Origin of the sequence: Agrobacterium sp. SORGH_AS_0440 (assembly GCF_031453135.1) — a bacterium.
Taxonomy (GTDB): domain Bacteria; phylum Pseudomonadota; class Alphaproteobacteria; order Rhizobiales; family Rhizobiaceae; genus Agrobacterium; species Agrobacterium pusense.
This window is the reverse complement of the sequence record NZ_JAVIYR010000001.1, coordinates 1,758,701-1,988,034: the sequence shown is the minus strand read 5'-3', so window position 1 is coordinate 1,988,034 and position 229,334 is coordinate 1,758,701. Positions and strand designations below refer to the sequence as shown.

At 59.1% G+C, this 229,334-nt stretch carries 210 protein-coding genes and 8 pseudogenes (2 of these 218 running past the window's edge); 74 read left to right on the top strand and 144 right to left on the bottom strand.

Translation table 11 applies throughout. The features are described from left to right. The 5 genes from QE453_RS09070 to QE453_RS09050 all read left to right on the top strand — a co-directional run. Positions 1–1,099 carry the 3' portion of a HAMP domain-containing sensor histidine kinase gene (locus QE453_RS09070; protein WP_309776862.1) on the top strand. The gene continues 245 nt to the left of window position 1, outside the view, so the window shows 1,099 of its 1,344 coding nt (coding positions 246–1,344); its start codon lies beyond the left edge, outside the window; the stop codon is at positions 1,097–1,099. 116 nt (positions 1,100–1,215) lie between these two features. After that, on the top strand, positions 1,216–1,632 hold the full coding sequence (locus QE453_RS09065) for an organic hydroperoxide resistance protein (RefSeq protein ID WP_035210526.1): 417 nt from the start codon (positions 1,216–1,218) through the stop codon (positions 1,630–1,632). Further along, entirely contained in the window at positions 1,610–1,768 is a 159-nt protein-coding gene (locus QE453_RS09060; RefSeq protein WP_309776861.1) for a hypothetical protein, read from the top strand. Before QE453_RS09065 ends, QE453_RS09060 begins: the two co-directional genes overlap by 23 nt. Before the next feature lie 153 nt (positions 1,769–1,921). Beyond that, positions 1,922–3,340, top strand: a complete 1,419-nt coding sequence (locus QE453_RS09055; protein WP_309776860.1) for an aldehyde dehydrogenase family protein — start codon at positions 1,922–1,924, stop codon at positions 3,338–3,340. A gap of 180 nt (positions 3,341–3,520) precedes the next feature. Then, positions 3,521–4,843, top strand: a complete 1,323-nt coding sequence (locus QE453_RS09050) for an epoxide hydrolase (protein WP_309776859.1) — start codon at positions 3,521–3,523, stop codon at positions 4,841–4,843. A gap of 117 nt (positions 4,844–4,960) precedes the next feature. Here the strand turns inward: QE453_RS09050 and QE453_RS09045 are convergent, their stop codons facing one another. The 3 genes from QE453_RS09045 to QE453_RS09035 form a co-directional block, all read right to left on the bottom strand. Next, the gene (locus QE453_RS09045) at positions 4,961–5,167 is read right to left on the bottom strand and encodes a hypothetical protein (RefSeq protein ID WP_022563949.1); all 207 of its coding nucleotides are present in this window, start codon (positions 5,165–5,167) and stop codon (positions 4,961–4,963) included. A 393-nt stretch (positions 5,168–5,560) separates the two neighbouring features. After that, positions 5,561–6,541, bottom strand: coding sequence for an alpha/beta hydrolase (locus QE453_RS09040; protein ID WP_309776856.1), 981 nt, complete (start codon positions 6,539–6,541; stop codon positions 5,561–5,563). A gap of 15 nt (positions 6,542–6,556) precedes the next feature. Then, the gene (locus tag QE453_RS09035) at positions 6,557–7,075 is read right to left on the bottom strand and encodes a Dps family protein (protein ID WP_309776855.1); all 519 of its coding nucleotides are present in this window, start codon (positions 7,073–7,075) and stop codon (positions 6,557–6,559) included. 412 nt (positions 7,076–7,487) lie between these two features. Between QE453_RS09035 and QE453_RS09030 the strand changes: the two genes are divergently transcribed. From QE453_RS09030 to QE453_RS08990, 9 genes are all read left to right on the top strand, one after another. Further along, complete coding sequence (locus tag QE453_RS09030) at positions 7,488–9,779, top strand: FdhF/YdeP family oxidoreductase (RefSeq protein WP_309776853.1); 2,292 nt, start codon at positions 7,488–7,490, stop codon at positions 9,777–9,779. 195 nt (positions 9,780–9,974) lie between these two features. Further along, positions 9,975–11,555, top strand: a complete 1,581-nt coding sequence (locus QE453_RS09025) for an ATP-binding protein (RefSeq protein ID WP_172873902.1) — start codon at positions 9,975–9,977, stop codon at positions 11,553–11,555. Further along, the gene (locus QE453_RS09020) at positions 11,548–12,204 is read left to right on the top strand and encodes a response regulator transcription factor (RefSeq protein WP_006700524.1); all 657 of its coding nucleotides are present in this window, start codon (positions 11,548–11,550) and stop codon (positions 12,202–12,204) included. The genes QE453_RS09025 and QE453_RS09020 overlap by 8 nt, the downstream gene beginning before the upstream one ends. A 66-nt stretch (positions 12,205–12,270) precedes the next feature. Next, positions 12,271–12,645, top strand: a complete 375-nt coding sequence (locus QE453_RS09015; RefSeq protein WP_004444449.1) for a response regulator transcription factor — start codon at positions 12,271–12,273, stop codon at positions 12,643–12,645. 273 nt (positions 12,646–12,918) lie between these two features. After that, positions 12,919–13,383 (top strand): hypothetical protein, encoded by a 465-nt coding sequence (locus tag QE453_RS09010; RefSeq protein WP_309776850.1) that lies wholly within the window; start codon positions 12,919–12,921, stop codon positions 13,381–13,383. Between the two features lies 1 nt (position 13,384). Then, entirely contained in the window at positions 13,385–14,632 is a 1,248-nt protein-coding gene (locus QE453_RS09005; RefSeq protein ID WP_309776848.1) for an oxalate decarboxylase family bicupin, read from the top strand. 101 nt (positions 14,633–14,733) lie between these two features. Further along, positions 14,734–15,846, top strand: a complete 1,113-nt coding sequence (locus tag QE453_RS09000) for an FAD binding domain-containing protein (RefSeq protein WP_309776847.1) — start codon at positions 14,734–14,736, stop codon at positions 15,844–15,846. A gap of 95 nt (positions 15,847–15,941) precedes the next feature. Beyond that, positions 15,942–16,751: a cyclase family protein gene (locus tag QE453_RS08995; protein ID WP_142187684.1), complete on the top strand. Its 810-nt coding sequence runs from the start codon at positions 15,942–15,944 to the stop codon at positions 16,749–16,751. A gap of 81 nt (positions 16,752–16,832) precedes the next feature. Beyond that, a complete protein-coding gene (locus QE453_RS08990; protein ID WP_309776844.1) occupies positions 16,833–17,942 on the top strand; it encodes a hypothetical protein in 1,110 nt (369 codons plus the stop codon). Here the strand turns inward: QE453_RS08990 and QE453_RS08985 are convergent. The 9 genes and pseudogenes from QE453_RS08985 to QE453_RS08945 form a co-directional block, all read right to left on the bottom strand. After that, positions 17,894–18,592: a glutathione S-transferase gene (locus QE453_RS08985; RefSeq protein ID WP_309776843.1), complete on the bottom strand. Its 699-nt coding sequence runs from the start codon at positions 18,590–18,592 to the stop codon at positions 17,894–17,896. The two genes, QE453_RS08990 and QE453_RS08985, sit on opposite strands and share 49 nt — an antisense overlap. A gap of 66 nt (positions 18,593–18,658) precedes the next feature. Further along, entirely contained in the window at positions 18,659–18,952 is a 294-nt protein-coding gene (locus tag QE453_RS08980) for a hypothetical protein (RefSeq protein WP_045533988.1), read from the bottom strand. Between the two features lie 173 nt (positions 18,953–19,125). Next, entirely contained in the window at positions 19,126–20,916 is a 1,791-nt protein-coding gene (locus QE453_RS08975) for an ABC transporter ATP-binding protein (RefSeq protein WP_309776946.1), read from the bottom strand. 451 nt (positions 20,917–21,367) lie between these two features. Continuing rightward, positions 21,368–22,358 (bottom strand): annotated as a pseudogene (locus tag QE453_RS08970) (Bug family tripartite tricarboxylate transporter substrate binding protein). 100 nt (positions 22,359–22,458) lie between these two features. Continuing rightward, complete coding sequence (locus QE453_RS08965; protein WP_309776841.1) at positions 22,459–23,151, bottom strand: superoxide dismutase; 693 nt, start codon at positions 23,149–23,151, stop codon at positions 22,459–22,461. A 165-nt stretch (positions 23,152–23,316) separates the two neighbouring features. Beyond that, complete coding sequence (locus QE453_RS08960; protein WP_022563936.1) at positions 23,317–23,643, bottom strand: GCG_CRPN prefix-to-repeats domain-containing protein; 327 nt, start codon at positions 23,641–23,643, stop codon at positions 23,317–23,319. Positions 23,644–23,770: 127 nt separating this feature from the next. After that, a pseudogene (locus QE453_RS08955) lies at positions 23,771–24,046 on the bottom strand (DUF3175 domain-containing protein); the annotation flags it as partial. Positions 24,047–24,058: 12 nt separating this feature from the next. After that, entirely contained in the window at positions 24,059–24,247 is a 189-nt protein-coding gene (locus QE453_RS08950; protein ID WP_034497806.1) for a hypothetical protein, read from the bottom strand. Positions 24,248–24,261: 14 nt separating this feature from the next. After that, positions 24,262–24,465 (bottom strand): hypothetical protein, encoded by a 204-nt coding sequence (locus QE453_RS08945; RefSeq protein WP_064264260.1) that lies wholly within the window; start codon positions 24,463–24,465, stop codon positions 24,262–24,264. A gap of 142 nt (positions 24,466–24,607) precedes the next feature. On the opposite strand from QE453_RS08945, the gene QE453_RS08940 reads away from it, so the two are divergent. Next, positions 24,608–24,796 (top strand): hypothetical protein, encoded by a 189-nt coding sequence (locus tag QE453_RS08940; protein WP_004444474.1) that lies wholly within the window; start codon positions 24,608–24,610, stop codon positions 24,794–24,796. 48 nt (positions 24,797–24,844) lie between these two features. Continuing rightward, positions 24,845–25,084, top strand: coding sequence for a DUF6894 family protein (locus tag QE453_RS08935; protein ID WP_184287159.1), 240 nt, complete (start codon positions 24,845–24,847; stop codon positions 25,082–25,084). Here the strand turns inward: QE453_RS08935 and QE453_RS08930 are convergent. Beyond that, positions 25,040–25,813: a Crp/Fnr family transcriptional regulator gene (locus QE453_RS08930; protein ID WP_162702241.1), complete on the bottom strand. Its 774-nt coding sequence runs from the start codon at positions 25,811–25,813 to the stop codon at positions 25,040–25,042. The genes QE453_RS08935 and QE453_RS08930 overlap by 45 nt on opposite strands. 172 nt (positions 25,814–25,985) lie before the next feature. Further along, positions 25,986–26,498, bottom strand: a complete 513-nt coding sequence (locus tag QE453_RS08925) for a zinc-binding dehydrogenase (RefSeq protein ID WP_309776838.1) — start codon at positions 26,496–26,498, stop codon at positions 25,986–25,988. Here QE453_RS08925 and QE453_RS08920 point away from each other — a divergent pair. From QE453_RS08920 to QE453_RS08910, 3 genes and pseudogenes are all read left to right on the top strand, one after another. Next, positions 26,382–27,107 (top strand): hypothetical protein, encoded by a 726-nt coding sequence (locus tag QE453_RS08920; RefSeq protein ID WP_309776836.1) that lies wholly within the window; start codon positions 26,382–26,384, stop codon positions 27,105–27,107. The two genes, QE453_RS08925 and QE453_RS08920, sit on opposite strands and share 117 nt — an antisense overlap. A 174-nt stretch (positions 27,108–27,281) precedes the next feature. Next, positions 27,282–27,766: pseudogene (locus tag QE453_RS08915) on the top strand (UdgX family uracil-DNA binding protein). An 83-nt stretch (positions 27,767–27,849) separates the two neighbouring features. Next, positions 27,850–28,197, top strand: coding sequence for a hypothetical protein (locus QE453_RS08910; protein ID WP_309776835.1), 348 nt, complete (start codon positions 27,850–27,852; stop codon positions 28,195–28,197). Positions 28,198–28,268: 71 nt separating this feature from the next. Here the strand turns inward: QE453_RS08910 and QE453_RS08905 are convergent, their stop codons facing one another. The 4 genes from QE453_RS08905 to QE453_RS08890 form a co-directional block, all read right to left on the bottom strand. Beyond that, a complete protein-coding gene (locus tag QE453_RS08905) occupies positions 28,269–28,415 on the bottom strand; it encodes a hypothetical protein (RefSeq protein ID WP_309776833.1) in 147 nt (48 codons plus the stop codon). A gap of 24 nt (positions 28,416–28,439) precedes the next feature. After that, entirely contained in the window at positions 28,440–28,664 is a 225-nt protein-coding gene (locus QE453_RS08900) for a hypothetical protein (protein ID WP_004444479.1), read from the bottom strand. 28 nt (positions 28,665–28,692) lie between these two features. Further along, entirely contained in the window at positions 28,693–29,073 is a 381-nt protein-coding gene (locus tag QE453_RS08895) for a DUF982 domain-containing protein (protein ID WP_112552870.1), read from the bottom strand. A gap of 67 nt (positions 29,074–29,140) precedes the next feature. Beyond that, on the bottom strand, positions 29,141–29,641 hold the full coding sequence (locus tag QE453_RS08890; RefSeq protein WP_004444481.1) for a ferritin-like domain-containing protein: 501 nt from the start codon (positions 29,639–29,641) through the stop codon (positions 29,141–29,143). A gap of 273 nt (positions 29,642–29,914) precedes the next feature. On the opposite strand from QE453_RS08890, the gene QE453_RS08885 reads away from it, so the two are divergent. The 6 genes from QE453_RS08885 to glgA all read left to right on the top strand — a co-directional run bounded on the left by QE453_RS08885 (position 29,915) and on the right by glgA (position 34,105). Beyond that, positions 29,915–30,274 carry a hypothetical protein gene (locus QE453_RS08885; protein ID WP_022563920.1) on the top strand — a complete coding sequence of 120 codons (360 nt, stop codon included), beginning with the start codon at positions 29,915–29,917 and terminating at the stop codon, positions 30,272–30,274. A 14-nt stretch (positions 30,275–30,288) separates the two neighbouring features. Beyond that, positions 30,289–31,050 (top strand): Crp/Fnr family transcriptional regulator, encoded by a 762-nt coding sequence (locus QE453_RS08880; protein WP_309776830.1) that lies wholly within the window; start codon positions 30,289–30,291, stop codon positions 31,048–31,050. A 113-nt stretch (positions 31,051–31,163) separates the two neighbouring features. Continuing rightward, positions 31,164–31,400 carry a hypothetical protein gene (locus QE453_RS08875; protein ID WP_280170865.1) on the top strand — a complete coding sequence of 79 codons (237 nt, stop codon included), beginning with the start codon at positions 31,164–31,166 and terminating at the stop codon, positions 31,398–31,400. Positions 31,401–31,510: 110 nt separating this feature from the next. Then, positions 31,511–32,125: an isochorismatase family cysteine hydrolase gene (locus QE453_RS08870; RefSeq protein WP_309776827.1), complete on the top strand. Its 615-nt coding sequence runs from the start codon at positions 31,511–31,513 to the stop codon at positions 32,123–32,125. Positions 32,126–32,245: 120 nt separating this feature from the next. After that, entirely contained in the window at positions 32,246–32,425 is a 180-nt protein-coding gene (locus tag QE453_RS08865; protein ID WP_309776825.1) for a hypothetical protein, read from the top strand. 165 nt (positions 32,426–32,590) lie between these two features. Next, a complete protein-coding gene (gene glgA / locus QE453_RS08860) occupies positions 32,591–34,105 on the top strand; it encodes a glycogen synthase GlgA (RefSeq protein WP_309776823.1) in 1,515 nt (504 codons plus the stop codon). Positions 34,106–34,129: 24 nt separating this feature from the next. Here the strand turns inward: glgA and QE453_RS08855 are convergent, their stop codons facing one another. Continuing rightward, complete coding sequence (locus QE453_RS08855; RefSeq protein WP_112637276.1) at positions 34,130–34,342, bottom strand: hypothetical protein; 213 nt, start codon at positions 34,340–34,342, stop codon at positions 34,130–34,132. Positions 34,343–34,539: 197 nt separating this feature from the next. Here QE453_RS08855 and treZ point away from each other — a divergent pair, with 197 nt between their 5' ends. Then, the gene (treZ, locus tag QE453_RS08850; RefSeq protein ID WP_309776819.1) at positions 34,540–36,330 is read left to right on the top strand and encodes a malto-oligosyltrehalose trehalohydrolase; all 1,791 of its coding nucleotides are present in this window, start codon (positions 34,540–34,542) and stop codon (positions 36,328–36,330) included. Between the two features lie 2 nt (positions 36,331–36,332). On the opposite strand, the gene QE453_RS08845 is transcribed toward treZ, so the two are convergent. The 4 genes from QE453_RS08845 to QE453_RS08830 form a co-directional block, all read right to left on the bottom strand. Then, positions 36,333–36,857: a sigma-70 family RNA polymerase sigma factor gene (locus QE453_RS08845; RefSeq protein WP_004444493.1), complete on the bottom strand. Its 525-nt coding sequence runs from the start codon at positions 36,855–36,857 to the stop codon at positions 36,333–36,335. 96 nt (positions 36,858–36,953) lie between these two features. After that, a complete protein-coding gene (locus tag QE453_RS08840; protein ID WP_309776817.1) occupies positions 36,954–37,649 on the bottom strand; it encodes a class I SAM-dependent methyltransferase in 696 nt (231 codons plus the stop codon). Between the two features lie 11 nt (positions 37,650–37,660). Beyond that, a complete protein-coding gene (locus QE453_RS08835) occupies positions 37,661–37,918 on the bottom strand; it encodes a hypothetical protein (RefSeq protein ID WP_309776815.1) in 258 nt (85 codons plus the stop codon). Next, the gene (locus QE453_RS08830; RefSeq protein WP_022563909.1) at positions 37,887–38,078 is read right to left on the bottom strand and encodes a hypothetical protein; all 192 of its coding nucleotides are present in this window, start codon (positions 38,076–38,078) and stop codon (positions 37,887–37,889) included. Before QE453_RS08830 ends, QE453_RS08835 begins: the two co-directional genes overlap by 32 nt. A gap of 150 nt (positions 38,079–38,228) precedes the next feature. On the opposite strand from QE453_RS08830, the gene QE453_RS08825 reads away from it, so the two are divergent. Continuing rightward, a complete protein-coding gene (locus tag QE453_RS08825; protein ID WP_004444504.1) occupies positions 38,229–38,459 on the top strand; it encodes a hypothetical protein in 231 nt (76 codons plus the stop codon). Positions 38,460–38,499: 40 nt separating this feature from the next. Here QE453_RS08825 and QE453_RS08820 read toward each other — a convergent pair whose 3' ends face one another. After that, a complete protein-coding gene (locus QE453_RS08820; RefSeq protein ID WP_022563908.1) occupies positions 38,500–38,697 on the bottom strand; it encodes a hypothetical protein in 198 nt (65 codons plus the stop codon). 270 nt (positions 38,698–38,967) lie between these two features. On the opposite strand from QE453_RS08820, the gene QE453_RS08815 reads away from it, so the two are divergent. Further along, positions 38,968–39,834, top strand: coding sequence for a c-type cytochrome (locus tag QE453_RS08815; protein WP_404977888.1), 867 nt, complete (start codon positions 38,968–38,970; stop codon positions 39,832–39,834). A 4-nt stretch (positions 39,835–39,838) separates the two neighbouring features. Here QE453_RS08815 and QE453_RS08810 read toward each other — a convergent pair whose 3' ends face one another. Genes QE453_RS08810 through QE453_RS08775 form a run of 8 tightly spaced genes read right to left on the bottom strand, consistent with a single transcriptional unit; the run spans position 39,839 to position 47,928 of the window. Further along, positions 39,839–40,246, bottom strand: a complete 408-nt coding sequence (locus QE453_RS08810; protein ID WP_309776811.1) for a cytochrome C — start codon at positions 40,244–40,246, stop codon at positions 39,839–39,841. Further along, the gene (locus QE453_RS08805) at positions 40,227–41,114 is read right to left on the bottom strand and encodes a cytochrome c oxidase assembly protein (protein WP_309776809.1); all 888 of its coding nucleotides are present in this window, start codon (positions 41,112–41,114) and stop codon (positions 40,227–40,229) included. The genes QE453_RS08810 and QE453_RS08805 overlap by 20 nt, the downstream gene beginning before the upstream one ends. Continuing rightward, on the bottom strand, positions 41,102–41,413 hold the full coding sequence (locus tag QE453_RS08800; protein ID WP_309776807.1) for a hypothetical protein: 312 nt from the start codon (positions 41,411–41,413) through the stop codon (positions 41,102–41,104). The genes QE453_RS08805 and QE453_RS08800 overlap by 13 nt, the downstream gene beginning before the upstream one ends. Further along, a complete protein-coding gene (locus tag QE453_RS08795) occupies positions 41,410–42,012 on the bottom strand; it encodes a cytochrome c oxidase subunit 3 (RefSeq protein WP_309776805.1) in 603 nt (200 codons plus the stop codon). The genes QE453_RS08800 and QE453_RS08795 overlap by 4 nt, the downstream gene beginning before the upstream one ends. Continuing rightward, complete coding sequence (gene ctaD / locus QE453_RS08790; protein ID WP_404977884.1) at positions 42,009–43,919, bottom strand: cytochrome c oxidase subunit I; 1,911 nt, start codon at positions 43,917–43,919, stop codon at positions 42,009–42,011. The genes QE453_RS08795 and ctaD overlap by 4 nt, the downstream gene beginning before the upstream one ends. Continuing rightward, complete coding sequence (coxB, locus tag QE453_RS08785; RefSeq protein WP_309776804.1) at positions 43,919–44,908, bottom strand: cytochrome c oxidase subunit II; 990 nt, start codon at positions 44,906–44,908, stop codon at positions 43,919–43,921. The genes ctaD and coxB overlap by 1 nt, the downstream gene beginning before the upstream one ends. Then, the gene (locus QE453_RS08780; protein WP_309776803.1) at positions 44,905–45,507 is read right to left on the bottom strand and encodes a cytochrome c; all 603 of its coding nucleotides are present in this window, start codon (positions 45,505–45,507) and stop codon (positions 44,905–44,907) included. The genes coxB and QE453_RS08780 overlap by 4 nt, the downstream gene beginning before the upstream one ends. 18 nt (positions 45,508–45,525) lie before the next feature. Next, positions 45,526–47,928, bottom strand: coding sequence for an FdhF/YdeP family oxidoreductase (locus QE453_RS08775; RefSeq protein WP_309776800.1), 2,403 nt, complete (start codon positions 47,926–47,928; stop codon positions 45,526–45,528). A gap of 204 nt (positions 47,929–48,132) precedes the next feature. On the opposite strand from QE453_RS08775, the gene QE453_RS08770 reads away from it, so the two are divergent. Both QE453_RS08770 and QE453_RS08765 read left to right on the top strand, forming a co-directional pair. After that, on the top strand, positions 48,133–49,302 hold the full coding sequence (locus QE453_RS08770; RefSeq protein WP_112552937.1) for a zinc-dependent alcohol dehydrogenase: 1,170 nt from the start codon (positions 48,133–48,135) through the stop codon (positions 49,300–49,302). Between the two features lie 9 nt (positions 49,303–49,311). Further along, positions 49,312–50,106, top strand: a complete 795-nt coding sequence (locus QE453_RS08765) for an SDR family NAD(P)-dependent oxidoreductase (RefSeq protein WP_309776798.1) — start codon at positions 49,312–49,314, stop codon at positions 50,104–50,106. A 54-nt stretch (positions 50,107–50,160) separates the two neighbouring features. Here the strand turns inward: QE453_RS08765 and QE453_RS08760 are convergent, their stop codons facing one another. Continuing rightward, positions 50,161–50,406 carry a hypothetical protein gene (locus QE453_RS08760; RefSeq protein WP_037092885.1) on the bottom strand — a complete coding sequence of 82 codons (246 nt, stop codon included), beginning with the start codon at positions 50,404–50,406 and terminating at the stop codon, positions 50,161–50,163. A 188-nt stretch (positions 50,407–50,594) separates the two neighbouring features. Here QE453_RS08760 and QE453_RS08755 point away from each other — a divergent pair, with 188 nt between their 5' ends. Then, positions 50,595–50,807: a hypothetical protein gene (locus QE453_RS08755; protein ID WP_035209601.1), complete on the top strand. Its 213-nt coding sequence runs from the start codon at positions 50,595–50,597 to the stop codon at positions 50,805–50,807. Positions 50,808–50,858: 51 nt separating this feature from the next. Here the strand turns inward: QE453_RS08755 and QE453_RS08750 are convergent, their stop codons facing one another. The 6 genes and pseudogenes from QE453_RS08750 to QE453_RS08725 form a co-directional block, all read right to left on the bottom strand. Next, positions 50,859–51,518 carry a DUF6766 family protein gene (locus QE453_RS08750; protein ID WP_309776796.1) on the bottom strand — a complete coding sequence of 220 codons (660 nt, stop codon included), beginning with the start codon at positions 51,516–51,518 and terminating at the stop codon, positions 50,859–50,861. 136 nt (positions 51,519–51,654) lie between these two features. Next, positions 51,655–53,808 carry a catalase C gene (gene catE / locus QE453_RS08745; protein WP_113382336.1) on the bottom strand — a complete coding sequence of 718 codons (2,154 nt, stop codon included), beginning with the start codon at positions 53,806–53,808 and terminating at the stop codon, positions 51,655–51,657. 72 nt (positions 53,809–53,880) lie between these two features. Then, positions 53,881–54,483 carry a general stress protein gene (locus tag QE453_RS08740; RefSeq protein WP_309776793.1) on the bottom strand — a complete coding sequence of 201 codons (603 nt, stop codon included), beginning with the start codon at positions 54,481–54,483 and terminating at the stop codon, positions 53,881–53,883. 39 nt (positions 54,484–54,522) lie between these two features. Further along, entirely contained in the window at positions 54,523–54,840 is a 318-nt protein-coding gene (locus tag QE453_RS08735; protein WP_309776792.1) for a PepSY domain-containing protein, read from the bottom strand. 195 nt (positions 54,841–55,035) lie between these two features. Further along, positions 55,036–55,653 carry an NAD(P)H-dependent oxidoreductase gene (locus QE453_RS08730; RefSeq protein WP_309776940.1) on the bottom strand — a complete coding sequence of 206 codons (618 nt, stop codon included), beginning with the start codon at positions 55,651–55,653 and terminating at the stop codon, positions 55,036–55,038. An 82-nt stretch (positions 55,654–55,735) separates the two neighbouring features. Continuing rightward, positions 55,736–56,144, bottom strand: a pseudogene (locus QE453_RS08725) (low affinity iron permease family protein). Between the two features lie 244 nt (positions 56,145–56,388). On the opposite strand from QE453_RS08725, the gene QE453_RS08720 reads away from it, so the two are divergent. The 7 genes from QE453_RS08720 (at position 56,389) to QE453_RS08690 (ending at position 62,374) form a co-directional block, all read left to right on the top strand. Next, on the top strand, positions 56,389–56,592 hold the full coding sequence (locus QE453_RS08720) for a CsbD family protein (RefSeq protein ID WP_004444538.1): 204 nt from the start codon (positions 56,389–56,391) through the stop codon (positions 56,590–56,592). 235 nt (positions 56,593–56,827) lie between these two features. Continuing rightward, positions 56,828–57,979: an extracellular solute-binding protein gene (locus tag QE453_RS08715; RefSeq protein ID WP_034497849.1), complete on the top strand. Its 1,152-nt coding sequence runs from the start codon at positions 56,828–56,830 to the stop codon at positions 57,977–57,979. 32 nt (positions 57,980–58,011) lie between these two features. After that, the gene (locus QE453_RS08710) at positions 58,012–58,860 is read left to right on the top strand and encodes an ABC transporter permease subunit (protein ID WP_309776789.1); all 849 of its coding nucleotides are present in this window, start codon (positions 58,012–58,014) and stop codon (positions 58,858–58,860) included. A gap of 1 nt (position 58,861) precedes the next feature. Then, the gene (locus QE453_RS08705; RefSeq protein ID WP_004444541.1) at positions 58,862–59,686 is read left to right on the top strand and encodes an ABC transporter permease; all 825 of its coding nucleotides are present in this window, start codon (positions 58,862–58,864) and stop codon (positions 59,684–59,686) included. Positions 59,687–59,695: 9 nt separating this feature from the next. Next, positions 59,696–60,730: an ABC transporter ATP-binding protein gene (locus tag QE453_RS08700; RefSeq protein ID WP_034497853.1), complete on the top strand. Its 1,035-nt coding sequence runs from the start codon at positions 59,696–59,698 to the stop codon at positions 60,728–60,730. A gap of 1 nt (position 60,731) precedes the next feature. Continuing rightward, complete coding sequence (locus QE453_RS08695; protein ID WP_309776787.1) at positions 60,732–61,568, top strand: glycerophosphodiester phosphodiesterase family protein; 837 nt, start codon at positions 60,732–60,734, stop codon at positions 61,566–61,568. Further along, the gene (locus tag QE453_RS08690) at positions 61,565–62,374 is read left to right on the top strand and encodes an inositol monophosphatase (protein ID WP_309776785.1); all 810 of its coding nucleotides are present in this window, start codon (positions 61,565–61,567) and stop codon (positions 62,372–62,374) included. The genes QE453_RS08695 and QE453_RS08690 overlap by 4 nt, the downstream gene beginning before the upstream one ends. Positions 62,375–62,413: 39 nt before the next feature. Here the strand turns inward: QE453_RS08690 and QE453_RS08685 are convergent, their stop codons facing one another. The 12 genes from QE453_RS08685 to QE453_RS08630 all read right to left on the bottom strand — a co-directional run bounded on the left by QE453_RS08685 (position 62,414) and on the right by QE453_RS08630 (position 78,467). Beyond that, complete coding sequence (locus QE453_RS08685; RefSeq protein WP_309776783.1) at positions 62,414–64,225, bottom strand: ABC transporter ATP-binding protein; 1,812 nt, start codon at positions 64,223–64,225, stop codon at positions 62,414–62,416. A gap of 4 nt (positions 64,226–64,229) precedes the next feature. Further along, positions 64,230–66,014 (bottom strand): gamma-glutamyltransferase family protein, encoded by a 1,785-nt coding sequence (locus QE453_RS08680; protein WP_309776782.1) that lies wholly within the window; start codon positions 66,012–66,014, stop codon positions 64,230–64,232. A 21-nt stretch (positions 66,015–66,035) separates the two neighbouring features. Beyond that, positions 66,036–66,908 (bottom strand): ABC transporter permease, encoded by an 873-nt coding sequence (locus tag QE453_RS08675; RefSeq protein WP_309776781.1) that lies wholly within the window; start codon positions 66,906–66,908, stop codon positions 66,036–66,038. A gap of 12 nt (positions 66,909–66,920) precedes the next feature. Further along, on the bottom strand, positions 66,921–67,868 hold the full coding sequence (locus QE453_RS08670; RefSeq protein WP_034497866.1) for an ABC transporter permease: 948 nt from the start codon (positions 67,866–67,868) through the stop codon (positions 66,921–66,923). Between the two features lie 67 nt (positions 67,869–67,935). Then, positions 67,936–69,444, bottom strand: a complete 1,509-nt coding sequence (locus tag QE453_RS08665; RefSeq protein ID WP_309776779.1) for an ABC transporter substrate-binding protein — start codon at positions 69,442–69,444, stop codon at positions 67,936–67,938. 78 nt (positions 69,445–69,522) lie between these two features. Then, positions 69,523–70,284 (bottom strand): FadR/GntR family transcriptional regulator, encoded by a 762-nt coding sequence (locus QE453_RS08660; protein ID WP_309776778.1) that lies wholly within the window; start codon positions 70,282–70,284, stop codon positions 69,523–69,525. Between the two features lie 153 nt (positions 70,285–70,437). Further along, on the bottom strand, positions 70,438–71,325 hold the full coding sequence (locus QE453_RS08655; protein ID WP_309776776.1) for an aldose 1-epimerase: 888 nt from the start codon (positions 71,323–71,325) through the stop codon (positions 70,438–70,440). Next, positions 71,312–72,499, bottom strand: a complete 1,188-nt coding sequence (locus tag QE453_RS08650) for a galactarate dehydratase (protein WP_309776774.1) — start codon at positions 72,497–72,499, stop codon at positions 71,312–71,314. Before QE453_RS08650 ends, QE453_RS08655 begins: the two co-directional genes overlap by 14 nt. Before the next feature lie 42 nt (positions 72,500–72,541). Continuing rightward, positions 72,542–74,266, bottom strand: coding sequence for an ABC transporter ATP-binding protein (locus QE453_RS08645; protein ID WP_309776772.1), 1,725 nt, complete (start codon positions 74,264–74,266; stop codon positions 72,542–72,544). Positions 74,267–74,274: 8 nt separating this feature from the next. Continuing rightward, the gene (locus QE453_RS08640; protein ID WP_004444561.1) at positions 74,275–75,399 is read right to left on the bottom strand and encodes an ABC transporter permease; all 1,125 of its coding nucleotides are present in this window, start codon (positions 75,397–75,399) and stop codon (positions 74,275–74,277) included. Between the two features lie 9 nt (positions 75,400–75,408). Beyond that, on the bottom strand, positions 75,409–76,395 hold the full coding sequence (locus QE453_RS08635) for an ABC transporter permease (RefSeq protein WP_003521681.1): 987 nt from the start codon (positions 76,393–76,395) through the stop codon (positions 75,409–75,411). A 122-nt stretch (positions 76,396–76,517) separates the two neighbouring features. Further along, positions 76,518–78,467: an ABC transporter substrate-binding protein gene (locus tag QE453_RS08630; RefSeq protein ID WP_309776771.1), complete on the bottom strand. Its 1,950-nt coding sequence runs from the start codon at positions 78,465–78,467 to the stop codon at positions 76,518–76,520. A gap of 300 nt (positions 78,468–78,767) precedes the next feature. On the opposite strand from QE453_RS08630, the gene QE453_RS08625 reads away from it, so the two are divergent. From QE453_RS08625 to QE453_RS08615, 3 genes are read left to right on the top strand one after another with little or no spacing between them, the layout of a single operon-like run. Further along, entirely contained in the window at positions 78,768–79,487 is a 720-nt protein-coding gene (locus tag QE453_RS08625; RefSeq protein WP_003521683.1) for a FadR/GntR family transcriptional regulator, read from the top strand. A 58-nt stretch (positions 79,488–79,545) separates the two neighbouring features. Beyond that, a complete protein-coding gene (locus QE453_RS08620) occupies positions 79,546–80,427 on the top strand; it encodes an SMP-30/gluconolactonase/LRE family protein (RefSeq protein WP_309776768.1) in 882 nt (293 codons plus the stop codon). A gap of 31 nt (positions 80,428–80,458) precedes the next feature. Next, on the top strand, positions 80,459–81,355 hold the full coding sequence (locus QE453_RS08615) for a dihydrodipicolinate synthase family protein (protein WP_309776766.1): 897 nt from the start codon (positions 80,459–80,461) through the stop codon (positions 81,353–81,355). Positions 81,356–81,490: 135 nt separating this feature from the next. Here QE453_RS08615 and QE453_RS08610 read toward each other — a convergent pair whose 3' ends face one another. The 8 genes from QE453_RS08610 to QE453_RS08575 all read right to left on the bottom strand — a co-directional run bounded on the left by QE453_RS08610 (position 81,491) and on the right by QE453_RS08575 (position 91,105). Continuing rightward, complete coding sequence (locus QE453_RS08610; protein ID WP_309776764.1) at positions 81,491–83,143, bottom strand: OFA family MFS transporter; 1,653 nt, start codon at positions 83,141–83,143, stop codon at positions 81,491–81,493. A gap of 115 nt (positions 83,144–83,258) precedes the next feature. After that, positions 83,259–83,603 (bottom strand): formate dehydrogenase subunit delta, encoded by a 345-nt coding sequence (locus QE453_RS08605; RefSeq protein WP_309776762.1) that lies wholly within the window; start codon positions 83,601–83,603, stop codon positions 83,259–83,261. A gap of 70 nt (positions 83,604–83,673) precedes the next feature. Then, positions 83,674–86,556 carry a formate dehydrogenase subunit alpha gene (fdhF, locus tag QE453_RS08600; RefSeq protein ID WP_309776760.1) on the bottom strand — a complete coding sequence of 961 codons (2,883 nt, stop codon included), beginning with the start codon at positions 86,554–86,556 and terminating at the stop codon, positions 83,674–83,676. Positions 86,557–86,560: 4 nt separating this feature from the next. Further along, entirely contained in the window at positions 86,561–88,117 is a 1,557-nt protein-coding gene (locus tag QE453_RS08595) for an NADH-quinone oxidoreductase subunit NuoF (RefSeq protein WP_309776758.1), read from the bottom strand. Further along, positions 88,114–88,593 carry a formate dehydrogenase subunit gamma gene (locus tag QE453_RS08590; RefSeq protein ID WP_309776757.1) on the bottom strand — a complete coding sequence of 160 codons (480 nt, stop codon included), beginning with the start codon at positions 88,591–88,593 and terminating at the stop codon, positions 88,114–88,116. Before QE453_RS08590 ends, QE453_RS08595 begins: the two co-directional genes overlap by 4 nt. A 114-nt stretch (positions 88,594–88,707) precedes the next feature. Continuing rightward, positions 88,708–89,631: a LysR family transcriptional regulator gene (locus tag QE453_RS08585; RefSeq protein WP_006700319.1), complete on the bottom strand. Its 924-nt coding sequence runs from the start codon at positions 89,629–89,631 to the stop codon at positions 88,708–88,710. Between the two features lie 100 nt (positions 89,632–89,731). Beyond that, the gene (locus QE453_RS08580) at positions 89,732–90,454 is read right to left on the bottom strand and encodes an aspartate/glutamate racemase family protein (protein ID WP_034498489.1); all 723 of its coding nucleotides are present in this window, start codon (positions 90,452–90,454) and stop codon (positions 89,732–89,734) included. Between the two features lie 21 nt (positions 90,455–90,475). Further along, entirely contained in the window at positions 90,476–91,105 is a 630-nt protein-coding gene (locus tag QE453_RS08575; protein ID WP_022563864.1) for a flavin reductase family protein, read from the bottom strand. A gap of 129 nt (positions 91,106–91,234) precedes the next feature. On the opposite strand from QE453_RS08575, the gene QE453_RS08570 reads away from it, so the two are divergent. Next, entirely contained in the window at positions 91,235–91,912 is a 678-nt protein-coding gene (locus QE453_RS08570) for a GntR family transcriptional regulator (protein WP_006700316.1), read from the top strand. Positions 91,913–91,920: 8 nt separating this feature from the next. On the opposite strand, the gene QE453_RS08565 is transcribed toward QE453_RS08570, so the two are convergent. From QE453_RS08565 to QE453_RS08535, 7 genes and pseudogenes are all read right to left on the bottom strand, one after another. Next, on the bottom strand, positions 91,921–92,943 hold the full coding sequence (locus QE453_RS08565) for an oligopeptide/dipeptide ABC transporter ATP-binding protein (RefSeq protein ID WP_309776755.1): 1,023 nt from the start codon (positions 92,941–92,943) through the stop codon (positions 91,921–91,923). Beyond that, positions 92,940–93,923, bottom strand: a complete 984-nt coding sequence (locus tag QE453_RS08560) for an ABC transporter ATP-binding protein (protein WP_309776754.1) — start codon at positions 93,921–93,923, stop codon at positions 92,940–92,942. Before QE453_RS08560 ends, QE453_RS08565 begins: the two co-directional genes overlap by 4 nt. After that, positions 93,916–95,410 (bottom strand): annotated as a pseudogene (locus tag QE453_RS08555) (amidohydrolase family protein). The gene QE453_RS08560 and the pseudogene QE453_RS08555 overlap by 8 nt, the downstream one beginning before the upstream one ends. Further along, on the bottom strand, positions 95,410–96,603 hold the full coding sequence (locus tag QE453_RS08550) for an amidohydrolase family protein (RefSeq protein ID WP_309776753.1): 1,194 nt from the start codon (positions 96,601–96,603) through the stop codon (positions 95,410–95,412). The pseudogene QE453_RS08555 and the gene QE453_RS08550 overlap by 1 nt, the downstream one beginning before the upstream one ends. A gap of 5 nt (positions 96,604–96,608) precedes the next feature. Beyond that, positions 96,609–97,556, bottom strand: coding sequence for an ABC transporter permease (locus QE453_RS08545; protein WP_111813774.1), 948 nt, complete (start codon positions 97,554–97,556; stop codon positions 96,609–96,611). An 18-nt stretch (positions 97,557–97,574) separates the two neighbouring features. Next, positions 97,575–98,543 carry an ABC transporter permease gene (locus QE453_RS08540; RefSeq protein WP_004444583.1) on the bottom strand — a complete coding sequence of 323 codons (969 nt, stop codon included), beginning with the start codon at positions 98,541–98,543 and terminating at the stop codon, positions 97,575–97,577. 241 nt (positions 98,544–98,784) lie between these two features. Next, entirely contained in the window at positions 98,785–100,350 is a 1,566-nt protein-coding gene (locus QE453_RS08535) for an ABC transporter substrate-binding protein (RefSeq protein ID WP_309776752.1), read from the bottom strand. Positions 100,351–100,510: 160 nt separating this feature from the next. Here QE453_RS08535 and QE453_RS08530 point away from each other — a divergent pair, with 160 nt between their 5' ends. After that, positions 100,511–102,046: an amidohydrolase family protein gene (locus QE453_RS08530; protein ID WP_309776751.1), complete on the top strand. Its 1,536-nt coding sequence runs from the start codon at positions 100,511–100,513 to the stop codon at positions 102,044–102,046. A gap of 189 nt (positions 102,047–102,235) precedes the next feature. Here QE453_RS08530 and QE453_RS08525 read toward each other — a convergent pair whose 3' ends face one another. From QE453_RS08525 to QE453_RS08495, 7 genes are all read right to left on the bottom strand, one after another. After that, positions 102,236–103,300 carry a porin gene (locus QE453_RS08525; RefSeq protein WP_309776750.1) on the bottom strand — a complete coding sequence of 355 codons (1,065 nt, stop codon included), beginning with the start codon at positions 103,298–103,300 and terminating at the stop codon, positions 102,236–102,238. 451 nt (positions 103,301–103,751) lie between these two features. Next, entirely contained in the window at positions 103,752–105,926 is a 2,175-nt protein-coding gene (locus QE453_RS08520; protein WP_309776938.1) for an EAL domain-containing protein, read from the bottom strand. Positions 105,927–106,158: 232 nt separating this feature from the next. After that, positions 106,159–107,094, bottom strand: coding sequence for a 2-hydroxyacid dehydrogenase (locus QE453_RS08515; RefSeq protein ID WP_309776749.1), 936 nt, complete (start codon positions 107,092–107,094; stop codon positions 106,159–106,161). A 23-nt stretch (positions 107,095–107,117) separates the two neighbouring features. Beyond that, entirely contained in the window at positions 107,118–107,849 is a 732-nt protein-coding gene (locus QE453_RS08510) for an amino acid ABC transporter ATP-binding protein (RefSeq protein WP_004444596.1), read from the bottom strand. Then, a complete protein-coding gene (locus QE453_RS08505) occupies positions 107,830–108,489 on the bottom strand; it encodes an amino acid ABC transporter permease (protein ID WP_003521700.1) in 660 nt (219 codons plus the stop codon). The genes QE453_RS08510 and QE453_RS08505 overlap by 20 nt, the downstream gene beginning before the upstream one ends. Next, the gene (locus tag QE453_RS08500) at positions 108,486–109,190 is read right to left on the bottom strand and encodes an amino acid ABC transporter permease (RefSeq protein ID WP_309776748.1); all 705 of its coding nucleotides are present in this window, start codon (positions 109,188–109,190) and stop codon (positions 108,486–108,488) included. The genes QE453_RS08505 and QE453_RS08500 overlap by 4 nt, the downstream gene beginning before the upstream one ends. A 66-nt stretch (positions 109,191–109,256) precedes the next feature. Continuing rightward, on the bottom strand, positions 109,257–110,060 hold the full coding sequence (locus QE453_RS08495) for a transporter substrate-binding domain-containing protein (RefSeq protein ID WP_004444612.1): 804 nt from the start codon (positions 110,058–110,060) through the stop codon (positions 109,257–109,259). Positions 110,061–110,355: 295 nt separating this feature from the next. On the opposite strand from QE453_RS08495, the gene QE453_RS08490 reads away from it, so the two are divergent. After that, positions 110,356–110,676, top strand: a complete 321-nt coding sequence (locus QE453_RS08490; protein ID WP_006700306.1) for a hypothetical protein — start codon at positions 110,356–110,358, stop codon at positions 110,674–110,676. Between the two features lie 172 nt (positions 110,677–110,848). Further along, positions 110,849–111,871 (top strand): LacI family DNA-binding transcriptional regulator, encoded by a 1,023-nt coding sequence (locus QE453_RS08485; protein ID WP_309776747.1) that lies wholly within the window; start codon positions 110,849–110,851, stop codon positions 111,869–111,871. 215 nt (positions 111,872–112,086) lie between these two features. On the opposite strand, the gene QE453_RS08480 is transcribed toward QE453_RS08485, so the two are convergent. The 7 genes from QE453_RS08480 to QE453_RS08450 form a co-directional block, all read right to left on the bottom strand. After that, positions 112,087–113,115: a trans-3-hydroxy-L-proline dehydratase gene (locus tag QE453_RS08480; RefSeq protein WP_309776746.1), complete on the bottom strand. Its 1,029-nt coding sequence runs from the start codon at positions 113,113–113,115 to the stop codon at positions 112,087–112,089. A gap of 10 nt (positions 113,116–113,125) precedes the next feature. Then, positions 113,126–114,820 (bottom strand): aconitase X, encoded by a 1,695-nt coding sequence (locus QE453_RS08475; protein ID WP_309776745.1) that lies wholly within the window; start codon positions 114,818–114,820, stop codon positions 113,126–113,128. A 111-nt stretch (positions 114,821–114,931) separates the two neighbouring features. Next, complete coding sequence (locus QE453_RS08470; RefSeq protein ID WP_004444622.1) at positions 114,932–116,173, bottom strand: FAD-binding oxidoreductase; 1,242 nt, start codon at positions 116,171–116,173, stop codon at positions 114,932–114,934. Further along, the gene (locus tag QE453_RS08465; RefSeq protein WP_004444624.1) at positions 116,173–116,895 is read right to left on the bottom strand and encodes an amino acid ABC transporter ATP-binding protein; all 723 of its coding nucleotides are present in this window, start codon (positions 116,893–116,895) and stop codon (positions 116,173–116,175) included. The genes QE453_RS08470 and QE453_RS08465 overlap by 1 nt, the downstream gene beginning before the upstream one ends. Continuing rightward, positions 116,888–117,541: an amino acid ABC transporter permease gene (locus QE453_RS08460; RefSeq protein WP_006700301.1), complete on the bottom strand. Its 654-nt coding sequence runs from the start codon at positions 117,539–117,541 to the stop codon at positions 116,888–116,890. Before QE453_RS08460 ends, QE453_RS08465 begins: the two co-directional genes overlap by 8 nt. 12 nt (positions 117,542–117,553) lie before the next feature. Beyond that, positions 117,554–118,219: an amino acid ABC transporter permease gene (locus QE453_RS08455; RefSeq protein WP_309776742.1), complete on the bottom strand. Its 666-nt coding sequence runs from the start codon at positions 118,217–118,219 to the stop codon at positions 117,554–117,556. A 69-nt stretch (positions 118,220–118,288) separates the two neighbouring features. Then, on the bottom strand, positions 118,289–119,095 hold the full coding sequence (locus QE453_RS08450) for a transporter substrate-binding domain-containing protein (protein WP_004444630.1): 807 nt from the start codon (positions 119,093–119,095) through the stop codon (positions 118,289–118,291). A 444-nt stretch (positions 119,096–119,539) separates the two neighbouring features. Here QE453_RS08450 and QE453_RS08445 point away from each other — a divergent pair, with 444 nt between their 5' ends. Next, positions 119,540–120,577 (top strand): Ldh family oxidoreductase, encoded by a 1,038-nt coding sequence (locus QE453_RS08445; protein ID WP_309776740.1) that lies wholly within the window; start codon positions 119,540–119,542, stop codon positions 120,575–120,577. A 286-nt stretch (positions 120,578–120,863) separates the two neighbouring features. On the opposite strand, the gene QE453_RS08440 is transcribed toward QE453_RS08445, so the two are convergent. From QE453_RS08440 to ftsZ, 3 genes are all read right to left on the bottom strand, one after another. Beyond that, positions 120,864–121,829, bottom strand: a complete 966-nt coding sequence (locus tag QE453_RS08440; protein WP_006700297.1) for a dihydrodipicolinate synthase family protein — start codon at positions 121,827–121,829, stop codon at positions 120,864–120,866. Positions 121,830–121,938: 109 nt separating this feature from the next. After that, on the bottom strand, positions 121,939–122,637 hold the full coding sequence (locus QE453_RS08435) for a GntR family transcriptional regulator (protein ID WP_004444640.1): 699 nt from the start codon (positions 122,635–122,637) through the stop codon (positions 121,939–121,941). A 241-nt stretch (positions 122,638–122,878) separates the two neighbouring features. Then, on the bottom strand, positions 122,879–123,841 hold the full coding sequence (gene ftsZ, locus QE453_RS08430; protein WP_004444641.1) for a cell division protein FtsZ: 963 nt from the start codon (positions 123,839–123,841) through the stop codon (positions 122,879–122,881). Positions 123,842–124,320: 479 nt separating this feature from the next. On the opposite strand from ftsZ, the gene QE453_RS08425 reads away from it, so the two are divergent. After that, the gene (locus QE453_RS08425) at positions 124,321–124,764 is read left to right on the top strand and encodes a response regulator (protein ID WP_006700295.1); all 444 of its coding nucleotides are present in this window, start codon (positions 124,321–124,323) and stop codon (positions 124,762–124,764) included. A 496-nt stretch (positions 124,765–125,260) separates the two neighbouring features. Here QE453_RS08425 and QE453_RS08420 read toward each other — a convergent pair whose 3' ends face one another. The 11 genes from QE453_RS08420 to QE453_RS08370 all read right to left on the bottom strand — a co-directional run bounded on the left by QE453_RS08420 (position 125,261) and on the right by QE453_RS08370 (position 140,765). Beyond that, on the bottom strand, positions 125,261–125,407 hold the full coding sequence (locus tag QE453_RS08420; RefSeq protein WP_004444643.1) for a DUF1127 domain-containing protein: 147 nt from the start codon (positions 125,405–125,407) through the stop codon (positions 125,261–125,263). A gap of 217 nt (positions 125,408–125,624) precedes the next feature. After that, complete coding sequence (locus QE453_RS08415) at positions 125,625–126,227, bottom strand: acyloxyacyl hydrolase (protein WP_168247116.1); 603 nt, start codon at positions 126,225–126,227, stop codon at positions 125,625–125,627. Between the two features lie 138 nt (positions 126,228–126,365). Beyond that, positions 126,366–127,484, bottom strand: a complete 1,119-nt coding sequence (locus QE453_RS08410) for an ABC transporter permease (RefSeq protein ID WP_035209548.1) — start codon at positions 127,482–127,484, stop codon at positions 126,366–126,368. Beyond that, positions 127,481–130,249 (bottom strand): ribosome-associated ATPase/putative transporter RbbA, encoded by a 2,769-nt coding sequence (gene rbbA, locus QE453_RS08405; protein ID WP_135856216.1) that lies wholly within the window; start codon positions 130,247–130,249, stop codon positions 127,481–127,483. Before rbbA ends, QE453_RS08410 begins: the two co-directional genes overlap by 4 nt. Positions 130,250–130,260: 11 nt before the next feature. Next, positions 130,261–131,325 (bottom strand): HlyD family secretion protein, encoded by a 1,065-nt coding sequence (locus QE453_RS08400; RefSeq protein ID WP_037092548.1) that lies wholly within the window; start codon positions 131,323–131,325, stop codon positions 130,261–130,263. A gap of 416 nt (positions 131,326–131,741) precedes the next feature. Next, positions 131,742–133,115, bottom strand: a complete 1,374-nt coding sequence (locus QE453_RS08395; protein ID WP_035209541.1) for an alpha-glucosidase/alpha-galactosidase — start codon at positions 133,113–133,115, stop codon at positions 131,742–131,744. Positions 133,116–133,138: 23 nt separating this feature from the next. Next, positions 133,139–134,803 carry an ABC transporter ATP-binding protein gene (locus tag QE453_RS08390; protein WP_135856218.1) on the bottom strand — a complete coding sequence of 555 codons (1,665 nt, stop codon included), beginning with the start codon at positions 134,801–134,803 and terminating at the stop codon, positions 133,139–133,141. Between the two features lie 13 nt (positions 134,804–134,816). Next, on the bottom strand, positions 134,817–135,953 hold the full coding sequence (locus QE453_RS08385; RefSeq protein ID WP_022563840.1) for an ABC transporter permease: 1,137 nt from the start codon (positions 135,951–135,953) through the stop codon (positions 134,817–134,819). A gap of 1 nt (position 135,954) precedes the next feature. After that, entirely contained in the window at positions 135,955–136,962 is a 1,008-nt protein-coding gene (locus QE453_RS08380) for an ABC transporter permease (RefSeq protein ID WP_045533939.1), read from the bottom strand. Positions 136,963–137,104: 142 nt separating this feature from the next. Further along, positions 137,105–139,192: an ABC transporter substrate-binding protein gene (locus QE453_RS08375; RefSeq protein ID WP_135856221.1), complete on the bottom strand. Its 2,088-nt coding sequence runs from the start codon at positions 139,190–139,192 to the stop codon at positions 137,105–137,107. Positions 139,193–139,298: 106 nt separating this feature from the next. Then, positions 139,299–140,765, bottom strand: coding sequence for an alpha-glucosidase/alpha-galactosidase (locus QE453_RS08370; protein WP_135856223.1), 1,467 nt, complete (start codon positions 140,763–140,765; stop codon positions 139,299–139,301). A 198-nt stretch (positions 140,766–140,963) separates the two neighbouring features. On the opposite strand from QE453_RS08370, the gene QE453_RS08365 reads away from it, so the two are divergent. Together QE453_RS08365 and QE453_RS08360 are read left to right on the top strand one after the other, a co-directional pair. Then, positions 140,964–141,851: an AraC family transcriptional regulator gene (locus QE453_RS08365; RefSeq protein WP_004444665.1), complete on the top strand. Its 888-nt coding sequence runs from the start codon at positions 140,964–140,966 to the stop codon at positions 141,849–141,851. Positions 141,852–141,928: 77 nt separating this feature from the next. Beyond that, complete coding sequence (locus QE453_RS08360; RefSeq protein ID WP_100911502.1) at positions 141,929–142,396, top strand: hypothetical protein; 468 nt, start codon at positions 141,929–141,931, stop codon at positions 142,394–142,396. Positions 142,397–142,406: 10 nt separating this feature from the next. Here the strand turns inward: QE453_RS08360 and QE453_RS08355 are convergent, their stop codons facing one another. The 3 genes and pseudogenes from QE453_RS08355 to QE453_RS08345 all read right to left on the bottom strand — a co-directional run bounded on the left by QE453_RS08355 (position 142,407) and on the right by QE453_RS08345 (position 146,964). Next, on the bottom strand, positions 142,407–143,318 hold the full coding sequence (locus QE453_RS08355) for a DMT family transporter (RefSeq protein WP_135856225.1): 912 nt from the start codon (positions 143,316–143,318) through the stop codon (positions 142,407–142,409). Then, positions 143,315–145,718, bottom strand: a pseudogene (locus tag QE453_RS08350) (PIG-L family deacetylase). Before QE453_RS08350 ends, QE453_RS08355 begins: the two are co-directional and overlap by 4 nt. Positions 145,719–145,737: 19 nt before the next feature. Further along, positions 145,738–146,964 (bottom strand): ROK family transcriptional regulator, encoded by a 1,227-nt coding sequence (locus tag QE453_RS08345; protein WP_111813808.1) that lies wholly within the window; start codon positions 146,962–146,964, stop codon positions 145,738–145,740. Between the two features lie 251 nt (positions 146,965–147,215). Here QE453_RS08345 and QE453_RS08340 point away from each other — a divergent pair, with 251 nt between their 5' ends. The 6 genes from QE453_RS08340 to QE453_RS08315 are packed head-to-tail and all read left to right on the top strand — an operon-like array spanning position 147,216 to position 153,716. Beyond that, positions 147,216–148,469: an extracellular solute-binding protein gene (locus tag QE453_RS08340; protein WP_037092597.1), complete on the top strand. Its 1,254-nt coding sequence runs from the start codon at positions 147,216–147,218 to the stop codon at positions 148,467–148,469. A 17-nt stretch (positions 148,470–148,486) separates the two neighbouring features. After that, positions 148,487–149,428, top strand: a complete 942-nt coding sequence (locus QE453_RS08335) for a sugar ABC transporter permease (protein ID WP_309776729.1) — start codon at positions 148,487–148,489, stop codon at positions 149,426–149,428. Then, positions 149,425–150,267: a carbohydrate ABC transporter permease gene (locus QE453_RS08330; RefSeq protein ID WP_044458934.1), complete on the top strand. Its 843-nt coding sequence runs from the start codon at positions 149,425–149,427 to the stop codon at positions 150,265–150,267. The genes QE453_RS08335 and QE453_RS08330 overlap by 4 nt, the downstream gene beginning before the upstream one ends. 4 nt (positions 150,268–150,271) lie before the next feature. Then, positions 150,272–151,786 (top strand): argininosuccinate lyase, encoded by a 1,515-nt coding sequence (gene argH / locus QE453_RS08325; protein WP_135856229.1) that lies wholly within the window; start codon positions 150,272–150,274, stop codon positions 151,784–151,786. After that, positions 151,786–152,826 carry an ABC transporter ATP-binding protein gene (locus QE453_RS08320; RefSeq protein ID WP_112766401.1) on the top strand — a complete coding sequence of 347 codons (1,041 nt, stop codon included), beginning with the start codon at positions 151,786–151,788 and terminating at the stop codon, positions 152,824–152,826. Before argH ends, QE453_RS08320 begins: the two co-directional genes overlap by 1 nt. After that, the gene (locus QE453_RS08315) at positions 152,823–153,716 is read left to right on the top strand and encodes a carbohydrate kinase family protein (protein WP_135856231.1); all 894 of its coding nucleotides are present in this window, start codon (positions 152,823–152,825) and stop codon (positions 153,714–153,716) included. The genes QE453_RS08320 and QE453_RS08315 overlap by 4 nt, the downstream gene beginning before the upstream one ends. A 15-nt stretch (positions 153,717–153,731) precedes the next feature. Here the strand turns inward: QE453_RS08315 and betC are convergent, their stop codons facing one another. Together betC and choX are read right to left on the bottom strand one after the other, a co-directional pair. Further along, positions 153,732–155,246 carry a choline-sulfatase gene (betC, locus tag QE453_RS08310; RefSeq protein WP_135856233.1) on the bottom strand — a complete coding sequence of 505 codons (1,515 nt, stop codon included), beginning with the start codon at positions 155,244–155,246 and terminating at the stop codon, positions 153,732–153,734. A 14-nt stretch (positions 155,247–155,260) separates the two neighbouring features. After that, entirely contained in the window at positions 155,261–156,214 is a 954-nt protein-coding gene (gene choX, locus QE453_RS08305; RefSeq protein ID WP_080823145.1) for a choline ABC transporter substrate-binding protein, read from the bottom strand. Positions 156,215–156,308: 94 nt separating this feature from the next. On the opposite strand from choX, the gene QE453_RS08300 reads away from it, so the two are divergent. Next, positions 156,309–157,205, top strand: coding sequence for a choline sulfate utilization transcriptional regulator (locus tag QE453_RS08300; RefSeq protein WP_004444701.1), 897 nt, complete (start codon positions 156,309–156,311; stop codon positions 157,203–157,205). A gap of 29 nt (positions 157,206–157,234) precedes the next feature. Here the strand turns inward: QE453_RS08300 and QE453_RS08295 are convergent, their stop codons facing one another. The 6 genes from QE453_RS08295 to QE453_RS08270 all read right to left on the bottom strand — a co-directional run bounded on the left by QE453_RS08295 (position 157,235) and on the right by QE453_RS08270 (position 163,205). Next, positions 157,235–158,686, bottom strand: coding sequence for an aldehyde dehydrogenase (locus QE453_RS08295; RefSeq protein ID WP_135856235.1), 1,452 nt, complete (start codon positions 158,684–158,686; stop codon positions 157,235–157,237). Positions 158,687–158,702: 16 nt separating this feature from the next. Then, complete coding sequence (locus QE453_RS08290) at positions 158,703–159,425, bottom strand: ABC transporter ATP-binding protein (RefSeq protein ID WP_135856237.1); 723 nt, start codon at positions 159,423–159,425, stop codon at positions 158,703–158,705. Further along, on the bottom strand, positions 159,418–160,146 hold the full coding sequence (locus QE453_RS08285; protein ID WP_035208324.1) for an ABC transporter ATP-binding protein: 729 nt from the start codon (positions 160,144–160,146) through the stop codon (positions 159,418–159,420). The genes QE453_RS08290 and QE453_RS08285 overlap by 8 nt, the downstream gene beginning before the upstream one ends. Further along, positions 160,143–161,051, bottom strand: a complete 909-nt coding sequence (locus tag QE453_RS08280; protein ID WP_135856239.1) for a branched-chain amino acid ABC transporter permease — start codon at positions 161,049–161,051, stop codon at positions 160,143–160,145. Before QE453_RS08280 ends, QE453_RS08285 begins: the two co-directional genes overlap by 4 nt. Beyond that, positions 161,048–161,920 (bottom strand): branched-chain amino acid ABC transporter permease, encoded by an 873-nt coding sequence (locus tag QE453_RS08275; protein ID WP_135856241.1) that lies wholly within the window; start codon positions 161,918–161,920, stop codon positions 161,048–161,050. The genes QE453_RS08280 and QE453_RS08275 overlap by 4 nt, the downstream gene beginning before the upstream one ends. 70 nt (positions 161,921–161,990) lie before the next feature. After that, a complete protein-coding gene (locus QE453_RS08270) occupies positions 161,991–163,205 on the bottom strand; it encodes an amino acid ABC transporter substrate-binding protein (RefSeq protein WP_135856244.1) in 1,215 nt (404 codons plus the stop codon). Positions 163,206–163,337: 132 nt separating this feature from the next. Between QE453_RS08270 and QE453_RS08265 the strand changes: the two genes are divergently transcribed. Next, entirely contained in the window at positions 163,338–164,210 is an 873-nt protein-coding gene (locus QE453_RS08265) for a helix-turn-helix transcriptional regulator (RefSeq protein ID WP_004444713.1), read from the top strand. 19 nt (positions 164,211–164,229) lie between these two features. Here the strand turns inward: QE453_RS08265 and QE453_RS08260 are convergent, their stop codons facing one another. The 6 genes from QE453_RS08260 to QE453_RS08235 form a co-directional block, all read right to left on the bottom strand. Further along, complete coding sequence (locus QE453_RS08260) at positions 164,230–164,529, bottom strand: HigA family addiction module antitoxin (RefSeq protein WP_112766393.1); 300 nt, start codon at positions 164,527–164,529, stop codon at positions 164,230–164,232. Positions 164,530–164,584: 55 nt separating this feature from the next. Beyond that, positions 164,585–164,866 carry a type II toxin-antitoxin system RelE/ParE family toxin gene (locus QE453_RS08255; protein ID WP_045533913.1) on the bottom strand — a complete coding sequence of 94 codons (282 nt, stop codon included), beginning with the start codon at positions 164,864–164,866 and terminating at the stop codon, positions 164,585–164,587. A 77-nt stretch (positions 164,867–164,943) separates the two neighbouring features. Next, a complete protein-coding gene (locus QE453_RS08250; protein ID WP_135856246.1) occupies positions 164,944–165,750 on the bottom strand; it encodes an ABC transporter ATP-binding protein in 807 nt (268 codons plus the stop codon). After that, positions 165,747–166,781: an iron chelate uptake ABC transporter family permease subunit gene (locus tag QE453_RS08245; RefSeq protein ID WP_135856248.1), complete on the bottom strand. Its 1,035-nt coding sequence runs from the start codon at positions 166,779–166,781 to the stop codon at positions 165,747–165,749. Before QE453_RS08245 ends, QE453_RS08250 begins: the two co-directional genes overlap by 4 nt. Before the next feature lie 2 nt (positions 166,782–166,783). After that, entirely contained in the window at positions 166,784–167,821 is a 1,038-nt protein-coding gene (locus QE453_RS08240) for a FecCD family ABC transporter permease (protein WP_404977887.1), read from the bottom strand. Between the two features lie 2 nt (positions 167,822–167,823). Then, positions 167,824–168,834 carry an iron-siderophore ABC transporter substrate-binding protein gene (locus QE453_RS08235; RefSeq protein WP_135856252.1) on the bottom strand — a complete coding sequence of 337 codons (1,011 nt, stop codon included), beginning with the start codon at positions 168,832–168,834 and terminating at the stop codon, positions 167,824–167,826. A gap of 221 nt (positions 168,835–169,055) precedes the next feature. Here QE453_RS08235 and QE453_RS08230 point away from each other — a divergent pair, with 221 nt between their 5' ends. Further along, complete coding sequence (locus tag QE453_RS08230) at positions 169,056–171,176, top strand: TonB-dependent siderophore receptor (RefSeq protein ID WP_135856253.1); 2,121 nt, start codon at positions 169,056–169,058, stop codon at positions 171,174–171,176. 125 nt (positions 171,177–171,301) lie between these two features. Here the strand turns inward: QE453_RS08230 and QE453_RS08225 are convergent, their stop codons facing one another. Next, positions 171,302–172,195: an AraC family transcriptional regulator gene (locus tag QE453_RS08225; protein WP_309776718.1), complete on the bottom strand. Its 894-nt coding sequence runs from the start codon at positions 172,193–172,195 to the stop codon at positions 171,302–171,304. Between the two features lie 225 nt (positions 172,196–172,420). Here QE453_RS08225 and QE453_RS08220 point away from each other — a divergent pair, with 225 nt between their 5' ends. Continuing rightward, on the top strand, positions 172,421–172,597 hold the full coding sequence (locus QE453_RS08220) for a hypothetical protein (RefSeq protein ID WP_004444725.1): 177 nt from the start codon (positions 172,421–172,423) through the stop codon (positions 172,595–172,597). Between the two features lie 126 nt (positions 172,598–172,723). Here QE453_RS08220 and katG read toward each other — a convergent pair whose 3' ends face one another. Continuing rightward, a complete protein-coding gene (gene katG / locus QE453_RS08215) occupies positions 172,724–174,895 on the bottom strand; it encodes a catalase/peroxidase HPI (protein ID WP_135856257.1) in 2,172 nt (723 codons plus the stop codon). Positions 174,896–175,100: 205 nt separating this feature from the next. Between katG and QE453_RS08210 the strand changes: the two genes are divergently transcribed. Continuing rightward, positions 175,101–176,009 carry a hydrogen peroxide-inducible genes activator gene (locus QE453_RS08210; protein ID WP_135856259.1) on the top strand — a complete coding sequence of 303 codons (909 nt, stop codon included), beginning with the start codon at positions 175,101–175,103 and terminating at the stop codon, positions 176,007–176,009. 19 nt (positions 176,010–176,028) lie between these two features. Here QE453_RS08210 and QE453_RS08205 read toward each other — a convergent pair whose 3' ends face one another. Continuing rightward, entirely contained in the window at positions 176,029–176,571 is a 543-nt protein-coding gene (locus QE453_RS08205) for an NUDIX hydrolase (protein ID WP_034497986.1), read from the bottom strand. A gap of 113 nt (positions 176,572–176,684) precedes the next feature. On the opposite strand from QE453_RS08205, the gene QE453_RS08200 reads away from it, so the two are divergent. The 3 genes from QE453_RS08200 (at position 176,685) to QE453_RS08190 (ending at position 179,212) form a co-directional block, all read left to right on the top strand. Next, positions 176,685–177,329, top strand: a complete 645-nt coding sequence (locus QE453_RS08200) for a DUF47 domain-containing protein (RefSeq protein ID WP_135856262.1) — start codon at positions 176,685–176,687, stop codon at positions 177,327–177,329. Then, positions 177,329–178,333, top strand: coding sequence for an inorganic phosphate transporter (locus tag QE453_RS08195; protein ID WP_004444749.1), 1,005 nt, complete (start codon positions 177,329–177,331; stop codon positions 178,331–178,333). Before QE453_RS08200 ends, QE453_RS08195 begins: the two co-directional genes overlap by 1 nt. An 87-nt stretch (positions 178,334–178,420) precedes the next feature. Further along, entirely contained in the window at positions 178,421–179,212 is a 792-nt protein-coding gene (locus QE453_RS08190) for a Ku protein (RefSeq protein WP_004444750.1), read from the top strand. 9 nt (positions 179,213–179,221) lie between these two features. Here QE453_RS08190 and ligD read toward each other — a convergent pair. From ligD to QE453_RS08145, 9 genes and pseudogenes are all read right to left on the bottom strand, one after another. Then, a pseudogene (gene ligD, locus QE453_RS08185) lies at positions 179,222–180,151 on the bottom strand (non-homologous end-joining DNA ligase); the annotation flags it as partial. 64 nt (positions 180,152–180,215) lie between these two features. Then, positions 180,216–181,043 carry a Ku protein gene (locus tag QE453_RS08180; RefSeq protein WP_135856263.1) on the bottom strand — a complete coding sequence of 276 codons (828 nt, stop codon included), beginning with the start codon at positions 181,041–181,043 and terminating at the stop codon, positions 180,216–180,218. Then, on the bottom strand, positions 181,040–181,327 hold the full coding sequence (locus tag QE453_RS08175) for a hypothetical protein (protein ID WP_135856265.1): 288 nt from the start codon (positions 181,325–181,327) through the stop codon (positions 181,040–181,042). Before QE453_RS08175 ends, QE453_RS08180 begins: the two co-directional genes overlap by 4 nt. A 41-nt stretch (positions 181,328–181,368) precedes the next feature. Continuing rightward, entirely contained in the window at positions 181,369–182,262 is an 894-nt protein-coding gene (locus tag QE453_RS08170) for an SDR family oxidoreductase (protein WP_108081287.1), read from the bottom strand. Positions 182,263–182,496: 234 nt separating this feature from the next. Beyond that, a complete protein-coding gene (locus QE453_RS08165) occupies positions 182,497–184,836 on the bottom strand; it encodes an EAL domain-containing protein (protein WP_309776710.1) in 2,340 nt (779 codons plus the stop codon). Positions 184,837–185,022: 186 nt separating this feature from the next. Further along, positions 185,023–186,126, bottom strand: a complete 1,104-nt coding sequence (locus tag QE453_RS08160) for a hypothetical protein (RefSeq protein ID WP_135856467.1) — start codon at positions 186,124–186,126, stop codon at positions 185,023–185,025. 262 nt (positions 186,127–186,388) lie between these two features. Next, the gene (locus tag QE453_RS08155) at positions 186,389–187,927 is read right to left on the bottom strand and encodes an ABC transporter substrate-binding protein (protein WP_223216048.1); all 1,539 of its coding nucleotides are present in this window, start codon (positions 187,925–187,927) and stop codon (positions 186,389–186,391) included. A 124-nt stretch (positions 187,928–188,051) separates the two neighbouring features. After that, complete coding sequence (locus QE453_RS08150; protein WP_135856269.1) at positions 188,052–189,032, bottom strand: mannonate dehydratase; 981 nt, start codon at positions 189,030–189,032, stop codon at positions 188,052–188,054. A 67-nt stretch (positions 189,033–189,099) separates the two neighbouring features. Then, positions 189,100–189,813: a FadR/GntR family transcriptional regulator gene (locus QE453_RS08145; RefSeq protein ID WP_004444769.1), complete on the bottom strand. Its 714-nt coding sequence runs from the start codon at positions 189,811–189,813 to the stop codon at positions 189,100–189,102. A gap of 206 nt (positions 189,814–190,019) precedes the next feature. On the opposite strand from QE453_RS08145, the gene QE453_RS08140 reads away from it, so the two are divergent. From QE453_RS08140 to QE453_RS08125, 4 genes are read left to right on the top strand one after another with little or no spacing between them, the layout of a single operon-like run. Then, positions 190,020–191,048, top strand: a complete 1,029-nt coding sequence (locus tag QE453_RS08140; protein WP_034497997.1) for an ABC transporter permease — start codon at positions 190,020–190,022, stop codon at positions 191,046–191,048. Next, complete coding sequence (locus QE453_RS08135) at positions 191,045–191,944, top strand: ABC transporter permease (RefSeq protein WP_034497999.1); 900 nt, start codon at positions 191,045–191,047, stop codon at positions 191,942–191,944. Before QE453_RS08140 ends, QE453_RS08135 begins: the two co-directional genes overlap by 4 nt. Next, complete coding sequence (locus QE453_RS08130; RefSeq protein ID WP_004444772.1) at positions 191,931–192,776, top strand: ABC transporter ATP-binding protein; 846 nt, start codon at positions 191,931–191,933, stop codon at positions 192,774–192,776. Before QE453_RS08135 ends, QE453_RS08130 begins: the two co-directional genes overlap by 14 nt. After that, entirely contained in the window at positions 192,773–193,510 is a 738-nt protein-coding gene (locus tag QE453_RS08125; protein ID WP_135856271.1) for an ABC transporter ATP-binding protein, read from the top strand. The genes QE453_RS08130 and QE453_RS08125 overlap by 4 nt, the downstream gene beginning before the upstream one ends. A 60-nt stretch (positions 193,511–193,570) precedes the next feature. Here the strand turns inward: QE453_RS08125 and QE453_RS08120 are convergent, their stop codons facing one another. The 7 genes from QE453_RS08120 to QE453_RS08090 all read right to left on the bottom strand — a co-directional run bounded on the left by QE453_RS08120 (position 193,571) and on the right by QE453_RS08090 (position 201,350). Beyond that, the gene (locus QE453_RS08120) at positions 193,571–194,623 is read right to left on the bottom strand and encodes an ABC transporter ATP-binding protein (RefSeq protein ID WP_060942134.1); all 1,053 of its coding nucleotides are present in this window, start codon (positions 194,621–194,623) and stop codon (positions 193,571–193,573) included. A 17-nt stretch (positions 194,624–194,640) separates the two neighbouring features. Further along, positions 194,641–195,483, bottom strand: coding sequence for a carbohydrate ABC transporter permease (locus tag QE453_RS08115; RefSeq protein WP_006697331.1), 843 nt, complete (start codon positions 195,481–195,483; stop codon positions 194,641–194,643). After that, positions 195,473–196,405: a carbohydrate ABC transporter permease gene (locus tag QE453_RS08110; protein ID WP_135856273.1), complete on the bottom strand. Its 933-nt coding sequence runs from the start codon at positions 196,403–196,405 to the stop codon at positions 195,473–195,475. Before QE453_RS08110 ends, QE453_RS08115 begins: the two co-directional genes overlap by 11 nt. A gap of 10 nt (positions 196,406–196,415) precedes the next feature. Next, entirely contained in the window at positions 196,416–197,687 is a 1,272-nt protein-coding gene (locus QE453_RS08105; protein ID WP_135856275.1) for a sugar ABC transporter substrate-binding protein, read from the bottom strand. A gap of 49 nt (positions 197,688–197,736) precedes the next feature. Then, entirely contained in the window at positions 197,737–199,338 is a 1,602-nt protein-coding gene (locus tag QE453_RS08100; RefSeq protein ID WP_309776936.1) for an FAD-dependent oxidoreductase, read from the bottom strand. A gap of 5 nt (positions 199,339–199,343) precedes the next feature. Continuing rightward, positions 199,344–200,414 (bottom strand): LacI family DNA-binding transcriptional regulator, encoded by a 1,071-nt coding sequence (locus QE453_RS08095; RefSeq protein ID WP_135856277.1) that lies wholly within the window; start codon positions 200,412–200,414, stop codon positions 199,344–199,346. 198 nt (positions 200,415–200,612) lie between these two features. Further along, the gene (locus QE453_RS08090; RefSeq protein WP_135856279.1) at positions 200,613–201,350 is read right to left on the bottom strand and encodes a prolyl oligopeptidase family serine peptidase; all 738 of its coding nucleotides are present in this window, start codon (positions 201,348–201,350) and stop codon (positions 200,613–200,615) included. Positions 201,351–201,761: 411 nt separating this feature from the next. Here QE453_RS08090 and QE453_RS08085 point away from each other — a divergent pair, with 411 nt between their 5' ends. After that, entirely contained in the window at positions 201,762–203,828 is a 2,067-nt protein-coding gene (locus QE453_RS08085) for an ATP-dependent helicase (protein ID WP_135856281.1), read from the top strand. A gap of 303 nt (positions 203,829–204,131) precedes the next feature. After that, the gene (locus QE453_RS08080; protein WP_135856283.1) at positions 204,132–204,971 is read left to right on the top strand and encodes an FkbM family methyltransferase; all 840 of its coding nucleotides are present in this window, start codon (positions 204,132–204,134) and stop codon (positions 204,969–204,971) included. Between the two features lie 60 nt (positions 204,972–205,031). On the opposite strand, the gene QE453_RS08075 is transcribed toward QE453_RS08080, so the two are convergent. From QE453_RS08075 to QE453_RS08050, 6 genes are all read right to left on the bottom strand, one after another. After that, positions 205,032–206,144, bottom strand: a complete 1,113-nt coding sequence (locus QE453_RS08075; protein ID WP_135856285.1) for a glycosyltransferase family 9 protein — start codon at positions 206,142–206,144, stop codon at positions 205,032–205,034. A 56-nt stretch (positions 206,145–206,200) separates the two neighbouring features. Next, positions 206,201–208,282: a glycosyltransferase family 9 protein gene (locus tag QE453_RS08070; protein ID WP_135856287.1), complete on the bottom strand. Its 2,082-nt coding sequence runs from the start codon at positions 208,280–208,282 to the stop codon at positions 206,201–206,203. A 40-nt stretch (positions 208,283–208,322) separates the two neighbouring features. Further along, on the bottom strand, positions 208,323–210,002 hold the full coding sequence (locus QE453_RS08065; protein ID WP_135897194.1) for an HAD-IIIA family hydrolase: 1,680 nt from the start codon (positions 210,000–210,002) through the stop codon (positions 208,323–208,325). A gap of 144 nt (positions 210,003–210,146) precedes the next feature. Next, positions 210,147–211,133, bottom strand: coding sequence for an ADP-glyceromanno-heptose 6-epimerase (gene rfaD / locus QE453_RS08060; RefSeq protein WP_135856289.1), 987 nt, complete (start codon positions 211,131–211,133; stop codon positions 210,147–210,149). After that, positions 211,133–212,593, bottom strand: a complete 1,461-nt coding sequence (gene rfaE1 / locus QE453_RS08055) for a D-glycero-beta-D-manno-heptose-7-phosphate kinase (RefSeq protein WP_135856291.1) — start codon at positions 212,591–212,593, stop codon at positions 211,133–211,135. The genes rfaD and rfaE1 overlap by 1 nt, the downstream gene beginning before the upstream one ends. Positions 212,594–212,950: 357 nt before the next feature. Beyond that, entirely contained in the window at positions 212,951–214,228 is a 1,278-nt protein-coding gene (locus tag QE453_RS08050; RefSeq protein WP_135856293.1) for a glycosyltransferase family 1 protein, read from the bottom strand. 509 nt (positions 214,229–214,737) lie between these two features. Between QE453_RS08050 and QE453_RS08045 the strand changes: the two genes are divergently transcribed. Together QE453_RS08045 and QE453_RS08040 are read left to right on the top strand one after the other, a co-directional pair. Beyond that, on the top strand, positions 214,738–216,048 hold the full coding sequence (locus QE453_RS08045) for a polysaccharide pyruvyl transferase family protein (protein WP_168247104.1): 1,311 nt from the start codon (positions 214,738–214,740) through the stop codon (positions 216,046–216,048). Positions 216,049–216,420: 372 nt separating this feature from the next. Further along, positions 216,421–218,184 (top strand): ABC transporter ATP-binding protein, encoded by a 1,764-nt coding sequence (locus QE453_RS08040; RefSeq protein ID WP_135856298.1) that lies wholly within the window; start codon positions 216,421–216,423, stop codon positions 218,182–218,184. 230 nt (positions 218,185–218,414) lie between these two features. Here QE453_RS08040 and tnpC read toward each other — a convergent pair whose 3' ends face one another. The 3 genes from tnpC to QE453_RS08025 form a co-directional block, all read right to left on the bottom strand. Beyond that, the gene (tnpC, locus tag QE453_RS08035) at positions 218,415–220,004 is read right to left on the bottom strand and encodes an IS66 family transposase (protein ID WP_309776119.1); all 1,590 of its coding nucleotides are present in this window, start codon (positions 220,002–220,004) and stop codon (positions 218,415–218,417) included. A 73-nt stretch (positions 220,005–220,077) separates the two neighbouring features. Next, on the bottom strand, positions 220,078–220,422 hold the full coding sequence (tnpB, locus tag QE453_RS08030) for an IS66 family insertion sequence element accessory protein TnpB (protein WP_309776121.1): 345 nt from the start codon (positions 220,420–220,422) through the stop codon (positions 220,078–220,080). After that, positions 220,419–220,805 carry a transposase gene (locus QE453_RS08025; RefSeq protein WP_309776123.1) on the bottom strand — a complete coding sequence of 129 codons (387 nt, stop codon included), beginning with the start codon at positions 220,803–220,805 and terminating at the stop codon, positions 220,419–220,421. The genes tnpB and QE453_RS08025 overlap by 4 nt, the downstream gene beginning before the upstream one ends. 217 nt (positions 220,806–221,022) lie before the next feature. On the opposite strand from QE453_RS08025, the gene QE453_RS08020 reads away from it, so the two are divergent. Further along, positions 221,023–221,808, top strand: coding sequence for a 2-keto-4-pentenoate hydratase (locus QE453_RS08020; RefSeq protein WP_309776696.1), 786 nt, complete (start codon positions 221,023–221,025; stop codon positions 221,806–221,808). Between the two features lie 80 nt (positions 221,809–221,888). Here QE453_RS08020 and QE453_RS08015 read toward each other — a convergent pair whose 3' ends face one another. Then, positions 221,889–222,794, bottom strand: coding sequence for a LysR family transcriptional regulator (locus QE453_RS08015; protein ID WP_135856302.1), 906 nt, complete (start codon positions 222,792–222,794; stop codon positions 221,889–221,891). Positions 222,795–222,979: 185 nt separating this feature from the next. On the opposite strand from QE453_RS08015, the gene QE453_RS08010 reads away from it, so the two are divergent. Then, positions 222,980–224,035 (top strand): aldo/keto reductase, encoded by a 1,056-nt coding sequence (locus tag QE453_RS08010; RefSeq protein ID WP_135856305.1) that lies wholly within the window; start codon positions 222,980–222,982, stop codon positions 224,033–224,035. A 49-nt stretch (positions 224,036–224,084) separates the two neighbouring features. On the opposite strand, the gene QE453_RS08005 is transcribed toward QE453_RS08010, so the two are convergent. From QE453_RS08005 to QE453_RS07990, 4 genes and pseudogenes are all read right to left on the bottom strand, one after another. Then, positions 224,085–225,035, bottom strand: a complete 951-nt coding sequence (locus QE453_RS08005; RefSeq protein ID WP_135856307.1) for a bile acid:sodium symporter family protein — start codon at positions 225,033–225,035, stop codon at positions 224,085–224,087. Between the two features lie 243 nt (positions 225,036–225,278). Beyond that, positions 225,279–226,945, bottom strand: a pseudogene (locus QE453_RS08000) (type IV secretory system conjugative DNA transfer family protein). After that, positions 226,942–227,250 carry a mobilization protein gene (locus QE453_RS07995; RefSeq protein WP_135856309.1) on the bottom strand — a complete coding sequence of 103 codons (309 nt, stop codon included), beginning with the start codon at positions 227,248–227,250 and terminating at the stop codon, positions 226,942–226,944. Before QE453_RS07995 ends, QE453_RS08000 begins: the two are co-directional and overlap by 4 nt. A gap of 183 nt (positions 227,251–227,433) precedes the next feature. Further along, the gene (locus QE453_RS07990) at positions 227,434–228,360 is read right to left on the bottom strand and encodes a nucleotidyltransferase and HEPN domain-containing protein (protein WP_135856311.1); all 927 of its coding nucleotides are present in this window, start codon (positions 228,358–228,360) and stop codon (positions 227,434–227,436) included. Positions 228,361–228,702: 342 nt separating this feature from the next. Here QE453_RS07990 and mobQ point away from each other — a divergent pair, with 342 nt between their 5' ends. Further along, positions 228,703–229,334, top strand: partial view of a MobQ family relaxase gene (gene mobQ / locus QE453_RS07985; protein ID WP_309776693.1) — the 5' portion only. 1,789 nt of this gene lie beyond the right edge of the window; only the first 632 of its 2,421 coding nucleotides appear in the window; the start codon lies at positions 228,703–228,705; the stop codon falls past the right edge of the window.

Genomic DNA, 229,334 nt, shown 5'->3' with positions numbered 1-229,334 from the left:
CAGCAACTACCAGCTCATCCTCGGTCCGGGCCTTCCCGGCGTCGTCGACATGTCCGGGCGCGGGGCAGAAATCGCGCAGAGGATCGAAGAGGCCGCCGGGCACCGGTTTCCGGTCAGGGTGGAATCCATTCCCGGCGACGGCAAAAGGCTTCAGGCTCATCTGACGCTGTCGGACGGCTCGCCCCTGACAATCGACGTAACACCACGGGGTGTCATGCCCATCGCCGAATGGCTGCCCTACGTCTTCGCCGCACAAATGGCGCTTCTCCTCCTCTGCACTTGGTTTGCCGTGCGGCAGACGACCAGACCCCTCAGCGCGCTGGCAGCCGCGGCGGAAGCGCTCGATCCGGGGGAAAAGGGGTTGCCGATGAGTGAGAGCGGCCCGAGCGAAGTTGCCCACGCGGCTCGTGCATTCAACGCCATGCGCGATCGCGTCGCACAATATCTTGAGGAACGCGTGCAAATCCTCGCGGCGATTTCACACGACCTGCAGACGCCCATCACTCGGATGCGGCTGCGGGCCGATATGGCTGATGATACGCCGGAAAAGGAAAAGCTGGTCAGTGACCTGCGTGAAATCGAACGTCTGGTGCAGGACGGGATCGCTTATGCGCGCAGCGCCCACGGCAACGGCGAGAAGTCCTCTCGCATCGATCTGGCATCCTTCATCGACAGCATCGCCTACGACTATCAGGATACCGGAAAGGCCGTCACGGTTTCAGGCATTGTGCGCGGCACGGCGTCGACAAAACCGCACGCATTGCGACGGATACTCACGAATTTCATAGATAACGCCCTCAAATTTGCTGGCAGCGCCGAAATAAAAGTCGATCGGCGTGCTGCAGGGGCCGTTGTCATCACGGTGCTCGACAAAGGACCGGGCATTCCCGACGAGATGCTGCACAACGCCATGCAGCCATTCTTCCGGATCGAGACATCGAGAAATCGCGACACGGGCGGAACGGGCCTCGGGCTTGCGATTGCGCAGCAGCTTGCCGGAACGATCGGCGGCGCGGTACGCCTCTATAACAGGCAGGGTGGCGGGCTGGCGGCCGAGGTTTCTTTTCCCTCACACGAAGGCAGGCCGAGCACCTCGTAACGCGCCGATACGTTTCGATACAGTTTCGCGTTTTCCGGAAACATGGCCGATACGCTGATCCCTCACAAAGCTCCTATCGCAAAACGCCGCGGCAGCGGCAATCAAAGGAGCCTCCCATGACCAGAATCGAGACTGTTCTTTATACGGGCAAGACCCGCACGACCGGCGGCCGTGACGGATCGGCGCAAAGCGACGACGGCGCGCTTTCCCTCAAACTCTCGCCTCCGGGCAGCGGCAAGCCGGGAACCAATCCCGAACAGCTTTTTGCGGCAGGCTGGTCGGCATGCTTCATCGGCGCGATGACAAAGGCAGCGGGCAGGCGCCAGCTTCGCCTTCCGGCTGACACCGCCGTCGATGCTGAGGTCGACCTCGGCACGACGGGTGGCGAGTTCTTCCTGCAGGCCCGCCTGTCTGTCAGCCTGCCGGGCATCGATCGTGCCGCCGCGCAGGCGATCGTCGAGGATGCGCACCAGATCTGCCCGTACTCCAAGGCAACGAGGGGAAACATCGATGTCACACTCAAGCTCGCATAAACCGCTTTTCCGCCCGCGTTGGCTCGTCATCGCCCTCGTGCTCTCGGCAATATTCGCGGTGCCCTGTGTCTATGACGCAAGTTCAGACGAGCCTTCGCCGCTTGCGGGACTTCTGGGCGCGCTTTCAGCGATGTGACCCTGGGAGCGGCTCGGCGCATGTCGCAGCCGCTTCACGCTTTCACCTCCGCGCGCCCCTCCAATCCACTCACGGAAGTTCCTTTGGGGGCAGTTCGCCGCGTTACGCTGCGACCATCGAACCGAACTTCCGACCTTCAATGAGGCCAGATCAATGCGAACAATAGAACAGATCTACGTCGACGGTGAATTTGTCATCCCGGTCGGCGATGAGCGGCTGGACCTTTTCAATCCGGCAACCGAAGAAAAAATCGGCGAGGTCCGTCTCGGCAACACCCATGATGCAAGGGCGGCGGTGGCAGCTGCAAAACGCGCTTTTCCGGCCATGGCGGCCTCAACCAAGATGCAGCGTATCGATATACTGCGCAGCTTGCGCGATGTGGTCGCCGAGAGGCCGGATGAGCTTGCGCAAGCCATGACCGAAGAATACGGCGCACCCGCTTATTTTACGGCGTTCTCTGTTCAGAACGCCGCTTCAGTTTTTGATGTGATGGCCGAGACCGTCAGGAACTACGACTTTGACCGTGTTGTGGGCAAAAGCACGGTCAGGATGCTGCCCCGCGGCGTTCTTGCCGCCATCACACCCTGGAATAGCAATTTCGGATTTATCGCCACCAAGCTTGCCCACGCGATCGGCTCCGGTTCGTCCCTCGTCATCAAACCGGCAGAACAGAGCGCATTTCAGACGGATTTATTCCTGAGGAGGCTGCACCGGGCCGGCCTTCCGGCGGGGGTCTTCAATGTCATTAACGGCACGGGGCCCGTGGTCGGTGCGGCGCTGACGCAGGATCCCGACGTTGCGACCATCAGTTTCACCGGCTCCACTCAGGCCGCAAAAATAATTCAGCGCTCCGCGATCGACGGCATGAAAAGGTTGGTTCTTGAGCTCGGAGGAAAGGCGCCCACAATCATCCTTCCGGACGCCAACCTCGAAACGGCGATCCCTGTTGCCCTGATGTCAGGTTTTGCAAACAGCGGTCAGGCCTGCGTCGCGGGCACCCGCATCATCGCCCCTCGGTCCCGCCTTACAGAGATTTCGGAGAAGCTCCGGATGGAGACTGGGAAATTCAAGGTCGGCAACCCCCGCGATCCGGAGGTTCGGATAGGACCTCTCGCGAGCGCTGCGCAGTGGGAGAGGATTCAGGCCTATATCCGACTCGGCATCGACGAAGGGGCGACCCTGCTGACGGGCGGCACCGGGCGGCCGGCTGGAATGGAAAAGGGCTGGTTCGCCCGTCCGACAATCTTTGCCGGGGTCAGGAACGACATGCGTATCGCCCGCGAAGAGATCTTCGGCCCGGTCCTCTGCCTTATTGCCTATGACAACGAAGACGAGGCCATCGAGATCGCTAATGACAGCGATTATGGACTTCAGGCATATGTGCTCGGATCCGACCTCAGGCGTGCCGAAAAAATTGCCGAAAGGTTGGTGGCAGGCCGCATCGTCATCAACGGCGCTCCTCATGATCCCCGCGCGCCCTTTGGCGGTTTCAAACAGTCTGGCATTGGCAGGGAAATCGGTGCCTTCGGCCTCGATGGCATGCTCGAACCGCGCGCCATTCTCACTCCGTGACACCAATTTTTGCCAAGCCGATACCGGCGCGCTCCGGTCTGCTGCACGCCGCAGCGTCAGCCGTCTGAAAGCCGACGTTCGGTGACGCAACACCAGGTCGAACCTAGCAGCCGGGACACGAGCAACATCTACCAGTCTCGGGTGCGAATAATTGCAAAAACTTATCATATGGAGAGAAATATGACCTACATACTTCATCCGGCGGAAACCGCGCGCGGCACAGCGATGGTGCTTGGGTCTGCCATAGCCGTACTGATGGCCTTTTTCCCCGCCCTGGCAGCGGAAACTGCCAAACCATCCCAATCACAGACAGCCCGGGAAGACGATAGCATTCACCCGTTCCAAGTGCATATCGACCAATCACAGATTGACGACCTCAAGGCGAGAATCAAAAATGCACGCTGGCCGGACAGGGAGACCGTGGGGGATATCTCCCAGGGCATCCAGCTCTCGCGGGTTCAGGACCTCGTTCGATACTGGGGCAGCGCCTATGACTGGCGAAACGCCGAGAACGAGCTCAACGCATTGCCTCAGTTTATCACCAGTATCGACGGTGTAGACATCCACTTTATTCATGTGCGCTCACGCCACCCCAATGCCCTGCCTGTCATCCTTACCCATGGCTGGCCGGGTTCAATCTTCGAGTTCACGAAGGTTATCGGCCCGCTGACGGATCCGACCGCTTATGGGGGCAAAGCCGAAGACGCATTCGATGTGATCATTCCCTCGATACCCGGTTATGGTTTTTCAGGTCATCCAACAGATCTCGGCTGGGGACCGGATCGTGTTGCACGCGCTTGGGACGTTCTTGTGAAGCGTTTGGGCTACACACGTTATGTCTCCCAAGGTGGCGACCATGGCTCGGTCATTTCCGATGCTCTCGCACGCCAAGCTCCGAAGGGTCTGCTTGGCATCCACCTCAATATGCCGGCCACAGTTCCCGGAACGCTGATGAGGGGTATCAGCAGCGGTGACGCTGCGCCGGCAGATCTCTCGCCTCCCGAACGAGATGCCTACAACGCTCTGCAGACGTTTTTCGGCAGAAACGCTGCTTACGGCGCGATGATGGTCACGCGACCGCAGACGATCGGATATTCTCTCTCGGACTCTCCCATTGGTCTCGCATCGTTCATCTATGAGAAGTTCGCGCAGTGGAGCGACAGCAATGGTGAACCCGAAAGTGTTCTTTCAAGGGACGAGATGCTCAACGATATCACCTTATACTGGTTGACCAACAGCGGCGCCTCTGGCGCACGCTTCTATTGGGAAAACAACAACAACAACTTCAGCGCGGACGCCCAGAAGACCCGCGACATTAAGATCCCCGTCGGTATCACGGTGTTTCCCAAGGAGATCTACCAGGCGCCCGAGAGCTGGAGCAGGCAGGCCTATCCGTCACTCGCCTATTATCATCAGGTGGATCACGGCGGGCATTTTGCAGCCTGGGAGCAGCCCGATATTTTCTCCCGTGAGCTGCGGGAAGCTTTCCGAAAACTGCGCTGAATCCCGTCAGACAAGCGCGGGATCAGCCCGCGCTTCACTACGTATTGCGTCTGGTCTTTCTATAACGCAAAGAAGCCGCCCCCGATTTGGGGCGGCTTTATACCAAGCCGAGCCATTTCAGGCGGCAGCAGCAATCCGTTCCTTCATCCACTGATCCAGCGACAGTCGCAGGGTTAAACGTTCGACCTCATCGGTTGAGGCAATTCCAATCAGGTATCTTGCGGCATCGACGGCCATGGCGCAGCCGATCGGAAGACGATTATCTTCGCAAAACTCATTTAAAACCTTGCGGATCGCCAGGAGCGATACGACTTCATTGGACATCACGGTTCTCCATACTTGATAGCGACGTTGTGCCAATCGATGGGCAAGTCTTGTGTCTGGAGTTTTTCGTCAAAAGCCGGGAATGGTACCCGGATGTAGTTTCACCGGTTTGCGATACAATAAGCGACTGTCAACGGTGGCGATCGAAGCACGCGGCTGGCACTTTGGTGCTGTGACTTGACCTCGACTGCTTCAGCCCGGCGTCGCCCTCAATATCCCGCCCTGTTCTGCACGAGAGCGGAAGCTCAAGCTGGATATCCTCCATCTCCGGCAGGCTCGCGATCCCGTCACGAAGGACAGGAGTTTCATCAGCTGGTCTGAACGGCATCGAAATCTCCTTCTCCGTGGAAACCGGCCGCCGCCCGCTTTCGCTGGCAGCGGCGCCTTACGCGATCAGCCTTTCACAAAAGCCAGCAGATCGGGATTGATAACGTCTGCATGGGTGGTGAGCATACCATGCGGGTAACCTTTATACACCTTCAGCGTCCCGTTCTTCAGAAGCCTGACCGACAATTCGGCGGAGGCCGCAATCGGCACGACCTGATCGTCATCGCCGTGAAGGACGAGCGTGGGCACCGAGATTGCCTTCAGGTCTTCCGTCTGATCGGTTTCCGAGAAAGCCTTCACGCCATCGTAATGGGCCTTGGCGCTACCCATCATGCCCTGACGCCACCAGTTCTGGATAACACCGGGATAGACCTTCGCGTCCGGACGATTGAAACCGTAGAAGGGGCCGGTCGGGACATCTAGGAAGAATTGGGCGCGATTATCGGCGACGCCCTTGCGGAAACTGTCGAAGACTTCGATCGGCAGGCCGCCGGGATTAGACGGCGTCTTCAGCATCAGCGGCGGAACAGCGGAGACGAGCACGGCCTTGGCGACACGGCCGTGCGGCTCGCCGAATTTTGCGACATAACGGGCGACTTCGCCACCGCCTGTTGAGTGCCCGATATGAACCGCATTTCTGAGATCGAGATGTTCTACGACGGCAAAGGCATCGGCGGCGTAATGATCCATGTCGTGCCCATCGCTCACCTGCTCCGACCGGCCGTGGCCGCGGCGGTCATGCGCCACGACGCGATAACCGTTCTCTACGAAGAACAGCATCTGCGCGTCCCAGTCGTCGGATGACAATGGCCAGCCATGATGGAAGACGATCGGTTGGGCATCCTTCGGGCCCCAGTCCTTGAAATAGATATTGACGCCGTCCTTGGTCTTTACGAATGATTCCGTCATTGGAAATGCTCCTTCGGTGGGAGATGGGGTGGAGTTTGAAAAAGCTGTCGATGGCATGGCCATCGCCGTGGAAAGTGCCGCGCCCGCCAGCAGCAGGTGCCGTCTGGAAAGCGCGAGCTCGATGAGATTGCCGGCCATTTCCTTGTCCTGCGTTCAGCGCGCACGGCGCGTGGTTTCAAACAGAAACCATGTGCGCCGCTCGGTCTCGTCGATCCAGTTCTCGATCAGACTGGTGGTCGCGTGGTCGTTGAGGTCGGAGGTAAGGCTGTGCGTTTGCCGAAGGATGGCGGCCAGCTGTTTGTTATCCTCGCGCAGTTCGGCAAGCATATCCTCAGGCGTGACGAAGTCGGCGTCATTATCGAGGAGGCGCTGGAGGCGAGCGATATGTCCGATCGAGCGGATGGTGGTACCGCCGATCTTGCGCGCCCTTTCGGCGATGTCGTCGGTCATGGCAAAGATCTGGGCGCCCTGTTCGTCCAGCAGCGTGTGATAGTCGCGGAAATGCGGACCGGAAACATGCCAGTGGAAGTTCTTGGTCTTGACGTAGAGCGTAAAGACATCCGCCAGCAGGGCGGTCAACGCCGCGGCAATGTCGCGGCTTGCCTCCGCTCCGAGATCGGTCGGGGTTGCAAGTGGAAGCTTGCGGTTTCTGGAAGCTGTTATCGTGTCCATGATCGTTCTCCTTTGGCAATTGACCGCCCGTTGTTGAGCGTCCCTGTTGCGGCTGTCTGATCGGCCTCGAGAATAGGGAGAAGAACGGGTGAGGAGAAATCGGCTGCTGGTACAGTCTACCCGATACCTAAGTGTAGTTTCGGCTAGCGCCGGCCCGGGATAACGTTTGCCCGTCGCCCCGCCCCTCGGCGATTGGCTCACAGAAGCCAGAAGCTCCGGCGTCCCCTCCCCGGAGCCGCGGATCTCCCTCCCGATCCGCAAAAGGCCGCCCCCGCCGCAGGAGGCGGCCTTTTCGTTTCGCCCTCTGGTGAGCAGGCAACCTATGCATGAGTATGATGTTTAAGCTTGCGTACGTGGGCTACCGTCGTTGCCCACGACAATCGCCAGGCTGCAAAATCGAAGGACTTCCTACATGACAGAACAACGCCCGGAAGGTATCGAAAAATATGATCATCCCGCCGGCGGCTGGGATGCGTTGAAAGCCGTCGCGAAAACCCTCGCCCACCAGCAGATCGTCGCCCAGGGCACCATGACGCTGCTCAAGGCAAATCAACCCGAAGGCTTCGACTGTCCCGGCTGCGCCTGGCCTGATCCCAAACACACCTCATCGTTCGAATTTTGCGAAAACGGCGCCAAGGCGATCACATGGGAATCGACCGCCAAACGATCCGGACCTGAATTTTTCGCACAGCACACGGTCTCCGAATTGTGGCAGTGGACCGACCACAAGCTCGAGGATGCCGGAAGGCTGACGCTTCCCCTGCATTACAATGCCGAGAGTGATCGCTATGAGCCGATCGCCTGGGACGATGCGTTCCGCCTGATCGCGCAGGAGCTCAACAAGCTTGGTGACCCAGACATGGCGGAGTTTTACACGTCAGGCCGGGCGTCCAACGAGGCTGCTTTTCTCTATCAGCTTTTCGTGCGCGCCTTCGGGACGAATAATTTTCCCGATTGTTCCAACATGTGCCATGAGGCAACCAGCGTCGGCCTTCCGAAATCCATCGGCGTCGGCAAAGGCACAGTGACGCTGGAGGACTTCGATCATGCGGATGCGATCTTCAGCTTCGGCCATAATCCGGGCACCAATCATCCCCGCATGATGACGACGCTGCACAATGCCGCAAAACGCGGTGTGCCGATCGTCGTTTTTAATCCGTTGAAGGAACGGGCTCTGGAGCGTTTCGCCGCGCCGCAGGACCCGATCGAAATGGCGACGCTCTCTTCCACTCCGATCGCCTCCGCCTATCATCAGTTGCGCACCGGCGGCGATCTCGCCGCCCTGAAGGGCATCATGAAGGCGGTGTTTCAAATGGATGCGGAAAGCCTCGATGCGGGCGGAGCCGGCGCACTGGACCGGGCCTTCATCGAGCAACATACCTCAGGCCTCGACGTGCTGCGCAGCGATATCGACGCCACCTCATGGGATACGATCTGCTCGGTCAGCGGGCTGACGAGGGAGGCGCTAGAGAGCGCTGCCCGGGTTTACGTCAACGCCTCCAATGTCATTATCTGTTACGGCATGGGTATAACGCAGCACGCCAAGGGTACGAGCAATGTCCAGCAGATTGCCAATCTACTGCTGCTGCGTGGCAATTTGGGCCGCCAGGGTGCGGGGATAGCGCCCATTCGCGGCCATTCGAATGTTCAGGGTGATCGCACTGTCGGCATCACCGAAATCCCGAACAAGGCGCTGCTGGATGGCATGGAACGCGCCTTCGGTTTTCGCCCCTCCGCCGAAAAAGGCCACAATGCCATAGAAGCCGTCGAGGCAATCATCGCCGGAAAATCCCGGGCGCTCATCTGCCTTGGCGGAAACCTCGCCGTCGCTATGTCGGATACCGCCGCGACCTTCGAAGGTATGCGCAAACTCGATCTCGCTGTCCACATTGCAACGAAGCTCAATCGCTCGCATCTTCTGACGGCACGGACATCGCTGATTTTGCCCTGTTTCGGGCGAACCGATCTGGATACACAGGCCTCCGGCCCGCAGGCGGTGACCGTCGAGGATTCCATGTCGATGGTGCATGCCTCACGCGGTTTCCTCAAACCGCCAGGCGAACTTGTGCGGTCGGAGCCCGCCATCATCGCCGGCATCGCCAAGGCAACCATCGGAAACCGTCACGGCATTGACTGGGACTGGCTGATTGCCGATTACGATCGCATCCGCGACAAGATCGAAGAGGTCTTCCCTGACTTCAGGGATTTCAATAGCCGGGTCCGCGTGAAGGGCGGCTTCCGCCTTGATGTCGCAGCCTCCTTCCGCCGCTGGAACACGGAGAGCGGCAAGGCCAATTTCCTTGTCGCCACCGGGATCGAGGAAGATCCGCTGATCTCCAATCCGGACGCCCTCGTACTGACGACCATCCGCAGCCACGACCAGTACAACACAACGATCTACGGCATGGATGACCGTTATCGCGGCGTCTTCGGCCGCAGGGACGTCATCTTCATGAATCGGCAGGACCTCGCCGAACGGGGCCTGAAGGATGGCGACCGCATCGATATTCACGGTATCGCCAAAGACAGTGAGGGGCGCCACCTCGTTCAGGGTTTCACGGCTGTTGAGTACGATATCCCGAAGGGCTCGGCAGCGGGTTATTATCCCGAGATGAATGCGGTGGTCGCGCTAGGCCGCTATGATCGCCTTTCGGGAACGCCTTCCTATAAAGGCGTACCGATTACGGTGAGTGCAGCTGTCTGACGAGCGAAGGGCCGGTGCGCATTGCAAAGGCCATGGGCCCCTGTGGACGAGGTCTTGGGTAAAAATTTTGCATATGGCGCTACACCCATTTGCCGCTATCGTGATGGTAAGACGGCGGTGGCACCCAAGACCTATGTATAGGTCAGGTTGTGCTGAAAAAACCGTATTGTCGGCAAAAATCGCATCGGGGGAACAATGTCGATTGCGTCAATGATGTTTCGCGCGCGAGAGCCGGAGGATGGAGCCCACCATCTGGTTTTTGGAATTGGCGCGCTGGTGCTGGCGGCCGGAGTATTTTACGTTGACACCTATACCGACATAGAAGGCGCGATCGCCGTTCTTTATGTCATCACGGTTCTTCTGGCCGCGCAGGCCGTGAGCTGGTCAGGTCTCATCGCCACCTCCTGCACCTGCGCCATTCTATCGCTGCTGTCCTATGCGGCGACCCATGCGCAGGACGCCGACTTTCAGTCTGCCCTTAGGTTGGTGGTCGCCCTTGCGGCACTCGCCGTTACCACCATGCTGCTGCTGAAAACCGAAACCGCGCGGCTGGCGATGCTGTCCGTCAACGCGGCGCTCAAAGAAAGCGAGGAGCGCTATCGCTCCATTTTCGACCGCACGCGCGTCGCGCTCTGGGAGCGGGACTATTCGAAGCTTCACGCCCTGTTGATGGCCCTCAAGCAACAGGGCGTCACCGATATGCACGCCCACGCGCGCGCCAATCCGGGCTTTACGCAGCAATGTATCGACCTCATCACGGTCGTTGCATCGAATGAGGCAGGAAAGGAAATGCTCGGTTACGACTCCTCTCTGAGCGGAACCCTCCAGCAGTCGATCGTTTCGTCTTCAGGAAAATTCGTCGATGTCCTGCAGGCGATCATCGATAACCGGCGTGTTTTCGAAGACAAGGTGGTGGTGCGCACGGAAAGCGGTGAAGACAAGCTGGTGCTTCTTTCCATCAGCTTTCCGGCCGAGGCGGCCGCCTTCAATCGCGTGGTGGTAAGCATGGTGGATATTACCCAGCGCGAAATGGCGCTGAAGGCGCTGGCCGAAGCACAGGCGGAGCTGACGAAGGCTTCAAAGGCCGCGGCGGTGGGCGCCATGTCAGCATCGCTCTCCCACGAATTGAACCAGCCGCTTGGGGCCATCATCGTCAATGCACAGACATTGCTGCGGTGGCTCGATCGCGATCCGCCGGATCTCGCCGCGGCCCGCCGTTCGGCCGAACGCATGATCCGTGACGGCCAGCGCGCCAGCGACATCATCCAGAACACACGCAGTCAGCTCGCCCATACCAGCGGCAAGACGGAAACCTTCGATCTCGATGAGTTCATTGACGAAACGCTCAGCCTTCTCGAACACGAGCTCGAGCGCAGCGGCACCGCCGTCCACGTGGATAAACAGGCCACTCCGCCAATAACGGCCGTCAGGATTGAATTGCAGCAGGTCCTCATCAACCTTCTCACAAATGCCATTCAGGCGATGGAAGAGGCCGGTAGCACCAATCGCACCATCACGGTGCGGAAAAAACGTGAAGACGGCCACAATATCCATATTGCCGTTCACGACAACGGACCGGGATTCCCCGCGCAGATGAAGGAAAAGCTGTTTTCACCATTCTACACGACGAAGGAGACGGGGATGGGCATGGGGCTATCGATCTGCCGCACCACTCTGGAAGCGCGCGGCGGCAGGCTGACCGGTGACAATCACCCCCTCGGCGGGGCGGTCTTTACCATTTCCATGCCGATCAGCCAGGAGATGGAACATGCCTGACCCACGCAAGCAGGCGAAGGAGCCACCCCAACCCGTCGTTTTCATCGTCGACGACGACGTGTCGATGCGTGAGGCGCTGACCGATCTGTTTCGCTCCATGAAGTTTGACGCCGAAGCTTTCGACAGTGCCACTGCCTTCCTCGAAAAAGCCAATCTGAACCGGCCGGGTTGCCTGCTGCTCGATGTGCGGCTTCCGGGCATCAGCGGCCTCGACTTCCAGATGCAGCTGGAACGCGTCGGCAACAGAATGCCGATCATTTTCATGACCGGCTTCGGCGATATCCCGATGAGCGTGCGGGCGATGAAAGCAGGCGCCGTGGATTTCCTGACAAAGCCTTTCAAGGAACAGGACATCCTGGACGCCGTCGCGGCAGCGATGGAACGGGATGCATCACGACGCCGCGAAAGCGCCCAGAACGAGGCCGTCACCTCTCTTGCTGAACAACTGACGCCGAGGGAACGCGAGGTCATGAGCGCCGTCGTCCGCGGTCTGATGAACAAGCAGATCGCCTATGAGCTAGGTATCAGCGAGGTCACGGTAAAACTGCACCGCGGCAATGTGATGCGCAAGATGGAAGCCAGATCGGTCGCCGATCTCGTTCGCAAGGCGGAGCTGATCGGCGAGAAGATGCGGCCACCTGTATCTTAGTATGGTATCTTTGGGGGCGGCATGGGCGCATAGAGGAAGAAAGAAAAACAGAAAAGGTCGCTTTCATTGCCCCCCGTTCCCGTCATTGCCGTCGTTGACGACGACCCTGCCATCCGTGAAGCCATGGACGATCTCATCATGTCCTTCGGTTACCAATGCCGCCTGTTTGCTTCTGCCGAACAGTTTCTGGACGCGCAGCAGCAGGCGGACATCGATTGCATCGTTGTGGATGTGAAGATGCCCGGCCTCTCCGGCATCGAATTGCAGAGTGAGTTGAACCGGCGCGGCGAGCATGCGCCGATGATTTTCGTGACCTCCTATGAGGATGACCGCACCCGCAACGCCGCCCTGAGCGGCGGCGCCCTCGCCTTTCTGCGCAAGCCGGTCAATATCGGCAAACTGATGGGATGCCTGGAATCGGTTCTCGGACCGCAGCCCTGAGCTTCGGTTGACGCCTGGCGAAGACAGACTTTCATCACGCTAAGCCTCTTCCTTCGAGCCCTGTTTTTCATGCCCGGCCCCGTGCCGCCAGGACACGCATTGCCGTTGACGGAATTCCTCCCGGCGTTTGCCATTCCGCCACGACCTTCCGCCATACCAACTAGACCTCTGTATAGGTGCCCGCAGCGCTGACCCGCCGTAGCCTTGTCCCAGTCAAACGCCTCCCTCCCGGACGGTCCTGACAACACGATCATCCATTTTGAGGAGCAGGGCATGACCTCCATCAGTCAGAAGACAGACGAGCGTAAACCTCGACATCTCAAGGTCGCAACGGTGCTGGTATTGGGCGCGACCGCAGTGCTCGCCGGCAACGCTCTCCTGATCAGGAATACCGAGCCGGCGCTTGCCACGTCTGAAAACGTTGCATCGGCCAGCGCCTTCCGCATCCTCACACCGCAGGCTATCGACAGGCTGGCCGGACTTTCGGGTCCTGTTGCTGCAGGGGAGGATGCGGCAACAGGCGTGTCAGCTCCGGCAAGTGTCGAAACGTCCTGCATCGCCATCCGCGCTGCCCGAAAAACGGACCGGTACGAGGCGCTCGAACCGAAAGCCTTCTGTCAACTGCAGCACCGTCTCTTCAATGCCGAGCTGATTGATCGAATTGCCGCGCTCCAGCTCGCATCACAACCCGACGATACCGATACCTCGTCGCAACTCGCCATGAACAAGGAGTTCTGAAATGGAAGCTTTGACCAGACGCGCAGTCCTCGCAATCGGCGCCGTCGGCGGCACCGCGCTTGCCACCAGCACCGCCGGGGCAGCATCTTTCGGCAATCCCGATCAGCCTGCGGAGGGAGCAATCAACGCCAATGCCGCGGCGCTCAGCGATCCCGGCCCGAAGAACCCTCTTATCAACGACCAGTTCCCCTCCTTCCAGAGCCCGCCCGCGACGGATGTCGGCGACATGCAGCTCTTCTGGGGCTCGTTCAACAATGCCGCCAAGCGTATCCAAAACGGAGGCTGGGCACGTCAGGTGACCAAATCCGATTTCGCGATTTCGGATGCCGTGTCCGGGGTCAACATGCGACTGGCACCGGGCGGCATTCGCGAGATGCACTGGCACCGCGCCGCAGAATGGGCGATCATGACCAATGGACGCTGCCGTGTCACCGTGCTCGATACCGAAGGCCGTGCTTATGTCCAGGACGTCGAGGCCGGCGATCTTTGGTATTTTCCCGCCGGTTATCCCCATTCGCTGCAGGGACTTGGTCCCGACGGGTGCGAATTCGTCATTGTGTTCGACGAAGGCGACCAGTCCGAATATGGCACCCTGCTACTGACGGACTGGCTGGCGCATACCTCACCTGAACTGCTGGCGAAGAATTTCGGCGTCGAGCAGGATGTGTTCCGCAATATTCCACTGCAGAACCTGTGGATTTTTCAGGGCAAGGAGCCAGGACCTCTCTCCAGGGATCAGGAAGCCGTTGCCGGTGCAGGACTTCCCCCTTACCCCTTCACTTACAAGCTCGCGGCCTCCAAACCGCTGAAGGAAAACGCTGCTGGCGTCATTCGCCTTGCCGACAGCAGCGCCTTTACCGTGTCCAAAACCATCGCCGCCGCCATCGAAACGATCAGGCCCGGCGGGGTGCGCGAAATGCATTGGCACCCCAACGCGGACGAATGGCAATACTGGATCAAGGGTGAAGGCCGGATGACCGTGTTCGACGCCGGTCCGCGCAGCCAGACCGCCGATTTCCGCGCCGGCGACATTGGCTACGTGAAACGGAGCCAGGGCCACATCATCGAGAATACCGGCAAGACCGACCTGCAGTTCGTCGCGGTCTTCAAGACGGCAGAGTATCGGGAAGTCAGCCTCTCTTCCTGGCTCACGCATACCCCGCCGGCGCTCGTTGCCCAGCACCTGAATGTCAGCATCGAGGATGTCGCCAGGTTTCCCGCAAACCAGCCGGCAATCATGCCAGGCTGAACATCCTCTCCTTCCGTAGGGCCGGCATATCCGATCCGCCGGCCTTCTCCCGTAAACAGAACGAACAATTGCCAGATCGATATCGAAAGGCAGGTACGGCCATGAAACCACTGAAAATCCGCATCGCTGGCGGCTCACTTGCCGGGCTTTTCACCGCGATACTGCTTCAGCAGGACGGACACGATGTAAAGGTCTACGAACGCTCGTCATCCGGGCTTGCCGGGCGCGGCGCGGGACTGGTACCTCAACAGGACCTGTTCGACGTTCTGAGGGAAATCGGCTGCGAAGACGTTGCCCAGATCGGTGTGGTTGCGAAGGAGCGCATCTACCTCGATGCCGGCGGGCGCATTGCCCAGCGCCAGCCAACACCGCAGACGCAGGTCTCATGGGACTACCTCTTTGAGAGCGTATCCTCACGCCTCCTCTCCGATACCTATCGTCTCGGCCATCACGTCAACGCTGTTCGCGAAGACCCGCAGGGAGTGACGCTCTCCTTTGCCGATGGCATGGAGGAACGTGCTGACCTCGTTATCGGCGCGGATGGTTTGGGTTCGGCCATCCGCAGCGCCGTCAACCGCCATTCGGAAAACACCTATGCGGGCTACGTCGCCTGGCGCGGGCTGATCCCCGAAACAAGACTGCCGGCCGACGCCGCCCTGCTGCTGGACCGTTTCGCCTTCTACATCACGTCCGGAATTCATGTTCTGGGCTATCTCGTGCCGGGATCGCGCGGCGAGACCCGGCAGGGACAGCGTCGCTATAACTGGGTCTGGTATCGTCCAACGCCTGCAGAAGATCTTGCCCGAACCTTCACGGGCCGGGACGGCAGGCATTTTGAGCATTCCCTCCCCCGCGGCGAGCTCTCCGGCAGCCGGAGGGCGCAACTGAGCGAAGAGGCCTTTTCCCTTCTGCCGCCGCAAATGGCGCTTGCCGTGGACGTAGAAGAGACGCCATCCATCCAGGGGATTTTTGATTACGAGGCGGAACACATGGTCTCCCAGCGTATCGCCCTGGTCGGAGATGCCGCCTTTGTCGTTCGTCCTCACACGGCAATGGGTGTTTCAAAGGCGGCTGGCGATGCAATGGCGCTGCGTGACGCCCTGCGGCAAACGGACGACCTTCCTGCCGCCCTTGCGCGGTATCAGAACACCCGCCTGCCAGTGGGCAAGGCAATCGCCGCCTATGGACGCCGACTTGGCGAAACCGCGATGTGAATACGGGTGAAAAATCGGCCACGCTCCCGCCTTGCGCCCCTGCGTGTTTGCGTTACGCTTGCAACCGGGGAATTTCTCATTGGAGGGAATAATGCATGTGCAATAGCTGCGTGATTGAGAACGTCAAACAGAACATGCTGTCACGGCGTCTGCTGTTCAAGGGTGCCGTGGCGGGTGTAACGGCGATGGCGGCGGGAAGCCTCGCGGCCCCGGTTCTGGCGCAATCGCCCAGACAGGTCGTCGATCTCACCCATACCTACGATTCCACGTTTCCGACGTTCGACGGAAAACCCGGCATTGAGATGGAGTGGGCAGCAGATATCGCCAAAAGTGGCTATCAACTCCATAAGCTGACCATCTTCGAACACACCGGAACGCATATCGATGCGCCTTTCCACTTTAGCGCAGACGGCGCCAGCGTCGATCAACTCGAGCCGCAAAAGCTCGTCGCCCCTCTGGTCATCATCGACATTACGGACCGCGCCAGGGAGGACGCAAATTCCACGGTCGAGGCAGGCGACATCGAACGCTGGATATTGGAAAATGGCGACATTCCGGCAGGCGCAATCGTGGCTTTGCGCTCCGGCTGGGCAACGAAGGTGAAAAGCCCGGCCTTCCGTAATGACGATGCCGGAAAATTTGCCTTCCCCGGCTTCGGCAAATCGGCCACCGACCTCCTGCTCAAGCTGGATACAGTCGCCATCGGCGTCGACACACTCTCGCTGGATCCGGGCAATTCTGCAGACTTCGCTGTCCATAATTCCTGGCTACCCGCTGGGCGCTACGGGATCGAGGGACTGAACAATCTGGAAGCACTGCCGGCCAAGGGGGCGACCATCGTCGTCGGCGCGCCTGCCCACCGAGGCGGAACAGGCGGACCAGCCCGTATTTTGGCTCTGGTCTGACGCCGGTAGAGTTTGCCGCAAACCCGAAATCCGAGACGGATACCATCCGCTTGCCATCGCAGGTACAAAAGGGATTCTAAAATGAAAGGCCTTCGGAAGGCCCTCGTTTTGCTCCTTTCGCCATGCCTGTTGAGCGAGGTTCAAGCTCTTGCCGCCGACAGCGTGGTCGTTCCCGGCTACGCCCCGGAAACGGGGGCGGAATATCTCTACCGTTCCCATAAAACCACCTCCACCGACATGTCGTTGTGGTTCGACAGGCCGGCGGCGATCATGCGCGGAGATTTTCGGCAGCGCATGACGGTCCTGTCGCGGGATGCGGAGGGTATGCGCGTGAGCTGGTCCCTCAGCGCAGATTTGCCACAGGACGCCGAGGGCGCTGCAGACACTTACGCAATGAACGCTCTCTATCGGAACACTCTGTCGGCCTATGGCGTCCGGCAGGTGGAATATGAAGCGGGACTTAACGGCTTTCCTGGCAAACTCGTCGGATTGGATGTGATCCTCGACACCCTGCGCAACACCTCGGTTGTCGGACCGGATGGCAGCGTTGCGAACCAGCCAGCGGGTTTGCGCGATATTGTCGAGGGCATCAAAAGCAATCCAATCCTGGTTATTCATAATCTCGCACCGGAGGCAGAGCTTCTTTCCACAGTACAGGAGCAGGAAAGTTCCACATACGAGATCGGCCAGTCAGGTACGGCGTCGGTGGTGGAATATGCACGGGGAACGCCCATTCCCGTCGCCATCGAATGGACGCTCGAGACCGCAGATATCTCCGGACAAACCGCCACCTTCAGCCTCCAAAAAACCTACGACCGCGTTGCGCTCCAGCAATCACAGGCTTCTGCGGTTGAAGGAGTGATCTCAAGCTTCGGTGATAAGGCCAAACAGCTTGGCGACGAGCAACTGGCGGCCGCCAGAAACGCAAGCAAAAATGTGCAGATGACTGTCGTCATGTCACTGCGCGATGGATCGACGCTCGAAGCGACGGAAACAGTTTTGGCGGAAAGCGGCGGCATTAAAATCAGGACCCAAACCCACGTGTGGCGTGAGGACCTGCCACGAAATCTGCCAGACCTGCCGGACTGGAACAGTCACACCGTATCTGCAGCCTCCATTGATCCGTTGCCGGAACGTGGCGCCTATGCTGCGGCCCTCCGCAGCGATTTTTCAATCTGCCCTCCGCAATAAGCGTCGCCATAGTCGTCAAAGGCGCGGCGGCTCAGGGCGGCCAGCGGGGCCGTCTTTTTCATTCGGCTGGAATAGGCCCAGATGACGGGCGACGCGTCCTCAATTATGCGCCTGATGACTGGAAAGCGGTCTGCAACTGTCGTCCAGAGAATTGCCGTGACGACATCTGCAACGCCGGGTGTCTCCGTTCCCAGCATGAACCCCGAATCGCCGGTCAGACCGTGTCTCGCCCCCGTGTCCTCGAAAATGCGGATCCACTCCTGCAACCGGGGAACGAACGCCTCCCATTTTTCAGGGGTCCACATCTCGCGCCCACCGTCGAGCGTCAGTTCATCGATCACATCGTTGGCATCGTTTACGATCTTGGCAGTAAGCGCGCGGCCCTCGGCGCCCGGCGGCAGAAGCTGCAACCGCTCGCCGAGATAGAGGGCGATTGCGGGCATCTGCGAGAGTGCGAAATTGCGCTCTCGATCGATCAGCACCGGCGGTCCCATGAACGCTATAGGCTGCTTGCCGGCATCACGGCCCATGATCTCCTCGATTGCACCGGCATCGTGTTCGTCCCAGGTACACCCGCCATGCGCTAAAAGTCCGCGAATGAACTGGCCTCGGAACGGGACCGGCCAATAATAGAGTTCGAAGTTGCTCATTGCGGGCTCCTCGTTGCGGTGAGCGGCGCGGGCGGCAGGTACGGAATTGGCCTCCCGGTTTTGACATCACCGGTGTGAAACGCGGATCGCACCGGCGTCACCGAAGCTGCGCTGGACAGCTGCAATCCGGCTGGATGCAATATCGGCGGACACCTCGATCTCGCCCTCATGCGGCGCATCGCTGCGAGGCAGGTCACCACGTGAAGATTGGGTGCCGGTCGTATTCTGCTCTGATGTGGACTGGATGAAGATATCCGGACGGGAGATCCCGTGCTGCTGGACCAGATGCTCGACGGCGATATCGGCTGCCTCGCGTGTTTCGAAAATGGCGCGAATGGTGACGGTGGCATCGTCGGCCATGGCTGTTCTCCCTTCAGGCTTAACTCAAACACCCAAACGCCGGGAGAGGCTGGTGGTTTCCAGGCTCTGTCAGTTTTTGCTCGGAGATACGCGTCCGTAGCGGAAAAGTCGTGCGCGGATCGACGATGCGGCACGGCAACGCCGAAGCATCACTTGCTCCGGCGTTGCTTTTGTCATGCGACCAAGCCCTTGGTAAGTTCCAGAGCCTGCCGCTCGAACAACCGGCGATAAATGCCGTCATTGAGCCGGATCAGCGCCTGATGGTCGCCCTCTTCAACGATCTTGCCCTTGTCGAATACGAGCAGACGGTCCAGAGCCCTGACGGTCGAAAGCCGGTGGGCGATGACCAGCGTGGTGCGCCCTTCCATCAGGCGTTCCATAGCCCGCTGGATCTGCACCTCGCTTTCGCTGTCGAGGCTTGAGGTTGCCTCATCAAGGATCAGCACCGGGGCATCCGCCAGGAAGGCGCGGGCGATCGCGACCCGCTGGCGCTCCCCGCCCGACAGCTTGACGCCACGTTCGCCCACCATGGTCTCATAGCCCTTGGGCAGGGACATGATGAAGTCATGGGCGCTGGCCTGTTTCGCCGCCTGCTCGATTTCGCGCCGCGACGCGACCGGCCGACCATAGGCGATGTTTTCCGCCAGTGTGCGGTGAAACAGGATCGGCTCCTGCTGCACGATGGCAATCTGCCCTCGCAGGCTCGCCTGGGTGACATCGGCAATGTTCTGCCCATCGATGCGGATTGCACCGGACCTGATATCGTAGAGGCGCTGGATGAGCTTGACGAAAGTCGTCTTGCCAGAGCCGGAGTGGCCCACCAGTCCCACACGCTCACCGGGTTTTATGGTGACTGAGAAGTCATCATAAAGCGGCGTGGCGTGCGCGCCATATTGGAAGGTGACGTGATCGAAATCGATCTCGCCTTTTCCAATATGAATCGGTTTCGCATCCGGCCGGTCCTCGACGCCAAGCGGCATCTTGGAAAGCAGCACCAGCTCTTCCATATCGTTGACGGCGCGCTGCAGGTTGCGGATATCCTGCCCCACGTCCCGCAGATATCCCTGCAGCACGAAGAACATGGCCAGCACGAAGGTTATGTCGCCCGGCGTCGCCAGCCCCTGTCGCCACATGATGAGGCCAGTGCCGAGAATGCCTGCCTGCATGGAAACCATCATGAAGCTCTGGATCGTGCCATTTATCGTGCCGCGTTTCCATGTCCTGCGCGTGCGGTTATCCCACTTCACCAGCACCTGGCCGAGCCGCGTTTCTTCACGCGTTTCCGCGCCAAAGGCCTTCACGACCGAATTGCAGCTGATGGCATCCGCCAGCGCGCCGCCAAGCCTCGTATCCCAGGCATTGGCAAGCCGTGCGGCCGGAGAAACATATCCCATGGAAAGCCCCACCGTCACACCGACATAGATCAGCGAGCCGAGACCGACGATGAGGCCCATGACGGGCCAGTAACTGCCGAGAACGATGGTGGCGCCCACCAGCATGACGAGCGATGGGAGAAGCGCGATGAGCAGGAGGTCATTGAGCGAATCGAGCGCCCACATGCCACGCGTGATCTTGCGCACCGTGGAGCCGGCAAAGCTGTTCGCGTGCCAGTCCGTGGAGAAACGCTGCACCTTGTGGAAACCGTTATTGGTAACATCCGCCATGGTTTTCAACGTCAGCCGGATGATGCCGTTGAAGATGAACCAGCGCAGCGCGACGCTGGTCAGCCCCAGCGCCACCACGACGACGAAGGCGCGCAGCGCCTGATCTGCCGCATCGCCGCCGGCGATGGCATCGACGATCCGCCCGGAGAAGACCGGCACCATGACTTCGGCCAATGTGCTGGCGATGACCAGAACGATGATGAAACCCACCAGCGCCGGCCGGTGGCTCCAGTGGTGAAAGACAAAGCCGAGCACATGGCGATAGGCATCGGCGCGGAAATCGAGCTTCTTGCGAGACATTTTTACCAGCACGGCGCCATTCTGCTCGGCGACCGGTCCTTGAAATGGAAGTTGGAAGGCACAGCCCGGGCGGGAGACAAAATGATCCCGTCAGATCAATCGGACTGTGAAGGAAAACAAAACCGCATGTCGGGCTCGCAAAAGGCGGGCCGCGAATGGATATGACCTAGTGTCTGGTCATTCCCTGCGGGAGGGTTTCGATGAATGCTGGTGTCATGCAACGCCTCCCTTGGTTCGATCTGACGCGGTAAAGAAATTTCTAGCTGAACCTGGCAGACTTGCCAAGCCGGTTTTTGCAACCTTGTGGCAAGTGATGCGAAAACCCCACATTGGCGCTTGGCGACTATATCCGTGGCCGATGCGGCCCGGCCATGGCCTTATGATGCCACAAGCCCCGCCGCGCCCCTCTGGGGACGCAGCGGAAATCGGAAGATCGGTCTATCGAGCCCGATCAATCCATCTGGACATTTGCCGCCTTGACGACGGGTTCCCACTTGGCGATTTCAGCCGAGACATGGGTTTTCAGCTCCTCTGGCGTGGAGGCGACGATTTTGGCGCTGAAATCCGCCATGCGGGCGGCGACGGCCGGATCGGCAAGCGCTTTCTTGGCGGCGGCATTCAGCTTGTCGACCACCTCGGCCGGCGTTCCGGCCGGTGCAAAGAGCGCGTTCCAGGTATAGGTCTCATAACCCGGTACGGTTTCGGCGATCGTCGGCAAATCCGGGAAGGATGAAGCGCGCTCGCTGGTGGTGACGCCAAGTGCCCGCAAGGTGCCGGATTTCATGTGGCCCGACGAAGACGGCAGATTATCGAACATGATGGAAATCTGGTTGCCGAGAAGATCGTTGAGCGCCGGGCCGGAACCCTTGTAGGGCACGTGCTGCATGCTGACGCCAGCCATGCTCTTGAACAGCTCGCCGGAAAGATGAAGCGGTGTTCCGTTACCGGATGACGCATAGGCGTGTTTGTCCGGCTCTGCTTTCAGCAGAGCGATCAGTTCCTCGACGCTGTTAACGTTGAGCTTCGGGTTAACGACCAGCACGTTCGGCACCACCACCAGCAATGAAACCGGAGCAAAGTCCTTTTCGGGATCATAGGGCTTTGGTCTTGAGGATGAGCGGGTTAAGAGCGTGGGTCGCCACCGTGCCCATCAGGATCGTATAGCCGTCCGGTTCCGCGCGGGCAACGCGGTCGGCGCCGAGATTGCCGCCTGCGCCGGCGACATTTTCAACAACGATCTGCTGGCCGAGTTCGTCGCCCATCTTCTGAGCGATGACGCGGGCGACCACATCGGTGGAGCCGCCGGCCGCAAAGGGAACCACCAGCGTTATCGTCCGATCCGGAAAGCCCTGCGCGCTCGCCGTCATTCCCAACATGCCGAAAGAAACTGCCGCCGCGGCAAGTTTCAACACCATGCGCCGTTTCGAAAACCGGTAATTCATGAACCCTCCTGTAACATGGCCTCCCCGCCATGGCGGCATAGTAGCTCAAATGCACCTGAGGGCAAGCCGCCGGGAAACATGGCCCGGCGGCGAAACGCGGCTAGGCTTTCATGCGCTCCTCCACGACCCGCCAGTTGACCAGCTTGTCGAGCACGGCGCGGATGTGTTCGGCCTTGCGGTTTTCATAATCGACGTAATAGGCATGTTCCCAGATATCGATGCCGAGATAAGCCGGCCGTCCGACGGCGACAGGGTTGTTGCCATCCTCATAGCCGATCAGCGCAAGCCCGCTGTCGTCACGCGTCAGCCACACCCAGCCGGTGCCGAACACGGTGTCCGAGACATCGACGGCGCGTTTGACGAAGCCGTCGTAACCACCAAAGGCCTTGTCGATTGAGGCGGCGAGATCGCCCTGCGGCCGGTTGGGGCCGCCCGGAACGAACTGATCCCAATAGGCAACGTGGTTCCAGGCCTGGGCCGCATTGTTGAAGATCTTGACGTCCGCAGCCTCCTTCGACCGGGCGGATTCGACGACGATGCGATCGAGCTCCATATCGGCATAACGGGTGCCGGCGGCCAGCGTATTGAGCTTGTCGTAATAGGCCTTGTGATGCTTGCCATAATGCAGCCCCACCGTCTTTGCCGAAATCACCGGCGCCAGATCCGCCTCGGCGAACGGAAGTGCCGGCCGGCTGAGGGGAAGCGCCGCCCGCGCCACGTGCGGACGGGGAAAGATGGCTGCGGCAGCGGTTGCCGCGCCGGCGGCGAGAATCGTGCGTCTGGTAATCTCCATGATGGTCCTCCTTGTCAGTGACGATTAAGGCAAACCCTGAAGGACGCCGGAGGTTGCCTGGATTTCCCCGAATTGTCCGGGCGGATATCCCCGGTCAGAAACCCCGGGGCCATTTCGCAAAGAAGGAAAAGCAAAAAGGCCCTCCGGATGGAGGGCCTCGTCTGCTCAGTAGCGGTAATAATCGCGACGGTCTCGCCAGTCACGATACTCCCGCCGGTCACGCCACTCGCGCCATTCGCGCCGTGCCTGACGTTCGCGCCATTCGCGGCGACCCTCCCAGCGATCGCGCCGGTCCCAGCCACGCTCGTAGCGCGGTCCGTTCGGGCGGCAATAGCCGCGGGGTGTCAGATGAAAGCCGCGGCCGCAGGCATAGTCCACATTCTGAATGTGGGATGCCGAAGGTGCGGATGGTTGACCGACGGGCATGGCGTTCGCGCCAGTGCCCAACAGGGCGCCGAGAATTACTCCAGCGGTTAAAATCATCTTACGCATCGCATCTCCCTCCTTATGGGATAGAGCGATTTAGCGCCTCGCCGGGTGAACTGTGGCTGAATGAATCTGGGTGTTTTCGTGGCAATTCGGCGGCAGCACCGACTGATGAATTCCCGGAAAAACCGCCCTATCCCGACTTGCCGAATTCCTTCCTCAGCTTGTCCTTTGCCTCCTCCAGAACCTCCTTACGCTCCTTCGGAAGTTTGCCACCTGCCCGATTGATATAGAAAACCAGCATCGACATTGCAGAGCGGAACGGGTTGGCCTTGCGCCGTGTCGAGTGTTCCGCCGAGGCTTTCAGCGACCGGGCAATGCCGGTGGGATCCTTTTTCGTGAAAACATCCTTCTCGAGATCAACCGCATCGCTTTCGCTGGTTACCTTCTGCGACCACTTCTTTTTCTTTCCGACCCGGCGTCATTTTCGCTTCGGATCATGCGTGTGATGGCTGTCGCGCTCGCCGCCACCGCCGGAGACCTTGCTTTGGGAGCGCCTGTCGCTGTCTGCCGGCGGCTTCTTGATGTCCAGCGGTGCTTTGGCGTTTTCATGGGACGCGCCGGGGCCGCCCTGGCGGATGCTTGCCGGTGTCTTTGTCGAGGTCGACATCGTTTCCTCCTGTCCTATTGGTCGTCCTTGGTTTTCATCGCGTCGGAGACGCTTTTTTTCCTTGGATCGCGCAGATTTTCGCCCACGGCGTCCCTGTCACGTTCTGGATCGTCCTTGGGCTTCAGGTAGCCGCGCGGCCTGTTTTCTTCCGGCCCCTCCCAGCGCGGCGATTGGTCGGTGGTGCCAGGCGCACCGTCGCTTGGCGAATTATTACCCATTTTTGCCTCCTCAGTCGTTTCGCTGATCCCGAACCACTAAGCCCGGGCAATGTTCCCGGCCCGGCGACCGGGGCGAATTTTTCGAAACCATTCCGCCGGGTCGAAGTTAGGCGGTTTTGACACAAACTGGTGGAGCACGATGATGACGGACAAACCCCATGAGCCCGATCGCATCTCCCGGATCGTGTATGAGCAGCAGCAGGACTTCCTGAGGCGGTCGTCGCTGCAGTTCCTTGAATGCGCAATCCATCTCTGTGCGACGAACATGAGCATTTCCGAGCTTGCCGGGCGGCTGGAAAAGCAGGCGCAGATTTTGCGGGAATTCGGTTAGCGGCGGGCGGAAACCCGCCGGAAGCCGTCAGGTTCTGGGGACACTTCAATGCCAAGGTTTTTCTTCAGCATCGTCAGTGGCCAGCATATTCTCGATGATGACGAGGGAAGTGATTTCGCCTCGCTCGATCAGGCCATAGAGGAAGCCCACAAGGACGCCCGCGAACTGATGAGCGAGGCGATCCTTCAGGGACGCGACATCTCGGAAGGATGCGTCGTGATCCGCAATTCGGCCCGCGAGCTCTTAAAAGTGGTTCCCTTCGCCGATGCCCTCGACAGGAAGCCCTGAGGGGATGGGAATCTCTGCGCGCCATTGCGCCATTAGGCTTTCATATTCCTTTTCGGGGACACCATAGGTCACCCCCGCTGTCTCCTCGAGCACCTTGCGATCAATGATTCGCACATTGCCGCGTGTTGCCCGAATGGCCCGCATGCCCTCTAGGATATGCAGCTCATTGGTGATTCCCGGCCGTCGCACCCCCAATACACTCGACATGAACTCATGCGTAATGGGCAGGTCATCGGTGTCGAGCCGGTCGTGGCACATCAGCAGCCAGCGGGACAGCCTTTCACGCAGGGCATATTGTCCGTTTGCGAGGACAAGCTGACCCACCTGAAGCAGACAGATATTGATATATCCCAGCAACAGATCGCGAAGGCGTGCGTCCCGTTCCATCTCGCGCCTGAGATCGGCTGCAGCGATGACGAATCCCTCGCCCGCGACGCCCATCGTCGTCTCGTCGGGCGTTGTCCGCGCGCCCAGCAGAACAGGCCATCCGGTCATGCCCTCACGGCCGACAAGCATGTTCTCCATGCTTTTGCCGCCTTCCGTCCGGGCCACGGACGAAGCAATACCGCTCTCAATGAAACACACTCGCGAGATGGGCGTGTTGGCGCCGACCAGTTGATAGCCCACGGGCAGATTGATCATCTCCATCCGGGCAACCAGCCGCAAAAACCCCTCTTCACCCAACGCTCTCAGCAATCGGTTGCGCGCAAAAATACTCGATCCAGGCATAACCGTTACCCGCTTCCCCCTCGCTCGACGACACCAAACGCGCGGCAACTTAGCAGCTTGAAATTGCAAGGAAATGCCATGTACGTTTCCGTACCCTTGGGCACCATCGCGGCCTTGCGATCGAACCGGGCAAAACCAGAATCCCATCAATGCAGGCGACCTTACGGTTCGCTTATGGGTAAGTTATCAGCGCTTTGAGAAAACTCTCGGGACGATCCCTGGTATCGTTCAGCGCCCGGTCCAGATCATTCAGAGTATACCGGTGAGTATATAATGTCGACGGATCGAGCTCGCCCGTGGCAACCGCTGCCACGGCCTTCCTCATTCCGCTGATATAGATGGCCGGATCTCTTTCATGCGCATTGATGACATCAAGCCCGCGCCAGTTCCACAATTGCATATTGATCTGGCGCGGCCCGTCCTGGTGATAACCGGCGATGATCAACCGTCCGCGTTCGGCCGTCAGTTCGCCTGCGAGATCAAGCGGCCACTGTTTGCCCACCGCTTCGATGACACGATCGCAGAAGCGCCCGTCAGTCAACTGCCTGACACATTCAATGATGCGCCAGTGATCATCCATCTCGACAAGCTCAGTCGCGCCCATCCGGTGCGCTACTTCCAGCGAAAAAGGCCGCCGCGATATGGCAATGACCCGTGCCCCGCGGCGGGCGGCAAGCTGCGTCAACAACGCGCCGATGAAGCCGATACCGATGATGGCGACCGTCTGCCCTGCCTCAATCCCGCTGCGTTCGAAGATGTTCATGGCGCAGCCGAGGGGCTCGCCAGGAAATGGATGACCATCCAGCTCGGACGGCAGGGGCACCACGAGGCCAGCATCGGCAATATCATGGCTGGACTCGACATAGAGTTCCGGCAATTGTCGGTTTATGACGTGGCCAAGCTTGAAGAGCGTTTCGACCTCGTGATCTTCATGGGCGTATTTTACCATCTGCGGCATCCGCTGCTGGCGCTCGATCTCATCCACGAACATGTCGCAGCCGACATGATGCTCTTCCAGTCGCTCCAGCGGGGTGACGGGAGAATACCCGACCTCGAAGAAGATTACCCGTTTTCCGAATGGGCCATGTCCGAGGATCCCGCTTATCCCAAACTGTTTTTCGTAGAGGAACGGTATGCGGCCGATCCGACGAACTGGTTCATACCCAACAGGGCCGCGGTGGAGGCAATGCTTCGCAGCGCCGGCTTCATCATAGAGCGACATCCGGAACGGGAGGTTTATCTATGCCGGCGCGGGACACGCCACTATGCGGCAGAGCCGCCGCCGGGAGAATAGACCCGTGGCGACCGCAGCCCGCAAGAACCGCCCCCACCGGCCTTTCAGCCCGATCATGCCGATGCGCCTTCACTCGCTGCATTGCACAGGCAGGCCGAAGGCTGCGAACGTTGCGATCTTTACAGGAATGCCACCCAGCTGGTTTTTGGCGAGGGCAGAAACGATGCGAGCGTCGTGCTTGTCGGCGAACAGCCCGGCAATGACGAAGACCTGAAGGGCCATCCATTTGTCGGCCCCGCCGGCCGGCTGCTCGACGCGTGCCTGCAGGAAGCAGACGTCGATCGCTCGCAATGTTATGTCACCAATGCCGTCAAGCATTTCAAGTTTGAACAAAGAGGCAACGGCGGCTCCATGCGCGCCCCAACAGCGGGGAAGTGCAGCGCTGCGCGTGGTGGCTGGGAGCGGAACTGCGGTTACTCAAACCAGAGCTGATCGTCGCCATGGGCGCGACGGCTTTTTATTCGCTCACCGGCCGTACCAGCGGAGTGACCGCGCAGCGGGGGCATCTCTCCACCACCCCTGGCGGAACACGCCTTCTCGTGACCATTCACCCTTCCTACCTGCTGCGCCTTCGCGACCGCGACGAGGCGCGACTACAGCGGCAGGCCTTCGTCGCCGATCTACGCAAGATAAGGAAATTTCTGGCGGCGGCAGAATAAGCGGTCTGCTGGCAGCAATCATTTCCAGCCGCGGGGAACAAGCTTCTTCAAGCGTGGTTAGGCACTGCCGAAAGGGAGGATTGATGGCAATGAAGAAGAAGATCGAATGTGAGATCATGGCACATGAAAATGGCTGGGCCGTTCTGGTCGGCAGTGTCATGGAGGCTGTTTATCCAAGCCGTTATCTCGCGGTAACATCGGCGAAGGCGCGGCACATGGACTTCATCCTTGTGGACGAAGCCATGCCACTGCGTCACTCGACGACGGACGTCATGGCGACCGACCGGGCGGTATCGCGCCGAAACGGTGAAGCGTTCCGGCTGACAGTCGCCGCGCCTTACCAGGTGGACATTCCCTTGAAACGCAGGCGCGGGGAAATAAACACGCCGGTCTCGATTGAAGGCCGGGACCTGATCACTGGAAAATTTTAAGGGATACGGTATGGATGCCGTCCGAAACAGATGCCGGACGGCATCGCTCCATCTATCCGCCAGGCGCCGGTTCAGCCGGGCAGCAGCCAGACGAGAAAGCCGCCGATAAGGATGAAGACCAGGATGACGCCAAGCAATCGCGCCAGCCCCTCATTGGTATTGGTGTCGGCGCCGACAATCGTCCAATAGATCGATTTTTCGTCTGTCCGTTCGCTCATCTGCCTCTCCTCGCGGGATTCTTGTCAGGATACGCGGCCAGGATGCGTACCGACAAGGAAAGATAATGCAATCACGATAGCCAGTGCGAAGATAACCAAAGCATAGATCATCATCCTCTTCCATGTTCGCTTCCGTCCGCGAAAGGCACCGTCATCGACGCCGACGGGGGAATATTTGGAGTCGAACTCCTCGCTGACAGGGCGATTGAGGTCCTCTTCCGGTTTTATGCGGTCGCGTGGCTCGGCCATCTTGTCCTCGTGCTTTCTGTTCCGGGTCTTAGCGGCGGGGCGCGGCCGCCAAACTCCCTTTGCCGCCAGCTTTCGCCCCCGGAAAGAGTGGCAGCTGAGTATTTTCGATACCTGACGATGGGCCAAGCGGAATACCGGCCTCCAGGCATGCTGCAATCAAATGCTCTCTCGCAACCGCCGAAGAGCCGTTTCTCAACATGGCCAGGCGGCAACTCCTCAAAGCCCGAGCGTAATGGACGCCTGCCTTTTCAGGCCATTCCTCCTCCAGCAAACGAACCGCCTCATCCACGCCAGAAACGTTGAAGCAGCGGCCGCCCAGAAAAATTTCAAGCGGATATGCGCCGAGCAGCGGAATTGTCGTCATCTTTTTCTCCATCGCCGTGGCATTTGCCACGCGGTCGTGGACCATCGCGCCGTCACTTACGGGTCGACTTCCGCATCCTACAATGCGGAAGACGGACCCAGCGCTATTTCCGTCAGGCGGCTTTCTGGCTTTTCGGGTTGGCTACCGTCGCGGCGAGTTTCGTCAGTTTTTTGTCGGTTGCGCCTTCTTCGTCGAGGTTTGCCTGAAGCAGCGGAACGCCTTCATCGATGCCCAGCTGGCCCGCCCACGCCACCAGAGTGCCATAACGGGCAATCTCGTAATGTTCGACGGCCTGCGCGGAGGCAATCAGGCCCGCATCGAGCGCCGGCGAATCCTTGAAGGATTCGATGATTTCCTCGGCTTCCGCAATAATGCCCTGAATGGCCTCGCAGGTCTTGCCGCGCGCATTCTTGCCGATGATTTCGAACACGCGCTCCAGACGCTCGATCTGGCCTTGCGTCTCATCCCGGTGCTGCAGGAAACCCTGTTTCGCCTCTTCGAGCTGCGCGGCGCGCGCCATTTTCGGCAAGGCCTTGAGTATCTGTTTTTCCGCATAATAGATGTCCTTCAGGCCATCCAGAAACAGATCATCGAGCGTTTTTTGACTAGCCATTTACGTCTCCTTGAGTGAACGACGCCCCGAATACGTCTCCTTGAGTGAACGACGCCCCGAACCCCGGGTACCCGCAATTGTTCCGCTCTGGCTGAAAAGACTTGAAAAAAGCGCATCCGGACGTGCCGCGTTCATCGTCGGTGCATGTTCAGAACTATACAGTAGTGCCGTCTCGCATATATTTGATGAAATCGAATGAACCGGCTACGGTTAGTTAGACATTATAGTATTGAATAGAGATACGCATTGCCGGTGGCGTGCGAGGAGCAAGGCATGCAGACTATCAAGCGTCTCCCTATAATGGTCATCGGCGCGGCCGACACAGTCACACCGGAAATAGCAAAAGCCTGGTCCCGAGCGCAGGTCGGTCTGATAGGTCCCTACCCGGCCGACGTTATGGAAAATGACGATACGCTGCTGTTTTCCGCCGCTATCATCGATGTCCGCTACGAGGCGGAGATCATGCTTCGTCTGACCGATCAGCTTGAAGAGAAGGCCGTTCCCTACCTGTTTTTCGTGCCCCGACCGGTCTTCGAGAGCGAACCGGGACCTTTTGTGCTCTCCGCACGTTCAGAGGACATAGACAACATTGTCTCCGCCTTGATGGCGCAGGGAGGGGGCATAAGACACTAGCGAGGCAAAGCGTTATGCTGGAGCGGAGCAACGGGCGAGAAGAAACGGGTTTCCTCCTTTCCCTTCTTGATGCGGAAATGCGGAGCGAGGTGCTGAAGGCGTCGACATCGTTGACACTTTCGCTTGGCGACAAACTTTTCTCAGCCGGTCAGCGCATCGATCGCGTGCTTTTTCTCGCCTCGGGCATAGCATCCATCGTTGTAGTTTCCAGGTCAGGACGGAAAACCGAGAGCGGCATCGTCGGACATGAAGGTTTCATACCCAGCGGTGCACTCGCCGGCGCGGAGCAGAACTTAACCGAGATCGTCGTTCAGGCGCCGGGCAAGGCGGTGGCTATGGACTTGGAGGTTTTCCGCAGCCTGATGGCGAAACATCAAATATTCTCGGACATCGTGATCTGCGCCTCGCACGTCGCGAGGACGCAGGTGGAATGCACGGCCGCCGCCAACGCCACAGGCACGGTCAGCCAGCGCCTGGCGCGTTGGCTCCTGATGTGTCACGACCGCGTGCGTGGCGACCAGCTACAGTTGACCCACGATTTCCTGTCAATGATGCTGGCGGTGAGGCGCCCGAGCGTGACGGACGCGCTGCACGTCCTCGAAAGCGAGCGCCTGATCCGCGCCGAGAGAGCGAAAATCACCATAAGGGACCGGCAAGCGCTGGAAACATATGCGCAGGAATATTACGGGCTGGCAGAGGAGGAAAGTGCGCGGGTATTCGCGCGCTTTCATGCGCAGATACCCGAAGTGGCCGGAAGACATAATCTCGCATTATAGGCAGATCGGCGCCTTCGGTACGGTCACGACCATTTACCTCCACTCTTTTCCGTATAAGATAGACAGGTGATCCCTTTTTCGGCCTCGCAAACGCAGCCGCCAAGGAGGTGAAATTGTCCGCCTATCGCGCCTATCAGAGTTCGGGTATCTTCCTGAACGACGATATCAATACGGTCAAGTCGGCTTATGACTGTGTCCTGGCCGGAGAGCACGATCCCAGCCTTTGCGTGGAGGACGTCGCCCGTTACGTCCTCAAAATGTATAATCGCGGCATTGTCGATCCCGGCAAGCTCCATGAAATGTCGGCGCTTTATTTCAGAATGAGGCGCGCCGGCCAACGCCGGGCGTAGGCCGTCGGGTCTTCGATGCGGCCGGGCTAAGGCGGCCGTGCGGGCGGAACCTTCGGCGGACCGGATTGTTAGCTGACGGTAGCTGACCCACAAATCATTCGGACATTCCTATGAATTCTGAAGAGGGCCTCTTTCCCCGGTGGAGTCATCTTTGCATCGACATGCAGCGCATGTTTGCGGAAGAGACGCCATGGCACGTGGATTGGATGCCGCGTATTATCGAGAACGTCGGGCGGGTGGTTGAGAACTCGCCGCATACGACCATTTTCACCCGCTTCATCCCACCGCCGGATGCCGACGCCGCCTCGGGGCGGTGGGGGCGTTATTATGAGAAATGGTGGATGATGACCGGCGAGTACCTTCGCCCCGAAATGACCGATATCGTCCGCGAGCTCGCGAGCTACGTTCCACCTGCGGAAGAATTCCTGAAAACCACCTATTCCCCCTGGACGGATGGTCGCCTGCACCGAAAACTCGTAGGCCAAGGGGTCGGCACGCTTGTCATTTCCGGCGGGGAAACGGATGTCTGCGTACTCGCAACCGTGCTGGGGGCGGTGGATCTGGGGTATCGCATCTTCCTTCTTGAGGACGCCGTCTGCAGCGCACGCGATGCAACGCATGATGCCTCGCTGACGGTATTGAGGGGCCGTTTCGCGGCACAATTGACCCTCGTCAGCACGCAGGACTGGCTTCAGGGCAGAGAGGAATTCCTGCGCAGCGACTAGCCTCGAAAACACCGGGGGAAAATTAGCGACCGCGACGAAACGGACGGGAACAATCGCTCGGAAGCAGGGTTCGACTCGTTCGATCGAAACGATCTGCACCAGATGCGAACGAGGTTCAAGATGACCAGAAAAACGCTCCCCATTCCGAAAGACAACCACACGGACAAGGGCCCGGGCGATGAGCGCCTCAATGCGGAGGAAGCCTCTTCTGCGAAGGAGAAGAACGCCTCCACCCGCACGGGACGACAGGCCAACATAAAAATCAACACCACCCATCAGGGACATCAGCAGGATCGATAGCGTTCCGCGGTGCCAGGGCAGAATTGCGGATCGGCCGTCCTTGATCTGAGCGCCGCCGCCTGCCCCCGTGACGCGGCACACCCACTAAAGCGGCGAGAGGCTTTGCAAACAATAAAAGCCCCGCGTCTCCTCACGATGACAGATCGACGAAATGCGGAGGCATTCATGCAGATTCTTGCCGTCACGGCCGAGATGTTCCCTTTCATCAAAACCGGCGGGCTGGCCGATACGACGGGAGCATTGCCGGACGCGCTTGCCAAACTCGGTGCGGAGGTGCGCACGCTGCTGCCGCTCTATCGCAAACTGCGTCCCCTCATCCGCGGGCATCAACCCTGCTTCTCCGCGAGCGTGCTGGGACAGGATGTTACGGTATATTCGCTCGTTGCCGACCAGAAGAATTTGCTGCTGCTCGATGCGCCCGACCTCTTTGACCGGGATGGGCATCCCTACGGCGAAAAGGACCACCCGTTTCCCGACAACGACCTCAGGTTCGCCGTCCTGTCCAAGACCGCGGCGGACATTGCCCTTGGATTAATGCCGGGTTGGAGGCCGGATATCGTCCACGTTCACGACTGGCACGCTGCCTTGACCTGTGTCTATCTGGCCGACGCGGCGCCGGGCGAGGTGCCCACCGTCCTAACCATTCACAACCTCTCCTTTCAGGGTCAATATCCTTTTTCGCGCGCAAGGATTCTGGGGCTTCCGGACGAGCTCTGCACGGTGGAATGCCTCGAATATTACGGCGACATCTCTTTTCTGAAGGGCGGCCTGACGACCGCATCGGCCGTTACCACGGTCAGTCCAACCTATGCGCGCGAAATCCTGACACCGGAAGCCGGCATGGGCATGCATGGCGTGTTCGGCACGCGAAGCGAAAGTGTGCGCGGCATCGTCAACGGCGTCGATCAGGATGTCTGGAATCCCGCGACCGATCCCTTCATTCTCGCGAATTTCATGTCGGCGACCGTGGCAAGGCGGAGCCTGAACAAATATGCGCTGCTTCAGGCTCTGGGCCTTGCCCACACACAGGGCCCGGTATTTGGTGTGGTGAGCCGCCTCACCTGGCAAAAGGGCGTTGATCTTTTGCTCGATGTTGTTCCCCTCATCATCGCGCGGAAAGGCAGACTGATCGTTCACGGAGAAGGAGACGGGCAACTGGAAGATGGCCTGCGTGACCTGTCGAAAAGATATCCGGAAATGGTCTGTGCCCATATCGGTTATGACGAACGTCTGGCCCACATGATCCATGCGGGGTCGGATTTCATCATCCAGCCTTCGCGCTTCGAACCATGCGGCCTGACCCAGCTTTACGCATTGCGATATGGCGCCTTACCCATCGTCAGCCGCACCGGAGGTTTGGCCGAGACGATCATCGACGCCAACGACGCCGCCATAGATGCGGGGGTTGCTACCGGCTTTCAGTTCGAGCCGGCAAATATCGACGACCTGCGGGCGGCGCTGGAGCGCGCCATCGCTGCGTTCAACAACAGGGAACTCTTCAAGCGCCTCCAGGCCCAGGCCATGCGTGCCAACTTTTCCTGGGAAAAGAGTGCGGCGCAATATCTGGCGCTTTTTGAAGGGCTCGTCAGCAAAGAGCCGCAGGAGTCACTTTCGTTTCCCGACATATTGCCGGACGCATTCGCGAGAATGCGTATCGAGCGGCGGCAGGCCAGACAATAAGGCAAACGCCGACTTTACCGCGCATCAGAGGAGCCGGTCCTGTTTCCAGCGGACATAGGGAGCGAGCGACTGGCCAGGAAACCGGTTTTCGATCTCCGTGGCTGTCAAATCCACCAGTGCTTCCACTTCCGCAAGCCCCTCCTTCTCGCTCTTCGCTTCGAGTTCGCGCATCTTGTGGAATAATTCGTCGTCCGTTGCCACGCGGAGAAAGTCGGCAAGGTCGGTTTCCTGTGTCATGTCACCGTCTCTTTCTGTCTTCAGGTCAGCGATCGGGCGGCAAGCTGATGCCCGCCGAGCCGTCGTTTTGGCTGTTCAACGGCGAACGACGGCCAAACCCGTTTGTTCCTTTCATCGGCATATTCCCGGTGCGGAGGCAGGAACCTACCGACGGCGATCCAGTTAGGACCAAACGAGGCTGGCTGGAGGTTCCGTGAATGTTCAACGCAATGAAATATCGCAAATGGGGCGTGCAATTCGATGCTGCAGGAGATACGCGCTTTCGCATCTGGGCGCCCGGTTCTGATGCGCCGAGGCTCGTTATAAACGGCGCGGAATACGAAATGCGGTCTGAGGGGAACGGCTGGTACGAAGCCGTTGCAGCGGATGTGAGTGGCGGCGCCACCTATCACTTTGTTCTGCCGGACGGGCGTGAAATCCCCGATCCGGCCTCACATTGGCAGGAAGGTGGCCTGGACGGCCCGTCAACCATCATCGATCACGACTTTGCGTGGCGGCATGAGAACTGGACCGGCAGGCCGTGGCACGAGGCTGTGATCTACGAGATTCACATCGGCACGTTCACGGAAGAAGGGACTTTCCGGGCAGCCGAAAAGAAGCTGGAACGACTGGCTGAACTCGGCATCACCGTCATTGAGGTGATGCCGCTCGCGAGTTTTCAGGGAGATCGCGGCTGGGGCTACGATGGCGATCTGCAATTTGCGCCGCAGCGGGATTATGGATCGCCGGACGACCTCAAAGCCTTCATAGACGCGGCCCATGGCCTGGGGATGATGGTTTTGCTGGATGTGGTTTACAATCATTTCGGGCCGGAGGGGAACTTCCTTCAAACTTATGCGCCCGACTTTTTTCAGAAAAACGAAACACCCTGGGGCCCTGCTCCCGATTTCGACAGCGTGGATGTGCGATCATATTTCCTGCAAAACGCCCTTTACTGGCTTCAGACCTACCGTTTTGACGGGTTGCGGATCGATGCCGCCGACCATCTGGCCGGCGGCGGCGGCGAGGTGGATTTCCTGACAGAGCTTGCCCAGACGATCAGGTACAAGGTAACGGGCAGGCACGTGTATCTTGTCATAGAGGATGCAAGAAACACGGCTAAGCCGATGACCCCCGAAGAAGATGCTCCACCGCTGGTAGACGCCCAGTGGAACGACGACTTTCATCACGTCGTTCACGTCATGACGACCGGCGAAGATGGCGGTCTTTATCAGGATTTCGTTTCGGACCCGGAGAGCCTGCTTCGTCGATCGCTTGCGACCGGCTTCGTTTACCAGGGCGATCCGCGCCCTTCCCGGGACTTTGCGGGGAGCGGCGAACGCAGCGACCATCTATCCCCGCAAACCTTCGTGAATTTCCTTCACAATCACGATCAGGCCGGAAACCGGCTTTGCGGCGAAAGACTGCGTGCCCTGCTCGAGCCAGCTCTTTTCAATATACTAGAGTGCATTCTCCTGCTCTCCCCACAAACGCCGCTGATGTTCATGGGTGACGACCACGCATCGACGCAGCCCTTCTACTTCTTTTCCGACCACCCGCAACCCGATCGGGAAGCCGCGATAAAAGGGCGGTTGCGGCAGGCTGAAATGTTTCAGGGAGCTCTTCCCGGAAACGCGCGCGATCTTGTCCAAGACCCCAATGACGTGCGCACGCGGCTCCTCTCTACCTTGAACTGGCGTCAGGCCGATGAGGAAGATGGGAGACGGGCGAGCGAGATCCTTTCGGGATTGCTTGCAAAGCGCCGGCAGTATGTCTGGCCACTGCTCGCTTCGGAATTCGGAGGCGGGACGGCACTCGGTTCTCCTGCGCGAACGCTTGCCATAGACTGGGCGTTTGCGGCCGGCCGGTTGCAGCTCAGGGCCAATTTATCCGATGCTCCGGCGGATCTGCCACCGGTGGAAGGGGAAATCTTCCACCGGCTTGGCGACATCGACGGGCAAACGGGGAACTCCTGCAGCTACAGTGTGCTGTTTGCAGTGGCCCGCTGATGTCAGGCGAGATTGCGCCGCAGGGATTCGCGGGCGCGGTTGACGCGGCTCTTGATGGTGCCCACCCTGCAGCCGCAGATGGAGGCTGCATCGGCGTAGCTCGTTCCTCCGGCAACGAGCAGCAGCGCCTTCTTTTGATCCGCATCCAGATCGCGGATCGCGCGCATGACTTCATCGTGCTCCATCCGCCATTCCTGACTGGCGGGGACCGACATCGTTTGCTCTATTCCCGCCGGCAGCCCGACGCATTCGCGCCTTGCAACCTTGTATCGGGTACAGAAGGTGTTCCGCAAAATGGTGAACAGCCACGATTTCAGGGCTGTTCCGGGGGTGAAGCGGTGCAGGGAACGAAGCCCCCGCATCATGGTTTCCTGAACGAGATCGTTGACATCCTCGTCATTTCTGACGAAACGACGCGCAAACGCCGTCAGCGCTGGCGCGAGATCGGCAATTCCGATACGCAAGGTCTCAAGTTGCGCTTCGCTTAGTGCGGGGCCGGACTCTTCATTTATAGCGTGTTTGGCCATGGTCCTTCCTTTCACATAGAAGGGAAATGGCCCATCTACCGCTTGGTTGCCGTACGCCAACGTACAATGCGTATTTTTTCGGCGGTGCCAGAGGTCCTAGTGTCCCGAAAGGGACGCGGTCTTCTCAGACGTCTCCGACGACGAGCGGGAAAGACGCAGCAGACGAAAATACCCGGTTGGGGGAATCGTCCTGTTTTCCGCCAGATGGAAAGACGGGTTGCGGCGCAGCCAGTCCTCAATCCCGTCCAGACGAAATGCCGAACTGAGCCCAATGTTATGGGCCACCGGCGAGACCATCTGTTCTATGCGGCGAACTGCGCCGCTGCTGTCGGTGATCTTGCTGACGATGACGATCTCGCCACGCGGCTTCAGCACTCGGGCGCATTCGGAAAGTAGCCGGCCGGTATCGGGAATGAGCGTGATGACGAAGGGCAGCGAAATCACGTCGAAGGACGCATCCGGGAACGTAGTTTCGCACGCATCCATCACATGCAGTGCCTTCACATGCGGCAGTGAACCGCCTGCCACCTTTGTTTTGGCCTTCCGGAGCATGTCCGCTGAAATGTCGATCCCGGTCACGTTGCTGGCCGGAGGATAAAGCGGAAGGACCAGCCCCGTGCCGACGCCGATTTCGAGAATGTCGCGACCGGCACCACCCACACATCTGGCCAACTCCATCTGCGCCCGCTTGAGAAAGAAGCCGTACACCCGGTCATAAACCGGGGCCCAGAACCGATATGCCTTTTGCTGCTGTGCCCGGTTCGGGATGCTCGATACCGTTTCGTCGCTCACTCGCCTCTCCCTCAGCGTGAAATGAACTTGTTGAAGCGGCTCTCGCCGCCCGACGTTCTGTCCTGATAAAGGAATGCCAGCTTCCTGTCCTCGAAGATTTCAAAAAACTCGTCCCATGATATGGCCTTCAGCGCATCCTCCGGCTCACCGAAATCGATCCTGAGGATCCCTCCATCGCCCGGGACGTCCACTTTGGCAGGGTGGCCATCGCGCTGCTCCGCCCATTTCCGTATCGTGTCATGATCGGTGGTTGTTGCCGATTCCGTCATCGTTGTTCTCCTTGTCTTCGTCCCGTCCATACCGGGAGCGCCTTTCGCGTTCGGCGTTTTCTGTCGCCTTTTCACGGTCTTTGCGGCTTTCATCGCTTTCAGTCGAGCGTGCGTCATCGGTGCCGGGTTCGGGCCTGACATCGTCCTGTGATCGGGTCATCGCGGAAGCCCCTTTTTTTAAAACATCCTGCAGCGCAGACCCTGCGGTTCGCTCTCTCCTTCTAACCCCGGGAGCAAAAAGCGGTTCCGCACTGATGGTTCGAGGGAACAGCATCGGCGTAAAAAGGTTAGGGACAAACAGGAGGATGCCATGACGAAGAAAGACAAGCTCGAGCAGATTCACAAGGACAGCGCGCCCCAGTTTGCCCCCGGCAAAAAGACCTCGACCAATAACGGCGTTGCGAGCGCGAAGCCGAGGGTCATTACCGGCTCGGACGACGCAACCGCCAACAAGCTGCCACCAGGTACAAAAAAGCCGGAAAAAGACTGGGACATCAATTACGACGAGCGGGAAAGCAACGAGGGCGACTTTCGCGGCTAGAGACGCGGCGCCCTTGCCGCGCCGAGTGTTCGCGAAGCGGCTAGCGAGCCAGGTCCTCGACAACCAGTTCGATGGATTGCGGCTCGGCGCCCTCCTTCGTCTGCACGCTCAGAACACTTCCGGTGTTTAGCACGCCTTCGAGGAGCGTTCGACCGTCGATGGTGATTTTGACCACCTTGGGGGTTGCGGCCTCTATGTTCAGGCTGTTGCAGGTCTCGTGATCAGTTTCCGGGTCCACGTGCCGACCTCCATTGGGATTGAACATGCCGGCCTAACCACAGTTGGCTCCGGTTGTTCCCGAACGGCGGCCATGACTGGCGATATGATCGCGCGGGAACCACAAACGGCATGCGAAGTTCGATAGCGGCGGATCAGCCGTGCGGCCGGAACCCGACGCAATCATAAAAGTATGCTCTGACGATGGACCTTTCCGATGATGGTTCGCGAGACTCCCGGTTTTCATCTGTCGCTTCAGGCAGGCCGGCTGTTGATATGGTGTCTCGCAGCGATGGCCTGCCTGGCGGGCTGGCTTTTGACCACGCCGAAGCCGGTCTTCGGACCGAACGACATCGGATCATCGCCCGGCGATCCGCAGCAGGGAAGACTGGTATTTCTGGCTGCAAGCTGCGGGTCCTGCCATGCCACGCCGGGACAGCCGGACTCGCTCGTGCTCGGAGGCGGATTGGCGCTTTCCTCCTCCTTCGGCGTTTTCCGTCCGCCGAATATCTCCCCCGACATTGCCGACGGAATCGGCTCCTGGTCCGTTGAAGATTTCGCAAATGCGCTGGTCGCCGGCATATCGCCTGACGGCCGCCATTATTATCCGGCCTTTCCCTATACGAGCTATACGGGAATGAAGATCGAGGACATAAAAAACCTTTACGCCTATCTGCGGACCCTCCCGCCTGTTTCCGGCAAAGCGCCGCCGCATGATCTGTGGCCACCCTTCAGGTTGCGCCGTGCCGTTGGCGTCTGGAAGCTTTTGTTCTTTGACGAGGTCGGCGAGCCGCAGGCGATCACCGGCGATCCCGCTCTTGATCGGGGCTCCTATCTGACGGAGACGCTTGCCCACTGTGCCGAATGCCATTCCAGCCGTAATATCTTCGCCGCCATCCGCCCGGAAACCCGTTTCGCTGGTGGTCCCGACGCGGAAGGTACGGGCTTTGTGCCAAACATCACGCCGGCACGTCTCAGCAGGTGGACGCAGACCGACATCTCCACCATGCTCGCAACAGGCCAGACGCCACAGGACGGACATGTCGGGTCCGCAATGGTGGACGTGGTCGCCAATCTTTCGCAGTTGCCACAGGAAGATCGCGACGCGATTGCCCGCTACATCAAGGCCCTGCCGGCAAGGCAAACCCCACATCCGTGACCCGTCAGTGGGCATAAAGATAGGCCGCGACATGGCGCGCTTCGGCCTCGGTGATACCGGTTTCGGGCATAGCGCTCTGCCGCGAAAAATGCGTCGGCGAGACGATCCAGCGAATGAGGTTGTCCGGTGTGTTGTTGAGGCCGTCACCGATATAGACCCGATGGCGAAGTGAACGTAGTTCGCCCCCCACCTTCCCGTCCGCACCGGCAACGCCGGGGATCGCGTGGCAGCCCGTGCAGCCGTAGCGCCGGAAAATGCCGGGCGCCAGGCGCGCATCACCGCCAGTCATGGCCGTGGCCACGGCGCCGCGCTGTGACACGTTCTTGACGATTGCGACCGCAATGCCCGTGGCAAGCGCCGCCGAAAGCACCGCAACGAGTATAAAGCCGGATCTAGAGAAGGGACGCGCCATATCGGTCCTCCCTACCCGACCGGGAAATCCACATCGCCAGCATGGCGAGCGCCGCCCCGGCATAGATGACACCGCCGGGCACCCACATCAGGAGACCGGCAAGCTGCTGGTCCTCGAAGGGCGTCAGGCCCCATGCCGGCGCGTCTCGGGTCTGGGCCACGTAAATCACCTGTGGCGCCAGCGCGATCAGGGCGCCGAGAATGCTGGTATGCATCATCGTGACAAACAGGTGCCAGGCCGCAAGCCCCCGGTCCGCGCGCCAGAAAACTGCCCACCAGAACAGGATCGCGGTCAGAAAGAAAAAGAGATGCTGTATCCGGTGCAGTGGCACGTCGCTCACCGTCGCATCGAACAGTGCAGGCGCATGCCAGCCCCAGATGGCAAGCCCGTGCAGAGATGTTGCCACAGCCCCGCCGGCGAGAACATTCCAGCTGGCCCGCACGCGCCTGTCGGTCATCACCGCAGCCAGACGACGACGAACCATGCGCGGCATGCTCCAGAGAAAAATACCGACGGGGCGCGCCAGCACGATCAGCGGCGCGGCAACCGCCATTACCATCTCGTGCTCTATCATGTGGAACGTAAACAGGTGCTCGCCCATGGAATGGATCGGAGAGACAAGTGCAGCAACCAGAACAAGCCAGCCGCCGGAAAAGGCGAAGGCGGACCTCGCCATCCACCGGCGGGTGCCCGACCGTCTCCACAGCCGAAAAAAACCGGTACTGAAAAGGCCGGCTGCGACAAGCAGCGGTCCGATGATCCAGCCGTCGAACGTCCATATGATCGCCGTCGGATGCGCCTCCCCCTCATGGGCCGAGAGCGGCCCGGCGCTGACCAGTAACAGAAAGATCAGTGTCAGCGCGCGCATGGGTTCAGCAGCAATGTCGCTGCCCCCTGAAGAAGGAGTGCGAAGGAAAAAACCAGCGCGACGAGGACGCACAACGACATCAGGAACATCGCAATCCGCGATGCCGTGGAACTCCGGCCCCTTTCCGAAAGAACGCCGCAGGTAACCGCTATCCCGGCAGAGAGGAAGGCAGCGATAGCTGTAAAGCCCGTCCGGCTGCCGCAATCGACCGCCGGCAAGATTTGGCCGAGCTGCGTGTTGAACGCCCAGATCAGGGGAGCGCCGAACAGTCCGGCAATATCGAGGGTTTTCAGGGTCATAGCCGTGGTATCCAGTAAAGGCAGGCGTAAAGCGGAAGCCAGGTCACGACGACGAAATTCCAGTAGAGCGCGTTGTCCTCCACATCGCCGTAACGGCGGGCGCTGTCGCCATTCCGGGTAAACATCAGGCAGGTCAGGACGATGGTATCGATGAGGTCGGTCAGAATATGGGTCGTGTGCAGTCCGAGGATCGTCCACACGATCGATCCATAGGCATTGTCATCCCACTTCACCTGGAGGGCTGGGAACTCAAAGGCGCGCACCGCCAGCAGGACAAACCCGATTGCGGACATGACGACTAAACCGAAACGGACGTGAACAAGCCGCCTCTGCCTGGCCCAGCGACTGACGAGGACATTCGGAACGACGCTGACGACAAGCAGCGCTGTCAGCACCGTGCCGGCTGAAAGATCCGGCGGCGGGGCGTCGATCGGCCATCGTGGTGCCAGGCTCATCAGGTAGAAATAGACGGCGACCGCCAGCGCGAAACCCGTTCCTTCGATCAGCATGAAGGCGCAGGTTCCCCACCATGTGGGGCTGGCGGTGCCGTTGCCGGACATCGGCAGCTTGAAGACATCGAGCGCGACACGTTCTTTCATGCTTCCTCCTCCGCCATTCCTTTCGGCCAGAACCAGCCGATCAGCGCTACAGCAATCGGAATCGATCCCCAGACGACTGCCCAGGGGGAGAACATGGACCAGATGAGCATGATGGACGTTGCGATGGCCGCCCAGAACGGCCACACGGAGTCCGTCGGGGAAGCCTCGCGGGCTTCGGGCAGCGCCTCGACGACGCTGGTGACCAGAATTTCACGGCGATCCACCCGCATCCCCGCGACAACAGGCAGTTCTCCGGTGTTCTCCCACAGTGGATCGCGGCTACCCACCACGGGTATGAAGCGGAAATTGAAGGGCGGCGGCGGAGAGGCGGTTGCCCATTCCAGCGTGGCGGCGCCCCATGGATTGTCCCCCGCGGGACGGCCTTTGCCGAAGCTTCGGACGACATCGATGAAAAAGACGAGAAAACCTGTCGCCAGCGCGACGGCGCTGAGGCTCACGAAGAGGTTGAGGCCCGCCCATGGCATCTCCGGCTGGTAGGTATAGATGCGTCGCGGCATTCCCTGCAAACCGAGAATATGCATTGGAAAAAACGTCAGGTGGAAGCCGACGAAGATCAGCCAGAAGCTGATGCGGCCGAGCGTTTCGCTCATCATCCGGCCCGTCATTTTTGGAAACCAGTAATAGACGGCTCCGATCAGGGGAAAAACGGCGCCCCCGATCAGGACGTAGTGAAAATGCGCGACCACGAAATAGGTGTCGTGAACCTGTGTGTCGAAGGGCACGGACGCCACCATGACGCCCGTCAGACCGCCGATGACAAAGGTGACGATGAAGCCGATGATGAAAAGAAGCGGGGTCTTGAAAACCGGCCGCCCGGCCCACAATGTTGCCAGCCAGCAGAATATCTGCACGCCGGCCGGCACGGAAATCGCCATGCTGGAGGCAGTGAAGAAACTTTCTCCGAGTTTTGGCAGGCCAGCCACAAACATGTGATGCACCCAGAGGCCGAAAGACAGGACACCGGTTGCGACAAGCGCCATGACCATGGGCATGTAACCGAATATCGGCCGGCCGACAAAGGCGGGCAGGATGGTGGAGACCATGCCCACAGCCGGCAGGAAGATGATGTAGACCTCCGGATGTCCGAAAAACCAGAAGACATGCTGCCACAGGAGCACGTCCCCTCCTTCGGCCGGATTGTAGAAATGGGTGCCGACGAGACGATCCATGATCATCGTGGAACTGGCGAACATGATCGCGGGCATGGCGATGATGACGAGAAAAGCCATGACCACCATTGCCCAGACGAGAAGCGGAATTCGATCGAGCGACATGCCGGGAGCGCGCTGCTTGAAAACCGTCACTACGATTTCCACCGCAATGGAGAGCGCGGAAAGCTCCGTAAAGGTTATCATCTGAGCCCATATGTCGGCGCGTTTGCCCGCGCCATATTCCGGACCCGCGAGCGGCACATAGGCGAACCAGCCGACATCAGGCGCGCTGTCCAGCACGAACGAGACCCAGAGAAGCAGCCCGCCCACAAGGAATACCCAGTAGGAATAGGCGTTCAGCCGGGGAAAGGCGATGTTGCGCGTCCCGACCATCAATGGCACGAAATAAACCGCCATCGCCTCCATGACCGGCACGGCGAAGAGGAACATCATGTTCGCGCCATGCATGGTGAATATCTGATTGTACCGGTCCGGGTCGATAAAACGCGCTTCGGGCGTTGCCAGCTGCAGGCGCATGACGAGAGCAAGCAGGCCGCCGAGTATCAGGAACACGAAGGCCGTGACAATATATCGCCGGGCCACCACCTTGTGGTCGACAGTACCAATCGCGCCCCAGAAACCGCGGCTCGACCCCCATGTTTTTTCGAGCGCACTCTCCATGCCGGGAACCGGCAGATCGGTATCCATGAGGACGGAGGCCTGTTTTCCCGCCATCAGTCGAGCCCCTCCATATAGGCGGAAACCTGCCGCAACTCTTCCCCGGTGAGCGGCACCAGCGGCATGTTGTTGCCCGGTTTCAACGTCTGTGGATCGGCGATCCATGCCGCAAGCGAGCCGCGTGTGGTCTCCAGCAGGCCTGCGCCGATCGTCCGGCGGCTACCGACATGGGTAAGATCAGGCCCCGTGGTGCCGGCGGCCGGCGTTCCCCTGACGGTGTGGCAGGCGGCGCATTGCTTGCGCAGGAACACGGCCTTCCCGGCCAGAGCATCTGCGTCTTGCGGCATGGCGGCCACCGCCTTCTGCTTATTGGCCCACCGGCGATAGGACACCTCGTCATCGGCCATGACCATGAAAGCCATGTGGCTGTGCTGAAGGCCGCAGAACTCCGCGCATTGGCCCCGGTAAACACCCGGCCTGTCAGCGCGAAACACAAGCGTATTCTCTCGTCCCGGAACGAGGTCCATCTTGCCGGCAAGGCTGGGCACCCAGAAGGAATGAATCACATCCGGGCTTTCGAGCAAGACCCGGACATTCCGCCCGACCGGGATGTGCATTTCGTTGGCGGTCTGAAAACCGCCATCCGGTTTGGCATCTTCGTATATGAACTGCCACCACCATTGCTGGGCGCGAACACGTATCGTCAAGTCTGCCTCGCCGGTGAAGCTGATGGCCCGCGTTGCAAGAAAGCTCGCAAGCGTCAGGCCGGCGACAATGAAAACCGTCATCATCACCGCGCCCGTGACGAAAAGCTGCAATCGCTTGCCACTTGCCGTCTCGTCCTGCGCCACCCGCCGGCTTCTGACGAGAGACAGGATCAGGATCGCGATCACTGCCAGCCACACGACGAGGCTCACCGCCACGATGAAGAGGATCAGATTCTTCAACATCGACGCTGACGGCCCTGCAGCGTTCAGCGCCGACTGAACGTCGCCGCACCCCGAAAGCAGGGTAAGGACAGCAAGGAGAGCAGCGACGATCTTCAAGGCACCGGCTCCTCCGGTCTTTTCCACGCCGACCCTTGGTTGAAGAGGATGGCAGCAGGCGCCCGGTTCTCAGCCGGACGGGTCTGACGGTCGTCATTGCGGGCCGGGGCCGCCACCGATGGCGAATAGGCCCCGATGGTTCTCACATATCCCGCAAGCTGCCAGATCTCTTCAGTCGTCATCTTGGCGCGGAAAGGCGGCATGCCGTGCGGCCGGCCATCCCTGATCGACGCCGCGACAGAGACCATGGATGGTCCATAAATCCATTGACCGTCGAGAAACGATGGACCTTTGCCGCCTTCGCCTTCACCGTGGCAAGCCGGGCATCCGAACCATGAATAGAGGCGTTTTCCCTGGGAAAGATCATAAGCACCGTTTTCGAACGGCCTGCCGAGAGCAAAATAAACTTCCGGCGGCGCGCCGGCCACGGGAACGGGCATGAAGCGCAATCGCTCAAGCGCTGCCGTTACGGGAGGGTCGCTGCGGAATGTTCGCGGTTCACGCCAGTAACCCATGATCGCCGCTGCCCCGATCAAAGAACCGCATAGAGCGGACCATAGAAGTGTCGCTGAACGATTGGCCTTTTCCGTCCTCCGCATCCCGCACCTCGAGTATCCTCAGTTGGAAGGAACCGTGGTTGACGGCGTCAATCGGACGGGCAGCAGCTTGTATGATGGCGTCTTTGCTTTCGGACTATGATGGCTCAGCGGAAACAACGGGTTGGTTTCCGGAAAATAGCCAGCACAACAGCCATGGGGAATATCATAGCCAACGATCCTGAACCCGCGGACGGCCCTTGGCGTCTGCGGCTCGATTGCCGTGACGATATCGACGATATCGCCGTCGGCAAACCCAAGCAGGGCGATGTCATCGACATTCATGAACAGAACCTGCCGCGTTCCTTCCACCCCGCGAAAACGGTCGCTATAGCCGTAGACGGTCGTGTTGAACTGGTCGTTGGATCGCAACGTCGACAGGTGCAGGACGTCCGGACCCGACGCCTCAGGCGGAAATTCGGGGAACAGGCGGTCGGGCGTCAGGAAATTCGCCTTGCCGCTTGAGGTTACCCATTTTCGCTCCCTTGCGGGTAATGGGCGCGGGATGCCGCCGGGTTTGAAAAGCCGTTCGTTGAAGTTCCTGAAGGTTTCCGGATAGGTTTGCTCTATGGCGTCGCGAATGCGCGAATAATCGTGAACCCATTGCTGCCAAGGTACGTTGCCGCGCGTCAACGTCGCCACGGCCATGCCGGCAATGATCGCCGGTTCCGAGAGCAACTCCCGGCTGGCCGGCTTTGCCCTGCCACGCGAACCATGGAAATGCGCAACGGAACTTTCCATGGAGACGGCCTGGGGGCCTGTCGCCTGTTCATCGATTTCGATGCGTCCGAGACAGGGAAGCAGAAAGGCGATCTCGCCGTGGATGACGTGGCTGCGATTGAGTTTCGTTGCGATCTGGACCGTCAGCCGCAGCTTGCGCCACGCGGCTTCCATCGCCTCGGTTTCCGGCGCTGCCCGCAAAAAATTGCCGCCGAGGCTGATGAAAGCCTTTGTTTCCCCGGCGAGAATGGATTTGCAGCTGTCGACCGTCGAGTGGCCTTCCCACGCGGGCGGCTGGAACTGGTATAGGTCGGCGAGCTTGTCCAGCGGCACGAGGCCGGGTTTTTCCGTAATGCCGACGGTACGCTGGCCCTGCACATTCGAATGGCCCCTGACGGCACAGATATTTGCACCCGGCTTGCCGATATTGCCGCGCAGCAGCGCGAGGTTGGCAACCATGTGAACGTTCTCCACGCCCATCACATGCTGGGTGAGGCCCATGCCATAGACCATCATCACCGCGTCGGAATCCGCATATATGGCGGCGGCTTCCATCATCTCCTCGCGGGTCAGGCCTGAAACGCGCTCCAGCTCCTCCCATTCATGGCGGCGGGCTGCAGCGGCGAAATCGTCAAAACCCGCCGTGTGCTCGGCAAGAAAATCATGATCGAGCACATGCTTCTTGTCAGCCGCGGCAATGGCGGCGGCAAATGCGACCGCCGCCGCATTGGCCGGATCACGCGGCTGCCCATCCGAGCCGGAAACCTTGCTTGCGCCACTCGCATGCAGCACGTCGTCTGCCTCGACAAGCGCCTTGCAGATACCGAAAAGGGCAGCGATATCGCCGCCATTCTTCACCTGGTAATACTTCGTCGAGATCGGCGTCGCGGGGGTCGCCAGCATCTGGCCGGGCGACTGCGGGTTGACGAAGCGCTCCAGCCCCGGCTCCCGCAGCATGTTGAATGTCAGTATCTTCACGCCGCGGTCGACCGCATCCTGCAGATCGTGCAGCAGTCGCGGCGAGGATGTTCCGACATTCTGCGCCATATAGAAAATGCAGTCGCAATTCTGGAAATCCGAAAGGATCGCCGTTCCCACGGAAGCGCCGATGCTTTCGGGCAGGCCGACGGACGAGCTTTCATGGCACATATTGGACGAGTCCGGCAGATTATTACTGCCATAGATGCGGGCAAAGAGCTGGTACATGTAAGATGCTTCCAGCGAGGCGCGGCCTGAGGTGTAAAACTCCGCCTGCTGCGGCGCGATGGCGCGCAGCTCCCGGCCGATCTCCTCGAATGCGGCCTGCCAGCTGACCGGCAGATATCTGTCCGTGGCCGCGTCCCAACGCATCGGCTGGGTCAGCCTGCCCTGCTCTTCCAGATCGTGGTCACGCCAGCCCTCCAGTTCGGCAAGGGTGTGTCTGGCGAAAAACGCACCGTCGGCGCGTCGGTTCGTTATTTCCCACGCGGTGGCTTTCGCGCCATTTTCGCAAAATTCCAGGGGATGGGTCTTGACCGGTTTCGCCCAGGCGCAGCTGACGCACATGTATCCCTGCGGCTTGTTCTGGTGTTTCAGCAATGTCGGACCGGACAGGGGAACATGTTCCCTCAACAGCACCTCTCCCACCGACTTGGCCGATCCCCAGCCGCCGGCCGGACCGGGCTTAAAACCGATATCGGGAGCTGCCTTGCGTCGTGATGTCATGATCGATGAACTCCCGAATTGCTGAGTAACCGAACCTCTGAAAGCGCGGCAGGTTTCCATTCTCTAAAAAAAATTCCGCCCTGCCTTGCCGCCGGGAGCGAGAAGGTCCCGGTGCCGCGGGGAACTTTCGCGCGGACGCCCGGTTAGGCACCCGCTCGACAAAGGGCGCTTCTGACAACCCAGCAGACAATGAAGGTGAGCGACATGAAGGCACTGACCTGGCACGGCAAACACGACATTCGCTGCGAAAGCGTTCCCGATCCGAAAATCGAGCATGGCCGCGATGCGATCATCAGGGTCACGGCCTGCGCGATCTGCGGCTCAGACCTCCACCTCTATAATGGCATCATGCCGGACATGCACAGCGGCGACATCATGGGCCACGAAACCATGGGCGAGGTGGTTGAGGTCGGTAAGGACAATACCGCGCTCAAGGTCGGAGACCGCGTGGTCGTCCCCTTCACCATCGCCTGCGGCGAGTGCTTCTTCTGCAAGCGTGGCTATTATTCCGGCTGCGAACGCAGTAATCCCGATCCGCACAAGGTGCGGAAGATGTGGGGCAATTCGCCTGCCGGCCTGTTCGGTTACACCCATCTTCTCGGTGGCTTCAGCGGCGGCCAGGCGGAATATATGCGGGTGCCTTACGCCGATGTCGGGCCGATAAAGGTTCCTGACGGTCTGACCGACGAGCAGGTCCTCTTCCTGTCAGACATCTTTCCGACCGGCTATATGGCCGCGGACTTCTGCAACATCCAGCCGGGCGATACGATTGCCATCTGGGGCTGCGGTCCGGTGGGTCAGATGGCGATCCGTTCCGCCTTTCTCCTCGGTGCTGAACGGGTCATCGCCATCGACGCCGTGCAGGAGAGGCTCGATCTCGCGGCGAAAGCCGGCGCGATGACGCTCAATTACCTCGACGAGGACATTTACGACCGCATAATGGAACTGACCCATGGTCGCGGCGCGGATGCCTGTATCGATGCGGTAGGAACGGAGCCCGATCCCGCGGCAGGATGGGATTCGAGGATCGACCGCATCAAGGTCGCCACCTTCATGGGGACCGACCGGCCGCATGTCCTTCGCCAGGCAATCTATTGCTGCCGCAATTTCGGTACGGTCTCGCTGGTCGGCGTCTATGGCGGTCTTCTTGACAAAATTCCCATGGGTTCCGCCATCAATCGCGGCCTGACGTTCAAGATGGCGCAGACGCCCGTTCAGGCCTACCTCCCCAACCTCATGGGCCGCATCGAAAGAGGCGAAATCGACCCATCCTTCGTCATTACCCATCGCGCCACCCTCGATGAGGGACCCGATCTCTACAACACCTTTAGCCACCGCGACGATGGCTGCATCAAAGTCGTCCTGAAGCCATAGGAGGTGATCATGAGCAGGGGAGAATCCACCAAAGGCCTTGCGGTCGTCACCGGCGCTTCGTCCGGCATCGGTTATGAGCTCGCCCGGTGCGCCGCGCAGGATGGTTACGACCTCATCATCGTGGCCGATGAAAACGACATCGATGCCGCGGCCACCCGGCTGCGCGCGGCCGGCACGCAGGTAGAGGCGGTGCGGGATGATCTTTCGACACAGGCGGGCGTGGAGGAGCTTCTCACGCGCATCACCGCCTCGTCGCGGCCAGTCGATCTTCTGTTCGCCAACGCAGGACAGGGCCTGGGCGATGGCTTTCTCGATCAGAGAATGGAGGACATCCAGCGGGTCATCGCCACCAATATCAGCGGCACGATTGCGCTGGTTCATGCGCTGGCAGGCGGAATGCGCCAGCGTGGCAATGGACGTATCCTGTTTACGGGTTCCATCGCCGGTTTCATGCCGGGCACGTTTCAGGCGGTCTATAACGCCACCAAAGCGTTCATCAATTCCTTTTCCTTCGCGCTGCGCGAAGAGCTTGATGGCACGGGTGTCACGGTAACCTGCCTGATGCCGGGGGCGACGGACACGGAGTTCTTCGAGCGTGCGGACATGCTCGACACCCCCGTTGGCAGACAGAAGAAGGACGATCCCGGTTTCGTGGCCAAGGCCGGCTATGAGGCGATGATGAATGGTGAGGGCGATGTCGTGTCCGGCTGGAAAAACAAGCTGATGTCGGCGATGGCCAATGTAACGCCGGCGGAAACGCTCGCCAGACAACACCGCAAGATGGCAGAGCCGGATGGGAAATAGCCTCGCAGCACTTCCGGCGCCACGAAGCCACATCCGGCCCGGCCGGACTTCACCTCAATCATCCGCGCCGCGCTTGTGGTGCGGGCTTTCCTGATTTTCACCGCGCAGCATCTGGCGATCATCCTTATCCGTTAATTCCGCATTGCCACCGCGAAGTTTCTCCGCCCCTCGGCGGGCATCCCGTTCTTCCTTCGACCGCTTCAGCTCCGCCTCGGCGTTAAAACCATCATCGGCATTAGCGGTGTTCTCGCGTTTTTCGATGATGCGGAGCTGTTGTTCATGCGTTTTTGGACCGGCCATCGTTGCGCCTGCTGTCATCTGTTCGTGCGTCCGCGCCGTCGTTCAAGACAAAGCCCCCTTCCCGTGCGATCACGAACCACGGAGGGCGACAGAAGTTCCGGAACGAAAAGGCATGGGGGAAGTTCGGGAGCGACGGGTGGCGGCTTCGACTGCCGCAGCAGCCCGTCCAACGCCAAGAGGAGGCGATAATGGCACATGCAGACAGGAAACACTTCGGAAAAGGCACGCAGGGGAAAGGTACCGGCGCAGGCGCAATGACCGAGCTGGACAAGGGAAGCATTGAGGAAAACCAGATCCTTTCCAACCGCGACAAGAAGCAGCATTCGAAAGAGCGGGGCCAGGACGGTGCCGCTATCAAGACCGATCAGGAACAGGACCACGCCGCCAACAGGCGTCCCTAGGATAAACGCTGACGGGGGCGGTCAGACTTTGGGATCCACCCCCTCTGCCTTTCACCCGCCGGTCTCGCTATGGGGTGCTGCCACAGGCTTGGATTCGGGCGACCGCCTGAACCGCAGGAAGATGGACAGGACGATCAGGACAGCGGTGGAAAGGAATTCCGACTGCCAGTTCTGGAAGGACTCGAACCAGAATTCAACGCTTCCCAGATGTGCCATCAATGTCGTCGCCGGTTCGCCATGCAGGCGTGCCTCCACTGCCGCGGCATCGGCGCTGTATCTCAGATGCAGCAGGAAGCTCGCTACAAAAAGAACAAACAGCGCCACGCCGAGCGAATAGGAATAGACGACGCGAATGATGCCGCCGGCCCTGTCCGCCCATGGTGCATCAGGGTCGTTTTTCTTGCGTGAAGGGTCCTCGTCTTGCGCTGTCGGCTCATCGGGATCCTTGGATTCTGCGGACCCGCGCTGGAACAGGAATGCCGTCAACACCACATAGGCCGACATCTGCAAAAATTCGCTTTCCCAGTTTTCGAACAGCGCCGAAAGGAAATGCCCGCTCGTGGCGTAGGACAAAAGCGTGAGCGGTTTATCATGATGTTGCACGAGTTCATCATTGTGAACGACCCAGCCTGTGGCGAACATGCCGCCGATCGTCAGCAGTGATGCAAGGACAAGGACGATGGTCAATCCGTTGTCGCGGACAAGCTTCATAATCAGACCTCGCTTTGGACAAGACCTCCGGGTGAGAAGTGCCGCCAAATGTGGCGGCACTTTCGTCTGCCGGTGCTGCGGCGCACTGGCCGCGGGCGGCGCTCCCTTAAACGATGAGGGCACGCCGCCGGTTGCGTTATCCGTTAGCGACAGGGACTGATGCCTTCCCAAGCTTGACCGATGGTTCGCGCGCCCAAACGCGCAACTTGCCGAGTTCGGAAACAAAGGCTGCCAACCCGTCTTCTCCCGGCAGAGGCAAAACGCCTTCATCCATGGCATCGGCAATTCCGGCCTTTTCCAGCAATGGCAGGGCCGACTGGTCATAACCGATGAACTTGCAGTGCTGGAACGCATCCGCGACAAAATCCCGGGCCGTTGCTTCCTTGACGAGATCGTCGATGGCCTCTGCCGATGTCAACAAGGCCACCGCATCAAAGAGAACCGAAGGACCGCCATCGATCATGTAATGCGCTTTAATGAGAGTGCCGTCCGAAGCCACGGCGCCCCCGACTTTAGGCGCGATCAACTCGAAGACGGCCTTCTCGGCCGTAACAGCCTCGGTCAGCCCCTGCAGCAATTTTGCGTCGACGCCATCCGTAATGAGAATGCCGAGCTTGCGCCCTTCGAAACGTTGCGGCCCTCGATTGACGATGCTGAGGGCGGGTGAAGGCTCCAGGTCCTGTCGGGTCGGCACTGCCGCCTCCGCCGGTTTAGGCATCGTCTGGAAACCAAGCTTCTGGGCAACTGTCGACGCAAGCGTTTCATCGATGTTGAGGAGATGCGACACCATCCGTTCACGTATGGCGACCGTCTCCACCCTGCTCAGCTCGAAAGTGAGGGCGGAGGCGATATGGCGCTGTTCGGGAGGAGTCTGGCTGAGATAGAATTGCCTGGCCTGACTGTAGTGATCTGCGAAGCTCTCCGGCCGCAATCTCGCCTTGGCGCCCTGCTCTTCGCCTGCAAAATGTGTAAAGCCGCGCGCTGGCGATTCTCGCGGGCCTTCGCCAAAGGAGTTGGGCTGATAATTGGCGCGCCCGGTTGGATTGCGCATCGCCATGTGGCCATCCTGCTGGAAATGCGCGAAGGGACACTTGGGCGCATTGATGGGGAGGTGCGTGAAGTTCGGCCCGCCGAGACGCTTCAATTGTGTATCGAGATAGGAGAAATTTCTTCCCTGCAGCAGCGGGTCGTTACTGAAATCGATTCCCGGCGGCACGTTCTGCGTCATGAACGCCACCTGTTCGGTTTCGGCAAAGAAGTTGTCCGGCATGCGGTCGAGAACCAGCCTGCCGACCGGCTGCGGCGGCAATATCTCCTCGGGAATGATTTTGGTGGGATCGAGGACATCGAAATCGAAGCTGTCGGCGAAATCCTGGTCGAAAAGCTGGACCTGCAACTCCCATTCCGGAAAATTGCCGGACTGGATGGCCGCCCAGAGATCGCGACGGTGGAAATCGGGATCGGCACCATTGATCTTCACCGCCTCGTTCCACGCCACGGACTGGAGACCCAGCTTCGGCTTCCAGTGAAACTTCACGAAAGTCGACTGGTTTTTCGCGTTGATGAAACGGAAGGTGTGCACGCCGAACCCTTCCATGAACCGGAACGACCGCGGAATGGTGCGGTCGGACATGATCCACATGACCATGTTCATGCTTTCGGGCGTGAGGCTGATGAAATCCCAGAACGTATCATGAGCCGTTTGCGCCTGCGGAAAGTCGCGGTCTGGCTCCTGTTTTGCGGCATGGATGAGGTCGGGAAATTTGATGGCGTCCTGGATGAAGAATACCGGGATATTGTTGCCGACGAGATCCCAGTTGCCTTCCTGCGTATAAAGCTTGACGGCGAAGCCGCGCACGTCGCGCGCAAGATCGAATGAGCCCTTATTGCCGGCCACGGTCGAAAAACGCACGAAAGCCGGGGTTTTTTCGCCCGCACGCTGGAAAAGATCCGCTTTCGTGTAGGCGGCCAGGGAATCGTAGGTCTCGAAATAGCCATGGGCCCCATAACCGCGGGCATGAACGACACGTTCTGGAATTCGCTCATGATCGAAATGAAAGAGCTTTTCCCTGAAATGGAAATCGTCCATGACAAGCGGGCCACGAGGACCGACGCGAAGCGTATTCTGGTCATCGGCGACTGGCCCGCCCTGCGCGGTCGTCAAGACGGGTGCGTCGCCTTCGGCGGTCTGGTGCAACTCGCCGCCCTCGCCGCGGGAAAGTTTCTGGTCGTGGATCGTAACAACGTCGCTTTTTCCCGCCGATGCGGTGGTTTCCGGTTTTTTGGCCATGGTAACTCCTGAAAGCTTTTCGCAAGGGCGTGGCAGGACGCCACGCCCGGTGGGCGGTGAGGAATGCTCCTGTCAAAGCGCCGAGCGGCGATATCGGTTCCGCTCCTGCTCAACATCTTCAGCGGCGTAGGGCCTCGACGTTTCGTCAAAACGCGTCCAGCCCTCCTGACCATAGGCCGAACGCCGTTCGAAGGGATCGACCCAGTTCGAGCGTCGGAGGATAGCCTCCGCCTCAGGCACAAGATCGTCTTCAACCCGCGCAGTGACGAGAGTTCCGCCTCTGCGCACGCCCTCCGCATAGACATTGGCGTCCTCTTCCGAAACGCCTGAGCGGGTCATGGCTCCGATCAATCCGCCAGTGGCTCCTCCGGCAACAGCACCGCCTGCCGCACCGACGGCGGTGGCGGCCAGCCAGCCAGCGGCGACGACGGGTCCGACACCGGGTATGGCCATCATGCCGAGGCCCGTCAGCAGGCCGCCGGCGCCGCCGACAATGGCCCCGATGCCGGCACCGGTGCCGGCACCTTCAGCGGCTTTGCTGTCCTCGCCGTGGCGTCTGTCGGCGTTACTGGCCACAATGCTGATGTCGCTTGAGGGGATGCCCGCGCGCTCGAGTTCGCTGACGGCGTTACTCGCATCATCATAATCATCAAAAAGTGCAGTTACGGTTCTCATCATGTTTCTCCCAAAAGTCCGTGCGCTTAAGTCCTGCCCTCACCTGGCGACGACGTTGCCCTGGTAATCGAGTGCTATGGCCACGGTTTTTCCGTCTTTCATTCCCGATGCCATCCACACGCCCTTGTCATTCTTGGTGAGGCCTGTGATCCCGGTGTAACCGGACTCCTCCATCCGCTTCTTCGCCTGCGCCTCCGTGAAGCTGTTGGCGCCTTCCACCGGAGCCGTCGGATTTTTCGTGTCCGGCGTCACAACCGCCGGCGTACCACCACCGGGATTGGCTGTCGGAGCCTGCTGGGCAAAGGCCGAAACAGCCCCGGCTCCAACAAACAACGCCATGAAAAAAGTCTTCTTCATTTGGGTCTTCCTCCCTTTTCACCATCAGCCATACTTCCCGTCGGAGACGGTGCCTTTCCGGCCCGGGAAAGGCGCCTTCCGAACAAAGCGGGAGGCGGAGAGTTCCAAAAAATAATGAGGGGGGTGCCGCTTGAACCGTCGCCTCCGCGCGGCGACCGAGGCGGTGCCTGTTCACCAGCCGGAACAAAATCCGCGCTACTGATCGCTGCCGGGATACGGGGAATTCCTGAGAAGAGCCGCCAGGTGCGCGGTATTGCGCACCAGCATACTGACCATGGTTTTGACGGCATCGGGCGTCTTGTCCAGATCGACGAAATTCGTCGACCCCATCGCTTCCCCGACCCAATAAGCAACAGCATTGGCAGGGATGGTGAAGCCGACGTCATTCAGCGCCTGAAAAAGCTCCGCCGAGACATGGTGGGCGCCGTCTTCATTTCCGACAACCGCGACAGCCGCAACCCGGCCATAAGAAACCATCCGACCCACATCATCGGTTTCCTCCAGGAATGCATCCATGCGCTCCAGCGCTCTCTTGCAAACGCTCGAAGGTTGGCCAAGCCAGATCGGTGTTCCCATGAGCAGGATATCGGCCTTCAGTATCTTTTCCCGAATGGCCGGCCAGGCATCGCCTTCGCCCTCATCTGAACTGACGCCCGGCTTGATATCGTGATCGGCGAGCCTGATCGTCTCGGCCTTGATATCCTGGCTGGCGAATTCCCGTAATATGAGGTCCAGCAGCTTCTCGGTGGAGGATGGTTCGGACGTGGCCGACGGTTTGAGAGTCGCGTTCAAAGCAAGAACGGTGAGTGGCATGGTAACTCCTTCAGCCATACGGTCTTTCCAGGGTTTCGAAAGTGTTGTGAACAATGATCGGCCATCGGTCAGGGGCCGGTGACTAACGCCGGGAAAGCAGACGATCCATGGCGTGATGGGGCGGCGGCTTGTTGCTTTCCCGCCCGTTTTCTTTTTCGAGACGAGTCCGGATCTCCTCGATCTCGTCCTCCGTCAGATGCTCGATGCCGATGAAGTCGGCGCGCGCCTGCTCTACAGCCCGCAGCAACTCGTCCAGTTTCGCCTCCATCGCGGCGGAATCCCTGTTCTGGGAATTCTGCACGAGAAAAATCATCAGGAAGGTGACGATCGTCGTGCCGGTGTTGATGACGAGTTGCCAGACCTCCCGAAAAATCAAACAGGGGTCCGCTGATGCCCCAAATGAGGACGGTGGCGAGCGCCACGACAAAGGCGCTGGGCGAACCTGAGAAAGATGCGATACGGCTCGCAAAGCGAGTGAAGAACTTGTTCATGACACGCTGAACCCTGCGGCTCGACACGAAACCAAAGCCCGGTAAGGACCGAGGCTTTCCAGTGAAGCTAACAATCGAGGGCAATGATTGTTCCGTCATGTAGAAACGCACACGGAAAGGAATTCCGTGCCGCGCTTTATCTTCGCCCAATGTTTCAAGCCCGCGTGCGATGTTCGCGTTTTGCCGGAACCCGATCTGCCTTCGCACATTTACAGGTGCAGACCAAAAACAGTGGGAGGATCCAATGGATTGGAATCGTGTTGAAGGTAACTGGAAGCAGATGAAGGGCAAGGTCAAGGAGCAGTGGGGCAAACTCACCGACGACGACCTTGACGTCATCAACGGCAAGCGCGAACAGCTGGAAGGCAAGATTCAGGAGCGCTACGGTTACGAGAAGGACCGCACCCGAAAAGACATTGACGACTGGTATGGTCGCCAGACCTGGTAACGGAAACCCCGCTTCGGCGGGGTATTTCTTTATGCTCCGTCGCGAATAGGCGCGATATGAGCGCGCGGCTCCGAGGCGTCGCGGGCGGACTGTCACGAAAGCGTTATGGAAAGACATTAGAACCGCCGCCGGCTGGTCCAAAAATGCACGGCTGTGCAACGACTGGCCTTCGCCCTACCAGCCCCTCGGGCAGCGCTCGACAGTTCCACTCGCGCCGACAATATCGGAGACATAGATGAAACGCCGCACCTTTATGATGTCCGCCGCAGGCGCCGCCGCCGGTCTCGCCCTTGCACCGCGCATGAGCTTCGCCGCTGCGGGCACGATCGACTGGTACACCAGTTCGGATACAAACATCCTCGATTTCTGGTCCAACACGATCAAGCCCGCCTTTGAAGCCGCCAATCCTGGCCTGAAGCTCAATCTGGTCGACGCTGGCGACGGCGCCGGCATTATCGCCATCGGCGAGCGCGCCGTTGCCGCGAAGCAGACCGGTACCGATCCGCAGGCCGATTATTTCGAAACGGCCGATCCCCTGTTGCCTGCCGGCGCCATCGAAGCCGGTATCTATGTGAACATGGCGAAGGCCGGCCTTTCCAACTATTCGCGTGTCAACCCGCTCGCTATCCAGAGCGAGTACAGCCTGCCCTATCGCGGCAGCCAGGTCCTGCTCGCCTATGACACGAGCAAGCTGAAGCCGGCGGATGCGCCGAAGACATGGGATCAGCTCGTCAGCTGGATCAAGGCCAATCCGGGTCAATTCGTTTACAACCGCCCCGACAAGGGCGGTTCGGGCGGCAATTTCGTTCGTCGCGCCATCCATCAGGCGAACGGCCTTGATCCCAAGGCATTCACTGTCGACAATTACACGCCGGAAGCAGGCGACAAGGCGCTCGGCAAGGCATGGGAACTGCTCAAGGACATCGCACCGTCGCTTTACGACAAGGGCGCCTACTCGTCCGGCAACACCCAGTCGTTGCAGCTTCTTTCCCAGGGCGTCGTCACCATGACCCCGGTCTGGTCCGACCAGGTGCTTCAGGCCATCGACCAGGGCGTTCTGCCGAAGGAAACCGGTCTGGTGCAGCTTCAGGATCTCGCGCTGTGCGGCAATTTTTCGCGTGCCGTCGTACTGGCGAACGGCGCCAATCGCGATGCGGCCCTGAAGCTCGCGAATTTCGTGCTGTCGGAAGAAATCCAGGGGGCAATCCTCACCGAACTTGGCGGCTTTCCCGGCGTTTCCTGGGACTTTGTGCCGGCAGAACTGCGCAAGCGTTTCGCCGACATCATCCCCCAGACCATTCCAACCTTCCCGGCCGGTAAATGGGAAACCGCCATCAATGATGGCTGGTATCGCAACGTCGCTCCCAACGTTGACCGCAAGTCGTGACGGAAGTCGCAGAAGGAGCGGCTCGCACGCTCATGGATAATACGTCAGGCAGGAGGCCAAGCGGCCTCCTGCTCGTTGCCATACCCGTATTCCTGATGATCTGGCTCGTTATATGGCCAGCGATCAACGCCATCGGCCGCACTGTCTGGCGCATCGACGCCAATGGTGAAACGCGTTTCGACCTTTCCAGCTACGGCTTTTTCTTCTCGGACCGCTACAGTCTCGACAATCTTGCCGTGACATTGTGGACGACGATGGTCTGCGCGATCCTCCTGCTGGTCATCTGCCTGCCGATCGCGCTTTACCTGCGCTTTTCGCAGGGCCGCCTCTCGGCCTACGTGCAGGCGCTGGCCATATTCCCGATGTTCGTGCCCTCCATCATCCTCGCCTTCGCCTTCATCCGCGTTCTCGGTCCGAACGGCATGGTTGACATATTGCTCAACGCCGTCGACCTGCCGAAAATCCGCACGCCCTATCTCACGCCCTGGGGACCCGTCATCGGTCTTGTCTGGGACAATATTCCGCTGACCGTGCTTATCCTGCTCGCGGGGCTTGGAAGCGTTGCCAACCAGTCGGTAGAGGCGGCGCGGGATGTCGGCGCAAACGCGCTGCAGGTTTTCTGTCACATCATCCTGCCACGCATTACCAATTCCATTCTCGTGGCGCTTTCCTTTTCGGTGCTCGGCATTTTTTCCTCCTTCACCCTTCCATATCTTCTCGGACCGGCCTCTCCCGAAATGCTTGGCCCTTTCATGCAGCGCACGCTGCGCGAAGTGCAGGATCCCATCGGCGCCATGACACAGGCCGTCATCGCTTTCGGTTTCTGCATTGCTTTCGGCCTGTTTTATGTGCGTTCGGTCGCGCGCAACCAGGGGAAATGACATGACGACGATGACGCGGGCTCGAGCCCGCATGGACTGGCCAGGCATTTTTTTTGCTACGCTTCTCACCATCGCCATCGTCGGGCCGCTGCTTGTTGTGGGCACATGGGCATTCACCGAGGTCTGGCGTTTCCCCAATGTCATCCCACAACAGTTCGGTTTCCGGTTCTGGGGCCAGACACTTGGCCGCGCTGACGTGTGGAACGCTTTGATGCTGAGCCTGCGGCTGACGACGGTTGTGACGCTGCTTTCGGCGGTGATCTGCCTTCCTGCCGCATACGCCTTCGCGCGTATGAGCTTTCCCGGCCGCAACCTCCTGTTCTTCTCCTTCCTCGCCGGCCACGCCTTTCCGAAATTCGGGCTTCTGGTGGCAATTGCCGCCATTTTCCTGCAGCTCAACCTCATCGGTACCTTCTGGGGCGTCGTTCTCATCCAGCTGGTCGGCACGCTGATGTTCATGATCTGGATTCCCGTGGCGGCCTTCCAGGCCGTCGATCGGCGCATGGAAGAAGCCGCCCGGGATGTCGGCGCCAGCCCGCTCAGGGTCTTCTGGTCAATTACCCTGCCACAGGCGGGACCGACTATTGCCGCCGCCGTTATGCTGAGCTTCGTTGGTACTTTTTATGAGACCGAAGGTGCATGGCTGATCGGGGCGCCCGGCATTCGCACGATGCCGGTTTTGATGATCAGCTACATCAACAACCAGATGGTCATCCAGTATGGTGCAGTTCTGTCCGTCCTGCTCTGGGTGCCGTCCTTCATTGCCCTCATGTTCGCCCGCCGCGTCATCGGAGGCGGCGCATTTGCCCGCGGTTTCGGCGGTTAGGAAATCTACATGTCCGTACTCCACATTCGCCAGGTCACGAAAAGCTTTTCCGGTGGCACCAAGGCAGTCGACAGTTTCTCGCTCGATGTCGCTGATGGCGAACTCGTCTGCCTTCTCGGCCCCTCTGGTTCGGGAAAATCGACGTTGCTGCGCATGGTTGGCGGGTTCGAGCAACCGACAGGCGGGCAAATCACCATAGATGGCGAAGACGTCACCCGCCTGCCTCCGGAGCGGCGGCCGACCGGCATGGTATTCCAGAGCCACGCGCTCTGGAGCCACATGAATGTGTTCAAAAACCTTGCTTTCGGCCTCAAACTGCGCCGCATGCCGGCTGCCGTGATCAGGGAGAAAGTGGAGGCCGTGCTCGAACTCGTCGGTCTCTCCGGTTATGGCGAGCGAGCCACAAGCCAGCTTTCGGGCGGCCAGCAGCAGCGTGTGGCGCTTGCCCGCTCGCTGGTTCTGGAGCCGAAAATCCTGCTTCTCGACGAGCCCTTCGCCAGTCTCGACCAGCATCTGCGCGAAAGGCTGCGGGAAGAGGTTCGGGATATCCAGCAGCGTCTCGGCATCACCACGCTGTTTGTCACCCACGGCCAGGACGAAGCGCTTTCCATGGCAGACCGCATCGTCGTGATGGCGAATGGCAAGACCGAACAGATCGACCGGCCGAATGTGATCTACCGGGAGCCGAAGACCCCGTTCGTCGCCGGCTTCATCGGCACCATGAACCTGATTGAGGGCATGGTTTCAGGTGGGAACTTCATGCGCGCTGGCTTCACCTTTCCGCTTCCCGTCTCTGATGGCCCGACCATTCTCGCCGTTCGCCCGGAAGCCATCGATCTGGCGACCTCCGAAACACCGGAGGGGAGTGTGCACCGGGTGACGGATTATGGCACCCATGGCCTTGTCGACCTTGATCTGACCGATGGCACCAGGATCAAATCCATGGTCTCCCATCCGGATATGTTCCGGGCGGGACAGGGGGTACGGATTTCGCCCCGTTCCATCACGGCCTATCGCGACAACCGCCCGATCTACCGGAGCTGACATGACTCATCCGATACTCATCGACCGCAACGGCCACAAAACCTGGCTCAAATGGCACCGCGGCCGCCGCCGTGCTTCCGATCCGGTCTTTACGGGGGAGCGCATCATCGAAGCGATGCGGCTCGGTGCAAGCATCGAAGTCGATCTCGTCATTCATGCCGATCACGGTTGCGCCGTTTTGCATGACCGGACGCTGGAGCGGGAAACCACTGGCACCGGCCGTGTACGCGATACATCCGCCGCAACCCTGCGACAGCTTCACCTGCGCGATAATGACGGCCAGCCAATCGCTTCGAAAGTGATGTTGCTTGAAGACCTTTGCGCCCTGCTCGCGGATTACACCGTTCATCCCGACGCCCTGCTACAGCTCGATTTCAAGGAAAACCGGCAGGCGCTTGGCCCACAGGTGGTCGCCGGCTTCCGGATAAGCGTTTCACCCATCGCAAAGTCGGTGATCCTGTCAGGCGGCGATTTCGACGCTATTACCGCGCTGGCTGGCTTGGCCCCCGGCCTTCGCACTGGCTATGACCCCTGCCATCGCGGCACCCTTGCAGAGTTGAAGGCAAGCGGAAACTATCTGGGCTTCATCGAAGACGCCCTTGCCACAGCACCCGATGCGGACATGATCTACCTCGCGTACGAAATCGTGCTTGCAGCTGCGGATGCTGGTGTCGATATCATCGCCCCAATCCATGCCGCGGGCCGCCGTGTGGATGCTTGGACGATCAACAGCGTCACGCCGCAATCCACTGATGCAGTCGAGCGGCTCTTGAGGCTGAAGGTGGACCAGATCACCACCGATGACCCCGAAGGGCTCGCAGAGGTTTTCAGCAAATGACAGTCAATTACAGCGCCATCCTCGAGCACATGGTCGCCACCGCCCGCGAAGCCGGCGCATTGACGCTCGACCATTTCCGGCGCTTTCGCGACATCGAGATCGGCGTCAAGGGTCCGGGAGACTTCGTTTCCGACGCCGACAGGGATTCCGAGACGCTGATCCGAAAGCGTCTGCTGGGCCAATATCCCTGGGGACTGACCGGCGAGGAATTTGCGCCCGTGGAAGGAGCCGATCAGGATCATCGCTGGCTGGTCGATCCAATCGACGGCACCACCAATTTCCTCTTTGGCCAACATTACACGATCACCATCGCGCTTAGGCGCGGCAACGAGACCATATGCGGACTGGTCTACAATCCCGTCTCCGGCGAGATGTTTACGACGATCAAGGGGGAAGGCGCCTATCTCAACGGCGAGCGCCTGCAGGTCAATGCCAGCACCGATGTTGCCTTGATGTGCGTCGGCACCGGCCTGCCGACGCCCAATCTCCAGCTTTATCCAGGCGCCTATCAGCGCCTCGACTCGATCCGCGCCCCCATCGGCGCGGTCCGTGTGGTCGGTAGCGCCGCCAATTCATGCGCTTATGTGGCCTGCGGCCGGCTGACCGGTTATTATGAGGAAACCGGTTTCGTCGACACCGCAGCCGGCATCCTGCTGGTGCAGGAGGCGGGCGGAATCGTGACTGACTGGTGGGGTCGCGGTCCGGAATTCTACGAAAAGACGGGCACGCTGATCGTCGCCAATCCCGCGACCCATGCTTACCTGATGGAGCACCTGCGAGGCGTTCCGCTCAAGAACCCGGCATAAAAGCTTCTTCTTCGAAGCACCGATACCGCAGCACCCGCCTCAGGCCACCTGCACCAGATGGCCGGGTGATACCGTCTTGTAGTTTCGCGCAGGTGTTTCATATCCCATAGCCCGTATCGGGCTCTTCAGCTCGTCATTGGATATGCCACGCCTTATCCCCCGCCTTGACGGATCGGGCACTGGCACAGCCGCCATCAGCTTTTTTGTGTAGGGATGCTGCGGATTGTCGAAAACAGCCGCCCGCGGGCCTATCTCGACGATCTCCCCCAAATACATCACCGCGACACGATGGCTGACACGCTCCACCACCGCCATGTCATGGCTGATGAACAGAAAGGCGAGGTTGAGGCTCTGTTGCAGGTCTAGCAGCAGATTGCACACCTGCGCCTTGATCGAGACATCGAGCGCAGAGACGCTTTCGTCGGCGACGATAACCTTCGGATCGAGGGCGAGCGCACGGGCAATGGCGATACGCTGGCGCTGGCCGCCCGAAAATTCATGGGGGTAGCGATTGGCCATGTCGGCTGAAAGCCCGACCTTTTCGAGAAGATCGGCGGTCTTTTCCTTCGCCTGTTTCGTGGTGCCCAATTTATGCTTGATGAAGGGTTCAGAAATTGCCGTACCCACCGTCATGCGCGGATTGAGCGAGGAGAACGGGTCCTGAAAGATCATCTGCACGGATTTGCGCATGTTGCGGACCCCGACCGTATCGAGACGCATCACATCATAACCATCGAGTGACACATCGCCGGACGACGGCTCAACAAGCCGCATGATCGAGCGGCCGGTGGTGGATTTGCCGCAGCCGGATTCGCCCACAAGCGACAGCGTTTCACCCTGAAAGAGATCGAAGGAGACGTTTTCAACGGCGTGAACCGCACCCGTCTGGCGCGCCAGCAGGCCGGACCGGATGGGAAAACGTGTCACAAGATTCTTCACCGACAGGACCGGCGTCTGACCGCTCGCAACGGTCTCCGCCACCTCCTGAGGCTCAGCCGAAAGACCGGTCTTCATGTCGAGCACGGGAAAACGCGTCGGCCAGTGCCGGTCACGCATCGAGCCGAGCTTCGGCACCGCCGAAAGCAGCGCCCGTGTATAGGGATGCTTGCCGCGTTTGAATATCTCCTCGGTCGGCCCGGTCTCGACCTCGTCGCCGCGATACATCACGATTGTCCGGTCGGCGATTTCGGCCACGACGCCCATGTCATGCGTGATGAAGAGCACCGACATGCCCTCCTCTTCCTGCAGCAGTTTGATGAGGTCGAGGATCTGGCCCTGAATGGTCACGTCGAGCGCCGTCGTCGGCTCGTCGGCGATCAGCAGTTTCGGTCGTGAGGCGAGCGCCATGGCGATCATCACGCGCTGGCGCATGCCGCCTGAAAACTGGTGCGGATACTCGTCGAAACGGCCCGCCGCGTTGGGAATTCGGACCTTTTCCAGAAGCCGCACCGTCTCGGCCCGCGCCTCGTGTTTCGAAAGCCCCTTATGGCGAATGAGAACTTCCGAAATCTGGCGGCCGATGGTGAAGATCGGATTGAGCGACGTCATCGGCTCCTGAAAGATCATCGAGATATCGTTGCCGCGTACACCGCGCATTTCCTTTTCGGAAAGCGAAAGCAGATCGCGGCCGTTAAGCAGCACCTCGCCTTCTATCCGGCTGGAGGCCGGCGCAAGCAGACGCATCAGCGACAGCGACGTCACCGATTTGCCGGAACCGGATTCCCCGACAATGGCGACGGTTTCACCGGGCGCGACATGAAAGGAGACATCACGCACGACACTCTTCCAAGCGCCATCGACAAGGAAGGAGGTGGTGAGGTTGCGGACGGAGAGGACTGGATTTGTTTCCATGGTCTCACCGCCCCACCGCATAGGCCTGCATCAACCGCGGTGTTGCGGCGGCGCGCAGCAGGCCGTCCGCATCGCGGCGCGCGGCGGTGAGCCGCCCGACCGACCAGGCATCGGCAACGGTAACCCGGTGGCCACGACGGCGAAGCTCGGCAAGCGTCGCCTCACCCACCGTGCCCTCCACCATGATTTCACCCGGTGAACTGGTGCGCGGATAAAACGAACCCGGAAAATGCGAGGTATGGAACAAGGGCATATCGATCGACGCCTGCAGGTTCTTGCCGTGGTGGGCATAACGCAGGAAGAAGGGCAGCTGCCACTGGTCCTGCTGGTCGCCGCCCGGCGTACCGAAGACCATGGAAGGCCGGCCCTGATGCAGCGCAAGCGAGGGCGTCAATGTGGTGCGCGGGCGTTTACCCGGTGCAAGCGAGGTCGGCAGGCCTTCCTTTAGCCAGAACATCTGGGCGCGGGAATTGAGCGCGAAACCGAGGCCCGGCACGATGGGAGACGACTGCAGCCAGCCGCCCGACGGGGTGGTGGACACCATGTTGCCCCAGCGGTCGATGACATCGATATGCACGGTGTCACCGCGCTTTTCGGTGAGATGCGACATGGTCGGCTCGTAGACGGTGCCCTTGCCGCTCATTTCCGCCAGCATCGCCATTGTCGCGTCCACCTGCTTTTCGTAACCCGGCACGATGCCTGGGCGCAGCTCCAGCGAGGCCTCGCTGCCAATCAGCGCGCGACGTCCGGCATTATAGCCTTCCGACAGGAGATATTCCGTCGGAATCTGCCCGAATTCCGGATCGCCGTAATAGACTTCGCGGTCAGCAAAGGCGAGCTTCATGGCTTCGACGATGGTGTGGATGAAATCGGGACCGGACGGGTCCATGGCCGCAATGTCGAAGCCCTTCAGCAGCGCAAGCGATTGCAGCAGGACCGGACCCTGCCCCCAGGCTGGCGTCTTGGCAATCGTCCAGTCGTGGTAATCGAGCGTCTGCGGCGCCTCCACGGTGGCGCTCCACCCGGCCATATCCTTCGCCGTCAGCACACCCTTGTGCCTTGTGCCGCTGGCATCCATTACCTCTGCGGTGCTGACGTAACTGTCGATGGCTTCCGCAACGAAACCCCGGTAGAAGGCATCGCGCGCCGCCTCGATCTGATTTTCGCGGCCAGAACGCGCTTCGGCTTCAGTGATGATCCGCTGATAGGTCGCCGCCAGAACCGGATTACGAAAATTGGCGTGAGGCTCCGGTGCGGCACCGCCCGGCAGCCATGTTTCGTAGGAAGTAGGCCATTCCTTCTCGAAGAAATGGGCTAGCCCCTTGATGGTGGCAGAGACACGCGGCAGCGTTGGATGCCCATGTTCGGCATAATAGATGGCCGGTTCCAGCACGTCGCGCACGCTCATCGTGCCATAGTCGCGCAGCATCAGCATCCAGCCATCGAAGGCGCCGGGGATGACGGTGGCAAGCAGCCCGTCGCCCGGGACGAGTTTCAGACCTTCCGAAGTATAATGTTCAATCGTCGCACCGCTCGGAGCCGGGCCCTGGGCGCAGATGACCTCCACCTTGTCCTTCTGCTTCGAATAAAACACGGCGGGCATGTCACCGCCCGGACCGCACAGATGCGGCTCGACGATCTGCAGGACGAAGCCGGTGGCGACGGCGGCGTCGAAGGCATTGCCGCCCTTCTCTAGGATTGCCATGCCAACCGCCGAGGCGATCCAGTGGGTTGAGGTGACGACGCCGAAGGTGCCAAGGATTTCAGGGCGTGTGGTGAAATCAGTCATTCCGATATTCCTTGTAAAAAATCATGCTTCGCGCGGATCGAGCGCATCGCGCAGACCATCGCCCAGAAGATTGAAACCGATGACGACGAGGAAGATGGCAATGCCGGGCCACATCGTCATCCATGGCGCCTGGCTCAAGAAGTTCTTGGCGGTGTTCAGCATCGAACCCCAGGAGGGCGCGGGCGCCTGCTGGCCAAGCCCGAGGAAGGAAAGGCTCGCCTCCGCGATGATGGCGGTCGCCACAGTCAGCGTCGCCTGCACGATGATGGGGGCAAAGACATTCGGCAGGATGTAGCGGGTCATGATGTCGATGTGGTTGAGGCCGATAGACCTTGCACCCTCGACATAATCCTCCATCTTGACGGCCAGCACCTGCCCGCGCGTCAGCCGCACGAAGATCGGCATGGCGGAAAGGCCGATGGCGATCATCGCATTGGTAAGGCTCGGGCCGAGAAAGGCGGCAAGCGCGATCGCCATGATCAGGAACGGCATGGCGAGCAGCGCTTCGGTAATGCGGGAGATGACCATATCCACCCAGCCGCCGAAATAGCCGGAGATCAACCCGAAGGGGACGCCGATCACCACGGCGATAATGACGGAGACGACGCCGGCCATCAGCGAAGCGCGAGCGCCATAGATCATGCGCGAGAGAATATCGCGGCCGAGATCATCCGTGCCGAGCCAGTGGGCCGCCGACGGCGCCTTGCGGATGGCCGACCAGCTGGTCGCGACCGGATCGGCAATCGGCAGTATCGGCGCGGCAATCGCCAGCACGGCGAAAAACACGACGATGATCAAGCCGGCGAGCGCCGACTTGTTGCGCTTCATCTTTTTCCAGGCGCGGCTTTCCTGCCCTGTCGCCGGTATCGAAAGGTTTTGATCCAGAACGGTCATGATATCAGGGCCTTAGATTGTCGCCCTTAGGCGGGGGTTGAGCAGGACATAGGCAATGTCGGCCAGCAGGTTCATGAGGATGAAACCGACGGCGGTGCAAAGCACGATGCCCTGCACGACGGCATAATCACGGGTGAAGACCGCATCCACGGTCATCTTGCCAAAGCCCGGGATCGTGAAAATTTGCTCCGTCAGAACCGCACCGGCCAGCAGTTCGCCGAAGAGCAGCGCCAAGAGCGTGATAACGGGCAGAAGCGCGTTGCGGAAACTGTGAGACAGGATGATTTCGCGCGGGGAAAGCCCCTTGGCGCGGGCGGTGCGGATGTAATCGGAGCTGAGCACCGCCACCATCGCCGAACGCGTATGGCGCATCAGCGTCGCCGCCAGTGCATTGCCCAGCACGAAGGCGGGCATGATCATGGTTTCGATGGAGCGGACAGGGTCGACGAAGATCGATTCATAACCCGATGCCGGCAGCCAGCCGAGTTTCACCGATACCAGCAGAATGAGCATGATGCCGAGCCAGAAATTCGGGATGGACAGGCCGGAAAGCGCCACGATATTGGCCGTGTAGTCAATCCACGTATTCTTCTTGACGGCGGCCAGAATGCCGATGGGAATGCCGATGATCATGGCAAAAAACATCGCCATGACAGCCAGCTGAATGGTTACCGGCAGCTTCTGGCCAATCAGTTCCAGAACCGGCTGGTTCGTGCGCAACGAAATGCCGAAATCACCCGTCACCACGCCGCCGAGCCAGTTGAGATATTGCATCGGCACGGGGTCGTTGAGGCGATATTTTTCCCGCAGGAATTCAATCGTGGCGGGGTCGCGCTCTTCGCCAGCCATCGCGAGGATGGGATCGCCCGGCAGGAGTTTCTGCAGGGAAAAAACGAAAATGGAAATGATCAGAAGCGTCGGGATCGCGACCAGCAGTCGCTTGCCGATATAAACAGGCATGGCATTGCCCCCGTTTTGGTCCGGTCTTGGCGGCCGCACGGCAAGCCGTGCGGCCTATGCGAAGGGATCAGTCCTTGGAAACGCCGAGAAGGCGGATCATGCCGTCAGGCGAAGGCGCCCAGTCCTTGACCTTTTTGGAGATGGCATAGGCATAAGGCTGGTGGCCGAGATAGATGATCGGCATGTCATCGTTGAGGATGACGCTTGCGGCATCGTATTTTTCCTTGCGCACCGCGTCGTCGGTCGAAGCGCGGGCCTCGTTCAGCAGCTTGTCCACTTCAGGATTGCAATATTTCACATCGTTGATGCCGCCCTTGCAGGTGACGAACTGGTGCAGGTTGCCATCGGGATCGATACGTCCCGACCAGTCGGAGCGGCTGAGCTGATAATTGCCGGCGGTCTGCTCGGAAAGAAGCGTCGCGAATTCCGTGGCCTTCAGGGTGACGTTGAAGCCGGCCTCCGCCACCATGGACTGAATGACCTGCATCATCTGCGTCTGCGTTGTGTTGTTGGCGTGCTGAAGCTCGACGTCCAGCGTCTCGTAACCCGCCTCCTTCATCAACTGCTTGGCCTTGTCGATATCACGCGGCGGAACCGGCAGGTTCTGGTTGAACCAGGGGCTTGAGGGCGGATATGCCTGATTGCCGGCCTTGGAGGTGCCTTCAAAAACAATCTGGCCGATCGCTTCGCGATCGATCGCGTAGGAAAAGGCCTGACGCAGGCGCTTGTCCTTGCCGAGCGGATTGTCAGCGCGTGCCCCATTGTTGATGTTGACATACATGGCCATGTAGCCCGGTCCGATGACATCGGCATAGGTTAGCTTGGGATCATTCTTGACGGATTCCGCATCGGAAGCCGAGATGCGCTCGGCGATATCGAGATCGCCGGCACGAAGGTTCGCAAGCTTCACCGTGGTGTCGGGGATCGGCAGGTAGACGACCTTGTCGACGAGTATTTTGTCCTTGTCCCAATAGTCAGCAAATTTCTCGAGTACGATGCGATCCTGCTGGATGCGCTCGACAAATCTGAACGGTCCGGCGCAGACGGGCTTCGAACCGAAATTAGCGCCCAGTTCCTTGGCAGCTTTCGGCGCGACGATCATGCCGGCGCGGTCGGAAAGCTGTGCCAGCAGGGTAACGTCAGGCGTCTTCAGGGTGAATTTGACTTCCAGCGGCCCGGTCGCCTCGACTTTCTCGACAGACGACAACTCGCTCTTGCGGCGAGATTCCGGCAGCGTCATGTTGCGCTCGATGGTGGCGACGACAGCCGCCGCATCAAGCGTTTCACCATCGTGAAACTTGACGCCATCACGGATTTTCATTGTCAGCACCTTGCCGCCTTCGGACCAGGCCCATTCGGTGGCAAGCTGCGGCACGATCTTCATGTCCTGCGAGATATCCACCAGCTTGTCGCACATGGCGGTGTAAACGATGCGGCCGACAAAGGTGCGCGATTGCGCGGGGTCGAGCACATCGGCATCGTCATTGAGGCCGATGCGCAATTCGGACGATAGCGCCGGCGAGGCCAGAAATACGCTTGCCAACAGCGCCGCAGTCAATGTCTGGATTTTCTTCATGTTCGTTCCTCTGGTCAGGTTATTTTGACTTTTTGTCATTGGCCGCCCCGTGAGGGGCGGCAGTTTTCATCCGTGGCCTCAAGAAGCCTCAGTCATCGAACTAACAGCTTCGGCCGCATCGCCCTTCCCGACGCCTTCCTCCAGAAAGCCGAGAGACGTGGCGCGGATCAGCCTTTCCTGATGCATGAGAAGATGCTGACGCATGGCTTCACCGGCTCTGGCGGGATCACGGTCGGCGATGGCGTCGACAATGGCCATATGCTGTTCGAAAGACGCTCTGCCGTTTGCGCCGCTGCGCCGGGCAAGCTCCCGTATCGACTGCCAGGCATCATCCTGACGCACGCGGTTGATGACATCGAAGATGGACAGGAAAAGCTTGTTGCCAGCGCTCTGGGCAATCTGGCGATGGAGCGAGCCATCCCATAATTCCTTGGCGTCGGCATCAGTGCTCTGACTGGTCTTTTCGACAAGGGCGCGCATACGCTCCACCTCGTCCGGCTTGGCGCGCATGGCCGCGAGCTGTGCCAGCTGCGGCTCGATGCGCAGGCGTACTTCCATGATTTCCATGAAATCCGTCCCGGCGACCAGTTCCGTGAACTGGGCGGACCAATCATCCGGTTTTTCACCCACAAAGGTTCCGGCCCCCTGCCGCCGCCATATGAGGCCTTCAGCTTCCAGAACCTCAAGAGCGCGACGAACCGCACGACGGCCGACATTGAAGGTTTCCGCGAAGGCCCGCTCCGTGGGCAGGCGACGGTCTTTCGCAAGATCCTGCGTCTGAACGTACTCCCGCAACTTCGCAAGCGCGTAGTTGGAGTTGTCGTTGGGGTTCACCGTCACGTCGCACCATTTACCGAACCAATCTCACATTGGTTCATTTGGTGAGAAATTTTCGCCGTCGTCAAGCTTATTTTTAAGCGGCAATAACTGACGCTCAAAATATGGGCATGTGGCGTTTTTGAAGGTAAACGGCGGGCGCTGGGCGATTGGGCGCTATAGACGCACCCGCCCATCCTGAAGATCGAAGGAGAGCCTGATGCGCCCCGACAGGCGCTCGCCGGGGCCAACCGTCATCAGACCCTGCCCTTCTCGCTGCGCCTGAGGCAGGCCAAGCGCTCCGGCGGCCATGGAAACGGGCTCAAGACAGAGATAACGTTCCATGCGGTGTACGGCGAGATGGCCGAAAACCGCATCGGCTTCGAGCCGTAGTGAAAACCTATCGAAGTCGACCTGCGCGCTCGACCAATCGGTGAAATGCAATGTGTATCCCGTTGCTGCGGGAATGGCGGGTTTCGGGTGAGGTGCCGGCGGATGGCCGGTTGGCACGTTCTGCGCGTCCAGCGGATATTGCAGTTTGGCGTCCGTCCGCGCGTCGCAACCGAGCCCGGCCGCCAGATAGGGATGCCAGCCCAGCGACACCGGCGCAGGCACATTAGCGCGATTTGTTATCGACAATTCCACGGTCATGCTGTCGTCTTCCAGCAGGAAAGACTGCTCGGCGCGGAAGGAAAACGGCCACTCTCCGTCAGCCTCGTAGTCCAGTGCCAATGCGACCCGATCCGAAGAAAGGTCTGAAATCTCCCAAGGCCGGCGGTGAGCCGGGCCATGCATGGCGTCAGGCGCAAGCGCCGGATGCGGCAGCAGGTCATGGCGGATACCCGTATGGACGAAGGACCCGCGATAGAGCCGGTTGTGATAGGGAAACAGCGGGTATGCGCCGGCCCTCGGCCAGTTGAACCGATCGAAATCCTGCTCCGTTGTCGGCACCAGAATATCGCCGTAGTCCCCGTGCCACAGATGGGTCATCCTGCCACCCCAGGCGGGGCGCAGGCGGGCAGAGAGCCGCCCGCAGGCAATCGTAACCGTTTCAGGCGAAGGCATAGGAGCCGTCAGGCCGTTTCGGCACTCGTCTTTGCCAATGAACATAGCCATCTTCCTGCATGGCTTTCTCATTCATCTCGACACCCCAGCCCGGGCGGTCGGGCCTCAGCTCCAGATATCCGTCCTTCGGCAGATAGGGGTCGACGACATAGCGGGTTTCGTCCTCGCGTTTTTCGAGATCGGTGCCGCCATAGACGTAGCATTGCCCTTTCGGCAGCCGGTATTCGAGAATCCGGAAATTCTGCTGGGCAGCGGAAAAATGCACGTTGACGGCGGTGGCGAGCGGTCCCATCGGGTTATGCGGCGCGATGCTGACGAAGTGGGCTTCCGCGAGCGTGGCGATGCGGCGCATCTCCGAAATGCCGCCGACGACGCAGATATCGGGCTGGATGATATCCGCACCCTTTACCTGAAGAAGACGCAGGAACTCATTGCGATTATAAAGGCTTTCACCCGTTGCCAGCGTGCAGTTCAGCCCCTGTTTCAGGTCTCCCCACATCTCGATGTTTTCCGGGCGCAAAGGCTCTTCGAAGAACAGCGGATCGTAAGGGGCAAGCGCATTGCCAAGCTGGCGGGCGGCCGCTGGCTCGAAAATCTTGGCATGGGCGTCAAAGGCGATGTCGTAGTCGGGCCGCACCGTTTCGCGAAGCGAACGGAAATACTCGGCGGAACTGCGCACCACCTCGCCCCAGCGATGGGCGTGGATATCGAGGCGCCACGGGCTGAGCTTGAAGGCCGTGAAGCCCCAATCCTCGTTGAGACGGTCGAATTCCTCCTTTGCCGCCGGCGCATCCGGAGCGGTGTAGACACCGGCATAGACCTTGATACGGTCGCGCACTTCGCCGCCCAGCAGCTTGTAGACCGGCACGCCCGCCGCCTTGGCCGCTAGGTCCCAGAGGCAATGATCGAGCGCCGAGATCGCCGACAGACCGAGCGCTCCAGGCGGAAAGCGGTTCTGCTGGAGCAGGAGATTATAGAGATACTCCACCCGTGTCGGATCCTGACCGGCGAGGAATCCGTAGAGGTAATCCAGCACCGGCGGCAGGGTGAGATCGGGGCCGTGATTGTAACATTCACCCCAGCCGGTCAAACCGTCATCGGTATCGAGAGCGACGATGACACGGGGGCGGTCCTTGTCGCGGGTGACGAATACCCGCATGCGATCGATTTTCATGCTTCAGTCTTCCTCATGAATTGCAGCGTGCGAGGCCCGGCATCATCGCGCGACGGCCCCGTTCTTGACTTCGGATGGTTCGACGTAGCGGAATCTGCGGGTACGGTCCCGGTCGCGTGGGTCCGGGCGCGGAATGGCGGAAAGAAGCGCCTGCGTATAGGGATGATCCGGCGCGTTGCAGACCTTTTCGGCGTCTCCCACTTCCACCAGCTTGCCGCGATACATCACGCCTACGCGGTCGCACATATAGCGGATGACGCCGATATCGTGACTGATGAAGACATAGGCGAGCCCCAGCTCGTCCTGCAGCCGCATCAAAAGATCCAGCACCTGGAACCGCACCGAAACATCGAGCGCCGAAGTCGCCTCATCCGCCACGATGATACGCGGCTTCAGGGCTATGGCTCGGGCGATGCCGATGCGCTGGCGCTGGCCGCCGGAAAAGGCGTGCGGGTAACGCTCACGTCCGGCCGGATCGAGACCCACCTGCTCCATCAGCTCGCAGACACGCTCATCCAACTCCCTGCCCCTGGCAATGCCGTTGACCAGCAACGGCTCGCCGATGACCTGTGCCACGGTCATGCGCGGATTGAGCGAGCCGAACGGGTCCTGGAAAACCATGCGCAGCTCACGCCGTGCGGCTTTCAGCTCGGGACCTTCTATCCTGGCCAGATCGACCACGCTGCCATCTGCCCGGCGATAGAGCATCGCGCCGCCGGTCGGATCGTAAAGGCGCATGATGGAGCGGCCCATCGTGGTCTTGCCGGAACCGCTTTCGCCGACGATGCCGAGCGTCTCTCCCGGCAATAGCTTGATCGACACGCCATCCAGCGCCTTCATCTCGCCGAAATGCATGGAAAGGTCATTCACTTCGAGCACCGGCGCGGCCGTGAGATCGAGCGGAGGTCGCGCAAGCCGGATTTCAGCCTTCTGCTCCAGCTTCAGCACGGAGCCGATCAACATGCGGGTATAGGGGTCCTGCGGGCTGTGGAATATCTCATCCACGGTTCCATATTCCTTGGCGACCCCATGGTGCATGACCAGCACGTCGTCGGCAATCTGCGCCACCACACCCATATCGTGGGTGATGAACAGCACCGCCATGCCATGCGCCTTTTGCAGCCGCGATATCAGGTCGAGGATTTCGGCCTGTGTCGTCACATCGAGCGCCGTCGTCGGTTCGTCGGCGATCAGAAGCTGCGGTTTGCAGGCCAGCGCCATGGCGATCATCGCACGCTGGCGCATGCCGCCCGAATATTGGAAGGCGTAGCGATCCAGCGCCTTTTCGGGGTTGGGGATTTCCACCTGCCGCAACAGTTCGATGGCCTCGGCGCGCGCCTCAGCCTTGCTCATCTTGAGGTGCAGCCGCAGGACCTCGATGATCTGGTCACCAACGGTATGCACGGGTGAAAGCGACGACATCGGCTCCTGAAAGATCATCGCGATATCAGCGCCGCGCACCGAGCGGATGGCACGGCTGCGCGGATCGAGCTTTGCCAGATCCAGAGAGGTGCCGTCGGCGCGGTTGAGGATGATCGACCCGGACGCAATGCGACCGGGACTGTCGATGATCTGCAGGATGGAGCGGGCGGTGACGGATTTGCCGGATCCGCTTTCGCCAACGACGCAGAGCGTCTTGCCGGGATCGATTGAGAAAGACAGATCGTTGACGGCCCGGAAAACGCCGTTTCTGACCGGAAATTCAGTGACCAGATTGCGGACTTCAAGCAGCGGTTTGGCTGGCTTCATGGAAAGAATGTCGCTCATCCGGGGCCTCACTTGTTATAGGGGTCGGCTGCGTCGCGCAGGCCGTCGCCGAGCAGATTGAGAGCCATGACGGCAATAACGACAGCCACACCGGGCAGGAACAGCCAGGGTGCGGTTGCAATCGAGCGGATATTCTGCGCCTCGCGAAGCAAAACGCCCCAGGAAATCGTCGGCGGCTGCAGACCTAGACCGAGGAAGGACAGCGATGTTTCCGCAAGGATCATCGCCGGAACCGCAAGCGTGACCGAAGCGATAATATGGCTCGAAAAGCTCGGCAGCATATGGCGGAAGATGATGCGCCCTTCCGGCACGCCATCCAGCCGGGCCGCGGCCACGAACTCTTCGGTCCTGAGCGACAGGAACCGGCCGCGCACGACACGGGCGAGCTGCGCCCAACCGGTCAGGGACAGGATGATGGTGATCATCATATATTGCAGCGTGGCAGGCCAGCCCTGCGGCAGGGCGGCGGCCAGCGCCAGCCAGATGGGAATGGTGGGGAGCGACAGCACGAAGTCGATCACACGCTGCATGACGAAATCGATGCGGCCGCCGTAATAACCGGATATGCCACCGAGAACGACGCCGAGCAGCAGCGAGAAGAACACGCCGACAAGACCGATCGACAGGGAAACCTGCGCGCCCTGCACAACGCGACTGAAGACATCGCGCCCGAGACGATCCGCGCCGAAGAGGAACAACGGCCGCGTTTTGTCGGTGGATGCCAGCAGATGGAGGTCCGTGGTGAACAGGCCGAACACGGAATATTCGTAACCGCGACCAAAAAGCTGAACCGGAATTTTCTTCGCCGTATCCTCGACGAAGACCGCCGCAAGCGTCTCCGGATTGCGGGTCAGCTTCAGCGGATAATAGTGCAGCCCGAGCGAGAAACCCTCGGTCGTATCGATGAAGTGGACGCGCTGCGGCGGATGGAAGGTGGCGCGGGCATTCTGAAGCACCGGATCGTTGATGGCGAAGAAGCCCGGCACCAGCGCGACGATATACATGGCGATGGTGATGAACAGGGCGGCCATGGCCAGCTTGTGGCGTTTGAACGCCCACCAGATGAGCTGCCACTGCGAAGCGACGGCGGCGCGGTCCTGCCGGGCATTGGTGGTCATGGTGATATCGCTCATGGTGCCCTCCTATTCGAGCCGGATGCGCGGATCGACCAGCGCAAGCAGGATGTCGCTGATCAGCGAACCGATCAGCGTCAGCGCGCAGATCAGCAGCACGAAAGCGCCGGCGAGATACATGTCCTGCGCCATCAGCGACTGCAAGAGCAGCGGCGCGGCCGTCGGCAGATTGAGCACGATGGCGACAACCACGGAGCCCGAAATGAGATTGGGCAACAGCCATGCGATGGTGGAGATGAAGGGATTGAGCGCAATTCTGAGCGGATATTTCGTCAGCAGCTTAAACTCGGACAATCCCTTCGCCCGCGCCGTGGTTACATAGGGCTTGGGCAATTCATCCAGCATATTGGCGCGCATGACGCGGATGAGGCTTGCGGTGGAAGACACGGCAAGGATGGCGACCGGCAGCCAGATATGGGCCATCAGGTCCATCATCTTGGCGATGCTCCACGAGGCGGTCTCATATTCCGCGGAAAACAGCCCGCCGACATCGGCCCCGAACTCTACCGCCGCGACATACATCAGCACCAGCGCCAGCAGGAACGAGGGTATGGAAAGGCCGAAAAAAGAAAAGGCAGTGAAGAGATAGTCGCCTATCGAATATTTGCGCACGGCGGAGAAGACGCCAATGGGAAGCGCGATGGCCCAGGTTGCAAGAAGGCTTGCGATGGCCAGAACCAGCGTCAGCGCCATGCGCTCCCAGATGAGGCCTGAAACCGGCTGCTGCCACTCGAACGAAATGCCGAAATCGCCGCGGCTGACGATGCCCCATATCCATTTCAGATATTGCACGATCATCGGGTCATCGAGGCCGAAACGTTCGCGCAGCTGCGCCGCCGTATTGTGGTCGATGACCTCGTTGGAGGCGGCCAGTGTGGCGATATAGGTCGTCACATAGTCGCCGGGCGGCAGCTGGATCAGGACAAAGGCAAGGAAACTGACGGCAAACAGGGACGGTATCATCCACAGCAGGCGTTTTACGATGAAAAGCAGCATGTCGTTCTCGCAATCACATTGTGCCGCACGCGCCGCCTTCCACTCAGGAGACGGGCTTGTGGGTGGTCGAAACAACCTGAGAGGCGTCGCCGCGTTGCGGCAGCGACGCCCATGTGGCGTTATCAGCTTGTGAAGGTGAACTGTTGCGGCAGCGCCGGGCCGGGATTGGGCCAGGTCCAGCTGTCGGGTTCCGTTTCCGGCACGTTGCGCAGATTGTTGCGGATGATGCCGAAACCGCCCACCGCAAGGCAGAGGCCGATCGTTTCGAACTCTTCCGCCGCAATGTCGAAGATCTGCTTCATCTTCTCGCCGCGCTTGGCAAGGTCGGCCGTGGAGCGCGCCTCATCGAAAAGCTTGAAGCGCTTTTTCTGGCTTTCTGGCGGCTCCTCGCCCTTCTGGCCGTTGGATGTATACCAGAGCGCCCACGGAATGGCGTAACGCGACCCCTGCGGGTGGAAGGCGAAGAAATCGCGCGGGTCGAGCATCGGATCGAGACCGCCGGGACCGGGCCAGACGGCGGCATCATGGGCGTTGTCATCGCCGCGTGTATAATAGAGCGCGCGTTCGATGGTATTGACCTTGATGTCGACGCCGATCTGCGCCCATTGCGCCTTCACCAGCTCCAGCGCATCGACCAGATCGGGATAGAGCGTCGGGATGACATCGATGGAGAAGAAGATCGGCTGGCCGTCGGGACGAAGCCGCATGCCGTTGCCGTTCTTCTTGTCGTAACCGGCCTTGTCGAGAAGCTCGTTCGCCTTGTCGGCATCATATTCGGTGAATTGCCGCGCGAGCTTTTCGTTGTACCAGGGATGTGTCGGACGTGGCCCGGCCTGATACCCTTCGCTTTGGCCGAAATAAACGATGTCGATGATTTCCTGCCGGTTGAGCGAGATGGACAATGCCTGACGGAAAGACTTGTCTGCAAACATCTTGCGCATTGCCGGGTCTTTGTGGGTGATGTTCAGGTAAATCTGGCACTGCTGCGCGGCAGACGGCACCAAAGTCAGCAGGCGGTAGTCGCCCTTTTTCATGTTCTGCGACAGGGTCGGCTTGTTGGCGAGAACGCTGATATGGCGCTCCTGAATGTCGATCTTGCCGGAAATGACGTTCAGCATCAGCGATTCCACATCCTGCGAAATGCCGAAATTGATTTCGTCGATATAGGGTAACTGGTTACCTTCGGTATCGACCTGCCAGAAGTATGGGTTGCGGGTCATGACCACCCGTGTCGCACCGCCGGAGTAAGGCTCCTTCACCACCCATGGATCAAGCGTCGGCTTGTCGACATTCGACCAGCGGGAGGGAATTTCGATATCCCCGCATTTGGCGCGGAACAGTTCGGTCCAGCTGGAGACGCCCGCCGCCTTCACATCGGCATCGAGCGCCGTGTTGTATTTCGGCAGGAACTTGCTGCAATAGTGCTTGGGAAACAGCGTCGGATGCTGGCCGAGCGGCGTGGCGAGGTTTTCGAGATAAAGCGCATTCGGCGCGGCGAATTTGAACTTTACCGTGAAATCGTCGACTTTTTCGACATCGACCGCCTTGCCGGCCACGGAGAGCTGCGCCGGCGTGGCGCTGTAAAGCTCCTTGTTCTTGATGCAGTCCTCGATGGCGAACACCACGTCATCGGCGGTGAAGGGGTGGCCGTCCGACCATTTTGCGCCCTCCAGCAAATGGAAGGTGAATTGTGAGGCATCGTCGTTGACCTCCCATTTCACCGCAAGGTTCGGCAGAACCTCGGTGAAATCCATGTTCCAGCGAACAAGGCCCTGATTGCCGACCATGCGCAGGATGCCGTTATGGTCCGACGAACCGCGCAGGCCACGGCGCAATGTGCCGCCATAGGTGCCGATTTTCTCGTGCGGCGTCACCACCATCGGATTTTTCGGCAGGCGTTCGGCCAAGGGCGGCAATTTGCCGTCCTTTACCAGCGCCTCCAGTTCCGGCGCCTGCTTGCCGGCAGCAGCCCGCGCCGAGGCTCCCATGACGGAAAGTGCGGCCACGCCGCCAACACCCGCCATAAAGGTTCGGCGCGTTACGCCCAGTGAAAATGCTTCGCCATCGCGCATCGACAATCCTCCCAAAAAATCACCGGCAGCGAGACGGCTTTCACCGAACCGCGACGGCCCTCCCGGCCAGCCAGCAGGCCGATCCTCCATCGGCAGGGGCAGACCATATGGGCGTTTTCAGATGATTACAAGTATTGACAGATTTTTACATCTTTTTTATTTGTAGGCCGGTTTTCGGAATCAGGCTTGAAGAAAAAATCGGTAGGACAGCCCCTCGCGCACAAAAACTCCGGTATTTCTGTTGCGATTGAAATGCAGGAAACCCATTAACTTCAGCGATTTGCAACGAAAGGGCTGCTGATGGACAATCACACTGCATCTGCCGCCGCTCGAGGCGAAACTCGGCTGAGCGACATCATCTACGAAAAAATCGTCGGCATGATTTCGGACGGGCGGTTTCCTGTGAACGAGCGGCTGCCATCGGAACAGAATCTGGCGTCGCTGTTCGGTGCATCGCGGCCGGTCGTGCGGGAGGCGCTGGAGCGGCTTCGGAACGACGAGCTTATCGTTTCGCAAAAGGGATCCGGCTCCTATGTACGCCAGCAGCCGGATTCTTCCGTGTTGCAACAGGTGCCGGTCGGCTCGCTGGCCGACGTGCAGCGTTTTTTTGAGTTCAGGGCCGGATTGGAGGCTTCCGCGGCTGAGCTTGCGGCGCGCAACTGGCAGGCCGCTGACAGGGTGCGGATCGAGCAGGCGATTGCCGCGCTGGAACAATGTCTCGAGCGCAACGATCTCGGTGCTGAGGAAGATTTCGCCCTGCACGAAGCCATCGCGAAGGCGAGCCACAACCAGTTCCACATCACGGTGCGGATCTGGTTCAAGCCGCATTTCGCAATCGGCCAGTCGGTGACACGCAGCCTCAGCCTCAAGCGGACGCCGCAGCATGTGCGCGAAGTCCAGAACGAGCACACGGCAATCGTGGAAGCGATTTTTGCGCGACGGGAGCAGGCTGCGCATGACGCGATGAAAGACCACATATTGAAGGCGCGCGCCCGCATGTTTCAGGGCGTTGGCAGTTAGGCCGCATCCTGCACTGTCGAAAATAGAATCATAAAGGGCGGATGAGGGAGAGGAACCAGTGAGCCAGCCGCATATCATAGAACCGAAGCTCCGTTCCTTGATCGATACCCCGTTGAAGGTCGGCGAATCGCCTGCCTGGGACGAGCGAACCGGCGATCTGTGGTTCGTCGATATTCTCGCGCCCGCCATTTTCCGCCTGCATCCCGGCGGAAAACTCGACAGATACGACATGCCCGCCCAGGTCGGCTGTCTCGGCCTTTGCGACAATGGCTTGATAGTGGCGGGCCTCAGGACCGGCGTGCATCTTCTTAATCCCGCGAGCGGCAAGCTCGATTTTCTCTGCGATCCGGACGGCGGGCGGCCCGACAGCCGCCTCAACGACGGAAAAGTCGGCCCGGACGGCCATTTCTGGGTGGGGACCCGCGATGAGGCCGCGATACAGACGGGCAATGCACGGCTCTATCGCGTTGCCCCGGATGGTGGCATCGAACGCATCATCGATGGCGACATGTTCACTTCGAACGGACTTGCCTGGAGCCCGGACGGCAGACGCATGTACCATTCCGACAGCAGCGGCCTCATGCTTCAGGCGTTCGATTTCGACGCTGCGACCGGCAGGATCGGCCCGCCCGAACGTCTGCACGATTTCGCGCCGGATGAAGGCAGGCCGGACGGTGCGGCGACCGATTGCGAAGGCTGCTACTGGAGCGCCGGCGTTCAGGCGGGACGTCTCAACCGCTTTTCACCGGACGGCGAATTGTTCGAGGTCTACAGGCTGCCGTTCAAGGGGCCGACCATGCCCTGTTTCGGCGGTCCCGACCTCAAGACGATCTACCTCACAAGTCTCGTCACCGAGACGGGCGGAATAACCACAGCAGGTACGGTTGTTGCATTCGATGCCCCGGTCGCCGGCACGCCTGTTCACAAATTCTCCATCTGAAGATGACTTTTGATCTTAAGGAACCCAGTTGATGACGACATTCGATTTTCGCCAGGCCCTGAAGGGCATCTCCGGCGTTCCGGTAACGGCTTACGATGCAAGCGGCGAAGTGGAGACCGGTGTTACCGCCGAGGTTTACGCACGCGTTGCAAAGGCTGGAATCCATAATATCGTCGCGGCAGGCAATACCGGCGAATTCTACGCCTTGACGCCTGCAGAAATTCTGAAGGTCTATGAGGCCGCGATAGAAGGTGTCGGCGGGAAAGCCCCGGTCACGGCGGCTATTGGACGCTCTCAGCGCGAAGCGCTCTCCTTGGCGCGTCAGGCAAAAGAAATGGGCGCATCCGCCGTCATGTCGCATCAGCCAGTCGATCCTTTCGCAGCCCCGCAATCGCAAATCGACTACTTTACCGGCCTCGCTGAAGGCAGCGAACTGCCGCTGGTCGCTTATGTCCGGGCGGACGGCTTTTCGGTCGATGACATGGTACGGCTTGCGAGCCACCCGAATGTCGCCGGCATCAAGTTCGCGACGACCGACATCATGCTTCTGTCGCGCGCGATTGCCGCTTCCGATCCGAACGGCGCTCTATATGTCTGCGGACTGGCTGAAAGCTGGGCGCCCGCTTTTTCGGCGGCCGGTGCGCGCGGCTTCACCTCCGGCCTCGTTAACGTGGCGCCGCAATTTTCGCTGCAAGTTCATGAGGCACTGACCTCAGGCGATTTTACGGCTGCACGGAAGATTGTTCAAAAGATCGAAATGTTCGAGCGGCTGCGCACACGATATCGCAACGGCGCCAATGTGACCGTTGTGAAGGAAGCCATGGACATACTCGGGTTCAAAGTTGGCCCGGTGCGCGCACCGGGATTGGCGCGTCTGGATAAAGAGGACCGTGCGACCCTTGAGGGACTGCTTGCCAGCTGGTCTTGATGGCGCCGAACCGTCCAGCTGCAAATTACGCAAATGACGGGGCGCGGTTCATCTGACGTGATCCGAACCGCGCCGCCTCGCCTTGATCGATCATGTGCCGGCCAAGAGCCGGCACATGAGTTTTTGGCGGAACGCCTAGCCGAATAGCGCCAGACTGCTTTTTACCGTGACCCACACGCCCCAGAGAAGCGGAATACCAACCGCAGCCCAGGCAAGAGCGGCCTTGGCGTCCAGTCCACCGCGACCGATCCCGAAGGAGCCTGTCGGCCCGGCATTCGCGGCCGCGGTCTTCGCCTGAAGCGCCGCCACCTCCGAATCCGACATGAACCATTTGTCCGAGAGCGGCCGCACGAAGGCGTTGGCCACGAGGCCGATCGCCAGCATGCCTGCCAGAATATACATGGTGCTTGTGTAGAGTGCGGGTCCGGGTGCCACGCCCGCCGCGATCTGCGCCTCGCGGATGTAATTGACGACGACGGGACCGGCGATGCCGGCAGTCGCCCATGCCGTCAGGAGACGGCCGTGGATTGCGCCGACGAACTGCGTGCCGAAGATGTCCGCAAGATAGGCCGGGATGGTGGCGAAACCGCCGCCATACATGGACAGGATGATACCGAAGGCGAGAACGAAAAGCGCCTTGTTGCCCATCGTCGCGAGCGTCGGCGCCAGCGCGTAAAGAATGATGCCGAGAATGAAGAAGCAGAAGTAAGTGTTCTTGCGGCCGATCTTGTCCGACATGGACGCCCAGAAGAAACGGCCGCCAATGTTGAAAAGCGAAAGAAGGCCGGTGAAGCCCGCGGCAATCGCCGCAATCTGCGCCTTCTGTCCGGCATCGAGATCAGCAAAACCGACACCCGGAAGGCCGATCAGAGAACCCGCAAAAATTTCCTGCAGCATCGGAGAGGCCATGCCGATGACACCGATGCCGGCCGAAACATTCAGGCAGAGCACCGCCCAGATCAGCCAGAACTGTTTCGTCTTATGCGCGTCGCGCAGATGGACGTGTCGCGTTGTGATCATGGCGCTTTTGGCCGCCGGCGCCGCCCAGCCTTCCGGGCGCCAGCCCGCAGGCGGAATGCGATATCCGAAGGCGCCGGCCATCATGAAGACGAAGTATATCAACGCCATGACGACGAAGGTCTGCCAGACGCCGACAGACGTCTCGGTCTTGAAGCTGTTCATCAGCAGGTTGGCAAGTGGTGCGCCAATCATGGCACCGCCGCCAAACCCCATGATGGCCATGCCCGTGGCCATGCCGCGACGATCCGGGAACCATTTGATCAGGGTCGAGACCGGCGAAATATAACCGAGGCCAAGGCCAACGCCGCCAATGACGCCGGCACCCAGCCACATCAGCCACAATTGGTGGGTCATGACGCCAACGGCTGCCACCAGAATGCCGCCGCACCAGCAGCAGGCGGAAACGAAGCCCGCCATGCGGGGTCCCACCCGTTCCAGCCAGCCGCCCCAGATAGCCGCCGAGCAGCCGAGAAGCACGAAGAAGAGCGTATAGATCCAGCCGAGATCAGCCACGCGCCAGTTGCACTCGGTGGTAAACAACGCGCCCATCAGGGTCAGGGCGGAGCAACTCGGATCCGTCGCTGGCAACGCTTTCGACAGCGGCAGCCAAAATACGCTAAAACCATAGGCCATGCCGATGCACAGATGGATGGCAAGGGCCGCCGGCGGCACCAGCCAGCGATTGAAACCCGGTCTTGCGATTATTCGTTCGCGGTCCAAAAACCCGGCTTGCGCCGCCTCTCCCGCCGTTGCGCCTGCTACTGCCATTGACACTACCTCCCTCGTGAATGTCTGGACATTTGTCATTCGCCCCGCCAGGCGAATAGCGATGCCGCCGAACGTCCTCCCATGCGGCGGCAAGCTTCATTCATTTCCGCACGCGTCAGACGCGCGTTGTTTCGGGCACGCTCGGTTCCGAAAGGGATTCCCCCGCAATCGGTCCCTTGCCGCCCGGTGCGCCCTTTGCGTCTTCGCCGAGCCCTACGGCATCGGCCGCTGGCGCGTCTGGCCTTCTGATCTCTCTGGATGCGGCAATCACGAGTGGCAGAAAATCACCGGCACCGGCGTCCACCATCTCAAAGAAGCGCCGCCGCATGCGCGGTTCCCAGAACTTGTTGATATGGGTGGCAACACCATCGAGACGGATATCTTCCGGCTGTGACAGAAAAAACGTCGCAATCTGGTTCGCCATCCTCACCAGCTTTTCGTCCGTGTGATTGGGTAACATGATCTACTCCCCGCGCCAGTTCACGTCCCGACGCCACATGATGAGAAGGCCGGGACAAGCCCGGCCCCGATTATTCCGCAGCTTCCAGCTTGCCGGCGATGCGGCGGGACTGACGCGAAAGCGCATCATATTCTTCCTGCCATTCCGTTGGTCCGTTGGAGGGAGAGACCTGAACCGCCGTCACCTTGTATTCCGGGCAGTTGGTCGCCCAGTCGGAAAAGTCTGTCGTGATGACGTTCGCCTGCGTGCCGGGATGGTGGAAGGTCGTATAGACCACGCCCGGCGCCACACGATCCGTAATCAGCGCTCGCAGCGTCGTATCGCCCGAGCGGCTCACAAGCTTGATCCAGTCGCCGTCCTTCACGCCGCGCTGTTCGGCGTCATGGGGATGGATTTCCAGACGATCCTCCTCGTGCCAGACGACGTTTTCGGTGCGCCGTGTCTGCGCCCCGACATTGTATTGCGACAGGATGCGGCCGGTGGTGAGCAGCAGCGGGAAACGCGGACCGGTGCGCTCATCCGTCGCCACATATTCCGTGCGGATGAACTTGCCCTTGCCGCGCACGAAGCCGTCGACATGCATGATCGGCGAACCCTCTGGGAATTTTTCGTTGCAGGGCCATTGCACCGAGCCCTTCTCTTCGAGATAGGCATAGGAAACGCTGGCAAAACTTGGCGTCGTTGCCGCTATTTCGTCCATGATCTCGGAGGGATGGGTGTAGTTCCACAAAAGACCCATGGCCTGCGCCAGCTTCTGGGTTACTTCCCAGTCGGCATAACCGTTCTTCGGCGACATGACCTTGCGCACGCGGTTGATGCGGCGCTCGGCATTGGTAAAGGTGCCGTCCTTTTCGAGGAAGGTGGAACCCGGCAGGAACACATGCGCGTAATTCGCCGTCTCGTTCAGGAAGAGATCGTGCACCACGACACATTCCATGGCGGCAAGACCGGCGGAAACGTGCTTGGTATCGGGGTCCGACTGGAGAATGTCCTCGCCCTGAATATAGATGCCCTTGAAGCTGCCATCGACAGCGGCATCCAGCATGTTGGGGATACGTAGGCCCGGCTCGTTGTTGAGCTTCACGCCCCAGAGTTTCTCGAACACATCGCGTGTCGCATCATCGGAGATATGGCGATAGCCCGGCAGCTCGTGCGGGAAAGACCCCATATCACAGGAGCCCTGCACATTGTTCTGACCGCGCAGCGGATTGACGCCCACCCCGGGACGGCCGATGTTGCCGGTCGCCATGGCAAGATTGGCAATCGCCATGACGGTCGTTGAACCCTGGCTGTGTTCGGTAACGCCAAGACCATAATAGATCGCGCCATTGCCACCCTTGGCATAAAGCCGGGCCGCGCCGCGCAGATCTTCAGCCGGTACGCCCGTGAAACGTTCCGTCTGTTCCGGACTATGCTGCGGCTCGGCAACGAAGGCGGCCCAATCCTCGAACTCCGACCAGTCGCAACGCTCGCGAATGAAGGCCTCATTGAACAAACCTTCCGTGACGATCACATGGGCAAGCGCCGTCAGCACCGCAACGTTGGTTCCCGGCAGCAGCGGCAGGTGGAAAGCGGCCTCCACATGTGGCGTGCGGACAAGATCGATACGGCGCGGATCGATGACGATCAGCTTTGCGCCCTGACGTAGCCGCTTCTTCAGCCGCGAACCGAAAACGGGATGGCCGTCGGTCGGATTGGCGCCGATGACAAGCACGACATCGGAATGCTCCACGCTGTCGAAATTCTGCGTGCCGGCAGATGTGCCGAAGGCCTGGCCAAGACCATAACCCGTGGGCGAATGGCAGACGCGGGCGCAGGTATCAACGTTATTGTTGCCGAATCCGGCGCGAATGAGTTTCTGGACGAGGAATGTTTCCTCATTCGTACAGCGGGACGAGGTGATGCCGCCAATGGACTCTTTCCCATAGGTGCCCTGGATGCGCCGGAACTCGGACGCAACGTGGGAGAAGGCTTCCTCCCAGGTGACTTCCCGCCACGGATCGCTGATCCTTTCGCGAATCATCGGGTTGAGGATACGATCTCTGTGGGTCGCATATCCGTAAGCGAAGCGGCCCTTGACGCAGGAATGGCCACGGTTTGCCTGTCCATCCTTCCACGGCACCATGCGCACCAGCTCTTCACCACGCATTTCCGCCTTGAAGGAGCAACCGACGCCGCAATAGGCGCAGGTGGTCACCATCGAATGTTCCGGCTGGCCAATCTCGATCACCGATTTTTCGGTGAGCGTCGCGGTCGGACAGGCCTGCACGCAGGCGCCGCAGGATACGCAGTCGGAATCGAGGAATGCCTCGTGCGCGCCGGGCGATACCCTGCTTTCAAAACCGCGGCCTTCGATCGTGAGCGCGAAGGTGCCCTGCACTTCCTCGCAGGCGCGCACGCAACGGGAACAGACGATGCATTTGGAAGGATCATAGGTGAAATAGGGATTGCTTTCGTCCTTCGGCATAAAGCGGGCATTAAGATCGCCCTCCCCGGTGCGGGCCTTGACGTGATTGTCGCCCTCGTAACCATAACGCACGTCACGAAGGCCCACCGCGCCCGCCATATCCTGCAACTCGCAATCGCCATTGGCGGCGCAGGTCAGGCAGTCGAGCGGGTGATCGGAGATGTAAAGCTCCATCACGCCCTTGCGGATCTGCTTCAGCCGCTCTGTCTGCGTATGCACGACGAGACCGGCGGCAACAGGCGTGGTGCAGGAGGCGGGCGTGCCGTTGCGGCCCTCCACCTCGATAAGACAGAGCCGGCACGAGCCGAAGGCATCCACCATGTCGGTGGCGCAGAGTTTCGGCACATCGATGCCCGCTTCACGCGAGGCGCGCATGATCGACGTTCCCGCGGGAACAGTCACCTGGCGGCCGTCGATTGTGAGCGTCACCATATCAGTGGCGTTGGACTTGGGGGTGCCGTAGTCGAATTCGGTTACAAGGGCCATGGTCTTACTCCGCCGCTTCAACACGTGGGGTGGGGGCAAAATCATCCGGGAAATGCCGGAGCGCGCTCATGACGGGATAGGGCGTGAAACCGCCGAGCGCACAGAGCGAACCGAATTTCATGGTTTCGCAGAGGTCTTCCAGCAACGCCGTGTTTTTCTCCCGCTCGATGCCGAGCGCAATCTTGTCAACCGTCTCGACACCACGCGTGGAGCCGATGCGACAGGGCGTGCACTTGCCGCAACTTTCGACGGCGCAGAATTCCAGCGCAAGCCGGGCCTGATGCAGCATGTCTGCCGTATCATCGAACACCACGATGCCCGCATGGCCTATCAGGCCACCAGCCGCCGTAAACGCTTCGTAGTCAAAGACCGTGTCGAACAGCGACACCGGGAAATAAGCGCCGAGTGGTCCACCCACCTGCACCGCCTTGACAGGCCGGCCGCTGATCGTGCCGCCGCCGATATCGTTCACAAGCTGCCCGAGCGTCAGACCGAAGGCGGTTTCGTAAAGCCCGCCATGCTTGAGGTTGCCAGCAAGCTGGATCGGGATGGTGCCGTGCGAGCGGCCGACGCCGAAATCGCGATAAAACGCTGCGCCACGATCCATGATGACCGGAATGGAAGCGAGCGAAATCACGTTGTTCACGACGGTCGGCTTGCCGAACAGGCCCTGCAGGGCTGGTAACGGCGGCTTGGCGCGCACCGTTCCGCGTTTGCCTTCGAGGCTATTGAGAAGCGAGGTCTCCTCGCCACAGACATAGGCGCCGGCGCCCATGCGCACTTCCATGTCGAAAGCGCGGCCTGACCCGAGGACGGAGGACCCGAGAATACCCTCACGCCTTGCGATTTCGATCGCCTTTTCCATGACCCTGATGGCGTAGGGATATTCCGAGCGGGTATAGATGAAGCCCTTGGTCGCGCCGACGGCGAGGCCGGCAATCGCCATGCCTTCGATCAGCACGAAGGGGTCGCCTTCCATGATCATCCGGTCGGCGAAAGTGCCGCTGTCGCCCTCATCCGCATTGCAGACGATATATTTCTGGTCCGCCACCGCATCGGCAACGGTCTTCCATTTGATGCCGGTGGGGAAACCAGCGCCGCCGCGTCCGCGCAGGCCGCTCCGGGTCACCTCCGCAACGATATCCAGCGGGGCCATCGCCACAGCTTTTTCAAGACCCTTCATGCCCTGATAGGTGCGATAATCCTCCAGCGACAATGGATCGGTCACGCCACATCGGGCAAATGTGAGACGCGTCTGGCTCTTCAGGAACGGAATGTCCTTTGTCGGCCCGAGACAGAGGCGATGGGCCCTACCTTTCAGAAAATCTGCGTCAAAAAGCGAGGCGACGTCGCTCGCCTTGACGGGGCCATAGGCGATACGGCCATGCTCGGTGCGCACTTCAACCAGCACTTCAAGCCAGAGCATGCCGCGCGAGCCGTTGCGCACAATCTCGACCTCAAGGTTTCGGCCAGCGGCCTCACGGGCGATGGCATCGGCAACGCGGTTTGCACCAACGGCAAGAGCGGCGGAATCGCCGGGAACAAAAACGGTGACACTCATCGGCGTGCCTCCGCCAGAATGTCGACAAGACAGTCCTCATCAAGACGGGCATGGACTTCGCCATCCAGCATCAGGGCCGGTGCCTGAGCGCAGAGCCCGAGACAGAAGACCGGCTCAAGCGTGACGGAACCGTCGGGCGCGGTTTCGTGCCAGTCGAGGCCGAGGCGGCTCTTGATGGTTTGCGCAAGAGGCTCGCCACCCATCGACTGGCAAGCCTCGGCGCGACAGAGCTTTAAGACATGGCGACCATGCGGATGATCACGGAAATCGGGGTAGAAGGTGACGACGCCATGAACCTCTGCGCGCGATATGTTCAGCGCGGATGCGATGATCTGCTTGGCGCTTTCCGGGATATAGCCGAATTCTTCCTGCATTGCGTGCAGGATGGGCAGCAAAGGCCCCTCCAGATGGAGAAATTCATCAATGATGGCGGAAACACGCGCCGCCTCATCTACGGCAACCGCTCGAATATTCATAAGCCAGTCCTCCCAAACCGACAGGGGCAGGGATAACGAGCGGGATATAGTCAATCCTTTCGCCGCCCTGCAGTGCTTGCAAGAATGTCGAGATCGGCGGGATCAGGTCAATAATCAGTTTCCGTCATTTGATAGGAAATTCCTATCAAATGCCTTCTCGGCGGCCCTTTGGCGAGCCTCGTGAAGCAGCGCGGAGACGAGCGGAGTGTGTGGTTCCCGGTGGGTGGCAATCAGGCCCACGAGGTGCTCGGGGTCCGGATCGGTAATCGGGATTATCCTGATCTGCTTAGGAAAACCGAACGATTCTGCGAGGTTACGCGGCATTATTGAAGCCCATTGTCCGGTGCGGATATGAGAAAAAAGCACGATCATCGAGTTGGATTCGAGAGTCGGCTTGGCTTCCACGCCAGCCTCGGCCATGTGCCGGTTGATGATGCGCCTGTTCTGCATGTCCGGAGTTAATAGACAAAGCCTAAGACTGGAAACCTGTTGCCAGGTAACGCTTTCCTGATCAGCAAGTGGCGTTCCGGCAGCCGCGATGAGGTGATAACGCTCGGAATAGAGCGGCACCGTGGTCACGCGTCCGAGCGGCTCATTGTCGAGGTAACTGATTCCCGCGTCGATCTCGAGGTTTTCAATCTGGCTCAAAACCTGCAGCGAAGTGCGGGACGTGACGGAAAAAGTCACATCGGGATGGCGCGCCTGGAAGGATTCGGTCAATCGCGGCACCATGGCAAGCGCGGTCGGAATGACGGCCAGGCGTATATGTCCGGCAAGGCCCCTACGGGCGGCGCGCATTTCCTCACGCATGGTGCGTGTATCGCCAACGATACGACGCGCCCATTCAAGCACACGCTGGCCTTCCGGCGTCAGCCCCTGATACCGCGCTGAACGCACCACGAGAACGACGCCCAACTGATCCTCCAGCTGCCGAATTGCGGCCGACAGGCTGGGCTGGGAGACACCACATTCCTCCGCCGCCCGGCCGAAATGTTCAGCCCGCGCCAATGCAATGAAAAATTCCAGCTTGTCGATCATACGCTCTCCCCCGCGGCGCGCCCGCTTGACCGGTGTGCGCGGGAGAACACTAGAACGTGGCGCAAGCGCCCGCAAATGGCCGCGGGCATTTTCCTGCAAACTAGGCGCAGGCGACGAGGGCCGGCCCTTTCACCCGCGGATAGTCGTAAGCATTGACCTTCGAGGTATTGTAACCGGCGCCAACGAGAGCTTCGGCAAGCTTGATCGCTGCCGTCACACCATCGATGACCGGAACACCTGTGGCGTCGCGCAGCCGGTCGCAGAGCGAGGACATGCCCGCGCAGCCGAGAATGATTGCTTCTGCCGCATCCTCCCGCTTGGCGACCTCGATTTCGCGACGAAGCAGGGCTTCCGCGACCTCCGGGTCTTCTTCAAGGCCAAGAACCGGCAGGTTGATGGCCCGGACCTTCCGGCAATGCCGTTGCGCGCCGTAATCTTCCACCAGATCTTCGATGATCGCGATGGAACGCGGCAGCGTCGTGATGATCGAGAAGCGGCGGCTGATCGTCATCGCCACCTGCACGGCGGCCTGGCAGATGCCGATGACGGGTCCACGCGCCACTTCGCGTGCGGCGTGAAGTCCAGGATCGTCGAAACAGGCGATCACATAGGCATCCACGCCCAGCGCCTCGCCCTTGCGGATTTCCGCGAGCAGCCCGGGAACGGCCATGGCCTCATCCGCCTGCCCTTCGATGCTGACGGGGGTATCGTCAGGATTTGCCGCGGAGACGTGGGTCTCCTTCTGCTTGACCCTTAACGCGCTATCGAGAGCCTGCGCGGTCATGGAGGCGGTGGAATTGGGATTGATCAAACGAATATGCATCGCACGCATCCTGATGAGCTGTCACTTGCCGTCAGGCGCGGTGAAATCGGTGATTGGTGGCGCCTTCAAAACAAACTGGCGGTCCGAGGTGATGTAGTTGTCGGCGTGAAGCCGGGCGATCGGCTGGTAGCGATCGGCATCGACATAACGTCCCTCTTCATCGAGGCATTCGTTATGGACATGCATATGAACCACTTCGCCCAGCACCAGCGTGCGGCGGGGGTAATCGATCAGTCGCTCCACCCGGCACTCGAAGGCGCAGGGCGATTGCGCGGCATAACTCGCATCGATCTTGCTGCAGGGCATGGCCGTAAGCTTGGCCATCGACATCTCGTCAACTTCATTGTCGAAGCCGAGACCGCAGATCAGCATCTGCTCCGAAAGCGACATATCGACCATATTGACCACGAACTCGCCAGTGCGGCGGATATTCACCATCGTATCCTTTTCCTCGCCGCTCACCTTCGGCTGAATGCCGAGGACCACGATGGGAGGATCATGCGAAAAGACGTTGAAGAAGCTCATCGGTGCTGCATTGTTATGGCCCGCTTCCGAGCGGGTCGTCACGAGCGCGATCGGCCGCGGACCGATAAAATTCGTCAGAAGGCGGTAGCGGCTCTGGGGCTCAAGCGCGCTGAAATCGAATTCCATGATCGGCATCCTAATTTAGTCTACAATTATCTCTCATATTGTTGACAATGTTGCAACCAAAATCCCGTTGATACGGTTGACTTTTTCATTCACATCACGCTTCTCTAGGACGATTGGGGAGTATGTCGAATGAGCGAGCAGGCCGGCCCGTCCACGCAGCAGATTGTCGAGAAAGTATGGCTTTCGATCGCCGAACGCCGGCTGCGTCCGGGGGTGCAGCTGAAAGAAGAGCAACTGGCGACAATCTTTGGCGTCAGCCGTGCCAGAATCCGCCAGGCCTTGTCCGTTCTCGAACGTGACGGACTGGTGACTATCGTTCCCAATCGCGGTGCTTTCGTCTCCAAACCGTCGGTCGAGGAAGCCCGCGACGTCTTCTTCGTGCGCCGTACCGTCGAGCAATGCGTTGTCGAAAGACTTTGCAAATCCGCCACCAAGACCGATCTCAAAAAGCTACGCGACCACGTGGCCAAAGAGCGCGTGGCCAATGCCAAAAACGTCACGACCGACATCATCAAGCTTTCCGGCGGGTTCCACCTTCTGCTTGCGGAAACGCTCGGTTCTGATTTCCTCTTTACCACCATGCGCGACCTCATTTCCCGCTCGTCGCTGATAACAGCCGTTTACCGTAACACGGATCGCTTCAACTGCGGCCCGGACGAACATGCAGAAATCGTCGATGCGATCGCCAACAATGATCCGTCGCGGGCCATCCACCTGATGACCCACCACCTCGAGCATGTGGAAGCGGAGCTCGATCTCAGCGAAATCCGCGACCTTTCCCACGACCTGCGCGCCGCGCTCGGCTGATCCCCCGCTCAGGCGCGCTGTCGCTCGCCTGCCCATTGCGTGTCATCTTCGACCAGATGACAGGCAACCCGCGTGCCGTTGGCAAGGCTTTTCACCTTCGGGACTTCTGCCGAACATTGCGCCGTTGCGAGCGGACAACGCGGGTGAAACGCGCAACCCGAAGGCGGCTTCAGAGGGCTTGGCACTTCACCGGCAACAATCTCCCGGTCCCGCTGCGGCGCCTTGATATTAGGGATCGTCTGGAGAAGCAGCCGTGTATAGGGATGGCGCGGATTGGCGAAAAGCTCTTCCGTATCCCCCTCCTCCACAATCCGGCCGAGATACATCACCGCGATACGGTCTGACATGTGACGAACAACGCTCATGTCGTGGCTGATGAAGAGATAGGTGAGGCCGAGTTCATCCTGCAGGCGGCGCATGAGGTTCAGCACCTGCGCCTGCACCGAAACGTCGAGCGCCGATGTCGGCTCATCGCAGACGAGGAATTCCGGTTCGCTTGCCAATGCACGGGCAATGGAGATGCGCTGGCGTTGACCGCCGGAAAATTCATGCGGAAACTTTTCGCCATCGGAGGCTGAAAGGCCCACGGTTTTGAGAAGCTCCTCCACCCGCTCCATCGTTTCAGCCTTGGTCGCGCGCAGCTTCAATTCGCGGATCGGCTCTGCGATGATGTTCTTCACCCGCCAGCGCGGATTGAGCGAGGCATAGGGATCCTGAAAGATCATCTGCGCCGACAGGGGTTTGCCCCTGCCGCCCGCCGCGAATTGAAACTCGCCGGCACTTGGCCGGAAAAGCCCTGTCACCAGGCGGGCAACAGTCGACTTGCCGCAGCCGCTTTCACCGACGATACTGAGACAGCCGCCGGCCGGAACGGTAAAATCGATATCGTTGACGGCCTGCACGAACTGCCGGGGTTTGCGCTCGATGAGGCGATTGAGCAGCGGGGCCGAAACGTCGAAGGTTTTCGTCAGGCCCTTCACCGTCAAGGCCGGCTTGTTCTGTGCGGCCTTTTGAGATGCGGATTGTGTCATGCTGTGCCTCCTGCATTCAGCCAGCACGCACTGGCGCCGTTGCCGACGGTTTCGAGTTCAGGCCTTTCCCGCCGACAGCGTGGCCCGGCGAATCCACAGCGTGGATTAAACGCGCATCCGGGCGGGATCGCATCGAGACGCGGCATCGCGCCGTCGATCTGGTTCAGCCGCTCCACCCGTGCGCCAAGTGAGGGAATGGAGGCCATCAGGCCCTGCGTATAGGGGTGGCGCGGTTCGTGCAGCACCTGCTCGACCGGGCCCACCTCGATCAGCCGGCCGGCATAAAGCACCGCCACACGGTCGGCAGCCTCGGCAATGACGCCCATATCGTGGGTGACGAGCATGACCGCCGTCTGCTTTTCCTTGCACAGCCGCCGCAGCAGGGAAATGATCTGCGCCTGGATCGAGACATCGAGCGCCGTCGTCGGCTCATCGGCAATGATGAGTTTCGGAGAGGCGGCGAGCGCCAGCGCAATGACGACACGCTGGCGCATGCCGCCGGAAAACTGGTGCGGATAATGATCGATACGATCAGCAGGTGATGGAATGCCGACATCCTTCAACAGTTGAACGGCCCGTGCGCGTGCATCCGCTTTCGACAGCGGCAGGTGCTGGCGGATCGTCTCGACAAGCTGCGCACCGATAGTAAAGAGTGGATTGAGCGAGGTTAGCGGGTCCTGAAAGATCGCACCGATCTCACGACCGCGAATGCTTTCCATCGCCCGGTCATCCAGTTGATCGATACGGCGCGACCCGAGCCATATTTCGCCATCGGCAATGTGGCCGGGTTTCTCGAGCAGGCCCTGTATGGCGAGGCCCGTCATGGATTTGCCGGCACCGGATTCACCGACAACACCCAGGATTTCACCGGGCCGGATCGAAAGGCTGATATCGGAAAGCGCGGTAACGGTGCCTCGACGGCCGGGAAACTCGACCTTGAGATTGCGGACATCAATAACCGATTGGTTCATGTCAACCATGCTGGGCGACCTCCACCGGATAGCTCGGAGGGAAGATTTCGGAGACGGGCGGATTTGCCCAGCTCCGTTCGGGATATTTTGCAATCAGGCGATCGAACTGCGCCTGCGCCTGTTCACGGGCACGCCGCATGTCGATACGGGCGACCTGCCTTTCACGCATGGAAAGACGGCCGTCGACAAAAACGGCCCGCGTGACCTTGCCCGAACCGCCGGTCACCAGCGTGGTGATCGGATCGATGCTCGGCGCCATGACGGTATCGTCGAGGTCAAAGACAGCAATGTCTGCCCTTGCACCCGGGGAAAGATGGCCAAGGTCAGATCGTCCAAGAGCCCGCGCGCCGCCAAGTGTGGCCGCATCGAAGAGATCGGCACAGCGGATCTGGTCCGGAGCACCGTCATTGATGCGGCAGGTGATCAGCCCTACGAGCAAATTCATCAGCATGTCCGCCGGGGCCGTATCCGTTCCCATCGCGATATTGATGCCGCGTTTGCGGCAGGAGGAGAAGGATGAGAGCGTGCTGCCACCACGGCTCGAAACCAGCGGACAGTGGACGATGGAGACGCCGTTTTCCGCATAGAGCGCCAGATCTTCTTCCGTCGCATTGGTGGCGTGCGGCGCAATTAGCCTTTCGCTGAGCAGCCCGGCCTTGGCGAGCCAGACTGGCGCGGTCGAACCGTGGAGCTTGCGAACCGTATCGACCTCCATGACGCCCTGCGCCATATGGAGACGAAACTTGCAGCCGAGTTCGCGGGCCGCTGCGTCGGTGCGCTCAATGAGCGCCAGGGTGGAGGTTTCCACGCGGTCCGGCGCGAGTATGCCGCGCACCAGATCGCCGTGCCTTCCACTCTGCTTTTCGATGAAGGCAATTGCGTCGGCGAGGCCCTGAAAACCACGTTCCTCATCAAAAACAGGCACCATACGGCCCGGTTCTTCCAGCACCATGCCGCCTGAACGGAAGGCTGGGCTGAGATAAACGCGCAAACCAAGTTCTCCGGCGGCATCGGCGGCCGCCTCGAATTCCGCCACGGTCTCCCCCCATTCGCGATAAAACAGCGATGCGATGGGGGCTGCCGTGGTGATGCCATTGAGGAGCAGACTGCCCGAAGGCGAAACGCTTCTGGAAGGCAAGCTCTTCCGGGGAATACATCTCGTAAGGACCAGCCTCGACATAGGAGCGCGGCCAGACACGACCCTTCGCCCAGCCCGGATGATGATCAATGCCGAGGATCGTCGTATCGAGATCGGAAAGCGCATCGAGATCGATCAGGCCGGGGCTGACGAGCGCATTACCAAAATCGATACGCCGGGCGACCTCTCCGGGAAATTCATGCCCGACAAAGACGATTTCGCCGTTTTCGAAAACAACCTCGCCGTTTTTCAGAAGGCGGTGCGATCCATCCTTGTGCCCGACAACCCAGCTGGCTGTGAGTAACGTCCGCCCTTGTGGCCTTTCGCCGAGTTGCAACGCATTGAGAACGTCGCTCATCACGGCGCCTCCACAATGGCTTTGCCATCTCTCGCGGTAACCCGGCCGCCTTTGACGACCAGCGGCCGCGGCGCGATATCGACAACAGCATGCGCCAGCGTTTCGCCGGTCAGCAGCGTGAAGTCGGCAGCACAGCCGATCTCCATGCCGTAATCCTCAAGACCCATGACATCGGCGCCACCCCTGGAAACGACATGGAGCACATGCGCAAGTTCGATATCCGAACGCAGACCGTTTTTCATGCCGATGATCTTGGCGCGATCCAGCATGTCCGGCTGTCCCCACGGACCCCATGTGTCGCGGATGCCATCACAGCCGCCGCCAACGCGCACACCCGCCTCCTTGAGGCGCATGATCGACGGCACGCTTGCCGATGGCGCACCCGTGGTCAGGATGGCGACATCAAGCCGCGCAATCTCGTCGATCAGCCTGCCGACGCGCAAATAGTCGTTCATGCCAAGGGCAAAGGCGTGGCTGATGGCAACGTTGCCCTGCATGCCGTTTGCCCGGATGCGCTCGAAGATGAGCTCCATCGTGAAGGCGCCGAGGTCGGCGGCTTCGTGCAGATGAATATCGATCGGCACGCCGTGTTTTGTCGCCAGTTGAAAAAGAATGTCCAGCTGGCCCTTCGGATCGCGGTCAATTCCGCAGGGATCGATGCCGCCAAGCACCTCGCAGCCTTGCTTCAACGCCTCATCGAGAAGCTCCACCGTGCCGGGCATGACCATGACGCCGGATTGCGGGAAGGCGACGACCTCGATGTCGATGATGCCATTAAGCTTCTCACGGGTTTCCCATATGCCCTCTACCAGTTTCAGGCCATGGGTGGGGTCGATATCGACATGGCTGCGAATATGGGTGCCGCCATTGGCCGCAAGGCCGATGGCATGGCGCATGGACTGGCGATGCGGATCGATGCCGATCTGAACGCGGTTTTCCCGCTCGAAATCGATCCGCTCGCGCAGGATGGCAGCACGATTGTTGACGTGCCAGGGCATGCCCCACGTCGTCTTGTCCAGATGCGTATGGGCATCGATAAGACCGGGAACGGCAATTGCTCCCTTGCCATCCTCAACCGGCATGCCGGGTTCGGCGTCAAATGTTCCGAAACCTGAAATCTTGCCGTTCCTGATCAAAATATCGCAGGCTTCGCCCGCCATGGGCCGTACGTTGCGCAGAAGAAGATCGTGCATGGAGCTCACCTCAGTTTCGGATTGAGCGCATCGCGCAGCCAGTCACCCAGAAGGTTGACGGTGACGACGAGCAGGCAGAGTTGGAAGACAGGGAACAGCACGATCCACCAGGAGCCGGAGAACAGAAACTGGTTGCCGATACGGATCAGCGTGCCGAGCGACGGCTGGCTTGGTGGCATGCCAATGCCAAGGAAGGACAGCGTCGCTTCCGTCAGGATCGCCATGCCGAAATTCAGCGTGGCGGCAACCATGATCGGCGTTAACGTATTGGGCAGGATATGCGCCGCCATGATGCGGCGGGCGGGCACGCCGATCAGCTTAGCGGCCTGAACATAGTCCTTGCCGGTTTCCACAATCGCCTGTGCACGGACCGTTCGCGCATATTGCACCCAGGCGGAAAGCGCGATGGCGAGAATGAGCACGGCGGATGCACCGACCTCACGCAGATTGTCCGGCAGCATTTGCCGCACGACTGTCGACACGAGGATGGCAACCAGAATGGTCGGGATCGAGAGCGTGATGTCACCGATGCGCATCAGGAGGCCATCGGCAAAACCGCCGAAGTACCCCGCCACCAGACCTGCCGTCATGCCGATGACGAGCGAAAGCAGCACGGAGGCGACACCGATGACGATGGAGATGCGTGTGCCGTAGAGAATGGCCGAGAGCATGTCGCGTCCCTGCGTATCTGTTCCAAGCAGAAACGGCCATTCGCCACCCTCCTGCCAGATCGGCGGAAGCTCGGCCTTCCACATGTCCAGCGATGCACCGTCATAGGGATTCTGGGGCGCAATCCACGGCGCGAAGACAGCTGCGAGGATCAGGATTGCGAGAATGAGCGCGCTGATCTTGGCCGACTTGCTGCGGCTGAACGACCAGTAGAGATCGCTATCGCGCATGCGGCTGAAAAGTGACCGACGGGCGGGTTTTTCCGTTTGCGAAAGGTCTGTCATGAAACTGGCTCCCTTCGGTTAGCGCGCGGTGCGCAGACGCGGATCGATGACCGCATAGGCGATATCGACGAACGTGTTGAGGACAACGAAGATGAAGGAGATGATGCAGAGATAGGCCGCCATGACGGGGATATCGAGGAAGGTAACCGCCTGAATGAACAGCATGCCCATGCCCGGCCACTGAAACACCGTTTCCGTGATGAGCGCGAAGGCGATGAGGGAACCCACATTCATCGTCGTCAATGTCACCACCGGCATCAGACAGTTGCGCAGCGCATGACGGAAGTAGATCCGCCAGCGCGGAATGCCACGTGCCCGTGCGAACTTCACGAAATCGGACCGCAGAACTTCAAGCATTTCAGCCCGCACCAGACGCATGACGAGGGTGATCTGATAAAGCGAAAGCGCGATAGCCGGAAGAATGAGCGCAGCACGCCCGGACGAGGTCAAAAGCCCGGTTGACCACCAGCCGAGCTGAACGACATCGCCACGGCCAAAGGCCGGTGCCCAGCCGAGGGAAACGGAAAAGACAAGAATGAGAAGAATGCCGACAACGAAGCTTGGCAGGGAAACCCCGACGATCGACAGGAACTGCAGACCTTCCGTGTACCACTTCCCGCGCCGGATCGCCGTCAGAACACCCAGAGGCAGGCCGACGACCAGAGAGATGACGGTGGCAACCAGCACCAGCTCAAGGGTCGCGGGGAACCTTTCCGCGATCAGCGGCAGCACCTGCTGGCCGTTGCGGTAGGAAACGCCGAAATTGCCCTCCGCCGCGTCTTTGACGAACCGCAGATATTGGGTCGGCAGGCTGTCATTGAGGCCGAGCCTCTCACGCAGGGCTGCACGATCCTCCTGCGACGTCTGTTCGCCGACCATCAGCTCGACGGGATCACCCGCCAGCCGAAAGATGAGAAAGGCGATAAGCGCAACGGAAAGCATGACCAGCACGGCATTTCCCAAACGCTTGATGATGAATACCAGCATTGTTACCTCTCGGACGCGAGCCTGAGCCGCGTAGGCTTTCAGGTTCGATCATTCTCTTCCAGAGATGGGCAAAGGTTACGCGGCGTGTAGGAACCACGAACACAGTGCAACTTTGTCGACAATTTTTGACACGGTTTCGTTCAGCTTCACATCCAGTCAAATGAACTGGCGCGTGCTCGAATATCTGCTGAAACAGGTGAGGCGCTCGGTCCAGTGACCGGCGCCTCGCTTGCTGTCCGCCTTATTTGTCGAGCTGGGTCAGCCAATGGCGTGGCTTGTTGTCGGCGCGGAAGTCGACGCTTTTGACCTTGGCCAGCATAGCCCACGCAATCGGCTGCTGATGCAGCGGAACGAGCATGGTCTCGTCCTTGGCGATTTTCAGGGCAGCTTCTTCGAGCGCCAGACGCTTCGTATTGTCCTGCTCCTGCGCCGCCTGCGCAACAAGCTTGTCGATCTCGGGATTGGACCAGCCGCCATAGTTGGAGACGCCCATCGCGCCCTTGCGGGTCGAGAGGATCTGCGACAGCATCGAGAAGGCGTCAAGAGTCGGCTCGTTTGCCCAGCTGAGGTTGAAGACGTCAGCCTTGCCGCCATTACGCTTGGGTGACTGCACGGAACGTGGCGCAATATCGATGGTAGGCTGGAAACCGCCGCGCTTCAACATGTTGGCAACGCCCGAGCAGATATCCTCTTCGTTGACGCTCTCGTCATTCATGCAGGTATAGGTGAAGGCAAGGTTCTTCATGCCCGCATCGGCGAGCAGCTTCTGCGCCTTGGCCGGATCGGCCGGCTCGAACGTGTCGAGCGATTTGGCATAACCAGCGATCTCAGGTGCGATCAGCGAGCCGGATGGTCTTGCAAGACCACGCATGACTTTTTTGTTGATCAGGTCACGATCGATGGAGGCTTCGAAGGCCTGACGGACGCGCAGATCATTAAAGGGGTTTGGCTGACCGTTTTCCAGTTTTTCGCGGCGGTTGAAGCCAATGAAAAGCGTGCGAAGCTCGGTGCGCTTCTTGACCGTGATATTGGGCGAGGATTCCAGGCGCGGCAAATCCTGGATCGGGGCGGAGTCGATCAGGTCGATTTCACCTGACAGCAGTGCCGCGACGCGTGTTGCCGCAGATGCGATCGGCACGAATTCGATGCGGTCGAGATTGTGCTTCTTCTGGTCCCACCAGCCTTCATTGGCAACGAGAACAGTCTTGCTGTCGGGAACGCGGCTTTCGAGCCTGAACGGGCCTGTGCCATTGGTGTGCATGGTGGTGTAGCCATCGACCTTCGACGCGAAGTCGGTAGGCTTCTCGCTATTGTTATCTTTCAACCACTTGGCGTTAAAAATGAAGATATTGGTTATGTCGTTCAGAAAGAGAGAAGTCGGTGCGTTGACATCGAGGTCCACCGTGTAGTCGTCAACTTTTTTGACGCCAGCGTAAATCGGGATATTGCCCCGCAGCGGCGACGTCGCGTCCGAAGCGCGCGTGAAGGATGCGACGACATCATCGGCGGTGAAGTCTGCGCCGTCATGAAATTTCACGCCCTTGCGAAGGGTAAAGCGCCAGGTCTCTCCATCAATCAGCTTCCACTCGGTGGCGAGTGCCGGCTCGATCTGGAAGTCCGGTCCGTAGCGGACGAGACCCTCGTAGATATGATTGAGAAAAGCGAGGTTGGATGTGGACGGGACCGAATAGGGATCGAGCGAATAGAGATCGGCGCGACCGCCCCAGCGAAGGGTCTCCGCGCTGGCGGGAACGGCAATGGCGGCAGCAGCCATGGCAGCCAGGACAAAACTTCTGATACGGGACATTTGATCCCCCCTTTTTATTGATCGTTGGAAACCGGCACGGGTCCGGTCAGGCAGAAGGAGTATTGTTTCGCCGAGGCTTATTGTCAATAATATTGTTGACAATTATCGTACTCAAAATCGCAAGTTTTTGAATACGAGTTTAAGCGAGGGAGGAGAGAATATGACAGGCTTTCTGCTGCGGCACGGAACGATCGTTACGGTCGACAAGGAGCGGCGTATTATTGAGAACGGCGCACTGGCGATAGAAGGCGACAGGATTGTCGACATCGGCACTGTGGATGAACTTGACCCCCGCCACAGTGATAAGGCGGTTATCGACTGCAGGGGAAAGCTTCTCATTCCTGGCCTGATCGATGCCCATGGCCACGCGGGCCACGCCCTTCTTCGCAGCATCGCAGCGGACACCAATGCGATGTGGATGAAAATCATCACGCCGACCTATTACCACTACGTCACCCGCGACTACTGGTATGCCGACGGGCTGATTTCCGGCATTGAACGGCTGCGCGCCGGGGTGACGACCGGGGCCAGCATCATCACTTCGATGCCACGCGCGGATGACCCCGTCTTCGCCATCAACCACGCCCGCGCCTATAGCGAACTCGGCCTTCGCGAAATCATCTGCGTCGGGCCGTCAGGCCTCCCATGGCCTCATCCGGTCACACGGTGGGAGAGCGGTCTACCGGAACGTCGCGACGTTAGCTTCGACGAGATGATGGATGGCAGCGAAGCGGTGATCGAAGCATTGCACGGCAGCGCCGATGGCCGCATCAGCGTTTTCCTGACGCCTTTCACCATCGCACCGTCGGTCGAACCCTCCAATGCATCTACGCCGGACCAGGCAGTGAAACTGACAGAGGGTGACAGAATGCAGGCCCGCCGGATACGCGAGATGGCGCGCAAGACCGGTGTCAGGCTTCATTCCGACGCCTTTGCCGGGCAAATCCGCATGGCGTTTCAGGACAAGGAAAATGCCCTGCTTGGCCCTGACATTCACCTTCAGCATTGCTGGGGTATCTCCCACGACGAAATAGACATACTGGCCGAGACCGGCACACGCGTGACCCATGCGCCGCCGGGCCGCGCAACTCCCATCATGGAAATGATGTCAAAAGGGATTCGTGTCGCCATCACCACCGATGGCGCAGCTCCAAGCCGCCATTTCGACATGTTGCAGACGGCGCGCCTGGCACAATTTACGCAACATCTCCTGCACAATCACGACCGCTACCTGCTTCCGCCGGGCAAGATCTTAGAGATGATCACGATCGATGCCGCCCACGCTATCGGCATGGAGGACGAGATCGGTTCGCTCGAGATCGGCAAGAAGGCTGACGTCGTCATCATCGACATGCGGAAGCCGCATCTCATGCCAATGTGGATGCCGGTCCACCGTCTGGTCCATCAGGTTCTTGGCAGCGATGTCGATACCGTCTTTGTAGACGGTAGATTGCTGATGGAAAATGGCCGGGTACTGACATCGGATGTAGACGCCGCCATTACCTTCGGCCAACAGGAAGCCATGGCACTGGCAGAACGAGCGGGTCTGAAAGCACACATGCACGATCCGGGCTGGGGCTGCCTGCTGCGCACGTTCGACGAACCCGTGCTCCCTCCCCGTCCGCCAGCGGATGCGAGATTCCGCGCCGCCGACAAAGAGCCTGTTCAGGATCACAAATCGACGCGGGATCAATAATCGACTGGGGTCGGCAACGTCCCCTGGCACTTCTTGCCAACATCACGACAAAGACTCCCCGGCCAGGAGAGGACCGGGGAGCAAACCCGACATCATGTCAGGAACTTTGACTGGAGCTAGCACTCACCCGTTCAAGAAACGGGGTGGATCTGAGTTGTCTAACCCAGTTATGCTTTTTGTCAGCCTCTGTTAGAACGAACGCTCGAGACGAACGAAACCGGTCCAGCTGTCGCCACCACCGTTTACGCCCTTCTTGCCATCGACGTCCTGATAGGTGACCGCAACCTTGGTGGAGAGACCAGAGGTGATCTTGTAACCAGCAGCGACGCCAGCGCGCCATGCATCGCGGCTGCCAACGAAGTCGTTGTTAGCGCCGATGTCGATCGTGCCGAAATACTGGAAGCCGGGGGTGATGGTCAGCTTGTCAGTTGCCTTGATGGCGTATTCAGCAGCAACAGTCCACTCGGACAATTCGTAGTAGTAGTTGGCGCCGGAAGCCCAAGCACCGGAGATGCCGAGCGTGCCGGGACCGATGTCAGCCGTGATGATTGCGCGGATTGCACCGTTTTCCTGGTTCGTGTCGTAACCGCCGAGCAGGTTGGCCTTAACGCCGCCGATCTTTGCGCCGATGATGGCGCTGATGCCAACATCGTTCGTGTTGGTCTGGAACTTCCCGCCCTTCGTAACGCCGAGTTCGGAAGTGCCCTTACGCGAACCTTCGAGCTCTTCAACAACGACACCGACGTAGAATGAGCCGGCGTCGTAGGTGTAACGGATAGCGTTCAGACGGGTGCGGTTGGAGCTGAGCTGGTCATACTCACCGGAGAGACCGTCGTCCCACCAGTTGTAGTAGAAACCGACTTTCAGGCCGCTGAGTTCGATGAAAGCCTGATCAAGAACGAAGTTGCGGTCAGTATCGTTATCGGCCTGACCGCGCAGACCGATGTAGCCACGCAGAGCGCCGAGTTCGGTGTCGGTGCGGGTGTCAATGTTGAACTGGGCGCGGGTAAAAGAGTCCCAGTCAGATGTACCGGACTGGTTACGACCGAAGTCCGTCTGGAAACGAACGTAACCGTCGAACTTCAGGCAGGTTTCGGTGCCGGGGATGTAAAAGAAGCCGGTGCCGAAAGCATCGCAGACACGAACATATTCCATGGGCTCCGGCTCGGCAGCGACGATGGCGTCAGCGGCCTGTGCGCCGGATACTGCTGCGAGAGCCGCAGCGGAGCCGATCAAAAGGCTCTTGATGTTCATTTGTAATCTCCAGTCAAAAATTTTTCAACGAATGCGCAAATTTGTGGGCTGGTCTTTTCCCTGCCGCCCGCTTCCCTGCGCTGATCAGCAAATGACAGAAATCGCGGGGGAGTCGCAATTCAAATCTCCGGATTTAAAATACAACACGATGACGCAATCATATTACGTAGTAAAATTACAACAAGTATAAAGTTTAAAATATAAAAATACACTTATATACACTGGGAGAATATGTTTTATTGGATATTTAATCTACGGTAACATTCTAATATAACGAAACTAGTAACAATATCGCTGCGGCAGGAGCCAACAGCTCACCTTGAATAACAACGGTGATGTGACAATGGCCGAGGCTGGTGCAGTGAGTGCGCGAGGCGGCGATACCTGACCCGAAACTCGCGCGTGGTGCCTCGATTCCGTTCAGATAACGCGGCGGGCGGTGGAACGGCGCTTACAGCGGTTGGCTGGAAGAACCGGTTGCAAATGTGGACATCGCCTTCAGCATGCCCTCGATCTCGCCAGCCGCCACGGGGCGGCCGAAATAATAACCTTGCCCGTAGGGACAACCGGCAGCGCGCAGAAAGTCAGCCTGCTCGGCCGTCTCCACGCCTTCGGCAATGACATCGATGCCCAGTGAACCGGCAAGCTGGATCATGATCGAAACAATGGCGCTGTCTTTGGTTTTTGCCGGCAGATGCGTGAGGAACGAGCGGTCGATCTTCATGCACGAAAGAGGGAATGTCTTGAGCATGCCAAGACAGGAATAGCCGATGCCGAAGTCATCCAGCGCCAGGCTGACGCCCATCTGTTTGATGGCGCGCATGATGCGCACTGACGTGTCGACATCCTGAATGATGAGCGTCTCGGTAATCTCGATTTCGAGCAGCGAAGGTGCAAGGCCGGTTTCCTTCAGCACCGAATTGATCTGGTCCGCCAGGCCGGCCTGAAACTGGCGGGGGGAGATATTGACCGCCATTTTGACAGGCGCCAATCCGGCAGCCATCCAGTCTCGCGCCTGGCGGCACGCTTTTTTCAGAATGCTCTCCCCAAGCTCCACGATGAGGCCGGTTTCTTCCGCAAGGCCGATGAATTCCGCAGGCCCAAGCAGTCCCTCCGCCGGGTGCTGCCAGCGCACCAGCGCCTCCACCCCACTGATGCCGCCGGTAAGTAGATCAACCTGCGGCTGGAAATGCAGGATGAATTCATCCCGTTCCACGGCCCTGCGCAATTCCTCGATACGCGTGACCTTCTTTCTCAAATCCTCTGCCATGCGCGGCGAGAAGGTGGCGATACGGTCCCGACCATTATGTTTCGCCTGATACATGGCAAGATCGGCAGCGGCGACGATCTCCGCCGTGGTTTCCCCATGTTCCGGAAAAAACGCCACGCCGATGCTGGATGTCGCCTTGATATCATAATTGCCGATGCGCAGCGGCTGTGAGACCGCAGCCTGGATGCCCCGAAGCCGGTTTTCGAAACCGTCACGCTGCTTCTGCAGAATGACGACGAACTCATCCCCACCCACCCGCAACACGAGATCGTTTCGACCCAGGCTCCCTGCAATGCGCGCCGCCGTCTTCGAAAGCAGCGCATCGCCGACGCTGTGGCCCAGCGTGTCGTTGATCTGCTTGAAATTGTCGAGGTCGAGAAAGCAGACGGCGATCGTCCGCCTGGCTTTTGCCGCGGCCGCAAGAACTTCCGGCAGTCGTGTATCGAGAAAACGGCGATTGGGGAGCCGGGTCAGCATGTCGTGATCGGCCAGAAAGGCGATATGTTCGGCCGCGCGTTTGCGGTCGATCGCGAGCCCCGCCATGCGTGCAGCCGCACCGATAAATTCCACCAGTGCCGGGTCTGGCTGGCGGGTCGCGAGCATGCACCAGACAAAACCGTGCGCCTTGCCGTCGCTGGCGGGAATATCGAAGCTGAAGGCCGTGTTATCGGCAGGGGAAGTGATGATGTCAGGATCGCTGACCGAGGAAATCAGCGCCGTCAGCCCCGCATGCGGAGCGAGTGCCGGCGATGCATAAACCGAAGGTTCACCCGTAGCGGCGTCGAACACCCGTACGGCACAGGCAAGCCCCGTGGCGAGATTTTCAATCGCCTTGACGAATTCCTCTAGGAAATCCTCGATACGCGCCGCCGCGACAATCATTTCGAGAATGCGCGCCTGCGTCTGCAGCAGCCTTTCGGAAGCCTTTTTCTGGGTTATGTCCCTAGAAGCGCCGACCACCCCGATGATGTTGCCGGACTTGTCCCGCAGCGGCACGCGCGACATCATCAGCCAGCGGTCGATATCGCCGCGCATGGCCCGCTCTTCATAACCGAGATCCGGTTCTCCCGTGCGCATCACCCGTGCCTCGGTGTCGGGAATGCCCGCCCGCCGTGCTGCTTCGCCGTGAATATCGTAATCGGTGAGGCCAATCAGCTCCTCCACCGTGTCAAAACCATTTTCCTTGACGATTGCGCGGTTCGCAAACAGGAAACGACCTTCCAGATCCTTGGCATAGATAAAATCCGGCACGTGGTCGATCATCGCTTCCAACAACACATGCCGGTCGGATGGAGTACTATTTTCATCTGTTGGGGTAGAGGCAGATGGCCCTGTTTCGCGCTTTTTTCGCGATATCCGGTTCTGCACGGGTGTCTTCGGGCCCTTGGAACGCACCTATCCGCCTCATCACTTTATAAGAGAGCAGAATAGTAGGATTATACATATTATTATAAATATGAACGAGGGGCGGAGATAGGGTGGCCGGTGGCCGTCTGTACGCTTGCAGCGATGAAATAGCGCCTGTCTCAGGGAAAACGGCGCGGATAGAAGCCGCGCCGCCAGAATGCTGGCATCCAGCAAGGCCCCGTCACACCACCGGCGTCGGCAGCTCCCTGCCGGCGAAATGCGCATCGAGATTGGCAAGAACGAGGTCTGCCATGGCCCGTCGCGTCTGATGCGTGCCGCTGCCGATATGTGGGGCGAGCGTGACGGTTTCGAAAGCAAACAGCGCTTCCGGCACACGCGGTTCATCCTCGAAGACATCAAGCGCAGCACCTGCGATCACGCCATTCGAAAGTGCCTCAATGAGCGCCTTCTCATCCACCAACGAGCCGCGAGCCACGTTGACAAGCACACCCTGCGGGCCAAGCGCGTTCAGAACCGCGGCACTGACGATATGACGCGTTTCGGCGGTGGCCGCTGCGGCGATGATCAGCACGTCACAATTAGCGGCCAGAGCTTCGATGCTGTCATAATAATCATAGGCGACATCGCGACGATTTCTCGCGGTGTAGGAGATATGCGCATCGAAACCTTCGAGCCTCCTGGCAATCGCCTGACCGATGCGGCCGAAACCGAATATGCCATAGCGACGACCGGCCACGCGGGTGGAAAGGCCCATGTCGCCCTTCAGCCATTGCCCGGTGCGGACATATTGGTCTGCCTGCGGCAGCCTGCGCGCCTGCGCCAGAATAAGGCCCAGAGCAAGATCCGCGACATCGGCCGTCAACACGTCAGGCGTATTGGAAACACGAAAGCCGCGCCGCTTCGCTTCAGCCAGATCAACCTTGTCGAAGCCGACGCCGTTGATGGCAACAATTTCAAGTTTTGGTAACGCTGCACCAATATCAGCCGGCAGGCCGATATGACCGCCGGTGACGACGCCGCGGATCGCGCCGCCTTTTTCAGCAAGGAAAGCGGCCCTGTCTGACACTTCGAACAGGCGATGCACGGTGAAGCGCTGCGCAAGTTCTTCCTCCAGTGCCGGGATGAGGGGGCACAGCTGCACGATTTCAGTGGTCATGGATTTTCCTTTGTGCCGGTGAACTACTTCACATCGGCCTTGACGAATTGCCGGAGTTCCGGCGTTTGCGGATTGGCGAAGAGTTCGGACGAGCGACCCTGCTCCCAGATCTTGCCCTTGTGCATGAAGATCGTTTCGGTCGCTACACGCCGCGCAAAGGCCATCTCATGCGTCACCAGGATCATGGTCATGCCGTCTCTGGCGAGGTTTTCCATGACAGTCAGCACTTCTTCGGTGAGTTCCGGATCGAGCGCAGACGTCACCTCGTCGAACAGCATTACCTTCGGCCGCATGGCAAGCGAGCGCGCAATCGCCACACGCTGCTGCTGGCCGCCGGACAGCTGGTCCGGATAGGAATCGAATTTCTCCGAAAGACCGACGAGCTGCAGAACCTCACGGGCGATATCCTTGGTTTCCGATTTTGCCACGTCCTTGACGATGCGCGGCGCAAGCATGATGTTTTCGCCGACCGTCAGATGCGGGAACAGATTATAGCTCTGAAACACGATGCCGACATCGGTGCGCAGCTTCCGCAGGGCCTTGGCGTCTTCACCAATCGCATGACCAGCGATTTCGATGCGCCCGGAATTGATCTTTTCCAGCCCGTTCATGCAGCGCAGCAGCGTGCTCTTGCCCGAGCCCGAGCGGCCGATGAGGGCGAACACTTCACCACGGCCGACCGTCAGCGACACGCCTTTGAGGACTTCCAGAGCGCCAAAGCTCTTGTGAACGTTTTCAACGATTACTTCCGGCATGAAGCCTCCTTTCCAGCCAACGCGACAGCTGGGATAACGGGTAGCAGACGATGAAATAAAGTACGGCCACCGCCACGAAGACGCGGAATGGCTGGAACGTGGCATTGTTGATGAGCTGCCCCGCTCTCGCCAGTTCGACGAAACCGATGATCGATGCGATGGACGTGTTCTTGACGACCTGGACGGCAAAACCGACGGTCGGCGGTAGCGAAATTCGGATCGCCTGCGGCAGGATGACGTAGCGATATTGCTGGGCGCGGGTGAGAGCGAGCGACTCCGACGCTTCCCATTGCTGTTTCGGCACCGCCTGGATGCAACCGCGCCAGATTTCCGCGAGATAACCTGATGTATAGATCGTCATCGAGGCGCCGGCGGCAAAAAGCGGCGGCAGTTCCAGCCCGGCAAGGCTGAGGCCGTAATAGGACAGGAACAGGATCATCAGCACCGGAATGCCCTGGATCACCTGAATGTAGGTGCCGGCGGCAATGCGCAGCGCCTTGAAATTCGAGGTGCGGGCGAGCGCCACGAAGAAGCCGACGATACCGCCGCCGATTAGCGCAATGATCGTCAGAAGCACGGTCCATTGCAGGGCGGTCAGCAGGAAGCCGAATTCGTTCCAGCCGAAAGTTCTAAGGGTCATGACTGCACCTCCGGCAAAGCGGTCATCGTCTTGCGGGCCACGCGGCGACCGAACAGCCACATGCCGACGAGGGCAAGGATGAGCCGCAGGCTGAGCGCCAGCACCAGATAGATGAGCGTGACGACGATATAGACCTCGAAGGAGCGATAGGTCTGCGATTCCACGAAGGCTGCAGCGGCGGCAAGCTCATGGGTGGAGATGGCCGAGCATATGCTCGATGCCAGCATCATCAGCACGAACTGGCTGCAGAGGGATGGATAGACCTTGGCAATGGCGGGCACGATAATGACGTGACGATAAACCTGGTACTTGGTGAAGCCCAGAGCCTCACCCGCCTCGATCTGCGACTTGTGCACCGCCTCGATGCCGGCGCGGATGATCTCCGTCGAATAGGCGGCAAGATTGATCGTCATGCCGATCAGCGCCGCCGTATCCGCCCCGACGCGAAAGCCGAGACCTGGCAGGCCGAAATAGACGATGAACAGCTGCACGAGGAACGGCGTGTTGCGGATGACTTCGACATAAGCATCCACGATGATGCGGACGATGCCACCATTGATGGAGCGCAATGAAGCGAGAAGAATGCCGAAAGCGCAGCCGAGCACGATGGAGAGGACCGACAGTTTGATCGTCAGCCATATGCCGTTCAGAATTTCATTCTGATATTGGGCGAGCGCGCCGAATTGGAATGTATAGGACATGCGTCACTCCGTTGACATTTCCCGGCCCGCCGAACGTATTCCCGGCGGGCGCGTTGAAAGGCTCAATCAGAAGCTTGGCAATTGCGGCAGCGGGCGACCGGTCCACTTGACCGAGATGCGGTCAAGATCGCCGGACATCTTCATCAGGTAAATGGAGGTGTTCAGCCACTGGCGCAGCTCGAAATCCTCAAGCTTGGTCGCCATGGAATTGCCCTGCTGGAAGAAGGTGAACCCGACCTGCAGACCGGCTTCCGGGCGCTGCTTGATGATTGCTTCACCAACCGTGGACGGCAGGGCGACGGCATCCACCTGACCCGCAAGCAAAGCTTGGGCGCTGGTGGAATCGTCTTCGTAAACGACGATTTCGAGACCTTCGACGTTGGCCTTGCGCAGTGCGGTTTCCTGTGAGGAACCGCGGTTGACCGACACGCGCTTGCCCTTGAGGCTGTCGAGATTTTCGAATTTCTGGTCCTTGCCGGAGATGATATCCATGTTGAAGGCGCTGTATGGCTGCGTGAACATCACAGTCTTGGCGCGTTCACCGGTCGGCGCGAGCGTCGCAACGAGGAAATCGACCTTGCCGGTCTGAAGGGCCGGAATACGCGCTGGAGGCGTCAGCGGCACCAGTTCCACCGGCAGCGACAGGTAGGAACCGATAAGATTGGCGACATCGACGTCATAACCGGAAGGGTTGCCCTTTTCATCCACCATGCCCATCGGCGGCGCGCCCGTGAGAACACCGATCTTGACCTTGCCGCGCGCCGTGATCTCGCTGAGCGAGACAGCATGGGCCGACGTTGTAGCCGCAAGCGAAGCTGCGGCAACGCCAACAGCAACGGTCATGTTTTTCAGAAATCTGGATATGCTCATGGTTTCTCCTCCAACCCAAATAATAGCTGCCCAACGCAGAACAGCGGCCTTCGCAAACCGAAAAATGTTCTCGATAACATTTCTAGGCGCTTGACTGAAAACTCCTCCCAAGAAACTGTGAAAACACAAAACCAGATGAATTTCTCACGAAATTCAATAGGTTATTATGATTTTCGATTTTCCTCTCTTCGACGCCGCTTCACGTTCTTGGCAGGATCAATAATGCATGTTATCGGTATCATTGCAAGTCCGATCTACAGAACTGTTTCGGTCGGCATTCATTTCGGGAGGAAACATGTACACACGCTCGGCAATTTTCGAAGGCAGGATTCACGCAGGCCGGGAGGAGGAGTTTTTTCGCATCGTCGAGGAAAAATTACTGCCTGTCTGGAAGCGCATGCCGAATGCGCAGGCGGTGCGAGTGATGCGTACGGAGCGCACGGACCCGGACGCGGCCCAGATCATCATGGTGCAGGAAATCGACTATCCGTCGATGGAGGCCGTGGAGGAAGCGCTGGTCTCGCCGGTCCGGCTGGAAGGCCGGGTACTGACGGATGAGATGATGAGCATGTGTGACGGGCGATTCTACCATCTGGTCTATAGCCGCGTCGCATAAATCCGGTGCACGTCGCATTGATCTGCAATCATACGGCGTGCTTTCCCTTGGTATCTTCGTGTATGTCTTGTCGTGAACCGGTCTTCATTCAGCCGGATTGTAACTGGGGAGACATGCTTTGGTGGAGCGCACGCCTTTGGCCGCAGCGTTAGTCACGTCAAAAAAAGCAACCATGAGCGACGTTTCAAAACTTGCGGGCGTCTCCAAGATGACCGTCTCGCGGGTGCTGGCCGATCCCGCTCTGGTGTCCGAGGAGACGCGCCAGAGGGTGATGAAGGCCATCGAGAAGCTTGGTTATGTGCCTGACCGAATCGCCGGTTCGCTTTCCTCTCGCCGCACCAATTTCATCACCGCCATCCTGCCGACTCTCACCAACTCAAACTTCGCCGACAGCGCTCAAGGCCTCGCCAATGCGCTACGCGCCGCCGATTACCAATTGCTGATCGGTTACACCATGTACGACCTGCAGGAAGAAGAGCGCGTCATCCGCACCATGATGGAGCGCCGTCCCGACGCGATTGTCGTCGCTGGCACGGTTCATACCAAGTTGGCTAGCGAAGTGTTGATGCGCGCCGGTATCCCGATCGTTGAAATATGGGACGTACCCGAACATCCGATCGACCATGCGGTCGGTTTCTCCAATTACGAAGTGGGAAGAACCGCCGCCAAACACCTGATATCGCTTGGATTCACGCGCATAGGCGCACTTGGCTCCCGAGCCGATGGCGACGTTAAGGACTGGCGCGGCGAAAGCCGCCTGCTCGGTTTCGGGGCGGCGCTGCGCGAAGCCGGCATCGCCGATGATCTCATCATCCGCGAGGGCAGCGCGCCGGTCTCATACGATCACGGCGCGAAAACGCTGGGCTCCCTGTTGGCCAAGGCGCCCGATGTCGAAGCCATCTTCGCCGTGTCGGATATTTCCGCTGTCGGTGCGCTGATGGAATGTCATCGCCGCGGCATTCATGTACCAGATCAGATTTCCATTCTCGGCTTCGGTGATTTTGACATTGGCAGACAATGCTATCCGGCGATTTCAACGATACGGGTCGACGCGCAGATGATCGGCCGCAAGGCGGGCGAGTTGCTGCTTTCGATATTGGAGGCAGAAAAGGATGCCGCTGTTCCCGAGGGTGCGCGGGTGGATGTCGGCTTCGAGCTTATCGTGCGGGAGACGACGAAGCGGTTGGGTCGGTGAAGCTTTAGCGCTGTTGGAACGAGCGGGTACCGCTTCTTTCTTCTCCCCGCCGGGGAGAAGTCCGCGGCAGCGGGATGAGGGGGCAAGCTCTCCGTCTCTCGCGGAGTTGCCCCCTCATCCGACCCTTCGGGCCACCTTCTCCGCCGCGGGGGAGAAGAAATATGCCGCACCGCTGTGGCGTACTCACCATTCCACCTGAGTGACCTGTAACGCCCTTACCTCGCACCCCAGGTATCCGTCAGACGATACCCTTCCGGCCATGGATCCGACGGATCGAGCATGTGCTGGTGTATTCCGGTGATCCAGCCGCAGCCGGATATTTCCGGCAGGATGGCCGGGCGGTCGCCGACTGTTGTGGTCCCGAGGATACGGCCGGTGAAGGTCGAGCCGATCAGCGACACCGCCGTCAACGTTTCCCCTTCCTTCATTTCGCCGCGTGCATGCAGCACGGCCATACGGGCCGAAAGCGCCGTGCCGGTGGGGGAGCGGTCCACCTTGCCCGGCTGGATGGCGACGGCCGCCCCTGCCCGCAGGCCTTCGGCCGTGCGTTCCACCTTGCCGGCGAACAGGCAGAAGGAAAAATGCCGCCAGTCCGGGTTTTCGGGATGATCGAAACCCAGAGTCTTGTTGGCGGCGTTGGTGATGCGCACGCCGAGGCGGGCAATCTCGTGCGCCTCTTCCGGTTTAAGGCTGAAACCCATTGCTTCGGCATCGACAATGACGAAACTGTCGCCGCCGTAGGCCGTGTCCACTTTGAGCTTTCCAAGGCCTTCGACCTCGAGTTCGGCATCAAGCTTCGCGGCGAAGCTTGGCAGGTTCTGCACGAAAATACGCTCGGCCTTGCCGTTGCGGCATTCGGCACGCACCTTCACCAGCCCGCCGGGAGCTTCCAGCAGCATATGGGTTTCCGGCTCCTGCATCGGCACGATACCGCCATCGAGAAGGACGGTGGACACACAGATGGAGTTAGAGCCGGACATGGGCGGCGTATCCTCCGGCTCCATGATGATGAAGGCGGCATCCGCATCAGGATGTTTCGGCGGAACCAGCAGATTGACGTGGCGGAATACGCCGCCGCGCGGCTCATTCAGCACGAAGTTGCGAAGCGTCTCGTCACGGGCGATGAAACGGCTCTGTTCCCAGATCGTTTCGCCTGGTGGCGGCTTGACACCACCGACAATCACATCCCCCACCTCGCCTTCCGCATGGGCGGAAATGACATGAACGGTCTTTATACTGCGCATTGAATTCTCCTCAGGAAAGCCAGGCGGGACGACGGGAAGCGGCACGGCCGGTCAACGCGCTCTCGACGCAATCGGCAAGGCTGCCGAAGCGCACCGCGCGGCCGCTTAGGCCGGGTCCGTAATGGGCGTATTTGCCGGAGTTGGTCATCAAGGCGCGCGTCTTCGTCGGGAAGACCGGCTCGGAAATAGAACACCAGCAGAGGTCAGGCAGTACCTGTACACCGCTATCCTTCAGGCTTTTCAACGTGCCGTCGTGGGCAGCTGCATCGATGACCTGCTGGCCGGCTGTGACGATGACGGCGACATCCGCACGGCGCCTGCGACCGTCGAAAACAGCCGCGAGGGCGCGGCACTCCTCCAGCGACGCGTGGGGACTACCGATGGCGACCAGTTGCACCTCCTCCGGTCCCTCGTTCAGCAGCGACCACCCGGCCGCCATATCGGCAAGCGAAATGCTGACCGTGTCGGCCGTTTCCAGAGGCGCGATGCCGGCTTCCGGCGTAATGCCCTCGATATGTAGCATGGGCGCTGCGGAGGTGGTGCCGAAGGCAGCGCAGAGCGCTTTCAAATCATCCCGCGAGGGTTTCGCAGCCCCAAGCCCGCGCAGCAGCGGTATGCAATCGGGGGCAGCCTTGCCGGCGAGATAACCGACGAGCGGCCAGAACGCGTCGTCTATCCCTTGCGGCAGCACCACGTCCACGATGCGCTGCGGCCGGCGATTTTCCTCCAGGTAAACACCCGAAAGCGGCGCCCTGCCCGTCATCGCGATACATAGATCGAGGAAATCAGGATGTTTGGCAGTGCGTGCACCAAGCACCGTATTGGCAAAAATCACCGCGTTCGATTCCGCCCAGGCAATCGATTCACCCGCGCCCGGCGCGCTGTCGAGCAGGTAAGGCGAACAGGTGAAGGTGGGCCGACAGCCCATGCGCACATAAGCATCCGCCAGTCTTGCCGCCGGATCGCCGAAATCATCCGGCACGCCCTGTGCCCGCCAGTTGGCCTTGTCCACCGAAATGGCGTTCATGGTCGTCGGCACCCGGACCTCGCCACCCATCTCAGCCATTTTTTCCGCGAAAGTGAGATTGGCGGGGCTGGCATAGATGCAGCCGTCAATATGGCCCTGTGTGACATTAACGAGCGCGGAAGCGCCCTGCTGGGCTGCCATGGCGACGATGATGCGCATGGCCTGGCGCACGGCGATGCCGTCGCGCCCTTCCAGCATCGCGCGGTCGTCACCCGTGAGATCGAGACGGGCAGTCGCGGGATGCGCTATGGCAAGCGAAAGGCCATCGGCCTCGATGCTGTTTTCATCGATGCGAACATGGGCCGCGCGGGAAAAGCGGGCAAAACTTTCGGGGTCGAGACGGACGACCGGCAGCGCCCGCTCGAACATTTCCGCCGCGACAAGTGCGCCCAAGGTCAGCACATCCTCCGCCTCGCAGAAAACGAGAGCGGATGGCGCCCGGCCCGTTAGAATAAGGTCGAGCAGAACGCCAGACCCGGTGCACGAGCCCCGGCTGGTCGGCATAAAGAGCACGCCGCCGGTGAGACTGACGCCGTGCAGCGGGTGATGCACGTCGATCACCCTGCCGGTGGCGGGATCGACACCGCCCCAGAAACTCAGCGCTTCCGTCGTGGCGATCACGGGGCCTTCGGCCGCACCGGTAAGAATGCTGCGGGCTTGCGGAACGGCAGAAGACATCGAAAATCTCCCTAAGGCATCTCCAGTATAAGCGCGTCGCGCTTTGAGCCCCGGTAAATGCGTGAAAAAGTGCTAGAGAATTTTTGCGTTTCGGGGAAAAGCCGAAATCCTCTAGAAACGTTGCGGCGAAAAAGCGCTTGTGTCGATGGCGGGTTTTTGCCCCGTCAGAATGTCGGCGACGATGCGCGCCGTACCCGCAGATTGCGTCAGTCCCAAATGTCCGTGGCCAAAGGCGTAGACCACCCGCGCCGTGTGTCGCGCATGCCCAATGGCCGGCAGGCTGTCCGGCAGCGAGGGGCGAAAGCCCATCCACTGCTTGCCGCCTTCGGATTTCAGGCCCGGCAGGAAGGCTTTCGCCTTGGCCAGCAGCGCTTCGGATCGGGCAAAATTGGCCGGAAGCTCCAGCCCGCCCAACTCGACCGCACCGCCGACGCGGATGCCGGAGGAAAGCCGGGTAACGACGAAACCATGGCCGCCGAAGGTCACCTGCGTCCGCAGATCGAATGCGCCTGAAGGCAGGGTTGTATTATAGCCCCGTTCCGTTTCCAGCGGAATTTTTTCCCCGAGCGAACGGGCAATGCGGTGCGAAAAGGCGCCTGCCGCCAGTACCACCCGGCCTGCCTTGCGCGTGCGGCCGTCATGGCTAACCACCTCGACCCCATCCTCCAACGGCCGGAGCGAGGCAATATCGAGGCATTCGATACGCCCGCCCATGGTGCGAAAATGGTCGGCCAGCGCCAGCGTGTAAAGCCTGGGATCGGCAATGGAATACCAGCCAGGCGTGAACGTGCCGCAGGTGAAGCGCGGTGCGATGCCGGGCTGTATCTCGGCCATCTGCTCGGCGTTCAGATGCCGGAACTCGATACCGTGGCGCTCACGCGCCTTCCAGCCGCCGAGTGATGCTTCGAATTCCGCATCGCTTTCATAGACCTGGAGGTTGCCTTCCTTGCGCAGCATGGCAATGGTGTCGGTCTTTTTGAGGAACGGCTCCAGTTCGGCCCTGGAAAGGTCCATCAGTGCCGTCTGCGCTGCAGTCGAGTGCTCCACCTTCGAGGCGGCGCAGGCCCGCCAGAACCGGAACATCCAAGGCGCGATCTTCAGCGCATAGGCCGGCGGCACGCTGAGCGGCCCAAGCGGATCGAGCAGCCACTTCGGCGCCTTCCAGAGAATGCCGGGCGACGCGAGCGGTAGGATATCGGTGAAGGCGAAGGCGCCGGCATTGCCGGCAGAAGCGCCCGCCGCCGGTCCCTCACGGTCGATCACCGTGACCGAAAGACCTCGGCCCTGCGCCGCGATTGCCGCCGATAGGCCGACAACGCCGGCCCCGATGACGATGACATCATTTGCAGGCATTACCGAACGCTCGCCAGGAACTTCTGCGTCTCGGGATGCTGTGGTGCGCCGAACAACTGATCTGGCGTGCCGATCTCGGCCATCACGCCCTGATGGAAGAAGGCGACGCGGTTCGAGACATCACGGGCGAAGGCCATTTCATGCGTGACGCAGATCATCGTCATGCCCTCATCCGCGAGCATCTTCAACGTGTCGAGCACTTCGCCGACCAGCATCGGATCAAGCGCCGAGGTAACTTCATCGAACAGCATATATTCCGGCGACATCGCAAGTGCGCGGGCAATCGCCATGCGCTGCTGCTGGCCGCCTGACATGCGGTTCGGATAGACCTTCAGCTTTTCGGCAAGGCCGACGTGGGTCAATTGCTTGACCGCAATTTCTTCGGCCTTCTCTTTCGAAATACCGAGCACCTTCCGCGGCGCCAGCATGACGTTTTCAAGCACCGTCAGATGCGGAAAGGCGTTCCATTGCTGGAAGACGATTCCGACCTTGCGGCGCAGCTTGTTGAGGTCGGTCGACTTTGCATGCACCTCGGTGCCATCGATGACGATCTTGCCGCTGTCGATCGGCTCGAGGCCGTTGATGCAGGTGAGCAGTGTCGACTTGCCGGAACCGGAGCCGCCGATGATGGTGACGACCTCGCCCTTGTTGACGGTGAGGTTGATCCCTTTCAGAACCTCCAGCGGGCCGAAGGATTTGCGGACGTTTTCGATCTCAATCATTGGGGGACCACCGTCTTTCGAGATACCCGCCAAAACGGGCGATGGGGAAGCTGATAAGGAAGTAGATGGCGCCGCAGATCATCAGGATGGTCAGCGGTTCCTGCAGGCGGGTCACGAGAATCTGCGAGGCACGCAGAAGCTCAATGAGCCCGAGCCAAAGGACGAGCGCTGAATCCTTCATGACACCCAGCGTCAGGCCGATCCAGGCAGGCAGCGACACGCGCGTGGCAAGCGGCAGAACGATGTACCGCATGTCCTGCGACCAGGTCATACCGAGCGACCGGCAAGCGCGGCGGGTGTTCGAGGGCACCGCTTCGATGCCGCCACGCACGATTTCCGTGCAATAGGCCGCGGTATAAAGCGACAGAACCACGCAGGAGGTAGTAAAGGGTGGCCAGCCGAGCTTTGCGATCGACTGGAAGGCATTGCCGAGAACCAGCTGGATAAGCAGCGGCACGGAACGGAAGACATCCAGAACGAAGGTGAGCGGCAGGGCCCAGTAAGGCCCGAGCTGGAAGCGGAGGACGCCGAAGATGATCCCCATGATGGTGCCTGCCGTGACGGCGACGGCGGTGACGGCAAGCGTCATGCCGGCACCCTTGGCCAGGAAAGCGAGATCACTCCAGGTGAGAGCGGTTTCAAACATGACTCACCTCTCTCAGTAACGGAACAGACGCGCGGCCAGCAATCTGGCGGCGAGCGTGACGATCTTGGCGATCACGTAATAGATGACCGCGGCGAGCGCGAAAAATTCGAAGGTGCGGAACGAACGGGCGTTCAAGGCCTGCGTGACACCGGCGAGGTCCGTGTTCATGCCGACCGTGACGCCGAGCGAGGTCATGAGGATTGCCCAGACCATCTGGTTCGTGGCCGGCAGGAAAGCAACCCGCAGCATCTGCGGCAGGATGATCAGCCTGAAGGTCTGCATCGAGGTCATGCCGAGCGAGCGGCCCGAACGCGTCTGCGTATCCGGAATGGCCTTCAGCGCGCCACGGAAATTTTCCGCGAGATAACCGGCATTATTGAAGGCGATGCCAACCAGAAGCGCGGTATAGGGGCTCAGATGAATGCCGAAATTGCCGAGCCCGAAATGGGCCATGTAGATCTGGAACAGCGCCGGCGTATTGCGGGCTATTTCCACCCAGACCGAGGCGAAGGCGCCGAGGATACGGTTGCCCGAAAGCCGGAACAACGTCAGCACGATGGCGCAGGACACGCCGATGACCATCGACAGGATGGCGATCTGCAGCGTCACCACCGCACCGTCCACAAGCTGCGGCAAAGCCTTCAGCGCCTGATTCCAGTGAAATGTGTAGTTGAACATAACCGTCTCACCTTTCAGAAACGATCGACGGCGCGGTCATTCGACCGCGCCGTTTCCGAAAAGTCCTGATCAGCGATAAACGCCGTTGACGGTGAGCGAAGGCACTTCCCCGCCAACCCATTTTTTGTAGAGCTCGGCGTAGCGGCCGGTGCGAACCTGCTGATTGATGAAGAGGTTCAGGTAGTTGATGAAGCCGTATTCATCCCGGTTGGTGAAGAGCGCGACGTAATCGATGTCGTAAGGCGCCTTGCCGACCACCGAGATACCGGCGAACTTGCCGCTCTTGACGTTGGACTGCGCAACGGTCGACGTGGAAACGGTGGCATCGATCTGCCCCTGGCTCAGGGCAAGGAACACATCAGCCTGGGTCTGGTAAGGACGGAATTCGCCGACGCCCCACTCCTTGACCGACTTTTCAAGCGCAATGGCTTCGAACGTGCCGGCGGTTGCGCCGACCGTCTTGCCCTTCATGTCCTCGAAGGACTTGACGCCGGACTTGTCGTTGGCGGTAACGGCCATTTCGAAGGCAAAGTAAGGCACGGTCATGCCAACCGTTTTGGCGCGCTCCAGCGTATCGGAGGTCGAAGCGACACCGACGTCGACGCGGCCGGACATCAGTGCCGGAATACGCTCGGGGAACGGCGTCTCGACGATTTCAGCCGTGACGCCGAGCGCCTTGGCGAGGTCGTTGCAATAATCGACGTCGAAACCGATAGGATTGTTGGCGTCATCGCGCGCGCCCATGGGCGGGAAGTCGAGCACAACCGCGCAACGCAGCGTGCCAGACGAGATGATGTCGTCAAGCTTGTCGGCCTTGGCCGGGGTGATAGCGGAAGTGGCGGCCAGCAGGCCGGCGAAAATGACCGATTTTTTCATTCTTGATTTGCTCCCAGAATTGGTCTGCCCTTGAAGGCGCGGTCACTATTTCCCTGTGGGCCCGAGAAATCAATAGAAAAATACAATGAGTATACAAAAAGAATTTTTTACATCTGCGAACTGATGAGGTGTCGCGGATGATTACGCGCGCCGGCGCGGGGAAGCGGACAAGGTGGGCGAAACATTCAGCCTCCTTCATGCTTGTGCTTGTCAAAGGAATCTAACCAGCCCAAGTCTTTGGGCTGAAAGAGGCTTTCCGATGCGCAGACGCGCGTCGACTGCAATCCTGTGACAAGCACAGGAATGAGGGCTTAAGGTATCTTCGTGTTTGAGACGGTGGCCTTCTGCTGTGACTGAGCTTCATCGAAAAGACACGTTGCAATACTCACACCTTTGTATACTTTATGTATTCAAAATGTGCGAGCCCGACATCGGAGGATAATGATGAGCGACACCACCACCTTGACCATTGAAGAGCTTTCGACGCGGGTCGAGGCGATTTTCAGCAAGGCGGGCCTCAATAAGGTGCAGTCGGGCGCACTTGCACGCGTCATCACCGCCGGTGAGCGCGATGCCTGCAAATCGCACGGCATTTACCGTATCGAAGGCGCGCTCCGCACCGTCAAGGCCGGCAAGGTTAAGCCGGATGCGATACCTGAAGTGGCCGAAGACGACGGCACGGCTATCGTCAAGGTCAATGCCCATGGCGGCTTCGCAAACCCCGCCTCCGAACTCGGTCTGCCGGTTCTGGTGGAGCGGGCGAGACTCTCGGGCATCGCAGCACTCGTCGTCAATGACTGCACGCATTTCTCGGCGCTCTGGCCGGAAGTCGAAGGGCTGACCGAAAACGGTCTCGCCGGGCTGGTCATGTGCCCGAGCTATTCCACCGTCGCGCCCACCGGCGGAACCAAGCCTCTGCTTGGCACCAACCCCTTCGCCTTCGGCTGGCCGCGCAAGGGCACCTCCCCTTATGTCTTCGATTTTGCGACGTCGGTTGCGGCCCGCGGTGAAATCGAACTACACCGGCGGGCCGGAAAGCCCCTGCCGGAAGGCTGGGCTCTGGACGCTGACGGCAAGCCGACGACCGACCCGGAGGCGGCCCTTGCCGGTTCCATGCTGCCCTTTGGCGGCCACAAGGGATCGGCCATCGGCACCATGATCGAGCTTCTCGCCGGCATCATGATCGGCGATCTCACCAGCCCCGAAGCGCTCGAATTTCTCGGCACCACCACGCTTGCCCCCACCCATGGCGAATTGATCGTCGCTTTTTCACCTGAAGCCTTTGCCAAGGGCCGCCCAGGCGATCCCTTCCAGCGCGCGGAAGTGCTGTTCGACGCCATTATCGGCCAGGGCGCCCGCCTGCCCTCGGGCCGCCGCTTCACTGCCCGCGCCAAATCCGAAAGCGAAGGCATCACGCTTACCGCCGCCGAAATGGCCGGGCTCGACCGGCTGCTGGAAAAGGGGCTGGACGCGGTTTCCTGACCATTTGGATGGGGAAATGGAAAAAAGGCCCGCAATTGCGGGCCTTCATAACGACAACGTCACTCAGCGTTTTTTGCGACTGCATAGCATCCCCGCCATGTCAGCCCGCACTAGATCCGGGGTCCAGCGCGATCAAGTCCTTGACCGCGGAAGAGACCTTTCATGACGCAGACGCGCCCTGGCTGGATGCCGGATCTAGTCCGGCATGACGGAGGAGAGACATCAAACCTCATCACATGCAAAAAAGGCCCGCAGTTGCGGGCCTTTTTTACACAGCAGCAATATCTCAGGCGGCCTTGCAGGCCTGCACTGCGCCCGGCAGCTTGCTCCAGTCGGCGTACCAGCTGTTGAACAGCTTGAACTGTGCTTCGACATAACCCCGCTGGCTGTCCGTCAGTGCATCTGTTTCGTTGAAGTGCAGCGTGTATTCCTTGTCGCCCTTCAGCACCATCATGTGCTTGAAATAGAGAACCAGATCCGGGCCCTCGTCGAAGGACGAAAGAACGGCCAGCGCCTGTTCCAGTTCCAAGGCGCGTGCGCGGGCATCGGCGTCACCCTTGGCGGCAGCCTGCGACAGCTTGCAGAGGTGGATGACTTCCTTCGGCAGCACGTTGCCGATGCCGGTGATGGCGCCGGTTGCGCCGCAATTGACGAAGCCGTGGAAGACAGCGGTGTCGACACCGATCATCAGCGTGACTTCATCGTCGCGGCTGGTGATGTTTTCAGCCGCATAACGCATATCGGCCGGGCCGCCGAATTCCTTGAAACCAACGAGGTTCTTGTGCTCGGCGCGCAGCGCGAAGAAGAGATCGGCGCGGGTCGCAAAACCATAATAGGGGCTGTTATAGATGACGGCAGGGATTTCCGGTGCAGCCGAGAGGATTGCCTTGAAGTGAGCCTTCTGGGCGGCGATGACCGAACCGCGCGACAGAACGCGGGGAATGACCATCAGGCCCTTGGCGCCAACCTTCTGGGCGTGGGCGGCATGGGCAACGGCAGACGCCGTGTTGACCGCTCCGGTGCCGACGATGACGGGAACACCGGCCTTCACCAGACGCTCCACGCCTTCCATGCGCTGCTCGTCCGTCAGGAGCGGCCAGTCGCCCATGGAGCCGCAATAGACCACGGCGGACATGCCATCGGCGATCAGTTCCTTGCCCTTGCGAACAAGCGCATCGAAATCGGGGGTGCGATCATCCTTGCAGGGGGTCATCAAGGCGGGAATCACGCCGGAAAAAATGCTGGCCGTCATTACTAGCTCCTAAGGGACATGTTTTTCGGGAATGGACGCACGTCCGCGCCACCCTTTCGAGAGGGACATTACTATCTTGTATTTTATTTGTCGACAAGAAATCGACAAGCTACAGATTTATTTCCAGCCGTTCGTTTCGCACCAGCAGTTTCTGCACCTGCCGGACGATCTGTTCAGCGTGCTCCCGCGCCAGTCTTTCGGAAAGAGCGATATCGCGTGCGGCAATCGCCTCGATCATCTCTTCATGATCATCGACAAAGCGCTTCGGCAGACGATCGTCATAGGACTGGTAATAAAGCCTGAGAATGCGCCGCCCCTCGTCCAGCAGCCGCTTGAACAGGCTGGTGAAATAGGGGTTGCGCCCGGCCTCCGCGATGGAAAGATGAAGGGCGGCGTTGGTGGAAATCATCGCCAGCGCATCCTGCTCCTCCACCGCAACGGCGAATTCCGCATTATGGGCGCGAATGCCAGCCAGATCTTCCGGGCGGTGATATTGCGCGGCAAGCTGGGTCGTTACCCGGTACATCAAGACCAGCGCATCGAAATAGGTGTGCATGTTGAGGAAATCGATGTTCGACACCATGGTGGAGCGGTTCGGCAGCGTATCGATCAGCCCCTCGCCCGAAAGCCGTACCAGCGCCTCACGGATCGGCGTTCGCGACATCTTGAACCGTTCGGCAAGCTGCACTTCATCGATGGGACTGCCGGGTGGCAGGACCAGATCAAGAATCTCGTCGCGCAGCAGATCGTAGACCATCTTCACACCGGAGCCGCGCTTGCGCTCGGCAGAAGCAATTATATCCGTCATAATCAAATCCTTCTTGTCGACATAAAGAGTACTATTATATTTTTTCGTTATCAACGACGTGTCACCGGGTCGCTGGCTTGCATGACGGAATAATTGTTCAAAAACAACAAAAAGCCGTCGCGAAAATTGCCCGCGACGGCTTTCGATCGTTCGGTTTGTGGGGCAGACGTCTTCATCGCGCTTTCACGGCCGGAGCGGCGAATAGCGGCTTCCAGCGGCGATGCGACGCCTTAGTCGGAGATTAGTTCCGCAGGCCGGTGGCCACGACGGAAATCTTGAAAGCGCCGTCCAGCGTTGGGTCGAACGAAGCGCCCATCACCACATCGGTTTCCTCGCTGACAGCCTCACGTACCAGCGTCATCGCTTCATCAATCTCGTAAAGCGTCAGGTCGTTGCCGCCGGAAATGGAGACCAGCGCGCCACGGGCTTCCTTCAGCGAGGGCTCGCCGAGCAGCGGATTGGCAATGGCCGCTGCCGCTGCTTCCGAAGCACGCTTTTCGCCCTTGGCCTGTGCGGTGCCCATGAGCGCCCGGCCGCCATTCTTCATGACGTATCGCACATCGGCGAAATCGAGATTGACCAGACCTTCACGCAAAATGAGATCGGTGATGCAGCGCACGCCGAGCGACAGTACCTTGTCGGCGGTTTTGAGCGCATTTTCGAAGGTGGTGCCGGCATCGGCAATGCGCAGCAGGTTCTGGTTGGGAATGACGATGACGGTATCGGCCGTGTTGAGCAGATTGGCAAAACCGTACTCAGCAGCCCGCATGCGGCGCACGCCCTCAAAGCTGAAAGGAAGCGTGACGACACCAACTGTGAGAATGTTCTTTGCACGGCAGGCTTCGGCAATAACGGGTGCCGCACCCGTCCCGGTGCCGCCGCCCATGCCGGCGGTGATGAAACACATATCATAGCCGCTCAGGTGATCCATGATCTCGTCGAGGGAATCGATCGCAGCCTGCCGGCCGACCTCGGGATCAGCACCCGCACCAAGCCCGCCCGTCAGTTCTGAGCTGAGCTGCACGAGCCGTGGCGCATTGGTCTTCTTCAGCGCCTGCGCATCCGTATTGGCCGCGATGAAATCGACGCCGCCGATACCCTCGGCAATCATGTTGTTGATCGCGTTTCCGCCACCGCCACCAACTCCGACGACGGCGATGTTGGGAGTGTTGCGGGCAATGGTAGCGCGCGGAGACTGTGTCATCGTCTAATTCTCTTTCCAAATTCATAGGGTCCCGCGCCGGTTTTGACCGCGGCACGCGATTGATCGGTGGCGTTCCCGCTCTTCCTTCCTGGCGCGCGAAGGAGGCCGTAACGTCTTGAATTTCCATGTAAGCCTTAAGGACCGATTGCGGCCAAAAGACTGGTGCTCCAGCGGCGAAAGATGCGCTACGGCGACGTTCCTCCACCCTTCCCCCGGATGAAAACCAAACCGAATCAACTGCTTCGCTATCAAGAGGTGATAGCCCAAAAGGCACGTTGTTTACACTCCATTCACTATGTTTATCTCACTTTGGAACGAGTTGGCCCGCCGGGTGTTTGCTTGCCGACCGTGCTGAGGCGGCGGGTGATGAGATCAAACAGTCCCGACGCTCCAGATATTGTCGAAGCACCAGACGACCCCAAACCGCGGCGTATTTTTTCAGTTCGGTGCTTGGTAGCGTACTCAATGGAGGCAGGCATATGTTGGCAGACGTTTTGCAGAGTGAACCCGGCTTCCGCATGGAGCAGCCGCGGGTACTGATCGTGGAAGACGAGTTCCTCATCGCCATGGACATAGAGGATTCCATTCTTCAGGCGGATGAAGAGGCAGACGTCATCGGTATCGCCAACAAGCTGGATGATGCCGTGGCACTTGGCCGCCGCGCCGATATTGCATTTGTCGACGTCAATCTTGCCGATGGACAAACCGGGCCGGAAATCGGGCGACGGCTTTCCGAAGAGCACGGTGTGGTGGTCATCTTCATGACCGCAAACCCCGAGGTCGTGGTCAATCTCGGCATCGGCGCTGGCGTCATCGCCAAGCCCGTTCCGCAAGATGCAGTCGAACAATGCCTCACTTATGCACTCGCCAGACGCGCAGGCACCCGTGCCGTGACGCCCATCGGCATGATGGCATTCGACTGAGATATACCAACAAGGAAAACGGCCAAAAACAAAAAAGCCTGCCGCGGGAGGAGGTGCGGCAGGCTTTCTGAAAAGATGAACAGCGATATGGGAGGAGGAAAACCGCTGTCCCCGGGGCAATCCTTTGGGAGGAGGAGTAGGATCACCCGCTTTACGAAAAGGATGTGGGAGGAGGTACATCCGTTTCGATGAGAGGAACATACCATTTCCCTGCGCATTTGACAGGCACAAGGTTGCAGCACAGATATGCGCTGAGCGCATGGCGTCCGTCACGAAGGACGATACCGGGCATTTACCCGCTTCTCGCGGATCCGGCCTTTACCGAGTTCCCAACCTGCACCGAACATCGACAGCAATCGAGAAGAATGCGGCGCATCCGGTGAGAGCACCGCCTCGCTGTCAGACACTCCCAATGAAGTGCCTTCATTTTCAAACCAAACAAAAACGCCCGCAAAGCGGGCGTTGAAGCATTCAGAATGAGGCGGTATCGCCCTATTTACTTGCCAACAGCGGCGCGAGCGACACTGGTGATCTGGCTGCGATCGATACCGAGATCGTGCAGTTCACGGGTGCTCATGCGGCCGAGTTCGGTGATGGTCTGACGATATTTGCGCCAATTGTTGAAGCTGCGTGCTACGTTCATGACATTACCCTTTCTGAGGTTTAGGTGACGTCAGTAACGTTTTCGTTCCGGCGTCCTTCGATGACCTCTATATGCGCTTTCCAATGGGGATTTAACAGGCAAAATAAGGCAATCCACCCATGCATCAGACGCAAGGGTTGCTGGCGCCAGTTTGCGTTGAAAAAGAAACGTGGCTGAAATCCAGACAGTTCGCAGGACCTTATAACGTAGCGGCGGCTTAGAACTTGTAGCGGACTCCGAACACGTTGGCGTTTGTGGCGCCCTTCATGTTGCCAAGTGTTTTGCCGCCACCGGAACGGTGGTGGAGGCGCCAGAAGAACTCCGTCGAGGAACCCTCGCTGAAAGACACGTTGATTTCCGGCCCCAGATAAAAAAGGACATTGGCGTTGCCGTCGTCCTTGATTTCCTGTTCGCGCTCGCGGCCCGGCTGCGCATCCGTAACAAGGCTGAGCCCTGCTGTAAAACTTGGGGTGATGAACAGTCGCTCTCCAAGCCTGATCTGTTCATACCGCGCGACCGGGCCCGCCCACACCTCGCCGGTGAAGCCCTTGCCGAACCTGACGGCCATGCCGACCTCACCGCCCAGTTTTATATTGCCGATACGGTAAGGATAGAACTGATAGCCGCCGCCGATGACAGCGTTTCTTTCATAGTCCACGGGAATAAGCGCCGCGCTTTTCAGCATGTCTTCTTTTGTCAGGGCGCCAGCGAAGCCGAATATCGCCTCACTCGTCTCAGAGGTCATATCCTCCGACGCGAAAGATGACGTGGCAGCCAGTGCGACCATGGCTGCCGTCGACAGACGTGCTGCAATATTCATCGTGCTACTCCTGAACAAAGCCCGCTTTACCCAGCCGTCCTCATAGGCATAATCGCGGAAGGCGAACATACCGTTACCGAACACAATTAATTCAACTTACGTGGAATCGGCTGAAACATGCGCGTGATCCCGATGCTGTCAGCGCAGGAAACGCCTGAACCGGCGAAGCGCAAAAACGAAAAGAGCCGAGCCGATGGCCAGCAGCGCCAGCAGTTGCGGCCAGACCACATCCAGCCCCGCCCCTCTGAAAAGCACCGATTGCGCCAGGATGATGAAATGGGTGTTTGGCGCAAGAAGCATGATGTACTGGATGATATCAGGCATGCTTTCGCGAGGCGTCATGGCGCCGGACAGCACCTGCAACGGCAACAAAAACAGGATCAGCAACATGCCGAATTGCGGCATGGACCCGGCGACTGTCGCGAGAAAAATTCCCATGGAAGTCATGGCGAAGAGTTGCAATGCCGTTCCGAGCAGGAAAAGAGAAAGCGAGCCTTCGATGGGAATGGCAAGCAGGCCCCTCACCACCACGAACAGGGAAAATGCAGAGGCCACCAGCACGACCAGCCCCATGGACCACACCTTGCTGAGCATGATTTCCAGCGGCGTCACCGGCATGACCAGCAGATGCTCGACCGTTCCGTGTTCTCGCTCGCGAATGAGCGCCGCGCCCGTCAACACGATGGATAGCATGGTAATGGCGGTGATGATGTTGTTGATCGAGCCGAACCAGGACTTGTCCAGTTCCGGATTGAAGCGGGAACGTAGCGTGAGGTCCACCGGCACCGAGGTCGCGCCGCGATAGCGGTCGACATACTCCTGTATTTCGCTCGTCACGATGCTCTGCACATAACCGCCACCGCTGAAAGCCTGGCTCATGCGGGTAGCGTCGATATTGAGCTGGATGGCCGGCTGCTGTCCGGCCATCAGCCGGCGCTGGAAATCCGGGGGAATGTTGAGCGCGAAGGTATCGAGGCCCGCATCCATGCGCTTGTCCATTTCAGCGATGGAAATCTGCTTCGGCGGGGAGAAATAGGGCGGATAAAACGCCGTGCTGATGCGGCTGGAAAGCGGCGACTGATCCTCATCGACAATGGCGATGGCCGCGTTGTTCAGCGTCTCCGGCAGCGCGCTGGAACCGGTATAGATCTGCAGCGTGAAGGCATAGACGATAAGCAGCATCAGCATTCCGTCTCGCGCGAGACCGCGCAGTTCCTTTATGCCGAGCTGGAAGATGTTGGACGAAAAAAGCCTCATGACGCCTGCTTTCTCAAAAGTGCAGCGCCGGCAATGAGGAGCAGTGGAATGGCGATGAGAAGCGGTAGAAACGAGCCGGAAAGTCCGGCGAAATCCAGGCCCTTGGAGAAAGTTCCGCGCGAAATGGTCATGAAATAGGTGGCAGGATAGACGTTGCCGATAAAGGCGCCCGCCCCTTGCAGCGACGAGACGGGATCGATCATGCCCGAATATTGCGTCGCCGGAATGAGCGTCAGAAGAGCCGTGCCGAAGATTGCCGCAATCTGGCTCTTCATGAAGGAAGACATGAGGAGGCCGATGGATGTGGCGATGATGACATAGAGCAGCGCGCCCGTCGCATAAGCGAGATAACTTCCGGTGAACGGCACCTGAAAGATGAAGACCGCAAATGCCGTCAGAAGCACGAAATTGAGCATGCCAAGGGCGACATAGGGAAGCTGCTTGCCGATCAGGAATTCCAGCCGCGTGGTCGGCGTCACGTATAGATTGACGATCGAACCGAGCTCTTTTTCCCTGACGACGCTGAGGGCCGCCAGCATTGCGGGGATGAGCATGAGAAGCAGCGGAATGACCGCCGGCACCATGGCGACAAGGCTCTTGACGTCGGGATTGTAACGATAGCGCGTTTCGATGCTGAAGCTGCTTTGCGTGGCCGCGCTGCCGTAAATCTCGGCGGCCTTCCGCGCCAGCCATGTCTGATGCATGCCCTGCACGTAACCGCGAACGGTCTCCGCCCGCTGCGGCATGGCGCCGTCTATCCAGGCCCCTACCTCCACAGTCTTGCCGCGCAACACATCGCGGCCAAAGCCAGGAGGAATTTCTATGGCAAGGCTCAGTTCGCCATCACGCATCCGCCGGTCCATATCGGCATAGTCCCGGATAGGTTCCTTCTCGATGAAATAACGGGAGCCGGCAATGTCGAGCACGTAATCGCGGCTGATGGTGGAATCGTCGCGATCCAGCACCGCGAAAGTCAGGTCCTCGACATCGAGATTGATGCCGTATCCGATGACGAACATCAGGATGACGCTGCCGAGCACGGCCAGCGTGCCGCGAATGGGATCGCGCTGCAGTTCCAGTGCCTCGCGGCGCGTATAGCTGAACATGCGCCTGAAATCGAAAAATCTCTTGCGGGTGGGCGCCGCATGTTGCGTCACCTGCACGTCCGCTGCTGCCACAGATGCTGTCGCAGGCGCGTCCCTCGTAACCCCGGAAGCATCTTCCAGATAGGCGACGAAAGCCTCTTCAAGTGTTGCGGCATTACGGCTTCTGGTGATCGCATCGGGCGTATCGCTGATCAACACCTTGCCAGCATGCATCAGCGAAATCCGGTCGCAGCGCTCCGCCTCATTCATGAAATGGGTGGAGATGAAGATGGTGACATTATCGTTGCGCGAGAGATCGGCGAGGATTTGCCAGAAGCCGTCACGCGCCACCGGGTCGACACCAGAGGTCGGCTCATCTAGGATGAGAATATCGGGCGAATGGATCATCGCCACCGCCAGCGACAGCCTCTGCCGGATGCCAAGCGGCAGGTCGTCCGGCAGCGTGTCCATGACCGCGCCAAGATCGAAACGTTCCGCCATTTCGGCGATACGCGGTTGAATTGCCTCTTCCGGCAGCTTGAACAGGCGGGCGTGCAGATCAAGGTTCTGCCGCACCGTCAGTTCGGAATAGAGCGAGAAGGCCTGGCTCATGTAACCGACGCGGTGGCGGATCGCCATGTCGCTCGCATCCACCTTGTGTCCGAAGAGCTTCGCTTCTCCTTCGCTGGCGGCCAGAAGGCCCGTCAGCATCTTCATGGTGGTGGATTTTCCGCAGCCATTGGAGCCGAGAAAGCCAAAAATCTCGCCGCGCGGAATCTTGAAGCTGACATTGTCGACGGCGGTGAAATCGCCGAAACGCATGCTAAGGTGCGATGCCTCGATGGCATAATCACCCTCAGCGGTCGGCTTTCGTGGCGCGATATGGACTTCGTGGTAATCCTTGCGCTTTTCTTCGGGAAGAAGCGCGATGAAGGCGGCGTCGAGATTGGGTGCCGCGGTGCGGTCGAGAAGTTCGGCGGGCGAGCCGGTGGCAAGAATCTTGCCGCCATCCATGGCAACCAGCCAGTCGAAACCGGCGGCCTCCTCCATATAGGCCGTTGCGACGATGACGCTCATGCCCGGACGCCCGGCACGGATAGAGTCGATCAGTTCCCAGAACTGCCGCCGCGACAAAGGATCAACGCCTGTCGTCGGCTCGTCCAGGATCAGCAGGTCCGGGTCGTGGATGAGCGCGCAGCAGAGCCCCAGCTTCTGTTTCATACCGCCGGAGAGCTTCATCGCGGGACGATCGGCAAAAGGTTCGAGGCCGGTACTCTTCAGCAATTCGGCGATACGCGCCTGCCGTTCCCTTCCGTCCTGTCCGAACAGCCGCCCGAAAAAGTCGATGTTTTCAAAGACCGACAGGGTGGGATAGAGGTTCTTGCCAAGGCCTTGCGGCATATAGGCAATACGCGGGCAGGTATCCTCGCGGTGGCGCGGATTGGACATGTCGCCACCCAGAACCTCCACCTTGCCCTTCTGGATGGCGCGCGCGCCCGAAACCAGCGACAACAGGCTCGATTTGCCGACGCCGTCAGGCCCGATGAGCCCTATCATCAGCCCGGCGGGTATCTCGACCGATATGTCGTCCAGCGCAACCGTGCTTCCGAAGGTCAACCGCACATCGGTCAATCGCGCAACGGGTGAGTTCCTGTCATTCGTTTCGGGAGGCGCGACCATAGCGGCCACCCTCACTTGACGAGATTGCGTTCGAGATTCTCCGGCCAGGCGGCCTCCGGATCAAGCCGGACATAGGCCATGCCGGGCAGCCCGGTTTTCACATATTGAATATATTTCTGCAGAAGTTCCTGGGGGATTTGCGCCCTTACCCGGAATGTCAGCTTCTGGCGTTCCTCTTCGGTCTCCACCGTTTTCGGCGTGAACTGCGCGACATCCGCGACGAAGGACACTTTTGCCGGAATGGTGTATTGGGGGGCGGCATCCAGTATCAGTCGAACATCAGACCCCATGGACGTGCGGCCAGCCTCGGCCGTCGGCAGGAAAAACGTCATATAGACGTCGCCGAGATCGACGAGGTTCAGAACCCTTCCACCGGCGGAAAGCACTTCTCCGGGCTGGGCGATGCGATATTGCACGCGACCGTCGCGAGGCGATTTCAGCGTCGCATCGGCTATGTCAGTCTCGATGCTCTCGATGTCAGCCTGTGCGGCGTCTACCGCCGCTTCGGCGTCGACGATCTGCGCCTTGGCGGCGTTGATCGCGGCGTCGGAAGCCGCAAGCGAGGCCTGCGCAGAGGCGAGCGTTGCGCGGGCGGACTGCTCGGCGGCCTCGCTGTCATCGACGATCTGCTGCGAGACCGCATTGCCCGTCAGCAATTGTTTCGAGCGTGCATTGGTCTTGGAGGCGGAATCGAGCTGGGCCTTTCGCTGTTCCACCACCGCAAGCGCCGACGTCTTTTCCGCTTCACGCTGGGCGACAAGACTGTGGGCCGTGTCGATTGCTATTTTCGCACGGCGAAGCTGTGCTTCCGCCTGGCGTTTCCTCGCCTCCAGCTGGGCCGTATCCATCTGCGCCAGAACCTGTCCGGCCTTCACGAAATCACCCTCACGGACCATAATATCCTGAAGGCGGCCGGCGGTCTTGGTGGAGATATCGATCTCGACGGCCTCGATGCGACCGTTACTGGCCACGAAACCCGAAGGCAGGCCCTCGGCTGTCAGCTTCGACCAGGCGAAATAGGCGGCCACGGCCAGAACCACAACCGCCAGACCAATGAGCAAGCCCTTTTTAGACATCCGTCTTCCCCATGAACCCTTCAGGTTTCAACCGTAGTACGATAAAACCGAAGAAGCCAGCCACCATCACGTTCATAATTCGTACCTGGTATTTCCCGCACTGAAAGCGGAATAACCGGTTTCGGGGACTGTCTACGCCAGAGAGCGGCCTGCAACCTTGACACAAGTCAAGCGGCGAAAGGATTTAATGGAGAGCGTCATCAAGGCGCCCCCCGTTCGCCGGCAGTTAACCGGCTCACCTTTGAGAACACCGACGGTACCAAACGATCATACCGATGCCGCGCCATCCCGTCGACAATCGGACGTCATCCTCGAGCTTGTCCCGAGGATGACAGAGTAGGGTCTTCTATAGCGCTTGCGAAAGGATGATGTGGGCTCGCTGCACACCTCCGATCCGTTATTGAGGGCGATGATGTTTACACAGCCCGCGCCCGTTTCACCTCCGCCTGCGTCCATTCCGGCAGCCAGTCACTATGGGCCAGCAGCAGATCGTCCACCAGCGACCAAATCTGATCGAGATCGAGTTCCGCCGCAGTATGCGGGTCCATCATGGCAGCGTGAAAGATGTGATCGCGGTTTTCGCTCATCAACGCCCGCACGGTCAGCTCCTGAACATTGATGTTGGTGCGCATCAGCGCGGTGAGCTGCGGTGGCAACTCGCCGATGAAGGTGGGCTGCACGCCGTTATGATCGACCAGGCAGGGCACTTCCGCCGCGCAATCCGATGGCAGCGAGGTGATGCATCCATTATTGCGCTGGTTGCCGTAGATGACGGAGGGCTCGCCGGTCCAGACCGAATTGATGATCGAGGAGGCATATTCCTTCGACTGCTTGACCTCGATTTTTTCGGCCGAGCGATAGGCGGCCGCCTGGCCCTTCCAGCGCTCGATCTGTTCGATGCAGCGCTTTGGATATTCGTCGAGCGGAATGCCGAATTTCTCGATCAGGTCTTCGCGCCCCTCCTTGATGAAATAGGGCGTGTATTCCGCGAAATGCTCGGAGCTTTCGGTGACGAAATAACCGAGCCTCGTCAGCATCTCGTACCGCACCTTGTTGGGGCAGCGTGGGTTCCAGCCGGGTTTTGGCGCGCGGCCTTCGCGATAGGCGCGCACGAGATCGGGGTAGAGGCTCCTGTAGCTGCCATCGGGCTGGCGATGCTCGAATTCCAGGAAAAACGCCATATGGTTGATACCGGCCGAACGGTAGCGGATTTCCTCATAGGGAATATCGAGATCATGGGCGAGTTCCATCGCCGTGCCCTGCACGGAATGGCAAAGACCCACCTGCCGGATCGTCGGGTATTTTTCGGCAATCGCCCAGGTGTTTATCGCCATGGGGTTCACATATTGCAACATAATGGCATTCGGGCAGACGGCCAGCATGTCCTCGCAAATCTTCCAGAGGTGAGGCACTGTGCGCAAGCCGCGCATGATGCCGCCGACGCCAAGTGTGTCAGCAATGGTCTGGCGCAGCCCGTACTTACGCGGCACTTCGAAATCAGTGACCGTGCACGGCTCGTATCCGCCGATCTGGAACGCCACGACAACAAAATCCGCGCCGGAAAGCGCCTTTTTCTGGTCGGTATAAGTCTCGGCCTTCGCCTTTGCACCGAGCGTCGAAATCAGCTTGTTGACGACGATGGCGCTTTCTTCCAGCCTTTCACGGTTGATATCCATCAGCGCGATTGTGGCGCCGGAAAGGGCCGGACGCTGCAGCACGTCCCCGATGATGTTCTTCATGAACACCGTGGAACCTGCGCCGATGAATGCAATCTTGGGATCTCTTGCCATGTCTACCTCCGGCAATTGGGAATTCAAGCGATTTCGAAGGCGGCTCGTACAAGCCGCTGTGTATATTCAGTTTTTGGCTGACTGAGCACGTCCTCGACAGGCCCCTCTTCGACAATCCGCCCGCGCTGCATGACGATGACGCGGTGGCAAAGGGCGCGGACCACTTTCAGGTCGTGGGAGATGAACAGGTAGCTCAAGCCACGCTCATCCTGCAGCTTGCGCAGGAGATCGATGATCTGCGCCTGCACGGAAAGATCGAGTGCGGAGGTCGGCTCATCGAGCAGGATGAATTCCGGCTCCAGCGCGACGGCACGCGCAATCGCGATGCGCTGTCTTTGGCCGCCGGAGAACTCATGCGGGAAACGCGAGAGGATGTTGCCGGGCATACCCGCCGCCTCCAGCGCGTCGCGTACCCGGTCCAGCCTCTCGGCCTTCGTTTTGCCGAGACCGTTGATGATGAGGCCTTCCTCGATAATCTGGCCAATGGTCATGCGGGGGTTGAGCGAGGCAAAGGGATCCTGAAAGACGATCTGCATACGCGACCGCAGGGGCCGCATTTCGGCGCGGGAACGGCCATCGACCCTCTGACCGTCAAAAACAACCTCGCCTCCGACAGGCTCGTTCAACCGGAGCAGGGACTGGCCGAAGGTCGTCTTGCCGGAGCCGGATTCACCCACGAGCCCCAGTGTCTCGTGCCGCCTGAGCGTCAAGCCGAGGCTGTCGACCGCTATCAGCTCCTTGAGTTCTGGTTTGAACAGGCCGCCATATCGCATCATGAAGGAAACGCGCACGCCGCTTGCCGTCAGGAGGACGCCGGAGTTCTCCGGCAGCGGCTTTGCCGTGCCCCGAGGTTCGGAAGCAAGCAGCCTTTTCGTGTAGGGATGCTGCGGCGCTGCAAACAGCCGCTCCGTGGTATTGTGCTCACGCATCTCGCCGTGCTGCATGACATAGACGTAATCGGAAAACTGCTTCACGATCGTCAGGTCATGGGTGATGAGGACCACGGCCATGCCGCGCTTCTTCTGCAGGTCGCGGATGAGGTTGAGGATCTGCGCCTGCACCGTCACATCGAGCGCAGTGGTGGGTTCATCGGCAATCAGCACGTCGGGATCGTTGGAGAGCGCCATGGCGATCATCACACGCTGGCGCTGGCCGCCGGACAGCTGGTGCGGATATTGTTTGAGCCGCGCTTCCGGCTCCGGTATCTGCACCTGCCGCAGCAGATCGAGCGCCCTCGCCTCCGCTTGCTTCTTGCTCAATTTCGAGTGGACGCGGATTGCCTCTACAATCTGGCTGCCGATCGTATAGATCGGGTTCAGCGAACTCATCGGCTCTTGAAAGATCATCGAGATGCGATTGCCGCGCAGCGCCCGGCGCTTGCGCGACGAGAATTTCAGGATGTCGTCGCCGTTGAACCGGACGACTGCCGATTTCGCGACTGTGGCGCGCTTGGTCAACAAGCCCATGACGGTGCGGGCGGTGACCGATTTTCCCGAACCGGATTCGCCGACGATGGCAATGGTCTCACCCCGGTAAAGCTGGAAGGAAATGTCCTTCACTGCCTCCACCATTCCGTGTTCCACCTTGAAAGTGACGGCAATATTGCGGGCATCGATGATGGCGTTATCCTGACGATCATCGGCGTCGAAGCGGATGGCGGGGGCGTAGGTGTTTTGTGCAGCTACCATTGGCGCGCTCCTCTCAATAGGGATCGACGGCATCGCGCAGGCCGTCGCCCAGCGCGTTGAAGGCAAAGACGGTGACCAGCACGAAACCAACCGGTGCAAGAATCCAGGGATAGGAACCGATGACCGAATAGGTAGCGGTATCCTGCAGCATCAGCCCCCAGGAGATCAGCGGCGGCTTTACCGCAAAGCCGAGGAAACCGAGGAAGGATTCGAGCAGCACGACGCTTGGAATATGCAAGGTCACCGCGACGATCACATGGCTCATCACATTCGGCAGGATGTGCTGGAAGATGATACGCCTGTCGGTGGCGCCAACTGCAATCGCCGCCCGGACATAATCGATCCGCGCCAGTGCCAGCGTCTTGCCGCGCACCTCCCTCGACATCTGCGCCCAGCCAAGCGCCGACATGACGCCGACCACAAAGACGAGGAACACGGTTGTTGGTGCGGTGACGGGAATAAGGGAAGTCAGCGCGAGATAGAGCGGCAATTGCGGGAAGGCGAGCACCACCTCCACGAAACGCTGCACCCAGGCATCCAGCGGCCCGCCGAAATAGCCTGAGATCAGCCCAACGCTGGTGCCGATGACGGTAACGATGGCGACAACACTAAGTGCAATGGCAAGCGAGATGCGCGAGCCATAAATGGCGCGCGACAGCACGTCGCGCCCGAATTTATCGGTTCCTAGGAAATGCACCGGCTGGCCATCGGTAGAGCCGAAGAAATGCCGGCTCATCGGAATGAGACCCAGAAGTTTGTATTCCGCACCCTTCACAAAGAAGCCGAGATAGACGGGATTATCGTAATCCGGGCCGACGATAGGCTGGAAGGTGACCGGATCGAGCTCTTCCGTCTCCGCAATGGCATAGACGCGCGGCGCCAGGCTGAAATTGCCGTCCTTGTCGGTGAACCGAACCACCTGCGGCGGTGAAAAACTGCCATGGGTTTCAAGCGGGTTCATCGGCGCGAAGAAGTCCGCAAAAATGGAGATGAGGATCAGCAGCACCACCAGTACCAACCCGACCATACCCGTGAAGGATCGTCTGAGACGCCGCCAGACAAGCGCCAGATAGGTCTCGTTGCCATTGGCGGAGCGGTCGGGTTTTGCCGCGGCGGCCGTTTCGGTTTTCATCTCGTCAAACGCCATCATCTCAGGCCCTCCCGAATTCGCGGACGCGCGGGTCGAGCATGGCGAGCAGCATATCGGCGATGATGTTGCCGACGATCAGCGTGGCAGCCAGCACCATCATGAAGGTCGCGGTGACATAGACGTCCCCCACCGCCATGGAGCCGACGATGGCCGGGCCGACGGTCGGCAACGCGAAGATGATCGCGGTCTCGATCTCGCCGCTCAGCATGTAGGGCAGCACCACGCCCTGATACATGACGAGCGGGTGCACGGCATTCGGCACCGCATGGCGCATGATGACGGCGCCTTCCGAAAGGCCCTTGGCACGCGCCGTCTCGACATATTGCGCATTCAGCGTATCGAGCAGATTGCCGCGCATCACCCGCATATTATAGGCCAGCCCCCCGAAGACGGCGATAGCGACCACCGGCCAGACGTGGCTGACCAGATCGACGAATTTCGCCCATGACCACGGCGCACCGCCATATTGCGGTGAAAAGAAACTGCCGATCTCCGACACATCGAAATGAAATACCATGAGGTAGACGAGGATCAACGCCATCAGGAAGCGCGGGATCGTCATGCCCAGGAAGGCAATGGTGGAGAGCAGGTTGTCGACCCAGGAATATTGCCGAGTGGCGGCCCATATGCCGAAGGCGATGCCAAGTACCGATGCGAAGATGTGGCAGACCAGCGCCAGAGCGATAGTGCGCGGCAGGCGTTCGCCAACCACATCGGCGACCGGCTTGTTGTAATAAAAACTGTAGCCGAAATCGCCGCGGGCGAGGATGCCGCCCATCCAGTTGAAATATTGAATGACAAGCGGCTTATCGAGCCCGTGTTCGATACGGTATGCCTGCGCCTGCGCTTCCGCCTGTTCGAAGGACGCCCCGCCCTGGTTCATCAGCTGCGAGCGGATGTAGTCGGCGTAATCGCCGGGCGGCGCCTGGATGATGGCGAAAGTCACCACGCTCAGGATCAACAGCACCGGAATGGCGGATGCCACGCGTATCGTCAGAAATCTCAGCATCGAACGGTCTTCCTCGGTTTGGATTGGCCGTGTGTTGCCGGCCGCGCTTCACGCGCGACCGGGACCGGGTGTGCTCCGGGAGGAGTTCTTCAGGTTTTCGTACTTCCGGACATAATGGCGTTACGCACCTTTACCGGAAGCTTCAGTTGATCGGCCCGCCCTCGCCCGGCTTGCCGGGAAGCTGCTCAGGGAAAAGTTCATATTTGCCCTGCTTGTCGGCCGCGACCCACAGGCGTTCGCGGATGATGGCGTCTTCGGCCCAGTTGAACATGAAGATCGGCGTACCCTGCGGCACATTGGAGAACCGTTTGTTGACGATGAGCGCACCGGGATATTCGGTGAGGCCAATCGTGTAGAGGTTCTGCGTATAGACCTTCTGGTACTGCTTCATCAGATCGGCCCGCTCGGCATTGTCCTGCGAAGATATGAACTTGCGCACAATGTCGGCCATGTCCTTCTCGAACGGCATCAGGTCCAGTTCCTTGCCTTCGGGTGCGCGGTGGTTCCAGCTGGTGCGCGGCCCGACAGGGGCCAGTTGCTCGGTATTCTGCACCACGGATGAAAGCTCGGTGGAATTGCGCCGCACCAGCCAGTCAAACTGCCCGCCATAATGGGCGGCGTCACGCTGGTTTGAATCGAGGCTATTGATGACGACGCGCAGGCCGAGTTTCGCCATCTGGCCGACGAGACCTTCCGCTAGGCTCTTGTCTGTCGCGTAACCGTTGTTGACGAGAAGGGTAATCTCGACATTACGGCCGCCAAGCTTTTCCTTGGGGAAATTCAGGAAACCATCGCCGTCAGTGTCTTTCAGGCCAATCGAAGCCAGTGCAGCCTTGGCAGCCTCGAGGTTGAAGGGGTAATAGACCGTGGAAGCGCGATCATAGAAGCTCGTTCCCGACGAAATACCACCCGGATAGATCGCCGTGAAAGGCCCCTTGACGAGCGAGTCACCGATCGCTTTGCGATCAAGAGCAGAGGTGACGGCCTGGCGGAACACCTCGTTACGGTTCAGCTCACGGATGGCCTGTCCGCGCTCATCCGGATTGCCCCAGCCATTGGCGGAAAAATTCATCTGCAGATTATAGCCGATAAGGCGCGGTCCAAAGGCAAGGCGGGCTGGCGCATTGGGGTCAGCGGCGCGTTTCAGCGAGGCGACGAAATTCTCCGGCTGCTCGAGATTGGAGAAATCGCCCGATCCCGCCACGGCCTGCACGTCACGGTCCGCCCAGGTGGAGAGCTTGTAATGGACTTCATTGAGATAGGGCAACTGCTGGCCTTTCTCGTCCACTTTCCAGTAATAGGGGTTGCGCCGCAGCACGATGAGATCATCCGGCCGGTATGACACCGGCACCCATGCGCCCATGACCGGCATGTTCATATATTCCGGCGGGAACGCGTTCTTGAACTGGTTATAGGTGTTCTTGGAATACTTCGGATGCTGCGGTTTCAGAATATGCGACGGCCCGGGGCAGAAGCTCGGATAGGCCATGGTGTAGAGATATTGCTTGGGGAATGCCGCCTTGAAGGTCCATTCGACGGTGTAGTCATCGACCTTCTTGAGCGTCGTTCCCTCACCGAAAGCCTCAGGCGATGCACCACCGCCAAGCGGTGAGACATTGGGATCGATGACGGCGTCTTCCCAGTAGAACATCACGTCATCGGCGTTGAAGGGCTCGCCATCCGACCATTTCGCACCCTTGACGAGATGCATCGTCAGCTTGTGGCCATCTTCCGACCACTCCCAGCTTTTCGCCAGATTGGGCAGCGGCTCGGTATCCTTGGCATCTACCTGGAACAGCGGCGCGGTGCGCGTCAGGCACTCGGAAAGGGCGATATCGATGCCGCCCCAGCCCTGGCTCTGGCCGGCAATATAGTTCCAGCCCTCCGGCCTGCCGCCGACCACATGGCGCATCGTATCGCCGTAGACGCCCATGCCGTCGGGCATATTGCCTGTTTTGTAGACTAGCGGCTCCTCGGGCAGGCGCTCTTTCAGCGGCGGCAGCTTGCCGGTCTTTTCGAATTTCTCGGTAATCCAGTCGGGTTCGCTGTAGCTTGGCAGCGCCTTGAATTCGAGGATCGAGTCGCGCGCCACATAGTTGATCTTGCCTTCGGCCGGAAATTGCGGCGGCTCGGGCGGCGTCGTGGTCTCGAAGGCATTCGCATTGAGTGCGATCATCGAAACACCGAACCCCAGTGCCGAGATGATACCAATCCTGCGTTGAAGTAACATCGTCATTCCTCCCAAATGGCAGCTCTTCGACCGCCGACCCTCTCTCATCGTTGAGACCGGACGGCGAACTCCCTTCCGCCGCCGGCCTTTTCCCATGTCTTTTCCTTCAAACGGCCTTTTTCAGTGCCGATTTCTCGGCCCGCAATTCCTCGATGGAACGCACGTTGCGGCGCGCGGCACCCGCCCAGTCACGGGTCTTGACGCTGGACTTCGCAAGTCGCTCCTTCGCCGCCGGAACGGCATCGGCATATTGCGGCAGCCAGCGCGCCTGAGCGACAACCATCTCGTCAACCATCTGCCAGACCTCCTCCGGCGTGGCGACGGCGCCGACCAGCGGATCATGCAGCACGGCGAGTTTCAAAAGATCGATATCGCCAGTGACTGCCGCATGGACCGACATGCGCTGCACGTTGATGGACGCCATGCAGGTGGCCGCGCAGGCTTCCGGCAACGTGATGCCGGAAACCATGTTGATGCCGAAACGGTCGACAAAACCGGGCGATTCGATGATGGCGTCCGCCGGCAGATTGCTGATGACGCCATTGTTCTTGACGTTGAAGTGGCCGCGATAGACACGCCCGGTCTCCAGCGCCTCAAGAATATGGCTTGCATGTTCGTTGGAACGCTTGGCCGGATCGATCGGCTTGTCGGCCGAGGCGAGAAACTGCGGGAATTCCGTTTCGAACCAGTTGCGCGTTTCGGTGGAGTGGCGGAGATAACCGCCGGTTTCCCCGTGAATCCAGTCGGACATGTCGATCCAGCGGGCGATTTCCTCTGGCCGCTTACGATACCACGGCAGATATTCGGAGAGATGGCCGTTGCTTTCGGTCGAATAGACGCCGAAGCGCTTCAGCACGTCGATGCGAAGCTTCTCCTGCTGCGAGAAGACCGGATGCGCCTCAAACGCGGCAACCAGCTCCTCCTTACCGATCTTGCGGCCATTGAGTCGCAGATCGATGAACCATGTCTGGTGGTTGATGCCGGAGCAGATGTAATCGAGTTCTGCCGGGGATTTCGCACCGAGGATTTCGGCAATCTGTTCCGCCCCGTGCTGAACGCCATGGCAGAGACCGACCGTGTCCACCTTGCCATATTCGATGGCTGCCCAGGTATTCATGGCCATGGGGTTGGCATAGTTCAGGAACTTTGCGCCGGGTGCCGCAACCTCGCGGATATCCTTGCAGAAATCGAGAATGACGGGAATGTTGCGCTGACCGTAGAGAATGCCGCCGGCGCAGATTGTATCGCCTACGCACTGGTCGATGCCGTATTTCAGCGGAATGCGGATATCGTCCGCATAGGCTTCGAGCCCGCCGACCCGCACGCAGCTGATGATGTATTTCGCGCCCTCCAGCGCCCGGCGGCGGTCGGTATGGGCGGTCACCTTCACGGGGAAACCATTTGCCTCAACGATCTTGTCAAGGATTGCCCTGATCATATCGAGATTGTGCTGGCTGATATCCGTGAGCGCGACTTCAATATCGCGAAACTCCGGCACACACAGGAGATCGGTGAACAGTTTTTTCGTGAAACCGACGCTGCCAGCGCCAATAATAGCGATTTTGAAACTCATAACGCCACCTCTGTTGCAAATCGAACGGGTGAAACGGGCCGACGGATCGTGAAATGGCATTGCAGAAAAATACCCGTGAGAATCCCGGAAAACCGGCCTTCCTCTCCAATTTTTCAGCAACAATATCCTGCTGGCTGTCTCCTCGGATCGGGATTATGCGTATAATACCGGCGAGGACCAGAGAAGGATTATGCTTTCATGGGTAATTTTGTGCTGCAGGATTTGATCGATCAGGGACCCGGCATGCGAACCGTCTCGCTGCCGCGCGGCCGCCAGACGCTGCACACCATGCCGACCAGCAGCGGTTATGAAATCCGCCGTGGCGGCAATTATGATTGGGATGGGCGCAAGCGCGGCCAGACGCCCTTTACCGTCCTGCAATATTGCATCGGCGGTCAGGGTAACCTGCGCTATGAGAACCGCCATTACGTGGTGAGGCCCGGCGAAACCCTGCTGCTGCTCATTCCACACAATCACCGCTACTGGCTGGAAGATGGCAAGGAGTGGGAGTTCTTCTGGATTTCAATGAATGGCGAGGAAGCGCTCCGCATCCACCGCAACATTCTCTCCGTCACCGGCCCGATCCTCAAGCTGCAGCCGGAAACGGTGGATCATCTCGCCGGATGCTGCTCACGTCTCGTCAATGGTGCCGAGACACCGGGGGCGGCGTCGGCTGTCGCCTATGAGGCGGCGATGACGCTTTATGACGATGTCTTCGGCTCGCATCCTTCCTTTGGCGGCGAATATCGCACGATGCAGCAGGTGCTGAGCTATATAGACAGCCACCTCGGCGATCGACTTTCCGTCAGCGACCTGGCCGCCGTGGCGGGTCTCAGCCGCGCGCATTTTTCCCGAATCTTCACCGCAAGCGAAGGCCTGCCGCCGGCGGAATTCGTCTTGCAAAGACGCCTGAGACGGGCAGCCAAGCTATTGACCACCGCAGCCAACATTCCAATCAAGGAAGTCTCGGTGCTATGCGGTTTCGAGGATCCGAACTATTTCTCGAAGGTGTTCCGCAGGCTTTACGGCACCAATCCGAGCGAATTCCGCACCACCGGCATGTATGCCAGTGTCAGGCAGGGCTGACGCGAAACAGGACTTGGTTTTGACATGTTTCAGGCGATTAAGAATAGGCGTTACACCTTCTTTGGAGGCTGGCAGAGGTGAACAGCAAAATCCGGACGATTCTCGTCTTTCCGCTCAGGGCGATCATCGTTTTCGCCATGGTCCTCGACGGCATTTTCCGCCCGCTCTACCGGCCGGTCATCAGGGCCCTGTCGAACCTGAAAATCATCCAGCGGCTGGAAAGCCGGATAGCGCAGCTGCCGCGCCTTGTCATTCTACTCTGTCTCGCCGTTCCCTTCGCGATTGCGGAACCGATGAAGATCATCGGCCTCGTCCTCTTCGCCCATGGGGCTTTCAAGTCGGGGGTAGTTCTGACGATCATTGCCCATCTTTCCACCTTCCTGATTGTCGAACGCATCTACCATGCCGGCCGGGAAAAGCTTCTCACCTATGGCTGGCTCGCCTGGATCATGCGCTATGTTCGTTTTGCCCGTTCGTTTTACGACCGTTTGAAACTTGCGGCGCTGAGCTGGATTAAGCTTCGGGTCCTTGCACAATCGCGATAGAACCTGCCCGTCATCTTTTGCGGCGCAGCCTTTTCAAGAGATATTCCGCAAGCGCAGTCGATTGCAGCGACACGAGAATGATGATGATGCCGAACACAACGCGGGCTTCAGGCACTTCGTCGAACAGAAAATATCCGACCGCAGTCACAAACAGGATCGACAGATAGCTGACCGGCGCAAGGACGCTTGCATCCGCGATACGATAGGCCCGCAGGAAGCAATATTGTCCCATCTGCGCCAGCAATCCGATGCCGAGCAACGGAACCCAGTCAAATGACGCAACCGGCTTCCATGTCCAGATTGCCGGAATGGCGGTGATGACGGCGAGGCCCACCGTGTAGAACACCATCATGACAGTGGTGTTCTCCCGCCGCAGCGCTCGTGTCTGGATAACCGCAAGCGCACCGAACACCACCGATATCAGCACAACGATCACGCCCACGCCAAATTCCGCGCCGCCCGGCCCAATGACGACCAGAACGCCGACAAACGCAAGACAGGCTCCCGCCCAGCGAAAGCGGCTCACGCTTTCGCCAAGAAAGGCGACAGCCAGCGCCATCGTCACCAATGGCCGGGAAAAACCAACGGCATTGACGGTCGCAAGCGGCAACAGGGTGATGGCGATGAAATTGCTGGTGAGTGCGATGGCATTGCAGCAGATGCGGAAAATGTTACGCCAGGGATATTGGATGCGCGCCATTTCTCCCCGGTGCCGCCAGATGAGTGGCAGGATGAACATCAGGCCAATCATCGCCCTGATGAAGACGAGCTGGAAGGCGGGATAGGTGACGCCTTGCGCCTTGACGAGCGCGGTCATACCGCCCGCAACAAGGGTCATGTCCAGCAACAGCCAGCCTATGCCCGCGCGGGTGTCCGTTTCGCGAGGGCCTTGCTGTTCTTCGCTTTGATCGTCGCCATTCACGCCGGTTGCACAAGATTGGCCATGAGGCGGAAAGCGCCAGGCACAAGCTTGTCCATCTGGTGATGCAGCACGAGGCTGGTATGGGTATGCCTACCCTTGCCGATGACGCCCGAAACCAGCGCACCCTTCAGCGGCTGCTCATCGACATCATGCATGGCGAGCAATGGCTCGTAGACATCATCCCAGCGCGAGGCGAAATAAAGCCCGCGCTCCTTGTCCCAGCCCCCCCAGTCGGCGGCATCAATCCTGTTCGGCCCGGCAAGCAGCGGATGGTCGGGCAAGAGCACCGTTACCTCCGCCTGCGGATCGGTCACACGCCAGCGCAGGGAAGGCTTGCCGATCTCAAGACGCCGAACTGGTGTCGTTTCCGGATTCCATCCGTCAGTCGGCCGGTGATAGAGCGTGACCAGATGACCGCCGTTTTCGACGAAGCGGTGAAGTTTCTCCGTCTCGGCAGCGAGATCCCCGCGGATGCCGAAGGCGAAGATGCCGATAACGATCGTCGTAAAGGATGACAGGTCCCCGCCAAGCGCCTGAGCGTCGAGGTCGGTGACATCGAGTCCCATTCGCGACAGCCAAAGACCCACCCTGTCAGCACCACCACCGACATAGCCGATCCGCGCCTTTTCGGGCAGCTTCAGGTCCAGCGAGAGGATTTTCAGAACGGACGGCGCCAAAAACCTTGCCCGACCGATGTGCGGATAAGCGATCGGCGTTATCTGAAAAGCGGGTTGCGCACCGACAAGCGCCTCGATCTGGGCAAGGCCCACCCGGGCCTCGCCGTTACGTTCGGCAATCCAGTCGCCGCCGTTCTTGCGCAGGTTCCAGCCGCCCGTATTCCTGAACGACAGCGACGCATCGGCGCCCTTTATATGCGCCTGAAAGACATGCGCCTCCTGCCCCTGTCCGAGCGGAACCAGAAGAGCGTCCGGCGCAATGGTCAGCGACTGCGCCGGCGTCACGAAAAACGGTTCCTCAAGGTCGAAGGCGGCCGAAACCGTTCTGCCTTCAATCGTTGCGGAAAGCCGCACTGAGGCATGGCCATTGCCGCCCATGGCTTTCCAGTCAGGCTGATACAGTCCGGAAACAGGTGCATCCTGATCCGCGACAAGCGTAAAGACCCGCGTCTCGCCAAGTGACTGGACGGATGACGATACACCTGATGGCAGGACCGGGGTGACCTCGACATCAATGTGAGCCGCCTTGTCTGAAAGCTCCACGGAAAGAACCGACGTTCCACCTGGTACGATCTCCGCCGGCGCGGCGTAGGCCCGCTCGAAAACATCAAGCGCCGTCAGGATGGCGGCATCGACCTGCGCCCGTTTGCGCCTGATCCGATGTCCGTGCAGTTCCGTGAAATCCGTCGTGGCAGATTCGTCCACCGTCTGCAAAAGCGCTGCAGCCGCAAGAAGTGACGCCGTGATCCGCTGCCTGTCGGGAAAGGCCGATATCGCTTCGCTTATCGCCTGTTCCGCCTTGACCAGCGCCTTTGCCAATTCGGTATCCAGGCCCGGGAACACCGCAAGGTCGGACAACGAAGACGGCAGCCCGTCGAGGATCGAGTGCTCTTGGCCCCCTGCATCACTGGCGAGTTCAAGATGCAGCGGCCAGACCTCCTGCGCCAGCTTAGGCCAATGTCCCATTCCCTGAGAAGCGTGATAATAACGCGACCATTCGCCGATCCGGTCATATTGCGCGCCCAGTCGCCTGCTCCCTGCCGCGAGCGTTTACCGTTACGGTCGTCTCCGGCGGCGGCACTTCGTCATCATAGGTGTCACCACCGCCCGACCACGCGGGAAGGTAATATTTCGCAACCTGCCACGGCTTCAGCCCCTCTGCAAGATGTTCAGGATAGGCCGCAGGGTCCGCTGCCAGCGCGATGGCGCTCTTTGCCGCACGCGTCATGGCGCGGTGGTGCCCATGTTGTCCCGGCACATCGAGAAAGGTCGGGATGACGATATCCGGCCGCTCCTTGCGATAGGCGCGCACCAGCCGCTCAATGATGCGCTGCTGCCCCCAGCGGCCAAAGGTCTGGTCGCCATCCTTGGAGAACCCGAAGTCATGAATGAGATCCGCCGGCCCATGGCCGAGCCAGCTGATATCCGCATCGATGACGCGGGCCGCCTCCTCCAGCTCCCGCGAGCGGATGACGCCGAGCGCGCCAAGCCTTTCCGGCCCCAGCGCATTCTGACCGCCCTCGCCACGTGTCGAGCAGGCGATGATGGTACGCATGCCAAGCTCCATGCGGAAATAGGCAAGCAACCCGTTCTGCTCGTCGTCCGGATGTGCGCCGGTATGCATGACGGTCACCGTGGACTTCAGCGCGCTCAGCCTGCGATGCAGGCGTATGAGCCACGGATCGGCCATTTGCCGTTCGATGCGCTCCCGGGGGGTAAGCATGGGCAGTCTCCTCCAATATTCAGCCGGGTGCCTGCGCTGCGGCTCCCATGGATGTCTCAAGTTTTGGCGTGACGATATCGAAAAGCGGCAAGGCGGCAGCGCCGAGGGCAGCAGTCAACTGCCCGGACTTGCCATGGATGACACGCGGAAGTTCCCGCTGCCTGCGACTTGCGACCGAGGTCGGCAAAGGCCCCATCCGTGCAATGATTTCACTGATGATGACCTCAGGCAGAGCGCCGCCGAGAATGACTGTCTGCGGATCGAGAATATTCTCGAGCATCGCCACCATGGGCGCCAGATGCGCCGCAGCTTCGTCGATCCATTCCCTCACCACGGGATGGCCTGCCTTGAACAGGGCCTCCAGATCATCAAGTTCCGTATCCGCAACACCGGCGCATACAAGCTTTTCCTTCAGTACATAGACTGAGGCATAAGCCTCCAGGCACCCTCTCTGCCCGCAGGAAGGACAAGGCCTTCCCCTCGGCGAAACAGTCACATGGCCGATTTCGCCGGCATTCCCGAATGCACCGCGATAGGGCGCGCCATCCTGGATGATGCCGAGGCCGATACCGACGCCGAAATAGATCATGCAGAAATTCGGGATCGCCAGACCAGCACCAAACAGCCGTTCCCCGACTGCTGCGGCCGTGGCATCGTTTTCAACCACGACCGGCTGGCCGCAGGCTTCGCCCAGCATCTGCCGGGCATCAATGCCGCCCCAGCCGGAAAGCGTCGTCGGTCCCACCGAAGTCATGCCATCGATCTCGAAGGGACCGGGCATGACGACCCCGGTGCCAAGCAGCCTGCAGCCTAGATTTTTGGCAACGGCGTCATGCTCGGCGGCAAAGGTCTTGAATATGGCTTCCGGTGTCGTGTCCGAGAGCGGCGTGATGCGCTGCGTGCGAAGAACGCCGGCGAGATCAAGACCGACGGTGACCATATGGTCGGCGGCGATTTCCACGCCGATCGTCGCCCCGCCATCCGGGTTGACCGAAAACTGGATCGGCGGCTGGCCGCGACCGGAGCGACGACGGCCGAGCTCCTTCAGCAACTCCTCGCCCATGAGTTCATCGACGATATTGGCGACCGCCTGCGGCGTCAGATGCGTGATCTTGGCGATCTGGGCGCGGCCTAGGGATCCGTGCCGCCGGACAATATCGAGGACGACTCGCCTGTTATGTTCGCGGCTTCGCTCAGGGTTTTTTCCGATTGCTACGGGATAAGCGTCCACCGTGTGCACCGTCATCTCTTCAACTTCCCGTCTGTTAGAAAATTAATAGCGTCGAACCGACGATAAGCGCAATATAATAATTCAAGTAAATTATCTTATTGACAAATGCCTGCCTTCAGAGAACCGTAAGAGCGACCAGGGGTCAGGCTTGCCCGGGCGGAAGAGGAAACTCCGCCACCGGCAAATCGATGAGCGCGCGCGAAAGCGCGGAAAAGGGAACGATGGCTCCGCATCCGGAAGACCGGGCGGAGGAAAAGGAGGCTTACATGCGCAGGGCAACTCTGTTCGCCGGCTTGGTTGCCGGTTTCAGCACATTTGCATTCAACGCCGCGCAGGCGGTTGAAATCGAATATTGGCAATATGTCTTCGACACCCGCGTGAAGGCCATGGACGAACTGATCGCACAGTTCCAGAAGGCCAATCCCGACATCACCGTTAAGCAGGTAACCTTCCCTTATGCCGATTACCAGACCCGCGTGATTGCCGCCAATATGTCCGGCAAGGGCCCGGACGTGATGCAGCTGTTTTACGGCTGGCTCGACAAGTTCGCAGCGGGCGGGATTTTGCAGCCACTGCCAACAGACGCTTTCCCGCATGACAAGATCGAAAGCGAATTTTTCCCGATCGTCAGCGCCATGAAACGCGGCGAGGACTATTACGGCCTGCCGACCGCGGTTCGTTCGCTTGCACTGTTCTACAACAAGAAGCTCTTTACCGAGGCGGGCCTCGATCCCGCAAATCCGCCGAAAACGCTCGATGAATTCGTCGCCGCCGCGCAAAAGATCGCCAAGCACGATGCCGCCGGCAATCTCACCGTCGCCGGTTCCACGCTCGATATGGGCGGACAGGATCACCAGTGGTGGCGTGAGGTGCTCATCCGCCAATATGGTGGCGAGCCCTATACCGACAACGACCAGAAGGTCGCATATAATAGCGAGCCCGGCATCCAGGCTCTGAAATTCTACACCAGTCTGCAGCTTGAAAAAAAGATCGGTCAGGCGGGTTTCATGGATGAAGGCCAGGCCGCCTTCCGCGCGGGCAAGGCGGGCATGACCATCGACGGCACTTTCCGGCTGGGCTCGTTCCGCACCATCAAGGATTTCGAGTGGGGCGTGACCGAACTTCCGACCAATGACAAGAATATCCGCTCCAACTATGCAAGCTATTTCGCCAACGGCATCAGCGCCAAGACAACGGGTGAAGAGCTTGAGGCGTCCAAGAAGTTCCTCGCCTATATCTCTTCACCGGAAGCCATGGCGATCTGGCTGAAGACAGTGGGCGAACTGCCGGCGCGACGCTCCGCAGCGCTGACCGAAGAAAACCTGAAGGACCCGATCTACGCGCCGTTCCTGAAGGGTCTGGAATATGCCCACACGACACTATTCATGGATGAGGCCGCCCAGCGCCAGAACGCCATTGACATGACCAACCGGGTCCTGCTCGAGGGCCAGTCGGTTGAAGATTCCATCAAGCAGGCCGCCGAGGCCGAGCAGGAAATCATCGACGCGGCGAAACCCTGAAAACCGCAGGTCCAACCATGACAGCGACAGATCAACAGGGGGCGGTATCCGGCCGCCCCGGCGGCTCCTTTGGGGACCGTCTTTCCATGCGCACGAAACGGCTCTTATGGATATGGAGCTTTCTGGCGATCCCTATCCTGTTTTACAGCATCATCCGTTTTTACCCGACGCTGCAGGCTTTCTACCTGTCCTTCACCAACTGGGACCTGCTGAGGCCGGCAAAGTTCATTGGCGTCGCCAATTACGTCAAGCTCTTCAAGGACCCGCAATTCTGGAAGGTGTTCAAGAACACCTTCGCGTATCTCATCGTCGGCACGCCGATCAGCCTCGTGGTCGCCTTCGTCATCGCCTTTTATCTCGACCGCGTACGCATCCTGCACGGCTTCATCCGCGCGCTTTATTTCCTGCCCTATCTGACGACGGCGGCCGCGATGGCCTGGGTCTGGCGCTGGTTCTATCAACCGCCGCCCATCGGCATCATCAACGACGTCTTCGCACTTCTCGGCATTCCGCAGCAACCCTTCATCCGCTCTACGGACCAGGCGCTTTATTCGATCATGGTGACAGCCATCTGGGCAGGCCTTGGCTTCCAGATCATCATCTTCATGGCCGGGCTGCGCGCCATTCCAACGACATTTTACGAAGCCGCCCGCATCGACGGGCTGGGCGAATGGGCGATCCTGCGCAAGATCACGCTTCCGCTTCTGAAACCCACCACGGTCTTCCTCGTGGTCTTCTCGTCCATCGGTTTCCTGCGCATCTTCGACCAGGTCTACAACATGACGACCAATGATCCGGGCGGACCGCTCGGCTCAACCAAACCGCTTGTGCTGATGATCTATCAGACGGCGTTCAATTCCTATGCCATGGGCTATGCCGCAGCGCAGACGGTCGTCCTGTTTACCATTCTTCTCGTCGTATCGCTGATCCAGCTCTGGGTCCTGAGGGAAAAGAAATGAGCGAAGCAAAGCCACTTTCCCACGCACGTATCCGCCCCGGTCGCATTCTCGCCTGGACCTTGCTGTTCATCGGCGGCGTGATCATGGTTTCGCCGCTACTATTCATGTTCTCGACCTCGTTCAAGACGGCGGACCAGGTCTATGATCTGAGGCTCATTCCCGCAGCACCGACACTTGCCAACTATATCACGGTCATGGCCGACGGCCGTTTCCTGCGCTGGTTCTTCAACTCCATGCTGGTTGCGGTCATCGTTACCGTCTCCAACTGCTTCTTTGACAGTCTGGTCGGGTACACGCTGGCGAAGTTCGAGTTTCGCGGCCGCTATTTCATCTTCCTCGCCATCCTGTCGACGCTGATGATCCCGACCGAAATGCTCGTCATTCCCTGGTATCTGATGTCCAGCCAGCTGGGCTGGCTCGACAGCTACTGGGGCATCATGTTCCCGGGCATGATGACGGCCTTCGGCACCTTCCTGATGAAGCAGTTCTTCGAGACGGTTCCGAACGACTTCATCGAGGCCGCGCGCGTCGACGGGCTGAACGAATTCCAGATCTGGTGGAAAGTCGCCCTGCCGCTGGTGACGCCCGCGCTCTCCGCGCTCGCGATCTTCACCTTCCTAGGGAACTGGACAGCATTCTTCTGGCCGTTGATCGTCACGACAAGCAAGGAGCTCTACACCCTGCCGGTCGGCCTTTCGAGCTTTGCCGTGGAACAGCAGATCCAGTGGGAAATGATCATGACGGGCGCAGCCATTGCGACCATTCCCACCCTCATCGTCTTCATCGTCCTGCAACGCTACATCGTTCGCGGTGTGATGCTGGCGGGTCTGAAAGGATAACATCATGACCGATATCAACCCGCGCCAGTCGGATACCAGCAAGTTTCCCGACCCCGTCTACAAGGAAACCGTGCTGCGCCCGCTTTTCGATGGCGCCAAGAACCACCACGTAGAGGGCTTCCGCCGCATAGACCGCGCCCACCTTGTCATGCTGCGCGAGACCGGCATTCTCGATGCCGAGACGGCGGCCAAGATCGCCGGCGCACTCGAAGACATCGACAAAACCATAGAACCCGCGGAGCTTGTTTATACCGGCGAAGTCGAGGATTTCTTCTTCCTGATCGAGAAAGAGCTGAAAGCCCGCATCGGCGTCGATGTCGCCGGCCGCCTGCACACGGCCCGTTCGCGCAACGATATCGATCACACGCTGTTCAAGATCGGCCTCAAGGAAAAGATCGACACGCTCACCGTCAAGGCGCGTGTCCTGCTGAAAGCGCTGATCGATGCCGCCGAACGCAATCAAGCCACGCTGATCGTGGCTTACACCCATGGGCAGCCGGCCCAGCCCACCACCTTCGGCCACTACCTTTCGGCAGCGATCGAGGTGCTGATCCGGGATATCGAACGTTTTGCGGAGGCGCGCCGCATCGTCGATCTCTCGCCGATGGGCGCTGCCGCCATCACCACCTCGGGCTTTCCCATCGATCGGGCGCGGGTCGCCGAATTGCTGGGCTTTGCTGCACCCTTACGCAATTCCTATTCCTGCATCGCCGCCGTGGATTACACGACCGCGACCTATGGCGCGATCGAGCTGATGTTCCTGCATCTCGGACGGCTCATCCAGGATTTCCAGTTCTGGACGAGTTTCGAGGTTGGCCAGATCTACGTGCCGAATGCGCTGGTGCAGATTTCCTCGATCATGCCGCAGAAGCGAAACCCGGTGCCGATTGAACATCTGCGCCACCTCGCCAGCCAGACATTCGGGCGGGCGCGCACGGTGCTGGATGTGATGCATAATACGCCCTTCACCGACATGAATGACAGTGAGGGCGAAACGCAGGGCATGGGTTACGAAGCCTTCGCCTCTGCCGGCCGGGTTCTCGATCTTCTTGCCAGCCTCGTTGGCCAGATCAGCATCGATCCCGAAAGGGTCGACCAGAACATCCGCCGGTCGTGTATCACCATCACGGAACTGGCGGATTCGCTTGTCCGCATCGAGGACCTGTCTTTCCGCCAGGCCCATGAGATTGCCGCGACTGTTGCCAAGAGCGTCGTCGCGCTGAAAGGCGATCTGCCGAACGACGGTTACCAGCCGTTCCTCAAGGCGTTCCATGAGCTGACAGGGCGGCAAACCGGGATCGATGAGGAAAAATTCAGGCAGATCGTCTCGCCCGAGCACTTCGTTGCCGTACGCAGCCGTTTCGGCGGCCCTGCCCCCGAACCGATGCGGGAGGCGATTGCCACCTATCGCAACAGGCTTGCTGCATTCGAGGCGGAAGCACGGCGATCCGCCGATCACGAAGCGGCAAAGGCCGCGGAACTCACAGAGAAATTCACCGCCCTGACGGGAGCCCGATGATGGCGACAATCGAACTCAATAAACTCGTGAAGCGCTATGGCAAGGTCGAGGCGGTCAAGGGCATCGATCTTGCCATTGAAGACGGCGAGTTCGTCGTTTTTGTCGGCCCGTCCGGCTGCGGCAAATCCACCACCCTCAGAATGATCGCCGGGCTGGAAGAAATCTCCGACGGAGCGCTGAAGATCGGCGGCGACATCGTCAATGAGAAGGAACCGAAACAGCGCAACATCGCGATGGTCTTCCAGAACTATGCGATCTATCCGCATATGACGGTTCGCCAGAACATCGGCTTTGGCCTCTACACCTCGAAGCTTGACCGCGAGGAAAAGAACCGCCGCATCGAAGAGGCCGGCCGGGTGCTCGGTCTGGAGGCCCTGCTCGACCGACGGCCGGCGGCCCTGTCAGGCGGCCAGCGGCAGCGTGTCGCCATCGGCCGCGCCATGGTGCGCGATCCCGCCGCCTTCCTGTTCGATGAGCCACTGTCTAACCTAGACGCCCAGCTGCGCGCACAGATGCGTATTGAAATCAAGCGCTTGCATCAGCGTCTTAAGACGACAACCGTTTATGTCACCCACGATCAGGTGGAAGCCATGACCATGGCCGACAGGATCGTCGTCATGAAGGACGGCCACATCCTGCAGGTCGGCACGCCAACGGAACTTTATGAAACACCCGTCGACATCTTTACCGCACGCTTCATCGGCAGCCCTTCGATGAACCTGCTGCGCGGAACCAGAGCCGGCGACAGCGTCGCGCCGTCCGCCACGGGTGAGCTTCTGATCGGCGTCCGGCCGCATGATCTGCTTGTTGGGGAGTCTGGGTCCGCTCAGGGGACGTTTACCCTGGAAGGAACGGTAACGGCAGTCGAGCCGCTCGGCCCGGAGACGCTTGTTCATCTGGACACCGACACCAGTTCTGTGATTGCCACGGCGAGAAGCAAAACCATTCCGGCCGTCGGCAGCAGGCTCCAATGCCAGGCGGAGCGAGGTTCGCTTTATCTTTTCGACGCCAAGACGGAAAAGCTTCTGGGCCGCGCATGATGACAACGGAAAAAACTGCCGTAATCAGCGTCGGCCGGATCTATTGTGACCTCATTTTCACCGGTCTTAATGAACTGCCAGTGCTCGGCCGGGAACTGTTTGCCCGAGACATGGAAATCGCCCCCGGCGGCGGAGCCTTCATTGCCGCAGCCCATTTCGCCCACGTCGGACGCCCGGTTGCTCTGCTCGCAAGGCTCGGCACCGATACATTTTCACGCGACATCGGTGAGAAAATGGCGCAAAGCGGCGTCGACCTGCGGTTTCTGGAACATGCAGCCGATGCCGGACCGCAGGTGACGGTGGCGACGGTGGTTGGCCAAGACCGGGCATTTTTGACGCGCCGCGCCGGTGCCGCCCGTCCCTCGACGCTCGATGCCGCCTTCGCGTGGGATAACGCCCGGCATCTGCACATCGCCGAATTCGCCACGCTGCATGAGATGCCTGATCTGGTTTCACGCGCCAAGGCAAGCGGATTGTCAGTATCGCTCGACCCAAGCTGGGATGCTTCGCTGATCTACGACAAGGGGCTGCTCAAGGCCTGTGCCGGTGTCGACGTGTTTTTGCCCAATCTCGAAGAGGCGGAAGCAATCACCGGGCATTCTGACCCGGAAAGAGCCATCCACGCCCTGTCAGAGGCCTTTCCCGTCGTGGCGCTGAAAGGCGGCGCGCAGGGCGCGTGGATATCTTGTCGAAGGGGCTTGCAGTATCTGGCAGCCCAGGAAGTACCCGTCGTCGATACGACCGGCGCCGGCGACGCCTTTAATGCCGGTTTTCTTGATGCCTGGCTTCAAGGCAGGGACGAACAGCAATGCCTCACAGCCGGGGTTGCCGCGGGCAGTCTTGCCGTGCAGGCGGCGGGCGGCGCGCCGAGGGTGTCGACCACCGCTTGAGGCACCTTGCCCGCCTCACTCGCCGCGCGGAAAACGCTGGTTTTCTTCCAGCACGTTGAGGTCCATGTGGTTACGCATGTAGCGTTCCGAAGCCTTCTGCAGGGGTTGGTAGTCCCACGGGTAATAGGCGCCGTTGCGCAGCGCCTTGTAGACCACCCAGCGCCGCGCCTGACTTTCGCGAACGGCGGCGTCGAACACCGCCAACTGCCACCGCCGGCCAATTTCGGCGGAAAGCGACGAGAGCACGTCGCTGAAAGCGGGGTCGCCGGCGAGATTGGTGCGCTCTTCGGGATCGGCGTCCAGATCGTAAAGCAGCGGCGGATCGGCCTCACAGACGGACAATTTGTATCGACCGTCCCTGATGGCGACGAGCGGCGAGATCGAGCCTTCGGCCGCATATTCCATCGGCACCGGGCCGCGCCCGCCGGTGCCAGCAGCCAACGGCGCCAGATCCTCGCCATCCGTCCAGCGTTTAAGCGAGGTGATATCAAGCCCTGCCAGACCGCACAGCGTCGGCGTCACATCCAGTGTCGAGGCCGGCGTATCGATCAATGCCGGCTGCCAGCCTGGGGCGGCGATCATCAGCGGTACGCGGGCCGAGCCCTCGAAGAAGCACATCTTGAACCACAGGCCGCGCTCACCCAACATATCGCCATGGTCTGAAAGGAAGAGGACGATGGTGTCCTCCTCCATCCGCGTCGCCTTCAGGACGCCAAGGATTTCGCCGATCTTCTCGTCGATATAGGAGACGTTGGCGAAGTAACCGCGGCGTGCCCGGCGTATCTGCTCCGGCGAAATATCGAAGGCATTGTGGTCACAGGCTTCCAGCAACCGTTTCGAATGCGGGTCCTGCTGATCGAAAGCAATGGCCTCCGACTGCGGATCGAGCGCCGGGCAATCCTCATAGAGATCCCAGAATTTCCGCCGCGCCACGTAGGGATCGTGCGGATGGGTGAAGCTGACGGTCAGACACCACGGCCGGTCATCGAGCCGACGAGACAGGTCATAGAGCTTGCGAGTGGCGTGATAGGCTACCTCGTCGTCATACTCCATCTGGTTGGTGATTTCGGCAACCCCTGCACCCGTCACCGAACCGAGATTGTGATACCACCAGTCGATCCGCTCGCCCGGCTTGGTATAATCGGGCGTCCAGCCAAAATCCGCGGGATAGATGTCGGTCGTCAGACGCTCTTCGAAGCCGTGCAGCTGGTCAGGCCCGACGAAATGCATCTTGCCTGAGAGACCGGTGTAATAACCGGCTGCCCGCAGATGGTGCGCATAGGTCGGAATGTCGGAGGCGAACTCGGCGGCATTGTCGTAAACCCGCGTCCGGCTTGGCAATTGCCCGGACATCAGGGAAGCACGGGCCGGCGCACAAAGCGGGCTGGCCGTATAGGTATTGGCGAAGCGGACAGACCGCTCCGCCAAGGCTTTCAGATGCGGCGCATGGAGAAAATCGGCCGGTCCATCGGGAAACAACGTCCCGTTGAACTGGTCGACCATCAGAATGAGGATATTGGGACGCGGCATTTCCACTTTCCGGCTCAGAGACCAAGCTTGCCCTTAACGGCATCCGCACCCGGTTTTCCATCCAGCGTGGTAACGCCCTGCAGCCAGCCATCCAGCGCTTTGGGGTTGGCCTTCACCCAGGCCGCTGCCGCGGCTTTGGAATCCTCTCCGCCGAGAATCGAACCCATGAGGGTATTTTCCATGCCGATATCGAACTTCAGGTTTTTGAAGAGCGCCGCCGCGTTGGGGCATTTTTCCGGCCAGCCGGTGCGGGCAAGCGTATAAACCTCTGCGCCGCCGAAATTCGGGCCGAAATAGGCGTCACCGCCGGAGAGATAGGCGATATCGATCTTCTCGTTCATCGGATGCGGCGCCCAGGCAAGGAAGACCACGGCCTTCTTATCCCGGCCCGCCCGTTCCACCTGCGCCAGCATGGCCTGCTCACCCGATTCGACGAGCTGCCAGCCTTTAAGGCCGAAATCATTGGCGTCTATGATCTTCTGGATATTCTGGTTGGCGGGTGCGCCGGGCTCGATACCGTAAATCTTGCTCTCGAATTCATCGGCATGTTTGGCGAGATCGGCGAAATCCTTCACGCCCTTCTCCGCCATGTAGGAAGGCACCGCCAGCGTGAACTTGGCGCCCTCGAGATTCTTCGTCAAGACCTCGGCAGCTTTCGCCGAATTGAGGTCATCTACGAAGGATTTCTGCGCCGGCATCCAGTTCCCGAGGAAAACGTCGATTTCGCCGTTCTTCATCGCCTGATAGCCAATGGGCACGGAAAGCGTCTTGACGTCGGCTTCATAGCCCAATGCATCGAGCAGTACCGAGGCGACGCCATTGGTTGCGGTAATATCCGTCCAGCCGGGATCGCTTAGACGTACGAGCTTGCAGGACGCGTCATCGGCCGCCTGAAGCGGGGTGGAGAAGGCCGCCACGGACAGGAACAGGCCGGCGGCGATGCGGTGCAGATGAGAAACGGTTTTCATTGCGGCTCCCCTTGTATTAGTCCAGTTTATTGAACACCACATTGTTTTTGCCTGTGAAGCGGGTATTTTTCGATAAGTGATATAAGGAAATTTAATGTCAGACCGGCCGCTCGATCTCGGATGGATGCGCATCTTTACCGAGGTTGCCCGCCAGGGCAGCCTGACGGCGGCGGCGGGCTCCCTGCGGCTCACCCAGCCTGCCGTCAGCTATCAGATGCGCAGGCTCGAAGAGGAGCTTGGGGTGGCGCTCATCCGCCGCAAACATCGCGGCATCGATCTGACGGCAGAGGGACAAAGGCTGTTCGAGATCGTCTCCCGCAATGTCGATGCCATTGATCTGCTCGCGCAGCAGCTTCGGCGGACGGAGGAACGCCAGACCATCCGCCTGCATACGGACTATGCCTTTTCGTCATTGTGGCTCATTCCGCGGATGCACGGATTTCGAGCGCTCAACCCTGACATCAACATCCAGATCGTCGCCACGCAGGACCCGTTGGGTCAGGGAAAGCATGACAGCGACGTGATGATCATCTTCGGCACCCGGCAAGAGGCGGGTGACGGGGCCGTACTGCTGCTTTCGGAAAAAGTCACGCCGGTCTGTTCACCTGCGTTTTTGGCAGCAACGCCGGCGCCCGCAGGCGTTGCTGATTTTTCGCGGCGGAAACTCATCCACCTCGAAAATACCTCATCAGCGCACTGGTTCGACTGGCCTTCCTATTTCAAGCATTTCGGCGTTCAGAGAGGCCCCGAAAACGACGGCGGCGACATCAGCTTCAACAATTACACCATGGTGGTTCAGGCGACCATTGGAGAACAGGGCTTTGCGCTCGGCTGGGCCGGGCTCGTCGATCCACTGCTCGAGGCTGGCGTACTGGTCACGGCAGGCCCTAGCCTCGATGCACCGGGGCGCGGCTACTGGTTGATGCGGCCGAAAAGCAGCGACAGCGCGGTGAGAAAACTCACCGGCTGGCTGATCGACGAGCGGCGGTGAGGCCGCCGCAGCCGCCCCCGGCGTCCGGTTCAGATCGGATAATGCAGCGGCCCGTCCTGCAGCGTGACCCAGCGTAATTCGGTGAATTCCGCAATGCCCGCCGTGCCGCCGAAGCGGCCGTAACCGGAGGCCTTGACCCCGCCGAAAGGCATCTGCGCCTCATCGTGAACAGTCGGCCCGTTGATGTGGCATATGCCGCTTTCGATCCGCGCGGCAATGGCAAGCGCCCGCGCCTGGTCCCTGCCGAAAATCGCGGCGGAAAGACCAAACTCTGTTTCATTGGCGATGCTTACCGCCTCATCGACGCTGCCCGCCCTGATGATGGAAACGACCGGACCGAAACTTTCCTCGGAATAGAGCCGCATGGCGGGAGTGACGCCATCGATGGCGATCGCATCGAGCATGGTGCCGGTGCCGCCACCACCCGCGACCAGCTTTGCGCCTTTGGACACGGCGTCGTCCACCAGCGCCCTTATGCGTGACGTCGCTTCGGCGCTGACCAGCGAGCCTAGCGGTGTTTTTCCCTCGCGTGGGTCTCCGGCCGTGAGGTTGGACGCTTTTTTGGCGAAGGCCTGCACGAATGTATCGGCAACGCTGTCGAGCACGATGATGCGCTCCGTCGACATGCAGATCTGGCCCTGGTTCATGTAGGCGCCGAAGGCGGCCGCCGCGACAGCGGCGTCGATATCGGCATCATCAAGCACGATGAACGGCGCCTTGCCGCCGAGTTCCAGCAGCGCCGGTTTCAGGTAGCGGCCGGCCGTTTCGGCAATCACACGGCCAACGCGGGTCGAGCCGGTGAAATTCACCCGTCTGACGGCGGGGTGCGCGATCAGCGTATCGACGATCTTTGCCGCATCTTCCGGCGCATTGGAGACGGCGTTGAGCACGCCCTTCGGCAGACCTGCCGATGCCACCGCCTCGATGATCAGCGCATGGGTGCGCGGGCAAAGCTCCGAGGTTTTCATCACAACCGTGTTGCCGCAGGCGAGCGGCGTGGCGATGGAGCGTACGCCGAGAATGACGGGAGCATTCCAGGGGGCGATGGACAATACCACGCCCGCCGGCTGGCGCAGTGCCATCGCCGTCGTTCCCGGCCGGTTGGAGGGAATGATCTCGCCCTTGATCTGGGTGGTCAGGCTTGCGGCCTCCACCAGCATATCGCTTGCGAGCTTCACATTGAAACCAGCCCAGGCATCGGTCGCGCCGATTTCTTCCTTCATCGCCTGGGTAATGTCAGGCCCGGCGGCGAGTAGCGCCTGAGCCGCCGCCAGCAGCAGGCGGCGGCGCTCGCCGGGCGATGTGGCCGACCAGACGGGAAAGGCGGCAGCGGCAGCATCGGCCGCACGGGTAGCGTCCTCCACCGTTGCCGCCGCCGCGCTGGTCGCAACGTCGCCGGTGATCGGATTGTGACGCTCGAAGCGCTTTCCGCTCGCGGCCGGGCAATGGTCGCCACCGATGAAAAGATTGACAGTCTGCATGGTCTTCCTCCTGAATTCAGACAATGGCGGCGGTGGTGCCGCCGAGAAACGCCCGTTGCACGGCGGCATCGGCGGAGAGGGCCTCAGCTGAACCTGCTCCGACGATACGCCCCGCTTCCAGCAAATAACCCCGGTCGGCCAGCGCCAGGCTTTCGCGCACATTCTGCTCCACGAGCAGAATGGAAAGGCCGCTTTTCTTGATCTCGGCCAGGGCGGCAAAAAGTTCCTGCGTGACGATGGGCGCAAGACCCAGACTCGGCTCGTCCAGCAAGAGATAATCCGGTGCCGACATCAGCGCCCGCCCGATGGCGACCATCTGCTGTTCGCCGCCGGACATGGTGCCGGCAAGCTGCTGCCGGCGTTCGGCGAGACGTGGAAACAGCGAGAAAATATGCTCCCGTGTCACTTTCTCTGCTGAACGGGCATGGCGGGGATTGGCGCCGAGGCGAAGATTATCCTCCACCGTCAGCGCCGGGAAAATTCCGCGTCCTTCTGGCACCAGCGCCACGCCGCAGTCCACGATCCGATGAGGAGGAACAGCGACAAGCGACGCACCGTCGACGCGCACTTCGCCGGACGCCGGCACAACCATGCCGCCGACGGCTTTCAGCAGCGACGACTTGCCGGCGCCATTGGCGCCAAGCAGAACCACGGTTTCGCCCTTCGCAACATTGAGCGATATGCCATCAACTGCGAGATGTTTGCCGTAGCGGATTGTTAACGCATCTATTTCAAGCATGTGGCGCTCCCAGATATGCGGAGATGACCTGCGGATCATCAAGTACCGCTGCCGTCGGCCCGTCGGCGATCTTGCGGCCGGCCGCCATGACCACGGAGCGAGGGCAAAGGGCGCGCACGGCCGCCATGATATGTTCCACCAACAGAATGGTCGTTCCTTCCGATGCCAGCCGCCGGATCAGCGCGATCCCCTCCTGCAGCTCCGTGGGGTTGAGGCCTGCAAGCCATTCGTCAAGAAGCAGAAGCTTCGGTTCGCCCGCAAGCGCACGCGCCAGTTCGAGGCGCTTCTGATCGATATAGGTGAGATCGCCGGCCGGCATGACTTCCCGCCCCGCGAGCCCTATTCTTTGCAGACAGGTGCGCGCGACCTTCTCCGCCGCTGGGCGGGACAACCGCTGCGGCCCGAACATGGCCGAAACCGCGACATTGTCCAGCAGGGAGAGCGAAGGCAAAAGCCGCACGAGCTGGAAGGTGCGCGCCACGCCGGCGCGCGCAATCGCATCCGGCCGCCGGCCGGCAATCTCCTGCCCTTCCAGCCGGATTGATCCCTCCGTCGGCTTCAGCGCGCCCGAGATCAGGTTCATCAGCGTCGTCTTTCCGGAACCGTTCGGCCCGAGCAGCCCCACGACCTCGCCAGCCTTGATAGTCAGGCCCAGACCGTCCACTGCCTTCAGCCCGCCGAAGGTCTTGCGGATATCAGCAATTTCGAGAACCGTGCTCATGCCATCTTCTCCTTTTTGCGCAACTTCTCCAGCGCCGCCAGCACGCCATCCGGCAACACAAAGACGATGAGGATGAAGAGAGCGCCGAGAATGATGGAAAAATGGTTGGGGAAATTGGCGCCCAGCCATTCAAACAGCAGGAACAGCGGCACAGCACCGAGGATGGGTCCCCAGCGGCGCGTGGCTCCGCCAAGCAGGGCCATGATCACGGTGAGGAAGGAAACCTGAGGATTGAAGACGATGGCCGGCTCGATATAGACCCAGCGCGGGGCCTGGATGGCGCCAACAAGCGTGATGATGGTGGCGGACAGCACGAAGAGCGCCAGCTTGGTGCGGGCAAGATTAATTCCTGCGTGGGCGGCCACCACCTCATCATCGCCGATTGCCTTCAGCGCCAGGCCGAGCTTGCTGCGGTCGATGAGCGTCGACAGGACAAGAGTAACGGCGGCCAGCGCCAGCAATTGCCAGAGGACATGCTGCGGCTCCAGCGGCAGGAAGATATAGCGCCCGAGCGTTCCGGTCACATTCACTTCATACCAGGTGATGAGCTGTCGGATGAGTTCGGCAAGGCCGAAAGAAAAGATCACGAAATAAATGCCGGCAACGCGCAGCGTGGAAAGCCCGACGACGAAGGCAAGCGCCGCGCCGACAAGGGCGGAGCACAGGAGGACGAGCAGCCAGGGCAAGACCTCGCTCAGCACCGCGACCGTATAGGCCCCGACACCGAAAAAGGCGACGGTGGCGAGCGATATATAGCGGGTCGGACCGGAGAACATGGCCCAGGCGGAAGCAAGCGTGGCATAACCGAGAAGGCCGATGATGACGCCGACACCATAGGCATCGAAGAAGAAAGGGGAAAGCGCCAGCAGCGCGGCTGCGGCGAGGCCGATCAGAAGCGGAATCATTTGCCCCTCCTTGCGAAGATGCCTTCCGGACGCCAAAGCAGGACCATGAGAAAGAGCAGGTAGGTGGCGGCAAGTGTGAGGCCGGGATCGACATAAACCAGCACAAAGGTTTCCACGAGACCGAGCAGCAGCCCGGCGACCAGCGCGCCGAGCAGATTGCCGACACCGCCCATGATGACGACGACAAGCGCCTTCATGGTGAAGACCACGCCATAGGAAGCGGAGAAGGTCTGGTACATCGAGATCATCACCCCGCCCGCCACGGCGAGTGCGCCACCGAGAGCAAAGCCGAGGGAAGCCACACGGTTCACATCGATGCCGACCAGCGGCGCGGAACGGGGCGACAGCGCCACTGCCCGCAGGTTAAGACCCCAGCGGCTGTGGGTGAGCGCCAGATAAAGCCCACCGCCAATCAGGACGGACAAACCGAAAGACAGAAGCCGGTTCAATGCCACCGTCGTGCCGAAGACATCGACGCCGTCGGCCAGATAGGAATAAGAATGGTAGTTGCCACCGAACGCCACGAGCATGATGCCCTGGATAACGAAGAGCAGTCCGAAGGTTGCCAGAATGGAATCGACTTCCAGACGGCCAGAGCCGCCCGAACGGCGCACCAGCGGCCGCATCATGACCCGGTAGATCGCGAAAGAAAGGCCGTAACCGAGCGGTACGATGATGAAAAGCGACCAGAGCGGCGAAAGCCCGTAACCGGAAAACAGAACGAAGGTGATGAAGGCAGCCGCGATCAGCACTTCGCCATAAGCGAGGTTCATGATGCGGGCGATGCCATATTGCAGCGAAAGTCCAAGCGCGATCAGCGCATAGGTCCCTCCCAGCATCAAGCCGAAGATGAGGGTGGATAAGAACAAGGAAATGTCTCCAGTCTGGAACGTGGCCGAAGCCTTCCGGCCGGGTTCACAGGTCCCGGCCGGAAAGGGCTTACCATTGCGGCTTCGGGACAAGGGGCTTGGCCGCACCTGAACGTTCCGCGGGCGCAATCGCGACGAAACGCTCGCCCTGCCATTGCCCCGCCCACCACAGCTGACGAAGCTGGTTGTCTTCAAGTTTGACCGGGCCGATAACGGTGTCGAAGCTTCCAGTCGAAAGCTCGCCTGCCACCGCCGCCTTGTCGAGCCCGACGCGCTGGATTGACTGGGCCAGCATTTCGAGGCTCGCATAGGTGATGGCGCTTGCCCAGCTGTCCGGCTTGGTGCCGATGAAGGCTTCGTGACGCTTGAAATAATCCTCGATCCTGTCGCTGCTTCCATCGACGCCGCCGATGCTGATGACACCTTCCTGCTTGCCATCCGAAACCTTCGGGAAAATCGGGAAAGCACCGCCGACACCGACGTAGAACACCTTCGGATTATATCGTGCGGTCTGCGCCTGCTTCGTTACCGCGAAACTGTCCGGCGGGTAGGAGAAGGCGATGAAACTGTCCGCACCGCTTGCCGCGGCCTCGTTCACAAGCGCGGCAAAATCCGAGGTGCCGACCGGATAGGTCTTGTCATAAGCAAGCGTAAAACCTGCTTCCTTCAGCGCGGGTCGCGCAGCCTTGATGAGATCGATGCCGAAACCGTCCGCGACAGATATCACGGCCACCTTGTCATTGATCTGGCCTGCTTCGCGGGCGGCTTTCAAAACATCGGCCAGTGCATTGGCATAGTCGTGCCCCCCGCCCAGCATCCAGAAGCTCTTCTTCCAGCGCGCGGCGAAATCGGGCGCCTTGTCGGTGACGCCGGTGACCGCGAGCTGCGGATAACCGAAACGGTCATAGAGCGGCGCAACCGCCAGATTAAATCCCGTGCCCCAGGGCGGCAGGATGAAATCCACCTTGTCCTGGCTGGCCAGCCGCTCGGTGAACCGCACCGCGTCCTCGGCCGAGGAACGGTCGTCATATTCGACCACGTCAACTGGAAAGCGCTTGCCGTCGGGCAGCGTAAGGCCGCCGGCATGGTTGACCTCCTTCACCCATAATTTGTAGTTCGGAATGGTCGTGATACCCGCGCCGGTGGCATTGGCGCCGCTTTTTGACACAGCATAGCCAATCTTTACGGAAGTGCGGTCCTGCGCAGTGGCATGACTGAAAGACACTGCAGACAGGGCAGCACCGGAGAGCAGGCAGAACAGCGTTCTGCGCTTCAAATTGTTCATGATGTTCCTCCCAAAGCGCTCGATCGGGCAGCCCTTCTCCTCAAGACTCCCCACGCGCAGATCGAAGTTTAGCAATGACCGTTGCATATAAAATGCACTAGTGTAGTGCATTATTGCACTTTTGGAGGTTGAATGCCGCTGCACAGCCAGTTTGCCGCCAATCGCGTGGAGATCACGGCACGCACCTTCGCCTCCTCGCTGCGCGTATCGGAATTCCGGCTGGAAGCAGACAGCGCCCACATGCTTTTGCTTTCTGTCGGGGAAGCGGAGATCACGCAGGGCGATAAGAGGCTGGATGTCCCTTCGCCGGGGCTCATCTGGCTGCCCATAGGCCCGGCCGGCCGCGTGAGACTGAGCGCCGGAAGCCGCGGATCGCTGTTGACGACCACCGAAATCGGGCTGGCTCACGCGATGCCGACGGGCACGAGCGCAAACGCCGTACGCGCGATACTGCAGCGTATTCTGGTACAGACACCCGAAGAACAGGACCAAAAGGAACTGGAGGCTTATCTCCAGACAATCGCGAGCGAAAATGTCCGCGCAGCGACCGGTTCCGACACGATCATCGCCAGCCTGCTCTGCGTCACCCTTGTCCGGGTCTGTCAGCACGCCATCGCCGATGTTGCTGCCGCCGTCTCCACCCCGGGCGGCCTCACCGAACGTTTCGTCCTTCTGGTGAGCCAGCACAAGCACGATCAATGGGCCGTCGAAGATTATGCACACCATCTCGGCGTTACCCGCGAGCGACTGGGATTCGCGGTCCGCAAGGCCACGGGGCTTTCGCCACAGGCCTATATCCACCGGGAACTCCTGTCAGAGGCGCGCGACCTTCTTCTGAACTCTTCGCTGCAAGTCGCTGAAATCGCGTTTCGATTGGGTTTTCAGGACCCCGGCTACTTCAATCGCTTCTTCACCCGCAACGAGGGGACCTCTCCCGGCCGTTTCAGAAGAACGGCAAGGCAGAAGCAGAACATGCCGCCGCCATCCTATGCGGCCTGGCCGTGACGGGACAGGAGGCTGACAACTACGCGGCTTCCAATTCCTTGATATTCGCAAGGTCCGTTTCCAGCCTCGTTGCAGCCGCCTTAATGTCAAAAGCGTTCTGCAAGTTCAGCCAATATTCCGGGGTGGTCTTGAAAAACTTTGCCAGACGCAAGGCGGTGTCCGCGGTGATACCAAGTTTCTCTCCCGCAATCCGTTCTATGCGGGTGCGCGGAACATTGAGGTGCCTTGCGAGCGCGTATGCCGACATCCCCAGCGGCTCAAGATAGAGTTCCCGCAGGATTTCGCCCGGATGGATCGGAGGCGATTTACTGATTGTCATGCTCGCTGGCCCTCCTTGGCCGATTTGTCATGAGCCTTTCCACGAGAATAACCGACTAGTGATAGTCGGTTATTTCCACGTTTTCCGGCCCTGCTTGCGTCCAGACGAAGCAGATGCGCCACTGCTTGTTGATCCGGATCGAATATTGTCCCTCACGGTCGCCGGAAAGCTTTTCCAAACGATTACCGGGCGGTGACCGAAGGTCTTCAACCGTAGTCGCCGCATCCAGGACCGTGAGCAGTTGCTGGGCGCGGCGTAGCATATCGGAGGGAAATCCCTTCTTCACAGATCCGTCGTCAATCGAAGCAGTCAGCTTGTTTTTGAAAGAACGGATCATTGCCTGCCTCTTGATGTTCGTATCATAAACAGATACGCGCAGAAGTCAACAGAACCGTATCTTAAAGAGATACGTTATTATTTCCCCTCGACGGTCCGATGCCGCCCGATAGGCAGCATCATCGGCTTGCCCGACGTCGGGTCCGTGATGACACGGCTTTCAATACCAAAAACGTGGCGGACATTTTCTTCCGTCAACACGTCTTCCGGCGTGCCGAAGACATGCAGCTTTCCGTCGCTCATGGCGACGAGATGATCGGCATAACGGGCTGCGAGATTGAGATCGTGCAAGACCATGACGATGGTGGTCTCACGCGACTGGTTGAGGTCTGTGAGAAGGTCCAGCACCTCGACCTGATGGCTGATATCGAGGAAGGTGGTCGGCTCATCCAAGAGCAATATGTCGGTCTGCTGGGCAAGCGCCATGGCGATCCACACGCGTTGCCGCTGACCGCCCGATAATTCATCCACCGGCCGTTCGGCAAGCTCGACCGTGTCGGTGGCGACGAGTGCTGCGGCAACCGCTTCGTCATCCTCACGTGTCCAGCGTGCGAACAGGCCGTGATGCGGATGTCGTCCACGGCTGACGAGATCCGCAACCACGATACCTTCAGGCGCTATCGGCGATTGCGGCAGGAGACCCATCCGCTGAGCCAGTTCCCGGGAAGGCAGACGATGGATCGACTTGCCGTCAAGCAGGACCTGACCGGCGCGCGGTGTGATGAGCCGCGACATGCTGCGTAGCAGAGTGGACTTGCCGCAGGCATTCGCGCCGACGATAACCGTGATCTTCCCGCGCGGGACGGTGAGGTCCAGCCCTTCTATGACGAGGCTGTCGCCATAGCCGGCCGAGAGGCCGCTTAGGGAAAGAGAGTGGCCGGTCATAACGAGCCTCCGCTGCGGTTGACCCGCACGATCAGATAAATCAGATAGGGTGCACCGAGCGCACCGGTGACGACGCCGACCGGGTAACGGCCGGGCAGCAGGAACTGGCCGCAATAGTCACCCGCCAGCACCAGCACCGCCCCGACCAGTGCGGCGGGAAGGAGCAGCGATCCATTGCTGCCGACGATACGCGCTGCAATTGGTCCGGACAGGAACGCAACGAAGGCGATCGGCCCCGAGACGGCCGTAGCAAAGGCGATCATGCCAACGGCTGCGACGATGACGATGATGCGTGTTGCCCCGACCCGAACGCCGAGTGCCGCGGCGGCATCATCACCGAGCCTGAGCGTCTCGAGATCCCGTGCACGGCTGAGAAGCAGGCCGCCGAAAAAAACCAGCGCGATGGCAAGCGGCAGTGTCTGGGCAAGTTTGGCGCCATTGACACTGCCGGTCAGCCAGCGCATCGCCTCCTGCAGTGTCCAGGCCGGCGCGACGGAGAGAATATAGGCGATGATGCTTTCCAGCATGGCGGAAACACCGATGCCGACAAGGATCAGACGCGTTCCGGCCACGCCGTTGCGGAAGGAGAGGAGATAGACCAGCAGGGCGATGCCAAGGCCGGCGACGACGGCGACAACCGAAACCAGCGGTCCGTTCATCTGCAATACGACGATGGCAAAGACGGCGGCGGCGCTGGCGCCGGAGCTGATGCCGATAATGTCGGGGCTGGCAAGCGGGTTGCGTAACATGATCTGAAAGGCGACGCCGCCAAGGCCGAAGCTCAGCCCCGCCAGCACCGACAGCAGCGCGCGTGGCAGGCGCAATTGTCCGACGGTAAAGCTGACGCCGGCGATGTCCTCGCCAAGGAGCACGCGGATCACCCGACCGGGCGGGGTGAATGATTGGCCGAGCGTCAGCGTGAGCGCAAAAGCCGCGACGAGAAGCGTCAGCAGGCAAAAGATGACGAGACGGCGCCGGCCCTGCCGACGATGGCGGTTGAAACCCAGCGTTTCGACGACTGACGGAAACATGCTCACAGCTCACGCACCCTCTGCCGTCTGACGATCCAGATGAAAAAGGGCGCGCCGACCAACGCCGTGACGATACCGACATCGAGTTCGGAGGGCCGCGCGACGATGCGGCCGACAATATCGGCGGCTAGCAGCAGACAGGCGCCTCCAAGTGCAGAAAACGGAAGGAGCCAGCGATTGTCCACCCCGACCAGCAAGCGGCAGAGGTGAGGCACCACCAGACCGACAAAACCGATCGGGCCGCAAATGGCGGTGGCAGCGCCGCACAGAAGAATGGCGCCGAAGGATGCCATGGCTCTGGCGACGGCAACGTTTTCTCCAAGGCCGGCGGCCAGCTCGTCGCCAAGCGCCAGTGAATTCAACTTCCGCGCCGAAAGCAGGCTTATGACGAAACCGGCAGCCAGAAAGGGCAATACGGTCTCGATACGTTCGAAGGTCGCCCCGCCGACACCACCGATCTGCCAGGCGCGGACGCCGCCGGCGATATCGCTGCGCGGCAACACCACGGCGATGACGAGCGAGGAAAAGGCGACGGAGGTGGCGGCACCCGCAAGTGCGAGTTTCAGCGGGGTCGCCCCGCCTCGGCCGAGCGAACCGACAACATAAACGAAAACCGCCGATACCCCCGCCCCTGCAATTGCGACCATGATGAAGGCATGAGCCGAGGCGATGCCGAACCAGACGATGCCGATGACGACGGCGAGCGACGCCCCCATGTTCACACCGAGAATACCGGGATCGGCAAGCGGATTGCGCGTGACACCCTGCATGATGGCACCGGCCAGCCCGAGTGCCGCCCCGGAAAGCAGGGCAAGCAGCGTGCGCGGCAAACGCACGGCAACCGCTGCCTCGGCAACCGTCTCGACGCGGCCGCTGAGCCCACCAACAATATCCGTGAATGAGACGTCACGCGTGCCGATGGCGACGGACAGCGCACAAAGCAGCGAGAGAAGCGCCAGCACCGCGCCAAGCCATGCCGATCGCACGCGGTTGGAGCGGCCGGCTAGCAGCACGGCCGTCGCTTTGCCGGATCCAGACATCGTCACTGCGATTTCCCGGAGGATTTATCAGCAGCCTTTGCCAGAAGATCGGCATAGTCCTTCAACACCCACGAAATCGACAGAGGTGTGGGATTGGAGGCGGTGCCGAGCGGATCGCGCCCCAGCATGACGACAGCATCGTTTGAGACGGCGGGCATCCGAGCGAGAAGCGGATCGGCGCGCATGGCATTCAGTAGCGGCTCGCTACCATAGGTCACGATGATATCGACATCGTCGAAGGCATCGACGCGCTCGGCGCTGATACCGGCAGCGAATTGCCCAGGCCTCGTTGCCTCCACAACGCTTTTGGGGGACGCAAGGCCAAGATCCTCGAAGAATTTCACCCTGGTATCATTGGCGGTATAGAAATTGACGACGCTGAGATTGGTAGCGTCGAGATGGGTGACAAACATGGCCGACTTGCCCTTCAGTTGCGGGTGGCCGGCAACGACCTCGGCTATTTCACCCTCGATGCGCCTGATGAGCGCCTCCCCTTCTGCGGCCATTCCAAGACCGGCGCTATTCAGCCGGATCATGTCGCGCCAGTCCGTTGCCCATGGCGAGACAGGATAAGCGACCACCGGCGCGATCTGGCTGAGCGTGTCGTAGTCGGACTGGCTGAGGCCGGAATAGGCCGCGAGGATGACATCCGGCTGCGTTGCCGCCACAGCCTCGAAATCGATGCCGTCACCCTCATCGAACAGCACAGGCTTTGACGCGTCGAGCTCGGCTAGCCGCTTTGCCACCCAGGGCAGCAGCCCGTCGCCGTCATCATCGCCGAAGTTGGCGGCGGCAAAGCCGACGGGCACGATGCCGAGCGCCAGCGGCACCTCATGGTTGGACCAGGCAACGGTGGCGACCCGCTCGGGCTTCTTCGCAATCGTCGTCGTGCCGAAAGCATGTTTGATGGTGACGGGATAGGGTGCCGTCTCCTCCGCCACAGCTGTATTCTGTGCGATCACGGACAGAAAAAACACGAAGACCGGTAGAAGACCACAAAACAGGCGGGGCATGAGCGAGGCTTTCAAAGTTCAAAAGTGGACTTGAATTCTCAGCTTCAATTGCCCCCGTCAAGTCCGGTGAGGAAATGCTTCCGCAACAGCGGTGAAATTTCCGGGGTTTTGTACAAAACCGCAAAAATCTACAATACCGGACAAACTTTCTCAAGTTATTGGGCGCATCGAGAGTGGTCCGTGAAAACGGCGATCGGGGCATTAATTTCTGGAACCTACCAATGAATATCGAAATCCAAGGCAGAAACCGCAAAACCGCGCGACGTCTCCACGGGAAAGCGGCCCTGCTGGCCTGCACGGCGCTTGCCGCTTCCATGCCCGGCCTTCTCGTGGCGCAGGAGGCTGCCAACACGGGCGGCAGCACGGTTCTGGAGACCATCACCATCGACAGCGGTGACAATGATCAGAAATCGATCGTCGCCACCCGCACGACGAGCGGCAGCAAGATGGCGACCGATATTCTCGACACACCTGCCTCTGTCTCTGTCATCACCGCCAAGGAAATGCAGCAGCGCGGCGTGCAGACGGTGGAAGAAGCACTGCAATATACCGCCGGCGTCACCACGGATTTTTACGGCTCCGACGACCGTTTCGACTATTTCAAGATTCGCGGTTTCGACGCTTACATGTACCGCGACGGCTTGACGCTCGGCCGCCCCTTCGGCGCGCTGCGCGAAGAAACCTATGCCTATGAGCGCGTCGAAGTCATAAAGGGCGGCAATTCTACCACCTTCGGCGTTTCGGACCCCGGCGGTTCGGTAAATTACGCCACAAAAGTGCCGAAACATGCGCGCTTCGGCGAAGCCTATGTGACCGGCGGTTCTTATGGCCGCGCGGAAACCGGCTTCGATTTCGGCGACAACATCACCGGCGACGACACTCTGTCCTATCGTCTGACCGGCAAGCTTCGCAACGCAGATGCGGAATATGACTATTCCCGCGACGATGAGAAATTCTTCATGGGCGGTCTTACCTGGCGTCCGACCGACGCCACCAGCCTCACTGTCGTTTACGACCATCTTAACAAGGATGGCGTTCCCGGTGGCGGCGGCCATCCCGTCGGCTCGCATTTCGACCGGAGCCGCTTCTTCGGAGAACCCGACTACAACTATCGCGGCACGAACCGCAACTCGCTGAGCGTGATGTTCGATCACGATTTCGGATCCGGTCTGACGCTGAGTTCCAACGCGCGCTACAGCAAGGCGAATACGGACTTCGGTTATGCCTATATATCGTCGACGCCGACCAACGGTTCGACCATCGCCAATCGTTCTTACTTCGGCAACGACACCGAGACCGAAAACTTCCTGGTCGACACGCGCCTGCAATATGACGCGCGGTTCGACAACGTCGAAAGCCGCAGCCTGGTCGGTGTTTTCTATAATGACTACACCTCGGGCAGCAAAAGCTACTTTGGCGCTGCACCGAGCATCAACTGGATGAACCCGATCTATACCGGCGCGCCCTCTTCCGTGCCGCTCTATGCGGACTCCCTGACGGACCAGAAGACAAGAGCGCTCTATCTGCAGCAGGACCTGACCTTCTTCGACAGGCTCACCATCAGCGCCGGCCTTAGAAACGACTGGATCGACACCGACCAGACAAACCGGCTGAACCGCACGACGGCGAGCGGCGACATCAGCGAACTTACGAAGCGCATTGGTGTGTCCTACAAGATAACCAACGAGATCGCGCCCTATATCAGCTATGCTGAATCGGTTGTGCCCGCGTCCGGTCTCACCGTCGAGCCGGAGCGCGGCGAACAGATCGAACTCGGCGTAAAGTACCGTCCGGACGCTTTCCCGGCTCTCTTCACCGCCTCGATCTACGATCTGAAAAAGAACAACATCACCGTCACAAGCCCGATCACCAGCCTGCCCACAACGATCGGCGAGGTGCGTGTGCGTGGTCTTGACCTCGAGGCCAAGGCTGAGGTCACAGACAGTCTCAGCCTGACGGCAGCCTATTCCTATCTCGATGCGGAAATCACCGAAAACGGCACTGGCGGCAATGTCGGCAACAGGCCGCAGTTTGTGCCCGAACATCAGGCCTCACTATGGGTCAACTATACGCTTGCGGGCAACGACCATTTCGGTGACATGACGTTCGGTCTCGGCGGCCGCTATACCGGCGCCTATTATTTCGACAACGCCAACAAGGTCGAAACCGGAAGCAGTGTGACCGTGGATGCGGCATTCAGCTACAAGATCCAGGAAACCGCCTCGCTGGATGTCAATGTCTCCAACCTTTTCAACGAAAAACACGTTTCTTATGGCGGGTTCGGAGCAGACTTCTACAATCCGGGCAGGGCGTTTTCGGTTACTCTGCGCAAAACATGGTGATGTAAGATATCCACAATACTTCAATATATTGTGGATATTTCCTGATGTCATGCTCTGGCTTGCCCGAGATTCAAACAGGCGGTCGCCCACCACGGCCTACGCATCAGGACGCAAATCCCGCCTTTTCAAAGCAGCCTGTGCAGACGTCGCCAGGCAGCAGGCGTGTTACCCACGGACTGACGGAAAGCCTTGGTGAGATGAGCCTGATCGGAAAAACCGAGCTGGGCAGCAATATCGGCCACCGTCAGATCGCCTTCCAGCAGAAGTTTTTGTGCGGCATCGATACGCCGCTCAAGTTGCCATTGCAGAGGTGTTTTGCCGGTTGTCTGGCGAAACACCGTGGCGAACCAGCTTTCCGACAGCCCGACAATATCGGCCATCTCGGCGACCGTCATGCGGTCATCACCGCGCTTTTCCACGCGGGCGAGTAACCGGTTCATCTGCGCCTGCGTCAGCCTGCCACTGGCCTGCTCGGGCGTTGATCCGGGAATATCCAGCAAGCCGGCAACAATACTGCCGACGAGGCTTTCGGCATAAAGCGGATGTTTCTGCGGCTCGGCCAGTTCATCCACCAGCAGGCCCGCCAGGGTTTCCACTCCGCCGATATCCTGTATCTCGACCGGACGGCGTAACGCGGTCATGGCCGCCGAACCGCCGACCGCCGGGGACAGGAAGCGCAGAAGGCGGTCCTTGTGGATATGCAGGTTGAGATGGGAAAAACGATGCGTGGCGTTGCTGCCCGTCCACATGGGCACGCCTGCCGGCACGTAAACCGCCCGCGTCATCGGCCGCGAATGTTGCGAAAGCTCGCCGTCGCGATTTGATATGCGGATCCGTGACGAGACGTCGTTGAAGAAAATCATGATTCGCGGATCGGCGGCGAGATAATACCCTTTCGCCCCCACTTGGCTCTCCGCCTCCCAGAAAGCGCTGACCAGCCCGTCGAACTGGCGCCACTTGACCGGCGCGGTGACGCTGATCCCTTCCGTGTGCCAGGTCATGGAATGCCAGAAACCCAATGCAATTACCGTCCGGTTGTCGAGCCGAGGCCGAGGCGTGGAAACAAACGTGGCACAGGGCAATCGTGGCAATCACCCTGCACGCCGCCATAACATGACTTATCTATTCATGTTAATAGCAAAGATCATTATGAATAGAAACATTCTCCCCCCGCGAAAAGGCTGGAACCTCTGCCCGGGACGACCGTTGAATTCCTGACAGAAACCAAACGAGGGAGATTATTCATGGACCGCAACAAGGAACCCGGCGACTTCGCAGAGAAGAAGCGCGAGGAACAGGGCCGCGGCGTCATCGTGGCCGGACCGGATGCCCACGAGAATGAAAAGAGCGGCAGAACCCCGTCGCAAGGGGCGGAGAAATCATCCCCGGAGCGTCCGGTACCGTCTTCCGACCGTCGGTGAGCCGCCGCCGCGTCCAGCACATTTGCGCAACGCGTGTGAGAGCGCCAAGCCGATCTACGAGAAGCCGAAAACAAAAGCGCCCCCCCGATCGCTCAGGGAGGCGCTTTTTAATGGCAAACAGGCTCGTTACAGAAGATCGAAACGGTCGGCGTTCATCACCTTCGTCCAGGCGGCGATGAAGTCGCGGACGAATTTTTCACTGTTGTCGTCCTGTGCGTAGACTTCCGCATAGGCACGCAGGATCGAGTTCGAGCCGATCACGAGATCGACACGAGTGGCGGTATATCGTGCCACGCCAGTCCTGCGGTCACGAATCTCATAGAGATTGTTGCCGGTCGGGACCCAGGAATAGGCCATATCCGTCAGCGTCGTGAAGAAGTCGGTTGTCAGTGCGCCGGGCTTGTCAGTGAACACGCCATGTGCCGCACCGCCGTAGTTCGCGCCGATGACGCGCAGACCGCCGACAAGTACTGTCAGTTCCGGCGCAGTCAGGCCGAGAAGCTGGGCGCGGTCCAGCAGCAGTTCTTCGGGGCTGACAACATAGTCCTTCTTGATCCAGTTGCGGAAACCATCCGCCAGCGGCTCGAGCGGAGCGAAGCTGTCAGCATCCGTCTGCTCGGCGGAAGCGTCGCCGCGGCCCGGTGCAAACGGCACGGCGATATCGAAGCCGGCCGCTTTTGCCGCCTGTTCCACGCCGTAATTGCCGGCCAGAACGATGACATCCGCGATGCTCGCACCGGTTTCACGGGCAATCGGCTCGAGAACCGAAAGCACATGGGAAAGACGGGCGGGCTCGTTGCCTTCCCAGTCCTTCTGCGGAGCAAGGCGGATACGTGCGCCATTGGCGCCGCCGCGCTTGTCCGAACCGCGGAAGGTGCGGGCGCTGTCCCAGGCGGTGGCAACCAGATCTGCGACCGGAAGGCCGGAAGCGGCGATCTTGGCCTGCACGGCAGCCACATTGTAGCTCGTGGAGCCTTCGGGGACAGGGTCCTGCCAGATCAGGTCTTCTGCGGGAACATCCGGTCCGAAATACCGGGATTTCGGCCCCATGTCACGGTGCGTCAGCTTGAACCAGGCGCGGGCGAAGACTTCGGAGAAATGATCCTGATCATCCTTGAACTTCAGCGAAATCTCACGATAGATCGGATCGACCTTCAGTGCCATGTCCGCATCGGTCATCATCGGGATGGTGCGGATCGAGGCATCCTCGACGTCAACAGGCTTGTCTTCTTCGGCAATGGTGATCGGCGCCCATTGCGATGCACCGGCGGGGCTGTGCGTCAACGTCCACTCATGCTTGAACAGCATGTCGAAGAAGCCGTTGTCCCACTTGGTCGGATGGCTCGTCCACGCGCCTTCGATACCCGAGACGACGGTATCACGACCGATGCCGCGGCCCTTGGTGTTGATCCAGCCAAGGCCCTGATATTCCGGGCCTGCGGCTTCCGGATCGGGGCTGAGATTGGCCGCGCTGCCATTGCCGTGCGACTTGCCGATCGTGTGGCCGCCGGCGGTGAGCGCCACGGTTTCCTCGTCGTTCATGCCCATGCGCGCGAAGGTCTCGCGCATCTGCGCCGCCGTCGCCAGCGGATCGGATTTGCCGTTCACGCCTTCCGGATTGACGTAAATGAGACCCATCTGCACGGCGGCAAGCGGGTTTTCCAGCGTTTCCGGCTTCGTCACGTCGCCGTAACGACCGTCGCTCGGAGCCAGCCATTCCTTTTCATTACCCCAATAGGTGTCCTTTTCCGGAGCCCAGATGTCTTCACGGCCGAAGGCGAAGCCGAAGGTCTTCAGGCCCGCAACGTCATAGGCAATGGTGCCGGCGAGAGCGATCAGGTCTGCCCAGGAAATCTTGTTGCCGTATTTCTTCTTGATTGGCCACAGCAGGCGGCGGCCCTTGTCGGTGTTGACGTTATCAGGCCAGGAATTGAGCGGCGCAAAACGCTGGTTGCCGGTGTTGGCGCCGCCGCGGCCGTCCGTTACGCGATAAGAGCCGGCGGCATGCCAGGTAACGCGGGCCATCATACCCACATAGCTGCCCCAGTCAGCCGGCCACCAGTCCTGGCTGTCGGTCATCAGGGCCCGAAGATCGGCCTTGAGGGCCTCGACATCAAGCGTCTTCAGCGCTTCGCGATAGTTGAAGGAGGTGCCTAGCGGATTGGTCTTGGTGTCGTGCTGATGAAGAATATCGAGGTTCAGCGCGTTCGGCCACCAGTCGGTCACCGATTTGCCGGAAGCCGTATTGCCTCCGTGCATGACGGGACATTTGCCAGCCGGTTTTGAAGTTGCGTCCATTTCGCCCTCCGATGGGTTTAGCAATTAAACAAAATAAGTTCGACACGGGCAGCGGTAGGAATCAGCGTTCGCAACGGGTTACTGCCAACCGCAGCGACACTGACGGCCTTTCACAGCTACAGCCTCTTTCTGTCAGGACGATGACTAACAGGCGGGTTCCATAATTTCCAATTGTATATTCTAAAGGCTGCGATATGCTGAGCTTATGATTTCGCTCTCCATGAAACATCTCCGCTATTTTGACGCTTTGGCGAAGATCGGCCATTTCGGGCGTGCTGCCGAGGCCTGCGCCATTTCGCAGCCCGCCCTTTCGCTGCAGATCCGTGAACTGGAAGAACTGATCGGCGCACCGCTGGTCGAAAGAGGCAGCCGGCAGATCAGGTTGACCGCTCTTGGCGAGGAGTTTGCCGAGCGCACCCGCGCGATCCTTCAATCGGTCGATGAGCTGCAGGATCTGGCGCGGGCTCGGCACGGGCCGCTCAGCGGCCGCCTGCGCATCGGCGTCATTCCGACTGTTGCTCCCTATCTTCTGCCGCAGGTCATCAAGACGCTTACGAGACATTACCCCGGGCTGGAAGCACGTCCGCGAGAGGCGGTGACGCAAAAACTGATCGAGGACCTTCTGGAGGCCCGGCTGGACATGGCCATCGTCGCCCTCCCCGTCTCGGAACCGTCGCTGGAGGAAATCCCGCTGTTTTCCGAGGAATTCATCTTGGTGCGGCCGATGGAGGATGCAGGCATGCCGGTGCCGAGCGCCGACAAGCTCGGCGAAATGCGCCTGCTGCTTCTGGAGGAAGGCCACTGTTTCCGCAATCAGGCGCTATCCTTCTGCAGCACCACGAATGCGCCGCCCCGCGTGCTGATGGAGGGCAGCTCACTATCCACCCTGGTGCAAATGGTCGGCGCCGGCATCGGCGTCACACTCATTCCACAAATGGCCGTCGACATGGAGACAAGGCAGTCCACGGTCTCGGTCTTCCGTCTGGCGGAACCGCGACCGTCCCGCACCATCGGTATCGTGTGGCGGAAGAGTAACCCGCTTTCGACGCAGTTCGCTCATATTTCGGAGATCGTCCGAGACTGTGGTCTTCAGAAGCTCGGCCTCACATCCTGATGGCTACGATCTCAGGTCTTCATGCACTTCGGCCTTGCGGGCCCTTCCGTTTGCCCTTTGGCTTGAAATCGACCAGCAGCGATTTCAGCTCGATATCCCTGACCCTTCTTGCGGCCTCGTCCGGGCGAACCCATTCCACCAGGCGCTCGCCACGCTCCTTGAATTTGGTTTCCGCGCCCGTCACCTCGATCTGAAACACGTCCACGACGCAGGGCACGACTTCGCCATCATCGAGCATCTTGAGATAGGTATAGCGGCCGACCGCTTCCTTTCTGACCCGGCCACGAACACCGGCCTCCTCCCAAGCCTCAATTGCCGCGGCCTCATGGGGCTTCTTGCGCTTCATCGGCCAGCCGCGCGGAATGATCCAGCGACCGCTGGTGCGTGAGGTAACGAGCAGGATTTCGACATTGTCATCGCCCCCGCCATATCTAAAGCACAGCGCAGCATATTGCTGCCGGAAAGCGCCTGTGAAGAGCTTTTCCGGAACCGCAGCAAGCTGCTGAAGCAATGTCAGGGGGCGGGCCGGGCGGGATTTCCGGCTTTTTTTCGTCGATTTCATATCCGTTGATAGTGCTGATTTTCCGGGTTGCATCAATGCCCCGCGTGCATTTATGACAGTTTTATGACAATTACCCCCCACAACATTAAAAGCGCCACTGAGGGCCAATTCGCATGATGAGCTTTTTCCGCAAACTGATGCCGCGCGAGGATCGTTTCTTCGACCTGTTCAGCAAACATTCCGAAACCGTCATCAAAGCGGCCGAAGCCCTGGACAGCCTGTTGAGCGGCGTCGATGTCGAAAAGAACTGCGATCTCATCGTTGCCCTCGAACATCAGGCGGACGACATCACCCGCGACGTGTTGCTTGCGGTGCGACGCAGTTTCATTACGCCTTTCGACCGCGGCGATATAAAGGACCTTATCCAGTCCATGGATGACGCCATCGACATGATGCACAAAACGGTCAAAACCATCCGTCTCTTCGAGCAGAGCGAATTCGACCCGCTGATGAAGGAGATGGGCCATGAGATCGTGCGCGCGGCTAGCCTGATCGCAGAGGCCATTCCGCTTCTCGAAAAGGTCGGCACCAATGCCCAGCGCCTGTCATCGATCGCCGAAGAGATCACCCGCGTCGAGGGGCGCTCCGACGACCTGCACGACCAGGGACTGAAAGACCTGTTCCACCGCCATGGCGCCGCCGGCAATGCCATGGCCTACATGATCGGCAGCGAGATCTACGGCGAACTCGAAAAGGTGGTTGACCGCTTCGAGGATGTGGCCAACGAGATCAGCGGCATCGTTATCGAGAACGTCTGATGGATGTCGCACTTGCACTGCCGCTGCTTGTCGGCCTCATCGCCATTGCACTGTTCTTCGATTTTCTGAACGGTCTTCACGACGCCGCAAATTCCATTGCCACGATCGTTTCCACCCGGGTGCTGCGGCCGCAATATGCCGTTGCGTGGGCGGCCTTCTTCAATTTCATAGCCTTCCTCTTCTTCGGCCTGCATGTGGCGGAAACGCTCGGGACCGGTATCATCGATCCGGCCATCGTATCTCCGCAGGTGATTTTCGCGGCGCTGATCGGCGCGATCGTCTGGAACATCGTCACCTGGATTTTCGGCATCCCCTCCAGTTCGTCGCACGCCTTGATCGGCGGCCTCGTTGGCGCAGGTCTGGCAAAGGTCGGCTTCAATTCCATCGTCTGGTCGGGGCTGCTGAAGACAGTCGGCGCCATCTTCATGTCACCGGCTATCGGCTTTTTCCTCGCGCTGCTTCTGGTGCTTGCGGTATCGTGGCTTTTCGTGCGGCAGACGCCCTTTGCAGTCGATCGCACCTTCCGCGTCATGCAGTTCATCTCCGCCTCGCTATATTCGCTAGGCCATGGCGGCAATGACGCGCAGAAGACCATGGGCATCATCGCCGTGCTGCTGTTCAGCCAGGGACATCTCGGGGAGAGTTTCTACGTGCCTTTCTGGGTGGTGATTTCCTGCCAGTCTGCCATGGCGCTCGGCACCTTGTTCGGCGGCTGGCGCATTGTTCATACGATGGGTTCGAAGATCACGCGGCTCAACCCGATGCAGGGTTTCTGCGCTGAAACGGGCGGCGCATTGACACTGTTCGGCGCCACGTGGCTCGGCATCCCGGTCTCCACCACACACACCATCACCGGCGCCATCGTCGGCGTCGGGGCCGCACGCCGCGTCTCCGCGGTGCGTTGGGGACTGGCCGGCAACATCGTCATCGCCTGGATCGTGACCATGCCGGCCGCGGCACTGATTTCCGCTTCCGTTTACTGGCTGACGTCGCTGTTCGGCTGACTCCCTGCCCCATCGGCCCCTCCCGGAACAAAAACCACACCGTGGCGGTTTGATCCGGGAGATCAACGGGCAAGCGGATCGCGGGAAATGGCACGTCAGGTTTTCTGGAAGGGTTATCTGAAGCTCTCGCTGGTGACGGCTTCCGTATCGCTGACACCTGCAACGACAGAAGGCAACAAATACCGCTTCCACGTTCTCAATCGCAAGACCGGCAATCGCGTCGAAAGCCGTTATGTCGACAGCGTCACCCATCGCCCCGTTGCGGCGAAAGACCAGGTGAAGGGTTTTCCCCGTGGCGAGGACGATTATGTGCTGCTCGAGGATGACGAGATCGATGCGGTGGCGCTCGAAAGTACCCGCACCATCGATATCAAGACCTTCGTGCCAAAAGGCTCCATAGACTGGATCTGGTACGACCGACCGCACTTTCTTCGCCCGGAAGACAAGATCGGCGCCGAAGCCTTCAGCGTCATTCGCGAGGCCATGACGGCAAACGGCGTTTTCGGCATTGCCCGGCTTGTGCTCTACCGGCGGGAACGGGCCGTGCTGCTGGAACCTTCCGGCAAGGGCATCATCCTGTGGACATTGCACTACGGCGAGGAGGTGCGCGAAAGCATCGACGCTCTCGATCCGAAGATGAAACTTGAAAAGCCGCTACTGCAGGCCATGGAAAAACGCATTTCCAGCCAGATGACGGAGTGGAAACCGACGTTGGTTCAGGACCCGATCCAGAAAAAGATCAAGTCGCTGCTCAAGAGCAAAGGCAATGAAGCGCCCGCCTCGAACAAGAAGGCCGGCACCAAGGCCCGAACCGGCGGCAACGTCATCAACATCATGGACGCTTTGAAGAAAAGCATCGCGGCCGAAAAGAAGCGCTGAGACGCGGTCTTAGCGCGCCTTTTTCGGCAAAACCTCCGCGGCGGCAAAAAAGCCCTCCCAGGGATCATTCTTCAGTGCGGAAAGACGTGCCCCGATATTGTTGACCGTGAAGTGGGCAGGACCGATATCGGCCGTGAGTTCGGACCATTCGAGGGGGGCGGAGACCGCCGCACCCGGCCGCGCCCGGGTCGAATAAGGCGCCACCGCGGTATTGCCGCGACCGTTGCGCAGATAGTCGATGAAAATCCGGCCTTTGCGTTTTGCCTTGGTTGCGACCGAGAGATACCTGTCCGGCTCGGCCTTCGACATCTCTGCGGCCATGGCTTTGGCAAATGCCTTGACTGCCGTCCAGCCCGCCTGCGGCTTCAGCGGGGCGACTACATGAAGCCCCTTGCCGCCTGATGTCTTGACGAAAGCTGCCAGACCCGCCGCTTCAAAACGCCGCTTCAGTTCGAGCGCCGCCTCTATCACATTCTCCCAGGAGACATCCTCGGCGGGATCTATATCCATGGTGATCATATCCGGCTTTTCCCAGCTCGCGGTGGTCGCTCCCCACGGGTGGATTTCAAGCGCCGCAGACTGCACGAGCGCCATCATGCCGTCAAAATCGGTGATGCGGATCAGGGGCTCACCGGCCTTGTCCTTTGGATCCCTGATCTGTTCTATGGCCTTGTTGATGCCGCGCCAGGCGTGTTTCTGGAAAAACCGCTGCCCTTCTATACCCTCCGGGCAGCGCAGCAGCGCCAGCGGCCTGTTGACCACGAAGGGCGCCATCTGCTTCCAGACCTGGGCATAATAATCGGCAAGACCTTCCTTCGTCACGCCGTCATCCGGCCAGTAGAGGCGCTCCGGGTGAGTGAACTGGATGGCAGACTGCGGCGGCCTGGTGTCGTTCACGGCCTTCTCCTCGCGTTCAATTTCTTGAGCAGGCTTATCCTTCGTCCTTTTGGGCTCAGGGTCTTATCGAAGCTGCCTTTGGCGTTATGGGTCTGCAATCCATGGATCAGCTCGCTTTCCGCGACGTCTTGCGGCCTGACGGCTTCGCTTTTTTTCCGGTGTCTTCCCTTGCGCTGCGACGAAGCGCCTCCTTGAGATCAATCACATTGTCCTGTTTCTGCGGTGCCCGCTTGCGGATTTCCCGGCCTTCAATCTTGGCTTTCACCAGCTCCGCAAGGGCATCGTTGTAACGGTCGCTATAATCGGAGGGATCGAAGGTGCCGGCCCGCGTTTCGATGATATGACCGGCAAGTTCCAGCATTTCGTCATCGAACTCGATGTCCGGGATGGATTTGAAGACGGTGTTCTCTGCCCGAACCTCGTAACCAAAGTTCAGCGTGGTTGCGACGAGCGCCCTGCCGCTCGGCCGGATGAGGACCACGCGGTTACGCCGGAACAGCACGGCCTCTCCGAGGGCAGCAACATTTTCGTCTTCCATCGCTCTGGCGAGAAGCGTCAGCGCCTCCTCGCCACCTTCCTGTGTCGGCGCTAGATAATAGGACCTATCGAAGAAGAGCTTGTCTATGTCGTCGCACTGGAGGAAATGCCGGATGCGGATGACCTTGTCATTTTCCGGCATCAGCTTTGAGATTTCGTCACCCTCGATGACGATGTAATCGCCATTATCGCGTTCGTAGCCCTTGACCTGCTCGTCCCGTTCGACCGCCTCGCCGGTATCACTATCCACATATTGCCGCTCCACGCGGTGCCCCGTCTTGCGGTTGACGATGTTGAACGAGATTTTCTCCGACGAGGTGAGCGCTGAATAAAGACCGATCTCACAATTCAAATCACCAAAGACCAGATGGCCTTTCCAGCTTGCCCTCCTGGTCATGACGCCCGCCCGTGATTGTCGTTACGCGACGAGCGGCCGCCATTCCGGTCTGCGGCAAGAATGCGCTCGATGGCAGGAACGTCCGCTTCCGCAAGAACCGGCACAGGGTCGGAGGCCATGGCTTCCAGCACTTCAGGGGAAAGGCCGCCATTGCGAATGACCCATTCCATGGCCTCTCTCGTCTGCCTTTCCGCCCTCAGCTGCGCGTAAAGGGCCAGTATAAGCCGGTCGCGCACATCGAAGGGTTTTGCATCCGTTTGCGAACGTCGTTCTTGCCTTTTCATGTCTGCTCCTCGACCAGCCAGCTGGCGCCTGAGTCATTGTCTCAGGCAATACCCTTGCCGCCGGTCACGCCGTAAACCTCACCATTGATAAAACTGCCGTCCTGCGATGCGAGCAGAACATAGACCGGCGCAAGCTCCACCGGCTGGCCGGGGCGGCCAAAATCGCTATCCTTGCCAAAATTGCGCACCTTTTCGGTGGGCTGGCCGCCGCTCGGTTGCAGCGCCGTCCAGAACGGGCCCGGTGCGACAGCGTTGGCGCGCACACCCTTGTCTATCAGCTGCTTCGCGAGCGCTTTGGTGTAGGCCACGATGCCCGCTTTTGTGGTCGCATAATCCAAGAGGATTGCAGAAGGCTCGTAGGCCTGTATCGAGGCCGTGGTGATAACGGAAGCGCCTGGCTTGAGATGCGGAACGGCGGCCTGCGCAATCCAGTGAAGAGCATAGAGATTGGTCTTCATCGTGCGGTCGAAATCTTCGGTCGACAGTTCCTCGATGCCCTCGCGATATTGCTGTCTTGCGGCATTGATTACCAGAATATCCAGGCCGTTGAGATCGCCAGCCGCTTTTTCGACCAGCTCGCGACACCAGCCTTCATCGGTAATGTCGCCGGGTAACGCCACCGCCAGACGGCCCTCTGCCTCGATGAGCGCGACCACCTCCTCGGCGTCGGATTCCTCTTCAGGAAGGTAGGAGATCGCGACATCCGCTCCTTCTCGTGCGAAAGCTATTGCCACCGCACGGCCGATGCCGGAATCGCCGCCCGTTATCAGCGCCTTGCGACCGGCAAGCTTGCCCGAGCCCCTGTAGCTCTTCTCCCCATGATCCGGAAGGGGCGTCATGTTTGTCACGAGACCAGGCATCTCCTGCTCCGGCGTCGAAAAAGGCGGGCGCGGATACTGACTGCGCGGATCCTGGGGCTCGAGGCGGTCTGTCATTGCGGGCTCTCCCAATAAAAGGTGTCCATTCGTCGCGCGCGGCCCGGGAAAAGCTGATCCGACAGCTTTGTCCGGCGCCGGAAGGGGCACGGACAACATGGCGCGCCACACGCAATCCTAACGATCTGCGCAGGCTCTCGTTCCATGAAATCAGGCTGGGAGGATGAATGACCGAGCGTGGATGGCCGACATGGAGATGGCCGGCAGCGCGCCGCACGCGCTGCCGCGCCTTCCTCAAACAGTATATTTCTTCCGCGTGGTTGTACCCGCGGCCTGTGCCGGCGCCACATCCGGCTTGCCAAAGAGATAGCCCTGAGCCTGCGCGCATCCTTCATCGACGACCATGCGATATTGCGCATCGGTTTCGATACCTTCCGCCGTTACCGGCAGATCGAGGCTGCGGCCAAGGCCGATAACCGCGCGCACGATGGCACGGGCATTGTCGTCATCGCTCATGGCGGCGATGAAGCTGCGGTCGATCTTGATCTTGTCGAAAGGGAAGCTCTGCAGGTTGCTGAGTGAAGAGTAACCCGTACCGAAATCATCCATGACAATGGCAACGCCAAGCGCTTTGAGCTGGGTCAGAATTGTCAGCGTCGCCTTGCGGTCTTTCAGCAGGGCAGCTTCGGTGATCTCCAGTTCCAGCCGGTTGGGCGAAAGGCCGGTCTGCATCAGGATGGTGCAGACGACATGGCCCAGATTGGCCAGGGAAAATTGCAGCGGCGACACATTGACCGCGATTTTCAGATGCGGCGCCCAGGTGTTCGCCTGACGGCAGGCCTCGCGCAGCACCCATTCGCCGAGCGAGATGATGATACCACTTTCCTCGGCGATCGGGATGAACACGTCCGGCGGCACCACGCCTCTTGTGGGATGCTGCCAGCGTACCAGCGCCTCATAACCGACGACCTCACCGCATTCGACGGAAAGGACCGGCTGGTAATTCAGCACGAGCTCATCACGATTGATTGCCAACCTCAGATCCGTCTCGAGCTGGCGACGCTCGCGTGCCTCCTGATCCATCAGTGGGTCGTAAAAGGCCAATATGCCGCGGCCGCCCATCTTGGCCCGATAAAGCGCGAGATCGGCGGCATGCAGGATACTCTCGTCATCCAGTCCGTCGCGCGGAAAGACGGCAATACCGATGCTGACACCGACGGCGGTCGGATCATTGGCGGCATTCATTTTCAGGGCGAACATGGCGAGGATCGTCTCGGCAAGCAGGCGCGCTTCTTCCGCCTTGGTATGCCGCGCGGTCAGAATGACGAACTCATCACCACCGAGCCGGGCGACCACATCTCCAGATCTCGCGCATTCATCGAGAATCGCCGCGACTTTCTTGAGTACCCTGTCGCCTTCGGCATGGCCGAATATATCGTTGACCGCCTTGAAGCGGTCAAGATCGAGCGCCAGCAGCGCAAATTCGTCGCCCTCGCCGCAATGTTCGATCTGCTGGCGCAGCCGCGTCTGGAACATGGTGCGATTGGAAAGGCCGGTCAGCACATCGTGGCGGGCAAGATATTCGATCTCCCGCTGCGCCTCACGCTTCTCCGTCAGGTCGCGGATTGCCATGACCTCGCAGGGACGACCTCGGTATTCGATGGTGCGCACGGCGAGTTCGAACACCTGCGCGCGGTCGGCGCGCTCACGTATGGCCTCTACGGGCGCATTACGGGGTACATAGACGGGTTGCCCATCCGTCGCCCGAAAAAGTTCATCGGGATTCTTTCCGACCAGCGACGTTTCATCGCGCCCCAGCAGGCCCGCGAAACGCGTATTCAGCTCGACGATGCGGCCATCGCGCACGACCGCAAGACCGTCCAGTGTCGCGTCGACCAGACCCTTGAGGTCGACGAGATACCGGTCCACGAGCGCCGCGGTCGCGGTTGCGGAAAGGATCAGGAATGTCACGCCGGAAACCGCGCCGATCATGATCAGCCGGCCGAGATTGTCGGGGTCGGGTCCGGAAATGGACGGATCGGGCGAGAGAACGGTGGCCGACACGGCAGTGAAATGCAGCGCGCAGATTGCAAGGATCGACGCGGCGGCGGGAAAAACGATACGCTTCCAGGAGCCGAGGCGGTGAAACAGCCAGGAGGACAGAAGAAAAAACGCCCAGGCGACGGCAAAACCGCCAAGAACAGCCCCCCAATCGTAGCTGACCGTGGCGGCGACATCTATTCCCGCCATTCCGACGAAATGCATGACGGCAACGGAGAGCGTCACCAGGGTGGCGGCGATGACCGGGCCGAAAATTGCCTGCGTGCGGGCGGTAAGCGCCAGCCAGAAGCCGAGTACGGCAAGAACCGCCGAAAGCGCGGTGAAGTAAAAATCGAAGCCGATGGGAACAGTGCCCTTATAGGCAAGCATGGCGACAAAATGGGTGGCCCAGACGCTGAGCCCCGCCGCGAAGGCGGCAACCAGGACCCAATAGGGCTTTCGGCTGGAGGGGCTTTCCTCAGCGCGCAACAAGAGGTGAAAAAAGGCGAGCATTCCCAGCAGACAGATCAATGCCGCAAGAAGCACGATCTCCCGATCGTGTTGGACGGCAACGCATTCCAGCACCGTGAACATGATGCACTCTCCCAGCCTCTGAAGAACCGCTCACGATGGCACTATGAAAGTGGTTTATTTATAAATCTCTAATGCAACTATTGATAATGGCCTCTTCTCGACCAGAATCCTGAGTAGAGTCCGGGCCGGTGTGCCAGGCTGTAACGCTTTTCGGCAGACCGACCCGACGGTAAAAAGGAAAACCCTTTATTTCCAGCTTTGATAATCCGCAGCGGCGCAGCCAAACGGAGCCCGGCCGTCAGAGAAGCGTTCTTGCAGGCGGGCGCAGCCCCACTCGTTGAGTGCCGCCGGCAGCATGTTGTTGATGTCCATGCCGGGGGAGTTGAATTGCGACGGAGCGCTTGTGACATACCACAGCCAGTAGCCCATGACCGCCACGATGATGAAGGCGAGAATGGCGACGAAAGTCCCGAGCCTGCGCAAGAAGCCGGGTCCCTTGTTCATCGACGCGGCCTGGGCGGCGGCAGCCTCCTGTGTCTCGTGCGCGACCATCGGGGCAAGCGATGCGAGAGCTTCCGCCCGCTCCTGTTCCGTCAGGTCGATCCGCTGCAGCTGATCGTCAAGCAGGACAGGCAAGGCGCCGTTACCATGCAGGACTGCAAGCGCCACATCCTGTTTGCCGGTATTGCCGATGACAACTGGAATGCGACCCCGTTCCAGATGCGTGAAGGATTGCCGCTTGGTTTTATCGTCCCTGACCGTATCGGCATAGGTCACGAAAAGACGGCTGCGTTTTTCTGCAACGGCCGTCAGCGCCACCGGAATAACGGTCAAAGGGGCCGGGTTGCGTAGCTGCAGGCGGACCCGCAGCATGCGGACAAGTGTGAACAGCATGGCGAGACTGCCGAAACCAAGCAGAAAGACGAACACGCCGAGTGTAATGATGCGGTTCCAGAGCATGTCCAGACCCAGCGAAATCGTTGCGAGTTCCGGGTTCTTCGCGGAGATGACCAGCCCGGTTTCGTAATCGCCGGAATGGAGATCGACGAACATGACCTCGACATCCTTCTTGTAGCTCACGCCCGCATGGTCGTAGGAAAGATCGGCCTTGCAGGTCGTGAAGATCGCCTTGCGTGTCTTGCAGCTGCCGCTGATATCGCCGTTTTCAATCTCCAGCGGATCCTGGCTGATCTTGTAGTCACGCACAACGCCCGGGCCTTCGGCTACCAGCATGACAATCGTGATTACGAGAAGCACGGGAACGGAGAAATAATAGGCTGCCGGCACCGAAATGACGCCGCGTTTGAGGCTGAGTGGCCGAGACGGAAGTTTTATCTGTGCAAGGTTCATAGTCGTCAACGCATTCTTCGGGAGGTAGGTGAGCGGAGTTCGCGACTCTCGCCCGACGGAAGGAAAAGTTGCCGCACGGTCTAAACCGATGAAGTCCTTGAGAAAACCCCCTGAAATTACGGGATGGCGCACGACCATCTCCCGTCCCGGCGCCGTATGCCTGGTCAACGTGCGGGAGAAGACTCTGACGCATTGGCCCAGTCACGCATAAAAACGGGCGGTAAAACCGCCCGTCACCTGGTTCGCAAACTATTCTTTGCCGTCAGTCCTTCGTGACCTTTTCAAGCCGGGTCGTCTGGCTGGGGTGGCCCACATAATCCTTGACGCGTGCGTTCAGCACGATCGGCTCGAATCTCTCGAACATCGGCAGCACCGCCGGCTTCTGCGCGACGAACATTTCCTGCATCTGGGTGTAGATTTCCCCGCGCTTCTTGGCATCAGGCTCGAGCGACGCCTTTGCCGTGAGCGCGGTCAGTTCCGGAATATCCCAGGCCGAGCGCCAGACGAAATTGCCGGCGTTGTTGGCGGCAAGCGAGTTGTCCGGGTTGCTGGAGAACTGCTCCATCGAGCCCAGAACATTCGGCATGTAGGCTCCGGTCTGCGGAATGAGCAGATCAAAATCCCGCGCGCGGTGCGCGGCAATCACGTCCGAGCCGTTACCCTGCTGGATATTGACCTTGATACCAATCTGGCTGAGCGTGGCCTGAATGGCAGTGGCGAGGTCGATGCGCGGCGTCTGCGCGATCGTCTTCAGATTGAGCGTGAAACCGTTCTCGTAGCCGGCCTCCTTGAGGAGCGCTTTTCCCTTCTCCACGTCGAGCTTCCAATCCGGGCTCGGAATGGCATATTCGAAGTTTTCCGGCACGGGCACCGTGCGCGCCCGGCCGTAGGGACCCATGATGGTTTTTTCCATACCCTTGTAGTCGATGCCGTAGGCGATCGCTTCGCGGACCTTGGGGTTGGACAGGGGCTCCTTGCCGGCATTCATGGACAGGACGTAAAAACCGCCCGTCGGCACACGCTGGATCTGGAAACCGTCCTTGTTGTTGAAGGTCGCGAGATCCGCAGCCGTCAGCGCGCTGGCGATGTCGATATCGCCGCGCTCCAGCATCAGGCGCTCAACCTGGCTTTCCGGCACATGCCGCACGATGACGCGGCGCATTTTGGGGCTGCCGGCCACATAGTCCTTATTCGCCTCCAGAATGATGATCTCATTCGGCGACCAGCGGTTGAGGGTGAAAGGGCCGGAGCCGGCCGAATTCGTTCTCAGCCATGCATTCCCCCAGTCATCATTGACCTCGTGGGACTTCAGTTCCTTGCTGTCGACCACGCTGGCAATGACCATGGCGAGGCGATAGAGCAGCAATTCCGAAGTCGTTTCACCTGAAAGATCGACGCGAACCGTTTTTTCATCCGGAGCACTTACCAGCTTGTCGATATTGTCGGCATTGTAGCCCACACGCTTGAGGTTCGCTGCGGCCGCCTGGTTCATCTTCAGAAGGCGGCTGAGCGAATAAACCACATCGGCCGAGGTCACCGGGTTACCGGAGGCGAAATTCGCCTCGCGAAGATGAAAGGTGATGCCTTTCTCATCCGTTTCCCAGCGCTCGGCGAGCTGCGGCGAAACCTTGCCGGAACCGTCCACCGAGATCAGGCGATCATAAAGATTGGCCATGATTTCATTGGCTTTTGCCTCGGTGGCCTGATGGGGGTCGAGTGACAGCACCTGGGCCAGCGACGTGCCGATAACCAGCTGGTCGTTGGGGGTTTTGGCCGCGACGGGCGATCCCTGCACGAGCATAGCGCCAAGAACGGTGGTGAATGCGAGACGGATCAATGTTTTTTTCATACCTGCTCCTCCTACAGATCGGTAATTGATGTTCGGGAAAAGCCGCGACGCAGCGGGGCGTCGCGGGCCAAAACGGTCAAAGATGTTTGTTATCAAGTGCTTCGATCAAGGCTGTGATGTAGCCGTAGCAGAAGGCGAAAGCGACGCCGACGGGATCGCGTCCGGCAATCGTCGGCACATGGTCCGGCATGATCATGTAGCGATAACCGAGTTCGTGATAGAGTTTCAGCGAGCGCACCATGTCCATGTCCCCCTCATCGGGGAAAGTCTCCATGAAGGACAATTTCCCGCCGCTGATGTTGCGGAAGTGGACGTTGAAAATCTTGTCGCGGCTGCCGAACCAGCGGATGATGTCGTCGATCTCCTCGCGCGGATCATCAAGCATCTCGCCGATTGACCCCTGACAGAAATTCAGGCCGTGATAGGGGCTCTCGCGCATCTGCACGAACTTCTTCAGCCCATCGACCGTTCCGAGCACACGGGTGACGCCCCTGTAGCCTGGCGGTGTATAGGGATCATGGGGGTGGCAGGCGAGACGCACCCTGTTGCTTTCGGCAACCGGCACGACGCGTTCGAGGAAGTAGTCGATGCGTTCCCAGTTCTCGTCTTCGGACAGAACGCCGGCGAGGCCCGGTGCGGCATCATGGTCCGCCTTGTCCCAGCGCCATGCCTCGTTGAGGGAACCGCCACGGCCGCGCTCCATCTCCGTGCGCGGAATGCCAATGAGGTTGAGATTGTATTTCGCGGCAGGAATTCCAGCCCTCGCGATGTTTTCGATCATCGTGCAGACGGCATCGATCTGCCGGTCGCGATCCGGGCCGGCAAGCAGGATATCGGGATATGACGCCTGCTCGATGGGCCGGGACGGCAACGGCAGTTGCACCATATCGAGGACAAGGCCAAAGCTTTCGACCTTGTCACGGTGGCGCTCGAAATCCTCGAAAGTCCAGCTCGCGGGTGCTCCGGGCGGATCCGCACTGATGTTTTTGACGCCGAGCTGCGCCCAGACCTTGTAATCCTCGTCATCGCGCGCAGCAACCTGGGTGCCGACATACATCGATTCTCTCCTCTCTCCATGCAAGTCATCATATGACATCGCATGAAATAAGATGAGTGTCGAGATGCTATTGCGCCTCCGAGAGCAGCCTGTATCGCCGCTGGCTTGCCAGCATGTGTTCACGCATGGCTTTTCGGGCCGCATCGGGATCCTGCTCGACGATGGCGCGCAGGATTGCCTCGTGCTCGGCCTGGACTTTGCGAAGATAATTCGCGTCGCCGGTTTCAGGCAGCGTTGGGAACTGCCCACGCGGTATCGAGCGTGAACCGAACTGGCGCAATGCCTCCAGATAGAAGCGGTTATTGGTTGCGGTCGCGATGGCCGAATGGAATTCGTAATCCGCATCGACGGTTGATTCGCCAGCGTCGATGGCACGGGCCATTTTCCGGTGCGCCGCCGAGATTGCCGCTTCCTGCTGGGCCGTCCGGCGATAGGCTGCGATCGCCGCCGCCTCCCCTTCCGTTGCCAGGCGGAACTCCAGCATTTCCAGCGTCTCGGCAATGGTGCCAACTTCAGACTGCGTCAGCTTCACGCCGGCCCATTCACTGTCGCTACTGACAAAAACCCCCTTGCCCTGGATAGGGACGACGTAACCGGCAGAACGCAAATCGGCAATCGCTTCGCGGACCACCGTCCGGCTCACGCCATAAGCGCGTTCCAATTGCGGCTCCGTGGGAAGCTGGTCGCCATTTTTCAGTTTTCCACTGCGAATTTCTGCGCTGAGATTATCGATGATCTGTTGCGCCCGCCTCTCCCGCGGCCTCGCTTTGTCGCCAATCATGCCAGTCTTCCCTCTTGCAGAATACGAATCCCTTCGTTACTCATATGATGACGTGGCGGCACGTCATATGTTTTCATGTTAACTCAGGGAGGGGTTGGGATGAAGTACCATCAAGAGTTTTTACAAAAGAGAATTGCGCGTCTGCGGCGAGCAGCGGCCAAAGGGCCGGCCGCCCACGGATTTCTCTCAAGGAAGTGCGGCCAGCAATGACGGAGATTTCACTGCGCGGGCTTGGGCATCGTTTTCTGCAACTGATCGTCAGCCTCTTCATCCTGCTCTGCATCACCTTCATCATAGGCCGTGTGATGCCGACCGATCCGGTCGGAGCAATCGTCGGCGAGCTTGCCGATCCAAAGGCCTATGAGGCCATGAGGGCGCGCCTTGGCCTTGATCTGCCACTTTATCAGCAGTTCTTCATTTACTTGCGTGGTCTGCTGCATGGGGATTTCGGTATCGCGATCCTGACAGGCAATCCCGTGACGCGCGATCTGGCGCAGGCCTTCCCCGCAACCTTCGAACTCGCGACCCTGGCGATCATCATCTCGACGGTCATCGGCGTTCCCCTCGGTCTTGCAGCAGCCCTGTTTCGCGATACGTTCATCGACAAGTTCGCGCGTGTCTTTGCGCTGGTTGGACATTCGATACCTGTCTTCTGGTTCGGCATTGTCGGGCTCGTCATTTTTTATGCCAGTCTCAATCTTGTCGGAGGGCCCGGCCGGGTGGACGTGTTCTACGAGGGCCTTGTGGAACCCAGAACCGGCCTGATGCTGGTCGACAGCCTGCTTGCGGGCGAGACGGAAATCTTCTGGAACGCGCTCGGACACATCATCCTGCCGGCCGTAATCCTTGCCTATATGGCCATGGCCTATATCACCCGCATGACGAGGGCCTTCACCCTCGAACAGCTGAGCCAGGACTATGTGATCGCGGCGCGGGCAAAAGGTGTCAGTCCCGCACGCACCATAACACGCCATGTACTGCCCAATATCGCCGTGCAGCTCATAACTGTACTGGCAATTTCCTACGGCAATCTGCTGGAAGGCGCCGTGGTGACCGAGATCGTCTTTTCCTGGCCGGGCATCGGCCAATATATGACCAATGCGCTGCTCATCGGCGACATGAATGCGATCCTCGCCGCCACGATCGTCATCGGCTTCATATTCATGTTGCTCAACTTCCTCGCCGATCTGGCCTACACCACGCTTGATCCCCGCACACGGGAGGCCGCACGATGACCGATATCGCGCAAAACAATACCGTTGATCGCCCCGGCGTCCTGTCGCGCCTGTCGACCACAACCGTGCGGACACTTAGGAAACTCGCAGACGAGCCACTTGGGATGTTCGGCTTCGCCATTCTGGCGGTCCTGGTTCTGGTCGCCATTTTCGCTCCGCTCATTGCGCCTTACGATCCTGCCCGCCAGGCGCTCGAAAACGCGCTTCAGCCGCCAAGCTGGGCGCATCTGGCCGGAACCGACGAGTTTGGCCGCGATATTTTCAGCCGGCTCGTCTACGGCACCCGCATCACCATCCAGACCGTCCTGTCGGTCTCGGTCATCGTCGGTCCGATCGGCCTTGCGATTGGCGTCATGGCCGGTTTCTTCGGCGGGCGCACCGATGCCATCTTAATGCGCGCGACCGATATCGTCCTCTCCTTCCCCTCGCTCGTGCTCGCACTTGCCTTTGCGGCAGCGATGGGAGCCGGTCTCGGAACAGCGATCATCGCGATCTCGCTGACGGCGTGGCCACCGATTGCGCGTCTCGCCCGCGCGGAAGCACTGGTGGTGCGAAACACCGATTATGTGGCCGCCGCCCGCCTCTACGGTGCCTCGCCGCTGCGCATCCTGTTTCTCTATATCGCGCCGATGTGCATCCCTTCGGTCATCGTTCGCCTCACGCTGAACATGGCGGGCATCATCCTGACGGCTGCTTCGCTCGGTTTTCTCGGCCTCGGGGCGCAACCGCCGTTGCCTGAATGGGGTGCGATGATCTCCAGCGGCCGCAAATTCATGCTCGATTACTGGTGGGTCGCCGTCATGCCCGGCATCGCCATCCTGCTGACGAGCCTTGCCTTCAACATCGCCGGCGATACGCTGCGCGACCTTCTGGATCCGCGTCATGCCCGTTCCTGACAGCACTCCCATACTCTCGGTACGCGACCTCAATGTCCGTTTTGGGCGCAATGCCATTTCCGCCGTTTCCAACGTCAATTTCGACGTCGGCCGCGAAAGGGTTGGTATCGTCGGTGAGTCCGGTTCCGGCAAATCCACCACCGGCCGGGCCGCCATGCGCCTTTTGCCAAAGAGCGCGACGGTGACGGCGGAGAAAATGGATTTTCTCGGCGAACCGCTGCTCACAAAAACCGAACGGCAGATGGGCGCGATCCGTGGCAGCGAGATGGCGCTGATCATGCAGGACCCGCGTTATTCGCTGAACCCGGTGCTGCCCATCGGCAAACAGGTGGCGGAAGCCGCCGAACTGCATCTGGCGCTTACCGGCCAGGCGGCAAGGGCTGCTGCGCGCGACATGCTGCTGCGCGTGCGTATCAACGATCCCGACCGCGTCATGGCGCTTTATCCACACCAGATATCGGGTGGCATGGGGCAGCGGGTGATGATCGCCATGATGCTGCTCGCCAAGCCGAAGCTTGTCATCGCCGACGAACCGACCTCGGCCCTCGATGTCAGCGTGCGCAAGGATGTACTTCTGCTTCTGGACGAGATGGTGCGCGAGAATAATTCGGGCCTGATCCTCATCAGCCACGACATCCGCATGGTGGCTGCCTTCTGCGAACGCGTGCTGGTCATGTATGGCGGGCGCGTGGTGGAAACGCTGACGAAGCTTGAAGATGCGCAGCATCCCTATACGCGCGGCCTGATCGCGGCCATGCCCGATCCCCGCAATCCGGTCAGGCGCCTCAAGGTGTTGGATCGTCAGGCAATCGATGCGGAGGTGATGCGATGATCACGGTAGACAAGCTCGACGTCGTCTACGGCGCCAAGGAAAAACGTAACCACGTCGTACGCGGCGTCAGCCTTACGGTCAACAAAGGCGAAACCCTCGGAATCGTCGGCGAGAGCGGCTGCGGAAAATCGACCTTGCTGCGCTCGCTGGCAGGTCTGGAGGGTGGCTGGACCGGCTCGATAAGCTTTAATGGAAAACCGGTCGGCAAGACCCGCAGCCGCGACGAACTGAAACTGGCCCAGATGGTGTTTCAGGATCCCTACGGTTCGCTGCATCCTCGCCACCGCATCGGTCGGGCTCTGGCCGAGCCCATCCGCGCCATGGGGCTTGGCGACGGCTGGTCGAAGGTTCCCGCCGCCCTGCAACAGGTTGGCCTGCCTGCGCATTTTGCCGAGCGGTTCCCGCATGAACTTTCCGGCGGTCAGCGCCAGCGCGTGGCAATCGCCCGCGCGCTAATCCTCGAACCACCGATCCTGCTGCTCGATGAACCGACATCCGCGCTCGACGTTTCCATCCAGGCCGAAATCCTCAACCTTCTTGCCGACCAGCGCGAAGAACGCGATCTGACCTTTGTTCTCGTCAGCCATGATCTGGCTGTCATCGCCCATATGTGCGACCGCGTGCTGGTGATGCAGAACGGCGTTTTTGTGGATGAGCTGACCAAGGCCGACCTTGAAGCAGGAATTACCCATGCCGCCTATTCAGGCGAGCTGTTCGAGAGCAGCTTTCTTTGAGATGATCGGTCGCGGAGATGGCTGAAGCGCGGCCGGACCTTTCTGGACGCGCGCCGGGTCTCAGTTCAGCCGATTGCCGTTTTCGTCCGAAAACAGATGAATGCCGTCCAAAGACGGGGATATCCTTATCTCCTCGCCGACCGCCTGGCCTATGCGTTCGCGAAAAACGCCGAGCACCCGCGAACCACCCAGTGTCATGGTGACCTGCGTTTCCGATCCCAGCGGTTCGACGAGCAGGATCTCGGCCGGTACGCCCGAGGGATCAAGGGCGAGGTGCTCGGGCCGGATGCCATAAGTCGCCCCTTTTCCCGCAAAAGCGGCGGCCGCGGCCGGCAATGGCAAGACCACACCGCCGGTTTCAAAACCGGCTTTCGATATCACGCCGGGCAGAAAATTCATGGAAGGTGAGCCTATGAAGCCGGCAACGAACTGGTTTGCCGGACGGTCGTAAAGTTCGAGCGGCGTGCCGACCTGTTCGACACGGCCGCCGTTCAGCACGACGACCCTGTCAGCCATCGTCATCGCTTCCACCTGGTCATGCGTCACATAGATCGTGGTGGTCCTGAGTTTCTGATGCAAAGCCTTGATCTCGCCACGCATCACGACGCGCAGTTTGGCATCAAGGTTTGAGAGGGGTTCGTCGAACAGGAACACCTGCGGATTGCGAACGATTGCGCGACCCATTGCAACGCGCTGGCGCTGACCGCCGGAGAGCTGACGGGGATAACGGTCGAGCAATGCGGTGAGACCAAGGATCTCTGCCGCCCAGTTTACCTTCTCAGCAATTTCCTGTTTGCTTGAGCCGCGATGCTCCAGCGAAAAGCCCATATTGGTTGCGACCGTCATATGCGGATAAAGCGCGTATGACTGGAACACCATGGCGATGTCGCGGTCCTTGGGATCGAGATCGTTGACGATCCGCTCGCCGATCTTGAGTTCGCCACCCGTGATCGTTTCGAGACCGGCGACCATCCGCAGCAGGGTCGACTTGCCGCAGCCGGAGGGTCCGACGAGGACGACAAATTCGCCATCCCTGATATCGAGATCGACGCCGTGAATGGTTTTTACCGCACCATAGCTTTTGCGGATGTCGGACAGAATTACGTTAGCCATCGATTAAATCCGGTTCTTCAGCCCTTGAGGCCGGTATGGGCGAGGCCTTCGACGAACTGCTTCTGGGCAATCACGAAGACGATGAGCACGGGCAGCGCCGTCAGCGTCGCTGCGGCAAGCTGGATATTCCACATCGGTCCGCCATAGGCGTCGGTATATTGGGTCAGCGCCTGTGGCAGCGTGAACATCTCTGCGCTGGAGAGAAAGACGATGGGCTCAAGGAACAGGTTCCAGGAGTGCAGGAAGGTAAAGATCGCAACCGAGGCCAGCGCCGGTTTTGCCAGCGGCAGCGCGATCTTGCGGAATATCTTGAAGCGCCCGAGACCATCGACGCGCGCCGCCTCTTCAAGCTCGGCGGGCAGCGTCACGAAGAACTGCCGCATGACGAAAGTGGCAAAAACACTGGGCGCACCGAAGATCGGCACAAGAATGAGTGGCCAGTGTGTGTTGACCATGCCCGCCTTCAGAAACATCTGAAACAGCGGTACGATCGTGACTTCCGACGGAATGAGCAGGCCAAGCAGCACGACCATGAAAATGAGATTTGCGCCCGGAAACCGGATCCGCGCAAAAGCATAGCCTGCCATGGACGATATGATCATCGTTCCTGCCGTCACGACAGCTGCGATATAGGCGGAGTTCCAGTATTGCCGCACGAAAGGCTGCAACTCGAAGACCTTGGAATAGCTCGTCCAGTCCTGGTTTTGCGGGAAGAATTGCGGCGGGAAGGCGAAGATATCACTGATCGGCTTGATCGATGACGTCACCATCCACCAGGTCGGAAAGACGAACGGGATCAGGAGCACGCACAACACCCCGTAAAGAGCGACCTGCATGCGTGGGGAAAGGTCAGCTTTCATAAAAGACGATCCTCTTGCGCATCTGCCACTGGGCGAAGGTCAGTACGGCGACGATCACAAACAGCAGGATGGACAGCGTCGAGCCGTAGCCAAAGAAATGAAACTGGAAGGCCTGCTGATAGAGGTAATAGACCAGCACCGTGGTCGAGAGACCCGGCCCCCCCTGGGTCAGAACTGCGATCTGCGCAAAAACCTGCAGCGAGCCAACAATCGTAATGATCGAGGTTAACAGGATCGTCGGGCTGATCAGCGGCAGGGTAATGCGACGAAACTGCTTGAAGGCGGGCGCGCCATCGATGCGGGCGGCTTCGTAAAGTTCTTTCGGCACACCCTGAAGTGCCGCCAGAAACAGGATCATGTTAAGCCCGACATTCTTGAAGACCTGCACGACGATGACTGAAATCATCGCGGTCGTTTCCTCGCGCAGCCAGTTGGGGCCTTCGATGCCGGCCATCAGCAACATGCCGTTGATGCCGCCATTTTTCTGCAACAGGAACCCCCAGACGATCGTCCAGGCAACCAGCGAAACGACAACCGGCGAGAAGAACAGCGTCCTGAATATCGCGATGCCAGCCAGTTTCTGGTTCAGCAATACGGCCAGAAGCAACGCCAGTGACAGGTTGAACACGACGAGCCCGGCCGAAAAAATCGCCGTCGCGCCAAGGACGTCGCGAAGATTGTCGTCCTCGACCAACATCCGGTAGTTCTGCGCACCCGTATAGGTGAAGGTGTTGGCAAGCACATTCCATTCATGCAGCGAATACCAGAACACCAGCCCGAGCGGGATCAGAACAAAGATGACGATGCCGATCAGCTGCGGGGCGATGAACAGGAATCCCGCAAGGCTGTCGCGCCGCGCGATGGTCCAGAACGCCGGGGCCGGACGATCCTGAGTACGGGCAATATCCTGCGCGACAGCCATGGTTTTCTCCTCAGCGCTTCAAGAGCGGCCCGATCTGGCCGCAGATTTTCTGAAGCGCACCGGCCACATCGGCCTGCGGCCGCCAGACGGCGTCGAGGTTCGAACGCACGATCTGCTGGATCTGGGCAAAGCCGGTATGGCCGGGCATGACCTTGCCAGTCGAGATGCCTGAGATGACAACCTTTTCTATCTGCTCCTCGCTGAGCAGCGGGTTCGTCTTTTTCAGCACCTGCGCATTCAGCAAAGACTTGCGCGCTGAAGGGAAGAACTGGCTGAGTTTGGCGGAATTTTCCGGATTGGTCATGTAAGCCACGAATTGCGCCGCGGTCTCGGCATTCTTGCCTGATTGCATGACGCCGATACCCGCCTGGCCGATCAGCGCATAATCGCCCGCAGGGCCCTTCGGAAGAGGCACGAGGTCCCAGCCAAATGGCTTGTCCTTCGGCAGAAGCGAGGCACGGCTGATCTGCGTAATCGTCATCGCCGCATTGCCAGCAAAGAAATCGACCGTCTCGCCGGGGCCCGGAATGGCCTTCTTGTCGAAGATGGCATCGTGGATGAACGAAATGGCATCCGCCATCGGCTTTTCCGCCATGGTGCAGGTGGCGCCGTCAGCACTCCAGGGTGAAGCCCCCCAGCCATTCCAGACGGAAGTGAGATATTGCCAGCTCTGGTAATTGAAATCGCGGACGACAAGCCCGCCCTTTCCGGTCTTGGCGACAGCCGACGCCGTGGCGATGGCGTTGTCCCACGTCCATTCGCCGGCAGCGATCATGTCCGCAGGGGTTTTGGCACCGGCAGCCTTGATAAGATCGTTATTGACGAAGACGGCGAAGGGCGAGGTCGAAAACGGATAGGCGTAAAGCGTACCGTCCTGCGACCAGCGTTCCGTGGCGCCGGCACCCACCTCTTCAAGATTATATCCCGGCGCAGCCTTCAGTGTGTCCGTCAGCGGGTAGAGCGCCCCGGACTTGACGAAATCATAAGCCGACGTCTCGAAAATCCAGGCCATGTCAGGTGCGTTGCCGCCCGCGATCTGTGTGGTGAGTGCAGTCGTGTAGGTATCAAAAGGCAGCGACTCATAAGTCACGCTGACATTTGGATGATCCTTCTTGAAACCGGCTGCGATCTCGTTGAAGAGCTTGAGATGCGCCTCGTTGGCGCTCCAGATAGTCATGCGCAGATTAACCGCATCCTGCGCAATCGCTCCCCCCGCAAGCGCAAGCGAGCCGACCAGGGCAAGCGCACAGGCCGTGGATTTCAGTTTAAAATGATTGTTCATTCCCGGTCCTCCTCCAAAGATGGGTTCGATGAGACGGCAAACCGCCGTCCTAATAGGCCGCGATATCAGGCCAGCGTATTTCGATGCCCTCACGGGTCAGCTGCGTCTGGAAGGCTTCCAGGCGGTCATCGTCTTCCTGCACCTGATGCGGCGTGACGCCATTTTCCAGGCAGTGCGCCGCAAGCATCCCGGCCACTTCGCCGATGTTCCATTCGACCGGATGCAGGCGGTAGCAACCATTGGTAATATGCGTCGTGCCGATGTTCTTTCCGGCGGGGATGAGATTTTTCACCCGCTGCGGGATCAGCGCACCGAGCGGAATTTCAAACGGACAGGATGGCACGTCGATGTAGTTGTCGCCGCCGGTGGATGGATGCAGGTCGATGCGGTACATGCCGATACCGATGCTGTCGCGATAGCGGACCGCGCCCCTTTCACCGCGAACCGTGTAGGAAAGATCCTGCTCAACGATGCGCGTCACCGGCTTGATACGGCGGCTCTCGCGAATGTAGGGCGCCATGGCGAGCCCATGGTCGGTACCGGTGATATCGCCACGCAGCCGAAGCCCGCGGAACCCCTGCCCGCCATCAAGACGCGGCGCTTCCGTCTGCAGCCAGTAGAAGACCGAATAAGAAAGATCTGCCGCCGCCTTCAGGTGGCGCGCCTTTTCTCCCTCGGTCACATCGATGATCGTGCCATCCATGTAATCGATCATCGGCCAATTCACGAGGCAGATATCCGACTTATAGAAGCCGGGCGCAAAGTTTTTCCGCGCCGCGATGCGCCGAAAGATCCAAAGATTCTCATCACCGCCGCCCTTGCGCTGGTCGGCATCGACCAGGAGCGGGTTATCATCGGGATTTGGCGTGAAGGAGCGGGTAGTATGCTCCAGCGTGCGCGGATGCGGCGCGGTGAAGCCGAGGAGCGGACCACCCCAGAAATGCGGCTGATAAGAGCGCCAATAGTCGTAGTTCTCAGGCTTGTCGATCGTCTGATCGCCATCGACGTGGTCAATGGCAAAGCAGATTGAGACAGCCTGCACATTGTCTGGTTGAGCGTGCTCTGGCGCGCTCGGTTCTTCCGTGTCCGACTGCGCCTCAAAACCCTTGGCATATTCCGTGCTGGTCATCGGCAGCAGATCGCCAAGTTCGGTGGCGTCGAGTACGTAATCGGCGGATATAACGATTTCAGCGCCGCTGTCGCGATGGCGAACGGTCACGGAGCGAACCAAGTCCCCGTCCACATCGGCCCCGACGGGACGCCAGGGCTTGAGTATCGTCAGGCGACCTGCGCCAATATAGGGCATCAGCATGCTTTCCATGACCGCGAGGCTGACACGCGGCTCGGCGCAGATGCGGCTCACCCATCCGCCGCCCGGATTAAGGTCGCCCCACGCGCGCGCGCCTTCCATCAGCGGATAATGGTCTCGATAATATTGCCGCACACCGTTGCGCAGCGCCCGGTAGGACCGGGTGATGCCGAACTGTTCAACCCATGTATGCTCGTCCGAGGGAACGGCCTGACTGGTCAATTGGCCGCCGATCCAGTCGTATTCTTCGGTCATGATCACGCGTTTGCCCGCTCGTGCGGCAGCCAGTGCCGCCGCTACGCCGCCAAGGCCGCCACCGACCACGAGAATATCTGCTTTCATGTCTTTCACGACGTCACATCCGTTTTGTTGACTGAGGACTTGTTTGCCGAGCCGGTCGGGGCCCGCCCCAACGTCTCTCCCTTGACGGGTTCACATTTGAGAAGGATCTGCCCACCGGCGCTGCCGGTCTCGATGCGGTTGACCAGCATGGCGGTTGCCTGCCGCCCCATCTCCTCGCGCGGAATTTCATAGGAGGTGAAGCGCACGGGACTGCGAGCGGCCCTGATATGACTGCCAAGCACGATCATCGAAAATGCGTCCGGCACGACAAGCCCCCTCGCCCGCGCCAGCGCCTCGACGCGCACGGCATCGGCCAATTCTATGAAGAAGGCGACTGTGGCCCCGCTCTCAATGATGGCATCAAGTATTTTCTCGGCCGGGCGGTTGACCGCCTTGATATGCAGGGCAATCGTGGCCGCATCTGCGAGCGCCGCGCTGAAACCTTGCCAGCGATCGGCAATCGATTCTGCCGGACCATGCGGGCCGATATAGGCAAGCCTGGTGTGTCCCAGCGCGATGGCGTCTTCGACAAGCTGACGCGTTCCCGCAGCGTAGTCGCCGCCGACATAGGGAACCGGCCCGCCGGCATCTTCACGACGGCCGATCGCGACGAAGGGATAGTCTTCCGAAACCAGCCGGGCGAGTTCCTTGCGATCGAACTCGCGGCCGAGAACCAGACAGCCGTCCGCAATCCGAAGCCTGTTGCCTTCCGAGAAAATCTTGCGGTTATCGCCGACGCCGGCGCTCGTCAGCAGCAGAAGATCATAAGCCTGCTGCTGTGCCTCTTCTTCGATACCCAGCAGGAAGGGCGTGAAGAAGTCAGCCTGGGCGCTCGGGAATGCTGGCTCATAGGTGAAAACGCCGAGGATCCGGTTCAGCCCCTTGGCCATGCGCCGCGCAATCGGATCGGCAACATAACCAGTCTGGCGAATGACGGCCTGCACCCTTTCCCGGGTTTCGTCCGGGATGCGCGCGACCGCTGCCGGCGCGCCGTTCAGAACAAGTGACACCGTTGCCTGGCTGACGCCGGCAAGCTTGGCAATATCGTTCTGCGTGAGACGTCTGTGACTGGACACGCCATGCCCTCCTCCGGCATTCGTTCCCTGCTAATACGTATTAGCAGCTAATGCGTATTAGCACCATCTCCGCGTAGGGAGTCAAGCGATAAAGTGCATTCGCTGAAAGGGTCGCAGATTATCGCAAGCCTGCGCTGCAATGGCAAAACGCGGCAGAAACGGCAATGTCAGCTGTAAGAAACAGCGGTCGGCCCGGATTTACGGATTCGAGGACGCTTTTTCGCCCGCAAGCTTCTGCTCAAGCAACCAAGTCCACATCGCCTCGTCGTTCAGCACCTTTCCCTCGACCGCCTGATGGTCCGTGTCCTCAAACACCGTAAGCCGAACATTGCGTTTCAGCTCCTTAAGACGTTGCACGAGCACCACCGTATCGGATAGCGGGATAACCTCGTCATTTGCACCATGAAAGGCCCAGAAAGCCGCGTTCTCGTTCGTTCGATTGAGGTAGTGCCGAATGCCGCCGCCGGCTATCGGAACCACCGCGGCGAAAGTTTGAGGAAACTGCTCTGCCATGGACCATGCGCCGAACCCTCCCCGGCTATAGCCGATCAGATAGATCCGTTCCCGGTCCACCCGATGGTTGGCCACCACCGCCTCAAGAACACTGGCGACACGCTCGATCGGGTAAAGTAGTTCCTCGCTCGGATTTTGCGGTGAAAACACCAGGAAGGGAAACTCACGTCCGTCCTCTATCATTTTCGGCAAGCCGCTCGTCCGTAGCTTTTCGACGTCGCTACCGCCCTGATCGCCGCCATGCAGCCAGACGACAAGAGGATAGGTCTTGTTTGAGCCGGCGTAATCCTTGGGCGTATAAAGCAGGTAGTTGAGGTCAGAAGCGATGGTGACATCGGATTTCATCGCTTTCTGTTCGGCCTGTGCAAATGTCGAGGCAGTGATTGCAGCCAGAGCGATCAGGCAGAATTTAAGTCGTCTCATGATTTTTTCCTCCCAGTGAATAAGCCTCTTCGGGGGTAATGACCGTTAATCCGATCGGGTTCAACGCTCCCGGAAAAAGCAGGAAAAGCGCCTCGGAAAACATGAAATACCTCTTTATTTCAAACCAATGAGACAACTGCCTCATCTGATTTCCGGCGATGCGACGACAGCATATCCGCTTCCGCTGCTGAGGCAACATTCGAGGAAGAGACTTCAGAAATCGAGCTGTCAGGTGATGGCTCCAACCGGACTTGTGCAGCAAGGCCTTTACGTTCAGCATTTGTTCTGGCTTGCTGTTTGAGTCTTTGCTAATCATTGCGGCACGAAGGCGAAATGGCGGCGCGGGCTCAGTCGCCCGCCGTTTTCGGGCAGGCAGCTTCGCCTAGGGCAGATATCGAGGATTGGTGCAGGATGGCGGTTGCCTATCTGGAAAAACTGAACGAGCAGCAACGCAAGGCCGTGGAACATGGTGTTGGACTGGTGGATGGACATGTCGCCGGTCCGCTTCTGATCATCGCCGGCGCCGGCTCGGGAAAGACCAATACGCTGGCTCACCGTGTTGCGCATCTGATCGTGAATGGCGCCGATCCCCGCCGCATCCTGCTGATGACGTTCTCAAGGCGCGCAGCTTCCGAGATGGCGCGCCGTGTCGAACGGATATGCAAGCAGGTCCTCGGGGCAAATTCGGCAATCATGACAGATGCATTGGCGTGGTCCGGCACGTTTCACGGCATTGGTGCACGGCTGTTGCGCATCTATGCCGAGCAGATCGGCCTCAACATCGATTTCACCATCCACGACCGCGAAGACAGCGCCGACCTCATGAACCTTGCCCGGCACGAGCTGGGGTTTTCCAAAACCGAAAGCCGCTTTCCGACAAAGGGCACCTGTCTTGCGATCTATTCGCGCGTCGTGAATTCCCAGACGCCACTCAAGGACATCTTGCGCCAGCATTATCCCTGGGTTGCCAACTGGGAAAGCGAACTCAGGGAACTGTTCGCGGCCTATGTCGAGGCCAAACAGGTCCAGAACGTGCTCGATTACGACGATCTTCTGCTCTACTGGGCCCAGATGGTCAGCGACCCCGTTCTGGCCAACGATATAGGCAACCGCTTCGACCATGTGATGGTCGATGAATATCAGGATACCAACCGGTTGCAGGCATCAGTGCTGATGGCGCTGAAGCCCAGAGGCCGCGGCTTGACCGTGGTGGGCGACGACGCGCAGTCGATTTATTCTTTCCGCGCAGCGACCGTTCGCAACATCCTCGATTTCCCGGCTTCCTTCAGCCCGGCGGCCGATATCATCACGCTGGATCGCAACTATCGCTCGACGCAGCCGATCCTTGCAGCCGCCAACGGGGTCATCGATCTCGCGCGCGAGCGCTTCACCAAGAACCTGTGGACCGAACGGGTGTCGCTCGAGCGCCCAAGGCTCGTAACGGTAAAGGATGAAACCGAGCAGGCGAATTTCATCATCGACCAGATCCTCGCCAATCGCGAGAGCGGCATGACGCTGAAACAGCAGGCCGTGCTGTTCCGCACCTCCAGCCATAGCGGCCCGCTCGAGGTGGAACTGACCCGCCGCAACATCCCCTTCGTCAAATTCGGCGGCCTGAAATTCCTGGACAGCGCCCATGTGAAGGACATGCTGGCCGTGCTGCGTTTCGCACAGAACCCGCGCGACCGCGTCGCCGGTTTCCGGCTGCTGCAGATGCTGCCAGGCATCGGACCGAAGAAGGCTGGCAATATTCTCGATACGATTGTGACAGACCCAGAGCCGCTGCTTGCCCTCGCCGAAATTCCGCCGCCGCCGAAGACCGGCGATGACTGGAGAGCCTTCACACAAATGCTTGTGGGCCTGCGGCAGGCGCCGAATGACTGGCCGGGCCAGATCGGGCGGGCTCGGCTGTGGTACGAACCGCATCTCGAACGCCTGCATGAGGATGCGGACACTCGCAAGGCTGATCTGCTGCAGCTCGAGCAGATCGCTGGAGGGTACCCTTCACGCGAACGCTTCCTGACCGAACTGACGCTCGATCCGCCGGACGCCACCAGCGATCAGGCCGGCGTCCCGCTGCTCGACGAGGATTATCTCAGCCTCTCCACCATTCATTCGGCAAAAGGCCAGGAGTGGCGCTCCGTCTTCATCCTCAATGTGGTCGACGGCTGCATCCCCTCGGACCTCGGCGTCGGCACCACCCAGGAACTGGAGGAGGAACGCCGGCTGCTCTACGTCGCCATGACCCGCGCCAAGGACAGCCTGTCGCTGATCACGCCGCAACGCTTCTTCACAGGCGGGCAGAGTCAGCAGGGTGACCGGCATGTTTACGCCGCCAGAACCCGCTTCATACCGGCGACATTGCTGCAGTTTTTTGAGACGATGACTTGGCCATTGGTCTCAGCCGCGGCTTCGGAACGCAGCGCGCAGCAGATCCGAATTGATGTGGGTGCGCGGATGAGGGCGATGTGGAAGTAGTTTTTCGTTCCAGTCGCTCGGCGTCCGGGGCAAACTCGTGTTCATCCTTGAGGCGTGTGCTTATTGAGGGCTATTCACGGCTTATGGTTTTGACTGTCAAAATGCTGTCCTAATGACCCGCATTTAAAGGTTGATCACCCGAGACGGTCGATATTCTCGCCGATTCTGAGGCTAGCTTCCTCCTCTGCTTACATATAGACAACCTAATATTGACTTGGAAAAACGGTTTCGATATCGATCGGTACTGCCCGTTGCGCACGCAATCACTGGTTGTTTACATATAATAAGGGGGAGCTAAACTGCATGATCGGAAATTACATTAACTCGTTAAAAGGATATTTTAACGACGTGAAAGAACGCCTTGTTCACATTGAAGCGAAGGTGGACGCAATCATACGCGAACAAAACTCCTTCAAGCACTCGGAAGCAGCAAAAGAGGCGCACACGGTATTCTGGAAAGGTCATCCAGATCAGCAATTCGGCGGAACAACCTATAGTCAGCATGGAGAAGATTTAGTAATAGCAAGTATATTTCACCATCTCGGCATAAAAAAACCAGACTACATCGACATAGGTGCGCACCACCCTATAAATATAAGTAACACCGCGTTATTATATAGCCTAGGATCCAGAGGAATAAATATTGAAGCCAATCCTGTTTTGGCAGCAGAATTTAAGGACACACGCCCGGAAGACATAAATTTAAACATTGGCGTGAGCGATGCAATCGGGGAACTTGATTTTTACATGATCGACGAGCGATCCGGTAGAAATTCTTTTTCGCGAGAAGTGGCAGAGAGCTTCGTAAGGGACTATCCCCAGTTTTCGATAACTGCTGTGGAAAAAATCCCAGTTACGACCATAAGTGAGATTCTTGATAAACATTATAACGGCAAGTGCCCAGCGTTCATGTCAATTGATGTTGAAGGCTTGGATCACAAAATACTCAGAAGCATTGATTTCAACAGGCACAGACCTATGGTTGTATGCGTGGAAGTAGTATTTTCCGGGGCTGGTGGTGAAAAAGACGAAATTTTTCATCTTATGACAAAAGCAGGATATTACGTCCATTTCGCTACTTCCGGTAACCTTATTTTTGTCGACGAAATATGGAAATCAAAATTGTGCCCGTGGCTTAGCTGAGCGGCCTGGGATTTAGCCTGGCGGTAGGGTCGAGCTCGCGTCTACTACCAGAATTGTTATCTACATGGCCGCCCACCAACGATAAATCTCCTCGGCTAGGACCCGAGGATCATATGCCGACATGCAAGCCGGCAAAGTGTCACCTCTCGGACATGCCATCATCCATGTCTTTTCGCTCCACCAACAATCACCGCATTGGAGAGGAGAGAAATTCAAATTTGATCGATAACCAAAAAAATCTACCGATGTCGGCCCGAACACGACGCAGCTCTTCTTCCCAAACGCAGCTGCAGCATGTACAAATCCTCCTTCATTATCCAAATGAAACGCGGTATTCTCGAGAAGTCCCAGTGCCTGCTTTAATGAAGTCTTTCCAATCAGGTTGACATCTACACCGGCAATAGGCGCACTGGTCTTCTCTGTACCTATTTGAACAACCTTCAAGTCCCCGCCAAATTTTTCCAGCAAATAGGAAACCACATCGCCCCATCCCGGATAGGCCTTGGTGGCCCGCTGGCCGGGCGGGCCTTGCATCGCCTCATCATATCCATTGTGAATCGTGATGTATCTGCCGGAGACGAGACCATGTCGGGCTAGAATTGTGCCATCGCCACTGAGAGATAATGTATCACCACCATATGGAATACCGGCTGCATAATGGAGAAAGTCGTTCCGCGAGCGGCCTTTGATCGCCGCATATCTGCCTAAAGTGCCATCAAGAAAAGGATGATGCATACGCACAACATGAAGCGGCTCCATCTTCTTCTCATAAGCCTCAAGTATTCTTACAAGCTCATATATTTTTGGATCAGCAAGTGTCATCGCACGATGACCCGGCCATTTCTCGACATATATAAACTGATTTATCTTGAGCCCGTAAAGATAGACATCTTTAGCATATTTGAAAAAGTGGGACGGATACGCACCGGAAAATCCCGGTACACTTCTGAAAACCATATCCGCCACCGTTGGCGAACTGTAAAAAATCGAAAACGACCCGCCGCCCAAATGCTCCAGGAGATCGCGCATGAACCGCGCGATCACAATGAGATCGCCTAAGCCTCCTGTTACCAGTATGGCTCCGCCGTCATTTTCAACGATACCGGACGATGCGAGTTTGCGTCGTTTATACGCATGTCTCAGCTTTTTTTCGATTGCTTTGAAAACTGCCACCACACACTCTCTATACTTTTTCAAGATATTTACGGCTGAATCAACCTGAGGCAGCTTCACTCAGTTGTAGAGATCAAGCTCTCTACCGACTTGTAGACGTGATCCACCTGAATGTCGTTCATACACGCATGACCTTGCACGCAATTCTCTAATTTCGCGATATAACACGGGGAACAAGGAATTGGTCGCCTCACGACTTCCACTCTCATGCCGACTGGCTGCCACAGGTTCACATCTGCGACGCCGCTAAACACTGCAACGGTAGGGGTACCTAAAAGAGCCGCTAGCTGCGTCGCACCCGTATCGCTCCCAACAAATATCGTTGCACCCGCTGAGACTTTCGCCATGTCGACAAGAGGAAGACTTCCTGTTAGGTCAAATACCTGTCCTGCGGGGAGCGCTCTCGATACCGCTTCACCATATTCTTTTTCCTGCGCGCCGCCCAAGACGACAATTTTTAGATCATGATGCTGGGCTATTCGAACAGCCAGTTCGGCGAATCTTTCAGCTGGCCACTTCTTGGCCAGTGTGCCACCACCAGGTGCTAAAATTGCATATTTTTCTCCGTTCGGCAGAGGCGCCTCACGCCCGGCCAACACCAAAGCACTTCCCGCATCGAACATCAACGGCTTCACTGAGTTTACAACGTGGCTGCAAAGCAACATTAGCCTGCGGATATTATGAGGGCTTTTGTGAAGGCCGGAACGTTCGGGAATAGGAGGAAGCGAGACATCGAGTGGAACAAACTGCTTCCCGTGCGTCTGATACCCCGCCTTAATCTTTGCATCAACAAAAGCCAATGTTGGTCGCGTATCTTGGTCATGCCTAAGATCGATTGCGATGTCGTAAACCTCACCAACGACATCCCTGATCCTGGAGAATTTAGACATGTCAGCTTTTTTCACGTCCTGCGAAAGCTGCGCAAAAAAATTATACTCTCTCACTTCATCAAAGTAACCACACGCTTTGGCCAAACCAGAGTTGGTCGGTGAACAGACAATCGTGAAATGCCCGTGCGGCCACGCGTCCTTTAGGACCCTAATGGCGGGCAAAGACAAAATGAAATCGCCTATATGATCCAGTTTTACGATAAGTATTTTAGGTTCCGAACTGCCGGCAAAATACCCAGCATGCGGCGACGATGTTACTATCTTCCGGTCATAGATTTCTCGTTGGTCAGATGGGAGTTTTTTTTTTGGTTCAAAGCGACCTTTGCGTCTTTTATCCTTGATCCGCGCCACCAATCCGGCGGCTCCCGATATCACCAAAGATAGCGGGTAAGTCAGAGGCAGGAATATCGCAGTCTGCCAAGTCAATCGTCGTATACGGCGCTCTGCTTTTGACAGGCGATGGGAAACACTCCCTGCTTCTAATGCAGCGCTCGATAGTTCCGCAATTACATCCGCGCTCATCTTCGACTGACTGCGCCAGTCTCGTATTGCAGACAGTAATTCTTCGCGGTGAAGCACTTCGGTCTCTTGAGAGTGGGTTGCAGCTCTTAAACCAGTATATCCGTTCATTGAATTGATTGCCCGCCCGACAACCGAGATGGGATTGTTTCCGTGAGCATATGACTTCTGCAAAATAACCGCAGCTACAAAGCTCGTGTCAGCCTCTCCAACTAGGCCGGTTGGAAAGTAACGTGTCTCGATTGAAGAAAAACCTAAATACCGTCCGGCTTCAGCCACGATGAATTCGGGGACAATTTCGGAAGAGGGAAAATTTCGCGCGTGCGACGCAGCAACATCACCGTTCGACCTCATTATTTCCAAAATAAGGACGCCCCCGTCAGAAAGGCGACCATGTGCTTTAGAAACAATCTGATACGCGATCTTCGAATCAAGTGGCGCATCCATCAGTCGGCAAATCACCAGATTGGCGGCCGAACTCTTGCGGTCATCTGGGCGTTCTGCCAAAATATCAGGATTCTCGCCTGCGTCCGCTGTCCAGCCTTGAGCCGTTATCCAATCAATTTCGCTTTCTGACCACGAACCAAACAGCGCGGCGACACGCGACTCTTTCAACTCATCGGTGAGCGCACAGAAAAGCACCTTATATGTCGCTGGGCCGCTATAATCGGGACAACGCTGTTGCGACAGATAGGCCTCGAAAGCTTCATAGGAAACGCCTTCTTTCATGCCTTGGTTATCCCGCGCGAACCCTTCAAAACATTTCCCATCATAGAATGTTTTCTTTTTCGGCGAAATGCATCAAATTTTGGCCGCAAAAATGACGACCGTCTATTTTAGCTGCCTTTGCCGCCTCAATATCAGATAATTTGTCGCCAATAAGCACGCTTCGCTTTCGGTCTATGTTCCACCGGACGACAATATCCTCAATCATCCCTGGAGACGGCTTTCTCCAATAGTGATTGCCCCGATACTTTTCAACGGTGGCGCTTTCGTGAAAAGGACAAAGGCGCTCATCATCGATATAAGCTCCCTCTTTCCGGAGCAACTTCCCGATATGCGCCTTCAAAATGATGTAGTCGAGATCATCGTAATAACCACGTCCTATGCCAGACTGATTTGTTACGACAAATACGCGGTATCCTCGCTCTCTAAAAGAGCTTATAACCTCCGCGGCTCCGGGGATCAGCCGAACGTCCTCCACTTTACTCGGATATCCGGTATCTTCGATGATAACGCCATCACGGTCCAGAAAAAGCCCGGGCACGCTTTGCGTATGAGGCTCCAGCAGTCTATGCATTTCCTCGATGGCGCAGACGATATGGTAAAGAGAGGACGCTGGTGCGGGTTCTTCTACCACATTTCCGTTTTCGTCAAAACGGTCAACCCAGAGGCCAGGCAGAACGTCGCTGAAAAAACGTTTCAGACCAGAGGCTGCGTCGGCGACCTTCGCATAAGCATTCTCTCTATCTTCCGGCGTGATCGCCGTTTCGGCCATCATAAGCCAAGCCTTGATCCGCTCCGTTTGCGGCCATAAACGAAAAGCTCTATCTAACGGATTTAAGCTGAAATCAAGGCCATTTCGAGCCAATGAAAGCGATTCGTCGACACCTTTTTCGCCAATCTCCACCAGTCTGCGAGCCGCAATCAGGGCATCCTTCCGCCCAGCCATTTTACCCCACCTTGTGAGCAGCCAAGCCCACTCGAATTGGTGCCCGGGCTCGACAGGCGCCAGAGAGTTGTCACGCATCACTGACCAGTCGTGATTAAAATACTCACGAAGCGATCCATTTTCATTGGATATAAATGCAGACAGACACAAGTCTCCGATCTCATTTAGACAAGAGAGCCAGCGATCGGAATTCTTAACGAGCGGATTTTCCAGCCAGGTAATAAAAGCCTCAAAAAGATGCATATGCGGATTTGACCGAAGTGGCACGATGGGGGGAATCGCCTCTTCGAAACCCGCGATCGGATGTTTCCACCCGGAGATCATCGCCTCGAGACAACCCAGAGCGTCATCTGCGGCATTCTCTGCGCTTTTGAGAGTCTCAGCGACATAACTCAAGCCAAATAATGCAAAAGCATGATCATAAAGATCAAACGAGGTCTTCTTTGACCCGGTAGCCGCGTCCACAGTCGCAATCAGCGTTCCGTTTGCGTTAAAACAGTGGCGTCGAAGAAAACTCCACCCGTGCTGAACCAAGCCTTCTGCGTCGCCTGACCAGCCCATCTTCTTCGCAGCAGAAAAGCTGTAGATTTGGCGGCAGACGACTCTCGTCCTGCGAGCAGCTTCCACAGCAACTCCGTTTTTGTCGATTTTCTCAAAAAAGCCGCCATTAACATCGTCTCGCCCGAACGAAGACCACAAAGGAAGTGCCGCTTCGAAAAGCCATTTCTTAAGGTCCAGATACTCACTCTGGGCGGAATCAAAACCCGGCTGCACCATTGACGGTTTTCCCTACTTACTGTCCGGCTAAATTAATTGGAAGATGGATAATCTTGCCACCGAAATTTTTTTGGTCGAACGGGCTTCCACCAAAGATAGATGTCCACTTCGAATTAAAGGTTTCTCGCACACTACGTATTGAGTTTACCGATACCTGTCGTCATGCCGTAGATAACTATTAATGTAGTCATGTAGCCCTTCTTCCAGGGACGACTGCGGGCCGTTATAGCCTATCGATGCCACTTTCGACATATTTGCCTCCGTGAAATACTGATATTTTCCACGAATGGCCTCCGGCATTTCAATGAAGTTTATATTGAGTTTCTTGCCTAAAATGTCCCCCATGACGTGGACGATATCTGCGAACGACCTCGCCTTGCCGGATCCGCAGTTGAATATCCCACTCCGGTTTCTATTGTGCAAAAGCCAAAGAATGAAAGACGTGCAGTCTTTAACATAGACAAAGTCGCGACGTTGTTCGCCATGCGCGATGTCAGGCCGATAGGATTTGAATAGGGAGACCTCATTCGTCGTCTGCACAACGTCAAAGAGCTTGCAAGCTACGCTGCGCATGTCATCCTTGTGGTACTCGTTGGGGCCATACACATTAAAGAATTTCAGACCAACCCACTGGGGGGGAGCGTTCTCACCTCGGGCGACACGTTCGACAAAAATATCATCTGTCGTTTTTTTGCTCCAGCCATACGCATTTAACGGTGCCAGGCCCGCTCGAGCGGCGGATGACTCATTATCATCAAATCCATCCTCGATTCCGCCGTAGGTCGCAGCGGAAGATGCGTAAATGAATGGGACACCATGCTCAGCGCACCAATCCCACAACATAACTGAATAGTTAATGTTTAGGTCGATCAGTCTGTCTACGTCAGCTTCAGTCGTGGCCGAGATCGCGCCCATGTGGATCACAGCCTTAACTTCCATCTTTAGGCCGCGAAGATACTCCTGCAACCCCTCAGGAGAAACATAAGCCGCGATGTTCCTCTTCGCTAGGTTGCGCCACTTGTCACCGCGCCCGAACCAGTCAACCACAGCGATTGGTCCCAGACCCGCCGCTTCCAAATCAGCCACAATGTTTGACCCAATAAATCCAGCCGCCCCAGTTACAATATACATCAAACTGCCCTTTCCTGGCTCCGCGCTATTGTCGCCGTCGTGCTTTTCCCCGGTACTATCTCGAACGTCACAACCTTGCCGCCAGCCGCCATGACGACGTCGGCACCGACAATTTTATCAATCGTGTAGTCCGCACCTTTTACCAACACATCAGGACGTATCATTTGGATGAGTTCAAGCGGCGTGTCGTCTTCAAACACCACCACTGCGTCGACAAAAGCAAGGGCGCCCAACAATTCCGCCCTATCAAATTCGGTATTTATCGGCCGCGCCGTTCCCTTGAGGCGCTTTACCGAGCTATCTGAATTCACACCTACGACCAGCCGGTCGCAATTATCTCGTGCATATTGCAAAAGCCTGATATGTCCAACGTGCAGGATATCGAAGCAGCCATTGGTGAAGCCCACTTTCAGATTATCGCTTCGCCAATCTTCTGTTAGCGCTTGAATATCGTTCCAGGCAACAAGTTTATCCGACGGACTTACCTCACCGGATGAAGTATCATGAGACAATGCATCTCGAAGCTCCGCAACAGAGACGGTCGCCGTGCCTTTTTTCCCCACTACAATACCAGCGGCAGCATTTGCGACGCGCGCCGCTTCAGCGCGCGAAATATGTGAACCAAGGCCGACTGCGAGTGCTGCAATCACCGTATCCCCCGCGCCGACAACATCGAAAACCTCTTTCGCGTCTGCGCGGATGTGGAAAGGCTGATGATCCCGCTCAATAAGCGTCATTCCTTTCTCAGCACGCGTAATGAGGACCGCCTCGATGTCAAAGCGAGACAGAATCAGTTCGCCGGCCAATTCCGCTTCCTGGTCGGTATCTGGCCACAGACCCGTCACAGCCTGCGTTTCCTTTTGATTGGGCGTTACAATCGCGGCCCCGGCATACCGAGAGAAATCGGAAGTCTTGGGGTCGATAATAATTGGCTTTCCCTCAGACCGGCAGGCCGCAATAACAGCTTTGACAACCCTCTCGCTTAAGAGCCCTTTGGCATAGTCTGAGAGAATGACAACACTGTGCGAGCTGATCAGTGATGTTGCGGTTGAGATAACTCGATCTTCTTCTTCTGACGAAATTGGAGAGGCGTCTTCAAAATCGACGCGCAACATTTGCTGGCCATGGCCTAAAAAGCGTGTCTTGATGGTTGTCGGACGTTTATCCAGCGTGACAAACTCCGCTGACACATCATGAACGGCATTCAAGAGCTCAAGCAGCTTGCTTCCGTTGCTGTCTCTGCCAATCGCCCCCAGCAGGGTACAACTTGCGCCGAGAGATGATATATTGCGAGCAACATTCGCGGCGCCGCCTGCAAAATACTCTTCTGACCGCGCGCACATGACGGGGACTGGACCTTCTGGCGAAATGCGACCCACATCACCAGAAATAAAGCAATCCAGCATGACGTCACCGATGCAGAGAACTTTAACCTCAGAAAACCTCAAATAGTCCAACATCACCAGCTACTCTTCCTGTCCATTCATTCATATGATCCAGAGAACACATAAACGACAATGCCAAAAAATCGCTCTAAATCGACAGAGCCCCCCCACACCCACACAACGATTCAGGCGAATCGATCTACCTTCTATTCACCAACATTGCGCCCAACATCCGACCCCACACTCAGGTTTCGAGAATATTTCGCAAACTTTTCTCCAGCGAATACATGTGTGCGCGCTCAATTCCCGAGAATAAATCTCAAATATACTCTCCAGAAATGAGCGATAGCGGACCCGAAAATCAGATGCAACATCCCGAAACGACTCCAACCAAAAATAATACGGAAGAACACGTTTAAATTAGTGCAATTTCTACTTAATTAGCATGCTCTTTTTTGTTGCTTCAAGCAGGTCAACTGCAACGTCCTTCCAAGTGCGCATTTGTGGCTTGGATAGTTCGATATTTTTTTTCAATGCTGCATATTCCGCCGGATTTTCAATCAGAGTCTCTAGTTGGGTCGCTAGCTCCTCCGGGCTCTCGGGGTCGAAGTAGCGAGCCCAATCGCCCCCCGCTTCCCTTAAAGCAGGGACATCTGCGGCTAAGGCAGGAGTTCCGCACCATAATGCCTCACTGACGGGAAGCCCCCAACCTTCCATTCGGCTGGGCAGAAGAAGAGCATAGGCTTTTTCGTAAAGCGACCGCAACTCCGCCTGATTCGGGTTGAAGACAAAGTGAAATTTCGTGAACAAAGGGGCAAATTTCTCTTTCTTCAGAAATTTCTCCACCCTCTTCCGGCGCGCCCCTGCCAACACGAGCTCAGGAACAGAAACGCCTCGCCGATGCAGCAAGAGCATAGCCTCGACGACGCACTCCAGATTCTTCCGTCCGTTGTATATGCCGACGCATAGGAGATACGGCTTTTCCGGACCACGTTTCTCGACGGGCTCATTAGTAGGCCGCAATTCATGGCAGAGAGGAACAGCGATAACATTCGGTACGGGGGGCAGCGTCCCAACCTTGGAGAAATGCTTCACTTCAGCGGCCGTGAACTCGGAGTTAGTCAAGATCATTGATGCCGCATTGATCGCGACCTGATTGTCGTAGATAAAGTTTCTAGGGAATGAAAACTGGTTTCGGTGACTGAAATCATGCAAAGGTATCATGTCGTGAAGCAGAGGAATAAAAATAGGCTTCGTGCCGCTTTCTGCGAGAGCCATCAGATAGTCAGACATAATCTTCGGACGCCCTAGCGCAACCAGAATTTGCTCATGTAGATCGACATCTTTGGCGGCCCCCTCAGGAACCGTGGCCCAGCGCTTACGATTACGATATTGAACGATCTTATGCAGCAGCTTGTAAAACGTCTTTTTTACGGCGTTTGTATCATAGATATTCTGGCGAAGACGCAGCGGCGTAGCCGAAGTTGGAAGATTAGGATCAAGTACGCCAGTCGGCGACGCATCACCCACGCGAGGAAAAACTTCGAAAAACCGTCGGTGCAATGGCGAATAAATGACGTATCGAACTGATGCGTCAAGCTTCGTCAGCTCATAAGCCACTTCCATCACCGTGCGAGCGATACCATAATATTTGAACTTCACGCCAGAATTCAAATATAGTTCGGATAGATCAAAAAAAACATCGGGCATTCACTGACCTGCCTGCTTTGAAGTGGCCCGACGACCATCATCGGGGCTGCGAACAAAATTGTTCCTGAACCAGCGAATGGAATAGTGCAACCTCGCCAACGCCAAAACGTGCCAGGCGATAGCCCTCGCAACATTGGGCCGATATAGATTTCCGCCGGTAGGCTTGTCAATCGCGCAGCTACCAAACTGTCGAAGCGGCACGTTCCAATTGATTATTACCCTCAACAGGCTAAGTCCCAGAAAATCGTCAATCAGTTGAGGAGCCAGCGACGCAACTGCTCCGCGATAAAACTTATGGGTTAATTCTCGTGGTTGCCCTCCCCGGTTTGAAAATCCAAGAACGCTGAATGTGAGAGATAATTGGGAAATCCGTATTGAAGCAGCGCTTTGCGGTAGGACCGACGCAGCCCGTTGAATCGATCCAACGCCGGCGTGCAAGGTTTGCTGGACGCTTAAAACGGCGACCTTGCCGTTCTGCTCGATAGGATTTGATGAGGGAGTTTATTCCAATGAAAAAGCTAAACATCATTTTTTCGACAACCCGGCAGTGGAACCCTGGCGATGAATTCATCTTGCAAGGTGTCAGAAATGTGCTGAAAGAACTGGAGGTTGACCACTGTCCTGTCATTTACAACAGAAATCCAGACATCCGTCCCTCGCATCAGGACCGCCAGCTCTTTAGAACATCGAAGCTGCCCAGCGATTTCAACTCTCAGGTCGACTTTGTCGACTTAGAAGCAAACCTCAAACTCGGATTTTTTGACAACTCTCTGAAACCCGACACGAACTGTGAGTTTGTCGACTGGGTCATTATGTCGGGCACTCCGGAGTGGTGTAGCGCGAAAATGACCGATCTCTATTCCTCGATATTACGCTACAATTTGCCGGTTATGATTATCGGCGTTGGCGGCAACTGCGACATTTACCACGAAAGCTATCGCGAGGTAATTTCAAAATCAAAGCTACTGACGGTGAGAGACCATAATACTTTCAAGGCTGTGTCGAACCAAGGTTTTTCTGCCGAGGAAATTCCTTGTCCCGCCTTGCTCAGCGCCGAATTCAACCAAGAGCGCAATATCCAGACGGTAAAGAAAATTGCGTTGATTTACCACGCCACCGCGGCCGATTCAGTTATCTGGAACGGATTCTCGTCTGACGCCTATGAATACACGAACTCACTGTATCGGCGCATGTTATCGCACTATGCAGGTCAATATCAGTTTTCGATCGTATGTCACTATATCGACGAAATTCCGCTGGCTAGGCGCGATTTCCCTGACATGGAAATCGAATATTCATTCGACTCCAACGATTATTACAACATATATTCTCAGTTCGATCTCGTGGTTGGCCCGCGCGTCCACGGCGTGGGTGTCGCTGCATCTCTGGGTGTACCAGGAATAGCGATCTCTCATGATTCGCGCGGATCCACGACGAAGGGCTTCCTCGCAGAGGTATTGTCAGTAGGAACGCCAGAGCCTGAAGCTTTTGCCAAAATCGCCGATATGATCGCCAATATCGCATCTCGCAGCGCAAATCTAAGAAAACATAAAAGGCTGACGATGGATCGATACAAGACTTTGGTTCGCGACGCCTTGAATGATAGGGTGGTTAACTACCAGTCGTCCTGGGATATCAGTAGCCGCCACGCATTCACTATGGAGGAGCTGCGGCCTCTCGCTTCGGCATTGGAGGCAATTAAGCTGGGCGTCGCAACAGAGAAAGAAAGCGATCGAACGGCGGCTCTGGCGCCGGAAATACGTACGCGCCTCATTAATATTGAAAATAAAATAAATTACCTAATGAACCGTCAGCAATAGGCTTGCTACAGAAAAGTACCCCTGATCACGACAACTGGGAGACAAGCCAACACCCACTTAGTTCAGCCGCAGCCCAAGAGTTTGAAGTCACGACACTGCTCTTGGCGGCCCCGCAATGAGCGTTTCAAGGGCATCAAAGCGCAATGTTGACACTTTGGGCCCCTAGGCTTATTGGCGTGATCTGGATGAAGCCATATAGGTTTCTAATTCCGGTGAGCTTTTCTGCGCATTCCGCTCAAGCGCGTGACAAAAAACTATCGGGCGTGGCATGGCAGTGATTGGAAACTGGAAAGCCATTCCGCACAAACAACAAGCGGCTGAATGTGCGATGGAAAATCTGCGTGAGCGTCGACGTCAAATAAGGATGTTTCTGTGATCGGATCGTTTTTGTCGCCAAACGACAAGAAGTTGCTGACGCGACTTTTTAAAGAAAATTTCAAAAAGCACGTTGGTTGGTACTCCGCGGCAATCGTGGCTATGCTGGTAGTTGCCGGCATGACATCTCTTAGTGCATGGATTATGCGCGATATCGTCAACAGTGTTTATTTGAAGCAGGGTTTCGACGTTGTTCTCGAAATTGCATTTGCCGTCGCGGTTATATTTATAGTCAAGGGACTCGCGACCTTTGTGCAGAGCTACTACCTGAGCAAAGCTGGCAACAGCATTGTGGCCGAGCAGCAGCGCAGAATTTACGACCGACTTTTGAAACAAGGGGTCTCCTTTTTTCAGAATTTGCCGTCTTCTGAATTGCTGGTCCGTGTTACCTATAATGCTCAATCAGCTCGTAGCGTCATAGACACAATTGTAACGTCGTTCGTACGCGACCTCTTTTCGCTTCTCGGGTTAATCATTGTAATGTTCGCTCAAAATTTTCTGTTGAGCGCTATTTCGATGATTATTGGACCACTCGCCATTTTTAGCGTGCGCCTCGTTCTGCGCCGCGTGCGCAAGATCATGGAAGCAGAACTCGCTTCACTCGGTGAAATCGTCAACGTGGTCCAGGAAACGAGCATCGGCGTGCGCGTCATCAAGGCGTTCTCCCTGGAGAAGCTTATGCGCCAGCGTATGAATAAGGCGGTCTCAGATGTCGAGCAGCGCGCCAACGGCATTGCGAAGCTCGAAGCAGCGACAAGTCCCATCATGGAAACTTTGTCAGGCCTTGCGATCGCGGTGGTTATCGCCGTCTCTGGATACACAGTCCTTGAGAAAGGCGGCTCGCCAGGTGATCTAATGGCGTTCATCACTGCACTACTTCTCGCTTACGAACCGGCAAAACGTCTGGCTCGCATGCGCGTGCAGATCGAGGGCGGGATGATCGGAGTGCGCATGATGTTCGAAGTGCTGGACGCGCCGCTGACACTCGCAGAAAAAAAGGATGCCATGCCGCTCCCCAAGGCAAGTGGCGATGTCGAGTTCAAGAATGTAAGCTTCGAGTACGTTTCAGGCCAGCCGGTTCTCAGGGATGTCAGCGTCCTCTTCGAAGGAGGTAAAATGACTGCGCTGGTAGGCCCTTCTGGCAGCGGCAAATCTACCATCATCAACCTCATGATGCGCCTTTACGACCCGCAGAACGGCTCCGTTGAAATCAATGGTATGGATCTGCGCGACGTTTCCTTTGCTAGCCTGCGCGAACATGTTTCTTACGTGGGCCAGGAAACCTTCCTGTTCTCTGGCACCATCAGGCACAACATCTCGGTCGGTCGTGACAATGCGACGGAGGAAGAGATCATCGCTGCCGCCAAGGCCGCAAATGCGCATGATTTCATCATGAAGATGCAGGATGGGTACGACACCAAGCTCGGAGAGAACGGCTCCGGGCTGTCCGGTGGCCAGAGACAGCGTGTGGCTATTGCTCGTGCAATGCTGCGAGACGCGGATATTCTGATTCTCGATGAAGCGACGAGCGCGCTGGATTCAGAGTCGGAAGCTCTTGTCCGAGACGCCTTGGAGCGTTTGACGTTTAACAAAACCTCTATCGTCATCGCTCACCGTCTTTCCACCATCAATCGCGCCGACAAGATCGTCGTCATGGACAACGGTGAAGTGGTCGAACAGGGCAGCCGGCGTGAATTGCTGGCCAATGACGGTCTCTACAAGCGCCTCCACAGCATCCAGTTCGAAGCGGACGTCGCGTAATCAAAAAAGGAAATCGAGCGGCAATGCCGCTCGGCTTTACTTCTCTTAATGAAAAGATGATTGGAACGCATTTGCCACGACACGATTTGTGGTTCTCGTGCTTCCCTCATCAAAACGTCACGATCCACCGTTGTTCTGCCCGCCCTTAGCCGTACGAGAATGATGATTGGCCGGCTGCCTCATGTCGTTGAAAAAAGTCGTCACTATTGTAAGCGGCAAGCTGAGGCCGTTCAGGCCTTGTAGCTCCACGGCATAAGGACATCGATTTCGCTACTAGGCCAGCCATTTGCGAGGCGCTCGAGTGTTTGCGTCAGCCAGGCCTGGGGATCGACAGAATTCATCTTTGCAGTCTGCAGCAGCGTCGCGATTGTCGCCCATGTCCTGCCGCCGCCATCGCTGCCGGCGAAGAGGCTGTTCTTTCTCGTAATTGTCTGGGGCCTGATTGCGCGCTCAACTATGTTGTTGTCGAGCTCGATGCGGCCGTCGGTGAGAAAGCGCTCGAAGATGGAGCGACGCGAGGTGGTATAGCGGATCGCCTCGGCCAGCTTCGACTTGCCGGAGATCCGCGGTAGCGTCTTCTGCCAGAGGGCGAAGAGCTCCGTGACAACCGCAGCAGATGTCGCCTGGCGCGCGGCGACACGGGCGTCAGGGCTTTGGCCGCGGGCCGTTTCTTCCACCTGCCAGAGCTTCGCCATCAGTTCCACCGTCTCGGTGGCGATCCTGGAGCTGTCTGAGGCGTGGAGCTCGTAGAACTTGCGCCTGCTATGGGACCAGCAGTAGGCCAGCATCACGCCGTCATTGCCTCCGTCAGATCTGGCAAGCTTGTTATAGGCACCATGTCCGTCAACCTGCAGAATACCGCGATAGCCACTCAGATGCCGGGCGACCCGATCGCCAGCACGGCTATCTTCGAAGCGATAGGCAACCATCGGCGGGCTACTGCCACCAAAGGGTCTGTCATCCCGGGCATAAGCCCATAGCCAGGCCGTCCTGGCCGATCCGGATCCGGGCGCGAGTGTCGGCAACGTTGTCTCGTCAGCGAAGATACGCTCAGCCTTCTTGATCTCGGCGAGGATGTAGTCGGCCAGGATATCAAGTTCAAAGCCGAGCTTGCCCATCCATTGAGCCATCAGCTTCCGGTCAAGCTCGACCTTGTCGCGGGCATAGATTGCCTCCTGCCGATAGAGCGGAAGGCCATCGGCATACTTCGAGACCGCGATCTGGGCGAGAAGCGCTTCCGTCGGAATGCCGCCCTCGATGATGTGCGCGGGTGCGGCTGCCTGAATGACACCGTCTTCATCTTTGAAGGCATACTTCGGTCGGCGGGTGACGATGACGCGGAACTTCGCCGGCACGACGTCCAGTCGCTCCGAGACGTCTTCTCCGATCAGCACCTTCTGTTTGCCGATGTGTTCGGGCAGTTCATCCGGCTCGATCACCACTTCGACCCGCTCCAGATGAGGAGCAAAGCCCTTGCGCGGTCGCGGCGGACGCTTTTCGGTATGGGCGGCACCCTTGTTCACCTTGGCTCGGATCGCCGCGATGCCGGTCTCGATTTCCTCGAAGACAAAGGCCTGCTGCTCATCATCGATGCCTGGAGAGCCGAGCTTTTCCGATCGCCGGCCAAAGCGGGCACGATCGAAGGCTTTCAGGATCTGGGTCAGTCGTTCGATGCGTTCATCAGCATCGGCGTTTCTGGCTTTCAGGTCTGCGACCTCGCTCTCAAGAGCATCGGTGCGCGCGGCCTTCTCGGCCATGGCAAGAACCATGGCTTTCAGGGTATCTACATCATCCGGGAGCTGCAGATCGGGCGGCGTCATGACGTCTACCAGAGCATATTTTGCTCCGGTTTGCCTGCCCTTTCAGGCGGGTGATTCACTTTGCCGCAGGCATTTACCCAACAATCTCCGGCGGCTTCACCGCCACCGAGCGCACCCGTTTCCAGTCCATGCCGTCAACGAGCGCCATGAGCTGGGCATGGTTGAGCTGGACTCGGTTGTGGCCTATCCGCGGCCAGCAGAACTGCGCCTTCTCCAACCGCTTCGAGTAGAGGCAGACCCCGGATCCATCCCACCAGACGATCTTGATCCGGTCGGCCCGTTTGGCCCGGAAGACATAAAGCGAGCCGTTGAACGGATCACTGCCAGCATCGCGCACCAGCGACAGCAGGCTGTCCGGCCCTTTGCGGAAGTCGATGGGATGGCTGGCGAGGAAGACCTTTACACCTGCGGGGATCATGCTGAGCGAACCGCTCGGATGACACGCTGCAGATGCACTTCTTCGACATGCCGGCCGGCCCGCACGACGATACCGTCAATGACGATTTCGACGACGGGGTCGGGGTCAGGTGCGACGCTCTGCGGATCAACTGCCGCTGGTGCTTGTCCAGGCTCATCACTGCCCAACAATTCTCTACGCCAGCGGTAGAGTTGAGACGGCAAGATCCCGATCTGCCGCGCCACTGCCGACATGTTCACACCGGGCTGACAAGCCTGCTCAACCGCTGTGGCCTTGAATTCGTCGGACCAGAACCGCCGCAACTGTCGCGGCGACCCGTCAAGGCGATCGGGCACCGCCTCGATCATTCGCATCAACCCAAGGCTAGCCGCAGGTCTAGACATAGATCCTCACATTCAGAGAACTCCTACGCCCGAAATACCCTACTCAGCATCAGCCGCGCCAGATGGGGTTTCCTTGCCGCTTACTCACTATTCCGCAGCGATGCTCAAGAATCGCCCTCCGCGAAATCGGACACCAACTGGGCATTGATGGCCTTGGCAGACTGCGTCAACTCGTGACAGCATCTCGCGCATGAGATCATCAGGAGACATGAGCGGAATGACGGCGATCGGAAAACTGGCGGAGAACTTTGCAGAGGCAAGCCGAGAGGGCGCGAGAATTCCTCTGGCGGAGCTTGAAGCGGAGGGACTCGTTCCCGGCAGCCTTTCAGAGGCCATGGCGGTTCAGCGGGCTTTTGCTGGAAACTGGGCGACGCCGGTCGCCGGCTGGAAATTGGGGATCCGGCGGGATGGTGATGCTGTTGGGGCGCCGATTTTCGATTGTGTCAGGGTCGACGACGCCAATCTCGCTTGTTTTCCTCAAGATGGCACCGAAGGTGTCGAAGTCGAGATTTGCTTCACGCTTTCCGCCGACATCCCTGCTTCAACCGCTGGGCGGATGACAAGGGCCGATCTGACGGCATTTATCGACAAGGTTCACCTTGGCGCCGAACTTCTTCGCTACAGGCTGGTGGAGAAAAACCAGGTTCCGTTTCCGCTCTTTCTGGCGGATCGCCTTGCCAACCACGGCTTCGTCATCGGCCCGGAACTGGACGAAGGCATCGTGGAGGTCTTTACCGGGAACGGCGAGAACCTGCCGCACCTAACCGTTAGCGAGGGACCGGTGTCGATGTTCGACGCCAAGGGAAAGCATCCGAATGGCGATCCGCTTGCGCCGCTTGTCGCCTTCGCCAATTCGGCATTCAACACCGGCGACATGCTGAAGGCTGGCAATGTCGTGACGACGGGTAGCCTTTGCGGTGCGATACCAAGCACACTTGCTGGCGAGACGCGTATAAGGCTGGAATCGGCTGGTGCTTTCACACTCTCAGGGCCGAAACGATAGCCTTCGCTCCTCAGGCTGCTACCGTTTTCCGGCAGTCCGAGGCCTTAATTCCACTCACGCCTTTTGTGGCACGCGGAACGTCACTTCACCCGCCCATACTCGCCGAGAAAATCGAGCAGCGCCCGAATACGTGCCGGAAGCGGTCCCCGTTGGCCGACATAGACGGCATGAAACATCTCCGTTTCACCCGTATCGAGATGATCGAGGACCGGTATCAGACGGCCGGCGGCGATATCCTCCCGCACGGTAAAAGCCGCAAGGCGAACCAGACCGACGCCGGCAAGGGCAAGACGGCGAAGCCCCTCGCCATCGCTCACCTGCACGCGTCCCGTGGCCGGAATGACGACGGTCTTTCCGTCGTTCCGTAACGGCCAGCCGTCGACGGACCGGGTGTAGCCAAAACCGAGGCGGTTGTGATCTTCGAGATCGGTTATTGTCTGCGGCGTGCCATAACGCTCCAGATAATCAGGAGAGGCCGCGATGATCATTCTCGTCTCACCGAGCTTGCGGGCGACAAGCGTTGAGCTTTTCAGTGGTCCCGCGCGCACGGCCACATCCGTGCGTTCCGCAAGCAGGTCGATCACCAGATCCGTCTGGACGATATCAAGCGTAATGCCTGGATGGAGCGCCAGAAACCGTGGCAGGATGGGTGCAAGAATATGCGCTGCATAGGATGCGCTGGTGTTGATCCGCACGCGGCCGAGAGGCCGTTCACCTTCCCCGGCGGCGCGTTCGGCCTCTTCAAGATCGGCGAGGATACGGGTGGCCCGCTCATAAAAGGCGCAGCCCTCGGGGGTGATCTGAAGCTGACGGGTGGAACGGTTGAGCAGGCGCGCACCAAGGCGGCTTTCCAGCCGTGCGATCAGCTTGCTCACGGCGGAAGGCGTCATGCTAGCCGCAGCCGCCGCGCGGGAAAAACCACCAAGCTCAACGACCCGTACGAAGATCTCCATCTCCCCTGCCCGGTTGATCTCCAATCGCGCCATGATGACTTCATCTCACAAGTGATAATAGTTTCGGCATTCTATTTCATTGAACTGCAGGCGTCTATCTTACGACAGCGATTGCAACACACCACAGTCTTCATCTGTCAGATCACGAATGGACGGGCAGAAGGCCACGCCGCTACGCGCCGCCCACGACCATTTCGAAACAACAAAGGAAAAGTCTCATGGAATATCGCCAGCTTGGCAAATCCGGTCTGAAAGTGCCGGTCTTGAGTCTCGGCACCGGAACCTTCGGAGGCTCCGGCCCGCTGTTCAGCAACTGGGGCAACTCAGATGCCGCAGAAGCCCGACGCCTGATCGATGTTTGCATGGAGGCAGGCGTCAACCTGTTCGATACCGCCGATGTCTATTCCAATGGAGCATCGGAGGAAGTGCTCGGCGAAGCCGTCAAGGGAAGGCGCGACAGAGTCCTGATCTCTACGAAGACCAGCCTGCCGATGGGTGACGGGCCGAACGAGGCCGGGTCGTCCCGCTTCCGGCTGCTGCGCGCGGTGGATGACGCCCTGCGCCGCCTAAAGACCGACTATATCGACATCCTCCAGCTCCATGCCTACGATGCCTTAACGCCGGTTGAGGAAGTGCTGTCGACGCTCGATACGCTCGTCCGGTCGGGCAAGGTGCGATATACCGGTGTCTCGAATTTTTCCGGCTGGCAGATCATGAAGTCGCTCGCGGTCGCCGATCGATATGGCTGGCCGCGTTATGTGGTCAACCAGGTCTATTATTCCCTCATTGGCCGGGATTACGAGTGGGATCTGATGCCGCTCGGGGCGGATCAGGGTCTTGGCGCAATGGTCTGGAGCCCGCTTGGCTGGGGACGGCTGACCGGAAAAATCCGCCGCGGCACGCCGCTGCCTGACGGTAGCCGCCTGCATGAGACCGCCAGCTTCGGCCCGCCGGTGGATGATGAACATCTCTACCGCGTGATCGATGCGCTCGACGCTGTCGCACAAGAAACCGGCAGGACGGTGCCGCAGGTCGCCCTCAACTGGCTGCTCAGACGCCCGACTGTTTCCACGGTCATCATCGGCGCGCGCAATGAGGAACAGCTTCGCCAGAACCTCGATGCCGTGGGATGGGAACTGACGTCCGCGCAGGTAGCGACGTTGGACGAGGCCAGCGAGACGACTGCTCCCTATCCACATTTCCCGTATCAGCGCCAGGAGGGCTTTGCCCGGCTAAATCCGCCTGCCGTAGCACGTCAGACTATGCCGTTCTAAGGCAGGGCCAGGCCGCCCGAACGACGGGCGGCCTGACAAATGCGGAGCTTCAGGCGGCTTTCTTGGCGGAGCCTGCGTCCACCCGACCCGAAAACCAGTTCGCCAGGATTGCGCCGGATATATTGTGCCAGACGCTGAAAATAGCACTCGGAACGGCGGCGAGAGGCGAAAAATAGGCCGTGGCAAGTGCTGCGCCAAGGCCCGAATTCTGCATGCCGACCTCTATCGCAATGGCCTTGCGCTTCGCAAGCGACAGGCCCGTTGCCTTTGCCGCGAGGTAGCCGAGGAGATAGCCAAGGCCGTTGTGCAGCACGACGACGGCAAAAATCATCAGGCCGGACTGCGCGATGGACGCCTTCGATCCTCCCACCACCGCCGCGACGATGAGGACGATGCCAATGACGCTGACGAGTGGCAACGCCGGTACGGCGGTTTTGACAAGGCCGGGCAGCAGCTTTTGCAGGGCGGCACCCAGCGCCAGCGGAACCAGAACGACCTTGACGATGCTGAGGAACATGGCCCAGCCGTCAACCGGCAGGAACTGGCTCGCGAACAGCCAAACGAGGAACGGCGTCACCAGCGGCGCGGCAAGCGTGGTGACCGAGGTGCAGGCAACGGACAAGGCGACATCGCCCTTGGAGAGATAAGTCATGACGTTGGAGGACGTGCCGCCCGGGCAGCAGCCGACCAGAATGACGCCCGCCGCGACTTCCGGCGGCATGGGAATGATCCGGGTGAGCAGAACTGCGAGCAGCGGCATGATGAGAAACTGGCCGAGCACACCGATCGTCACATCGAACGGCCTTTTGGCAACCTCTCTGAAATCATCAACCGAAAGGGTGAGGCCCATGCCGAACATGATGATTGACAGAAGCGTGACGATCCAGGGCGCGATTTGCTTGAAAGTGTCAGGAAAGAAAAAGCCGAGTACGGCAAATAGGATTACCCAGATGGCAAAGGTCTTGCCCACGAAAGCCGAAACGGCTGCCAGCATCTTCATGTCTATACTCCCAATATGATCATGGACTCCGTCTAGTCTCCTATGGTGCCCTGTCAAGGTCATTACTCCGTTGCCCGACCTCGCGGTCGAAAACGATCCCTCAGCCGTGGTCCCACCGTCGCCGCAAGGCTGAAATTCGACGATGGCTCATCTATCCGCTTCCCGTTGCGCCGAAGAGAACCCGAAGGCCGCGCATACAGGGACTTGATGGGTCGGCGAATTGCCTTTTTACCGCAATTACAGTCAGACTCGATCGAACATCTCCCTGAACTCCGGATCGGCGAAGTAGGCAAGTTTTTGCGCAAAAACCGGTCGTTGCCCGGCCAGGAACAGCACTTGTCCATTTGCGGGCAGGTTGCGCACCTCGTCCGGGGTGAGTAACGGCCGGCCGGTATGCTGCTGGCTGTAGGATATGCCGGTCTTATCGGAATCGAGCGCTCTCGCCATCGTCTGGAACACGACCGTCTCCTGCCCGAGCAAATCAGAGATGAGGCGGGCGCTGTCATGATCGTTGACGCCAAAAACCTGCAGCACGCCGGCGTTTGACAGAAAAAGTTCCGGCGCGGTGACCGTATGTAGCACGCAGTTGATGGATGTCCTGCAGAATGGGCCAAAGCTGGACACCATAACCCGCCATTAGACCCATTGCGCGTTCGACTGGTGCCAAATGCCCAAGCGATGCGAACTCATCGAGCAGATAAAGAACGGGTGTCACCGGCTTTGCCGGATCGCGGGCCATTTCGAGCAGGCTTTGCGAGACAAGCAGGCGCAGCCAGCGCGAATAGGTCGAGAGGCGGTCAGGCGGAAGAACGAGGAACACCGTCACATTGCTGTGCTTGAGATCGGCAAACCGGAAATCAGAGCGGCTGAGCACGGCCGTCATGCGCGGTGAATCAAGAAAATGCGTATGGCGTTGGGCGGCCGACAGAACGCCTGCGGCTTAGCGGTCGGATTTTCCGAGGTGGCGGTTTGCGGCGCGGGCGACAAGACCACTCGCCGCATCGCTGTCCTGCATCCGCTTGAGCAGCGCTGCAAACTGTTCCGGAGCAAGGGTGAGGTACTCGCGAAGTGTTGCGAGGTGCCTGCATCGCAAAGGCTCCGTCGAAACGATGTGGAGCAGCAATCCGGCAATCAGCGCTTTTGCCTCCTCGTTCCAATGCGCCTCCCCCGCCATTCCAGGTTCATCGAACACGAGAGCGTCGGCAAGCGCACTGGCGTCTTCCGCGACATCAAGGCTGTGGGGATCAAGCATGGCCAGGGGATTGAAGGCTGCCGAGGGTTTGTCGGTGACCCCGAAAGGATCGAGCACATGAACGGGGCCGAATTTTTGACGAGCACTGCCGGTGATTCTTGCATTCTCACCTTTTGGATCGACGCAGATCAACGAACGGTCGGCGGTCAGCAGGTTCGGGATGATCGTGCCGACACCCTTGCCGGTACGCGTCGGCGCCATGGTGAGGAGATGGGCCGGGCCGTCATAGCGCAGGGGCTTGGCCGTTTTCGTATCACGACCGATCAGGAGGCCGGAGCCTGATGAGGTGAGAGCGGCTATCTCCTTGTCTGTCGCAAAGCGGGCAGAGCCATGGGTCTCATCATCATCATCCCCGAAATGCAAAATCAGTGGAGTGGTGACGAACCAGAAGGTGATAACGGCAAGCGCCAGCAGGGTTAAGAAACCTGGGATGATGTAGACAGGGCGAGCCCCGCTCGAAACCCACTTGCTCGAGGAAATGACCGCCACCCATGCCGATCACAAAGGTGACGATGAACAGGATGAACATAAATCCAAGCAGCGGTTTCCAGATCCGGAAGGGCATGGCAATCAAAGCCAGAAATGCCCAGAGCGGATCACGCGCGGCGGCGCGCATCATGTTTTTGAATGCGTCCCTGGCAAGTCGTATTCGGTTCATGGAGCGCCCTGCCCGCTACCATCATTCTCTTCCGTGCCCGGCAGTCCTTGTTCGACCAGATCGGCAAACAGCGCCTTGTCACTGTCGCGTGTCAAAAAACCCGGCAGTTCGCGACGCAGCCATTCACCGAGTTGATTGCTGAACTCTTGATCATCAGAGGTCTCCAGGTGATGCAGAACGAGCGAGCCGATCAGGACCTTTCGGCGCATATCGTTGTTGCGCTCGGTTTTCGAGAGCCGGGCCTTGAGGGCAGACCGTTGCGCCTCCAGTTCAGCCAGGCGCTGTTTTATGGTTTTCCTTGCCACGATTATTCCTTTCGATTGCGGTCGCACCGGAACCGCCGCTGTTGACCACGGCTTTGCTCCTGGAAGACAGACCAGTTTCTACGGGGAGATCGACATAGCGATTGAGAGGAGGTTAGCCCCTGTGGTTGATCACGCTGCGATGGCTGCTACCTGAGATCAGGATTATTCTGCCACCGGTGAAGCTCAGTCGCTGGAACTTGCCGCTTGTCCCGCGGCCTGTTTGAGCTTTTCGATGTGCTCGCGGCAGAGCGTCTCAACCAGCCTATGGAGTTCCGCGGTCCGCTCCTGAAGCCATGTGAGCGCCTCTTCGGAAACCTCGAAACGCTTCGAATAGCGTGCCTTGACGTAGGCCTCATTCAGGATGTTGTACCACGTGGTAAATCGCTGACGGTCGCGCGGCCAGATGTCGATCAAACGGTGATCACGCCCCTCGGAAAGTCCACGCAGGAATTTGAGGTTGTGCGAAGCAGGCGAGTAATTTGTCAGTGTCAGCAGGTAGCAGTTATAGGCGCTTTCCACTGCCTGATGGAGTTGGAAGGCAGCTATGTTGGCATTGTTATCCTGCAGGGCATGGCCAGCCAACTTAATGAAAGTTTTTGCATCAGGAAAATGCCTGCTGAAATGCTCCTCGGCCACCCTGAGTGCATCGGAAGGGCTGAGCGGTTTCGCCTCAGCCAGCGGTCTGTCGTCGAATTCGTAAAGAACAACACCTTCGCGGGCGAGGTCGACGAAGAAGTACTGGCCATCATGCAAAAAATTGCTGATCTCGCGCGCGCCATGCACGATGAGGCCAACAGGTGTCTCGATCTCCTTATCCCACATCAGCCGGTCTGTCGCCTTGTCCCAGTATTTGGGATCGGCCAGTTCCTTGTTACTGACGATGACGAGAATGTCGAAATCCGAGCGATAGCCTTTCGACGTATGCGGTTCGTCAACCCAGTTTCCACGCGCGTAAGAACCGAACAGGATGATTTTGAAGATCCGTCCATCCTTCTTCGCGTCAGACTTCGAGCGCTCGACCAGATCAGCAAACTCTTCCTGGATAATCCCGACAACGCGCGCGAGCTCGCGTTGCTTTCGTTCCGGCAAATGTTCAAGGCTGGTCTTCATGTCTGCTCCGCTTCTGGACGGTATCCTGTATGGTCCATTGTAAACTTCTTTGAAACTCCGATTTTTGGCAGCCGCTAATCGAGTGCCTGTCTTACCGGACTATCCACATGCGCATTGCCCCTTGTCCTTCGTGCGATCAACCGGCGCCTATCGCCATACCCTGATGCGTTTTGTCTCCCTATTCAAACACGAGCAATTGTCACTTGGCGACTACTACTTTTAGTAGTCGAAATCGCCGTTCGTTGTTGCTAGCCTCGCCACCGGTAAACAGACAAGGGCGCACTTACGACTTGCACCGCATTGGAGCGCTGAATTTCCCCGTTTGCGGATCGGAGATTTCGTTTGGCGATTTATCATCTCAGCACCAAACCTGTCTCGCGCTCATCCGGCCGAAGCGCCGTGGCATCCGCCGCCTATCGTTGCGCGGTTCTTCTCACCAATCACCGCGATGGCCTTGTCCATGACTTCACCCGCAAAGAGGGCGTGGAGCATAAGGAGATTGTGCTGCCGGACGGTCTTTCTGCCGATTGGGCTCTGGATCGCTCTGCCTTGTGGAATGCTGCCGAGTTTGCAGAAAAGCGAAAAGACGCCCGCGTCGCCCGCGAATTCGAAATCGCGCTTCCGCATGAGCTTTCGCCCGAAGGGCGACTAAAAGCTGCACGCGCCTTTGCCCGGGATCTGGCAAACCGCTATGGCGCAGCCGTGGATTTTGCCATCCATTCGCCAAGCGAGCATGGTGACATCAGGAACCATCACGCGCATGTGCTGATGACGACGCGACAGGTTCGCAGAACCCGCCTTGGCGAGAAGACTTATCTGGGGCACAAGAACGCACGGCTGCTGGCAAATGGCATGGCGACAACCGACATGCAGCTTCGCGATATCAGGCAGGCGTGGGAAGGCATCGCCAACCGTCAGCTTCAACGCGAAGGCCTGGATGTTCGCATCGATCATCGCTCGCATGTGGAGCGCGG

What these genes read in the sequence shown, in the direction of transcription:
- QE453_RS09065 (WP_035210526.1), top strand. Translation starts at nt 1,216, where the DNA reads ATGACCAGAATCGAGACTGTTCTTTATACGGGCAAGACCCGCACGACC.
- QE453_RS09060 (WP_309776861.1), top strand. Translation starts at nt 1,610, where the DNA reads ATGTCACACTCAAGCTCGCATAAACCGCTTTTCCGCCCGCGTTGGCTC.
- QE453_RS09055 (WP_309776860.1), top strand. Translation starts at nt 1,922, where the DNA reads ATGCGAACAATAGAACAGATCTACGTCGACGGTGAATTTGTCATCCCG.
- QE453_RS09050 (WP_309776859.1), top strand. Translation starts at nt 3,521, where the DNA reads ATGACCTACATACTTCATCCGGCGGAAACCGCGCGCGGCACAGCGATG.
- QE453_RS09045 (WP_022563949.1), bottom strand. Translation starts at nt 5,167, where the DNA reads ATGTCCAATGAAGTCGTATCGCTCCTGGCGATCCGCAAGGTTTTAAAT.
- QE453_RS09040 (WP_309776856.1), bottom strand. Translation starts at nt 6,541, where the DNA reads ATGGCCGGCAATCTCATCGAGCTCGCGCTTTCCAGACGGCACCTGCTG.
- QE453_RS09035 (WP_309776855.1), bottom strand. Translation starts at nt 7,075, where the DNA reads ATGGACACGATAACAGCTTCCAGAAACCGCAAGCTTCCACTTGCAACC.
- QE453_RS09030 (WP_309776853.1), top strand. Translation starts at nt 7,488, where the DNA reads ATGACAGAACAACGCCCGGAAGGTATCGAAAAATATGATCATCCCGCC.
- QE453_RS09025 (WP_172873902.1), top strand. Translation starts at nt 9,975, where the DNA reads ATGTCGATTGCGTCAATGATGTTTCGCGCGCGAGAGCCGGAGGATGGA.
- QE453_RS09020 (WP_006700524.1), top strand. Translation starts at nt 11,548, where the DNA reads ATGCCTGACCCACGCAAGCAGGCGAAGGAGCCACCCCAACCCGTCGTT.
- QE453_RS09010 (WP_309776850.1), top strand. Translation starts at nt 12,919, where the DNA reads ATGACCTCCATCAGTCAGAAGACAGACGAGCGTAAACCTCGACATCTC.
- QE453_RS09005 (WP_309776848.1), top strand. Translation starts at nt 13,385, where the DNA reads ATGGAAGCTTTGACCAGACGCGCAGTCCTCGCAATCGGCGCCGTCGGC.
- QE453_RS09000 (WP_309776847.1), top strand. Translation starts at nt 14,734, where the DNA reads ATGAAACCACTGAAAATCCGCATCGCTGGCGGCTCACTTGCCGGGCTT.
- QE453_RS08995 (WP_142187684.1), top strand. Translation starts at nt 15,942, where the DNA reads ATGTGCAATAGCTGCGTGATTGAGAACGTCAAACAGAACATGCTGTCA.
- QE453_RS08990 (WP_309776844.1), top strand. Translation starts at nt 16,833, where the DNA reads ATGAAAGGCCTTCGGAAGGCCCTCGTTTTGCTCCTTTCGCCATGCCTG.
- QE453_RS08985 (WP_309776843.1), bottom strand. Translation starts at nt 18,592, where the DNA reads ATGAGCAACTTCGAACTCTATTATTGGCCGGTCCCGTTCCGAGGCCAG.
- QE453_RS08980 (WP_045533988.1), bottom strand. Translation starts at nt 18,952, where the DNA reads ATGGCCGACGATGCCACCGTCACCATTCGCGCCATTTTCGAAACACGC.
- QE453_RS08975 (WP_309776946.1), bottom strand. Translation starts at nt 20,916, where the DNA reads ATGTCTCGCAAGAAGCTCGATTTCCGCGCCGATGCCTATCGCCATGTG.
- QE453_RS08965 (WP_309776841.1), bottom strand. Translation starts at nt 23,151, where the DNA reads ATGGAGATTACCAGACGCACGATTCTCGCCGCCGGCGCGGCAACCGCT.
- QE453_RS08960 (WP_022563936.1), bottom strand. Translation starts at nt 23,643, where the DNA reads ATGCGTAAGATGATTTTAACCGCTGGAGTAATTCTCGGCGCCCTGTTG.
- QE453_RS08950 (WP_034497806.1), bottom strand. Translation starts at nt 24,247, where the DNA reads ATGTCGACCTCGACAAAGACACCGGCAAGCATCCGCCAGGGCGGCCCC.
- QE453_RS08945 (WP_064264260.1), bottom strand. Translation starts at nt 24,465, where the DNA reads ATGGGTAATAATTCGCCAAGCGACGGTGCGCCTGGCACCACCGACCAA.
- QE453_RS08940 (WP_004444474.1), top strand. Translation starts at nt 24,608, where the DNA reads ATGACGGACAAACCCCATGAGCCCGATCGCATCTCCCGGATCGTGTAT.
- QE453_RS08935 (WP_184287159.1), top strand. Translation starts at nt 24,845, where the DNA reads ATGCCAAGGTTTTTCTTCAGCATCGTCAGTGGCCAGCATATTCTCGAT.
- QE453_RS08930 (WP_162702241.1), bottom strand. Translation starts at nt 25,813, where the DNA reads ATGCCTGGATCGAGTATTTTTGCGCGCAACCGATTGCTGAGAGCGTTG.
- QE453_RS08910 (WP_309776835.1), top strand. Translation starts at nt 27,850, where the DNA reads ATGGCAATGAAGAAGAAGATCGAATGTGAGATCATGGCACATGAAAAT.
- QE453_RS08905 (WP_309776833.1), bottom strand. Translation starts at nt 28,415, where the DNA reads ATGAGCGAACGGACAGACGAAAAATCGATCTATTGGACGATTGTCGGC.
- QE453_RS08900 (WP_004444479.1), bottom strand. Translation starts at nt 28,664, where the DNA reads ATGGCCGAGCCACGCGACCGCATAAAACCGGAAGAGGACCTCAATCGC.
- QE453_RS08895 (WP_112552870.1), bottom strand. Translation starts at nt 29,073, where the DNA reads ATGGTCCACGACCGCGTGGCAAATGCCACGGCGATGGAGAAAAAGATG.
- QE453_RS08890 (WP_004444481.1), bottom strand. Translation starts at nt 29,641, where the DNA reads ATGGCTAGTCAAAAAACGCTCGATGATCTGTTTCTGGATGGCCTGAAG.
- QE453_RS08885 (WP_022563920.1), top strand. Translation starts at nt 29,915, where the DNA reads ATGCAGACTATCAAGCGTCTCCCTATAATGGTCATCGGCGCGGCCGAC.
- QE453_RS08880 (WP_309776830.1), top strand. Translation starts at nt 30,289, where the DNA reads ATGCTGGAGCGGAGCAACGGGCGAGAAGAAACGGGTTTCCTCCTTTCC.
- QE453_RS08870 (WP_309776827.1), top strand. Translation starts at nt 31,511, where the DNA reads ATGAATTCTGAAGAGGGCCTCTTTCCCCGGTGGAGTCATCTTTGCATC.
- QE453_RS08865 (WP_309776825.1), top strand. Translation starts at nt 32,246, where the DNA reads ATGACCAGAAAAACGCTCCCCATTCCGAAAGACAACCACACGGACAAG.
- glgA (WP_309776823.1), top strand. Translation starts at nt 32,591, where the DNA reads ATGCAGATTCTTGCCGTCACGGCCGAGATGTTCCCTTTCATCAAAACC.
- QE453_RS08855 (WP_112637276.1), bottom strand. Translation starts at nt 34,342, where the DNA reads ATGACACAGGAAACCGACCTTGCCGACTTTCTCCGCGTGGCAACGGAC.
- treZ (WP_309776819.1), top strand. Translation starts at nt 34,540, where the DNA reads ATGTTCAACGCAATGAAATATCGCAAATGGGGCGTGCAATTCGATGCT.
- QE453_RS08845 (WP_004444493.1), bottom strand. Translation starts at nt 36,857, where the DNA reads ATGGCCAAACACGCTATAAATGAAGAGTCCGGCCCCGCACTAAGCGAA.
- QE453_RS08835 (WP_309776815.1), bottom strand. Translation starts at nt 37,918, where the DNA reads ATGACGGAATCGGCAACAACCACCGATCATGACACGATACGGAAATGG.
- QE453_RS08830 (WP_022563909.1), bottom strand. Translation starts at nt 38,078, where the DNA reads ATGACCCGATCACAGGACGATGTCAGGCCCGAACCCGGCACCGATGAC.
- QE453_RS08825 (WP_004444504.1), top strand. Translation starts at nt 38,229, where the DNA reads ATGACGAAGAAAGACAAGCTCGAGCAGATTCACAAGGACAGCGCGCCC.
- QE453_RS08815 (WP_404977888.1), top strand. Translation starts at nt 38,968, where the DNA reads ATGGCCTGCCTGGCGGGCTGGCTTTTGACCACGCCGAAGCCGGTCTTC.
- QE453_RS08810 (WP_309776811.1), bottom strand. Translation starts at nt 40,246, where the DNA reads ATGGCGCGTCCCTTCTCTAGATCCGGCTTTATACTCGTTGCGGTGCTT.
- QE453_RS08805 (WP_309776809.1), bottom strand. Translation starts at nt 41,114, where the DNA reads ATGCGCGCGCTGACACTGATCTTTCTGTTACTGGTCAGCGCCGGGCCG.
- QE453_RS08800 (WP_309776807.1), bottom strand. Translation starts at nt 41,413, where the DNA reads ATGACCCTGAAAACCCTCGATATTGCCGGACTGTTCGGCGCTCCCCTG.
- QE453_RS08795 (WP_309776805.1), bottom strand. Translation starts at nt 42,012, where the DNA reads ATGAAAGAACGTGTCGCGCTCGATGTCTTCAAGCTGCCGATGTCCGGC.
- ctaD (WP_404977884.1), bottom strand. Translation starts at nt 43,919, where the DNA reads ATGGCGGGAAAACAGGCCTCCGTCCTCATGGATACCGATCTGCCGGTT.
- QE453_RS08780 (WP_309776803.1), bottom strand. Translation starts at nt 45,507, where the DNA reads ATGCGGAGGACGGAAAAGGCCAATCGTTCAGCGACACTTCTATGGTCC.
- QE453_RS08775 (WP_309776800.1), bottom strand. Translation starts at nt 47,928, where the DNA reads ATGACATCACGACGCAAGGCAGCTCCCGATATCGGTTTTAAGCCCGGT.
- QE453_RS08770 (WP_112552937.1), top strand. Translation starts at nt 48,133, where the DNA reads ATGAAGGCACTGACCTGGCACGGCAAACACGACATTCGCTGCGAAAGC.
- QE453_RS08765 (WP_309776798.1), top strand. Translation starts at nt 49,312, where the DNA reads ATGAGCAGGGGAGAATCCACCAAAGGCCTTGCGGTCGTCACCGGCGCT.
- QE453_RS08760 (WP_037092885.1), bottom strand. Translation starts at nt 50,406, where the DNA reads ATGGCCGGTCCAAAAACGCATGAACAACAGCTCCGCATCATCGAAAAA.
- QE453_RS08755 (WP_035209601.1), top strand. Translation starts at nt 50,595, where the DNA reads ATGGCACATGCAGACAGGAAACACTTCGGAAAAGGCACGCAGGGGAAA.
- QE453_RS08750 (WP_309776796.1), bottom strand. Translation starts at nt 51,518, where the DNA reads ATGAAGCTTGTCCGCGACAACGGATTGACCATCGTCCTTGTCCTTGCA.
- catE (WP_113382336.1), bottom strand. Translation starts at nt 53,808, where the DNA reads ATGGCCAAAAAACCGGAAACCACCGCATCGGCGGGAAAAAGCGACGTT.
- QE453_RS08740 (WP_309776793.1), bottom strand. Translation starts at nt 54,483, where the DNA reads ATGAGAACCGTAACTGCACTTTTTGATGATTATGATGATGCGAGTAAC.
- QE453_RS08735 (WP_309776792.1), bottom strand. Translation starts at nt 54,840, where the DNA reads ATGAAGAAGACTTTTTTCATGGCGTTGTTTGTTGGAGCCGGGGCTGTT.
- QE453_RS08730 (WP_309776940.1), bottom strand. Translation starts at nt 55,653, where the DNA reads ATGCCACTCACCGTTCTTGCTTTGAACGCGACTCTCAAACCGTCGGCC.
- QE453_RS08720 (WP_004444538.1), top strand. Translation starts at nt 56,389, where the DNA reads ATGGATTGGAATCGTGTTGAAGGTAACTGGAAGCAGATGAAGGGCAAG.
- QE453_RS08715 (WP_034497849.1), top strand. Translation starts at nt 56,828, where the DNA reads ATGAAACGCCGCACCTTTATGATGTCCGCCGCAGGCGCCGCCGCCGGT.
- QE453_RS08710 (WP_309776789.1), top strand. Translation starts at nt 58,012, where the DNA reads ATGGATAATACGTCAGGCAGGAGGCCAAGCGGCCTCCTGCTCGTTGCC.
- QE453_RS08705 (WP_004444541.1), top strand. Translation starts at nt 58,862, where the DNA reads ATGACGACGATGACGCGGGCTCGAGCCCGCATGGACTGGCCAGGCATT.
- QE453_RS08700 (WP_034497853.1), top strand. Translation starts at nt 59,696, where the DNA reads ATGTCCGTACTCCACATTCGCCAGGTCACGAAAAGCTTTTCCGGTGGC.
- QE453_RS08695 (WP_309776787.1), top strand. Translation starts at nt 60,732, where the DNA reads ATGACTCATCCGATACTCATCGACCGCAACGGCCACAAAACCTGGCTC.
- QE453_RS08690 (WP_309776785.1), top strand. Translation starts at nt 61,565, where the DNA reads ATGACAGTCAATTACAGCGCCATCCTCGAGCACATGGTCGCCACCGCC.
- QE453_RS08685 (WP_309776783.1), bottom strand. Translation starts at nt 64,225, where the DNA reads ATGGAAACAAATCCAGTCCTCTCCGTCCGCAACCTCACCACCTCCTTC.
- QE453_RS08680 (WP_309776782.1), bottom strand. Translation starts at nt 66,014, where the DNA reads ATGACTGATTTCACCACACGCCCTGAAATCCTTGGCACCTTCGGCGTC.
- QE453_RS08675 (WP_309776781.1), bottom strand. Translation starts at nt 66,908, where the DNA reads ATGACCGTTCTGGATCAAAACCTTTCGATACCGGCGACAGGGCAGGAA.
- QE453_RS08670 (WP_034497866.1), bottom strand. Translation starts at nt 67,868, where the DNA reads ATGCCTGTTTATATCGGCAAGCGACTGCTGGTCGCGATCCCGACGCTT.
- QE453_RS08665 (WP_309776779.1), bottom strand. Translation starts at nt 69,444, where the DNA reads ATGAAGAAAATCCAGACATTGACTGCGGCGCTGTTGGCAAGCGTATTT.
- QE453_RS08655 (WP_309776776.1), bottom strand. Translation starts at nt 71,325, where the DNA reads ATGCCTTCGCCTGAAACGGTTACGATTGCCTGCGGGCGGCTCTCTGCC.
- QE453_RS08650 (WP_309776774.1), bottom strand. Translation starts at nt 72,499, where the DNA reads ATGAAAATCGATCGCATGCGGGTATTCGTCACCCGCGACAAGGACCGC.
- QE453_RS08645 (WP_309776772.1), bottom strand. Translation starts at nt 74,266, where the DNA reads ATGAGCGACATTCTTTCCATGAAGCCAGCCAAACCGCTGCTTGAAGTC.
- QE453_RS08640 (WP_004444561.1), bottom strand. Translation starts at nt 75,399, where the DNA reads ATGAGCGATATCACCATGACCACCAATGCCCGGCAGGACCGCGCCGCC.
- QE453_RS08635 (WP_003521681.1), bottom strand. Translation starts at nt 76,395, where the DNA reads ATGCTGCTTTTCATCGTAAAACGCCTGCTGTGGATGATACCGTCCCTG.
- QE453_RS08630 (WP_309776771.1), bottom strand. Translation starts at nt 78,467, where the DNA reads ATGCGCGATGGCGAAGCATTTTCACTGGGCGTAACGCGCCGAACCTTT.
- QE453_RS08625 (WP_003521683.1), top strand. Translation starts at nt 78,768, where the DNA reads ATGGACAATCACACTGCATCTGCCGCCGCTCGAGGCGAAACTCGGCTG.
- QE453_RS08615 (WP_309776766.1), top strand. Translation starts at nt 80,459, where the DNA reads ATGACGACATTCGATTTTCGCCAGGCCCTGAAGGGCATCTCCGGCGTT.
- QE453_RS08610 (WP_309776764.1), bottom strand. Translation starts at nt 83,143, where the DNA reads ATGGCAGTAGCAGGCGCAACGGCGGGAGAGGCGGCGCAAGCCGGGTTT.
- QE453_RS08605 (WP_309776762.1), bottom strand. Translation starts at nt 83,603, where the DNA reads ATGTTACCCAATCACACGGACGAAAAGCTGGTGAGGATGGCGAACCAG.
- fdhF (WP_309776760.1), bottom strand. Translation starts at nt 86,556, where the DNA reads ATGGCCCTTGTAACCGAATTCGACTACGGCACCCCCAAGTCCAACGCC.
- QE453_RS08595 (WP_309776758.1), bottom strand. Translation starts at nt 88,117, where the DNA reads ATGAGTGTCACCGTTTTTGTTCCCGGCGATTCCGCCGCTCTTGCCGTT.
- QE453_RS08590 (WP_309776757.1), bottom strand. Translation starts at nt 88,593, where the DNA reads ATGAATATTCGAGCGGTTGCCGTAGATGAGGCGGCGCGTGTTTCCGCC.
- QE453_RS08585 (WP_006700319.1), bottom strand. Translation starts at nt 89,631, where the DNA reads ATGATCGACAAGCTGGAATTTTTCATTGCATTGGCGCGGGCTGAACAT.
- QE453_RS08580 (WP_034498489.1), bottom strand. Translation starts at nt 90,454, where the DNA reads ATGCATATTCGTTTGATCAATCCCAATTCCACCGCCTCCATGACCGCG.
- QE453_RS08575 (WP_022563864.1), bottom strand. Translation starts at nt 91,105, where the DNA reads ATGGAATTCGATTTCAGCGCGCTTGAGCCCCAGAGCCGCTACCGCCTT.
- QE453_RS08570 (WP_006700316.1), top strand. Translation starts at nt 91,235, where the DNA reads ATGAGCGAGCAGGCCGGCCCGTCCACGCAGCAGATTGTCGAGAAAGTA.
- QE453_RS08565 (WP_309776755.1), bottom strand. Translation starts at nt 92,943, where the DNA reads ATGACACAATCCGCATCTCAAAAGGCCGCACAGAACAAGCCGGCCTTG.
- QE453_RS08560 (WP_309776754.1), bottom strand. Translation starts at nt 93,923, where the DNA reads ATGGTTGACATGAACCAATCGGTTATTGATGTCCGCAATCTCAAGGTC.
- QE453_RS08550 (WP_309776753.1), bottom strand. Translation starts at nt 96,603, where the DNA reads ATGCACGATCTTCTTCTGCGCAACGTACGGCCCATGGCGGGCGAAGCC.
- QE453_RS08545 (WP_111813774.1), bottom strand. Translation starts at nt 97,556, where the DNA reads ATGACAGACCTTTCGCAAACGGAAAAACCCGCCCGTCGGTCACTTTTC.
- QE453_RS08540 (WP_004444583.1), bottom strand. Translation starts at nt 98,543, where the DNA reads ATGCTGGTATTCATCATCAAGCGTTTGGGAAATGCCGTGCTGGTCATG.
- QE453_RS08535 (WP_309776752.1), bottom strand. Translation starts at nt 100,350, where the DNA reads ATGTCCCGTATCAGAAGTTTTGTCCTGGCTGCCATGGCTGCTGCCGCC.
- QE453_RS08530 (WP_309776751.1), top strand. Translation starts at nt 100,511, where the DNA reads ATGACAGGCTTTCTGCTGCGGCACGGAACGATCGTTACGGTCGACAAG.
- QE453_RS08525 (WP_309776750.1), bottom strand. Translation starts at nt 103,300, where the DNA reads ATGAACATCAAGAGCCTTTTGATCGGCTCCGCTGCGGCTCTCGCAGCA.
- QE453_RS08515 (WP_309776749.1), bottom strand. Translation starts at nt 107,094, where the DNA reads ATGACCACTGAAATCGTGCAGCTGTGCCCCCTCATCCCGGCACTGGAG.
- QE453_RS08510 (WP_004444596.1), bottom strand. Translation starts at nt 107,849, where the DNA reads ATGCCGGAAGTAATCGTTGAAAACGTTCACAAGAGCTTTGGCGCTCTG.
- QE453_RS08505 (WP_003521700.1), bottom strand. Translation starts at nt 108,489, where the DNA reads ATGACCCTTAGAACTTTCGGCTGGAACGAATTCGGCTTCCTGCTGACC.
- QE453_RS08500 (WP_309776748.1), bottom strand. Translation starts at nt 109,190, where the DNA reads ATGTCCTATACATTCCAATTCGGCGCGCTCGCCCAATATCAGAATGAA.
- QE453_RS08495 (WP_004444612.1), bottom strand. Translation starts at nt 110,060, where the DNA reads ATGAGCATATCCAGATTTCTGAAAAACATGACCGTTGCTGTTGGCGTT.
- QE453_RS08490 (WP_006700306.1), top strand. Translation starts at nt 110,356, where the DNA reads ATGTACACACGCTCGGCAATTTTCGAAGGCAGGATTCACGCAGGCCGG.
- QE453_RS08485 (WP_309776747.1), top strand. Translation starts at nt 110,849, where the DNA reads ATGAGCGACGTTTCAAAACTTGCGGGCGTCTCCAAGATGACCGTCTCG.
- QE453_RS08480 (WP_309776746.1), bottom strand. Translation starts at nt 113,115, where the DNA reads ATGCGCAGTATAAAGACCGTTCATGTCATTTCCGCCCATGCGGAAGGC.
- QE453_RS08475 (WP_309776745.1), bottom strand. Translation starts at nt 114,820, where the DNA reads ATGTCTTCTGCCGTTCCGCAAGCCCGCAGCATTCTTACCGGTGCGGCC.
- QE453_RS08470 (WP_004444622.1), bottom strand. Translation starts at nt 116,173, where the DNA reads ATGCCTGCAAATGATGTCATCGTCATCGGGGCCGGCGTTGTCGGCCTA.
- QE453_RS08465 (WP_004444624.1), bottom strand. Translation starts at nt 116,895, where the DNA reads ATGATTGAGATCGAAAACGTCCGCAAATCCTTCGGCCCGCTGGAGGTT.
- QE453_RS08460 (WP_006700301.1), bottom strand. Translation starts at nt 117,541, where the DNA reads ATGTTTGAAACCGCTCTCACCTGGAGTGATCTCGCTTTCCTGGCCAAG.
- QE453_RS08455 (WP_309776742.1), bottom strand. Translation starts at nt 118,219, where the DNA reads ATGTTCAACTACACATTTCACTGGAATCAGGCGCTGAAGGCTTTGCCG.
- QE453_RS08450 (WP_004444630.1), bottom strand. Translation starts at nt 119,095, where the DNA reads ATGAAAAAATCGGTCATTTTCGCCGGCCTGCTGGCCGCCACTTCCGCT.
- QE453_RS08445 (WP_309776740.1), top strand. Translation starts at nt 119,540, where the DNA reads ATGAGCGACACCACCACCTTGACCATTGAAGAGCTTTCGACGCGGGTC.
- QE453_RS08440 (WP_006700297.1), bottom strand. Translation starts at nt 121,829, where the DNA reads ATGACGGCCAGCATTTTTTCCGGCGTGATTCCCGCCTTGATGACCCCC.
- QE453_RS08435 (WP_004444640.1), bottom strand. Translation starts at nt 122,637, where the DNA reads ATGACGGATATAATTGCTTCTGCCGAGCGCAAGCGCGGCTCCGGTGTG.
- ftsZ (WP_004444641.1), bottom strand. Translation starts at nt 123,841, where the DNA reads ATGACACAGTCTCCGCGCGCTACCATTGCCCGCAACACTCCCAACATC.
- QE453_RS08425 (WP_006700295.1), top strand. Translation starts at nt 124,321, where the DNA reads ATGTTGGCAGACGTTTTGCAGAGTGAACCCGGCTTCCGCATGGAGCAG.
- QE453_RS08420 (WP_004444643.1), bottom strand. Translation starts at nt 125,407, where the DNA reads ATGAACGTAGCACGCAGCTTCAACAATTGGCGCAAATATCGTCAGACC.
- QE453_RS08415 (WP_168247116.1), bottom strand. Translation starts at nt 126,227, where the DNA reads ATGAATATTGCAGCACGTCTGTCGACGGCAGCCATGGTCGCACTGGCT.
- QE453_RS08410 (WP_035209548.1), bottom strand. Translation starts at nt 127,484, where the DNA reads ATGAGGCTTTTTTCGTCCAACATCTTCCAGCTCGGCATAAAGGAACTG.
- rbbA (WP_135856216.1), bottom strand. Translation starts at nt 130,249, where the DNA reads ATGGTCGCGCCTCCCGAAACGAATGACAGGAACTCACCCGTTGCGCGA.
- QE453_RS08400 (WP_037092548.1), bottom strand. Translation starts at nt 131,325, where the DNA reads ATGTCTAAAAAGGGCTTGCTCATTGGTCTGGCGGTTGTGGTTCTGGCC.
- QE453_RS08395 (WP_035209541.1), bottom strand. Translation starts at nt 133,115, where the DNA reads ATGGCAAGAGATCCCAAGATTGCATTCATCGGCGCAGGTTCCACGGTG.
- QE453_RS08390 (WP_135856218.1), bottom strand. Translation starts at nt 134,803, where the DNA reads ATGGTAGCTGCACAAAACACCTACGCCCCCGCCATCCGCTTCGACGCC.
- QE453_RS08385 (WP_022563840.1), bottom strand. Translation starts at nt 135,953, where the DNA reads ATGATGGCGTTTGACGAGATGAAAACCGAAACGGCCGCCGCGGCAAAA.
- QE453_RS08380 (WP_045533939.1), bottom strand. Translation starts at nt 136,962, where the DNA reads ATGCTGAGATTTCTGACGATACGCGTGGCATCCGCCATTCCGGTGCTG.
- QE453_RS08375 (WP_135856221.1), bottom strand. Translation starts at nt 139,192, where the DNA reads ATGTTACTTCAACGCAGGATTGGTATCATCTCGGCACTGGGGTTCGGT.
- QE453_RS08370 (WP_135856223.1), bottom strand. Translation starts at nt 140,765, where the DNA reads ATGAGTTTCAAAATCGCTATTATTGGCGCTGGCAGCGTCGGTTTCACG.
- QE453_RS08365 (WP_004444665.1), top strand. Translation starts at nt 140,964, where the DNA reads ATGGGTAATTTTGTGCTGCAGGATTTGATCGATCAGGGACCCGGCATG.
- QE453_RS08345 (WP_111813808.1), bottom strand. Translation starts at nt 146,964, where the DNA reads ATGACGGTGCACACGGTGGACGCTTATCCCGTAGCAATCGGAAAAAAC.
- QE453_RS08340 (WP_037092597.1), top strand. Translation starts at nt 147,216, where the DNA reads ATGCGCAGGGCAACTCTGTTCGCCGGCTTGGTTGCCGGTTTCAGCACA.
- QE453_RS08335 (WP_309776729.1), top strand. Translation starts at nt 148,487, where the DNA reads ATGACAGCGACAGATCAACAGGGGGCGGTATCCGGCCGCCCCGGCGGC.
- QE453_RS08330 (WP_044458934.1), top strand. Translation starts at nt 149,425, where the DNA reads ATGAGCGAAGCAAAGCCACTTTCCCACGCACGTATCCGCCCCGGTCGC.
- argH (WP_135856229.1), top strand. Translation starts at nt 150,272, where the DNA reads ATGACCGATATCAACCCGCGCCAGTCGGATACCAGCAAGTTTCCCGAC.
- QE453_RS08320 (WP_112766401.1), top strand. Translation starts at nt 151,786, where the DNA reads ATGGCGACAATCGAACTCAATAAACTCGTGAAGCGCTATGGCAAGGTC.
- QE453_RS08315 (WP_135856231.1), top strand. Translation starts at nt 152,823, where the DNA reads ATGATGACAACGGAAAAAACTGCCGTAATCAGCGTCGGCCGGATCTAT.
- betC (WP_135856233.1), bottom strand. Translation starts at nt 155,246, where the DNA reads ATGCCGCGTCCCAATATCCTCATTCTGATGGTCGACCAGTTCAACGGG.
- choX (WP_080823145.1), bottom strand. Translation starts at nt 156,214, where the DNA reads ATGAAAACCGTTTCTCATCTGCACCGCATCGCCGCCGGCCTGTTCCTG.
- QE453_RS08300 (WP_004444701.1), top strand. Translation starts at nt 156,309, where the DNA reads ATGTCAGACCGGCCGCTCGATCTCGGATGGATGCGCATCTTTACCGAG.
- QE453_RS08295 (WP_135856235.1), bottom strand. Translation starts at nt 158,686, where the DNA reads ATGCAGACTGTCAATCTTTTCATCGGTGGCGACCATTGCCCGGCCGCG.
- QE453_RS08290 (WP_135856237.1), bottom strand. Translation starts at nt 159,425, where the DNA reads ATGCTTGAAATAGATGCGTTAACAATCCGCTACGGCAAACATCTCGCA.
- QE453_RS08285 (WP_035208324.1), bottom strand. Translation starts at nt 160,146, where the DNA reads ATGAGCACGGTTCTCGAAATTGCTGATATCCGCAAGACCTTCGGCGGG.
- QE453_RS08280 (WP_135856239.1), bottom strand. Translation starts at nt 161,051, where the DNA reads ATGATTCCGCTTCTGATCGGCCTCGCCGCAGCCGCGCTGCTGGCGCTT.
- QE453_RS08270 (WP_135856244.1), bottom strand. Translation starts at nt 163,205, where the DNA reads ATGAACAATTTGAAGCGCAGAACGCTGTTCTGCCTGCTCTCCGGTGCT.
- QE453_RS08265 (WP_004444713.1), top strand. Translation starts at nt 163,338, where the DNA reads ATGCCGCTGCACAGCCAGTTTGCCGCCAATCGCGTGGAGATCACGGCA.
- QE453_RS08260 (WP_112766393.1), bottom strand. Translation starts at nt 164,529, where the DNA reads ATGACAATCAGTAAATCGCCTCCGATCCATCCGGGCGAAATCCTGCGG.
- QE453_RS08255 (WP_045533913.1), bottom strand. Translation starts at nt 164,866, where the DNA reads ATGATCCGTTCTTTCAAAAACAAGCTGACTGCTTCGATTGACGACGGA.
- QE453_RS08250 (WP_135856246.1), bottom strand. Translation starts at nt 165,750, where the DNA reads ATGACCGGCCACTCTCTTTCCCTAAGCGGCCTCTCGGCCGGCTATGGC.
- QE453_RS08245 (WP_135856248.1), bottom strand. Translation starts at nt 166,781, where the DNA reads ATGTTTCCGTCAGTCGTCGAAACGCTGGGTTTCAACCGCCATCGTCGG.
- QE453_RS08240 (WP_404977887.1), bottom strand. Translation starts at nt 167,821, where the DNA reads ATGTCTGGATCCGGCAAAGCGACGGCCGTGCTGCTAGCCGGCCGCTCC.
- QE453_RS08235 (WP_135856252.1), bottom strand. Translation starts at nt 168,834, where the DNA reads ATGCCCCGCCTGTTTTGTGGTCTTCTACCGGTCTTCGTGTTTTTTCTG.
- QE453_RS08230 (WP_135856253.1), top strand. Translation starts at nt 169,056, where the DNA reads ATGAATATCGAAATCCAAGGCAGAAACCGCAAAACCGCGCGACGTCTC.
- QE453_RS08220 (WP_004444725.1), top strand. Translation starts at nt 172,421, where the DNA reads ATGGACCGCAACAAGGAACCCGGCGACTTCGCAGAGAAGAAGCGCGAG.
- katG (WP_135856257.1), bottom strand. Translation starts at nt 174,895, where the DNA reads ATGGACGCAACTTCAAAACCGGCTGGCAAATGTCCCGTCATGCACGGA.
- QE453_RS08210 (WP_135856259.1), top strand. Translation starts at nt 175,101, where the DNA reads ATGATTTCGCTCTCCATGAAACATCTCCGCTATTTTGACGCTTTGGCG.
- QE453_RS08205 (WP_034497986.1), bottom strand. Translation starts at nt 176,571, where the DNA reads ATGAAATCGACGAAAAAAAGCCGGAAATCCCGCCCGGCCCGCCCCCTG.
- QE453_RS08200 (WP_135856262.1), top strand. Translation starts at nt 176,685, where the DNA reads ATGATGAGCTTTTTCCGCAAACTGATGCCGCGCGAGGATCGTTTCTTC.
- QE453_RS08195 (WP_004444749.1), top strand. Translation starts at nt 177,329, where the DNA reads ATGGATGTCGCACTTGCACTGCCGCTGCTTGTCGGCCTCATCGCCATT.
- QE453_RS08190 (WP_004444750.1), top strand. Translation starts at nt 178,421, where the DNA reads ATGGCACGTCAGGTTTTCTGGAAGGGTTATCTGAAGCTCTCGCTGGTG.
- QE453_RS08180 (WP_135856263.1), bottom strand. Translation starts at nt 181,043, where the DNA reads ATGACCAGGAGGGCAAGCTGGAAAGGCCATCTGGTCTTTGGTGATTTG.
- QE453_RS08175 (WP_135856265.1), bottom strand. Translation starts at nt 181,327, where the DNA reads ATGAAAAGGCAAGAACGACGTTCGCAAACGGATGCAAAACCCTTCGAT.
- QE453_RS08170 (WP_108081287.1), bottom strand. Translation starts at nt 182,262, where the DNA reads ATGACAGACCGCCTCGAGCCCCAGGATCCGCGCAGTCAGTATCCGCGC.
- QE453_RS08165 (WP_309776710.1), bottom strand. Translation starts at nt 184,836, where the DNA reads ATGTTCACGGTGCTGGAATGCGTTGCCGTCCAACACGATCGGGAGATC.
- QE453_RS08160 (WP_135856467.1), bottom strand. Translation starts at nt 186,126, where the DNA reads ATGAACCTTGCACAGATAAAACTTCCGTCTCGGCCACTCAGCCTCAAA.
- QE453_RS08155 (WP_223216048.1), bottom strand. Translation starts at nt 187,927, where the DNA reads ATGCTCGTGCAGGGATCGCCCGTCGCGGCCAAAACCCCCAACGACCAG.
- QE453_RS08150 (WP_135856269.1), bottom strand. Translation starts at nt 189,032, where the DNA reads ATGTATGTCGGCACCCAGGTTGCTGCGCGCGATGACGAGGATTACAAG.
- QE453_RS08145 (WP_004444769.1), bottom strand. Translation starts at nt 189,813, where the DNA reads ATGATTGGCGACAAAGCGAGGCCGCGGGAGAGGCGGGCGCAACAGATC.
- QE453_RS08140 (WP_034497997.1), top strand. Translation starts at nt 190,020, where the DNA reads ATGACGGAGATTTCACTGCGCGGGCTTGGGCATCGTTTTCTGCAACTG.
- QE453_RS08135 (WP_034497999.1), top strand. Translation starts at nt 191,045, where the DNA reads ATGACCGATATCGCGCAAAACAATACCGTTGATCGCCCCGGCGTCCTG.
- QE453_RS08130 (WP_004444772.1), top strand. Translation starts at nt 191,931, where the DNA reads ATGCCCGTTCCTGACAGCACTCCCATACTCTCGGTACGCGACCTCAAT.
- QE453_RS08125 (WP_135856271.1), top strand. Translation starts at nt 192,773, where the DNA reads ATGATCACGGTAGACAAGCTCGACGTCGTCTACGGCGCCAAGGAAAAA.
- QE453_RS08120 (WP_060942134.1), bottom strand. Translation starts at nt 194,623, where the DNA reads ATGGCTAACGTAATTCTGTCCGACATCCGCAAAAGCTATGGTGCGGTA.
- QE453_RS08115 (WP_006697331.1), bottom strand. Translation starts at nt 195,483, where the DNA reads ATGAAAGCTGACCTTTCCCCACGCATGCAGGTCGCTCTTTACGGGGTG.
- QE453_RS08110 (WP_135856273.1), bottom strand. Translation starts at nt 196,405, where the DNA reads ATGGCTGTCGCGCAGGATATTGCCCGTACTCAGGATCGTCCGGCCCCG.
- QE453_RS08105 (WP_135856275.1), bottom strand. Translation starts at nt 197,687, where the DNA reads ATGAACAATCATTTTAAACTGAAATCCACGGCCTGTGCGCTTGCCCTG.
- QE453_RS08100 (WP_309776936.1), bottom strand. Translation starts at nt 199,338, where the DNA reads ATGAAAGCAGATATTCTCGTGGTCGGTGGCGGCCTTGGCGGCGTAGCG.
- QE453_RS08090 (WP_135856279.1), bottom strand. Translation starts at nt 201,350, where the DNA reads ATGAGACGACTTAAATTCTGCCTGATCGCTCTGGCTGCAATCACTGCC.
- QE453_RS08085 (WP_135856281.1), top strand. Translation starts at nt 201,762, where the DNA reads ATGGCGGTTGCCTATCTGGAAAAACTGAACGAGCAGCAACGCAAGGCC.
- QE453_RS08080 (WP_135856283.1), top strand. Translation starts at nt 204,132, where the DNA reads ATGATCGGAAATTACATTAACTCGTTAAAAGGATATTTTAACGACGTG.
- QE453_RS08070 (WP_135856287.1), bottom strand. Translation starts at nt 208,282, where the DNA reads ATGAAAGAAGGCGTTTCCTATGAAGCTTTCGAGGCCTATCTGTCGCAA.
- QE453_RS08065 (WP_135897194.1), bottom strand. Translation starts at nt 210,002, where the DNA reads ATGGTGCAGCCGGGTTTTGATTCCGCCCAGAGTGAGTATCTGGACCTT.
- rfaD (WP_135856289.1), bottom strand. Translation starts at nt 211,133, where the DNA reads ATGTATATTGTAACTGGGGCGGCTGGATTTATTGGGTCAAACATTGTG.
- rfaE1 (WP_135856291.1), bottom strand. Translation starts at nt 212,593, where the DNA reads ATGTTGGACTATTTGAGGTTTTCTGAGGTTAAAGTTCTCTGCATCGGT.
- QE453_RS08050 (WP_135856293.1), bottom strand. Translation starts at nt 214,228, where the DNA reads ATGCCCGATGTTTTTTTTGATCTATCCGAACTATATTTGAATTCTGGC.
- QE453_RS08045 (WP_168247104.1), top strand. Translation starts at nt 214,738, where the DNA reads ATGAAAAAGCTAAACATCATTTTTTCGACAACCCGGCAGTGGAACCCT.
- tnpC (WP_309776119.1), bottom strand. Translation starts at nt 220,004, where the DNA reads ATGACGCCGCCCGATCTGCAGCTCCCGGATGATGTAGATACCCTGAAA.
- tnpB (WP_309776121.1), bottom strand. Translation starts at nt 220,422, where the DNA reads ATGATCCCCGCAGGTGTAAAGGTCTTCCTCGCCAGCCATCCCATCGAC.
- QE453_RS08025 (WP_309776123.1), bottom strand. Translation starts at nt 220,805, where the DNA reads ATGTCTAGACCTGCGGCTAGCCTTGGGTTGATGCGAATGATCGAGGCG.
- QE453_RS08020 (WP_309776696.1), top strand. Translation starts at nt 221,023, where the DNA reads ATGACGGCGATCGGAAAACTGGCGGAGAACTTTGCAGAGGCAAGCCGA.
- QE453_RS08015 (WP_135856302.1), bottom strand. Translation starts at nt 222,794, where the DNA reads ATGGCGCGATTGGAGATCAACCGGGCAGGGGAGATGGAGATCTTCGTA.
- QE453_RS08010 (WP_135856305.1), top strand. Translation starts at nt 222,980, where the DNA reads ATGGAATATCGCCAGCTTGGCAAATCCGGTCTGAAAGTGCCGGTCTTG.
- QE453_RS08005 (WP_135856307.1), bottom strand. Translation starts at nt 225,035, where the DNA reads ATGAAGATGCTGGCAGCCGTTTCGGCTTTCGTGGGCAAGACCTTTGCC.
- QE453_RS07990 (WP_135856311.1), bottom strand. Translation starts at nt 228,360, where the DNA reads ATGAAGACCAGCCTTGAACATTTGCCGGAACGAAAGCAACGCGAGCTC.